The sequence below is a fragment of the Anabaena sp. PCC 7108 genome (genome assembly GCF_000332135.1).
GTDB lineage: Bacteria > Cyanobacteriota > Cyanobacteriia > Cyanobacteriales > Nostocaceae > Anabaena.
Window position 1 is genome coordinate 4598071 of the sequence record NZ_KB235896.1, and the last position, 230686, is coordinate 4828756.

The following is a 230686-nucleotide window of genomic DNA, read 5'->3' on the forward strand; positions in this document are numbered from 1 at the left end:
TTGACTTGAAACTGGGTTAAGAATTCAATGTAACAAGGACTCAAGTTGGCTTGATGAATATCAGCAATAGCTTTAGAACAGAAGTGTGGATTTGAGTTTAGCCAATTTGTCTGGCGGCACTCATCTTTAATCATCCATTCTAAAATTGACCATTGGGGAGTCTTGACTGATTCCACTGTTACTTTTCCACCGCAGTCAGGGTAAAAGCGATAAATAACTACACGCTCAACCTGTAGCAATTCTCGGATTTCTGTGACGGTTGTTTGGAGAATTTTTTCTAAACTTAAAGAAGCACGAATGCGAAAAGCGATATCAGCTAAAAGTTGTTTTTGTTGAGTCTGCTTTTGTAGTTTGACTTGATGCTGGCAAACTTGTGTTTTGAGATCAGAATTAAGGCGTTTGAGTAAATTAAGTTTTTCATTTTCTAGTTTCTGCACTTGTTCTTGTAATACGGCAATAACTTGGTGCAGTTCCTTGACATCTACAGATTCTAAAATGCCTGTTTGGGTTAAAATTCCTACCAAATAACCTTCGTCATTAGCAACAACAAACCGCCGGATTTTTTGCTCCTGCATTGCTTGATGAGTGTCCCAAAGGGAATCATTAGGATTCACTAATAATAGAGGGGAACTCATTACCTGTTCAGCTGGTAATTTGCTCAAGTTCAACTCTTGGATTTGGAATTTAACAATATCTCGTTCTGTGATGATACCTAAGGGTTGAATTTTTATGGGTGCAATTAAATTGCCAATGACAATACAACTGACATGATGAGATGACATCAGTTGTGCTAGTTCTAAAACTGTAGTTTGAGGATCTGCATGAATGACATTTTCTGTCATTACCTCTCTGACATACCGACACTTGAGTAAATTTGCAGGTTGCAACATAGCCCGAATGCTATTCTGTGTTACTAATCCCACTAGTTGTCCCTGTTCGTTGAGAACTGGTAAATGACGAATGTGATGTTTTTGGAGTAATTCTATCATTTTGATTGGCTCTTGTGCTTGCCATTCTTCACAGGTAATCAACTCCTTTGTCATGACTTCCGCAACTTTGGTTGTTCTCAAATTGCGCTCTTGTGCAGCTAGTTTCACTAAATCTCGCTCTGTTAGTAAACCAACTAATTGCTGGTTATCTAAGACAACAATGCAACTCCTACAAAGGGAATCTGAGTCAGAGAAAGTTTTCCCGATTTGACTAATTATTTGTACTGCTTCCAGTAGAGATGCATCTGGATTGACAACAACAAACTGACGTTGAATGCAATCATTAGTGAGATTATGGGGTGAAGGTGTTGCAGATTCCATAATCAACTGATGAGCTTATTAAGAGAACTGTTGAGCATAATACCGGGCATATCTTCCTTCTAAACCTAATAATTGTGCATGATTTCCTGATTCAACAATTTGCCCTTTTTCTAAAACTAAAATGCGATCGCACTTTCTGATTGTAGATAACCTGTGAGCTATAATTAATACTGTGCGATTTGCCATCAATCTTTCTAAAGCTTCTTGTACTAAAGCTTCTGATTCTGAATCTAAGGCAGATGTTGCTTCATCTAGTATCAATATTTGCGGGTTTAATAGTACTGCACGTGCGATCGCAATTCGCTGTCTTTGTCCACCAGATAAATTTACACCCCGCTCACCTACCCAAGTATTATAACCTTCTGGTAGTTGCATAATAAATTGATGAGCATTAGCAATTTTCGCTGCTTCTTCAACGGTGCTAAGTTCAAAAGCTTTTTGTCCGAAAGCGATATTTTGGGCAATTGTTCCCGAAAACAGGATAGTTTCTTGGGGAACTATGCCAATTTGTTTTCTTAAACTATTTAAGGTGACATCTTGAATATTGACATCATCTATGAAAATTCCCCCAACTTCAGGATCATAAAATCGGGGTAAAAGATTGACAAAGGTGGTTTTACCAGCACCAGAAGCACCGACTAGAGCGATCGCTTGACCTGGCATTACTAATAAATTAATATTATTTAATACAGGTTCATCAATTTTATAAGCAAAAGTTACATCCCGATATTCAACTTTACCATTTACAGCCGGAAGACTAATTGCATTTGGTTTTTCTAATACCGTTGGTTGAATTGCTAACAATTCAAGAACTCGATCAACAGATGCTTCACCTTGTTTGAATTCGTTATAGTTATTAGTAGTGTGTCCAATGGGATCAATTAATAAAGCTGCTGCTGCTAAATAACTAAAAAATTCTCCTACTGTTAAATTATTTTGAGAAATTTGCCAAGTTCCTACCATCAGTAAAGATAAAGCACTCAATGCTTCTAAAAATCCCACAATGGGAATTTGAATTGCTTTTAACCTTTCTGTTGAATATTTAGCCCTCAAACTGCGTTCTGCTTCATGACTAAATCTAGCAATTTCATAGTCTTCTGCCGCAAAAGCTTGAATTAAGCGAATACCGCTAAATACTTCTGTGAGAATAGCTGATAAATCAGAAACTCGATTTTGACTTCTTAAAGAATATTTCCGTAAACGTTCTCCAAACCAACCAATTAATATTCCCATAATTGGGGCAACAATCACTGTAGCTAGAGTCAGTTGCCAATTCAAGTAAATCATGTAAATGGGAATTGCTACCAATTGCAAAATGCAAGGAACAAAATCATGAAAAACCTTATTAATGACTTCCCCAACTCTGTCAACATCTTCGGTGAGACGATAAGATAAGTCACCAGCTTTTGCAGTTTCAAAATAGCTGAGATTTAGCTTTTGCAAATGTGTATAAACCTGTTGACGGAGATGAAAAGCAACTCTTAAAGCTGCGCGTGCCATGTATAAATCTTGCATGGACTGAAAAAAGCCACGCACCAGGAATACTAAAGCACAGACTCCGGCTAATTGAGCGATCGCTATAATGTTACCCTGTCCAAAGGGAACTGCCAATTTACCCGCTAAATTAATCAGCGTTAAGGTAGCCAGTACATATCCTAAAATACCCACAAATCCCTTAGCGACAGTTTCCCATTGGGTGCGGATATAGGGTAACAGTAACCAATAATTAGAACGTGTTTTCAAGTCGTAACTTCCAAAAAAATATTTTCCTTGTTTGAAGCTACCATATCAGGAATTAAGAGTCAGAAGTCAGGGTAATAAGAGTAATTACTAATTAATCAACTGTGTATTCTTGTTCTAATCCGCATCCCTCTATCACTTCCCACCGCAATAACCTTGGTAACTGTGTTACATCCAAGGCATAGTTTAAAGTCCACAGTACAATCTCAAAAACTAATAAGTTCCGTACCCACACTAAATCCGTTTCTGAAGCCAAAAGATTTAAACCCTCATACAACTGCCAAATCCGATAAGGCAAATATATGTAAGGAACCATTACCCAAACTACGGTTTGAAACCGTCTGAGTGTGAGGATTTCTGAGAATATTTGCAACCCTAGCATCACAAAATACCAAGCCAGCAGGGTTAAAACTAAAGTATATCCCCAGAGAACACCCCACAACAGCATGACTATGAGTGGTAAGACTATTCCCCCCAGTTGTATTGTCCCAAACCAGATTTTAAACCATCCTGGCAAAGGTTCCGGCAGGGTGTAAGGCTTTGCGTGTTTCCACGCAGCATCTACCATGACAAAAAAAGATGTAGCTACTAGGAAAAAAAAGAGATTTTCCAGGAACAAATCAAGATTAATGTTGGAAGTCATGATGAAATTATCAACTGCTGCTGTGATGAATTCATTGTTCTAAAGTATGATTTTTATCGACCTAACCAAGTTTTGATCACATCTAACAAACTAGAACCACCCCACATCAAAGCAAACAGAATTGAGGTAGTTAAAATTGCTCCCATCACACATAGAACTAAACCACCTAAACTAATCGCACCATCATCTTCTGATAAACCAAAGGCTGTGACGAAAACGCCCATAGCTGGTAGAGTATTGGTTCCGGGGATGGGAATCATCATCGAAATAGCCATGAGAGCGATCGCAATTCCAATAGTTACTCTTCCTGGTAATGTAGTACAGATATAGGATAATCGAGGACGTGCGATCGCTTCAATTCTTTGCAACCAAGGTAGTCCAGCTTTCAAAAATCCCTGAACCGTAGATAGTTGCAGAGGATGATTCAGCATCTTTTGAGGTAGCCAAGGAGTTTTTGCACCTGCAATTAACTGTATCGCTAACAGAAAAATTAGCACACCAAAAGGAGTTGAGTAACCAGGTGCAGGAACTGGTAAAGCCGAAGGTAGAGACAAAACCACTAGCAAAAATCCAAAAACTCTTTCTTCAGCTAATAGTAAAATATCTGCAAAAGTGACTTTTTCCTGTCTTTCTTCTGCAAAAAAATAGCGTTGTAATTCCTGAGATAGTTTAGCCATATTTCTTCTAAAATGCTTTTATTGATCAACTTCAAAACAAAAAAATACTTGAATTTAAAAATCAGAAATAGTCTATTTAATCATTTATTCGCTTGATTTTCTTTAATTACGTGGATTAGAGAAGGCAGTAAAGAAACAATAATAATTAAACCAATGATTGGTAATAAATACTTATCTAATTGTTCTGCTGGTAGAGTTTTTCCTAAAAAGAAACCTAAGAGAGTAATTCCAAAAGTCCAAGCAAAACCACCAAGTAAATTGTAAGACATAAAGGTGCGATAATGCATAGCACCAATACCTGCGACAATGGGGGCAAAGGTACGGACAATTGGCATAAATCTGGCTAAAACAATCGTTTTTTTGCCATGTTTTTCATAAAAATCTTGAGTTTTAGTAACGTGTTTTTTATGAAAAAGCCAAGAATCTTCTTTATCAAATAATTTTCTGCCAAATTTATGCCCAGTAAAGTAGCCGACATTATCACCCAACACTGCACAAACAAACGCACCGAAAATCAGCACCCAAATATTCAGCAATTGTTGAGAAGCAACAAATCCTGCGGTGAATAGTAAACTATCACCAGGGAGAAAAAACCCAATCAGTAAGCCAGATTCCGCAAAGATAATTCCCCATACCCCAAAATAACCCAGTGATTTAATTAATTCTGGTAAATCAAAATGCATGAAATCTAACCTGCTCAAGAAGTTGCATCCAACATCTTAACGTTCAAAATTTTCAGAAAATAAAAAATAATATTAAAATTATATAAAGTTATTTTAGATTTAGTAGATATTGGTTTATGGGAGTAAGATGCAAAGATATTTGAAAGTACTAAGTTTATTCTGGAGTACTGCTATTGCCGCAGAAATGGAATATCGCCTTAATTTCATCTTAGCCGCCCTTAGCAGCCTAGGCAATCTCGCGGGCAGTGTTTTTGGCTTATTCTTGTTTTACCGTAACGGCTATACTTTTACTGGTTGGTCATGGGAAGCAGCTTTGATAGTCTTGGGAATTTTTACATTACTCCAAGGTTTTTCTGCGACTTTCCTAGCTCCCAACTTAAATAACATTGTCCGTCATGTCCAGGAAGGTACATTAGACTTTGTCTTATTAAAACCTATCCGCAGTCAGTTTTGGCTTTCCACTCACACCCTATCACCGTGGGGACTACCAGATTTAATCTTTGGCTGTATCATTATTGGCTATGCAGGTAAACGCCTCGGTTTAGGAATCGACAAGTACCTGAGTAGTATATTGCCGTTATTTTGCAGTTTAGTGATTCTCTACAGCTTGTGGTTTATGCTGGGAGCAACTACGATCTGGTTTGTTAAACTATACAATGTGACTGAAGTTTTACGGGGTTTTTTGGAAGCTGGTAGGTATCCAATCGTAGCTTATCCCGCTGCTTATCGCGTTTTCTTTACCTTTGTTGTGCCAGTAGCATTTTTAACAACAGTTCCTGCACAAGCGATGTTAGGTCAAAGTGAATTTACCTGGTTGATAGGTGCAGTAGTTTTAGCTGTGGTGTTATTTTGGATTTCCGCTTGGTTTTGGCGGTTTGCGTTACGGTTTTATACTAGTGCTTCGAGTTAATTATGAATTACGTATCCCTGGAGCCGTAGGCTCTATTACGAATTACGAATACGGTTCTGTTAATTCTTCTTGTTCCCCAAGTAAAAATAATCATATGCAACATGAAATAATTGCAGGAAATGCTCAACCTACCTCCAAATTCTTCGCTCTATTAATAGGGATTGATGTTTATCTACCGAACAGATTACCTGATGGTTCTTACTACGGCAGTCTTCAGGGATGCTCGCGCGATATTAACCATGTAGAATCTTTTCTGAAAAATACCCTGCAAATACCAGAATCACAGATTTTTAAATTAACGGCTTCTCACTCGGATACTCCCAATCAGCTAAAAGAGCCTGCGGAAGAGTTACCAACCTATGAGAATATTATCGCCCAATTTCAGAGACTCACTGATTTGGCTCAATCTCAAGACCAAGTATACATTCACTATTCTGGTCACGGTGGACGTGCTGCAACAATTTATCCAGAACTTAAAGGAAAATACGGTTTTGATGAGAGCCTTGTACCCACGAATATTGGCAACTCAGAAGCTCGCTATATCCGTGACTTAGAATTAGCAAAAATCCTCCAAAATATGGTAGATGAAGGGCTAGTTGTCACAATAGTGTTAGATAGTTGTCATTCTGGAGGTGCAACAAGGGGAGGAGTAGATGCTGTTGGGATTCGCGGTTTGAGCAGTAATGTGATAGATACAACACCACGACCCCAAGATAGCCTAGTTGCATCTACTGAAGAATTAGTGCAGCATTGGCAAAACTTAACACAAGGACAAGCAAAGGCTCGTAATTTGACAGCTACCAGTGGTTGGTTACCCGAACCTCAAGGTTATGTTTTATTGGCTGCTTGTCGGGATAATGAGTATGCTTATGAGTATTCTTTCAATGGTACAGAACGCAACGGTGCATTGACCTATTGGCTATTGGACTCTCTGCAAAAACTAGGAAATGAAGTTACTTACAAGGTACTACATTCACGTATCTTGGCAAAAGTCAACAGTCAGTTTAAACAGCAAACACCTATGTTGCAAGGTGAGGGTGATCGCATTCTTTTCAGTGGTCAATCAACGGTTTCTCCGTCTGCTGTGATTGTTAAGAAAGTAGATGTAGCAAAGAATCGGGTGCTGTTGCAAGCAGGGGAAGCACAAGGTTTGCGTAGGGGTGTAGAGTTTGCTATCTACGAATTAGGCACAGCGGATTTAACCCAGACTCACAAGCGAGTTGCCCTGGCTAAAATTGTAGAATTGGATGCTGAAGAATCCTGGGCGGAAATTACTCAACTTCTAGTAAAACAAGAGGTGATTCGTACACCTATTCAGCCAGTACCTACTCTTAAAGAAGGAATGATTCAAGATGGCACTTATGCCTTACAACTCAGTCCTAGTGTAAAGCTTGTCCGCAAGGTATGCCTGTTAACCTCTACCGATAATCAACTGAGTTCAGGTATAAATATTACAGAAGCCTTAACAGCAGTCACAGCCGCAAAAGCAAGAGTAGAAGGCAATAGCTGGGTAGAATTTTTGTCTCTTGATGAACCTAATGAAGAACCTGTCAGCTACCAGGTATCTGTGAATGCACAAGGTGAGTATGAAATCCTTGATGCTGGGGGAGAATTAATTAATTTGCGATCCTCATTACCAGTAAGTATGCCAAATGCTGCCAGCAGTTTAGTCAATCGCTTGGTACATTTGGCTAAATATCAAGCTACTTTAGAGTTAGATAATAACGATCCTTTGTCTTCTTTAGCAGGCAAGTTACAAATTGAGTTATGCCAACCTGGAGAAAATCGGAATGAATTATTACCATTGAATACTTCTGGTAACTATCCAATCCTGAATGTGGGTGAATACGTTATCTTACGTATCCGTAATCAGTCTTTCCAGGTTTTCAATATTACCACCTTGGCAATTCAGCCAGATTGGAGTATTTCCCAGCTACACCCTAAAGGTGCTGCTAACTTTGAACCTTTAGATCCGGGAATGGAGACATTTGTTCGCATCCATACTAGCCTTCCAGACGGGTATCAAGAAGGTGTTGATGTTATCAAAGTGTTTGCAACTGTGGGTGCAACTAATTTCCGTTATCTAGAACTACCAGCTTTAGACCAACCCCGTAGAGGAACACAAAACTTGAGAGCAAACAACCCTCTGGAAGAATTATTGGCGGCTGTAGCTAGTGAACAAGCCCCAAATCGAAATTTGAGTGCGGCAGCTTATCCCAGTGATAATTGGACAATGGAGCAGGTGCATATTGTTGTAAGGTTGGTATAACATGATCAGATAATATTCATCTTCCATCACTCCAGACAGAGAAAAAATATAAATACTCAAATTGTGCATAAGAAACAGTCAAACCAATGAACTTATTCATATTAGTAATTGGTAACTTATTTATTCGATACTAGGATATTCTTTGCAGAGAAAATATATGTCTAATCTTCCTTCAGAGCTACTGATCCGATTAAAAAATATTCTAGTACAGTGCGAACAATTTGAAAGCGATTACAGACTAATGTATTTTTTTAAAACCGGGGAATCTCTGTCACCTTGGTATTTGAACATTCCCCAGGCAAATAGCCTTGAGAGCAGGGTAGACAATGTAATTGCCTTTTTACTTGATAAACATCTGAGAGGCACCCAAGAGAACGCCCTTGTCCTACTCTTACGTTCACTAAGTAATTCAATAAATCAGCAAGATGAACGCCATGAAAAACTGACAGATTTAGCAGTTGAATTGAAAACTACCCTTGGAAGTTCAATACATACTGCCTTAAAATCTATCTTATTGTTAGCTGCGAATCCCAAAAATACGCCAAGCTTACGTTTGCAAGAAGAAGAACGAGAAATTAGAAAATGTTTGCGTAATGGTCAAGTCCTCAATACAAGTCCGGCGACCCAAGCAAGAGATATTCAAAAGTTGATGCTGTCTTTTCAGCCACAGATTGTGCATTTTAGCGGTCATGGAGCAGGAGAAAAGGGATTGGTTTTTGAAGATGTTTCAGGAGAAAAAACAATAATTAGTTCTGAAGCACTAGCAAATATGCTTGAATCGCATTCAAGAACAGTGAAATGTGTTGTTCTCAATGGTTGCTACTCAAAATTTCAGGCCGAGGCGATTGCTCAACATATTGATTTTGTCATTGGTATGAGTCAAGATATTGGAGATCGTGCAGCCATTGCGTTTTCTGTCGGTTTTTATACTGCTTTAGGATTTGATAGAGATATTGAAGAATCTTATAAACAAGGTTGTAAACAAATTGAAATAGACTATCCTACAGAACACTCAATCCCAGTTATCTTTAAAAAAAAACAATAAAAGCAAATCACGAGGAATACTTTAGTCAAGCACAACTTTATATCTTCAATAGTTATCGTAGATGCTTAGAAATTGACGATGTTTGTCGTGACATTCTAAAAGAATTAAGGAAGGACTTAGAATTGTCTTCTAAAGTGAGCGATGAAATTGATCAGGAAATTATAGGATACTGTTTTTATTGGGAACAGCAACTAAGTAAATATAAAGAACAGTTATTAAGGATTATTGAGGAAGAGAAAGTATTTACTCAGAATGCACGAAAAAAGATGAAAGATTGGCAAGAACATCTAAAATTAGATGCTGATATATGCGAAATTTTTTATATTAATTTTGCTAACGAACTATATAAAAAGAACCAGATCAACCTGGCTCTTTTAATGTTTGATGAAGTTATTAATATGCAGAACAGCCTTGTCCCTATTGCTTATGAAACAAAGGGATATATTCTTTACCTTGAAGGAGAAAAGGATAAAGGTATTAATGAAATCAAGAATGCATTAAGATGTTATAATGAGTTAAATTCCAATACTAAAAAAGCTGAAGAACTAGATAAAATACTTCGAGAACTTAAACCGGTTAACCATTTTTTAGATAATTTGTTTAGATCGCTATTTATATGGAAATAAATCGATCTCTGCTGTGACTGTGACTTAAAGGAAAAGTGAGCTTTTCGCTCAAGATATGCTTCAAACATTGTGGTTCATTTTATGTTTCAGAAATGTAGTCAAAGCAGAAAACTAATCATTTCTATGTAATACAGGGTAAAGTTAATAACCTAATTGTGTATTATGTATATTATGTGTCTTATAAGGAAAGATTGTTGTACCGAATAATCGCTCAATGTGCCGTTAGTTGTAGTTGGGAACACAATTGGTAAAGTTCTTCTACTATGTCTTGGAGGAGTAGTATTGTTTTCTAGCTTCTTCAATAAATGTAATATCAATAACAGCGAATGCAGTCTTCGTTATCCGTTCATCTCCCACCAAAGATACCAGCCAGTTAGTTTTTTTAGCTTCTTCTATCGCTTGAGAACGAATATTTTTAAGTTCTAACTGCACTTGTAACGTCAATGCTTCAACTACTGCTTTTTTCGCTTGTTCACGTATAGTATCTTCTAGAGAATTTTTTAACTCCTTTTGAACCTTTCTCCCGACAAATTGCACAATATTATTTCCCTCAACCTTAATTTTGCGTCTGGCGTTAGGAGCCTCAGGGGAATTTGTAAATAACAGGGAAAATAACGCAATAGCACAAATATAAGTTTTACAGGATTTGGGTCCCACCCAACAGGCTATTTGTAGAAATAGGATGAATCCTAAACCTACAACCCCAGCTTCGACAGATTTATCCTTCTCGTTGTCTGACATACCCTTATTTCAGTTATTTCTGAGAATTATGACACTTTTCTAAATCCATCGATTTTGAACCAGTAGCGAAAGTTCCCCACAACGTTACCATCGACAGGGTTAAGAAAGCGTCATAGCAAACCTCTAATGCTTATAATTGCTTAGGTTCTGCTGTAATGATGTATTGAGGGAATAAACCACCCAAAAAACTCAAGAGACAATGTTTTTTAGAGATTGTTAGCTTTTCCCCTACTGTTAATCAACCCCACACCCTTTTTAAATTTCCTGTAAAATCAACATTTGAAGACAGTGCAACAGGAGAAAACAGGCGTGCCTACACTCGGTGTAAATATTGACCATATCGCAACTATTCGTCAAGCCAGACGGACTGTAGAACCTGATCCTGTAGCGGCTGCGGTATTAGCAGAATTAGCAGGTGCAGATGGAATTACCGTACATTTACGGGAAGATAGAAGACATATTCAAGACAGAGATGTGCGAATTTTAAGGCAAACAGTGCGATCGCACTTAAACTTAGAAATGGCGGCAACCGATGAAATGTTAGCGATCGCTCTCGACATCAAACCCGATTATGTCACCTTAGTACCCGAAAAACGCGAAGAAGTCACCACAGAAGGCGGTTTGGATATTGTCGGGCAAATTGCTAGAATAGGTGAGATAGTTGATAAACTGCAAAATGCTGGCATTCCCGTGAGTCTGTTTATTGATGCCGAATCAGCACAAATTGAAGCTTCTGTCAAGGTGCAAGCTAAGTTTATTGAACTGCACACTGGACAGTATGCAGAGGCTAAAGATGAAACAACACGCCAGCGGGAATTAGCTGTATTGGCTCAAGGCTGTGAAAAAGCGATTAAAGCTGGGTTGCGAGTAAATGCTGGACACGGACTCACATACTGGAATGTTTACCCTGTGGCGGCGCTTCCAGGCATGGAAGAACTAAACATTGGTCATACTATTATCAGTCGAGCAGCTTTAGTAGGTATAGAAAGAGCCGTCCGCGAAATGAAACAAGCAATCAGGGGAATAGGGAATAGGGAATAGGGAATATTTATCTTTCTTCTGCCCTCTGCCTCCTGCCCTCTGCCCTCTGCCTCCTGCCCCCTGCCTCCTGCCCCCTGCCCCCTGCCTCCTGCCCCCTGCCCCCTGCCTCTTTACACTAGAGGGGAAGTTGGCTGCGTAATCCTGAAAAATTAGAGTCACATTTGTAAATTCAGACTTCTATGACCTCCACACAGTCTAACAACCTGCCCCTTTGGGTACAGGATCGGGATACAGTGATTGCATACAGTAATCATGCAGAATGGCGTTATCAGACACTACCGGACTATAGCCGTTCCAAAGAAAATCTGGCTAAAGAAAGTACCTGTAATCACCTTGAAGGTACACTAGAAGCGATCGTCCAAAACTTGGTCAGAACCTTTGAGATGGAGGTATCTTTTAAAACTAACCCTCAACAATGGTTATCTGTAGTCAATGATCAGTTTCGTGTCAGTACCAATGGCGGAAAAGAATACACAGCCGCAGATTTATCTGCCCAAGGTACTTACAATCTCTTTATGGCTGATTCCGAACATTACAAAGCTTCTGAAGAAAGTTTTGAATCATCAGCTAAACTGTTTCACAGTACATTTCCCCAAGGTTTTCCGTGGGAAGTCCTGGAAGTTTATTCTGGTCCACCTAATGTTACATTCAAGTGGAGACACTGGGGACATTTTCAAGGTGCATACAAAGACTTTGCACCAACTGGGGAGACAGTAGAAATTATTGGTATGAGTGTAGCTCATGTAACCGATGATTTAAAGGTTCTTTCCTTAGAACACTATTTTGACAACAACCTGTTTTTAGAAAAGCTGACAGCAGGTGGTAAACAGGTAAATAGTGAAAACAAGGGTGGTGCTTGTCCCTTCAGTTCTTGGTTTAAGGGATTCAAGAAAAGTTAACTGATTAGGGTACAGTAAGACTCCTGTACCCTATAAATTATTAAATAGTAACCAAGGAATGAAGATGCAAACATACTATTACGTTTTGGCTAGTCAACACTTTCTGCTCGAAGAAGAACCAATACACGAAGTTTTGAAGGAACGCACCCGTCATTACCACGAACAAGAAAAGCAAATTGATTTTTGGTTAGTCAAACAACCAGCTTTTTTAGAAGCACCTGAACTGGCAAAAATAAAAGCAAGTTGTCCTAAGCCTTATGCAGCAATTATTTCCACCAACTCCCAATTTATTACTTGGTTGAAATTGCGGTTAGAATATGTGATTACTGGGGAATTTCAAGCCCCTTCAGCAACAATCCCTGATGCTTTAGCTTCGTTGACTACAGTTTCATAATATACTATTATGTTCTGGGCAATTACGTAAATAGAGGAGATCAATTAAAAATACTCATTTAATTGGTCTTCTACCGCTAATGCAAATCTAGAATATTCAACCCAGACAGAAAAGATGTTTGTGATTGGGAAGTTCGCTAAAAAACAGAGATTTTGATAAATTTTGATAAATAAGTACCTGAGCAAAATTAATTTAACATTTTTGGAACCAACAAAAATCTCTGTATTCCTTATCTGTTCACTGTTCCCTGTTCCCTATTCCCTCTCCCAAATATAAAATTTATTTTGCACGACTACTTATTTTGAGTTTGAGAACCTACAATTTTATGTGTATACAGATTGTGAAAAAATTTCCGACTTGCCCTAGAATTTTATTATTAGCGATCGCTACGCTCACCGCAGGCATCGCGCCCTTCATTGGTAGCATGAATCCAGTTGCTGCTCAACAAACTCTTCCTACTTGTCAACCTCCTAGTGCAGGAGAATATCTTTTATTAGTAGTTAGTCCCACAACTAATAGTCAAAAGCAGTTACGTAGCGCCTTACCATCTGATCTCAAGACAGTTACTTGCAAATATCTTAACGAAACAGTCACGCGGATTGGTGGGTTTAACAAAATTGATGATGCTAACCGCTGGGCTAAATATGTGAATAATATTGTGGGATTGTCTGCCATTATTACCACTAGACCAACAACACCAACAATATCAACAGCAACAATACCAACAGCAAAAATATCAACAGCAACAATACCATCTCAAACAGTCAACTATATCCCCAAAGTCTTAGGAGATGGTTTTGCTGTACTGGTAGATTATTTCAACCGCCCAGAAATGGCAAGTAGTGTGCAGAAAACAGTAGGAGGTAACGTAGGTCTTGTTTCCTATGGACAGCGTCCTTACTTGTTAGCGGTTTATACGACCAACCAACAAGAAGCATACAGGACATTACAAAAACTGAGCGAAAATGGTTTTTTTGCCCTCTTAGCAGATGGAAAAAAAGTGATGTTGCTGCGGTCAGTAGTAAGTGTCAAATAATCAGTTGACCAATGACCAATGAGCAATGACCAATGAGCAATGAGCAATGACCAATGACCAATGACCAATGACCAATGACCAATGACCAATAATTAATAAGCAGTCCTAGCCAACCAATAAATAGTTATACCCAAAGCAGAACCAGCTATGACTTGAACGGGAGTATGTCCAAGTAGTTCCTTGAGCCTGTCTTGGCTAAAATCTGGTTTTTCCTCAAATAACTCATCAATCATTTGATTGAGTATTCGAGCTTGCTTACCGGCAGCTTGACGAACTCCAGCTGCGTCATACATGACAATGATGGCAAAAACAGTAGCTAAGGCAAATTCAGGAGATGCCCAACCGATAGTGTGACCAACACCAGCTGCTAGGGCTGTCACCAAAGCTGAATGGGCGCTGGGCATTCCGCCGGTTGTCACTAAAACACGCACATTCAGTTTGCGATTTTTGACTAACTCAACAATGAGTTTTAATGCTTGAGCAACAAAACAAGCTACAAGAGCAACCAGCAGCACCCGGTTGTTGAAAATGTCGCCTATGTCCTGCATGGTATTTTGGTTAGGTGATTAAATGATGAGCAGCGGTTGTGTGTTGAGGAACGATGTTTGGAAAAACGAAAAATCCCAAATCTAAGTAGCAAAGCAGAAATCACGCTTACAGATAGATATGATGAAAATCCTTCAGCATAGTGGTCTTCTGCCTGTTGCTTGCTGACAAATCGCGCTAGTTATTACGACTAACTATATAATGAGCGATCGCTTGGAGAGGTACGGCTTTTTCTCCAAAGGATGCCAATTCTGTACAAGCCGACTCAACTAGTTGTTGTGCTTTAGAACGTGATTCCTCAATTCCCCACAGGCTGGGATAGGTGACTTTTTCGGCTGTTAAGTCTTTACCTGCGGTTTTACCTAGTTGCTCTTGGGTAGCAGTGATATCCAGAATATCATCAATAATTTGGAAAGCCAGGCCAATATTTTGAGAATAACGAGTTAATTTTTGGATATTTTCAGGTGATGCCCCGGCCAAAATTCCGCCACAAACGACACAAGCTTCTAACAGGGCAGCAGTTTTATGGTTATGAATAAAATTCAGAGTTTCCAGGGAAATATCTGACTTACCTTCTGAATCTAAATCTACCACTTGACCGCCAACCAAACCAGCCGCTCCCAGCGCCCTACCGAGACGAGCAATCACCTGCAAAACTTGGTCTCTAGGGACATTCTGGGGTGTTTGGGTGGCGACAAATTCAAAAGCTAAGGCTAATAAGCCATCCCCTGCCAAAATCGCAATATCTTCGCCGTAGACCTTGTGATTTGTCAATTTACCGCGACGATAGTCGTCATTATCCATTGCTGGCAAATCGTCATGAATCAGCGACATAGTGTGGATCATTTCCACAGCACAAGCTGTAGGCATGGCCATTTCGATTGTACCGCCGATCATTTCACAGGTAGCCAGACAAAGAATGGGACGGACGCGCTTACCACCTGCTAAGAGGGAGTAGCGCATTGCTTCGTAAATCTTTTCTGGGTAAACGACAGGAATTGCCAAATCTAGGGCAGTTTCACACAGCTTTTGTCGTTCTTTGAGATAAGCTACGAGGTTAAACCTGGCCGCTTCTGCTGTTTTTTGAAAGTTATCCGTTGCTACCATTCTTCAGATCCTAAAATTTTCGGTTGCTTGAGATATGTGTGATAATTTTACGGTGTGCTGGGGCAGAAACACTCATTGGTGATTCAATTTAGGATTTTAGATTTTGGATTTATTCCATAGTGGAAACTAGGGAAATTTACCAAAAAAATCTCAAATCGGCACAGTTAGTTAGGAATAATTATCACTCATTCATGGTTTGTCGCTCGTAAATAGCTAGATACTGTATTTTGCAATAACATAGCCACGGTCATCGGTCCAATGCCACCAGGGACTGGGGTGAGGTATTCTGCCACCTTAGCAGTTTCGGCAAAGTCTATATCACCGACTAAATGACTTTTGCCACTGCTATCAGTGACACGATTTATCCCCACATCTACCACAACAGCGCCCGGTTTCACCATATCAGCAGTGATTAGTCCGGGAAGGCCTGCTGCTGCAATGAGAATATCAGCATTTTGGGTGATAGTTTTTAAGTCTTGCGATCGCGAATGAGCGATAGTAACTGTAGCATTAGCCTCTAATAGCATCAAGGCCATGGGCTTACCTACCAAAATACTCCGTCCTACCACTACTGCCTGTTTTCCCTCCAGAGAAATTTGATATTCTTCCAGTAGTCGCATGACACCAGCGGGGGTACAACTGCGTAAACCTGCTTCTCCTCGCACCAGTCGTCCTAAGTTAACCGGGTGTAGTCCGTCTACGTCTTTGTCTGGTTCTATTTGATGTAAAAGAGCGATGCTATCTAAATGACCAGGTAAAGGTAACTGTACCAGAATTCCATCCACCTGTTCATCTTGGTTAAGTTGTGCTATTACCGCTTCTAGTTCTGTGAAGGTAATGTTGGAGGGAAAATCTTTACCAAAGGAGGTAATACCCAATTTCGCACAGGCTTTTTTTTTGTTGCGGACATAAGCTGCTGAGGCTGGATTATCACCAACCATTAGCACTGCTAAACCTGGGGGACGACCGATTTTGGGTTTTAATTCTGCAATAGTCGCAGCTAGTTCTTTGTAAATTTTTTCTGCTAATGCTTTACCATCGAGCAGTTTGGCAGTTTTTGTTTCCATGACAATTGCAGAGAGGATCGGCCTTTATTTTAAATCCTTAGCAGCCCTCAAGTGAAGGTAAAATATTTAAGCCATGTTGCTGTGTCTTTGCTTAACTACAGACTTATCGCCCCAAAAGTTCAATTTGTCAGCCCAACAGCCCGTTCTATGGCATAGGATAAATGGAACCTGGCGATAAGGTAAGCATAAATGGAAAAATTATTAAAATGGCTTGGTTTGAGGCAACAAGCAAAAATTGATTCTCTCAGGTTTTTTCATCTACTATTGGCTTTGATGTTAGTATCTGAACTTTATGGTTGTAGTAATTCCAGTAATTCTGGCAGTAACCTGATATTTAGCGCTAATGCCACTCCCATTGGAAAAATTAAACCCACATCAGACAATCAGGCTACTGTTTACATCCAAGGTAAGGTAGAGAAGGAAGCTCCCCTAATTAAGCAGAAAGCTTATCAAATTAATGACTCAACGGGCAAAATTTGGGTTGTCACTCATCAAAATAATCTAAAAATGGGACAACAGGTAATATTTAAAGGTAAGGTGCGATACCAAAGTATCCCTTTAGCTGACCAAGAATATGGGGAAGTTTACTTAGAAGAAGAATAATTATGAGTAATCAAGTAGCCCATGTAGCGATCGCTATTCTCTACCAAAACGGCAAATGTCTCATGCAATTGCGAGACAATATCCCCGGTATTAAATTTCCTGGCTCTTGGGGGCTGTTTGGCGGACATATCGAATCAGGTGAAACCCCAGAGATAGCCCTTGTGCGAGAAGTCATTGAAGAAATTGGTTATGAGTTACCTTGTTTTACAGAATTTGGTATCTATCGTGATGAAACAGTAATTCGCCATGTTTTTCAAGCCCCATTATTAGTGGGATTAGATCAATTAGTTCTACATGAAGGCTGGGATATGGGTTTATTGACACCAGAAGATATTCATCGGGGTAGTTGTTATTCATCCATAGCAGGTGAAGTGCGGCCATTTGGAGATATACACCAACGTATTATGCTGGATTTTATTAACAAAATTTCTCCCTCAAACAATTAATTAAATATCTGCGGCAATAGGGAGAGGCTAAGTTAATAAAACCATGGTATCACACAGGAAAGCAGTCATCTGATACCCCAATAAACTAATCAATGTCCTGGAGTAAAACTCATGGAAACAGTCAACAAACTACCGCGCTGGTTAAGTGTGGGATTAGCCTTTCCCGTTGCTATTCTTAACGGTTGGTTATTAATTCAAGTTGTCCAGTATTTTCAACCTTTAGTAAGTTTAGTTGCTAGTGCTATTTTACTAGCTTTTGTATTAGATTATCCGATTAAATTTTTCTATAAACGTGGCGTACCTCGCAACTTAGCAATTGTGGGAGTATTATTATTAGCTGTAGTTATTTTAGGGGCTGTAGGAGTTATCTTAGTGCCGCTAATTTTCGCACAGCTTAATGAATTAGTTAATATTTTTCCTGCTTGGATAGATTCTGGTAATCAACAATTAGCAGCTTTCCTTAATTGGGCAGCTACACAGCAATTACCTGTAAATGTAAGTGGTTTAGCTGCTCAATTATTAGAAAGAATTTCTAATCAATTTCAGTCTTTTACTGGCAAAATTCTAGGTTTTGCTTTTGATACTATTGGTGTTTTTGTTAATATTATTCTCTCCGTAGTATTAACTATTTATCTAATATTAAATGGTGAAAATTTGTGGAATGGAATTTATCAATGGTTTCCGTCCCATATTGCTACAAAAGTCAGGGAATTACTGCGTGAAGATTTCCAAAATTATTTTATCGGACAAGCTACATTAGGTGCTATTTTAGCGGTGACGGTGACATTAGCATTTGTGGCGCTGCGAGTTCCTTTAGCTTTGCTGTTTGGAATTGCTATTGGATTTTTCTCTCTTTTCCCTTTTGGGACAGGGATTGGTATTGGTATTGTTAGTTTGTTGGTAGCTTTAGAAAACTTTTGGGAAGGTGTAGAAGTTGCAGCTATAGCGGTGACAATTGACCAAATTAATTCTAATATTGTGGCACCAAGGATTTTAGGAAATTTGACAGGTTTAAATCCTGTTTGGGTAGTGATTTCTTTGTTGTTAGGTGCGAAGTTGGGCGGCGTTTTGGGTTTGTTGGTGGCTATTCCTATCGCTAGTTTTATTAAGGATATTGCTGATAGTTGGCGGGTGGGTGAGTTGAGGAAGGTTGAGGCATTAATTGAAACGCAGAGGGGCGCAGAGGTTAACGCGGAGGTTCGCTGAGGCTAATTTTTTCTATAGAGCATTTTTTCTGTTATTGCTGTTACCTAAGTAGGTGGGCGTTAAAAATTGTCGTTGGGGTAAGGCAGGGAGCAGGGGGCAGGGGGCAGGGTGCAGGGTGCAGGGGGAAAGAGGGTTTCAGCCCTATTTAGTTTTCTTCACATACCTTTAAATTTTTCTGTTTACCTACTTATAGCAGGTGACTCTTAACAGGTGAGAATCTGAAAAGTCTTTTGGTGTCCTCACCGCCCTGTCTATTGCTATAGTTAATTTATTTTGGTTATTTATGTTACTAAATCGAGAAAAAATCGAATTTTACTTAACAGACCTAGAAACAACTATTGGTAAAACAATTAATTTAACAATTGTAACTCTAGTCTTATTATCATCAGGAATTTTTGTGGCAGAAACCTATAATATTTCTGATGATGCTCACTTAGAGTTAAGAGCATTAGATACCTGCATATTAATAATTTTTGCTGTCGAATATTTACTACGTTTATGGAGTGCGGAAAAAAAAATAAAGTATATTTTTAGTTTTTATTCAATTATTGATCTAATAGCTATTTTACCCTCTTTTATAGGATTAGTAGATATTAGCTTTATTCGCCTGTTACGCTGGTTTAGGATTTTGCGATTAATTAGATTTATAGATACAAAATTTTTATTTGGGAGTATCAGTAGCGAAGATGGGGTAATTTTTGCGCGGATATTATTTACTTTATTTGCCATAGTTTTTGTTTATTCTGGCTTAATTTATCAAGTTGAACATTCAGTCAACCCACAAAATTTCGGCACTTTTTTAGATGCCTTTTATTTTTCAGTTGTGACGATGACAACTGTAGGCTTTGGTGATGTCATACCCGTTTCCGAATTAGGTCGTTTACTCACGGTTTTGATGATTCTCACAGGAGTAGCGCTGATTCCTTGGCAAGTGGGAGATTTAATTAAGCGGTTAGTAAAAACTGCCAATCAGGTAGAAACTATTTGTTCAGGTTGTAGTTTAGCTTTTCATGATGCAGATGCAGTTTTTTGTAGGAGGTGCGGAACTAAATTACCAAAAAATGACCAAAATAATGTTATGTAAAGACTCAGAATCCAGAAACAGTAAAGCTTGAAGTGATAAGTAGTCGTGCAAAATAAATTTTATAGTTAGGAGAGGTAACAGGTAACAGGTAAGGAATACAGACATTCTTGTTTTCAATCAATATGTACAATTAATTTTGCTTGAATACTTATCATGTCCGGTTGAATACTTATCATTTAGACTGACGCGGAGATTTTTAGTGTAAAAAAAAGGTGAGCTATTTAGCCCACCTCAGAAATTAAGAAAAACAAACTGTTGCTATTAACCCAACAATGCTTTTGCTTTAGCTAAAACATTATCAACAGTGAAGCCAAACTTCTCCATACAAATACCACCAGGAGCAGAAGCACCAAAGGTATCAATACTTACGGTGTCGCCTTCAAAACCGACATATTTGTGCCAACCGAAGCTACTAGCAGCTTCTACAGATAAACGCTTGGTAACAGATTTAGGAAGAACAGATTCTTTGTAAGCTGCATCTTGTGTATCAAATAAGGTAGAAGAAGGCATAGAAACAACACGAACTTTCTTACCTTCAGCAGTTAATTTTTCCGCTGCACTCACACAGAGGCTGACTTCTGAACCAGTACCAATCAAGATAATATCTGGTGTACCTTGGCAATCAACAATTGTATATCCACCCTTAGCGACACCTGCAATGGATGTACCTGCCAAGTTAGGAACATTTTGACGAGTGAACGCCAATAAAGTAGAAGCGTTTGCTTTAGACTTCTCAATTGCGACTTTGTAACCACCAGAGGTTTCATTTCCGTCAGCAGGACGAATTACAGTTAAATCAGGGATAGCCCGCAAAGAAGCCAGGGTTTCAATCGGTTGGTGAGTAGGACCATCTTCACCTTGGCCAATGGAGTCGTGAGTCATAACCCAAATTGAACCGGCTTCGGAAAGAGCAGCCAAACGAATCGCAGCCCGCATATAATCGGTAAAAATTAAGAAGGTTGCACCGTAAGGAATTAAACCTGAGTTATGCAACGCTATACCGTTACAGATTGCACCCATAGCGTGTTCACGCACACCAAAGTGAATGTTGCGGTTGCCGAAATGTCCTTTTTGGAAGTCCCCAGCACCTTTAAGTTCGGTAAGGTTGGAGTGGGTTAAGTCAGCAGAACCACCAATTAACTCAGGTAAAACCGCGCCTAGTTTGTTGAGGCAGTTTTCTGAATGTTTGCGAGTGGGTAATGCTTTGTCTTCGGCTGTGTAGGTAGGTAATACCTTATCCCAACCTTCTGGTAATTTGCCGCTAATGAAACGGTCAAATTCTGCCGCTTCTTGGGGGTATTTAGCTTTGTAACCCGCATAAACTTTGTTCCATTCGGATTCGTAACCAGCACCGCGTTCAACAGCCTTACGGGTATGGTTGAGAGCATCAGCGGGGATTTCAAATGGTGCGTAGTTCCAACCTAAGTTTGTCCGAGTCAATGCTGTTTCATCTGCACCCAAAGCTGCACCGTGAATACCTGCGGTATTAGCTTTGTTGGGAGAACCATAGCCGATGGTGGTTGTCACCTTAATCATGGTGGGTTTGTCGGTGACAGCTTTTGCGGCTTCGATTGCTTTGGCAATTCCTGCTAAATCGGTGTTACCATCTTTAACGTGCAGAACGTGCCAGCCATAAGCTTCAAACCGCTTGGAAACATCTTCGGTAAATGCCACATCTGTAGAACCATCAATGGAGATGTGGTTGTCGTCATAAAGAGCGATGAGTTTACCTAATCCCCAATGTCCTGCTATGGAAGCAGCTTCACCAGAGATCCCTTCCATGTTGCAACCATCACCAAGAATTACATAGGTATAGTGGTCAACAATTGTGGCATCAGGTTTGTTGAACTTAGCAGCCAGGTGTGCTTCTGCTACTGCTAAACCAACTGCATTGGCAATTCCTTGACCTAAAGGTCCGGTTGTGACTTCTACCCCGGCTGTGACAAAGTTTTCGGGGTGGCCTGGGGTCTTAGCACCCCATTGACGAAATTGCTTGATGTCGTCTATGGTAACGCTGTCGTAACCTGTTAGGTACAGCAAGGCGTACTGCAACATTGAACCATGACCAGCGGACAAGACAAAGCGATCGCGGTTGAACCACTGGGGATTTTTGGGGTTATAGCGCATGAAGCTATCCCAAAGGACAAAAGCCATTGGAGCCGCGCCCATTGGTAGTCCAGGATGTCCCGATTTGGATTTTTCTATGGCATCTACAGCCAAAAAACGAATTGAATTAATACAAAGTTCTTGGAGGGATTGGGTTGCAACAGCCATAATCTCTTGTTTTTAACTACGGGTTAACATTGTTTGTAGCTTTCTCTTGCTGGGGTCATTTTCAAGCGATCCCAGTATTCTCATCATCCCATTCTCCCTTGTCGATGGACAAGCGGGATCTTCTGAGTTTCGGGTGATCAATAAACCTAATAATTTGGTCAGGCCGAACTCTACGTTTAGCTAGAAATGATATTTGTGATATGTTCCCCAACTTCACTTTAGAAGAGCCGACCAAAAGCAAAATTACTTAAGTAACCGGCGTTGGAATAGATGCTATTTTTGGATATCTTATAGCAACAGACAGGCCGGTTAGGACACTAACTGATTATAAAACCTAGACACCAAAAGACTTTTCAGACTGTTAAGAGTCACTTCCTGTCACCTACTATATCAACAGACTATTAATCAAGACTGTTAATTTCCACCCAAAGTCTCAAAATCCAAACATGGTATTTAGAGGTATTTCTTAAAAGCTAGGGTGACATTATGACCACCAAATCCAAAAGAGTTGGACAGTGCTACTGCTACTGTTTGAGAGCGGCTAACATGAGGTACATAATCTAAGTCACATCCTTCGTCAGGATTTTCTAGATTGATGGTGGGCGGAATTTGGTCATTAGCGATCGCTAGGACTGTAGCCACTGCTTCAATTCCTCCTGAACCACCTAACAGATGTCCTGTCATTGACTTGGTGGAACTGATTGCTACCTGGTAGGCATAATCGCCCAAAGCCTTCTTTATTGCTGCTGTTTCTGTGACATCATTAGCGGTGGTGCTAGTCCCATGAGCATTGATGTAGCTTATCATTTCTGGTGTGAGTTTTGCGTCCTTGAGTGCCAGTTCTATCGCTCTGGCTGCACCTAAGCCTCCAGGGACTGGGGCTGTCATATGGTAAGCGTCACAGGTCATACCATAGCCGACCATTTCCGCATAAATACGAGCGCCCCGACTCAAGGCTTGTTCTAGTTCTTCGAGAATTAAAATTCCTGAACCTTCACCCATGACAAAGCCATCACGATCACAATCGAAGGGACGACTAGCATGAGCTGGATCATCATTGCGAGTCGAAAGCGCCTTGGCTGCGGCAAACCCCGCCACAGATAAGGGTGTAACTGCTGCTTCACATCCCCCGCAAATCATTGCTTGGGCATATCCGCCTTGAATCAGGCGAAAAGCATCCCCAATGGCGTTGGAACCTGCTGCACAGGCAGTTACAGAACAAGAATTTGGACCTTTAGCACCAGTATGAATTGCTGTTAACCCAGCTGCCATGTTGGCGATCATCATCGGGATCATGAACGGACTACAGCGATCTGGCCCGCGATTTAGGTAGATAGTTTGTTGATCTTCCAACACTTTAATCCCACCAACGCCTGAGCCAATCATGACACCTATATGCTCTGCGTTCAGGTCATTGATAACTAATTGCGCGTCTCCTACCGCCTGTTTAGCCGCTGCGATCGCAAATTGAGCAAACCGATCTGTCCGCTTGGCTTCTTTGCGTTCCATGTAGTCAAGTGGATTGAAGTTTTTTACTTCACCCGCAATGCGGCAATCATGCTTAGACGCATCAAAGGCAGTGATGTAGTCAATGCCATTACGTCCACTTAACAATCCTTCCCAATATTCAGATGGTGTGTTACCAATAGGTGTAATCGCGCCAACACCAGTTACAACAACGCGTTTACGTTTATAGTCTGTCATGATTCAGTTAAAGGTGGCGAAAAAGCAGCAGGCAGAACAATCAAGAGTGCTGAGTTCTAAGTTCTGAGTCAAGAGTTTACTATGAGTTTGATAATTTATACTCAATACTTTTTTTGGGAAAAGTCTAGAGGTTATATACTCAGCACTTAGCAACACTAGTTTAGATCAAGTCAGCAGCGCCGACGAAAGTTACCTTAAGTCAGGAAACTCTTGCACGGTGATATGAAAACTTAACGCACTAGCTCCTCAAGACTCAGTACTGTTTCAGGCAGAGGCAGCAACGTTACTGTTAATATAATCCACTACCTCTTGTACCGTTAAAATCTTCTCAGCAGCTTCGTCGGGAATTTCGATATCAAATTCTTCTTCTAAAGCCATCACTAATTCCACGATATCCAGGGAATCTGCGCCTAAGTCGTTGACAAAATTAGCGTTAGGTACGACTTTTTCACTATCAACGTCTAGTTGCTCGATGACGACTTTCTTTACCTTATCAAAAATATCTGCTTGGCTCATAGATATAAAGTCCTTAATCAGTTGCGATGATCTGCTCTTTACGAGAAATGTTTTTTGAGCATATATATCTTATCGGAAAGCGTGATCTTCCGTATACGCCTGAGGGTTTTTCATCAAAGAAAATCCTCGGTGCTGTTCCTCAACAGATTTGGGTACTTGGGCGTTGCATAATTGCGGGATGATTTGAGAATCTGCATCAATATATAATCACCGCGTCTGGAGTGTCAGCCTCAATTATCCCCTTATTCAGCAACGCCGGGTACTTGTAGTCCCCGTATTGGCTGAACAAAAACAACTATAGGACTAGTATTGGATTTTTGATAGCTTGCGTGGTGTAGCCAGACAAATTCCGTACACGAAAAGCTTTTATCGGTATGGCTTTAGCACTGCTAAACCCCTGGATAAATCAAATCGGACTGCTATAGTGCCACTGTACAGAACTAAAAATTAAAACTTAAAAAAGCAGATTAAACCAGCTTTTCAGGGATTTTTGATGGTTTGCTGACGGCTGCTGTTGTGTACTAGCGATGCTGACAATGCGATGAAAGTGACTGGGGGCTAAAGAAAGTTTATGATGAGGGGGCTTGCAGCCGTAGGGCTTTCAGTGATGATTTTTGTAATTATTTAGAGCGATCGCTTAAACTCAAACATAATTCTATGCTATCTCAAACGCTAAAATACGCTTACTATCCCGGTTGTGTTGCTCAAGGTGCTTGTCGGGAACTATATTTATCAACGCAAGCACTCACCCAAAAACTGGGTATTGAACTAATTGAATTAAAAAAAGCTTCCTGCTGCGGTTCGGGTACGTTTAAAGAAGATTCCCAATTGTTGGAAGATACAGTTAATGCCAGAAATATCGCTTTAGCAGAAGAATTAAATCTCCCTCTTTTGACTCATTGCAGCACTTGCCAAGGTGTGATTGGTCATGTTGATGAACGTTTGAAAGAATGTCAGTCTACTAACCGCACTTATTTAAATCAAGTTAATGGATTGTTACAAAAAGAAGGCTGTTCACCTTATCGCGGCAGTACCGAAGTTAAACATCTACTTTATGCCTTAGTTACAGATTACGGTTTAGAGGAAATTACCAACCGTGTCACCCGCAAATTATCTGGGTTAAAATGTGCAGCTTTTTATGGCTGTTATCTCCTCCGCGCTCAAAAATCTATGCCCTATGATGACCCATTTCAACCAGAAGCGATGGAAAATATGTTTCGGGCTGTAGGTGCAACACCTGTATATTATCGTGGACGTACTCAATGTTGCGGTTGGCCTTTATCTAGTTATGCTACGAATGAATCTTTTAAAATGGCAGGAATGCACATTCAAGAAGCTTTAGAAAATGGTGCTGATTGTATTGTTACCCCTTGTCCTTTGTGTCATCTGAATTTAGATTCTCGTCAACCAGAAGTAGAAAAGGTAATTGGGAAAAAATTAGGTTTACCGATTTTACATTTACCGCAATTAATTGCTTTAGCTTTAGGAGTTAGTCCGCAAGAATTGGGTTTGGAAAGACATATTGTTTCCACAAAACCAGTTTTAGAAAAATTGGGATTTTAATAACCCAAGTTGCTAGTTATTTAGTTGAGGCAGGGAAAAAGGTAATTGGTGATCAAATCCCTGACTTCATCCTATTCATCCTTAAATCCTGGAAATCCTGATTCAGACAGTTTTATTTACAGCACTGTAGGTTGGATTAAATAAAATGGAACCTAACAAATATAGCAATTACCATTCAAGTGAGGTACAAGCTGTAATAATTAAACGCAGATGGACGCAGATAAACGCAGATGATTTTGTACTTCACTAAACTAGGAAACGCTATAAATATCAATAACAGCAATAATGTTAATGTTTAGAAATATGATGTTGGGTTGCGTTCCTTAACCCAACCTACAATACAGTTCCATTTATCACTCTACCGTTCTAACCAATGTACCGCCAACCGCATAGACGGCATTAAACCCGATTCTTTCTGTCCAAAGTGCTGCGTCTGCTTGTTTGGTTCGTAGCCGCAGACTTGTTGTCAGTAAATCATCACCTATTTCATATTCGCCAGTCTCAACATTGATTGAGATAATTTTGCCAATATTTTCTGGCGTTTCTACCAGAGAACGAATGCTATTTTCATAGAGTTCTTTGCCACGTTGGGTAATTTCGTCGTCGCTAAGTTTGGGCTTGGACATACAGCGAATATCCTCTCTCTTCAAATTCCGTAAGCTTCCATCCCGATTGTAAAACAGAAGGTAGTTTATTCATCAGTTTCAGCATCATGAAAGCGTTACGGAAGCCGCCAATTCGTGAACGCACTTGTTGCAACAAAAATAAGGTGCTGTATCTTTCTCTAACGCACCCTACAAGACTCAGCAATCTTGCTATGAAACAAATTTAAAGGGTGATTAGTCCTATGAAGTCTCTTCTAAGTCAATTCTATACACATTTATTTTCAGATGATTATAATGCTGACTTTCCCGATGCACTTTTCAAAGCGTGAATATGTGAGTAGTACGTTGATATGAGGGAAATAAAAATGCCAGAAAAATCGCAAGAATCACAAGAATCAAATTTACGAAAATTTATCCACAATCTTGCAGAACGTGCAAAAGTGCTTAAAGGATTGGCTACTAAATCGCCGGGTTTACAGACTGGGTATAACCTGCTATGTGATACACTGGATAATCTGAATGAAGAATTGAAAGATGAATATGAAGGTTCAATTGCACCTAGTTGGAAAAAGTTTGAGAAATAATTAGCAAAATATTTGAATATCCTAGCATTTGTAAATTCCTTTAGTTCATAATCTGAAGAGATGTTTCCAAAGAACTTTCAGAAATCATCTAGAGGAATTTTTATTCACGTTGAATATCTCTAATAAGCGCGTCTATACAGTTATTTAACTCTCTAAATTCTTCTTTCGTTAAGTCTGGATGTTTATCAACCTCTTGCTTAATTTGAATTTGGAGAAATTCCATTACTTCTATGTATGGTAAAGGTTTGTTAATATGATAAGTTATTTTTCTCCTTCTGGGTGTAATATTTTTAGATGTTTCAAGACTTTCTATTAAAAGTCCGATATATTTTTTTATCTCAGCACGAAAATCATCCAAACTTATATTGTTAATATCAGAATTTAAATCAGAAAATTTTACTGCCTGAAGAAGAGATTCCTGCTTAGTTTTTAACCACTTTGCAGCTTTTTGGGAATTATGAAACCGTAGCTGAAATTCATGTATATCATTTTCCATTCCCTCCAGAATATTAGTAAGTTCAGAAGAAGAAACGTAACCATTACTATTATTACTTGATTCTACTAAATATTTAATTTTATTTCTAATCTTCTCTAACTCTGCTGTTGTGTTTTCAAGTTCTTTTTGAATTTTATTTTGAGGTGCAAAGAGTTTGTCTTTGAACATAGCTAAAACAGAAATAACCATTAGGACTATCCCAACCACTACCAAGATTAGCTTAAATTGAGAAGATATAATCCAGCTATTGTTTCTTAGTACTAGTTTTTCTGTAGCACCAAGAACAAGAAGAAAAGAGCCGAGACCTAGTGTGATAAATTGATAATTCTCGAATAGCTTTATTAAAAACTCAGGAGTAATATTCGGAATCATATTCATTGTCGATGGTAAATGCTTTTAAGTAGTCTAACTTATTTGCTTTTCAATATACCACAGAAGATTATATAACCAACCCAATCCTTACAAATGTTACAGATAACCGTAAGCTAAACATTGCTATGCAGTGGTGCTACTCATGACTACTAAAGTTGCTAGTTAGGAGGCTGGAGACATGATTCAAAAATCCCTAACCCCTAAACCCTTCAATCACCTATCTCCACAACTAGCAACTTTATTGAGGGCTTGCTGAAAAAGTTTATAACTGTTGAGTTTACTTTTTCCCTAATTGACGTTGCAATTGTTTCAAAGATTGATATAAATCTGGCAAGCGACTATAAACAGCAGATACTTTAAGATATAGTTTATGTGGCATTGCTGGAGAGCCAGAAACAATCTCTCCCGGTGCGATATTATTGTGAATGCCGGCTTGAGCAGATGCGATCGCACCATCTCCCATTCTGACTTTATTGGTAATCCCTACTTGTCCGGCTAAAATTACCCGATTTCCAATCTTCGCTCCTCCAGCCATACCTACTTGACCTGCGATCGCACAACCAGCACCAATTTCACATCCATGTCCTATCTGCACTAAGTTGTCAATTTTGGTATTACGTCCGACTCTGGTTTCTCCAACTGCGGGACGATCAATTGCAGAGTTACAACCGACTTCTACACCATCTTCTAAAACTGTATAGCCTGATTGTTCCATTTTTAACCAACCTGTGCGAGTGGGAACAAAGCCAAAACCCTCTGCACCGATGACAGCACCGCTATGAATGACGCAATCTGCACCGATGATGGTACGTTCATGAATGGTACAATTCGCGTGTAAGGTGGTGCGATCGCCTATTTTTGCATCTGGATAAACTACGACATTGGGATGGATGATTGCACCATTACCAATTTCTACCCCTGATTCAATCACAACATGAGCGCCAATATAGACATCATTACCGACTTTAGCTGTGGGGTGAATGACTGCACTAGGGTGAATATCTGGACTTGGGCGATATGGTTGATAAAAAAGAGCGATCGCTTGAGCAAATAACAAACGTGGTTCTGGGGTTGCTATCCATGCAATACCCCTTTCTGTTGCTTGCGTCTGCAATTGTTGATCTACAGGTAAAATTAAAGCACTAGCGTCCGTAGAATTGACTAAAGAGGCGAATTTCGCACCTTCTATATAGCTAAGATTACCGCTTATAGCTTCATCTATGGCTGCAACTGCTGTAATTTCAGGGTTAGCAGTAAGATTGTGAGCTTTAATAGTGTCGTTTAATTTACTAACAATGTCGCTGAATAGCATGGTTTAATCTTCAGAATTTATCAAAAATGCTGAGTCCAAAGTATCAGAATTTCGGCTTTCCTACCATGCACCTTCACTTTAAGATAAATTCTCCAACCTCTGATTGACGTCTGGGGGCGCTATCAAAAGCGCGGGCGATCGCATTCCAGGCTAATTTCCGGTTGTAGTCGGCATCTAAAGGCAGAGGTCTTAATGAAAATGGTAATGGGAGAAGTTTACCAGAGGAGTTGTCTTCTGCCAACCAAGTATAGCGATCGCTGAGTCCCCAAGTCAAAACACCAATTACCGCTGGTTCTTGCAATGCAGCCGTCAGATATTCCTCATAAGCAGCAGCTACAATGCGATCGCGTTTTTTGATATCTTCAGGTAAGTTTTTATCTAAAACATCCAATTCCGTAATTATTATTTTCAAACCTAGTGCAGCTACTTCGCGCAAGAAAGACCTGAATTTTTGGGGGTTAAAAAAGGTAGAATCTCCTTTTAAGTGAGCTTGTATACCTAAAGCGTGTATCGGCGTACCTTTCGACTTTAAACCTTCCAGTAGTCTCAAAACAGCAAGTCTCTTAGCGTCATCATCCCTGGAATCGTAATCTAAACCATACTCGTTATATACCAACAAAGCTTGAGGATCAGCCTTTGCTGCCATCTGAAAAGCAATATTGATGTAATCTGGACCCATAAGTTGCAGCCAGCGTGTATTACGCAAACCGTCAGTGCGGCCATCATTGATATGAATTGCCTCGTTGACGACATCCCACGAATGTATTTGTCCAGCATAACGCCCAACCACTGTTTGGATGTGTTGCTGCAAAATTTGTACAACATTACCACTATTTACATCTTGCCAAAACCATTTTGGTAAAGATTGCTCCCAAACTAAAGTATGTCCTCGTAACAACATACCGTGAGCTTGTGCAAACTTAGCTAAACTATCAGCATAAGTAAATTTAAAACTAGAGGCATTAGGGCGTAAACTAGTCCATTTTAGATCCCATTCCGGTACTAATATGGCACATTCTTCCACAAAATTAGCTATAAACTGTTTGTCAGATGACAGAGAATTAATTCTAACTGCTGCTCCATAAAATAATCCTTTAGCTGCTGCGCGTTCTTTTAATGAAGTTGTACCAATTACTGTGAATTTTCTATTTGGATTGTCGAGTGCTTCGATTTTTTTGCTCAAACATTTGGCTCGACCTAATGCTAAAGTTCCTATACCGAATAAACTCCCTAGTCCTAATTTTAAAATGTGTCGGCGCTTAAACATATATTTTCTATTCATTGTCCATATTATTTATTTAATTAGGACTTACGCAAGTGTCACACTAAAAATCTGTTGTAGGGTGCTTTACTACTGCATAAATCCTGCAAATAAACAGATTGTTGATATCTGACGCACCCTACCAATGTGCCAGTTGCGTAAATCCTGTTAATATTCAAGTTAATTATTTGATGTGATTATTAAATACCTCGGCTACACGATCCGCCATCGATTGCCAAGAATATTTACTTTGAATTAAGGAATAAGCATTCTCTACTAAAGGCTGATAATTTTGTAAATTAGTGACAGCTTCTTTGACAGTGTTAGCAAATTCTTCAACAGCGTAACCCGTAACTAAAAGATGTTCCTGGTGGCGAAATTCCTCTAAACCCCTAAGTCCTTCCCATGTAGAAATAACTAATTTTTTTACAGCTAAATAATCTAGTGCTTTATTCCGCGCCCCACCAGCAACAGCAGTTTCAGGAAATGGCAATAAGCAAATATCAGTATGGACTAAATGAGCAATAAAATCACTACGACTTGGCAAAAAGCCAATAAATGTAATATTTTTAGGTAAAGATGAAATTAAGTCCTCTGCATTTCTGCCAATGACAACAAAGTGAATATCTTCAACTTGATATTGTAAATATTTAGCAATTTGTATAGTCATATCAACTGACATATCATTAGTAGGAAATTGATATGTTTTAGGAGCAATCACTACAGCAATTTTAGCCGGACGTAAATGTTCATAAGGATCAGGTGTAGAAATAAAAGGAGCTTGCAATAAATCTTCAGAAACTCCATTACCCACACTATAAATATTATGATTTAATCGAGTGGGATACCATTGAGGAATCATTTTCACAGTGGCAGCACTGGCAGCAATGATAGAACAATTAGCAAATAATAATACTCCTTGGGCAAGATAAGTTTTAATAAATTGTTTAAATTCCTGCAATTTATTAGTAGTAGTTGCCAACCGAGTCCAATATTCAAAAGCAGAAAGAGTATGAAAATCAAACACCAGTTGGCATTTTTTATATCTACTGAGGGTGACAGCAATTAAAGCTGCTATTCCTGGTAAAGTTTCTTGGGCATAGATAATATCAGGACTAAATTCTGTAATGTATTCTTGAATTTTGTGGACATAAGCTGATAAACTTCTTGAACCAACAGATGTAGATTTAGCATAATCAACACTGGCACAATTTAAACCCAATTGACATAAATCAAACTGTTTAGCTAGATATTGTCCAAGATAAAAAGGTCGAGTAAATGCACCGAATGGTTGGTCAGAATCGAGAGTAGAAACTATTAGTAATCGCATATTCAAGTAGTTTAATGTGAAAGATTATTGTGATCAATTTCCCTGAAATTCTTATTTCTCTGTGAACTCTGCGTCTCTGTGGTTAGTTATTCTTAATTAATTTTTAACTGCTTAGTCAAAAATTCTTGTAAGAAGAGTTTGAGAATAAACCAAGGTTCAACTAGATAGCGTTTCCAAAGTCTTTTTGGTTCACTCAACAAACGGTATAGCCATTCAAAACCCAAACGCCCCATCCAGCGAGGAGGAGTAGGTATTGCACCGGCCACATAATCTATACAAGCACCACTGGGAAGGATGACGTTCGCACAAATCTGTTCTAGATTATCGAGAATCCAGTTTTCTTGTCGAGGCATACCCATACCTACCATTAATATGTGCGGTTGGTAAGCTGTAATTTGTGACAAAATTTCCTGGTTTTCTGGACTCTCAGAATTAGAGTCAATGTAACCATGATTGGTTTTAATCTCTAAACCTGGAAATTTATCACGTAGGATATTAGCACCAGTTTCTGCTACTCCTGGTTTTGAGCCTAAGTAAAAAATCCGCCACTTTTGTTGATGAGCTTCTGTCATTAGCGTCCATACCCAGTCTGCATAGGTAACTCTATGTTCTCGTTGCAAAGGTAGTCCTAAACGCTGTCCTAGTAATACCAAGGCCATACCATCTATATGTGTGTAATCTGCTTTGGCATAAAAAGTCTGCATTTTTTTTTGGTGATGATATAGATACAGACTGTGTAAATTGTGGTTAGCAATTATCCATTTTTGATTTTGTTTTACAGCTGCCCCAATAAGCAAATTAAGTTCATTAATAGTCAATGCTTGGGCGTGAATACCTAAAAAATTATAGAAAGTTTTATCCATTAATTTTTCTCCGCGTAAATGTTGAAATAATCATTTCTATTAATGTCATATTAGTCATCGCTAAAGGTAGCAGAAGCTTGTAAGTTTTTGTAGCCAATAATGGCTCTAATGTAGGGTAAAAACCAGTAAAAATACCAGAATACTCCTGAATGTCTGCGGGTGAATATAGTCCAGGGACCAACTGGAAAGGCTTTGATTTGAGTTACTTTTTGCAGACGTTTATGGATGGGAAGTTTGCTATCTGCCCAACTATCACGAACTGAATTTTTGGAACAAGTACCGATGTATCCTGGGGCTGTCCAGACTGTGCAGCCAGATTTTTTCGCTCTGAGTCCGTAGTCAAGATCACCGAAAGTATGAACGAAAGCAGGATCTAAATTGCCGATTTTTTCAGTGACTAAATGAGAAATAAGTACGCAATTCCCATACATGGTGTCACACTGCTGGGGTTCTTCGCTGGGTGGCACAAACTCAAATTTGTTGGAGTACCAACGTTGGGATCGGACTGCACCACCATAGGTTGCTTTACCTGTGATGGGGTCTTGTGTAGAACCGACAATGATTGTATCTTGATAACCTTGTTGTGCTAGGTTTTGATAAATTTGCAGTAATTTGTTAATGGCATCGGGAGCAAGAACTGTATCATCGTTTAACCAGATGTAAAATTGGTAGTTGTGTTTGAGTGCTTCTGCAAATGCCAAGCGCATTCCTCCTCCCCAAAAAAGGCTGCCATTTCCTAGTAGTATATTGACTTCGGGATATGCAGATTGAACACTATTTGATGTGCCATCAGAACTACCATCATCAACTAAATAAACGTCTAGGGGAATATTTTGCTGATAGAGTGCGTGCAGACAAACCAGGGTTATTTCTCGTCTGTTGTAGCAAGTCATGATTACGGCAATATTTGCATTGTTCATTTACTTGATATCCTCTTTTACATTTGCTTATTTATTTGCTTATTTATTTTAGATATCTACATAGCTGGCTGATTGTTGCATAGCCGTCTATACCAAACAGCAGATGATAATGCTATGTAGACATAAAGAATCCAAAATATATTGCTTGGTGAGAGAATGGTAATAAGCTCTACTGTATTCAGAATGATTTTAATTAATAGCACCTGTAGCATCCAAAAACTTTCTAATGTCTTAGTAATTATGATGATTTTAATTAGTCTATTAAATAGATTAATAAGATTAATGATAAACAGCCCTAATCCTACAAATCCTAATTGCGTGAATAGGTCTACAAAACCATTGTGAGAGTGAAAGCGACTTACTTCGTTACCAACTGACAGAGAAGCCCATGAATTTTTCACTATATAATAAGCCTCATCGGAATACCAAAATGCAGCATAACCATATCCAAACCATCGTCGTTCTAAGGCTTTTTCTATAACTAATGTCCATACGGGAATTCGCCCATTTAATTCCATATCTTTACCTAGCAAGTCTACCAGTATAAACTCAAGGTTCAAGGAAATTATAGTTACAATACTGCTAAAAATTGTAGCAAAAATAAGTAGAGAAATTAGCCGTATGCCAGCAGATTGTTTCAATATTGTGAAAATAGGTAATACTAATAGAGAAAAAATAAATAATATTAAAGCTGTTTTACTCTGACTTTGTAAAATAAGTATTAAGCTAGAAACAAGTCCTAGGAATGCCAGCCATGTATTATATTTTTTGTCTAAAATCTTCATCAGAAAAACCAGTGATCCTATAGCCATGAACCTAGCTAGATATTGCTTGAAGGCATAAATTCCTTTCCAAGTTAGCTTACCGTTAACAACTCCAGTACCAAAAGAAGGTATGGCTATGCTGGCAGCAAAACTCGTAATTATTGATATACTTATGGTGGACGACAACAAACTGATGAGTTCTCTAGGTGAGTAACGACTAGCTAAATAAGCAGCAAAAAATGTGGTACGCAATAAGGATCTACTTTGGATTGAGGTGACATCGATTGCTTCAGACCATAAATTTGATAAGACAGCAATCATAACTAGAAGCAGCAAGGATATATCTCTAGTCAAAACATAAACAATACGTTTAAATTGGCTAATCACCAAAATCGTGACAATTAAATAACTAACAGCATTTATACTTTTGTCTACAACACTCGGTATGTTTAAAGTCTCAGCAAACAAAAGCAATAAAACAACGCTAACTGTTTCAAAATATCTGAATAACTGCTGTAGAAACTTATTAGTCAACTGATTAAGACTCCTAATTTATTAACTACTCAAGGCTTAAATGCGACGCTGCTTGCTGGAGGACAAAATATTACAAAAAAGCGATGCGTAGCGACCAGCTTGAATTTCTAGAGCATATTCTCTTTCTACTTTTTCAAGACCTTGATAGGATAACTTGTGACGACGTTCTTCATCTTCTAATAGCCAGACAATCCCTTGAGCTAAGTCTTGTGTATCATAAGCCGGAACTAAATAACCATTTTGTTGATGTCCAATCATGTCAGGTATACCGCCGATGTTAAAAGCAACGCAAGGTGTGCCACAAGCCATCGATTCCATAATGGTATTAGGCAAGTTATCTTCAGTAGAAGGTAAAACAAAGACATCCGCTGCCGAATAGACCATAGCTAGAGAAATATCATCATGTAATGTACCTAAATAATGAGTTTTGAAGCAGAGATCGAGAGATTTTTCGGCTTGAGAAGCACCAATAATCACTAACTCTAAATTATCTGGCGATTTTCTTAAGCTTAAACTTTGTAGGGCTTCTTGCAATAAATGGAACCCTTTTCTTTTATCACTTGTGACATTGAGAGAACCAAAAAGAATTAGTTGTTTATTTAAGGGTAATTGTAAAACTTCTCTAGCCAAATTTTGATTAATTGGTTTGTAGATTTTAGTATCAATTCCGTTGGGAATAACTTCAATTGGTAGATTTCTAAATAGGGAACTAGAATTTGCACATTTGCTCATCCATGAACTGGGTGCGACTATAGTTAGATCAAGATTTTTCCAGGCTTTAGTTTTGCGCTGCCATATCCAGCTAGATAGGTCGGAATTTTTGCTACTGTCTAGTTGTGGACAAGTACCACAGGATTCTGTGTAGCGATCGCATTCTTGACTGTAATGACAGCCACCTGTAAATGCCCACATATCATGCAGAGTCCAGACTAAAGGTTGCTTTAGTTTGCCAATTGTTTCTATGCATATATATCCAGCATTAATCCAATGTAAATTAATAATATTAGGAGCAATTTCCGCAACTTTACGAGTTACTGTATCTGGTAGCCATTGAGGAGAGAATGTTGTTTGTTTACGGTGAGGATAGCTTTTTAAAGGCATCGCATCAAGGCTAATTCTTGTTCCAGCTAAACTACGAATAAAATTGGTGTTGGGTGCTGCTACTGCTGGATCGCTACTCAATTTTTTTTGCACTAACATTTGAGATTTTATGCCGATGGTCTGTAAGCCTTGATGTAATCGGAAGGTAGCGCGGGCTGCACCACCTTCAATATCAGAAAAGCTTAAAATTAAAGGTTGAATGTTCATACAGTGATAGTGATCTAGTTATTAAGATTTATGCTTTAAATATCTTTTTCAGTTTATTTTTAATCCGTTTTGGCAAACTATAAGGATTGTAAACATATTTTTGTGTGAAAGCATCTGCGAGAGTGTCACGAATTATAAATGGTGGATGTTGAATCGGAAAATTTATAGCTTGAGTAGGAACATTAGCTCTAGGATCTTCCCTATTTAATGTGTTAGTCCCACTTTCATTAAAACCAATATTAGAGACAATATTGACATTAGGTATAATATTCATCAGGCTTTGCATCCACAGTGAAAATGTAAATTGATAAGCCCAACTAGTGTTTAATTTATCATAAGTAGAGTTAAAAATGTTAGTCCAAACATTAACTGCATAATCATCCTGCAATATATCGTAAAGCCAATTATTGTCTCTAACTAGAGGCCATTTTTTCATATCTACATCGTAATTTAGCCACACTCTTTTCCAAGTTGCCCATCCCCAACAGCGATTATATAGAGAAAAATAATAACTATCCTGAGTACGTCTATAACCTACTGGAGTATTATCTCCACAGATAGAAGCAATTCTAGTATCGTGTCTATAGAACTCTAGCATTTCCTGACAAAAGCGAAAAAATGTTGGGTGTGGCAAACAATCATCTTCTAAAATAATTGCTTCTTCCACTTGTTCAAATGCCCAATTTAAACCAGTGGAAATTCGATTTCTACATCCTAAATTGTGATTAGAGTAATTTTTTAAAACTTCACATTTCCAGTCTACTTGATCGATAATTGCCCGCGTATCAGTGCATTTCTCAAATTCCCCTGGTCTGTCTGGACGGAACCCGTCAGAAATCACTAATAGTTTTGGTGGCTGGGCTTGACGAATTGCTGCAAATACTTTTTTTGTAGTATCTGGGCGATTAAAGATAATCAAAATTACGGGGGTTTGAAATTTAAAATCTGACATATTTTTTCTCTAGCTAATTAATATGATGACTATCAAATAGTATAATTAGATATCTCTATTTGAGAATAGAAATATATTTTTAATAATTATAAATTCAATTTTGTTTTCATGACTTTTAACAAAGGTAACAACAGTAGTGATTTAGTTTGATAGATGAAAATTTTTCTGGTTGGTGAAAATAAAAAATTACTGGCATAAGATGCGAAAAATTGAGCAATTACTGTAGCTATCGCTGCTCCTAAACCATGATAAGTTTTAATGAAAAAATAATTTAAAACAACATTAATTATCGCGCCGATTGTAGTTGAGGCTAAAGCAAATTTCATAAAGCCTTCTGTGGTTGTCCACAAGCTTCTGACTAAACCTGATGAAACAAATACACCAGTCCATATATGAGTTGTTAATATTAATCCTGCTTCTTCATAACCTTTACCGTATAACAAATTGACTATGTCTTTAGATACAAAACAGACTGGTATAGCCACTGTATAGGATAATAATGACATTAATCCCAGTAGTTTTTCTAGACGCTGATAATAAAGATTTTCACTATTATTTTTTGCTTCTAAAATAGCCGGAAATGCTGAGTTAGCAATAGAAATAGGGATGAAATACCATAGTTCTGATATTTTTACAGCTGCGGAATAAATTCCCACGGCTTGGTCACCAATCATCTGACCTAACATAATCTGATCTATTCGCATATAGATCATAATGACAATACTAGAAAAAATCAGCGTCCAACTATCTTTAAGTAATTTTTTGGCATAATTAAAGTTATATCGCCATTTTTTGATAATATGACCCTGTAAGCGATATGCAAACACTAGTCCAACGGCTCCAAACCCAAGTTCAATTGACCAAATTCCAGCAAACATAATCAGAGGTGCTTGGGTTTGAATTAGGAATATTTTACCAATACTACTTAAAGCAAATGCTATCCCTCTAGCAAAAACTGTATATTTTGATTGTTGCTGAGATTGAAAGAAAAAATCAATTGTATCAAATGCTTGAAAAAGCGTGCCGATAGCTATAACTCCTACTAATAAACGAATAGAAATATCTCCAGGACGGAGTAGACCAATTCCATAAATTGTCAGTGTTAAAGTAACGAGACCGCCAATAAATTTGAGAATAAATGCAGTACCAAGAACTTGATTTTTATCCTGGGGGTCGCGGATAATATTGCGAATTGCAATTTGATCTAGTCCCAAGGTTGAGAGTGGAGTCAACATGGAAACGAAAGCTATCGCATAGTTATAGATACCAAACTTTTCTGGGCCTAAATAACGAGCCACCCAAAGTCCTACAAATAATCCCACACCCATTCTCAACATTTTATCTGCTAATAACCAAGCGGTGTTACCAGCAAATTTATATAAATTAGGACTTAATTTTGAGCTAATTGTAGATATTGTTTTTAACATTGTAAATAAACTTAGGGCTTGTAAATTTTGAATTTGATGGTTTTATTTTTACCAAGGCTTTGTAGAAATAATTTTTGGTTCCTATTCATAAATAGTTATTTTCTAAAATAACTAAAAATCTCATTTATATAACTCAACTTTTGGGCATTCTTGCTATTTACTTGATTATTTATTATGTGTTCACTAATATCGTTGGACTTTAAATCGACTGAAAAAGGATTCAAATAGTAGGAATATTTATCTGATTTAGTTTCCCAATTAAGACCATTTATAACAAGACCTAAAATATTTGATTTTGATTGATCTAAATATTTTTCAACAGTAGTAGCACTATTAATATCTATTATTCCTGGTCTTGCTACTAACAAAAGCCCATCTGTCATTTTTCCTAAAGTCAAAGCTTCAACACCTATTACTAATGGAGGGGCATCTATAATTACAAAATCATAATTTTGATAAAAATCTTCAATCAAGGAAACCATCCGTTTGGAATCAACTAGAGATAAAGGATTAAAAGGAATATCCCCGCTAGTCAATACATCTAAATTATCTATTCCTCGTTGTACAGCTGCCTCAAATTCTATTTGATCGACAATCACATCACTCAATCCGACTGTATTAGTGATATTCCATATCTGATGTTGCAATGGATGACGCATATTAGCATCTACTAATAAAACTTTACGACCTAATTGTGCGATCGCTGCTGCTAAATTTGCCGAAACTGTAGATTTACCTTCTTTGGGAACCGTGCTGGTGACTACAATCGCTTTTAGGGGTGGTTCTGAACTCAGAAATTTGAGATTAGCCTGGAGGATGCGATATATCTCTGCTATTTGCTGACCCTGTTTATCTAAAACTGGTAAATGTGAAATCGGCCATTCCACATTTTTACCCAAAATAAGATTTTTCTTTTTTGTCCAAGCAGGAATACTTGCCAGCAATGTATATTTAAATATTTTTTGAATTTCCCTGGTAGTTTTAATAGATTGATCTTGGATTTCTAGAATTATTATCATAGCTATACCTAAGATAAATCCTAATATAATTCCTAATGCAATACTGATAATTTTTTTACTATTAGAAGGTTTTTCAGGAACTATTGCTGGTTCTATAATTCTAGCTTTACTGGTATTTTTATTTTCTGTGACTCGTGTTTCCTGTAAATTCTCTAAAAGAACTGCATATGTAGACTGAGCAGCTTTCAATTTTCGTTCTAGTTCTCGCTGATCTTGCTCTAATTTTGGCAAAGTATCTAATTGTTTTTTATAACTAGCTTTTGAGCTATATAAAGCTTCTAATTGTTTCATCATACCTAATTTTTGTGTTTCTATATTGAGAAAATCATAAGTAATTTTTTGTTTTAGTTCTCCTATCTGCAAATTATTGATATCAATATTATTGTTATTACCAATAACCTGGCTAATCCGCTCTTTTAATACAGTTTTTATTGCTAGTTTTTTGGCTTTTAAGCTAACAATTACTGGGGTTGAATCTAAATATCGGCTTTGCTCTACAGCTAACTGTTCTTCTAATTTTTGTAGTTCTTTCAGCACTTGCTGTACTCCAGGAGATTCGGTAAGTGCAATTAAATTCATGGCTTGCTGAGGCTCTAAGTCTAATTTGTTTCTAAGTTCAACTGATCTGGCATTTGCACTTGCTAAGTCAGATTGAATCATACTGATTCTTTGATCTAAACTTGCAATCACCTCTACTGCTTTTTTTCCTTCTTCTTCTAGTGAGATAATCTGGTTATTTTCTTTGAACTGGCGCAGAGCTACTTCTGCTTTCTGAACAGTACTTTCACTAGTAGGAAGTTGTTTAGCAATAAACTCTCTAGCTAAAGTTGCTTCTGACCTATTTGTGAGAATATTTTCCTTGATATAAATACTCATTAGGTTGTTAACTATTGCGGCTGCTTCCTTTGGATTGCTACTTTTGTAAGAGATTTGCAGTACATCTGTGCCAGGAATATTCTTCAGTTTTAGTTGTTTTTTCAGTACTCCAGGTTTGATAGTAACTCCAGTTTTATCTTTAATTTTTAGTGTATTAATAGTCTTCTGCAAAAGTGGGCTAGAAGTAATTACTTCTATTTCTGTGCTGATAGGGTCTTTTTTATCTACCTGGACTTCTTGTGTTTCTTTGCCAAATCCTATAAGTGAAGAGGTACGATCTACTTTGAAAAGTAGCTCACCTTGTACTTCATAACTTGGCTTTTGAAAGTTACCAATCAATGTGAAAAAGATCACGATTATGCTGAATAAGCTTGCGGCTGCGGGGAAGCGTCGTTTTAGAATCTGCCAATACTGCTCAAAGTCTATTTCTTCTGTGTAATTGTTAGAGTTCATAGTTTTAAATAAGCAGTTTTAATATGCTCCTTCTTTGTTCAATACTACACTCACTGTTTTTAACAAAATTTGAAAATCTAACCACAGTGACCAGTTTTCAATATAGGTAAGATCAAGGTTGAGGACTTGTTCAAAATCTAAAATATCGGAACGTCCTGACACTTGCCACAACCCGGTGACACCAGGTAATATTTCTTGGCGAATTAAGTGCCGTGCAGAAAATTTATTGACATCTCTAGTTGGTAAGGGACGAGGACCAACTAGACTCATTTCTCCAAGTACAACATTAAATAGTTGTGGTAATTCATCTAAGCTATAACGACGGAGGAATCTACCTATACGAGTAACTCTTGGATCATCTTTAATTTTGAAGAGTATTCCATCTTTGGTTTGATTTAAAGCTTCTAATTCTTTTTGCATTTTTTCGGCATCGTTTCTCATGGTGCGGAATTTCCAGACTTTAAATTCTTTTCCATGTAATCCTATACGAGTTTGTCGATAAAATGCTGAACCTGGAGAATCTAGTTTAATGGCTATGGCAATGGCTAGATAAATGGGAAAGGTAAAGATAAGAAATAAGCAAGCAAAACAAAAATCGAAAATTCTTTTTAACCAAAAGTCTTTACCTGTAATTGCGGGAGAAATGAAACTTAAACAAGCTATGCCACCGACATTATGAAATACTAAGTCTCTATAAATAGGTTTTAATTCCATTGGTAAGAGATGTACGGTGATACCAGCTGTTTGAAATAACCAACATAAATAAATTCTATTTTGAATGGCACTCAGAGAGATGAAAACTTCTGTTACTCCTAGTTTATTCAATTTTTCTAATGTTTCTAGGCGATGATCTTTATCTAATGAAATAGAATTTTCAGTGCCGGCTATGCTATAGCGTTGCTCTGTTTGAATACAACTCAAGGCTTGTTCTTTTTCTTCTTCAGAACAAATAATAAAAACTGAGTTACAGGCTAATATTCTCCGTTTACGAAGATATTCAAGGGTCTTGTTAACTGATAATCTGCCAAAACAAATAAAAGCTGTACTAGTCAACCAAAAAAATATTAAGTTTGAGGGCATAAAGCCTTCAATGGATTTATCTAAAAAACCTGCTACTAGTATTAAACTATGAGCAAAGGTTAAGGTTCTAATCAGATTCCAATAGTCATGACGCTTGTTACCTGGAGCATAATTTCCTTGGATGGCTAAAGCTCCGATTTGAATCGAAATAGATATCAATAATGACGGAAATAAGTAATTTCTGTCTGTATAAAAATTTGTACGTAGTTTAATTAATAACCATGCAAGTAATAATAATGATGTATCAACTGTTACTAAAGTTATTAATCTTCGCCACCAGTCTCCTTTACGGACTCTAGTAAAGGTCGATGCGCGTATATCGGTAGGAAACTGGCTTAATTGATTGATGACTCTTTGCTTTTTTAGCATATTTTTAGCTTGAATCAAAATTGAGATGGTTTGCTTAAAGATACACTGATTGCATGAATAACTGGAGTTTAGACTAAGTCTTCTTACTTAGAACTGTGAGCTTTGAACTTAGTTTTTGATCAGGTTTGCAAGGTTCTGATTTAAGAGTAATCACGTAAGTTGCTACTTAGGAAAAAGATGGCTCTTGACAAAAATTACGCCAATTACTCATCACTTTTTCTATGTCCAAACTCAATGGATCACAACTGGGGTGAATACAAATTGCGTAAAGTAACTTACAAAAGAAGGGAACAGGGAACAGGGAACAGGGAACAGGGAACAGGGAACAGGGAACAGATAAGAAACTAAAGTTTAAGAGTTTACAGCTCAGTCAAAAAAAGGATGTTTTTACAAGGAGAGTGACACGAAAAAAACAGTGTCATTATTTCAATCTCATGTTTTTAAACATGAGTTTTTCCTGTTAAGAGTTGCTTCCTGTTCCCTCTGAAAAATAAAGGTGTTGCATAATTGCGGGATGATTTGAGAATATGCATCAATATATAATCACCGCGTCTCCGTGTCCCCGTGTCCCCGCGTCAGCCTCAATCATCCCCTTATTCAGCAACGCCCAAATAAATAGGCAAGTCCTGACTAGTTAAAACCAGTATAGATTTTAGTAGCCAGTATATTATTTAATAAATATACTAGGTTTGCATCCGTAATTATACTATAATACCAGCATCTTAGATTTTTTTAGTCAATTTTAGTAAAAAGTTGTTATTTTTAACAAATTTATATAGTTCTAGGACAATATTTTGTCCTATTTTTAGGTCTAATCCTGATTTATTTATGATGTAAGTAAGTGAAAATGATACTAAATACTCACTTAACAACCCAAAAAATCGAACTCGTTATGTTATTGCTGTTCCCGCTAAATAAGCCGTTGTCCAAGCACTTTGGAAGTTAAAGCCACCTGTAATTCCATCAATATCCAAGATTTCACCGGCAAAATATAAACCAGGTACTAACTTACTTTCCATGGTTTTAAAATTAACGTCTTTCAGATTAATTCCCCCACAGGTAACAAATTCTTCTTTAAAAGCGCCTTTGCCATTAATTAAGTATTCTCCCTGAGAGATTTCTTGAATTAATTGATTTAAGGTTTTGTGAGATATACCTGCCCAGCGATCTTCAGTATTAATACTGGCACGGTTAATTAGATATTGCCAGAGGCGATGAGGTATGTCAACACCACGATGTAAAGCGATCGCTTTTCTTGGCCATTCTTGTTTTACAGCTAAAAGCTTTTCTCTGATTTCCTCTTGCTGTAAATTGGGTAAGCAATTGATGAATAATTTGGCTTGATAGCGATGTTCATGGAGGATTCTTGCACCCCAAGCCGAAAGTTTGAGTACTGCTGGTCCACTGACACCCCAATGGGTGATTAACAAGGGGCCTGTTTGTTGTAATCGGGTTTTACCTGTGACTGATAACCGTAAATCTACGGAACTTAGGCTAATTCCGGCTAATGCACGTAGTTTGGGATCTGCAATGTTAAATGTAAATAAGGATGGAACAGGTGTTTCGATGTGATGACCTAATTCCCTGGCGAGTTTATGACCGATAATGCTGCTACCTGTAGCCAGAAGCAAGCGATCGCAATATTTCTTTTCTCCTGACTTGAGAATAATTTCAAAACCCTCATTTTGTCGGTTGACAGCAATCACGGGTGTCCCAATACTAAGTTCTAATCCAGCCGTAAATGCAGCTTTAATCAAACATTCGGCAATGGTTTCCGAACGATCTGTAATTGGGAACATCCGCCCATCAGCCTCAGTTTTCAAATTTACACCATGTGCAGCAAACCAATCTACGGTGTCTAAAGGTTGAAAACGCGTGAAAGCACCCCGCAAGGCTTTTCCACCTCTGGGGTAATTTAGGACTAACTCTTCTGGGGAAAAACACGCGTGAGTGACATTACAGCGTCCCCCACCAGAAATTAACACTTTCGCCAAAGGTTGACGACTGGCTTCAATTAATGTCACTTTGGCTTCAGGATTAGCTTCGGCACAAGCGATCGCACCAAAAAATCCCGCAGCCCCACCACCAATAACTACAATTTGTAACGGTAACAACTTCAAAAATATCTCAATAGCACCTACTTAACTAGGTTAGCTGTTATTTTCACTATTCGACCGCTTCAAAGTCTTCTTTTGCAGCACCGCAAACTGGACACACCCAATCATCGGGAATGTCTTCAAATGCTGTTCCTGGTGCTATTTCCCCATCTGGATCACCTACTTCGGGATCATATTCATATCCGCAGACGCTGCATACATATTTTGTCATTTTTGTGCGTCCTTATCCAATTATTGGTTTTCAGCTACAATTCTTTTCAATAGATTGTGAGCAAATTCTTTGATTAATTTTATATTTAAGTCAACATCTATGCTTATATCTGCTGACAGATATTAAAAACGCCACCACATCCTTTGCAGGTAACTGAAAATCCCTACTGCGATCGCTCCCAACAATAATAGCCAAATTACGCCACCGGGAATAAATGTCAGGATACCAAAGCCCCTAAGTATCCAAATAGCTATTCCCATACCTAAAAGAATGCCAAATATTTGGGTTAATTTGCGATTGATGAAAGATTGATTCACCCTATTTTCCTCTCAAATCAAACTATAAATGTAGATACAGCAGATTTCAGTCCCCAGGAGGTACAAATTTTGAGAACAAAGCCTTACATAACAGGAGTCAGAATTCAGAATTTAGGAGTAAAACCCTTTTTTAGCCTGAGTTTGATCATGAATTGATGTCCTCATCACCCTGTCCATTGCTATAAAAATCAAGTTTCAACCCTGTTACCTGTTTCTTGCTGTATGATATTAAATCTGAATGATGGCTGACAAAAAAACTCACTGTGTCGCCACCTCAGTCCTAATGATTGCCACTTGCTAGTCATTCTAGCTGTTATTTACCCTATTTTTCATTTCCAAGAGTGTTTTTACCAAAATGATTACGTAGTATCAAGAAAACTTTTTTTATGTTAAATACGTTTTGTCCATAATTCTTGATCAGAATAAACTTAAATTTTAGATCATGTCCAGAAAATCTCTAAATTGAACTGTAATTAGAATTAAGAGCAGTGAACTTGATCAAAACACAGTTTGTTGATGAGTAACTAAAGTCAATATGTCTGCGTTTGATATCTCAAACTTAACCATTAAAGGTTCTAATATGCTTTGGAGTCAAAATAAACAAAACTCACTAATCCAGGGTGAAATTTTGCTACAAACGCGATCGCACACTACCTGTGGTGGTGCTGTTACTGCGACCATGTACTTACCCATAGTCAGATCCCATGTCTGGCAGCAACTCACTGATTATCCACGTTGGATACACTATTTTCCTGATATTACCAAAAGTGAAATTGTTTCCAAAGGAGATGTGAAATTTCTGTATCAAACAGCACAAAAAGCTTTTTTGTTTTTCACAGCGCAAGTGGAAATCTACCTGAACGTTGTCGAAGTGCTGGGGCAACAAATTCAATTTAAGATGGAAAAGGGAACTTTTCAGGACTTTCATGCCAATTTAGACCTGAAAGATTTGGGTAACGGCACTTTACTCGCTTATTCAGTCCAAGCCACACCGAATATTCCCATCCCTTCAATTTTTATTCAACAGGCAATGAGTTTGGAATTACCTACAAATATGCGTAAAATGCGACAAGTGCTTTGTAATAGTCAATAACAGCAATGTCAAAGGCAAAAACTATTTTGGAATTTTGGTTTGGTCATCCTGATGAACCAGATTACGGTAAACCTCAGAAATTTTGGTTTAGCAAACAACCAGATATTGATGAGGAAATCCGCACCCGGTTTATGGAAGATTACCAAAAAGCAGCGACAGGATACTTAGATGATTGGATTAATACACCTGAAACCTGTCTAGCTTTGATTTTACTCCTAGATCAATTCCCCCGAAATATTTTTCGTGATACTCCAGAAGCCTTTGCAACTGACTGGGACGCACTTTCAGCAGCACAACACGCTATTGCACAAGGTTATGACCGCGAATTATTGCCTGTACAACGCTGGTTTATTTATTTACCCTTTGAACATAGTGAAAACTTATCTCATCAGCGTCAATGTGTGAAGTTATTTCAGCAACTTAGTCGTGATTCCGAAAGTCTGAGTGCGATTGAGTATGCTTTTGAACATATGAAGGTAATTTCACGTTTTGGGCGCTTTCCTCATCGTAACCAAATTTTAGGACGTATTTCTACCCCAGAAGAACAAGAGTTTTTACAGCAAGAAGGTGGTTCATTTTAGGGTGCAATTGGGATACGAAATTTCTTTAATTAGAGTTTTCGGACATGATATCAAGAGTAGGACTTACGCAAGTGTCACTCTAAAAATCTGTTGTAGGGTGCGTCACAATACTACTCGGTTAAGCCTTTTTTGGGCATTACAAATAACGATATTTCAAGGGTTTCAGCCTTATTTATTTCGTTAACCGAGCAGTATTGGGGTGCGTCAGACTGCATAAATCCTGCAAATAAACAGATTGTTGATATCTGACGCACCCTACCAATGTGCCAGTTGCGTAAGTCCTGAAGAGTTAAATGGGAACGATTTTTCCTTTGAGTAGGAATTATAGCAGGTGACTCTTAACAGGTGACAGGTGACAGTGCTAAAAGTCTCTTGGTGTCTAAGTTGTAGCATTAGTAGATGTCCTAACCGCCTTGTCCGTTGCTATAAATGCAAGGTTTTTCAGTTACCACTTCATAAAAGCTGGCACTTTTTAACTTCTAACAGGCTAAAACTCTTTACCTGTAAAGTTTTCAGATTTATATGGCTAACGCCACGCTATCAGCAACTTCTACTTAGAGGTCATCACTGATTTTCAAAAATTCATCAAAAATTCATCAAAAATTTAATAAACTTTTGCAACAACTTTTTATTTGAGGGGGCAAAAGTCACTGAAGACCAGTCTTTCTACTGACTTATCGCCAGAAAAAAGATTTAAGTAAATATATTTAATTATATTTTTTCTATGAAGATTGCTGTCAATAGTTGACTATACTGTTAAGTATATGAGAAAGTTTTTAAGTAAAAATACTGGAAACAAAAAATTACCAGATTGTCAACGTAAGTTCAACTATTGATTTAAAGTGATCAAGTTAAATGACAAACTTAAGCGTGCTTAAAAAAATTTCGGTACTGGCGGCAACCTCTGTAATAGCAGTAATCGCTACCAATGCACAAGCCTCAGCTACCAACTTTTACCTAGGAAACACAATTCCCGAAGCTCAAATAAATTCAAGTTTTAGCTACACTGAAGATGGTATTTCACTAGTAGCAACAGGAACTCAAAGCAGTGGTGCATCTAGAAGTGTGTACCAAAGTCAATTCGGGTTAGGAGTAACCACATATAACAGCGTATTCGGTAGTTTAATAACTGGGGAGAATCAAATTGATGGGGGTATTGCCCTTGGGGAAACTCTCAACTTGACTTTTACCAAAACAGTTAAACTGATTTCTGCTACCTTTAGTCGTGTTGGCTATAACGACGACTTTAAACTGTTAGTTGATGGAAATCAATTTATTGCTGCTGATATTCCTGGTGGTAGTTTATTTGATGTGGACGTTAGTAAGTTCACTTTTACCCCTTCTCCAACAGGCAATATGTTTGGATTTACTGTTAACGACGGCAATGATGACTATTTAGTACAATCTGTTGAAGTTGAACTTGCATCTGTTCCTGAATCCACTTCTGTACTAGGTCTTTTAGCTTTTGGTGCTATGAGTGCAGGTTCAATGATCAAGCGCAAACAGCAACAAAAAGTAATCGTAAAAGCATAGTATAGCTTGAATGTAGCGATCGCAAAAATACCCAAATATAAAACCTAAGACACCTAATGAAAATACAGAAACAATTGTGGAAGATGTCTGATGGTATCAAAGCTTATTTTTTACATATTAATCAACCTTAGACATCTCCAGAAATTAAATATTCATTCTTGACAATCTGTGGTCTAAAGACACGCAGATTGTTAATATTTATTTGGATATATGGATAGGCTGACTTACAAATAATAATTCCTCTAATTCACTTTCAGTAAACCTGTAGCCCAGAGTTATAGCAAAATTGACAATTTTTTTGGTATCCCAATGACAACTACTAAAAAATCCTTGCCGACAGCAATTATTATAGTATTGCCTATAAATTTCTGGTTCTGAACTCAACATCTCAAAAAAGCTTTCAACTTGTTCTAAGGACATATTTTCAGATATTTACAATTTTATTAATAAGTAGAGTAACGTAAATAATTAAAGGTTTGTAGTCAGGTCTAAAGACCTGAAATTCGGGCTAAATCCCTAACTACGAGACAATTTCAGACTTTGTTACCTTACAAAAAAAGGGAACAGGGAACAGGGAACAGGGAACAGGGAACAGGGAACAGGGAACAGGGAACAGGGAACAGGGAACAGGGAACAAATAAAAAACTAAAGTTTAAGAGTTTAAATCTCAGTCAAAAAAAAGGATGTTTTTACAAGGAGAGTGACACGAAAAAAACAGTGTCATTATTTCAATCTCATGTTTTTAAACATGAGTTTTTTCTGTTAAGAGTTGCTTCCTGTTCCCTCTGAATTAGTCAAAAATTGGTTGGTAGTAATTTTTGGTAAATTTAATTCGTCAAAAATTCTAACAAACCCGATGGCTGAAAGCAACCGGGTTGATAAATTTGATTTTTTGATTTATTTAACTAGTAAAAACCTCAACTGGTAAGCGACTAAAACAAAGACGTTCATTTTGAACATCAACAAAAATTGTATCGCCGTCGTGGAATTCACCGCGTAAGATAGCTTTGGCAATTTGCGTTTCTAACTCTCGCTGAATTGCCCGTTTCAGAGGTCTAGCTCCGAAAACCGGATCATACCCTACTTCTGCTAAAAAGTCAAGTGCTGCACCTGAGAGTCGCAGGGACATTTTTCTGTCGATTAATCTTTCTCTGAGTCTTTCTACTTGCAATTGGACAATTTGCCGTAATTCCAATTTTTGCAAACTGTGGAAGATAATAAATTCATCAACTCGGTTTAAGAACTCAGGACGGAAGCTACTTCGCATTGCTTCCATGACTCGATGACGCATTTCATCATAACGGGAATCATCACCAGACACATCGAGAATATACTGAGAACCGATGTTACTCGTCATGATAATGATACAATTCTTAAAGTCTACTGTCCGCCCTTGGGCATCGGTGACGCGACCATCATCCAGAATTTGCAGAAAGACATTAAATACATCGGGGTGGGCTTTCTCGATTTCATCGAAAAGAATAACAGCGTAAGGACGACGGCGAATAGCTTCTGTTAATTGTCCCCCTTCTTCATAACCCACATATCCGGGAGGCGCACCAATCAGCCGGGAAACGGTGTGTTTCTCCATATATTCTGACATATCAATCCGCACCAAAGCCTCTTCCGTGTCGAACATATATGCAGCCAGGGCTTTGGCTAATTCAGTTTTACCGACACCGGTAGGACCAAGGAAAATAAAACTAGCAATGGGACGATTAGGATCAGAAAGTCCAGCGCGAGAACGTTGAATTGCATCTGCTACGGCTGTTACTGCTTCAGATTGGCCAATGACACGGTGGTGGAGTTCATCTTCTAATTGCAACAGTTTTTCTTTTTCCGATTCTACTAATTTGCTGATGGGAATTCCTGTCCACTTAGAAATAATTTCGGCAATATCAGATTCGGTAACTTCTTCTCGCAGCAAAGATTTACCAGTTCCTTGGGTGTTGGCTAGTTCGGTTTCTGCATCTTCTAATTTGCGATGCAAATCGGTTAAATCGCCATATTCCAACTTAGCAGCGCGGTTAAGGTCATACTCTCTTTTTGCTTGCTGAATTTCGAGATTAACTTTTTCAATCTCTTTTTTCACAGATTGAATTTTGTCAATAATGCTTTTTTCCGATTGCCATTGTGTACTCAAAGTTCTTTGTTCTTCTTTGAAGTCAGCAATTTCTTTTTCTAGTCTTTCTAGGCGTTCTCTGGAAGCGGCATCACTTTCTTTTTGCAAGGAAAGTTTTTCCATTTCCAGTTGTAAAATCTTGCGGTCGATTTCGTCAAGTTCTTCGGGTTTGGAGGTAATCTCCATTTTCAGCCTAGCTGCGGCTTCGTCTACTAAATCGATGGCTTTATCTGGTAAAAAGCGATCGCTAATATAACGACTCGATAATGTGGCAGCTGCAACCAACGCACTATCAGAAATCTTTACCCCGTGGTGGTTTTCATAGCGTTCTCTCAAACCCCGCAGAATCGAAACCGTATCTTCTACACTTGGTTGATCTACATAAACTTGTTGGAAGCGTCTTTCTAAAGCCGCATCTTTTTCAATATGTTTACGATATTCATCCAAAGTTGTCGCCCCAATACAACGCAATTCTCCCCGCGCTAACATTGGTTTTAACAAGTTCCCCGCATCCATAGCACCTTGGGTTGCACCTGCACCGACAACGGTATGAATTTCGTCGATAAATAAAACTATATTTCCACCAGAATCGGTAACTTCTTTTAATACTGCTTTCAGGCGTTCTTCAAATTCACCTCGGAATTTTGCCCCAGCAATTAAAGCCCCCATATCTAAACTAATTAATGTTCTATCTTTAAGAGATTGGGGAACATCACCAGCTACTATCCGCTGTGCTAAACCTTCGGCAATGGCTGTTTTACCAACTCCTGGTTCACCAATTAAAACTGGATTATTTTTAGTCCGACGGGAGAGAATTTGGATGGTACGGCGAATTTCATCATCACGGCCAATTACTGGATCTAATTGACCTTTGCGTGCAGCATCTGTTAAGTCACGCCCATATTTTTCTAGTGATTGATATTTCCCTTCTGGACTTTGATCTGTCACTTTTTGGCTCCCCCGAATTTGTTTAATGATATTCTTTAATTTGCTTTCATCTAAACCAAATTCTTGGAATAGACTTTTACCAAAGCGGTCATCTTTGGCGTAACTTAGCAATAAGTGTTCAACAGAAATATACTCGTCTTTAAATTCTTTACGATATGCATCAGCCCTGTCTAACAGTGTATCTAAGCTTTTCCCTAAGTAAACAGAAGCGCTGCTACCTGATACTTTAGGTTGACGCAGAATAAATTGGTCGGTGCGATCGCGCAGTTTTTGCAGATTGACACCGGCTTTAGTTAAAATCGGGGTAGTTAGTCCATCTTGTTCTAGCAGCGCTTTCATCAGGTGTTCACTTTCTAGCTGCTGTTGCTGGTATTGCTTAACAACATCAGGGGTTTGAGCGATCGCTTCCCAGGCTTTTTCTGTAAATTGGTTAGGATTAGTAGGTTGCATAGGCTTTTTTGATAAACTACTTCACCGCAGTCTCTAATATCGTCATTGTAAAAACACCAAAGCCCTTACCAGGATCGGTCTTCACATCCTGATAAAGTAGTGTTATCAACAAACTGAGGTTGATTGAGGAAAATTTTACCTCTTTGCTTCTGTCTCCCACTTATCACCTATGTTTGTTCAGAATAACCACACAGATGGCGCAGCCCCCTACTATAGAATGAAAGAAACAAAATTTTCTTAAGTACTTTACTCCCAACTCGGTACAGTTTTTTGAAAGACAGTGAATACTGAAGATGATTGACTCTTACGACTTTGAGGAAGATGACTTCGACATAGAAAACGAGGATTTATTTACAATCATGAATCCCGTTAGCAAAATGACTGAAGGCGAAAAGCTACAGCGGTTTAAGCGCTTTTTCGATAGCAGTACCCGTGCTATGTTACAAGACTGTCTTTTTCGCATTGTTGATGAAGATGGTACAGGTACTTTAGAAATACTTTGTCCCAATGAAACTGTCCGTCAACGTCTATCCAAGAAAAAGCGCAAAATCACCAATAATATCAGTGGTTGTTGGAGTCATATCCAATGGTTTTCTCTATGTATCCAGCAAGATGGAGTGTTAGATTGTCAAACCTTCAACCGTAATGGAGACCGGTTTTGAACTCTTGATGCTGTTGATTTCATGGATGAAAACCGATCCGATGTCCTTATTCCATCACTCAACAACGCCAAAATCATTTTTAAACCTCATCCAAGTTGAGAACTGGAGTTTTTCAAAAGGGAACAGGGAACAGGGAACAGGGAACAGGGAAGAGTATAAGATTTGGGAATAAAACCCAATTCTGAAAAAACTAAGGATTTCAAAGTAGACGTGGTTTATGTCTTTTTTATTAATAAATATTTTCAGGAACTGAAAAGTGCCTAAAAAACAGAAATTTCCCTATTTACTTGGTTCTAAGTGGACAGCACAGCAAAAAGTTGATGGTTGGCGACATTTTCAAGTTGTTAATCGGAAAAATCAGGGTAAATGGGTATATGCGGAAATGGTTGCTGCTTGTGACCCTCAAGTTCGCTTTTGGCTCAATGCTAAATTATTACAAGATAATTCTCAGTGGCACGCTGGCTGGCAAACATTGCTAGAAATCAGAGCTATTGATGAAAATAAATAAAAATTAATTTTTATACAAAAAATTTAGTATTGTCATGATTTAAGTTGATTAAAGGATAGATATTTTCAACTTTAATAATTATTTACAAGTAAAAGGATATAGACATAGCCAGCTATAGGCATTGCTCATCAATCTCAATCAGATTGTCTTGAGAACCTTATCCAGAATTATCAAAATATCGTCCAGCCAAAGTGAGATTGCTATGACCATCATGGGACTGACAAGACTTCTGTTGTGATTTACAAAGTGCATATTTGCTGGCTAATCAAGTAGGTAAACCATTCTTAAAACCCCACAATAGATTTTTTTATTTTGTAACTATTTTTATAAAAATAGGTTTAAAAGAATTATTTAAAAGTAAAAAATGATGTTTATAGCTTAAATATCTAAAAAATAATCTCAATAAATCTAAATAAATCTTTAATACTCTGATTTAAGCCAAATTAAAGATTATCAAACCCTTTCCTTTCTAGTTAATTTGCAGAATAATGACATTCACAGACCTCACACATTGCCGAACCAAGCTAGGTGAAGCGCCAATGTTTGAGCCACGAGTTTGAAAAGAAACTATCAGAGGCAAACAAAAGTGAAACTAGCAGTTTACGGAAAAGGTGGAATCGGCAAATCTACAACTAGCTGCAACATCTCAGTGGCTTTAGCTAAACGCGGTAAAAAAGTGCTGCAAATTGGCTGTGATCCAAAACATGACAGCACCTTCACATTAACCGGGTTTTTGATTCCCACCATTATCGACACCCTGCAAGAAAAGGACTATCACTACGAAGATGTCTGGCCTGAAGATGTAATTTACAAAGGCTATGGTGGGGTTGATTGCGTAGAGGCAGGTGGACCACCTGCTGGAGCAGGTTGTGGAGGATATGTAGTTGGCGAAACTGTCAAACTACTCAAAGAATTAAATGCTTTTGATGAGTATGATGTAATTTTATTTGACGTTCTCGGTGACGTTGTCTGTGGCGGTTTTGCAGCACCTCTGAACTATGCAGACTACTGCCTGATTGTGACTGATAATGGCTTTGATGCTTTATTTGCTGCCAACCGAATTGCCGCTTCAGTCCGCGAGAAAGCACGGACTCACCCACTACGTTTAGCTGGATTAATTGGTAATCGAACTGTCAAGCGCGACTTGATTGAAAAATATATCGAAGCAGTACCAATGCCAGTTTTGGAAGTATTACCTCTAATTGAAGATATCCGTGTTTCCCGCGTTAAAGGTAAAACCTTGTTTGAAATGGCAGAGTCAGATCCTTCACTGAACTACGTTTGCGACTATTACCTGAGCATAGCCGACCAAATCTTGGCACGACCTGAAGGCGTGGTTCCTAATGATGCTCCAGACAGAGAACTTTTCTCTTTGTTGTCAGATTTTTATTTAAATCCGAGTAAACCACAAGCCACTAATGCAGAAGAGGAATTAGACTTGATGATTGTATAAAACATTTTACCTCTCAGGATGGAGGAGTATATGGCTTTCTTTGATAATTTTACGGATACGCTCAAACAAAAGTGGTTACAATTCTTTCAAGTTAATCGAGACTGGATTACCCTGCAAATGACAGTGGAATCGGTTTACACCCCCGATGGAGGAAAGCGACCATCTTCTTATCTGATCCTGGGAGTAGTAAATGCTCTCGAACCCAAACTAGCCCAGTTAATGCTTCCTTTTGCTAGGCTAAATCCAGACGCTGACACTCTGATTGAAGTGCTGGATTTGAATTTTGACCCAGATATCCTGCTTGGTAATCGCTTCAGCCCCGCAATAGAACCACCGAGTTACTCAAATGGGTCAGCGGTAGTTGCTGAAGAGACAGATGAAGATGAACCATTGGTAAATAATGATCTCAATGGTTTTGAAGAGGTGGATGTTACTCACGGGTTCACTATCATAGATGATACTGAAACAGCTTGGGTAGAAGGTGAGTCACTAGAAAATGAAGATGGCTTAGAGGAAATTCCTTTATCTATCAATAAGTTCTCGGCTGAGTCCGAAGAAACATCCAGTTTAGAAGTAGGGGATGAGTTCGGTGATATTTCCTTCGATCCCATGATTTCCATCGAAGACAACGATGATCTAAATTCACCTGATGAGAGTGCTTTTAGAGACGTGTTATCCGATGTTTGGGGTGATGAAACGTCCCTAGGAAATAACGATCTGCTGGGAGAAGAACTACCATCTGAGGTTTTTGATGACTCAGAAATGGCTCGTCTCTTCCCAAATTCTTAAATCAGTAAACAGGTAACAGGCAACAGTTATCAGCACACAGGTCAGTAACTGATAACTGTTTACTGCCTTGTCAGCCTCAAAAATTCAGGGGAGAAAATTAATATGACTGTCGCACAACAGCCAGAAGCTTTAAATTTTGAATGTGAAACCGGAAATTATCACACTTTTTGCCCGATTAGCTGCGTTGCTTGGTTATATCAAAAAATTGAAGATAGCTTCTTTTTGGTAATTGGCACAAAAACCTGCGGTTACTTCTTGCAAAATGCTATGGGAGTGATGATTTTTGCTGAACCCCGCTATGCGATGGCAGAGTTGGAAGAAGGGGATATTTCCGCACAGTTGAATGATTATGAAGAATTAAAACGGTTGTGTGAGCAAATCAAGCGCGATCGCAATCCTAGTGTAATTGTCTGGATTGGTACTTGCACCACCGAAATTATTAAAACCGATTTGGAAGGTTTAGCACCTAAGTTAGAAGCTGATTTGGGTATTCCTATTGTTGTCGCTCGTGCCAACGGCCTCGACTACGCATTCACCCAAGGAGAAGACACTGTATTAGCCGCTATGGCTCATCGTTGTCCTGAAAAGTCTCCTGTATCAGAAACTGAAAAAGGCGAGCGTAACGCCATTCAGAAGCTGATGAATTTTGGGAAGAAAAAAGAAGACATCGCCCAAGATGAATCTGAGTATGTAGATCATCCACCTTTGGTGCTGTTTGGTTCTTTACCTGACCCTGTAGTGACACAGTTAACCTTGGAATTGAAAAAGCAAGGTATCAAGGTTTCTGGTTGGCTACCCGCAAAACGCTTTACAGAATTACCTGTGATTGAAGAAGGGTATTATGTCGCGGGTGTGAATCCTTTCCTCAGCCGCACTGCTACAACTTTAATGCGTCGCCGTAAGTGTAAACTCATAGGCGCACCATTCCCCATTGGTCCCGACGGTACTCGCGCTTGGATTGAAAAAATCTGTTCTGTGTTTGGAATTACACCCCAAGGTTTAGATGAACGGGAAGCACAAATTTGGGCTGGTGTGGAAGATTATGTGAAATTAATTCGCGGTAAATCGGTGTTTTTGATGGGTGATAACCTGTTGGAAATTTCTATGGCGCGGTTTTTGATTCGCTGTGGAATGACTGTTCAGGAAATCGGGATTCCTTACATGGATAAACGCTATCAAGCTGCTGAGTTGGCTTTGTTAGAAAAAACTTGTCAGGAAATGAATTCACCTTTACCAACGATTGTTGAAAAGCCTGATAATTACAATCAACTGCAACGGATTTATGAGTTGAAACCTGATTTGGTAATTACTGGTATGGCTCATGCTAATCCTTTGGAAGCACGAGGTATTAATACTAAGTGGTCTGTGGAGTTTACCTTTGCTCAAATTCACGGTTTTGGTAATGCGCGTGATGTTTTGGAGTTGGTAACTCGTCCTTTAAGAAGAAATAATAATTTGAAGGATTTGGGTTGGGATAAGTTGGTTAGGGAAGAAGCGAAGATTTAGATTTTCTTGGTAATTTTAAGGGCGGACTTTCGGGTTCGTCCTTTTTTTTTGCACGCAGAGGCTCAGAGAGAGGAGGAATGTTATAATTGGTAAATTATGCTTTTGATTGAGTGGACATAGCTATATGAACCATCAACTATATGAACAAGATTTTAATCTTTGGCGAGAAACTATCATTACACAAATCAAAGAAAAGCATTTTAATGATGTTGATTGGGAACATTTATTATTAGAATTAGAAGATATGGGGAAATCGGAAAAACGGTCTTTCTTGAGTAACTTAACAATTTTAATTGCTCACTTACTCAAGTTAACTGTTCAAGCTGATGCACCCGAAATGATGAAAGGAAGTTGGTACAGTTCTATTACTGAACATCGCTTTAGAATTAAAAAAGATTTACAAGAAAATCCTTCTTTTAAGAATTACCTTCATGAGGTAATTTTTATAGCTTATGCTGATGCTAGAAAACTGGCAATTAAAGAAAGTAAAAATGCTAAGTTGGGAGTGAGAAAACCAGATGAAGCAGAATATCCTCTTGATTTTCCTTTTACTTTAGAGCAGTTATTAGATGATGATTTTTATGGAGATATGTTATAATCTTAATGGTTACAATTTTTGATAAATAAGCCAGTTCAATATTCATGAAACGTCTTTACTACGGTGATAACTTACAAGTTCTTAGAAAGAATATTCCTGATGAATATATTGATTTAATTTATCTTGATCCGCCTTTTAACTCTAAAGCTAATTATAATATTCTCTTTAAAAATACTACTGGTGAAAATTCAGAGGCTCAAATTACAGCTTTTGAAGATACTTGGACTTGGGGAATTGAATCAGAAAGATTTTTAGATGAGATTAAAGATAAAAAAGGTGAATTATATCAATTATTAGATTTATTAGTGAGGACTTTAGGTAAGAATTCATTATCAGCTTATTTGGTAATGATGACAATTAGATTAATAGAATTATATCGAGTTCTCAAATATACAGGTAGTTTATATTTACATTGTGATTCTACCGCTAGTCATTATTTAAAGATGATTTTAGATTTGATATTTGATGTGAGAAATTATCGTAACCAAATTACTTGGAAACGAACTAGCAGTCATAGTGATGCTAAAAAGTATGCCAGAGTTACAGATATCATTTTCTACTATGTAAAATCTAATCAATTTACATGGAATCCTCTAAAATTACCTTATACAGATGAATATATCAAGCAATATTACTGTAATATTGATAGCGACGGTAGAAGATTTCAATTTGGTGATTTAACAAATACAAAAACTAGTAGAGGTTATTTTTATAAACTTTTAGATTGCGATCCTCCTGGTAACGGTTGGAGAATGCCTGAATCTCGCGCTCAAGAGTGGTTGAATGAAGAACGTATAGCTATACCACCAACAGGTAAAACACCACGCTATAAACGTTATTTAGATGAAGTTGAAGGTAAAGTAATTCCTGATATTTGGGATGACATACCACCAATAAACTCTCAAGCTAAAGAAGCTTTAGGATATCCTACACAAAAACCACAATCATTACTTGAGCGTATTATTAAAATTAGTAGTAACAAAGATGATATTATTCTTGATCCCTTTTGTGGATGTGGGACAGCAATACACGCTGCGGAAAATTTAGAGAGAAATTGGATTGGTATTGATATTACTCATTTAGCAATTGCTTTAATCGAAAAACGATTAAGAGATGCTTTTCCTAACAAATTTATTGAAGATGAAAATAAAAATCAAAAATTAGTTCCGGGGATTAAATTTGAGGTAGAAGGTACACCTAAAGATTTAGAAGCAGCCGAAGATTTATTTGCAAGAGATCCCTATCAATTTCAATGGTGGGCTTGTTCTCTTGTTAATGCACAGCCTTACAAAGATAAAAAGAAAGGTGCAGATGGTGGTATTGATGGATTAATATTTTTTGAAGATGTCATAGATATTAAAAAATCAAATAAAACAGCCGTTAAAAAAATTATTGTGAGTGTTAAAGGAGGTAAAAATATCAACGCATCTATGATTAGAGATTTGCGCGGAACAATGGAGACAAATAAATCTGATATTGGTTTATTTGTTACTCTCACTCCTGCCACTCAACCAATGCTTAAAGAAGCAGCATCTTCCGGTTTTTATAAAGCCGGAAATGGGAGAAATTACGCGAAAGTACAAATTTTAACTATTGAAGAATTATTAACAGGACAGAAGCGACCAGAATTTTTTGATATGAAACAGGGAGAATTGACATTTAAGAAAGCGCAAAGGGAAAATCAGGATATAGGCGAACAGGGGGAATTGTTTTAGTATACTAATACCTACAAATAACTTAAACTACAATCTAATTTTCTCTACTTACAACATAGTGAAATGTTTTTAACGTTTGTGTGGCGTGTTGGATAAATACCGCAAAGGACAAAAAAAGTAATAGCGAAGCTGACTGAATGTATTTTGATTAAAAGCATCATAGAGTTATAATAAAATCACCACATCTGACTTTATCAGAGTAATTAAAAATTATGCTCAGTGGAATTAAACAAAAGGCTATTGTCGGTAAAGATGGCAAAATTGAACTATCTACCACTGAACTACCAGCAGGAACAGTTGTAGAAGTTATTATCCTAGTTGAATCACCTAGTGAAGAAGATGAAACTACCTATCTTCTCAAATCAGAAGTTAACAAAAAACATCTACTCAAAGCTATAGAAAATGTAGACAAAGGTAACTTAATTTATGTTGATTTAGATGAATATGAAAAAAGTAGCATTTGAACCAGAAGCTTTTGAACAATTAGGTGAGTGGGGAAAGGAAGATAAAAAAGTATTTAAAAAAATCCTAGAACTAATTAATCTGGGTAAACTGTAGGTACATCAGATAATAAGGGAAAAATCCGCTCAATTAATCTTAACTGTCTATCTGCATCTTTGGGTGTTAAACCAAATCCGTTTTTTGTAGCTGGCCTTGTAGCCACATTCCAAAACTCAGCACAATTCTGGGGAGTAGTTAACATTATATTCCCATCATTCTTCAGCTTTCTAACTGCATTTCTAATCACCGTATTTAATGGATCATTACGCTGCACAAGGCGCAATAAAATATTCGTATCTACTAAATATTTCACTGTTAAGGATGATCCTCATAAATACTTTCACGACTAACAGCATAATCTGAGAAAACAGGTGCATTTTTCCCAACACAAGCTGCAAAATCATCAGCTAATTCATCTAAAGTAGTTTCAAATTCTTCCTGATTTATCAGCAACTTCTCGAAACTTCCTTTACTTTTGCGCTGTGCTTCTTGAATAATTAACTGTTGTAAATATTCACTTGCTGAATTATAACCACCCTCAACAATTTGTTGATCAATAAAATTTTTCAGTGATTCAGGGACAGAAATATTAATATTGGTCATGGTGTTTAACTTAGGTTTAACTAGGTTACTTGTACATTAACATTTTACAGTTACAATAATAGGTAAAAGTTTCATTTTGTCATTGTGCGATTTGTAATGATAAAAAGAGCGCTGTTATTAACGGGACTTAGATAAAAAAAAGACTAAAAAAGGTGATGAGAAAAAAGTCACTTAGTGAACAGACGGTGCTTTAACTCCAACTCTTCCCTTACCCAGAAAAATCAATAAAGGTAGTGAACCAAGAAAAACAATCCCCACAAAGCGGAAAACGTCTGCATAAGATAGAATCGCAGCTTGGGTATTAACCAATTGAGAAAGTGAAGATATTGCTTGTTGGTGGGCAGTTGTAGCATCAGAACCCCCATTCTGGAACAGTCCTGTCAAGTCATTCAGTCTTTGACTCGTTTGTAGGTCATAAGGTGTCAGTTTTGCTAACAAAATTGCACGGTGAAAAGACTGCCGTTGACTCAATAGTGTAGTCAAAATCGCAATCCCGATACTTCCGCCCAATTGACGACTCAGGTTATAAAAGCCAGATCCTGCCGATACCTCTTCTTTGGGAAGAGAACCCAGAGAGGCTAAACTCAGGGGTAAGAACATCAAAACTGTCGTAGCCCCACGCCAAATCAGAGGCCAAAATAAATCCTGTGTCCCAGTTTGGGGAGTGATCTTCGCCAGATCAAACATCACAGTAGCAGTTCCCACCGCGCCTAAACCAATTAAGATCCGAGCATCTACCTTACTGGAGATTTTACCCAGTAGAATCATCATGATGGCTGACGCTAAAGCACCCGGAGCAAGTAACCATCCCGTTTGTGTTGCTGAAAAGTGTAGCACTCCTTGAGCAAACAAGGGTACAGCGAATAAAGCTCCGTATAGTCCCATTCCCAGAATTCCAGAGTACAGGCTGCCGGCTGCTAAAGATTTATGGCGGAGTACCCGCAGGTCAACCGCTGGCGCTTTCGTACTCAATTCTCGCCAAATAAACAGAATTAGCCCAAAGAAACCCGATATTGCCAGAGTCGTGATCAAACCTGATTCAAACCAGCCTTCCTTTTCCCCTTCCTCTAAAAATGCCTGTAAACTACCTACCGCAATACACAACAGCGCAATCCCTGCCCAGTCAACTTTCTGCTGGCTTTGGGAGAGTTTCTTGGAGTCCGGTCTGAGGAACACAAGTGCCATAATCACAGCTACAATCCCAATGGGCAAATTAATAAAGAAAATCCACCGCCACCCTAATGTATCAGTTAAATAGCCGCCCAGGGTTGGACCGATGGCAGGCCCGGCAATCACCCCAACTCCAAACACCGATTGCGCTACACCCTGTTCCGATGGCGGAAAGGTTTCAAACAGAATCGCTTGGGCTTTTGCCAACAGTCCACCGCCACACAAGCCCTGAAGAATGCGGGCAGCCACCAGCATCGGCAAGTTGATGGATAGACCACACAATACCGAGGCCACCGTGAAACCAATCATGGAAAAAACAAAGTAGGTTTTCTTGCCGAAGAAGTCACCCAACCAAGCGGAGAGAGGAATCAATACCACGTTAGCGATCGCATAACCAGTCACGACCCAACCAATTTCTGTGATAGTTGCGCCTAGTGTTGTCTGTATATCTACCAAGGCAACGTTAACAATGCTAGTATCAATTACCTCTAAAATCGCCCCTAAAGATGCCGTCAGAGCGATCGCCCATTTGAGTGATCCCTGCACATACCCGGCGGCATCGTAGGGAGATTGTTTTAATCGTGATGAGGAATTACGGTTTGTAGACATTGTGGATTTACGTAGAGATAAATAAGCTGTTAAGCACCTAAATTTGATCATCCTAAAATTGTTAAATCTTGTGGGGTGGGCATCTTGCCCGCCAGACTTATACAAATTAAATGCACAACAGCTTAACCGGATTAGTATTATCTGGGCGTTGATGCCACTTGATCACTGGTGGTTATATTCACCGTGACCTTAACGCTTAATCCCGGTCTGAGCTTGTGTTGCGGGTCGGTGCTGGGATCAAATACCAGTCGAATAGGAACCCATTGCACAACCTTGTTGTAGTTGCCAGTGGCGTTATCAGGTGGAATCAAGGCAAAACTAGCTCCCGTTGCCGGACTGATACCTGCGATGGTGGCGTGGAAGGTTTCACCCGGATAAGCATCAACTTCCACCTCGGCTTTCTCACCAATTTGCAACTTGCCCAAGGCTGTCTCTTTAAAGTTGGCATCCACATAGACAGCATTAGTTTGCAGTGATACCACTGATAACAAAGGCTGTCCAGTTAGCACTTTTTGTCCTACCTGAGCAGTGAGTTGTCCCACATATCCGCTAATAGGTGCTTTCATCACCGTATAGTTCAACTGCTGCCGAGCCAGTTCTAGTGTGGCTTGAGCCTGTTTAAGTTGCGCCAGAGCTTGCTCCTGCTGATCCTTCTGTACGGTTACAGTCTGCCCAAATACAGACTTTTCAGCCACTTGCCCTTGAGCCGTTGCCACTTCTGCTCGTGCGCTTTGCTGTTGAGCTTGAGCATTTTTCACTTCTGCCTGAGATTGAGTAACCGTCTTTTTTGCTGCTGTCAATTCAGCTTGAGCATTCTCATAGGCTGCGCGAGCGGTATCTAATTGTTGCGCCGAAATTGCCCCTTCTCGATATAGTTGTTCATAGCGATGAAAATCAGCCTGTGTTCTGTTCACGGCTGTTTGTGCCTGAGTAACACCTGCCTGGTTGGTTTCAACCTTTGCTAAGGCTTGATTGATATTTGCTTGGGCTGCACTCACCGCCGAGGCTTTCGCGGCTAAATTTGACTGAGCCTGTTGCACCTGGGTAGGATTGGTTTGGCTGGTGATACTTACGGTATCTTTAGCCTCTTTTAATTGGGCTTGAGCCTCAGCCATTGCTGCTTCTGCTTGTTGCACTTTCAGGTTCAAATCTTGATCTTCCAGAATCAACAAGGATTGACCCGCTTTTACGTAATCGCCATCTTTGACCAATATCTGCTGTACTGTAGCTGGAATTTTGGCAGAAAGAGGAGACAGGTGTCCTTTAATCTGAGCATTTTCGGTGGAAACATGGGTATTTTGAAATTGCCACCACCGCACCCCGAAATTTGCTCCAACTGCAAGGGCAATTACACCAATCACCAGCAACAGTCCTCGACCGTATTTTTTACGGACTGTCTGCTGTTTTCCCCGTTCTTCCTTCACTTCATCCTTGACTATTTCATCAGTTGTTGCCTGACTATGGGATGAATCTTTATGGTGATGATTATCCTGTTCTAATTCGCCCAAAGTTAATTGGGATGTTTTCGCGGTGTTACCATTGGATGAATGGTGATTCCGTTGTCCGTTCTGACTTTCATTTGCATAACCTCTTTGTTGCTCATTCTGCTGGTTTTGAAACTCTGATTCTTCCAGTTTTATTTTGTGGAGAGCATGAATATCAATCGCATCAGGTTTGGTGATATGGTTTTGAATTGGGGGTCGCTTCATATATGTCTCAACTTAATTCAATTGCAATGGGATAAAGGAATTTCAATAGCGAAGGGGCAAACTAGCCATTTCTCTAGAACAGCACCTCTAGAGCAAGACTAGACTGCAAATAAATTTATTTACATTGAAGACAAAGTGCGGCTAGGAATAGACAATGTTGTCCCAATTCCTCGCACAAATAAGTCCACACAGCTTTCGATGTATTGCTCTCGGCTATAACCCCGTTCAACAAGGGAAACATAGCGGCGAATCATTCCCGATAGAAGTATGCCAGTGAACTGATCTACGGCTAGAGGCAGATCAACATCTGGACGGACGCTGCCTTTTTCAATACAGGTGTCTAGATAGGCAATTAGCTTTTCACGCAATGGTAGAAATGATTGCTGTAGAACCTCAACAGCTTCTGTGGGATGCCTCTGAGCTTCCCCAATAAACATCCGAAAGAGGGATTGATTCTCCTCCAGCATCTCATCGTAAAGCTGTGCATAATGCAGCAGATCCCTGTAGAGGTCATGAGTCCACTCCGCTTGGTGGGTAAGCACCTCAGTCAGTAATGCTGTAATGTGTTGAGCCACTGCTCTTAAAAGTTGCTCTTTGCTTTGAAAATGCCGGAATAAGGTAACTTCACTGACATCCGCCAGACGAGCAATCTCACGGGTTGTTGCCCCAACGTAGCCTTCCGTAGAAAATACTTCAATAGCGGCTTTCAATAGGCGATCTCGCGTTGCGGCTGTTCCTCGACTCGTTCGACTCATTATCCTTAATGTAAGTTAGTACTTACATAGTATAGCCTACCAAACTTATTTTGTTTTTAGACAAGTTGATAAAAGTCGCATGGTTTTGTATCCAAGTCAGGAAGTCACTCTTTTGGCTTAGGCATTCAAATATAAGGTGCGTGATATTTGAAATCTCAGGCTACGCAAACATAGCTATATCTCATATCAAAATTTATGATCAAACACGCTTAAACATGAATTGAAAGAATTTTGATTAATTATGTTTAATTCAATCAGCAAAATTGGCGTATTTTTGGACTAAGTTATGGAATATAGATAAATCCTCCACTTTTAGGAGAACTAGCTGCACCAATCTAAATCAATGCCCATAGCAGGTTAAACTAGGTCTGGTGACAGCCGCTCCACCGTTCCTTATGAGGCTTTTATGGGAGCTAATCTGAAACAGATAGCCAATTACTTAGACAACCTTGGCTGGGAATACCGTTTTGATGATGATGAAGACAGGATTATTACAGGTGTAGAAGCTGAAAACCTAGAAGATTTTCTGATAGTTGTCCAGTTGGATGAACAGGGAAAATTTTTCCGAGTTTTTGCACCTCAAGTTCTGGCTGGAGTTAAAGAGCATCCTCACAAAGCATCTATCCTCCAGACAATGCTGGCCATTTCTTGGGAAACCAAAATGCTGCAATGGGAGTATGATCCATCCGACGGAGAAATTCGCGCCATTATTGAGTTTCCCCTAGAAGACTCAATTCTCACAGAAAGACAATTTCACCGTTGTTTGAGTGGATTAATTCAGATTGTTGACAGCATAGCCTTACCCCGCCTACAACAGGTGATGGTAACAGGTAAAGACCCAGGTAATATAGAACTCGGTGAAAGACTGTTACTCAGTATTCAGGAAGAAGCCCCCGGATTACTGGATTTGCTAGAAAAGGCAATGGAAGCTCGGAAAAAACGGGGAAGTTTTCCGAATGAGTGAGGCGGATTATCACTGAAATAGCTATACTCCAAAGTGATACCCTCACTATATACTAAAATTTTTTAGGGCTGGATTTTATGACATCCTATGCAACCTCCTCAGCCAAAGCGGAAATGAGTGAACTCCGTCGGTTGAAAAGCTTACTACCACCAGAATTACAAAGTTGGGTCACGGTTGAAGGCACAACTGAGGTTAATCCACCCCTGGTCCGCTGCGAAGAAATTGGTAAAGACCAAGTAGAAATTCAAATCGACTTGGTGAAATGGGATGCTTTAGCAATGGATCAGCGTAATCTCCTGTTCTGGCACGAAGTGGCTCGCGTTCAAAATGATACAATTCCCAAAGATGGTTGGGAAATGGCAGCACTGGCGATTGGATTAGGTGGTGCTGTGGGTGAATTATGGGTACAAGATGGATTGCTGCTGGTGTTAGCTTTGGCGCTGTGTGGCGTTTCTGGTTGGCGACTCTATCAAAAAAATAACGGAGACAAGCAACTCAAAGAAATACTCGATGCAGACGAAAAAGCGATCGCACTAGCAACTCGTTTTGGTTACAGTCTCCCCAACGCCTACAAGAGTTTAGGTAGTGCTTTGAAAACCTTAGTTGAAAACACTCCTAGCAAGCGTCAGCGTTCTCGATATGAAGCCAGATTATCTGCCCTTAAACGCAGCGCCAACAAAGCCAAAACCAAATCTAGATCCACAGATGAGACTGGTATCTAGAACCTAGAAACTAAGTGGGTTTGGTGACACCCAACCCACAAAAAAGTAGATGAATATTTGAATTTGGTCTTTCATGGCATTGAAAATAGTTACCCGTCTTGAGTCGGCAACCTTGTCGCTGTCGAAGCTTCATCATGTATTCTTTCAAAAAAATTTTGTTTTTTTGCTTCTTAACAGCATTATCAATAAGCATAATTGTATGCGCTCCTATCAAAGGCTCAACACAACAAATAATAAGTAAAGCATTTCCACCCGAAAAACAATATCAAAAACAACATCTTGTGGTGGGAAGTGAACTTGACTATCCTCCCTACGCTCTAGTTAATTCTCAGGGTAAAGCTGACGGATTTAGTGTTGATCTGATCAAGGCAGTTGCTGAAGTGATGGATCTAGAACTGGAATTTAAAGTCAAACCTTGGAACGAAATTCGCACCAACTTAGAAAAGGGAGAAATTGATGTTTTACCATTAGTCTCTTATAACCCAGAACGCGCTCGTGTATTCGATTTTTCTGCACCTCATACTATCGCGTATGCAGCAGCTTTTGCTCGCAAAGGAAGCCCCAGAATTAATTCGATTGATGACTTACGAGATCAAAAAATTATTGTCATGAAATCCGATTGGACTCATGACTATTTACACAGAAAAAATATATCTCCAAACTTAATTCTGGTAAAAGATTTGGCTGATGCACTCCGTCTGCTGGCTTCAGGAAAATACGATTATGTCTTTGCTCCCATGCTTCCTGGCTTACTTTTAGTCAAACAACTGCACTTATCTAATATAGGAGTAGCTGGTAAACCTATTCAGGTAGAGAATAATGATTTTTCATTTGCAGTGAAAAAAGGTAATACTAAATTACTTTTTATTCTGAATCAGGGACTGCAAATTATCAAAACTAATGGTAAGTATGATCAAATCTACGATAAATGGTTTGGTGAAGTAGCTCCCAGAGGTATGGATCAAGAAGAAGTTATTAAATTAATTAGAAATATTGGAATTGCATCTGCTGTGCTTGCTTTTGGTATTCTGGCATGGTCCTTTTCACTAAAAAGAAAAGTTTATTTTCGTACCCTAGAATTAGAAAAACAAATAGCTCAACGCATAAAAGTAGAAATGGAACTCCGTCAAACCCTGCAAATCAAGGATGAATTAGCCAAAACTGCTACAGCGCAAGCAACTCAAATCGAACAAGCTATGAAAGAGCTAAGGCAGACCCAATCTCAACTGATTCACACAGAAAAAATGTTAAGTTTAGGGCAACTTGTTGGCGGACTTGCCCATGAAATTAATAATCCTATTAGTTTTATATATGGTAATTTATCACATCTACGAAATTATCATCAAAATTTAGTTAGATTGATTCAATCTTATCAGCAATATTACCCTGATCCACCAGAATGGTTGCAAAAAGATTTGGAAGAAATAGAGCTAGATTTTGTAATTGAAGATGGGAATAAGATACTTAAATCTATGGAATTGGGGAGTGAACGTATTCGAGATATTGTCCTTTCTCTGCGTAATTTCTCAAGACTTAATGAAGCTGAAGTTAAACAAGTTGATATCCATAAAGGCATTGACAGTACACTAGTAATTTTGCAAAATAGCCTCAGAATTAAACCTAATTATCCAGAGATTAAAGTCATTAAAAATTATGGTCAAATTCCCCCAGTGGAATGTTACCCTGGACAATTAAATCAGGTATATCTCAACCTTTTAACAAATGCAATATACGCCTTAGAAGAGAAATTTAAACAGGAAGAATTAACAATTAAAAATCAAAATAATTTAGATGGTAAATTGGATAATTATCATATTTGGATTAACACAGAGTTAGTTAATAACAATCTTGTAAAAATTAACATTGCTGATAATGGCTGTGGAATTTCTGAAGAAGTACATAAACATATCTTTGACCCATTTTTTACGACTAAACCTGTCGGGAAAGGAACAGGGCTGGGTTTATCTATCAGCTACCAAATAGTGACGGTAAAACATGGCGGCAAATTGTGGTGTAATTCCACACCTGGAAAAGGAACTCAATTTGTGATTGAAATTCCTATGCATTTATAGCAGGTCACAGGGAGAACAGGTTTGTCTGTACTTCCCAGTCACCAGTCCCCATTAATTTACAACTGCTTGAGCATTTTATGGGTCTGGGGAATCACCCGCACTTGTTTAACAAACTTCTTCATCAAAGTTTGCCATGCTAAAATTTGGTCTGGAGAAGGAGCTACAACAGGTACTTGACTGAATTGTTCCGATTCCGCCAAAGGTGTCACAGGTTGCAGAAATATAGGGATATCCTGAGATATACCAGCTACTAATAAAGCAGAACGTTCCAATTCATCAGGATCTGTCCTTTGAGAGACAATTATTTTCACAAAAACCTCTAAATTTGCGTCAAAGCATAGTTGGAGGGATTTTTGGTGTTCTGTCCAATGACTTTCACCACTCACACTAGGCAGTTTTAAATCCATGCCTACAGAGTCAATGTATGGAAGAATTATAGCCAATTGCTCTGGGCGATGTCCGCCTGTTTCCAAATATATAGGTAGATGGGTAAGCGATCGCACAGAGGGTAAAAATTGCGCCAAAAATGGGGCATGAAGAAGTGGTTCTCCCCCCGTTAAGCTGATGCTATCGTGTAGAGAAGGTAAATTTTGCCTTTCCACCCATTCGATTAAAATAGCTAGTGAGACCGGATTAGAATGAAGTTCAAAATCTCGTAATCCAGGTGAACGCTCTATCTTACACACAGAAGGTGCATTCCATGTATGGGCGCTATCGCAAAAGTGACAACGCAAGTCACAAAGACCAAAGCGAATAAAAATCTGACGTGTCCCGACATTCAGTCCTTCCCCTTGAATAGCAGAAAAAACTTCAACCAGGCGTGCGGTAGGTTTAACTCTAGTGTTAGCAATCATGGGATGATATATGGCAGCGCGATCGCACCGATTTGGCACAACAGCAAGTATGTTTTAGCTTCTTGTTCCATTGTGAACCCTCGCTGACGATCTCTCATCTCTGAGCTAAAAACTAGCCACTTGTCCTTAATCCTACTGTTTAAAAATTAGGTTAAGTAATTTTCTCGGACAAAACAATGTTTGGCAGATTAGATTTAGATGGCAACTAAAGTGCATAGCTTCATGAGTAGCCAACCCACAGAGGCAGATTTCCCTGTTACTTACCTGAACGACACAGCGACAGTGCAAGTGTCTACACGTCTGAGCGTGCTTGAGGCTGTCGGCTTTAAGCAAACCTGCCAAAACTTAATCCAAGCTGATTCAAAACCTCAGGAAATTGTCATTGACTTCCAAAATACTACCTTTATGGATAGTAGTGGATTAGGGGCTTTGGTAAGTAATTTAAAATATGCCCAGGAAAAAGGAACCGCATTCGCACTTCGTAATGTTACTCCCCAAGTCATGGCAGTGCTAAACCTGACAGGATTAGATCAGGTATTTTCTATTGAGTCTCTAAACAGCGTCGAACCAATAGAATCTATTCAGCCTGGAGATAGCCGGAAAAACGTGGTGAGGAAAGTAGATCCGCTACCCCAAACTCATCCTTCTGTGGCCTCGTGGATGAAAAGGTTGATTGATATAGTCGGCTCATTGGTAGGTTTAGTGATTACAGGGTTTTTATTCATTCCGATTGCGATCGCTATTCAAGTCAACGATCCCGGACCAATTTTCTTCCGTCAAATTCGTTGCGGTTGGATGGGTAAACATTTTGCTATTTGGAAATTTCGCTCTATGTGCGTGGATGCGGAAGCGAAAAAATCTCAGGTCAAAAATCAGGTCGCAGGTGCTTTCTTTAAAAATGAGAACGATCCCAGAATTACAAAGGTAGGTCGTTTTCTACGACGCACAAGTCTGGATGAATTACCTCAATTTTGGAACGTCCTCAAAGGCGAAATGAGCTTGGTTGGCACTCGTCCACCTACCCCTGATGAAGTAGAACGTTATGAAGTACCTGAGTGGCAACGTTTGGATGTTAAACCTGGCATGACAGGCGAATGGCAAGTAAACGGACGCTCTACAGTCCGCAGTTTTGAGGATGTAATTCGCTTAGATTTGCAGTATCAAAAAAATTGGACTTTAGTTTACGATTTAAGGCTGATTCTCAAAACCATAACCATATTGTTTAACAAAAACAGTGGGGCTGTTTAACAGTTATCAGTTTGATTACACTTAACTAAAGCTCTTCAAAAATAAGGTTTCCGGCATTGGTGGCGGCTCTAAATCCCCCCACCTTTATGTCCTCATCACTGTTCGCTGTTGAAGCTAAAACTACCAAATTTAACTTCTAAAATTTACCCAAGTCTTTGTTATGGCTTTGGGTAAATTTTGCTTTTATGGCAGTTGACAATCAGTTTAATTGTTATTCTTTAAAAAGCTGATATCAAAATTTACATAATCTTCAACGAAAAGTTACTGACAAGAAAGAAGTATAAAGAGACAATGATATATTATGCTCTAAAGTGACTTTGAAGACAAATACTGACTCTCATTTAACAAAAAACCAGGGAACTCCGACTGAGTTGTTATGCGGATTTTAATCTATTCCTACAATTACCACCCAGAGCCTATTGGTATTGCCCCACTAATGACTGAATTAGCAGAGGGACTAGTGAAGCGTGGACACCAAGTACGCGTAGTCACAGCTATGCCTAACTACCCTGAACGTCAAATTTATCAAGAATATCGCGGTAAATTTTATGTGACCGAACATAAAAATGGTGTTCAAATTCAACGCAGTTATGTATGGATTCGTCCACAGCCCAACCTGTTAGATCGGGTGATGCTAGATGGTAGTTTTGTGATCACCAGCTTTTTTCCAGCAATTATCGGCTGGCGGCCAGATGTCATTCTTTCTACATCTCCATCTCTGCCAGTGTGCGTACCTGCTGCACTTTTAGGATGGTTACGCGCCTGTCCAGTGATCTTAAATCTACAAGACATATTACCAGAAGCCGCTATCCACGTCGGCTTGCTAAAAAATAAATTACTGATCAAAATATTTACAGAATTAGAAAAATTTGCTTACGCCTCGGCCACAAAAATTAGCGTTATTACTGAGGGATTTGTAGAAAACTTGATCTCAAAGAGTGTACCAGCTGACAAAATTATCCAAATTCCCAACTGGGTTGACGTGAATTTTATCAGCCCATTACCAAAAGAGGATAACCCTTTCCGTGCTGTACATAACCTAAATGGGAAATTTGTGGTCTTATATTCAGGGAATATCGCCCTCACACAAGGCTTAGAAACAGTTATTAAAGCTGCGGTCAAACTACGTGATATTACAGAAATTGCGTTGGTAATTGTTGGTGAAGCCAAAGGGTTACAGCGTTTACAACAACAATGTTTAGACTGGGGTGCTGATAACGTTTTATTATTACCCTTTCAAGCCCGTAAAGATTTACCACAAATGTTGGCAGCAGCAGATGTAGGTTTGGTAGTGCAGAAGAAAAATGTCATATCTTTTAATATGCCCTCCAAAATTCAAGTATTACTTGCCAGCGGCAGCGCATTAGTAGGATCTGTACCTGAAAATGGTACAGCAGCTAGAGCAATTAAACAAAGCGGTGGTGGACTTATTGTTCCTCCAGAAGACCCCCAAGCCTTAGCTACAGCAATTTTAGACCTCTATCACAACCCAGAAAAGGTAAAAACTCTGGGTGAGAAGAGTCGTCAATATGCTGTGGAGAATTATTCTTTTGAGCAAGCTTTAAATCAGTATGAGTCGTTGTGTTACTCTTTAACCGCAGACGGTAAAGCAATTCAGCCTAAAGTAGTCAGAAAACAGGAAGTTTAACCAACTATTACCAGAAAGCCCAAAGCAAGCGGTTGCATTTTCCATTCCCTACTGGCATAGCCAATTGCAGAGAAGCATAACTAGTGCATTGGTCAAAAATTTTCTAAACGTCAGAAAAAGTAGCAACCTAAGCAGCTAATTGTCAGACTTGTCCCATAAACACCTATTTTTTTGTTAGTATTCAAAAAAACGTCATCATAAATTAGCAGTTAGTTTGCTTATCAAAAATAAGCAACTGGAACAAGTTCTTATAAAAGGAAAAAAGCACCTGAGGTTGAATGACTGATTATTTCCAAGGAAATTTCCCATTACAATCTGTCCCTCTGACAAAGAATACAGTAAGCAGTTCAATAGCTGAAACAGAAGAGGTGAGTGAAAAACTGGCTAGAACCATTGCCGAAGCAGGATCGGAACGCAAAGCAGGTGAGATTTTATTGCTCAAAGTAGCAGATGTCTCTTACCTGTCAGATTATTTTGTGATGATGACTGGCTATTCTAGAGTACAAGTAAGAGCGATCGCTCAATCAATTGAGGCCAAAGTCGAAAGCGACCTGCAACGCCGCCCCTTAAGGACAGAAGGAAAAGCTGAAGGAAGTTGGGTGCTACAAGATTATGGCGACGTGATTGTTCACATTATGATGCCCAAAGAACGAGAGTTTTATAATTTAGAAGCGTTCTGGATTCATGCAGAACGGATTTCGCTACCAAACTCCGATGACGGTGAGGATAAGCCAAAATGATGAGATCCTCGGTTTCTAATTGCCCCGTTCCTACAGAGCAACAACCGCTTAATGAATACGAAGAGCTAAAAAACTCCTGGCTATTTCGAGATAGCATCTTAAGCAGGCGCGGGTATCTGACAAAAATATTTTGGATTTGGGGTTGGTCATGGCTGGTAGCAGGCCCAGTAGCTGCGGCCAGCTTTCCTCCACATAAGTATATTGTTCATTTTCTCCTCTGTGGAGCCGCAACGGCCAGTTTAGGGGTAGTGTTGGTATTGGTGCGGTTGTATTTAGGCTGGTACTATGTACGCGATCGCCTTTACAGTCAGACAGTCTTTTATGAAGAATCAGGCTGGTATGACGGACAAACCTGGACAAAACCCCAAGAAGTCATCTCCCGCGATCGCTTGATTGTCTCCTACGAAATTAAACCCATCCTCCAACGCCTACAATTTACCTTTGCTGGCCTAGCTCTTATGTATCTTATTGGTACTATAATTTGGCATTTCTCGTAAATAGTTAGTCATCAGTAGTAAAACAATTGATCACTAACACTGACCATTTGGTTTCACCAGTCGCACTCTTTCCAGAAAGCAAGCTACATGGGAGAAACCTGATGTTCCCTGCGCTATCTCAACACTGACAATTCACAAATTATAAATATAAACCCATGACAATGGGAAAACGAACTCAAGCCACAGCACTGGAAGTCCGGTTGCTGCGGGAAGGTATTATCGAATCTCGGCATATAGTCCAGGCTGTTGTCAGCGATGAACGGGGACGGACTCTTTCTGTCGCTGGCAATGCTGAAACAGCCGCCTTTGTCCGTTCTGCCCTCAAACCATTTCAAGCCCTGGCTGTCACCACCACAGGTACACTGGAACGCTATGAACTCAGCGATCGCGACTTAGCAATTATCACCAGTTCCCACAAAGGCAGCATAGAACAGGTACGGCAGGTATTTAACATTATGTGGCGGGCTGATCTTGACCCCACTATGCTCCAATGTCCCATTCCTCAAGGTAAAAACAGTCCTTTAGAATATAACTGCTCTGGTAAACACGCGGGAATGTTAGCCGTTTGTCAGCAACGTCATTGGCCTTTAACTAGCTACTTGGATCGTAAACACCCAGTCCAGCAGTTAATTATCACCAAAGTGGCAGAATTGCTAAGAATGCCAGCAGAAGAATTTCTCACCGCCCATGATGACTGTGGCGCACCCACATATTTGATGCAACTCAGTCAAATGGCATCTTTATATGCTGTGCTGGCCTCCAGCAATAACTTGGACATGGAACGCATTGTCCGCGCCATGAACCATCATCCCAACATGGTAGCTGGAGAAGGGGAATTTGACACCGAATTGATGCGCCTAGCTCCCAGCGAACTTGTCAGCAAAGCTGGAGCAGAAGGTGTGCAGTGCATCGGCCGACTTGGTGAAGGCATGGGATTGGCAATTAAAGTCATGGATGGTGCTAAACGGGCAAAATATGCCGTCGCCATTCACCTGTTGCAACAACTGGGCTGGATTACTCCCAGCGTTGCCCAGAGCCTATCTGAGAAGTTTATGAACCTTGGAAAATACAAGCGTTTAGAAGTAATTGGAGAATTATCGTTTTTATAGTTGACAAACTTTTGACTTCGAGTTATATTGAATAAGTCGAGAGACAAAAGCAACGCGGGATAGAGCAGCCTGGTAGCTCGTCGGGCTCAAGACTTAAGATTAACTAAACGCTTATCAGTTAGTCTTGTATTGGGCGGCACACGAAGTAACTTGTGTGTGTTTATCTGTCAAACTCGGGGAAGCCAATAGCGCGGTAATCCCGAACCAAGCTCCAGAAATGGAGAAGGTGTAGAGACTGGGAGGCAGACACCCTAACGTTAATGACGAGGGTGAAGGGACAGTCCAGACCACAAACTAGTTTAACTAGGCAACGAAAGTTGTAGTTGGTAAGCATAACCCGAAGGTCAGTGGTTCAAATCCACTTCCCGCCACCAAATTAAAAAACGAAACCCTGTAATCTTAATTGATTATGGGGTTTTATTTTAGTTATCAGATGTTTTATTTAATTAGTTGTTATATCTCTGGTGATAAGTTCCAAATAGGATATACGATGCTTAAAATAAATTGACAAAACTCAAGTTATTATAATCAAAGAAGTTATTAACAATTAGTTAATTATGAAAGTAACATTTAGCTTTGTACCACCTGGTGGAGGAGAAGCAAATTATGAGTTGGAATTTGACCTTCCAGCAATTCCTCAACCAGGGGATTATATTAAAATAATGCGCGATAGTGAAGAGGGAGAAGAAAGTTTTATTGTTCGCAGAACTTGGTGGAATCTTAATAGCAGCAAGAGTGGAAATAATCTGAAAAATATCGTTGTAGAAGCGGAATTTGCTGAAGGAGCATTTATGGATTCTGCTTCACATAAATTGAGTTTAGAGACTTATGCTAGTCGTGGTTTCAAAGTAAAGACTTTCGATAAATCCACATACTAAAGTCTAAAACAGTAACAATAAAAATTAGTTAGGGTAGCGATTTTTTTGTATTATTGCTACTCTTTTATTACTGAATTTAATGTGTAAGATATGTAATTTATAATTTTTTAATTATATATAATAGCAATCCTAAATCATTATTATTTTGCAAATGGACACAAAGCTGAGAGGAGACATAAGTAATTGGACAAAAATATTTACAGTCATTGCGAGTGAAGCGAAGCAATCCCAGCCCTTGCGATTGCGTCATTCCACTGCGTTCCATTCGCAATGACATTGTGTAATTAATTCTGTCCTAGTACTTAGCAGAACAAGCAGCTATTCTTCATGCTTTAAAACGTGGTTGGGGAGTTTTAAAACCTGTTGGGGATAGACTACCTTACGATTTAGTATTTGACGTTGGGGGAAATTTAATTAAAATACAAGTCAAATATGCTTGGTTTGATGAACCTTCTGGTAATTATGTGGTAGATAATCGCCGCACGAAAACAAATAGACGGATAATGGTTAGAGATGTTTATCATTTGTCAGACTTTGATTTTGCGTTAGCATATGTAGAAAATCTTGACTTGTTTTATATTTTTCCTGTGGATATTTTCATTAGCTATGGAAGTGAAATACATCTTGTAGAGGCTGAAAAAAGACAGTGCAAACCTCGTTCGGCAGAATATCGCAATGCTTGGGAATTAATTATAAATAATTCAACTTTAGGTGAATGCTAATTATTGTATTCTATTCAAAAATTCTAGCCATTGTTCCAATCTTCACCACCTGGTAATTGAGTAAGATAACTATCTATAACATCTGGTAATTCTCTATTTGGATAATTATATGTCATTGCTAATAACTCAGTTGCATTTAATATTAGTTGGGGTTTATTTAATATTTGCGAAAGTTGCTGTCTTTTTAAAGTCCCATTCAAAACCTCTAAACTTGCATCTGCTATTGCTAGTGTAATTTCATCTTCTAGGTAAATTTGCCATTCATCTTGATTGATGTAATGAGATTTTTTGTTATCTTTTAGGTTGAGTTTTTTGATTTCTATCACTGAATTACGAATAGACGCAATCCAAGAATTTGTTAATCTTTGCTCAACTTGATTTTTAATTAAATGAATCAGCAATATCTTTAGAAAAGCTTGAATATTACGTATAATTGCTTGTTTACTCATTCCCTCTAATTCATCCACAATTGCTAAAGCATCTGTGTAACGTCCTTCTGTAATGCTATTTCTGAGGTCGATTAATTCTTGTGTCATCTGTATTAACCTCAAGTTATAAATCAGTGAATATTTATTCAACCAGTGCATAATTGTATTTTATAGTTAAATCTGTTTACCTGCCGCACTCGAAAAAGCAGGTTTTGATCTATTCTGAAGATAAAGCTATCCAAGCGCGGAGAATCAGAATTGTGAAGTTACATAAACCAATATTGGTGGGAGGACTAGGATTGTCCTTCTCCCTATGGATGTTAGACACTTGGCATGATTCAATAGTTCAAGTGGGAGAATTCGGACTCCTGAGTGCTTTAGCTGTCGGTGGGGGTTTGTGGTTATTGCAGAAAAATCGCCCCGGTGAGCAGCTAGATGATATGGTTGTAGATAGGGCATCTGTAGAAAGTGCAATTTCTCAAACAGAAGCTGTCATCAACCAACTTGCACAAGAAGCCGCAAACCATCCAGCTTTAGAAAGCCTACGCGAACAACTGGTTAAGTTACCCTTAGAGTTAGACAGACGAGAAATTCAAGTTGCTGTCACTGGTGGAAAGTCGGTAGGTAAAAGTACAGTTATTCAAATTCTCAAGACGTTAGATACAACGTCTCTACATTTTTCAGAAACAGCACCTTTGTTTACAGAACTGGGTGAAAATTCAAATGTAGCTATTTTGTCAGAAGTGCAAAAATCTGACTTCGTTTTATTCCTGACAAACGGTGATTTGACAGACTCAGAATTTCAAGTTTTGCAACAACTAAAAGCTGCAAAACAGCCGACATTGCTGGTTTTTAATAAACAAGACCAGTATATGCCAGATGAACGCGCTACGGTTCTACAGTCTTTAAAACAGCGAATGTCAGGTAATGTGGTAGCGACTGCGGCTTCTCCCGTTTCTGTGAAAGTTAGAAAACATGAAGCTGATGGTTCTGTGCAAGAATGGATGGAACAACCAGCACCAGAAATTCAACAGTTAACGCAGCAGTTAGGGGAAGTTTTAGCACAGCAAGGAAAGCAGCTAGTTTGTACGACGACTCTGCGGAAAGTGCTGTTATTGAAAGCTGAGGCGAAAGATTGTTTAAATGGGGTACGGCGCGATCGCTCTACACCCATCATAGAACAAAATCAGTGGATAGCTGCTGCTGCTGCTTTTGCTAACCCAATTCCCGCTTTAGATATATTAGCAACTGCGGCTATTAACGCTCAAATGGTGATGGATTTGGGTAATATTTATCAACAAAAAATTTCCTTAGAACAAGCGCAACAAGTAGCCGGAACTATGGGAAGCTTAATGTTGAAATTAGGTTTAGTGGAACTTTCTACAAGGGCTGTTACTGGTATTCTCAAAACTAACGCTGTTACTTTCGTTGCTGGGGGAATGGTGGAAGGAGTGAGTGCTGCTTATTTAACTAGAGTTGCTGGGTTAAGTTTAGTTGAGTATTTTGAACAGCAAGAAATAGCTTTAGAAACCGGAAATGGTTTGAACCTGGAAAAATTACGCCAAGTTCTACAAACAGTATTCCAGCAGAATCAAAAAATGGCTGTTTTGGAAGCTTTTGTTAAGCAAGGTGTGAAACGTTTGTTACCGGAAGCGAAGCCAGTTGAAGTTGTCGGATAATTTCGCGTCAAATCAGAAATTTGAAACCCGCTTTCACTGGAGTTATTCCTAAATACAAAGCGGGTTTTATTTTTCAAATTGGACAAATTTAAGGCAATTTTGAACAGATTGATGGTGGTGTAGCAGTTATTCTCATAACATCTCTGATTTTCTCAGATGTTTACACTATTTGCGAACCTATGACACCTCAAGAATTTTTGGAAAATTTGGCTACAGCCGCAACAGATCCAGAAAAAATCATCGTTTTTGCACGATACTTAGATACAACTGCATTAGACCATGCTACAACTCCAAGATGGAGAAGTATTCCTCACAGTACAGAAATTCAGTTCGCACTCAATAATATTGCTTTTCATTTAGAAGCACTTGCTGAAAAAGGCAATTAATGAAGACAATACTCGATAGGTTGTCTTCAGAGATACCTATCAAGTAATAATATATTATTGGATGAATTCACACAAATACTTATTATTTTGATTTCCATTTCAGTGAGTTACAGGAATAAATAATTAACCGCAGATAGAAGAGGATAAACGCAGATAATTTTGTACCTCTGTAGACTCAGAAAAGCTATTATTAAGTTATAAAATAATTAGTTTAATTGACGATGAACTGCAAATAAACAATCATTGTATTGTTTGTCAACTTCAAGATTTGTAAACGCCCAGGCGGCTTTGTATGGTTTTTGATATTCTCCTAATATATTGATTCGGTGACAAACATTAGAAATTTTGGTTAAATATCTATAATTTAAGGGTACATCACAAGCAAAGATACCTTTAACGCTGTGTGTCGTACCTGTTAGACCTGAGCTATAATTAATCATGATTGCCACATAGTATCTATCCTCTGATGTATGGAGGACTTGAACTAAGTCATCATGAGTAATACCTAGCAAATGATCAGGTAATTTCAAGGCTTCGCTGGTATCTAAGGGAAGGTTTTGAGTTTTCACCCATTCGAGAATTTCCTGATATTTTGTTAATGCTGCACGTTTGCGGAAACAATATTTAATCTCGACAAATAAATTACTTATCCAATATATTATATATAGCGATTTTAAGACAAATCCGGTGAATATTCGTTGTAAGTTAAACATTTATTTTTTAAAAAATTTATAGTTATGATTCAGATGATTAAATTTCGTTTTATTCAATATTTCAGTCCAGCAGGTAAAGGAGACTATACCAAAGAACGTCATCAATGGCTAAATGAAAAAACTTTGGCAGATGTGTTTGGGAATATCAAACAATTACCGGAAGATAATTTAAATCAATATGATGAAATTATTGAATAGTTCAATTCTATAAAGCCAGTTTCATCAAAAGCTATCTAAATCAATCTTAGAATGTCCAGCACATAGAGACGCAGCTTGCTTATCAATAAACTCTAGCAATGCTTTATTACAATGTTCCACAATTTCTGGATATTTATTGGCATACCATCCCAGTGGTGTGATAATATAAGGGTCACTAATATCAAAACCTAACTTTATGAGTTCTTCAGTTTCTTTAATTGCAAGATTGAAGATACCGTCAAAATCTATAAAATCTTTATACATAGTTCTATTTTAGTAACGTACCAATTTTAGTTTAGATAGTGGGATAATATCACGCAAAGGCGCAAAGATGTAAAGAGTTAAATCTTGCACTACGCAACTAAACCGCCTACGATTGAAATCGCAGGCTAATAGTCAAAGTCCACTAAAGTGGACTGAAAAGCAATCTTTAGTCTACTTTAGTAGACTTGAGCTATTAGACAGGGAATTTATTCCCTGGCGGATTGTGGGAGAATGAGAAGATGTGAATAAAAGGCGCTTTACGCCTCAATAACGCACCATTAAATAAAATTGTAGCTTGGGTTGAGAAAACCCAACACTAACATACGTTGTATTTGTTGGGTTTCGCTATCGTTTAACCCAACCTACTACTACTTTTCCTCTGAGTCGGTTTTTAAAAGTCTCGAAACGCCAGAGATAAATACTACTACACCATTGGCGTAATCTAATGGCCTTTCTGCTCCATGCTGAATGTAGCCAAAATAAAGACCAGCAGCAGTAGCCAAAATTAGGGCTAATGCTTTATAATTTTGATCAGACATATATTGCCCTCATATAGGGTTAGTAGGTAAACATCTCCTTGTGCAAGCCGCCAAGCAAATACACAAAGGAAATTTTTTAAACAAAGCTTCAGTAGATATAAAAAACTATTGAAGCTTTTGCTCATTGGAATTTATTTTAGCTTTTAAAACCTCTATTTGTCAATGTAAAAATAAAAAAATTAGCCCTGACATAAACTTTTAATTTCTACAATTTCCAAAGCAGTAAATCATTAATTGAGTAAATCACGATTTATATAATCCCTAATAAAACTCTAGCTTTAAAATGCAGTATTTATATTATTCCTAATAAAACTCTAGCTTTGAAATGCAGTATTTATATAATCCCTAATAGAACTCTCCAGATCGTTTTAAACCGTCCGTAAAAGTGACTGGAGTTTATACTAGATTCTAGTTTTAAGGCTATAACCCTTATGTAGCAATCATTCTAGACCTTAGATTGGGAAACAAGCCCAAAAATTATCAAAGCCTATCTGGATAAGGATTTGATGGTTTAATAGCTGAAAGTAGTCTAAACTCATAACTAAAGTTTTGACATTTAGGTTACAACAAGCATTCATGTCTACCCCTCTTATCTTCTCCTTCTTCTCCGGTTCAGGATTCCTCGACTTAGGCTTTGAAACCACAGGCTATAAAATCGCATACGTCAACGAAATCTTCCCCCCATTCATGTCCGCATATCGCTATTCACGGGAAATTCTCAAACTCCCATCTCCTGAATATGGATATCATCAAGGTGAAGGCGCAGACGTAAGCAAATTAATAGTAGGAACACCAGCACAAAAATTAAATGAATTAGTCAAAGATTCCCGTAAATCAAATCATATAATTGGCTTTATCGGTGGTCCACCATGTCCTGATTTTTCTATTGGTGGAAAAAATAAAGGACATTTAGGTGATAATGGTAAACTATCAGAATCTTATATTGAGTTGATTTGTCAAAACTTACCCGATTTCTTTTTATTTGAAAATGTCAAAGGTTTATGGAGGACAACCAAACACCGGTTATTTTATGAATCATTAAAAAACAAATTACAACAAGCAGGTTATATTTTAACAGAACGGTTAATTAATTCTATTGAATATGGTGTACCTCAAGATAGAGACAGAATTATTTTAATTGGCTTTAGAAATAATTTCCTCAAAAATATAGGAATTGAAGATGATTTTACATTTCCTTGGGAAAAATATATTAAATATCCTCAAAATAAAGTATTTGCATATCCTTGGAATAAAAGCCAAGCATTTCAAGAAGATTCTATAATTATTTGTCCTGATAATATTCCTCAAGAATTAACCGTTGAATATTGGTTTAGAAAAAATAACGTTCTCAATCATCCCAACGCCAAACATTATTTTCAACCAAGAGCAGGTAAAATTAAATTTGCTACTATTGAAGAAGGAGATGATTCTAAAAAGTCATTTAAACGTTTGCATAGATGGCGTTATTCACCAACAGCCTGTTATGGTAATAATGAAGTACATTTACATCCTTATAAAGTGCGACGTATTTCTGTTGCGGAAGCTTTAGCCATACAATCTTTACCCGCTAATTTTTCACTTCCAGAAAATATGTCACTTACAAATATGTTTAAAACAGTTGGTAATGGTGTGCCATACTTAGCAGCACAAGCATTAGCTCAAAATATCCTTGATTTTTTAGCACCTGGTAATAAACCCGCCTAATGTCAATTCAAATACTTTTAGAGATTAACAAATACTTAAAAATCCCAGATTCCAAACTAAGTTAATTGCCTGTTTTGAGGATAAACTCTTAATATATGTGGTTTAATATATAAGAAATGTTTTAATTTTTCATAAAGTTTAATAATCTATTACGGACAAAACAAACGATGGCAGCAGACTATCCAAACATTGATATTGCGCCATTTATCGATCACTCCCTCCTGTTACCAACTGCCACTCCAGAACAGGTGGCTCAGTGGTGTGATGAAGCATACAGGTTTAACTTTGCGACGGTTTGCATACAACCCTGCTATGTCAAGCAAGCAGTGGAACTCCTCCACAACAAAAATCCCAAAGTTTGTACGGTGATTGGCTTTCCTACAGGTTCGACAACTTCAGCCGTCAAGTTTTACGAAGCTCAGGAAGCCTTGGAAAATGGCGCTGAGGAGTTAGATTTGATGATTAACTTAGGCTGGTTAAAAGCTGGAAAAACTGAAGAAGTTCACCAGGAAATTGCTACAATTTGTGAAGTGGCTGGGCAATGTGTCAAGGTAATTTTAGAAACTAGCCTACTCACAGACCCAGAAAAAAGAATAGCTGCGGAAATAGCTATGGAAGCAGGTGCAGCTTTCTTAAAAACTAGTACAGGTTGGAATGGCGGTGCAACGGTAGCGGATGTGCAGATGTTGAAAGAAATAGCACGGGAACGTGTGGGAATTAAAGCATCAGGGGGTATTCGCACCCACAACGAAGCCCTAGATTTAATCATGGCAGGTGCGACAAGATTAGGCACATCTCGTGGTATTAATTTGCTCCGTCAGCGCAATCACGTAGAAAAAGAAAAGGGTGAGTAGTCATTTATTTGCCACTGATTAATGACTAAATAGATAATGAGTAGAACTTACAAAGCAACTGGCATTAATCTCAAAACTCAGGCGCTAGGCGAGTCAGATAAAATAGTCACAATTTTGACCCAAGAATTTGGTTTGATTCGCGCGGTTGCACCTGGGGCGCGTAAACATAACTCCAGCTTGGGTGGTAGAAGTGGGATGTTTATTGTCAATGAATTACTGATTTCCCAAGGGCGAAATTTAGATACAATTACCCAAGCGCAAACTATAAAAACCTATCCGGGTCTAACTAAAGACCTAGGAAAATTAGCTGCTAGTCAATATTTAGCTGAAATAGTCTTGTGTCAGGCTTTAAGCGAACAACCCCAAGAAGAACTTTATGAATTATTTAATGAACATCTTCAGCGGTTGGAAAGTTTACCTAAAACAGAAGGATTAGATGTAATTGCACATCTATCTCAAGGAGTATTTCATCTTTTATCTTTAGCAGGATTAACGCCGCAAGTCCAATTTTGTTGCTTAACCCAGCTTCCCCTTATCCCAGACTTAACAAACCCCAACTGGAAAGTAGGATTTAGTATTCCTGCGGGGGGAACAGTTTGTTTACAGGCTTGGGAAAGTTTACGAACAGAAAGGGAAAAAGAAAGAAGAAATTTACCCAATCCCCAATCACCAGTACCAAAGCCCCAAAACCCTAGCTATGAAACGGTTGTGCATCACCAAGACATACCAGTAATTTCTGGTCGTCTGAATGCGAAAGAACTGTTTATGCTCCAACATTTGTCGCAACCAGAGATAATGCAAATAGATGCAGCCACAGATTCTGGCTGGTTATCTGTTGAGCAGATTTTGCGCCAGTATGCCCAATATCACTTTGGTCGCCCTATTCGCTCTGCCACTTTGATTGATTCTTATTTTGCCGCCAACCATGATGCAATCGTCTGATTTGGATAGAAAAATCTTGCCTCTGTCACCCAGCCAAGCTCAAAACAAGAATAGTGTATTAGACAGTACAACACCCACCAATGACCTCAGTTCTGTTTCCCAACTTCAGGTTAGTCAAACTAATAGCCAAACTAATAGCCAAGAAATTTCCCGCAAAGATGTTTCTCAGCATAAAAATTGCAGATCAGAACTTCCCTTAAGTGATATTCCTAAACAATCAGAAACAAGGTCGGACATATCAGTAACAATTACTGAAACTAATGGCAAAGGTAATGTTACTCAAGAGCATTTACAAGTAGCCAGTGAACCGGAAACATCACAATTAAACGGGTCCGGTTCAGGTGGAGAATCACCATCAGAAAATGTAGAAAAAAAAGGGTTTTTACCTGTATTAAAAAACCCCAATTTCTTAGCTCTCTGGGGTGGTCAGGTTTTCTGTCAGCTGGCTGATAAAGTATATCTAGTGCTAATGATTGCTTTGATTAACAGCCAGTTTCAACAGAGTGATCAGAGCATTAGTGGTTGGGTGTCGGCTTTAATGATGGTTTTTACCATTCCAGCGGTGCTGTTCGGTTCTGTGGCTGGGGTGTTTGTAGACCGCTGGTCAAAAAAAGTTGTGTTGGTAGCAACCAATATTTGGCGAGGTATCCTGGTTTTATCAATTCCGTTCCTACTATGGTTAACTCAAGATTGGCAACCTGTAGGAGTTTTGCCGGTCGGTTTTCTGATCATTTTGGTGGTGACTTTTTTAGTTTCTACCCTCACCCAGTTTTTTGCACCAGCAGAACAAGCTGCAATTCCCTTGGTGGTGGAAGAGCAGAATTTACTTTCAGCTAATTCCCTGTACACAACTACAATGATGGCATCGGTAATCGTTGGTTTTGCTGTGGGGGAACCGCTGTTAGCAATAGCTGATGGATTGTGGTTACAAGTTGGGGGTAGTGGTGGACTGGGTAAAGAAATTGTCGTTGGTGGCAGTTATGCGATCGCTGGAATTATCTTATTCCTACTCAAGACCAATGAACAACCCCACCCCCCAGAAACCGAATTCCCTCATGTTTTCGCTGACTTGCGCGACGGTTTACTCTATCTCAAAGAAAATCATCGAGTTCGGAATGCTTTACTACAACTGATCATCTTATTTTCTGTCTTTGCAGCCCTCACTGTCCTAGCCGTTCGCATGGCAGAAATTATTCCCAACATCAAAGCCGCCCAATTCGGCTTTTTACTGGCATCTGCTGGGGTGGGAATCGCGGCAGGAGCGACGATTCTCGGTCAATTTGGTCAACGCTTCTCCTATAGACAACTCAGTCTTTGGGGTTGTCTGGGGGTAGCAGCATCTTTGGTAGGTCTTTCAGTCTTCACAAGCCAGCTATGGGCTGCAGTACTGTTAATTGCCCTTGTTGGTGTCTTTGGCTCATTGGTAGGTATTCCCATGCAAACCGCTATCCAAACAGAAACACCCCCAGAAATGCGGGGTAAAGTCTTTGGTTTGCAGAATAATGTGATTAATATTGCCCTCACCCTACCCTTGGCATTAGCAGGTGTGGCCGAAACCTTTATTGGCTTAAAAGCGGTCTTTTTGGTATTAGCTACAATCGTCTTCTTTGGAGGCATATTAACCTGGTATAATTCTCGTGATTAGCTATCAAGTTTGAGATCATCAATAACTTAATAAAACAATTGGTTTTCGTGCTAAACTTAAGCCAGCTAAAATTCGTGAAATACTTGCTGTGAACTAGACATGATGCTGATAAAGTTAGTTAATTAGCAACTGAGAATCAGTAGAAAAAGCCATAACTACACTTGTTTAATTGCCTGAAATATAGGTTCTATTTAAATAAGATTCAGATATTACTGAATCATGGCTAAAACATCAGCAAGTACAACAAGATAAAAACAGCTAATTATAAAAAACCAATAATTTAAACTCAAACTCAAACCCAAACCCGCTTGACTTTACACCTAACCAAAGAATGCACATAGCCTGGATTGGAAAAAAATCGCCCTTTTGCGGCAATGTCACCTACAGTCGAGAAATTACAAATGCATTAGTTTCACTAGACCGGGGACACAAAGTAAGTTTTCTTCACTTCGCTCAAGAAGAATCTGAACTAGATAAATGGCCGAATTTAAAAGAAGTGTCTTTACCATTTATTTATAAATCCCAGGTTTATACAATTCCCGCTTTCAATGCAACTAAAGTATTGAAAGATTCTCTGCGAGAAATTAAACCAGATATAGTTCATGCTTCTTTGACTCTATCAACTCTGGACTTCGTTTTACCAGAAATTTGTCAAGAATTAAATTTGCCCCTAGTTGCTACTTTTCACACTCCATTTGCTGGGAAGGGTGCAAAGCTAATATCGGGAACACAATTTTTGGCTTATCAACTCTACGCACCGTTTTTAGATAATTATGATCGGGTAATTGTTTTTTCCCAAATTCAGCGTGAATTGTTATCAAGTATGGGTGTGGGAGAACATAAAATAGCGGTAATTCCCAATGGTGTGGATACCACTAAGTATTGTCCTGGTGTTTCTCAAGTTAAAGCGGAATTTGGCGCAGAACGCTTATTTGTTTATCAAGGACGCATTGCCCCAGAAAAAAATGTAGAATCTCTCTTACGAGCTTGGCGACAATCCAAGATGGGAGTTGATAGCAAGTTGCTAATGGTGGGTGATGGACCATTGAGAGCATCTTTAGAACCCTTTTATGGTGAGGAATACGGGATCATCTGGCTAGGATTTATCGCTAATGAAGAACGCCGCATAGAAATATTACGGGGAGCAGATGTATTTATTTTACCTTCTTTGGTAGAGGGTTTATCTTTATCTTTGTTAGAAGCAATGGCTTGTGGTTTAGCTTGTATAGCTACGGATGTAGGTGCAGATGGGGAAGTACTGGAAAAAGGTGCTGGTGTAGTTATTAGCACGAAAACAGTGCGATCGCAACTCAGAACCATTTTACCATTGTTCCAAGACCACCCAGAGCTAACAACACTGTTGGGGCAAAAAGCTACAAACCGAGTGTTAGAACGCTATACCCTCAGTAAAAATATCACTCACCTAGAAGAACTTTATGCAAAAATGTTAGCACAGCGACCTGTACCGCTAAGTTGGGGTGCTTAGGAAAAAGCTTTAACAATTTAAAATAGAGTCAAGTCTGTACCTAAAAGATACAGTCAGGTATTTAAATCCTGACTGTGGTAGTATCTCATCGGCTCATTGAAGCTATAGCAACAGACAGGGCAGTTAGGACACCAACGAATGATAAAACACACCAAAAGATTTTTCAGACTGTCATCTGTCACTTCCTGTCACCTGCTATCCATCTAGACCCTTTAATTCCCTATCAGCAAACGGGAATGTGGGATTGAAGATTTACTGTACTATTTTCAGCTAATCTTCAAATCATATTTGAGTATTTATGTCAATTCGTAATATCAATAGCTTTACAAAAATTAAGAAGCTAGTTACAGTTCTTTACATAGAAGATAAACATCTCAAAAAAAAACTGCATCAATACGGTTTTGTTATTGATCACCAAAGGTAAACTAATACCTTTGCTATTCAACTAAAGATTTACCTGTAAAACTGTCCCCATAGTAGTTGTGGTTTCTATGTCAACCGACTTAGTTGCTACCAGAACATTGCATTGACCTTACCTGATTTGTAGTAATAGAAGTTTGAGAATAAGGAGAGTTGATGCGGTTTTTTAACAAAAAAATATCAGCTTCAAAATTCTTATTAGCAAATTTCAACGTAGCTAATTAACAAATAATATTTGGAGATTTCTCTCATGGCTTTAACTATCCAGTCCGCTCAAAGTATTTTCTCCGACACTCAAGTTCCTAGTCAGATTCCAGCAACTATCGCATTATTCGATCAACTCAACGTTGATGACCAACTAGCATATCTATGGTATGCTTACACGGAAATGGGTAAAACAATTACTCCCGCAGCACCTGGAGCAGCACGCTTGCAACTAGCAGAAAGTCTGCTAACTCAAATTAAGCTGATGTCTCCTGAAGATCAAACAAAAGTGATGCGGGATCTTGCTAGTCGTGCTGATACTCCCATCAGCCGTTCCTATGGGTTCTTCAGTGTCAATACCAAGCTGGCTTTCTGGTATGAGTTAGGAGAATTGATGAAAAGTGGTCTTGTCACTCCTATTCCAGCAGGTTATCAAATGTCTCCTGGTGTGAAAGTAGTGCTAGAAGCTACTCAGAAACTTGATCAGGGTCAGCAAATCACTGTACTGCGGAATACCGTAGTTAACATGGGATTCGATACATCTGAACTAGGCCCTAGCAGTTACCCCAAAGCCTCAGCAGAACCAGCATTCCAACGTACAACTCCAGTTATTTCCTCTGTCAAGATTGATGGGATTACAGAACCGGCTGTATTAGGCTACATAGAAGCCATGAATGCAGATAACTTTGATGCGGCTGTGGCGCTATTCACTACCGACGGTGCGCTACAACCTCCATTCCAAAAGCCGATTGTTGGTCTAGAAGCGATCGCTAAATATATGCGTGAAGAAGCTCAAGGACTGAATATGATGCCCCAACAGGGTATTTGTGAAGTCCAACCAGATGGTTCCAAGCAACTGAAAATCACAGGTGTAGTCCAAACTCCTTGGTTCGGTGTGACTGTAGGCATGAATATTGCTTGGCGGTTTTTAATCAATCCCCAAGGTAAGATTTTCTTTGTAGCTATCGATATGTTGGCTTCTCCTCAAGAACTATTAAATCTGCGTCGGGTTTAATCAAATACACATAGGAGGGATGCAGTCTTGCCATCCCCTACCTATGGAACTTCTCTGCAAGGTTTCTGGATGATATAGCAGGTGACAGTCTGAAAACTCTTTTGGTGTCTAGGTTTTATCATCTGTTGGTGTCCTAACCGCCTTGTCTGTTGTTATAGATATTAATTAAATTTTTGGAGATGTTTGGCAAAAAAGCTAACATCTCCACAAGTTTTTCACAATTCACATTTAAATTTAGGAGTATCAACCAAACCAATCAAAAAAAATGTTCTTCATTAACTCATTTTTTACCGGAAAATCAAGACAAGATTCTATAGAGAAAAACTCTTCTAGTGAAGAATCCCAGGAAGTTATGACTTTAGAAGATTTGGTAGAAATTTTAGATAAACTAGATAAATACATACAAACTACATAATTCGGAATTACCAGACTAAGCAGAATATCCGCAAGGTAGTAACACAGCGCGGAATTAAAATTTTACAATAGCAAAAGTCGAAATTCATCCGCCCAACTATTTTGAATTGTTTACTCACCACCCCAAACTCGTAGACTGTTCATAAACACGTTTTAAAGTATTCACATCTCGCACAGAAATAGAAGGTGGTTTGCGAACTTGTGAAAAATACAAAGCATCAGTTTGTAGGGGACTATGACCCCAAATTCCCAAAGCATGACCGATTTCATGGCGTGCAGCAGCTTTCGCAAATTCACCAGTTTGACTAGGACTCAACAAGATAGTAAAACGGTGTAATAAAATATTATTATTAGTGTATGTCTCATAAGTAGTTAAAGCAGAACGCGCACGGGGAATTTTACTATTAGATTCAAGTTGTAAAGGTGGCGCTTTTCTGAAAATTTTAATATCAGCAATTTCCGCTTTCTCAACTACCTCCAAAGGTAAATACACACTCCACTCTTGAACAGCTTGCAAAACATTATTAACCCATAGCTGGGACTGTTCAGCACTTATTTTTGTGGGCGTTTCTATCTTCACCCTTACCGGAAAACTTGACCAAATTAAATAACCAACTTCAGTAGGTGTGATTTTGTCAAAATAATCCCCACTGTTCGTCTTGTTTTCCCAACTTGCGAGGGTTGACGGTAAAGGATGTACTTTTTGGATTAACTTTTCCCCTAAACTATAAGCTGTAGAAATGTTATGGAAAACGCCTCTAGATTTAGAGTTGACAACAGCGCTAGTTTGAAAGTTAGTAAAAATCACTAGCAGTCCCGTCATTATCGCTAAAGTCAGGACTGCTAATAACCGCTGCAAAACTAAGTTTGTTCGGATTTTAAATATGAGGTTTTGGGTAATTTTCCCCATTTTTACTTACTTAGGCAACCAATTGGCGCTCAAAACCACTGTTAAACCCAGAAAAATTACTACTAATGCCCAAGTAATACGATTTAATGTATTTTCTGCACTCTTAGTACTGCTGAACAATTGAGCTTGTCCACCAATTGCACCAATACCATCACCTTTAGGGCTATGCAGCAGCACAAGAATTATTAATCCTAAAGCGGAAAATGCCCAAATACCTTGCACGATGTTAGTAATTGCCATATTAGAAATGTCGTTTATAACAAGTTTGAAAATGGATGAGTTCTTGATTTATCAATCCTGTAGGAGTAAAGCGCATTGCTCAACCTTAAAGACTGTTCTCGTTCCCATATTCTTTTAGAAATGCATTCTAGAAGGCTCTGCCTCAGTGTGACAGTAGAGTCAGAGCCTCTATGATAGCATTCCCAGTCAGACACTGGGAATGAGAGAATGGTCTAAATCCCTACTTCTGAATTCCTGGCTGTTTTACAACCCTATTTGTGCAGGAGTGCGAGTAGGTTTCAAGTCGTATTCTGCTGCTTTAAGGAGCGATCGCCCGGTCATTTCTGTTGGTTGGGGAAGCTGTAAAATATCGAGAATAGTGGGGGCAATGTCGGCTAACTTGCCATCATTTCTCAATTCCACATTTGTTCCATATCCAGGTATTTTGACTTTTTCGCCTTCTACCAAGATCAAAGGAACTGGGTTAGTGGTGTGAGCCGTCCAAGGATTACCCTCATCATCTAGCATATACTCAGCGTTACCATGGTCAGCAGTAATAATTGCTGTGCCGCCAAATTTACCAATGGTGTCCAGGAGACGACCTAAACAGCGATCAACTGTTTCAATAGCTGTAACTGTAGCTGGTATTTGTCCAGTATGCCCTACCATGTCTGGATTGGCATAGTTCATTACTACTAGGGAGTAGATGCCCTTTTTCATCGCTGCGATCGCTACATCTGTCACTGCTTGTGCTGACATTGCCGGTTCTGAGTCATAAGTTGCCACCATCGGACTACTGACTAATTCCCGGTCTTCTCCATCACAAGGTTCCTCTAATCCCCCATTAAAGAAATAGGTGACGTGAGCATATTTTTCAGTTTCCGCAGTCCGAAACTGTTTTAAACCATGATTAGCAATGACTTCCCCTAAAATATTACTCAGATTCTGGGGAGCAAAAGCCACAGATACTGGTAATTCAGGATCGTACTGGGTAAAAGTCACAAAAGACAGCGGCTTAATTTGCTGTCTTTCAAACCCATTAAATTTGGAACTCACAAAGGCTTGTGTCAGTTGTCTAGCGCGATCAGGGCGGAAGTTGAAAAATATGACCCCATCTCCCGGTTCTACTGCGCCAGGGGCAATCCTAACTGGAAGCACAAACTCGTCAGTTATGCCTTCTGCGTAAGATGCTTGTAAGACTTCTACAGCCGTGAGTCCATTACCCGCGCTATCTTGTGTCATCACCTGGTAGGCGCGTTCAACTCGATCCCAACGGTGGTCACGATCCATTGCATAATAGCGACCACTAACGGTTACTATTTGCCCAATTCCAGCCTGATCTATGTAGTCTTGCAGCTGTGTAATTGCTTTGATACCCTCCTTGGGAGGGGTGTCACGTCCATCGGTAATGGCGTGGATACAAACTTGTGAAAGTTGCTGTTCTTTGGCTAAGTCAACTAGTCCAAATAGATGGGTTAGATGAGAATGTACCCCTCCATCAGAACAAAGCCCTACTAAATGCAACTTGCCATTAGATGAGCGAACTTCCTGGCAAATCTTGACAATTGCTGGGTTTAATGCTATTGAACCATCTTCTACTGCATCAGAGATGCGTACTAGTTCTTGAGGCACGACTCGCCCAGCGCCAATATTCAAATGACCAACTTCCGAGTTGCCCATTTGACCTTCTGGCAACCCTACAGCTTTTCCTGATGTGCGGATGGTTGTGTGGGGATAAACTGCCCATAAACTGTCCATGATTGGAGTTTTAGCAGCAGCTATTGCGTTTCCTCGCTTTTCCTCACAGTAGCCCCATCCGTCTAAAATGACTAGCACCACAGGAGCAACAGGTGCTTTGGTCATAGTAAAATTGCCCTTTACTTTTTGTAATATCCGAATGATACCATTGCTAACCACCTCTGGAGGTTAAATTCTGCTGATTAATTTCTCAGGAAAGTTCATCTTCAAAAAATGGAAAAAATTTATTTTTTTCATAGATCCAATTTACGTAAGTCAACGTATTTATATTCTAGAGAATGCAGCTTCTTGAAAAAGTAAGGGCATTAATCCATAAATTTTATCTGTCGCTCCAATCGCACTGGGAGTTAGGGATTGTTAAATAGTAACTATTCCCTAAGTTTTGTATGTGCATCAAGCGATACATTTTATTAGCACAGCGATCGCAGATTAAATATTCTCAAGGAGACACTAAACTCATGGATTTTACAACCCCTCTAACGGTCAAGTCCTCCCGTCGTGGAGTTATAGTGACTGGAGCAATGGCTGGTGTTGCAGGTGCTTTAGGTTTACCACTAATTGCTCAAAAAGCTGAAGCTCAGTCTCTATTTGCTAAAAATGATTTAAAAGTCCTCAACAATGCACTTTACTACGAACATCAGGCCATTTGGGCTTATTCTTTTGCTGCGGGTAACTTAAGCAATACCGAAGTTGGCAAGGCCGTTTTAGCTCTGGCTCTCCGTAACCAAGCTGATCATAAACAGCATCGGGATGTTCTTACTGCTGCTGTCAAAAGTCTGGGAGGAAATCCAGCCAAGGCAGAGGCTAGTTATGATTTGTCATCTTACATCAATAACAACGAAGGTAATGTAGATAGTGATGTGAATATTGCTAAGTTAGCACTGGCTTTAGAGGTAGATGCTGCGATCGCTTATACTCTAGAAGCCGCCAAGCTGAAAACCCCAAAATTAATTACAGTTGGCGCTAGTATCGGTACTACTGAATCTGCCCATGCTGCCGCTATCCGTGCAACTTTTAAAAGTTTGGGTGTAAATATTGAAATCGTCCCCTCAGCTTTTGTCAGTCCAGATAACCGTGAGGCTTGGGTGCTGAAGGTATAATAGCCCTACGAAAAATTAAAAAAGCTGATGACAGAACCCAACCAAATCTCGAAAATGTTGGGTTTCTCTTCCGGAAGATCCTATGCAAACACCTCAATTTTATTCAACTTACACAAACCTATTTTGAATAATTGATGGCTAAATAGTCAGAATGCGATCCCCGGATTTCTCCATCTTCAATTTTCAGGATATTCATCATCCAGAGAAGCACGGAAAAAAAACATACAACCCCCACGAGTTTCAGGTGCGTGCATTGAACCTGGAGTAGAACGAATATAGTCACCTTGACCATATACTTCTTCACCGATGACTAAATCACCCTCCAGCATGAACATTTCCTCAACTCCAGCATGGCAATGAAGAGGATAACGAACACCCGCTGCGGCTCGGAATAAACCACTAACTTCTCGCTTAACTAAATCAGTATGCAATGTAGCTACCATCACACCAGGGAGTCGATATAGTTGCCAATCTAAATCTTGCGATCTTACAAATGAATAAGGTAAACTAATTTCCTCTATTGGCTCAGAAATAGGTAATTCTGAAGAATCACTAATACCAATTTTGTTGAATAGTCGATTTTTTAAATCAGTTGTCATTGGGACTGTGGGAACAGTATAGGAGATAGCAGCTACTGCTTCCTGCAATTCTGCTAATTCCTCTGCTAATTCAGGATATTCAATAATTTTCTCCTCCACTAAATGACGCTCTGGATCATCGATAATATCAAGTGCATATAGTGGAGCTAATTCACAAAAACAGTCATCTTTAGGGTTCATTACTTGTATTGGCAATAATTCTCAATTATATGGCAATCTTTTACTCTGCTAAGTTATACGCCATCAATAGTCAGGATGCTAATTATGACTTAGTTTATTCATTTTTGATTTTTATTTGTTTAGTTTTATTTCCAGACAGCAATAGCAATTCGCAATTTATTTAAACCTAAGCGAATTCGAGTTTTGACTGTACCTACAGATAGCCCACTTTGAGCAGCAATCTGGCTATGGGTTAACCCGTGGTAATATGCCAATTCTATAACTTGCCGTTGTTCTTCTGGGATTTGCTTGAGAGCAGCTATTACCAGGGTTCGACGTTCTGAAATCAATACCTCTTCTATTGGATCTACGCTAACTTTTGCCGATTGGATCTCTACATTGACTGAAGCTATTTTAGTTTTTGCTGTACGTTGTAAATAGCGTAAACGGTCTAAAACTCTACTTCGAGTCATCATCAACAGCCAGGTATCAACTCGTGCTTTATTGGCATCATATTTTTCAGCAATTCGCCATACCTGAGAAAAAACATCCAAAACCACTTCTTCGCTTTCTTCAACTGATCCTAAACTCTTGAAAGCAATAGCATAAATGATTTGTGCATAGCGATCATATAACTGTGATAGTGCAGAATGATCCTGTTGAACAATTCGCTTCAACAGAGTTGATTCATCAAGACTGATTTTCTCGTCTTCTGAAGGGAGTGACATCCTTATTTAAGCGCTAATTATGTTCCAGCAGTAAAAACTAACCACAGTGTATTGTAATATCCATGTTCAACTTTTAGTCTTGAGAGGAATACTTAGGTACAAAATTTTTTTAATTCTCGAATAGATGGGGAACGATCCACAAAAAATCATGTATCGTCCCGCAGTTAGTCGTTAAGAAATTAATTGCAGTAGCTAATTTACTTCTGCTTTGCTCCAGCTTTAGCAGCTTTAGCGGCTTTTTTCGCGGCTTTTTCGGCTTCTATCGCTGCTAACTTAGCTAGTTCTTTCTCCTCAGCAATTTTGTTGAGATAGTAATGGTAATCTCCCAAATAAACCCGGAATTCACCATCACGAATTTCCACAATTTTGTTAGCTACCTGAGAGATAAAATAACGGTCATGGGAAACTACAATCGCTGTACCATCATAGTTTTGCAAAGATTCTTCCAACATTTCCTTAGCTGGAATATCTAAGTGGTTTGTCGGCTCATCTAAAATGAGTAAATTTGCTGGACGTAAAAGCATTTTTGCCAATGCTAAACGAGCTTTTTCTCCCCCACTTAAAGCGGCAACTTTCTTAAATACAGTATCACCAGCAAATAAAAATCTTCCCAACAATGTGCGGACTTCTTCGTTTGTCCAGTCAGGAACTTCATCATGGATAGTTTCCATGACGGTTTTATTCAAGTCTAAAGCTTCGGCTTGGTTCTGCTCAAAGTAGCCAGGAATAACGTTATGATCGCCTAATTTTACTATTCCTTCTGTGGGTGGTTCTGCACCCATAATAATTTTCAACAGGGTGGATTTACCAGCACCATTGGGACCGAGAAAGGCGATTCTATCTCCTCTTTCAATTAAGAGATTTGCCGCCAAAAATAAAATTTTATCCCCATAAATATGGGTTAAATCTTTAATTTCCACCACTTCTCGACCGCTGCGAGGTGCGGGGGGAAAACGGAAATGTAGAGTTCTCACACCGGCTATCGGTGCTTCGATGCGTTCAATTTTGTCTAGCTGTTTTTCCCGGCTTTTTGCTTGGGTACTGCGGGTTGCACTAGCGCGAAATCGGTCTACAAAGGTTTGCTGTTTTTCTATTTCTTTTTGTTGACGTTCAAAGGCACTTAATTGTGCTGATTGATTTTCAGCTTTTTGTTCCAGGTATGAGGAGTAATTACCGAGGTATGTACTAGAAACACCACGTTCAGTTTCGACAATTTGATTGCAGAGGCGGTCAAGAAACTCCCGGTCATGGGACACTATCACCATCGGGGTAATGAGTCCTCTGAGGTAATTTTCTAACCACTCAATGGTTTCTAAGTCCAGATGGTTTGTCGGTTCGTCCAGTAGCAATAAGTCTGGCTTTTGTAAAAGGATTTTACCCAAACTCATCCGCATTTGCCAACCACCGGAAAAAGCACTTACTAAGCGATCGCTATCCTCTACCTGAAATCCCATTTCTGGTAAAATCTTGCCAATGCGAGCATCTAAGTTGTAGCCATCTAACGCTTCAAATTGCCGCTGTAAGCGATCTAATTTGTGGATTAGTTCGTCCAATTCCTCTGGATTCGCTGTTTCCATTTCTTGCGGGATGTGTGTTAAAGCCATTTGTACTTCGTTGGCTTCTTTAAACACAGTCCAAAATTCTTCTCTGACCGTGCGGGTAGGGTCTACCTCAAACTCTTGATTGAGATAAGCTATGTGTAAGCTATTAGGACGAATAATTTCACCAGCGGTGGGTTCTATTTCCCCAGAGATGATTTTCAATTGTGTGGACTTTCCCGCACCGTTAACACCGACTAAGCCAATGCGATCGCCTGGTTTGACTTCCCAGTTGACATCTTTAAGAACTTCGCCTGTAGGATAAATTTTACTTATATGTTCTAATCTTAGCATGAAGTGTCTCTCAGGTAGGGGATAGGTGATTGGGAGGAAGAGCTAACGCCGTTTTCAATCTTAACAAAATTTAACTACAAATTTACAGCAGAGATTTGAGAAAATCAGGGAGAAACTTTGGCTGTAATTTAAACATCCAGAAGAATTTAGGAGTAAGTAGGGGTTTAACACTGCTAAACCTACAGGAATAAAACTACCTTTGTAGCTGATTTTGGTTTAACTAATTCTGGGGGTTTAAGTAAAGAGCAACTAAAAGCAGCAAGTATGCTAAACGGTCTCTAAATCTTCGTTACAAAACTTAATTATATATCCCCAGTCAGACCGGAGACACTATTACAAATTACAAATTAATTACACCTACTTGGTGGGTAATTACGATATTAATGATTATTATTGCTATTGTTGCTAAAGGGATTGCTTGTACATCAGCAGTGAAATTAGCTGGAGAAAATTGGTGTCAATCGACAACAATTAGGGTGCTGATCAATGCTCACGGTTGAATAGAGTTAATTATCCTCAATATTGGAATTGAATAAGGTATAATTACCATCTTATTCACTATCATGGTAATTGTGAGTATACTGATGGTATTTCCACTCGTAAACATTTTATTACACAATACAAATTACCAACAACTATTTGCTGTATTAGAATAGAGATACATATATAATTAGATATTATCAATTTATTGCTTGATGAGATTAGTTGAAATTAATTATTTCTATTTTTAACGGAAATTTATAGTTATAACCTTGTTTTAATTAACATTTAACTTTTTTGAGGGCAGTTCAAGCGTTATTAATACAAAAATTGAGATAGAAGACTCCTAAAATATAGATATTACAGAGTTTATCTTGGCCTAGCTAAGGTATGAGTCATTTTTTGATTAGCGAGGTAAATAATCACCATAATTTTTTACCCGGTTTCTAGAATAAGTAACAATAATTAACACAATAAATGTGTAGAATACACCCTGAGGATGTTGAACAAGGTTGACATTTTGTCGCGGTTTCAAGAATCATCTTAGGGAACCCGGATAGTCTGTTGAGAGGAAACTATGCACACAGTTATTCTAGTCCTGGTTGAGGTGCTAATTGTTATTGGAATGTCACGGCTAGTAGGCTTGGTATTTCGTTCAATTAAGCAACCATTGGTAATTGGTGAGATTGTTGCCGGCATTATGCTCGGTCCATCTTTATTCGGTTTGATTGCTCCTGATCTAGCAGCTAGTGTGTTTCCACCAGAAACAATTCCTTTCCTGAATGTTTTATCTCAGGTAGGACTGATATTTTTCATGTTTTTGATTGGTTTGGAGCTAAATCCCAAATATCTCAGCGGTAACTTACAAGCAGCCGTGCTGATTTCAAATATCAGCATTATTGTTCCTTTTTCTCTAGCAACGATTTTATCTTTGCTGCTTTATCCCCTGGTTTCTAATGGGACTGTCTCCTTCACCGCCTTCGCATTATTTTTAGGGGCGGCGATGTCAATTACAGCTTTTCCTGTGTTGGCGCGAATTATTACCGAGAATAATTTACAGGGAACACGTTTGGGAACATTAGCATTAACTTGTGCCGCCGTTGACGATGTGACAGCATGGTGTATTTTAGCCGTAGCGATCGCAGTTGCTCGCAATGGTAGTATCGATCAAAAAGCAGTCCTGACTATTATTGAAAGCTTACTCTACATAGGTTTTATGTTTACAGTCGGGCGTTGGTTTCTCCAACGTCTAGTTACTCATTACCGACGTGCTGGACGTTTGAGCCAATTTGTTCTGGCTTTAATTTATATGGGAGTTGTGGCTTCTGCTCTCATTACCGAATTTATTGGCATTCACCTAATTTTTGGTGCATTTTTATTAGGAGCAGTCATGCCTAAAAATGCCGAATTAGTCAGAGAATTAGCCATAAAAACGGAAGACTTCGTCTTAATTTTTTTGCTACCAATATTTTTCGCCTACAGTGGTTTACGGACGCAAATTGGTTTACTCAACCGTCCTGAATTATGGCTGCTGTGTGCATTAGTTTTAGGAGTAGCGATCGCAGGCAAGTATATTGGTGCTTATGTAGCTGCTCGCATCAGCGGTATTAACAAACGAGAAGCTTCCGCCCTCGGTTGGATGATGAATACTCGTGGTTTAACTGAACTAATAGTATTAAATATTGGTTTAGAATTGGGCGTAATTACACCATTGCTGTTTACCATGCTGGTAGTTATGGCTTTAGTAACCACATTTATGACCTCACCATTGCTGGAATGGACATATCCAAAACGCCTCATCAAATTGGATGTGGTAGAGCCAGAAACAGAAGAGGAAACAGATATAAGTGCTATAGTTAGTAGCGAATCTTACGTTAAAGCCTACCGCATCTTAGTACCAGTAGCGAATCCTAGTACACAAAAAGGGTTACTACAGTTAGCAGTAGCATTAGCGCAGCCTAACTCTGGCATCGCTCTTAACCATCGACAGCCATCTATTATCAATCCTCTCAGTCTCATTGAACTAGAAGAAGACTACGGTTTTCAAAGTACCCCAACCGAAGCTAACCGACTAATTGCCGAGCGTCACCAGCAGCTAGAAGAATTAATTAACACCTTAGAACCACTGACAACACACTCGAATATACATCCCATTGTTCGCATATCCAGCAATGTCGCTAGAGAAACAGCCCAGATTGCTCAAATCGAACAACCAGATTTAATTCTGGTGGGATGGCATCGTCCAGCTTTTAGTAATAATCGTTTAGGTGGACGAGTTGGACAAATTCTGACTACCGCACCAGTAGATGTGGCCGTATTTGTAGACAGAGGAAGTGAACGCTTAGAAAGTTTACTAGTTCCCTACTCTGCAAATATCCATGATGATTTAGCACTTATACTCGCTCTGCGGCTGTTGATTCATCGTGATACTTGTATGTTGCAGATTTTACAAGTTTTATCAGGAAATCACTCCCAAGATGATTTAAGTTATGAACTACAAGCAATGATTAGGCAATTACCATCTCATGTCAGCGATCGCATTGAAATCAACACTGTCACCGCACCAGAACCTATGCAAGCCGTAGTTTCTGCCTCTGAAAATGTTGATTTAACCATTGCTGGTACTAGTCGCGCTTGGGGTATTGAAAGACAAACTCTAGGACGATACACAGATGAACTAGCAATAAAATGCCGTTCTTCACTACTCATTACCCGTCGTTATAGTCAAGTTACCTCTCATCTCAGTACCCTACTCTCGGAAGTTAACAGCCAAGAAATAATTCATAACTCGTAATTTGTAATTGGATGCAAAGAATCCTAGGTTGGGTTTTAGCAATATCTTATAGGGTATAAAATAAAACCCAACAAATATAGAAAAATGTTGGGTTTTGTTCCATTCCTCCGAGGTAGCAAACTACCATAACCGCCAAGGTACTTAATGTCATTTCCCCCTAATCCTTGACTTCATCTGTTGTGTATTAGGTAATTCATTCTCATCACCCATCATCAATAATGAACAACTTCAACTTCAAATCTTTAGCGATATCTGGAATAGCGATCGCTTTAGCCCTCATCTTATTCAAAACTGTCACTGCTTATGGCACAAATAATTTACACGCTACGAGTCTTATTCACAGTCTTTATCGTCTCACCCTAGTCAAAAACTTACCAAACTGTGAACAGACAAACCCTCTGATATTAAATATTCAACAGTCTGGTATTTATCTCAATGCCTCTCTGCTACCAGCTAATACAAACGCAGATACTGAGAAAAAGTTTACTCTTACAGGTAAATTACAAAATCAAGAATTACATTTATCTGGAAAAATGGACTACTCAAATCTTTGTTCTCTTCCTGCTTCCCAGAATAGTTTAATACAAACTATCACCATTCAAATGCCAGCAGTTGATAAACCTAATATTTCCGGTCAAATAAATATCAATGGCAATCCCACAATTTTAGAATTTACTGCTTTACCAGAAACTGAAAAAACTCCCAAATCGAATAGCCACTAATACTATTTCCTATCATGTTTGGGTCAAAACTCATAATTACAGAACCGCCGGGAGAGTTTTTTGGATAACTAAACTAAGCGAACATAATATCAATCCTAAATTGATACAAATGGATAGATGTAGAAACACGGAGATGTATTTATAGTTTTAGTCAAGTGAGTTAACATAAAACATGAAAATTCAACTCATAAACAGGAAAATTTTTCCTTCATATCAGCAGATACTAGGAGCGAGCCTATTCGCAATAATGACCATGGAAATGGGCATAAGTGCTGCTGCTTCAGCCACAAAACTTCAAAATTGGCTTTTTAATCCTAAAACACAGCAACTACAAATTATCCTCTCTGCAGGTACAACACCACAGTATTTCTACCTCCCCCAACCACCGCGTTTAGTTGTAGATTTGCCTAATACCCAGTTAGGCAATGTTGCCACCCAAAAAAACTACTCTGGCACAATCCAAAGAATTCGCGTTTCCCAATTCAGTGCTGACATTACCCGCATAGTCATCGATTTAGAACCAGGAACTTTTGTCCATGCAGACCAAGTACAGCTTCAGCCCATTTCCCCAAATAACCCCACGCGCTGGGTATTACGCCCCGTATTCTCCCATAGTAGCACCTTCACACAACCAATTTCTTTCCCTTCACCTGTTAATCAGCCATCCCCAACCCCTTTAATCACCCTACCACCACCATCCACTAACCTACCCCTAACAACCACCAACTCCCAGCAACCTTTTGTGATTGCACCACCTCTCAATTCTCAAGACCCTTCTCAACTATCTAATTTAATTATTATTCCCGCTAATTCTGTTAATTCTTTACAAAATTCTCGTAGCATAACGGTTCCTAATTCTTCACCTAGTGTTCCTGATTCAGTCAACTATTCAGATCCAATTCTCGATTTTCCCATAATTGAATTTGGTCAACCGTTACCGTCTAATCAATAGTCTTGATGAACTCTGGACACCAAGACTTATCTCCTATTTTTTAAAATCTTTCCGTATCCTGAGATGGTGCAACGGCTCCAGGTTGAGATAAGAAGAAGTTTTGAGCAGTTTCATTTTGATATATACATCTAATATCAGGCTTATCACTGTTTAAATCACCTGTAAAGCCAAAGGTATTCAGGCGATTTTTACATTCCCTGACCTGATCAGATGTGACAAGTTTTTTATTTTCTAAAATTGCCCAGTTATTTTGTCGAAGAACGCATCCAGGACGCATATTTGGTTGAGCAACGTAGACATTAAAAGGGTTGAGAGTTACAAACAGTCTGGCATCCATTACCATCGCACTGGCTCCATACTGTACACAAAGATCAGGATTTGGAGCTTTAGTATCAATAAATTCACGGGATGCCACATTTGATGGACTCAACGTGCTTGTAGAACTAAACGCAATCCCAATCCCAATTCCCAAGAGCAGCACACCTCCCAAAATGGCCATGGTGGCAAAGTTAAATGTAGGGGATTGGAAAATAGAGGGTTTAGAAGTAGTAGCTGATCTACCAGTAGATTTACGTCTCATTTTTGCTTGATCACCTTCACGCCAATTTGGGGGGAGTGGTTGGTTGTCTCCCTACTTCAGTATGACGAGTCTTCGCAGAAATTGTCTCCTATCTTCAATCTAATTCCCATAACTCTTTTAGGCTGGGCATCTTGTCCGCCTAAATAATGTAATACTAAGTAAATATCATGGGTGCTGCTAAAAGAGATTTGAAATGGAGCCATTAACCGCTGGTGTGATTACTAGGAAAGGGTTCACTATCGCCTTGACAAGTTGGTAAAATTATTAAACAGTCTTTGCAGCACGAAGAAAATAATCATGCTGGGCGGGTTTTCCCCGCCCTAGTGACTAACTAGCTAACAGAGTTTTTTCCAAAGGTGTCCAACGGAAAGAGCGATCGCCACCTCGTTCAATCACAACTTTAACTCTTGGTTCTAACTTGGGCAAATTAGCCAAATACTCCACTTCCTGATCAGAAAGAATATGTCCCTCAATAATCCATAGTAATAGACCTTTAGATTTAGGTGGAAGCTGTTCTAACTGATAGCTAATTATCGGTGGTAGATAATATACCTCACCCACTGCTGCACCGCTACCAGTGCTTTTTTTACCCAAATGAGGAGGTCTGACTCCATGAACTTTCGTTAGATAGGCCGCAACATCCCCTAGTCCCCTCGCAGTTATGTGAAGGTTGATATAGCCAGCAGCCCTCAATCGACGGCGATACCGACCTTCATATCCCCCTTCCAAAGGAACATATACACCCAAAGCGCCAAATTTTTCCAAATCGCGGATTAAACCGTTGCCAGTGGTAAGTAGTGCCATAGATTTTCGTTTTATCCCACTCAGATATCTCTATTATTTACTCTCTAGTGGTAGATTAAGTTAGATTAAGTTGCATAATTTAAGCAAAATTGGGCATAGAGCAGCGGGAATTTTTTAATTTTCCCCCCCTTCCCATAATTCAACCCCAAGCACCTAAAAATTACTAGACAAAAACAAATTAATGATTTATATTATTAGATTGTGACCAAACAGTAAAATAGATAGTATGTTCTTGGGTCTTCCCAACCAAATATAATCATCAAAATTTTGATGAATTAATTTCCTAAAGGATAATCTGGTTGAAATGCGTAAGAGACTGCTAAACTAGAAAAGCTTTTAGGTCAAACTAAAGAAGCTGATGGCTCTAAACCCAAAGCCAAATCAAAGCTCCACCAAAAGTTCACTCCCGTAGCCCCTTAAAAAACAGGCAAAACCTCAAACAATAGTTTAAGGTAGATAAAGCAGTAGAACCTGAGCCATAATGTTTGTTTTATGGCATTATAGAAAGTCTCAGGCAATGGATACTGAGTGGAAACAAACCGCTTAAGTCCTACTACAACGGTCGAGTGCCAGAGCAATTGCTTGGACGAAAGCATTGCTGCACATAGCGCAAAGCAATAACGTCTTGCATTGATTCCAGAAGTAATACCTTCCTAATCAGAAGGTAATTATGGCTGTTCTGGTGACCAAGTCAGTGAAAACATAAGGATTCACCAAGCAGTAGAGACAATATTTTGTACGTCACAAAGAATTTTCACTGTCTAATACCAGTGTTAATCTTGGAGGCTAGTCCACCAAAGACGTTAATGAACTGTGTCTAAAGCAAGTCCGATTCCAAGGTCAGCAACTAGAAAGGAGAACCAGTTACTGTGTCAGTAGGCATTCTCGGCACCAAGCTGGGCATGACCCAAATATTTGACGATGCAGGAAGAGCTATCCCTGTAACCGTTATCCAAGCTGGGCCATGCACTGTTACACAAGTTAAAACAAAACAGACCGACGGTTACTTCGCTGTTCAAGTTGGTTATGGCGAAGTCAAACCAAAGGCATTGAACAGACCACTCTTAGGTCATTTGGCCAAATCATCTGCTCCAGCATTGCGCCACTTGAACGAGTATCGCATTGATAACTCTGGTGATTATGCTTTAGGTCAAGAAATCAAAGCAGATATTTTTAGTGCTGGTCAAATTGTAGATGTAGTCGGTACAAGTATTGGTCGCGGTTTTGCGGGCAACCAGAAGCGGAACAACTTCGGTCGCGGTCCCATGTCACATGGTTCCAAAAACCACAGAGCGCCTGGTTCCATCGGTGCTGGTACAACTCCTGGTCGTGTTTATCCCGGTAAACGGATGGCAGGGCGTTTAGGAGGTACTCGTGTCACAATTCGCAAACTGACCGTAGTGCGAGTAGATGCAGAACGCAACTTAATTCTCATTAAGGGAGCGATTCCTGGTAAGCCAGGTGCCTTAGTGAATGTTTTACCCGCAAAAATAGTTGGTAGTAAATAGTCGTTAGTCATAAGTCATTAGCTAAATACAACTGACAATTGACAACTGACAAAGGACATAAAGATGGTTGAGAGTGTAGTTAAAAATTGGCAAGGAGAGGAAGTTGGACAAACAACTTTCGACTTGCGAGTTGCCAAAGAAGAAACAGCGGCTCACATAGTACACCGCGCATTAGTCAGACAAATGACTAATTCTCGCCAAGGAAATGCCAGTACTAAAACTCGTTCCGAAGTTAGAGGTGGTGGTCGCAAACCCTGGCGGCAGAAAGGCACAGGTCGCGCTCGTGCAGGTTCCATTCGTTCACCACTGTGGCGTGGTGGTGGTGTAATCTTTGGTCCCAAGCCCAGAGATTTTAACCTGAAATTGAACCGCAAAGAGCGGCGTTTAGCACTGCGAACAGCTTTTGTCAGCCGTGCCGAAGATTTAATAGTTGTAGAAGAATTTAGCAACGAGCTACAACGCCCCAAAACCAAAGAATTGGTGACAGCACTGGCTCGTTGGGGAGCAGCACCCGAACAAAAATCATTATTGATTTTGTCGGAAATATCAGAAAACGTGCTTTTGTCAGCCCGCAATATAGAAAATTTAAAGCTAATTGCCGCTGATCAATTAAATGTTTACGATTTACTGCACGCTGACAAAGTTGTAGTTACATCATCAGCTTTAGAAAAAATTCAGGAGGTCTACAGTGCCTAACTTTGACCCCCGCAACCTTGCTGACTTAGTGCGTCGCCCTATTCTCACCGAAAAAGCGACCATTCTGATGGAGCAAAATAAATACACTTTTGAAGTAACTCCAAAATCAAGTAAGCCAGAAATTAAAGCTGCAATTGAAGACTTATTTCAAGTCAAAGTTGTAAAAGTCAATACCTCATTACCACCACGCAAACAGCGTCGTGTCGGTAAATTTATCGGTTACAAGCCTCAATACAAGAAAGCTATTGTTACCGTTGCACCTGGGGATGAAGAGAAAATTAGACAAGTTCTATTCCCAGAAGTATAAGAATTTTAGATTTTAGATTTTAGATTTTAGATTGGGCTAGTTAATAAATAATTGCCACGAAACAATTAAAAATCGGAAATCGAAATTCAAAAAATTCTGAATCCAAAATCGAAAATCCGAAATCCAAAACTATTTATGGGTACTCGTTCTTATCGCCCTTATACCCCCAGTACTCGCCAAGTTATAGTCTCCGACTTCGCGGAAATTACCAAAACTGAGCCAGAAAAATCACTAACTGAGTCAGTACACCGTCCCAAAGGACGGAACAATCAAGGGCGGATAACCAGCCGTCGTCGGGGTGGCGGCCACAAACAACTTTACCGGATTATCGACTTTAAGAGAGATAAACGGGATATTGCTGCTACAGTCACAGCAATTGAATACGATCCTAACCGCAATGCGCGCATCGCTCTGGTGTTGTACGCAGATGGCGAAAAACGGTATATTTTACATCCTAATGGATTGAAAGTTGGCGCAACAATTATTGCTGGCGCTGAAGCTCCGTTTGAAGATGGTAATGCCTTACCTCTGTCTAGAATTCCTTTAGGTACTACAGTTCACAACGTCGAAATGACTCCAGGTAAAGGTGGTCAAATCGTGCGTGCTGCTGGTGCAAAAGCCGAAGTTGCGGCAAAAGAGGGTAATTATGTCACTCTCAAGCTACCTTCTGGTGAAGTGCGCCTGATTCGCCGTGAATGCTACGCCACCATTGGACAAGTAGGGAATACCGACGCGAGAAACCTCAGTGCTGGTAAAGCCGGACGAAATCGCTGGAAAGGTCGTCGTCCCAAGGTCAGAGGTAGCGTCATGAACCCGGTAGACCACCCACATGGTGGTGGTGAAGGTAGAGCGCCCATCGGTAGATCGGGTCCTGTGACACCTTGGGGTAAACCTACTTTGGGTGCAAAGACACGTAATCGCAAGAAAGCGAGTACAAAATTAATTGTACGTCGTCGTCGTAAATCTTCTAAACGTGGACGTGGCGGTCGTCAGTCCTAGAATTTTAGGTTTTAAATTTTGGATTTTAGATGGGGTCTGTTTTTAAGCATTCAAAGTTTTTGAAGCCTGATCAGACACCTTAATTATCCAAAATCCAAAATTAGAAATTCAAAATCCAAAATCCAAAATCCAAAATCTAATTATGGGTCGTTCTCTAAAAAAAGGTCCTTTCGTTGCCGATCATTTGCTCAGTAAGCTGGAAAAGCTGAACGCAAAAAATGAAAAGCAAGTGATCAAAACTTGGTCAAGAGCCTCGACAATTTTACCTATGATGGTAGGCCATACAATAGCTGTTCACAACGGAAGACAACACGTTCCAGTGTTTGTAAATGAACAGATGGTAGGTCATAAGTTGGGAGAATTTGCCCCAACACGTACCTACAGAGGTCATGGTAAAAGTGACAAAAAATCAGGCAGATAATCAATTAAAAATTCAGAATTAAAAATTAAAAAATTGAAGTTGTTCATTTTTAATTTTTAAATTTAAATTTTTAATTGATAAAGATGGAGAAAATTATGGCAACTGATACTACAGAAGTTAAAGCGATCGCTCGTTATATCCGCATTTCTGCCTACAAAGTCCGTCGTGTACTCGACCAAATCCGAGGTCGCTCATACCGAGAAGCCTTAATTATCCTAGAATTCATGCCCTATCGAGCTTGTGATCCAGTATTGAAAGTACTCAGAAGTGCTGCCGCTAATGCTGAACACAACGAAGGGCTTGATAGAGCCGAACTAGTGATTACTCAGGCATATGCCGACCAAGGTCCTGTGCTGAAACGGTTCCAACCCAGAGCGCAGGGTCGAGCTTACCAAATTCGCAAACCAACCTGTCATATTACTGTAGCTGTGGGCGCAGGCACGGCTGCTAAATAAGCAATAGAGACAAGCAATTGCGTACAGTAAGAAATTTTAGAGGAAGCATTTGTGGGACAGAAAATTCATCCAGTCGGTTTTCGTCTGGGTATTACTCAAGAACATCAATCCCGTTGGTTTGCCGTTCCTGACCGTTATCCAGAACTATTACAAGAAGACCACAAACTCCGTAAGTACATAGAACAAAAACTGGGTAGATACGCTCAAAACAACGCCGGAATTTCCGAAGTACGGATTGAGCGCAAAGCTGACCAAATCGACCTAGAAGTTCGGACGGCTAGACCAGGTGTGGTTGTAGGTCGCGGTGGACAAGGTATAGAATCATTGCGAACCGGACTCCAAGAAATGTTGGGGAGCAACCGCCAAATTCGCATTAACGTAGTTGAAGTTCAACGAGTTGATGCTGATGCCTATCTGATTGCTGAATACATTGCTCAACAATTAGAACGCCGCGTTTCCTTCCGTCGGGTAGTGCGTCAATCTATTCAGCGCGCTCAAAGGGCTGGTGTACAAGGAATTAAAATTCAAGTCAGTGGTCGGCTTAACGGTGCAGAAATTGCCCGGACAGAGTGGACACGGGAGGGTAGAGTACCTTTACATACCTTACGGGCTGATATTGACTACTCTTACTGCACAGCGCAAACTGTTTACGGCATTTTGGGCATCAAAGTTTGGGTATTTAAGGGAGAAATTATTCCTGGACAGGAAGAAACTCCACCTCCACCAGCAACACGTGATCGAGACCGCGATCGTGATCCTCGTCGCCGTCAACAACAGCGTCGTCGCCAGCAGTTTGAAGACCGCTCAAATGAAGGATAGTCAATAGTCAGTAGTCAGTGGTAAAACAAGCTGACAACTGACAACTGACAACTGACAACTGACAACTGACAACCGACAAATCATGTTAAGTCCTAGAAGAACTAAATTCCGCAAACAACAACGCGGAAGAATGGAGGGTCTAGCAAGCCGTGGCAGCACCCTCAACTTTGGAGATTTTGCCCTCCAAGCACAAGAACCAGCATGGATTACCTCCCGGCAAATCGAAGCTTCCCGTCGGGCGATGACTCGTTATATTCGCCGGGGTGGTAAAATCTGGATTCGGATTTTCCCTGATAAACCCGTAACCATGCGTCCCGCTGAAACCCGGATGGGTTCCGGTAAAGGGAACCCAGAATTTTGGGTGGCTGTAGTTAAACCAGGCCGAATTTTATTTGAAATCGCTGGTGTTTCCGAAGAGATAGCCCGTGAAGCCATGCGCTTGGCTGATTACAAGCTACCGATTAAAACTAAGTTTATTGTACGCTCTCAACCACAGGAGCAGGAGTAGGTTATGCCTCTTCCCAAAGTTTCAGAAGCTAGAGAATTGAGTGACGAAAAGCTGGCTGAGGAAATTATTGCTGTAAAAAGGCAACTTTTTCAGCTGCGCTTGCAGAAAGCCACTAGACAACTAGAGAAACCTCACCAGTTCAGACACGCTCGCCATCGCTTGTCCCAATTACTCACAGTAGAGGGAGAACGCCAACGGGCAGCAAGTCAGCCGACTAAAGAAGAAAAGTAGGAGATTATGGCAGTCAAAGAACGAGTTGGCTTGGTAGTGAGCGACAAAATGCAAAAAACGGTGGTAGTGGCTGTAGAAAACCGCGCTCCTCATCCCAAGTACGGCAAAATTGTAGTTAAAACTCAGCGATATAAAGTCCACGATGAGGAAAATAACTGCAAAGTGGGCGATCGCGTCCGCATTCAGGAAACTAGACCTCTGAGTAAAACCAAACGCTGGCAAATCACAGAAATCCTCAACACTAAATCTACAACTTAATAGTTGTTCAAAAGCCACAAACTTCCTAAGGGAGACCGATTGTGATTCAACCCCAAACCTACCTGAATGTCGCAGATAATAGCGGTGCCAAAAAGCTAATGTGCATCCGCGTATTAGGTGCAGGTAACCGCCGTTACGGTGGCGTGGGCGATAAAATTATCGCCGTTGTCAAAGAATCCACACCCAACATGGCTGTAAAAAAGTCTGATGTTGTAGAAGCTGTCATTGTTCGTACTAGAAAAAGTATAAATAGAGATAGCGGTATGAGCATTCGTTTTGATGACAACGCCGCAGTGATCATTAACAAAGATGGTAATCCCAGAGGTACACGGGTCTTTGGACCAGTGGCACGGGAATTACGCGATAAAAATTTCACTAAAATTGTTTCTCTGGCTCCAGAGGTGCTGTAATGGCAAAGCCCCAACCCAAAGTTTTCCACAAAATGCACGTTAAAACCGGCGACACTGTACAAGTGATTGCTGGTAAAGATAAGGGTAAAGTTGGTGAAGTGATCAAAGCACTACCCCAACTGAGTAAAGTTCTTATCAAAGGTGTGAATATTAAAACCAAACACGTTAAACCTCAGCAAGAAGGGGAATCCGGGCAGATTATCACCCAAGAATTCCCAATTCATAGCTCTAACGTGATGCTCTATTCCACCAAGCAAAATGTCGCCAGTCGCGTCTGCTACACTTTCACCTCCGAAGGTAAGAAAGTCAGAATGCTCAAAAAAACAGGCGAGATCCTCAACAATTAAAAATCAATAGTTTCAACTTGTTAATTTGGAATTTTTAATTTTTAATTGGAGCGCAGCGACCCTGACAAAGCCCAGGGATAATAAGGACAAACAACTATGGCGACAACCAGACTCAAAAACTTATACCAAGAGACAATTGTTCCCAAACTGATTAATCAGTTTCAATACACCAACGTGCATCAAGTGCCGAAGGTAGTAAAAATAACTATTAATAGAGGTTTGGGAGAAGCTGCTCAGAATGCTAAAGCATTAGAAGCGTCTTTAAACGAAATTGCACTAATAACTGGGCAAAAGCCAGTAGTGACAAGGGCAAAAAAGGCGATCGCTGGCTTCAAAATTCGTCAAGGTATGCCTGTTGGTATCATGGTGACTCTGAGAGGCGAACGGATGTATGCCTTTCTTGACCGACTTGTTAGCCTTTCCTTGCCCAGAATACGCGACTTTCGCGGCGTTAGTCCTAAAAGTTTTGACGGACGAGGCAACTACACTCTGGGTGTAAGAGAACAGCTAATTTTTCCAGAAGTCGAGTACGACAGCATCGATCAAATCCGTGGTCTCGATATTTCTATCATCACCACAGCAAAAAATGACGAAGAGGGTCGTGCTTTACTTAAAGAAATGGGAATGCCCTTTCGCGATCAATAAGTTCATCTAAAGAGGGAACGATGGCGGCTAACGACACAATTGCAGATATGCTGACGCGCATCCGCAATGCTAATCTGGCAAGGCATCAAACTACACAAGTGCCAGCAACAAAAATGACTCGTAATATTGCTAAAGTTCTACAGAACGAAGGCTTTATTGCTGAATTCGAAGAATCAGGAGAAGGGGTAAAACTCAATCTGGTGATTTCCCTAAAATACAAAGGCAAAAATCGCCAACCCCTAATCACCGCCTTAAAGCGGGTGAGCAAACCTGGTTTGCGAGTTTACTCTAATCGAAAAGAATTACCCAGAGTATTAGGTGGTATTGGTATCGCTATTATTTCCACATCCAGTGGTATTATGACTGACCGCGAAGCACGCCGTCAGAATTTAGGTGGTGAAGTGCTTTGCTACGTTTGGTAGTCGTCAAGTGCCTCCGGCACGCATTTACGAACGTCAATAGTTCAGTTCAACCTAAAACTGACGACTGACCATCACTGATGATACCTAAATCGCACCCAAGACGGAATGACTCCACCTACATGGGGGAAACCCCCTGTTCTGGGCGCTGTCTCAGAACTGACAACTGAACAACTGACAAAAAATCATGTCTCGAATTGGTAAACGTCCAATTACTGTTCCCGCCAAAGTACAAGTGGCGATTGATGGCACTAGTGTAGTCATCAAAGGTCCAAAAGGAGAACTTTCACGGATTCTACCTGCTAATGTTACAGTCTCCCAAGAAGGAGAAACATTACTAGTAACACGTCGGGATGAAACCCGTACCTCTAGGCAACTACACGGTTTAAGCCGGACTTTAGTTGCCAACATGGTTGAAGGAGTTTCTCAAGGTTTTCAACGCCGCTTGGAAATTCAAGGGGTAGGTTACCGCGCCCAAGTTCAAGGTCGTAACCTAGTTTTAAATATGGGTTACAGCCATCAAGTGCAAATAGAACCACCAGATGGAATTCAGTTTGCAGTCGAAGGTACTACTAATGTCATAGTTAGTGGCTATGACAAAGAAATTGTAGGCAACACAGCAGCTAAAATTCGTGCCGTTCGTCCACCAGAACCTTATAAAGGTAAAGGTATTCGCTATGCCGGAGAAGTGGTCAGACGGAAAGCTGGTAAGACTGGTAAGAGTGGTAAGAAGTAAACATGAAACTTACTCGTAGAGAATCAAAACAGCGTCGCCATCGACGCGTTCGCGGCAAAGTTAGTGGTTCATCAGAACGTCCCAGGCTAGCTGTATTCCGTTCTAATGAACATATTTATGTTCAGATCATTGATGATACACAGCATCAAACCCTTGTAGCAGCATCAACTTTAGAACCAGAGTTGAAATCTAGTTTAGCTTCTGGGTCGAACTGCAATGCATCAGCGCAAGTTGGTAAGTTGATAGCAGTGCGATCACTGGAAAAGGGTATTACTAAAGTGGTTTTTGATCGTGGTGGCAACCTTTATCACGGACGCATCAAAGCACTAGCTGAAGCAGCACGGGAGGCTGGTTTAGATTTCTAAAATCATGAGTCATGAGTCATTGGTCAGGAGTCATTAGCTATTAAGACAAATGACAAATGACAATTGACAATTGACAATTGACAATTGACAACTGAACCTTCGCGTATCTCTGATAGAGACACTACGCGTTTGCACAGCGTGTCCTAGGCATACGTCAGATGCTTATGGGGTAAATCCCCAAAATCGCACTGACTCACAACTGACGTTCACCAGAGCATTAATTATGGCAACAGAGCGTAAAAGTAGAACAAAACGTGCCAAAAAAGAAGAAACCACTTGGCAAGAGCGAGTTATTCAGATCCGACGAGTGAGTAAAGTCGTTAAAGGTGGTAAAAAACTTAGCTTCCGGGCGATTGTGGTCGTTGGTAACGAACGCGGTCAAGTTGGCGTGGGAGTAGGTAAAGCCTCAGATGTAATTGGTGCCGTGAAAAAAGGCGTTGCCGACGGTAAAAAACATCTGATTGATATCCCTATTACCAAATCCAATTCTATTCCCCATCCCATTGATGGCGTTGGTGGCGGTGCTAAGGTGATGATGCGACCAGCAGCTCCAGGTACAGGGGTAATTGCTGGGGGAGCAGTACGGACTGTATTAGAGTTAGCAGGAGTTCGCAACGTTCTCGCCAAGCAACTCGGCTCCAACAATCCTCTCAACAATGCTAGAGCTGCAGTTAATGCCCTATCTACACTGCGAACCTTTGCTGAAGTCGCTGAGGATCGGGGTATTGCTATTGAGAATCTCTACATCTAGTAGATGACCTTCTTACTAAGTATTAGTTTAAAAAACTACTAATTACATCATGAGACTCAACGATGTTAAGCCTCAAAAAGGCTCGAAAAAACGCCGTAAGCGTGTAGGTAGAGGTATTTCTGCCGGACAAGGCGCTAGTGCAGGTTTAGGTATGCGGGGTCAAAAATCTCGCTCCGGTAGCGGAACTAGACCTGGTTTTGAAGGTGGTCAACAACCATTGTACCGCCGCTTACCCAAGCTCAAAGGCTTTCCAATTGTTAATCGTAAAATTTACACTACGATTAATGTAGAGAAGTTAGCCTCCTTACCTGCAAACACTGAAGTAACTTTAGCTTCCTTAAGAGAAGCAGGTATACTTACGGCTGCTAAGGGTCCATTGAAGATTCTGGGTAATGGGGAATTGAGCATTCCGCTCAAGGTGCAAGCAGCAGCTTTCACAGGACAAGCCCGGATCAAAATTGAGGCCGCTGGTGGGAGTTGTGAAGTCTTAACCTGAGCCAAGAAAGCGCAATTTAAAGCTAGCGAACTCGCATCAGCGCGCCTGGTTCACTATAAAGGTAGCACTCTATGATCAGTCGAGATAAAGCCCCAACGGCTCAAGAAACTTTTATGCAGATGGCCCAAGCCGCCGGACTCAGAGGTAGGCTGCTTGTTACCGTCGGTATTTTAATTTTGGTTCGCCTGGGAATCTTTTTGCCCATACCAGGAATTAATAGAGTTAGGTTTGCTGAGGCAATTTCGGGCAATAATTCCGTATTTGGTTTATTGGATATATTTTCTGGGCGGGGATTATCTACCCTAGGTGTCTTTGCTTTAGGGATTTTACCTTTCATCAATGCGTCCATTATCATCCAATTGCTAACCACAGCACTTCCTTCTTTAGAAAATTTACAGAAAAATGAAGGTGAGGCAGGTCGGCGCAAAATATCCCAAATCACCCGCTATGTAACTGTCGTTTGGGCAATTATACAAAGTGTCGCTTTTTCGGCATTATTTCTACAGCAATTTGCCTTAAACCCAGGACCACTATTTGTAGCGGAAACGGCAATTGCTCTAACGGCCGGTTCTATGTTTGTCATGTGGGCATCAGAACTAATTACAGAACGTGGTATTGGTAACGGTGCATCATTGTTGATTTTTGTTAACATTGTTGCTTCTCTACCCAAATCTTTGGGCGACACCATTGACTTAGTACAAGTTGGTGGACGGGAAATCGTCGGTCGCGTCATCGTTCTAGTATTAGTATTCTTGCTAACAATCGTAGGGATTGTCTTTGTGCAAGAAGGTATGCGTCGTATACCTATTATTTCTGCTCGTCGCCAAGTTGGTAGACGGGTTTTGGCAGAACAGCGTAGTTATTTACCCCTACGCCTCAATTCTGGCGGTGTCATGCCGATTATTTTTGCGGCAGCAATCCTAAGTTTGCCACTCTTAATTGCAAATTTCACAAAAAACCCAGAATTAGCAACCATTGTTAACACCTATTTGAGTCCTGGTGGCTCTGCACCTTGGGTATACGCTCTAGTTTATTTAACTTCCATTGTTTTCTTTAGTTACTTCTATTCTTCGTTGATTCTCAACCCTGTAGATGTAGCTCAGAATTTGAAAAAAATGGGTTCTAGTATTCCTGGGATTCGTCCAGGTAAAGCTACAAGTGAGTACATTGAGCGTGTAACTAATAGACTCACTTTTTTGGGTGCGATCTTTTTAGGCTTGGTGGCAATTATTCCCACAGCCGTAGAAAGTGCTTTGAAAGTGCCAACTTTTAAGGGACTGGGTGCTACATCTCTGTTAATTCTCGTGGGTGTAGCCATTGAGACGGCCAAACAAGTCCAAACTTATGTAATTTCTCAGCGCTATGAAGGAATGGTGAAATAATAGTGACTCGCTTAATCTTCTTGGGACCACCAGGTGCTGGTAAAGGGACTCAGGCAATAACCTTGGCTGAATTCTTGAAGATTCCCCATATTTCTACTGGTGATATATTACGGCAAGCCATCAAAGACCAAACACCTTTGGGCATAAAAGCACAAAGCTACATGGATAAGGGTGAGTTAGTACCTGATCAACTTGTTCAGGATCTAGTAGAAGAGCGTCTTAATCGACCAGATACAAAAACAGGTTGGATTCTTGACGGCTTTCCTCGTAAAGTAACCCAAGCCACTTTTTTGGCAGAATTACTGCAAAAGATAGGCCAGGATGGTGAAAGGGTAGTTAATTTGGATGCACCAGACGACGTTGTTATTACCCGCTTGCTCGGAAGAGGAAGAAAAGACGATAACGAAGAAGTTATTCGTCGTCGTTTAGAGGTTTATCGGCAGGAAACTGCACCCCTGATCGATTATTACAGCGATCGCCAAAAACTTCTAACGGTTGATGGCAATCAGTCCCAAGCAGAAGTCACTGACTCATTGAAAAATCTCATAGCTGCTTAAGAATGACCGGGAGGTAGGGGAAGCAGGGGGAGCAATTTTCCCAGTCCCCAGATCCCAGTCTCTGTTACCTTTTAGCTAAGATATATTAATAAACTGTTGATATATTTCTCAAATTGTGTTCTTGTGCAGATGAAAGTACTGCTTGGTCACAGGAGATTGTTGAGTTGAGGAAAAAACAAATTGTCTAAGCAAGATTTGATTGAAATGGAAGGTACTGTCACCGAGTCATTGCCCAATGCAATGTTTCGTGTTGACCTAGACAATGGATTTAACGTATTAGCTCACATTTCTGGCAAAATTCGCCGTAATTACATCAAAATTTTACCCGGTGATCGCGTTAAGGTGGAGTTAACGCCCTATGACTTAACAAAAGGCAGAATTACCTATAGATTGCGGAAAAAGTAAATATATGTAGAAAATTTTACCATAAATCAGCTTTTTTTGGGGTTTACCCAGTTACTTAACTGAATTATTTTCTCTAGAAATGCTATAATTTACTATTTGGAGTCAATTAGAAAAGGCATGAAAGTCAGAGCTTCAGTCAAGAAAATTTGTGAAAAATGTAACGTGATCAAACGCCGTGGTCGCGTCATGGTGATTTGTGTTAACCCCAAGCACAAACAACGTCAAGGATAGCGCTCTGACTACAAGAGCTTGGTATCATATCAAATCACCATCAAAACTAAAAGACGCGATTAATCACGTTTTGCCAACTGCGATTACCAAAAGAATAGGGAGAGATTAATTGTGGCACGGATCTCCGGAGTAGACCTTCCACGCGACAAACGCGTCGAAATTGGTCTGACTTACATTTACGGAATTGGATTATCAAGGTCGCAAGAGATATTAGCAGCGACTGGTGTGAACCCAGACACCCGCGTTAAAGACTTGAGTGATGCTGATGTTGCCGCCCTGCGGGGAGAAATAGAAAGCAACTATCAGGTGGAAGGTGACTTGCGACGCTTAGAAGCGATGAACATTAAGCGTCTAGTTGATATAGGCTCTTACAGAGGTCGTCGCCATCGGATGGGATTACCCGTCAGAGGGCAAAGAACCCGCACCAATGCTAGAACCAGACGTGGTAGAAGGCAGACAGTAGCTGGTAAGAAAAAAGCGCCTGGCAAATAATTTTTCAGCACTTGCTAATGGAAGCAAGCTTTACCTTAAATTAACCAAACAAATATGGCCAGACAACCAACTAAAAAATCCGGGAGCAAAAAGCAGAAACGGAACGTACCCAACGGGATTGCCTACATCCAATCTACTTTTAACAATAGCATTGTCTCTATTACAGATCAAAATGGAGATGTCATCTCCTGGGCAAGCGCTGGTTCTAGTGGATTTAAAGGGGCAAAAAAGGGAACACCTTTTGCAGCACAAACAGCCGCTGAAAGTGCAGCCCGTAGAGCCATCGATCAAGGAATGCGCCAAATTGAAGTTATGGTCAGCGGACCTGGAGCAGGTAGAGAAACTGCCATCCGCGCACTTCAAGGAGCAGGATTGGAAATTACGCTGATTCGGGATATTACCCCGATTCCTCACAATGGTTGTCGTCCGCCTAAGCGCCGTCGAGTTTAAACAAAACTTGGTAATCAAGCTCAGACAAAAAGCGACATAAGAATGACAATCGCTTGTAATCTCATCTGGAGTGGATAAAGTGTGAACTGCCAAAGCACAGTCAATGCTTGTCAACTTCAGAACCATGAGGTGACGGAAGCAGCAAGTCAGGTATTCTCACAGGCAGGACTGATCGCATTTTGGTTCAGCCAAAATATTATCAGCGCCTGTGGGTTAAATTGGAGCATCAAACTTGACAACTTCTAGATGTTCTTAGTTTGATCAGCCTCAATCAAATCTCAGGTCAGAAAGTAAATTCGAGAGGCAATTAATTTGCCTTCTAGCAGCACCTTAAAAAGGGAGGCTACTCCGTGGCGCAGTTTCAAATTGAATGTGTAGAATCTAATACTGAGGAAAGTCGAAGCCATTACAGTAAATTTGTTCTGGAACCTCTAGAGCGCGGTCAAGGAACAACAGTTGGCAACGCGTTGCGGCGGGTTTTACTGTCCAATCTAGAGGGTACGGCGGTTACAGCCGTGCGGATTGCTGGGGTTAGCCACGAGTTTGCCACAGTTCCAGGTGTGCGGGAAGACGTGCTGGAAATCCTCATGCGAATGAAGGAAGTCATTCTCAAAAGTTATTCCTCTCAACCTCAGATTGGTCGGTTACTCGTTAACGGTCCAGTAATAGTCACTGCGGCACATTTTGATTTACCCAGTGAAGTAGAAGTTATTGATCCCACCCAGTATGTAGCTACATTAGCAGATGGCGGCAAACTGGAAATGGAATTTCGGATTGAACGAGGCAAAGGATATCGCACTGTCGAGAGAGGAAGGGAAGAAGCCACATCTTTAGACTTTCTACAAATCGACTCGGTATTTATGCCAGTGCGAAAAGTCAACTATAGCGTTGAAGAAGCTCGTGGAGATGGATCGCTTAAAGACAGACTACTATTAGAAGTTTGGACAAATGGTAGTCTTTCTCCTCAAGAAGCACTATCTTCGGCAGCTGGAATTTTGGTAGATTTATTTAACCCATTGAAAGATATCTCCCTGGAACCAACTGATACAGGTTCAGATATCCCAGATGACCCAACTGCTCAGATTCCGATTGAAGAGTTGCAACTTTCTGTACGGGCATATAACTGTCTCAAACGAGCTCAAGTTAACTCTGTGGCAGACTTGTTGGATTACACCCAAGAAGACCTACTAGAAATTAAAAACTTCGGTCAGAAGTCCGCAGAAGAAGTAGTAGAAGCTTTACAGCGACGTTTAGGAATAACTTTACCCCAAGAAAGAGGCTCTAAGCACGCTTAACTTTTCACATTTAATAATTCACAGTGCATTATTATGCGTCACCGTTGTCGAGTCAAAAAACTCAGTAAACCAGCAGACCAGCGCCGCGCCCTGTTGCGATCGCTAACCACCGAAGTCATTCGTCATGGTCGAATCACCACCACTTTAATCCGCGCTAAAGTCTTGCGAAGTGAAGTGGATAAAATGATTACCCTCGCCAAAAATGGCTCCTTAGCAGCACGTCGAGAAGCTCTAGGCTACATTTTTGACAAAACATTGGTTCATGCTCTATTTGAGCAAGCTCCTACTCGCTATGCCAACCGTCAAGGGGGTTATACTCGTATCCTGCATACAGTACCCCGTCGCGGTGACAATGCGGAAATGGCAATCATTGAACTGGTGTAACCATATTTTGGATTTTGGATTTTGGATTTTGGATTAAATCTAAAATCACAAATCTAAAATTGATTGATATGTTAGATAGCCGCGAGCCTACAGCAACTCATCGAGTAGCCTTGGTCATTCAGTACTTAGGTACTCAGTTTCATGGCTGGCAACGGCAATCACGCCAGCGAACCGTCCAGGAAGAAATAGAAACAGCTATAGCTACTATTCTGGGGTATCATGTGACACTTCACGGCGCAGGGAGAACCGATGCCGGAGTTCACGCCGCTGCACAAGTAGCCCATTTTGATGCTACAGGTTTAATCCCGGCTCACAAATGGGCAACAGTTCTGAACAGCTATCTGCCCCCGGATATATTAATTAGGGCTTCGGCGGGTGTAAGCGACCGTTGGCACGCTCGCTTTAGTGCAGACTCTCGACGGTATCGCTACACAATCTACACTGAGGCTCTACCGAACTTGTTCGTGAACCGTTTCAGTTGGCATTATTATTATGCACCCCTGGATGAATCCTTAATCCAAGCTGCCCTCGAACCGCTGCTGGGAAAACATCATTTAGCCGCCTTTCATCGAGCTGGGTCAGCGCGATCGCATTCTTGGGTAGAGGTACAAGCAGCAGAGTGTCGTCGCAATGGGTCTTTTATCCATATTGAAATTCAGGCTAATGGATTCTTATATGGCATGGTACGCCTGTTGTTAGGAATGCTCGTACAAGTAGGTTCTGGACAAAGGACGCTGGCTAACTTTACTGAAATCTGGAAAGAAGAACGCCGGGAAGAAGTAAAATACGCCGCGCCTCCCCAAGGTTTATGCTTGTTACGAGTAGGCTATCCCGATTTTCCCTTTCCCCCGGAAATTTGGTACGACACCCAACCATATTTAGTGTTTGGTTATTAGTCATTAGTCATTAGCACAACTGACAACTGACCAAGAACAAAAACAAAGGACAAATAACAATGAGTAGTAAAACATACCTTCCTCCTCAAGCATCCCTTGAGCGTGAGTGGTACGTAGTAGATGCCACCGATAAACGCCTTGGTCGCCTGGCCAGCGAAATCGCTATGGTCTTGAGAGGGAAAAGAAAAGCTGAATACACCCCTCACATGGACACAGGTGATTTCGTTGTTGTCATCAACGCCGAAAAAGTAGCAGTTACAGGCAAAAAACGTACCCAAAAACTCTACCGTCGCCATTCTGGTCGTCCCGGCGGGATGAAGACAGAAACCTTCGCCAAGCTGCAACAGCGCCTACCAGAACGGATTTTAGAACACGCTGTTAAAGGTATGTTGCCTAAAAATAGCTTGGGTAAGCAGTTGTTTACCAAACTGAAAGTATACGCTGGGCCTACTCATCCCCATGAGGCTCAACAACCCAAAGAATTAAACATTAGTACAATTCCTGGAGAAAATTAATGGTCGCAGTAGAAGCCAATAGTGGTCGCGCCGTATACTGGGGTACTGGCCGTCGTAAGTCCGCAGTCGCCAGTGTACGCCTAGTTCCAGGTGAAGGCAAGTTGATTGTGAATGGCAAAGATGGAGTGTTGTACTTCCAATTCAACGCCAATTACCTGGGAGTCATCAAAGCGCCCTTGGAAACTTTGGGACTTGAAAACGAATATGACATTTTGGTCAAGGCCGTAGGCGGCGGTTTGACAGGACAAGCAGATTCTATTCGCTTGGGTGTGGCTCGTGCTTTGTGCCAATTAGACCCAGATAACCGTCCACCTTTGAAAACCGAAGGCTACTTAACTCGTGACCCACGAGCTAAAGAACGGAAAAAATACGGTTTACACAAAGCTCGGAAAGCTCCTCAGTATTCCAAGCGGTAAGACAGAAGGCAGGAGGCAGGAGGCAGGAGGCAGAAGGCAGAAGGCAGAAGGTTATTCAAATTTTTCCATATCCCCAATCCCCAGTCCCCAGTCCCCAGTCCCAGTTATAATTTATTTAGATTCACCACAAAAGGAACAATGGCTAAATCTGATATTCATCCCCAGTGGTATCCAGAGGCTAAGGTCTACTGTAACGGTCAAGTTGTGATGACCGTCGGTTCTACCAAGCCTGAACTACACGTAGACGTTTGGTCTGGAAACCACCCTTTTTACACTGGTACTCAGAAGATGATTGATGCTGAGGGTCGAGTTGAACGCTTCCTCCGCAAATACGGTATGAGCAGTACTCAAACCTCTGGCGACGACCAAGATAAAAAGTAGCTGGTTGGCTGTAGCTATTAACGACGACCCTACATAGATGCAGGGTCGATTGTCATTTAATGCAGAAAGCCACACTAGTTATTTTTTAAGGAGCGTTGCCCTGATCATGGCTGAATCATACCTGCTGGAGAAACTGAAATCTGTTGAACAAACCTTTCATGAATTAACACGTCGCCTGGGCGACCCTGATACCACTAAAAACCCCGATGAGTATCAAAAAATTGCCAAGTCTCGTTCTTCTTTGGAAGAGGTAGTCAATACCTATGAAATTTGGAAAACCGCTCAGGATGAATTGGTAGGGGCGCGTCAGGTACTGAAAGAGGCAAATAGCGATCCTGAGTTGCAAGAAATGGCAGCTTTGGAAGTTAATGAGCTAGTAGAAAAGCTTGAATACCTGGAAATCCGCTTGAAGGTGTTGCTGCTACCCCGTGACCCCAATGATGATAAAAACATCATGTTGGAAATTCGCGCTGGTACTGGTGGCGATGAAGCAAGTATTTGGGCTGGGGATTTACTGCGAATGTATTCCCGCTATGCTGATACTCAGGGTTGGAAAGTGAAGCTAGTCAGTGAATCTCTGGGTGAAATGGGTGGCTTCAAAGAGGTGATTCTGGAAATTCAAGGCGACAGCGTTTACAGCAAGCTGAAGTTTGAAGCTGGAGTGCATCGGGTGCAGCGCGTACCAGCCACGGAAGCTGGGGGAAGGGTTCACACTTCTACAGCTACTATCGCCATTATGCCAGAAGTGGATGATGTGGAAATTCATATTGACCCGAAAGATATTGAAATGAGTACCGCCCGTTCTGGTGGTGCTGGTGGACAAAACGTCAACAAGGTGGAAACAGCCGCTGACTTGTTCCACAAACCCACGGGAATTAGAATTTTTTGTACAGAAGAACGCAGCCAGTTGCAAAATAAAGAACGGGCGATGCAAATTTTGCGGGCGAAATTGTATGAAATGAAGTTACGGGAACAACAAGAGGCTGTCACTTCTATGAGGCGATCGCAAGTTGGTACAGGTTCCCGTTCTGAAAAAATTCGCACTTATAACTATAAAGATAGTCGAGTTACCGATCATCGCTTAGGGCAAAATTACACACTAAACCCTGTTCTGGAAGGCGATTTAGAAACTGTGATTCAATCTTGTATATCTCAAGACCAGCAAGAGCGTTTAGCAGAATTAGCCACCTCTGGTAGCTAATATTACCTCTTAAATAACCTGAAAAACCGCTTGTTCAGATGTTTCTTGTAATACATCCAGGCGGTTTTCTAATGCCTGCTGTAGAGTGTCTTCTATCTCACTTAGGTAATAGTAACAAGCGAATTCATAGCCCATGATGTGGTTTAATCTTGTCCATACCTTGAGGTTTTGGCAGTTGTTAATTAACTTTTCTACTTCTTTGTGCCAACGGGTAAAAATGCGATAGCTGAAAAAACTGCTGCAAACGTTGCCTTGATTATCCCAGTAGGAAATAGACACCTGATACTTAAGGCAGTAGATTTTTTTGATTTGCTTGACATTGTAGCCTTTGGCTTGTAGAGCTTTTTTCGCCTCGGCTTCCGAAATGTGCCAATTTTCTGGTTTAATTTGATTAGCGCTAATTAGGTTTTTACCTTTGCGGCGATATTTGGTAGTTGAACGTGACTGAAGAAACATGATGCACCGTTTAAATGATTGGTAGTAATGCCGAAAAATCTATTAGTGTTATCTCACAATTCAAATAAAACTTTTAGATTAATAACTATCAATCCATAATATCAGTTACAAGTAAACCTGTCAATAAAAAAGTTAAATTGTAGAGTTTGCTCACTAAACTTATAAATCCAGTTGAGTAGCTACATAAGCAGTGAAAATCGAAAGCAGAGAAAAACTGATTGAAATAATCAAACTTGCTCGTGGCTCCATGAGTCAGAGGGGATTTGGCAAGCTCTTGGGCGTTTCTGCTACTGCTGTTCAGTTGTGGGAAAAAGGTGTAAATGTGCCAGATACAGAATATTTGGCGAAAATTGCAGTGAGAGCTGGTTATACACTAGAGGAGTTACTCAGCTGTTTAAATGGTAAGCCAATACAAGAAACTTCAGATTTAAGTTTGATTTTGAGGCAAATTCAGCATATGCCTCTGAGTCAAGTGGCGCAAATTGTGCAAGCAGCAGCGGATAGGTTGGCTGCTGTGGCTGAGGCTTCTGAAAATGAAGCAGATAAGAAAACTTAGATATATATAAATAAATAGGCTTTCAACCCTGTTCCTTATCACCTGCTTATCTTATCTAAACCAAAAATCTCCGCGTTTTTGTACCGGAGAATCTCAACGCCACTCACCCTGTAAAGTAAAAGCAGCCCAATAATACGGTTTCCATAAATTTTTATTTTTCTCTGTCAACATCTGCAACTGTGCGGCTCGTAACGCCCCTATGGGCTTTAAACCCTGTTGCAGCATCTTTTGGTAGAATTTCTGCATGAGTACAGATGTACCTTGATCATCTACATTCCATAAACTTACCACTACCCTAGGACTACCAGCATACATAAAACCATTTGTCAAGCCGATTAATCCTTCTCCCTTGATTTCCTTACCCAAACCAGTTTTACAGGCACTGAGAACTACTAACTCTGCTGACAGGTTGAGGTTAAAAATATCATGTAAACGCAAAAAGCCATTTTGGGGTTGACCTTGATTATCAAACAGCGACAGCACCACACCAGATAACTCTGGTTGTTGACTATTGAGGATACCATGAGTAGCAAAATGTAAAATTCGATATTCACTAAGTTGTAAATTTGTGGCAAAATCACGAGTAGCGGCAAAATCAAATGCTTGTAACCGCTGATTTTCAGGAACTAACGCCAGAATCATCTTAGCTTCAGTGCGGGTAAAAGGCAGACGATCAAAATCAATACCAGCGTCTCTAGCGGCTCTACTTAAAGTATTGTTATTTAAATTTTGGGGTTCTGACTTTGCATATATTGGTAATTTATGAGTAATCCGTTGATCATTACTAGTAAAAACTGGATCTGCGATGACTGCTAACGTCTTAGAAGCTGTTTTCCTGATTTTTTGTTCATTTCTCAGAATAGCGACTGTAGAAGCTGATGGTAAACTGATAATTTCGTGATTGACTAATAATGGCTGATACTCCTTTCCCTGTGAATTTGGTGCTGTTAGGGCAGCAAAAGGGATATATAACAAAGCACCATCACCAACAATAACTAAGCGTTTATTACCCAATTTTTGAGCCACTGGTGCTAACAGCATTTGGGTTACAGGTGCGGCTGCTGTCTTGACTTTTTGAGGACTCGAAGTTGATGATGTTAAAACACGACGGAAATTCTTAACTGCGGCTTCTATTTCGGTAGTTTTCGGTAATTCATAACTAGTCATATCTGTTTTGCTGACTGCCCACAGATAACTACCTTCTTCACCCAGAGAATATTCTAAAAGTAGAGTATCCTCATCTAATACTTCCTGCTGAATTTGTTTAAGTGATAACGGTTGGGGTTGAGTAAGGGCAGCATAGCGCGGACTGGTAGCGCGAATTTGTGTTTGTATTTCTGTGTACTGTTCTAAAAGTGCAGTTCTTTCGGTTTCTAAAGCTTGAATTTGTTGACGAGTGGGTTCAGCACTTAGTAATTGAATACGGCGTTTTTCACTACTATCCAATTGTTCTTGTAATTGACGTTCTGCTGCTAATAACTTGGCATCAACACCAGTTCTAATATCCGCATTAGCTTCTGTGAGCAATTCCAAAAGGACACGGGCGCGGGCGCTTTCCCCAGCTTGTAGTGCTTGGGCATCATAACCTTTTGATGGTTGCTGTTTATGCAACTTCATTAATAAGTCAATGTAGAACTTGTAATACTTTTGAAAAGTGGCAAAGTAAGCAGCCCGTAAATCTTGATTAGTAATTTTGGTGCGTAAATTTTCAATAATCTTGATAGCAGTCTGCATTTGAATCAAGGCTTCATTAAGATTGCCCTGTTTGCGTTGTAGGTAAGCGAGATTATAAAGAGTAAAAGCCTCCCCACGTCTATCTCCTATCATCCTTCTCAAGGGTAAAGCCTGATGATAGTATTCGAGTGCTTTTTGCTTTTCTCCCAAGGAGTCGTAGACACTGCCAAGATTAGTTAGAGTATAAGCTTCACCATCTTTATCGCCCACTGCTCGTGCTAAGGGTAGAGACTGATTATAGTAATTTAGTGCTTGCTGATTATTATTCAATGAGTAATAGACAGCGCCAATATTGTGTAGAGTGGAGGCTTCGCCATATCTATCTCCCACGGCTCGTAACAGAGGTAAAGCTTGGTTATAGTAAACTAGTGCCTTCTCTTTTTCTGCCTGTGAGTCGTAGACAGTGCCAATATTATTGAGAGTAGTAGCTTCTTTACTTCTATCCCCCACTGCTCGTAACAGGAGTAAAGCTTGGTTATAGTAATCTAATGCCTGCTGTTTCTCTCCCAAAGAAGAGTAAACGCTGCCAAGATTATTGAGAGTATAGGCTTCCCCACCTTTATCACCCACTGCACGTCTTAGGGTGAGTGCTTGGTGATAGTAATCAAGTGCCTGTTGCTTCTCTCCTAATGAATCGTAAACACTGCCAATATTACTAAGGCTATAGGCTTCCCCACGTTTATTACCTACTCCCCGTAACAGTTGCAAAGACTGATTATAGTAGTCTAATGCTTGTTGCTTTTTTCCCAACGAGGAATAGACTAAGCCTAAGTTATGGAGAGTAGTGGCTTCTCCACTTTTGTCACTCACAACCTGATATATGGATAAAGCCTGATGATAGTATTCCAGTGCTTTCTGTTTTTCTCCCAATGAGTCATAGACTAAACCAATGTTATTAAGGGTAATGGCTTCTCCAGCTTTGTCTCCTACTACCCGTAACAGAGATACAGCCTGGTTGTAATATTGTAGTGATTCTTGTCTTTGTCCCCATGAGTCGTAGATACTACCAATGTTATGGAGAGTCGCGGCTTCTCCTTCTTTATTACCCACAGTCCGATATATGGGCAAAGCCTGTTTGTAGTATTCCAGTGCTTTCTGTTTCTCTCCCAATGATGAGTAAATATAGCCTATGCGAAGGAGAACTACTGCTTCTCGAAAGGGTTTTTCACCAGCTTCTCGAAATAGTGTCAGTGCTGTTTCTAATTTAGCAATTGCCTGTTTTAAAGATGGCGCTGTTCCTTGTTCATAAAGTTTTATCCCTTCTTGAAATGCTTGTTCCGCAGCGGCACGTTTTGTCTGTAGTTTTTGGGCGATTTTTACAGGTTTATATTCTGCACTGGCTGTATTTAAGGGGGAAAATAGGAATATGCCTAAGAGGATAAATGGCGGATAATTTATACGTTTTAGCATTGTAATTACAGTAGTTTGATTTTATGTAAATCACACTGTAAAGATAACATAGAAATTATTACAGATACTTAGGATAAGTCTTCAATAAAAATGGTAGCAGCAACACCGGAAAGTTTAGCAAAGTTTGTTAGTTTTTGTGAGCAGCATATTACGGGACAGGAACGAAAGGAAGCGCAAACATTTTTAGACCGATTTTTCCGGGCGTTTGGACACGAGGGGGCGCTGGAAGCTGGTGCAACTTACGAAGAAGCTATTAAAAAAAGTAGCAAACAGGGGAAAACTGGTTTTGCTGATTTGGTGTGGAAACCTCGCGTTTTAATTGAGATGAAAAAGCGCGGAGAAGATTTAAGTAAACATTATTCTCAGGCTTTTGATTATTGGACGCGCTTGGTTCCCAATCGTCCTAAATATGTAATTTTGTGCAATTTTGATGAGTTTTGGATATTTGATTTTGATATTCAGTTAGATACACCTGTAGATAAAATTACGCTGGAGCAATTGCCAGAACGGTCAGGAGCTTTAGTATTTATGGAATTAGGGCAAAAAACTCCTCTATTCCAAAATAATCAGGTTGAAGTGACAGAACGCGCTGCACGGCGTATGGGTGAATTATTATTAGAGTTGGAAAAACGAGGAATTGAAAAGTTAACAGCCCAGCGTTTTATTTTGCAATGTGTGTTAGCGATGTTTGCAGAAAAACGCAAACTTTTACCTCGTGATATGTTTGTTTCTTGTGTGCAAGATTGCAAAAATGGAGCGAGTTCTTATGATATTTTGGGTGGTTTATTTCGGGAAATGAATCTTCCGGGAAAAACTCCTGTGGGACGTTATCAAGGAGTAGATTATTTTAACGGTGGGTTATTTTCACAAATTCAGGGAATTGAGTTAACAAGAGAAGAATTAAATTTTTTGGATGTCTCAGCGCGGGAGAATTGGAGTAAGGTACGTCCGGCTATTTTTGGGAATTTGTTTGAAGGGACGGTGGATAAAAAGGAGCGTCACGCTAGAGGCATTCACTATACTTCAGAAGCGGATATTATGAAAATTGTTCGTCCAACTATTAGCCGCTATTGGGAAGAAAGAATTGAAGCTGCTAATACAATTGGGGAACTTTCTACGCTGCAAATAGAATTGCAAAGTTATCGCGTTTTAGATCCTGCTTGTGGTTCGGGTAATTTTCTCTATATTGCATATCAGGAACTGAAAAGAATTGAGATTTTGCTGTTAGAAAAAATTCAACAGCGGCGGAAATCGGAAGAGAAGAAAATGCAAAAACAAATGGGTTTGGTGACACCATTACAATTTTATGGAATGGATACAAATCCTTTTGCTGTGGAATTAGCGCGGGTGACTTTAATGATTGCGCGAAAGATTGCAATTGATAATTTGAATTTAACTGAGCCGGCTTTACCGTTGGATAGTTTGGATAATAATATTGTTTGTCAAGATGCTTTGTTTAGTGAATGGGTAAAGGCTGATGCTATTATAGGAAATCCACCATTTTTAGGTGGAAAACATATAAGAATAAATTTAAATGATGACTATGTAGATAGAATTTTTAAACATTTTCCTAAAGTCAAAGATGTAGATTTTTGTGCTTATTGGTTTCGGTTAGCCCATGATAAAATTGATGAAAAAGGTAGAGTAGGTTTAGTGGCGACTAATTCGATTAGTCAAGGTAAAAGCCGAATTGCTGCTTTAGATTATATTACTCAAAATGGTGGTTATATTCATGAAGCAATTTCTACACAACCTTGGTCAGGTGCTGCTAAAGTTCATGTAAGTATTGTCAATTGGTGTAAGAATAAACCGGGGAAGTATTATTTAGATAATCAACTAGTTTCGCAAATCAATTCTTCTTTAAAATCGAGTATTGATGTTTCTCAAGCTGTGCGGTTACAAGCAAATCTAAATAAATGCTTTCAGGGTGTAATTCCGGTAGGTGAAGGATTTATTGTTACTGAACAACAGGTAACAGCTTGGATAAAAGCAGATGTAAAAAATCAAGAAGTTTTAAAACTATTTTCAATGGGTGCAAATTTAGCTAAAAATCCTCATGGTAAACCAGAAAGATGGATTGTTGATTTTAATGATATGAGTATTGAAGATGCTAATAATTATCAATTACCTTTTGAATATATTAAAATAAAGGTTAAGCCAAAAAGAGAGAATAATAGGAGAGAAGTAACAAAAATAAATTGGTGGAAGTATGGCGAAAAAAGACCAGCAATGAGAAATGCTATTTCATCACTATCATTATACTTTGTTGTTCCCAGAGTTTCTAAATGGGCGATATTTATTCCAGCACCTTTAAATTGGCTACCAGGTGATAAATCTGTTGTTGTAGCTGCTGATGATTTTTATATATTCGGTATTCTTTCATCTATTGTACATCGGGAATGGATAAACGCTCAAAAATCAACATTAGGAGCAAGTATTGCTTACACTCACAATACCTGTTTTGAAACATTTCCATTTCCCCAAATCCCCAACATAAAATTAGTGCAAAAAATACGCACAAAAGCCGAAGAACTTCATCAATACCGCACAGAAGAAATGGAGTCAAAACAGTGGGGAATTACCACACTTTATAATAAATTGTTTCACGAACCAACCAGTCAACTTTATCAACTACATCAACAACTAGATAAACTAGTCATACAAGCTTATGATTTTCAAACTAACGACGATATTCTAGAAAAACTGGTCAACTTAAACAAAGAACTTGCAGAAAAAGAAGAACAAGGAATAAAAATCATCGAACCCAAGTCACCAAATTAAAAAACCCTCTGCGTACCTTTGCGTTTACCTCCTCATACCTCTGCGTTTTAAAACCACTCTCCACCACGAAAACGCCAGCGAGGAAAAATAACCCTGATTAAACTTTGTGAAATAAAAAAAACAGACAACCAAACAACACTGTAATGGAGAAAAAATATTCCTATTGGTAGTTCATTCTTAGGCAAAGGTATAGGTAAAAAACCAAAAATCTTAATTCCACAAAAGACAAATACCATTTCCCAAATACCCGCCAAAAGTTGATAAGCTGCTGGCCAGTCCCTATCCCAGCGTAATTTTTGCAGATAGTTATAAAGCACATCCCAACCTAAACCAAAAATGGCAACATAGGCAATAATCCAAAAATAAATTATATGAGGACGGTTGCCAATTAAACCAACAGCAAAAGGGATAGATACTAATACACCGACAGTTGCTAATAATAATAATCGAGTTTGCCAACGACCAAATAAAGTGGGAGTCATAAATAAATATCGTTAAAGAATTGAAATCATTATTTATAGCGTTTATAAGAACCCCACCCCCAACCCGCAAGCGAGGAGGGGGCTATGATATTAAAAATCATGAATTTTTTAATTCTAGTTGATAATCTACTTGGCAATGATATTTTGCTATTTCTGACCAGTTGAGAACGGCTTCTAAAAGGTCTTGATAACCTAAAGTGTTGGGGTGGAGTCCGTCAGCAGTAATACGTTTTTCTCGCCAATCTGCACTGCGTTCCATCCATTGGTCGAAAATATCTAAATAAGGTATTTCTCGTTGGTTACAAGCTGTGCGAGTGGCTTCTTTGTAGCAATATTGGTCAGCGTGATTGTAGTATAAACAATCGAGAAAAGGCATTTTGGTTTCATCAACGGGAACCATACCCACAAAAAGAACCGGACAAAGTTGTTGGGCTTGGTCTAATAATGTAGCGATTTGGGTTTCAAATTGAGGGAAATTTGTGTAATTTTTACCGTGGGGACGACCCAAGCGAGGTGTGTCGTTAACTCCAACAGATAAAATAATCAAGTCAGGGACACGGTTACGGACTTCTCCGCGATTACGAAATTCTATTTCTAGCCTTTGGGAGACTTGCTGAGTGCGATCGCCCCTAACCCCCAAATTATATAACACATGGCCAACACTATCAGGCAACATCCACCACCGTCGTAGTTGTTCCACCCAACCGCCTTTTTCTGGGTCGCCGTATCCATATACTAAACTATCTCCCAAGGCAACAATTTTTAAGGGCTGACATAGTTTCGGCGCTACAGACAGCATTGAGGAAGAAGGCTTCAAGGTTTGCATCTTAGAACAGCAGTGTAATTTATATCTTTACAAGATTCTATACATTTTTACACTATTCTATGGTATATTTTTTATCTTTTTTGCTATGGTTCTTAACTTTTTGAGACTTTACAGCAGATTACAACTAAAATCAGGTAGGAACGGAAAATCAAAATATGGTATGTGTCACGGCTATCCAACATCCAGCCGAGTTTACTTCTGACTTCTGACTTCTCCTGCATATTACTTGTTTAAAGTCAACAATAAAGATATTATTAAACTTGGTCAAAAATCTCAATATATCTAAAAATTCCAGTAATTTAACTGTGACTATTGGAAATTCACTAAAATAAGTTGGAGTTTTACAAAATTTATGCGTCTCAACGCTAAACATAAAAAAACAAAATAATTTTGTTCTAAAAACTTTCCCGAAGTGAATTTAACCAAAAAAAAATCATCAAATCAGGCACTACTTTTAAATAAATACGTCAACAATTTTAAATCAACCCAATTAGCTTGAATTGTTTCAAGCTATGTTTAATTCTCTTAGATAACATGATTCATAGACTAGATCAGAATATTAGGCATCTGCATAAATGGTTATTTAGCATATCCATCAAAAAGCTGAAATCAATTTCCTTGTTTTTCAGTTTTCAGCCTTTAAAAACAGGAACTTTTTCTCAGAAATTAATTAAAAACCTGCTACCGCTCTTATTTTTAATTTCCTTTGTTGCAGTTTTATTAGGAAATACCTTCACCCCCGTTACCGCCCAAATACCCCGTCAAGAAATTCGCGGTGTGTGGATAACAAACAACGATCTTAACATTTTAAGAGATCGTAAAAAAGTCCAGGATGCTGTCACTAAACTGCGTCAACTTAACTTTAATACTATATATCCTGTAGTTTGGAATTCTGGCTATGTCATGTATCCTAGCGTCATAGCCAAAAATTTAGATATTCAACCATTTGTGTTTCGGGGAACAGATGGACATGATATTCTTGCAGATGTAATTAATCAAGCTCACCGTCAAAATTTACTTGCTGTTCCTTGGTTTGAGTTTGGTTTTATGGCTCCCCCAACCTCAGAACTTGCACTAAATAAACCAGAATGGTTTACACAAAAACGGAATAGCGTGCAAACTTCTGTTAGCGCAGCTGGTGAAGTTATGTGGTTAAATCCCTTTCATCCAGAAGTACAACAGTTTATTACTAATCTACTTGTAGAACTAGCTAATAACTATGATATTGATGGCATCCAATTTGATGATCACATGAGTTTACCTCATGAATTTGGCTATGATAAATATACAGTTGCTTTGTACCGCCAAGAAACCAAAAAAAATCCCCCAGCAGATTCTCAAGATCCAGAATGGGTAAGCTGGCGGGCGAATAAAATCACAGATTTCATGGTCAGACTTAATGAACGAGTCAAGCAAGTAAAACCAAAAGCAATTTTTTCTGTTTCACCTAATTACTACGATTTTGCTTACAAGCTGCAACTGCAAGACTGGCTAAATTGGGTGCGATTAAACATAGTAGATGAGCTAATTGTGCAAGTTTATCGTGAGAATCTGGATCATTTTAATGCCAAAATTTCTCGCCCAGAAATGCAAGAAGTGCAGCAAATAATTCCTACTGGAGTCGGAATTATGGCAGGTTTAAGAACTAAACCCGTCTCAATGCAACAAATTAAATCTCAAGTGCGAGCCGCACAACAGCGTGGACTAGGTGTGGTTTTCTTCTATTATGAAAGTCTTTGGAATAATTCTTCAGAGTCATTAAGTGAGCGTTTAAAAGGATTTCAAAGCCTTTTCCCTTATCCTGCATTGCGATTAGCAGCAGATTAAATTGGTAATTGGTCATTGGTCATTGGTCATTGGTCATTGGTCATTGGAGTAAAATTACGAAATTACGAAATTACGAAATTACGAATTACGAATTACGAATTACGAATTACGAATTATGGTGATTGATTTGAAATCCATTTTATCCATTGCCCAAATGAACTAATACCATTTAATCTTTTCACTCCTGGTGCGCGGGCTGTGTATAATCCATCAACAGCAACTAAAGCCGCGTACTGTAAACCCAAGAAACTATCAACGGCTGCATAGGGACCACCTAAAGTGATTGCCCCTACTGCATACATTTGACCTTTGGTGTTTCGCATTTCTACTAATTCAAAATTATTTGCTACTACTAACCTTCCTAAATAATTAAGAGGTAAATTGTAATGTTTAACCAAATCTTCTAACAACGGATTAGCATCAACTTTGGCATCTAATCCCGTAGCATCAATAATAAAGTCAGCAGTTAGCTTCATTTCCCCAAAACCTTTTTCTTGAATCTGGGTAATAGTGTGGTTTTGGACATCTTTTTCTACAGCAACAACTTGACCAAAGGTAATTTGATACCAACCTTCTTTAATACCTTGTTCGGTAATATTTTGCCAGTCTAAACGGTCTGCGGTGGTTGTTCCACCCCAATCTGCTAATAGCCGCTGGCGTTCTTCGGGGGTGGCTTTCTCTAACATGACTCGTAATTCACCACCCCAACAGGCTTTTGGCCAGTTAAAAGGTTGAAACTCGTAGTGATTTTTGACAGTACGCTGGGACTTTTGAAATTTGTTACCTTGAGGTTTGGGCGATCGCATTAAATGCAAAACTGTAATATTGCGATTTTGCTTTCTCGCCTCATAAATCCGCTGGATAATCCGCGAAGCCACAATCCCCCGTCCCCGAATCAAAACAGTCCCACCTTGGCGTTCTAGCTGTTCATATACATGATTATGGTCTTCATAGGCATTGACCACAGACTTAAAATCTTGATATTTTTCCCTATAAGCTTGCAAATCTGGGAGAAACTGAATAGCAGGATATCCCGTCGCCAAATGTAAATAACGACAAACTAAAAAAGCATAATTTCCTGGACTACGAGAATAAGCAACACAATACCTACCATCTTCAGTTTTACGAATTGACCTAACTCGTCCATAACGATAAATTTGATTCCAGTTAATACGCTTTACTTCCCTATCTATAGAATCAAAAACATTCCCAGCACGGGGAGTATAAGTTTCCGCAAAAGTTGGTTCACCAAAAACCTGCCATAAATATTTAAACGCCGATTTTAACTGACCTTTAGTTAAATCATGCCAAGATTCTCTTAACGCATAACTAGGCCAACCCCAAATATTATCAGGACAAGAATCAGAATTAGAACGTAACCTTTCATTTAGAGGAATTTGCGAATTCAAACACAGCCGTTTATAACGAGCATAAGGTTCCGCTTCTAGTCCTAAAGCAATAATTTTTTCAGCTTTAATCCCACTAATTCTTAATAAATCAACCCAAACAAAACTACCCAAACCCCCACCAACCGCTAGATAATCACATTCATCAACAGGTAAACCCGTAGCATGAAGCGCCTGTAAATCAACCTTTATCTCCTGAAAAGCTGGTGGCGGAAAATTACTCCCTACAGGCGTAACAACAGGAACTGGAGATAAACTAGAATCTGGAAGATTAGTATGAGGATTAAATAGAATTGTAGAAGGTTTATTAGGAGTAGGAATGGTAGTATTTAGACCAAACTGCACCGTTATGATGTAGGGACCAATTTGCAAAGTATCCCCATTAGCTAACTGACAGCGTGTTTGACGTTGACCATTGACTAAAACACCATTAACACTATTTTGGTCAATCACCAAAAAATGATTTTGTTCCCAATCTTGTTCCCAATCAATCAGGACATGATAGCGAGAAACTTCATTGCTATTTAGCAGCATCCGCGAGACACGTTGACCCCTAATTTCTGTTGGTAAACGGGCAAATTCTCGACCAAAAGCGATAGGTAAACTTAACTTAGGTTCTCGTCTTTCACCCGTCGCTGGATCTTCCCAACTTAATTGAATTTGTAAATTAGTCACTCGCTGCGCTCCAATTAAAAATTAAAAATTAAAAATTAAAAAATTGGATTTTGAATTAATTAACTTTCTAATTATTCGGTGCTACTAACACACTTACAGCCGCTGCTAAAGATGTACCACACCAAGGACAACCTATTTGCAGATTTTCTGGTGGGGAAACTTTATAACATCTAGGACACTGCAACCCATAAATAGATTTTGGTTGTGTTGGGAGTGACTTTTTCTGGTGATTAAATCCTGGTTGAACTGGTGGTTGTTGCGGTGGAAATAAAATTGTTGCAGGAATGCTGTTAATTGAAACCTCAGTAACTTGAAGTTGTTGCTGTCCTAAATAAATTATGCTTCTTTCATTTAACAGCATTTCACCTTGAATTAGTGACTTACCATCTATTTGTGGAGGGTTTGATTCCCGCAAATTTCTAATATAAAAACGTTTTTGTTGAGAATTAAAAAATATTTCTACGTGTAAACCAGAGACAGTCGGGTGAGTTAAAATAATATCGCACCGAAAAGGGTCACGACCAATACGGAAAGTACCAGTATTTTTGCTGGACTGTTGCTCATAAATTTGTTGAGTTTTACTCTGTCCTGCATCGTCCCATTGTAAAGTTAGTGAATTCATTATTTTTAGATAACTTTTATTTAGCTACTTCAACTCCTTACAGTGAGATTCCTAACATAATTGGGTGCTAGTAAGCAAGTCTTGAAAATCAACTTTAATAAGACTTATATGATTATCACATTCAATGCCTCCTGTAGGGTGCGTCAGATGTTGAAAATCTGTTCATTATTACCAAATTATCGACTCTGACGCACCTTATACCAATTCTGTATAAAGATGCGCCAAATTCAAAGAGGAACGAACCACAGAGACGCAGAGGACACAGAGAAGAAAAAGACAAGGTTATAAAATTAAGCGCAGCCTCATAAAGAAATGGTATTACTAATATCTAATATGCCAGTTAATGATCTGTAAAATCTACACTTTATCTATCAGATGCTAATTTATCAGCAATGCGGGTAGTTTCTGGCAACCGATATTTTGGTGTGCAGCGTAATACATAGTCAATTGCTGTTGGTAAACTAATTCGATGTCCACTAGATATATAGAGAGGTTTTACTCCAGTGCGTGTACGTAAAACTGCGCCAATAGTTTCTTTTTTATATATTAATGGTTGCCAACTTCCTTTCGCTTCTGGTAATTCTTCATATTTACCAATAAGCAAAGATTTCGCTACACCAATTGTTGGTATATCCACGATTACCCCTAAATGGCAAGCTATGCCTAATCTTCGGGGGTGAGCAATTCCTTGACCATCACACAATATTATATCAGGTATAGTTTGAATCTTTTCTAAGGCATCAAGCAGGGCGGGTATTTCCCGAAAGGAGAGGAACCCAGGTATGTAAGGAAAGGTGGTGGGACGATATGCTAAACTCGTTTCGACTACTTGCAAATCAGGAAAACTCAGTACTGCAACTGCTGCACGGCTAATTGTACCATCTTCGAGAAAACCCATATCTACACCTGCAACGTACTTGATAGGTTCTTTGAATAAATCTGTAGTAATTACTTGATTTCGCAGGGTTTCTTGAATTGTTATAGCTTCTTCAACTGTGGAAGGCCAAGAATGGATTTGTTGAATTTTCATATTTAAATTGCGAATAAAAATGTTGAGCTTCCGAAATTGTGAATTCTCTTAGTGTATCCATATATATTAATGATTGCAGAGGTTGTGAACACCTTGTAGGCTCGTTTAGATGCAGTAATTAACTGATAACGCTCACAGATAAATCATCAAACTACGTCATAACCTAATATCCACGAGGAAATTTGTTTTCACGATTTCAGGATCTCTATAATCAGTCAAAAACCAAATATACCATTTACCTTACCCAAAAATTATGCGTAACGTCATCAGAAATACTAACAATAATTTCCCATTTATTTTTTATGTTGGCGGGGGAATATTTTTATTACTTTTTGTGTCCATGTTTTTACGCCCTTTTGCCATTGTGAATGCTGGAGAACGGGGTGTGATTATGAGGTTTGGCAAAGTCCAAGATACAATTTTAGATGAAGGAATTCACCCGATTATGCCAGTGGTGACATCAGTTAAAAGGCTTAATGTCAGGGTTCAACAAAATAGTTTTAAAGCTGGTGCTGCTTCTAAAGATTTGCAAACAATCACTACAGAACTCGCTGTTAATTGGCATATTGATCCACTCAAGGTAAACAAAGTTTTTCAACAAGTTGGAGATGAGACTTTAATTATTGATGGCATTATGACACCCGCAGTATCAGAGGTTTTGAAAGCAGCTACAGCTAAAAAAACAGCAGAAGAAATCATCACTAAAAGAACGGAACTTAAAGAAGAAATTGATAGTAATCTCAAAAAAAGGATAGAGCAATATGGTATACTTATAGATGATGTTTCTCTAGTGAATTTTTCCTTCTCTCCAGAATTTAGTAGAGCAATTGAATCTAAACAAATAGCTGAACAAGAAGCAAAACAAGCAAGTTTTATTGCTCAAAAAGCGACTCAAGAAGCACAAGCAGATATTAACCGTGCTAAAGGTCAAGCAGAAGCGCAAAGATTACAAAGGCTAACTTTAACACCGGAGTTATTGCAAAAGCAAGCGATAGAAAAATGGGATGGACGTTTCCCAATGGTTATGGGTGGTAATGGTGCGGTTCCTTTGATTAATATTAATCCTAATGATTTAGCAAGTGGACAAAAGAAAAATTAGTTTTGCTAAAGTTGCAGAAGTAGGGTTAATCTAGATTACTAGATGATCATATTCTCTAGTAAATAGAATATTCTTAATTAAGACCTCCGTTAAATTGGGGGTTTTTTGCTATTTTAGAGATTTTTTTATGCAAAAAATGTTAATTTAACTTATGTGAGGGAATACTGTAAATATTAGGGTTATTAGTTATTGGTTATGGCAAAACCTAATTCTCCAGAAGAGACTAAACACAATGAGCAAAAATCATATTGGCCTATATGGTTCCCATATCCTAGTTCATGGTTCAAATCCTTCATTCTAGCTTTATTATTCAGAGTGATTACATTTGTAGTTCAAAATACTGGAAAAATAGGCTTTCAAATTGCTTATTATGATCAAATGCGATATTTTCCCAGCGAATAACTGCTATGTCTGGAATAATTGATCTACCTGCAAATGTACAGAGTAACTCTGGAAAAGCATAAGCAATTTTCCCCGTTTCTGTGGCTTGATTAATGCCATTAATTAATTTACCCTGAAGTCTGGAATGACGAGTTTTTGGCATTGATTTCTGAATAATTTCACCGTTGATATATTCACTAGGTGGTTTAGTTTCTGGTAATTTGAGAAATTCCTCTAATGTTAATGATGCAGGTTTGGTGAAAGTCATAATTATGTGTAATTCCTATAATTTTGCAAATCATTTTCAGAAATTTGATCTGCTGATACAAGTTTATAATGTTTCTCCTGTACAAGTTTTACTTCACCTTCATATATTGTCAGTTCAAACATAGCAATGAGAGCATTATTTATAAACTGTGCTGATATAGAACGACAAATTAAGTTAGGAAATTTTTCAAAACAATAACTAATATCTTGTTTTGTTTGTACCACAGAAATCTGATCACTTCCAGCTTTAGCTTGAACAGGTATGATAAATTGCATACCATTACTATTCACACCTACATAAACTTCATCTATTTCTATCTGTCCGATACCCTTAACATTAGTTCTTAGTTCAAGAAGGCAGGAGGCAGAGGGCAGAGGGCAGAAGGAACCAATTGGAAAGGGATTGTGACCCCTCCCAATCGGAAGCTCCCAAATTTTCGATTTGGGAGGGGCTTCATACCCTTACTCCTTTCAGTCGTGGGCAGAGGAGACATTCCTTCTGCCTCCTGCCTCCTGCCCTCTGCCTTTACCGGTGATTCTGTAAAGAGTATGCTGTTACGCTCAGAAATATATCTATTAAACGATTGTAACGAATTTTAGTTAACAGAGCTTGTTCATCACCTGACATATATTGATTAATAATTTCAGGGGTTGCATCAGGTATTTTAATTGGTATAAAATTTAAATTAGGAATAATTCGATTAATTTTTACAAGTCTAAAACAATAATTACCAGTACCATTTAATTCAATAATCCACTCTAACCCTTCGGGAGAGGTATCTGTGATAACTTTAGGTAGTGGTTTTCTGAATCTAAAAGCATAGAGAATATCTCCTAGATTTTTAGCTGATTGAATACCTAACTCTCTAGCAATGTCAGGAAGTTCATTACGGTTAAATTCAAAATAGTCCAATCCTGTTTGATAATAACGTTGAAAAATTCCGATAATAACAGAGTTATATAAACCTTCTTTCATTATCGTTATTCCTTGGTAATAAAGTGTTCATTCTTACGGATACAATTTGTAATTTTAGTTAATTAAATATTAATTTTTTTCTAGTTCTAGGTTCTATAACATGAGGGTTAACTCCAAAATATTTAGCTGCTTCTGACATATCAAACCTTAGTAAACTGATTTCACCTAAATCTTTAACTCCTTTAGGTTGATAAGATTGTATAGCTAAAACCTTAATAATTTCTGATGCTACTTCTTGTGCTAATAAAGGTGGAACAGAATTACCAATTTGTCTAAAACCATGCCACTTTGTCGGATGAAATCTAAACCAATCAGGATAAGAATGTAAACGCGCAGCTTCCCGTACAGTAATACATCTGGGGATAAAGGGATGTATGGGACGAGGAGAAGTAAATGCACCTTTATTACTAGCTGTTCCGGCTCTTAATGTATTACACAAACCGTCAGGATCAAGTTTATAAAAACGGCTGATTGGTTCATTTTTACCGTGAGGAGTTGATGCAAATCTGGTGATAGATTCAGGACTATGTTTTGTTCTTAAACTGGATGTTAGGATGTTATTATTAAATTTACGTGGATAGGAATAATTATTTTTGGATAAGCAAAGGTTACGTATTTTCATCCCATAATCACTAGGTTTATCAAAATCAGCTAATACCCAATCTTGTTTATATAATTCTGGATAATTTTCTATTTGAGGAAGGTCTTTAATAGCATCCAAAACTGTTGGTGTTGCTGGTAATTCTAATAATTTATGTGATTTATGGTTTGATTTAGCTGGATTGGTAATTTTATCTGGATAATTTGGTAATTTTAAATCTTGACGACAACCGAGTAAAAATAATCTTTCTCGATTTTGAGGAACTCCATAATTAGCAGCATTTAAAACTTGATAATTATGATTGACTGTGTAACCATTATTCTCAAATTTATCAATGATTTCGGCGATAAATTCTTTGTGTTTACCTACAGTCATTCCTTTGACATTTTCTAAGACAAAAAATTTAGGCTTTAATTCTAAAACTAATCTAATAAAATGAAATACTAAAGAGTTTCTAGGATCATCAAAAGATCGTTTTCCGATTAACGAAAAACCTTGACATGGTGGACTACCAAAAACTACATCAATTTCGTGATTACCGATTTCAGAATTATTTCTAATTTCTTCCCCTGTCATGTCTTCGACGCTTTTACATAATACCGTCCAAAAGGGAAAATTAAATTTATGAACTGCACAATGAATTGGGTCTAATTCTACAGCAGCAAGGACATCAAAACCAGCTTGTTCAAAGCCTAGAGTCATACCTCCTGCACCTGCAAATAAATCAACTGCAATTGGTCGTTTTTTAAGCATTTCACTTCTTACCTGTCACCTATTTTTTCATGGACAAAATCTCTTTTGCAGCGCGATCGCATACTCCCACTTCTCCCAAACATCGCCGCATTTCCTGATAATCTGCCAAAGTTTGCTGTCTGCGCTCAGGATTTAATAACAATTCCATCGCTGCTTGCGTAATATTCTCGGCTGTGGCTTGCTCTTGTAATAATTCTGGCACAATTTCCCGCATCACAACTAAATTCACTGGGGAAGCAAAGGGAATGGAACCTTTAAGAACATTACGCGCAATCCAAGCAGTAATGGTATTGAGACGATAAACAACTACTTGCGGTACATTTAACAAAGCTAACTCTAAATTGACAGTTCCAGATTTAGTAATTGCAAAATCAGCCGCTGCAAAAACTTCCTGTTGTTGACCTGATACAACTGTAGCGTTTAACCCATAATCTTGAATGGCTTTCTCAATAGGTTGTCTAAATATTTCCAAAGATAGAGGAATCCAAAAATGGGTTTCTGGTAATTTAGATTGTATATTTTGAGCAGCTTGGAAAATTATTGGTAATAGATATTTTAATTCTTGTTGACGAGAAGCTGGCAAAAGAGCAACAGAAATTTGTTCCGGTTTAATCCCCAAACTTATCCGCGCTGCTTCCCGACTAGGAGTATTTTCCAGCCGATCAATTAATGGATGACCTACCCAATTAACGTTAGCCCCTTTCTCCTGATAATAACGAGCTTCTTCGGGAAAAATTGCCAATAGCTTATCAGTAAAGCTGACAATTCGTTTCGTTCTTTCAAAACTCGTTGACCACACCCATTCTTGCGGTGCAATATAATACACGATAGGCACATCAGAAAAATGCTGCTCCATATAACTACCAATCCCGATATTAGGAGTCATGTAGTCAATCAGCACCACCAAATCAGGTGGATTTTGTTTCAGATAAGCGATCGCTTGGCGTTGCACCTGAACAGTAGGAATAAAGAAAGGTAGAGCCTCAATAATACCCATCGAGCCAATACCGCTAGTATTGCCCAAAATCGTCGCTCCTGCGGCAGCCATCTTCTCCCCACCCAAAGCCACAATTTCCAACTTCAAACCCGCATCTGCAACTTGACGCTGAAGTGCTGCAATTAAAAGCGACCCCTGCAAATCGCCAGAGACCTCACCCGTACTAATAAATATCCGCATTTCAATTTTAGATGTTGTGTTTTTGCTCTCTCTCTTCTTCTTCCTTCGCGCTCTATCCCTACGGGACACTTCGTGAACGCGTCTTTGCGGTTCAATTACTCCATATTCTTCTTCCAGTGATTAGGGAATATATCGAATATTCCCTAAGAGGACGAATGATCAAGACTCATCACTAGTGCTTTTTCTGCCTTTTCCAGGAATCAAACCGCGTCTTCCTGGCATCTTAGAAAGAAGCAAAAACCGACGTAAATGTTCTAATTGTGGCGTATCTCCGATTTGTTCCAACTCTGCCAAAGCATCTTTAAAAAGCAGATTAGAACGGTAGAGAATGCGGAAAGCCTTTTTGAGAATTTGGAAGTCTTGGACGGGCATTCCTGAGCGTTTTAGACCCACCAGATTGAGCGATCGCACCCTCGAAGGATTACCCTCAACCAACATATAAGGAGGTACATCTCGGTCAATGCGTGCCATACCACCAATCATCGACATACCACCGATATGCACAAATTGATGGACACCCAAAACCCCACTTAATCTAGCTCTTGATTCAATGTGGACATGACCAGCTAAAGCCACAGAGTTAGCAATTACCACCGAGTCCTCAATCAAGCAATTATGACCCACATGAACATAAGCCATCAGGAGATTACCATTACCAATTATCGTCGCTTCCCCCCGACCGGTAGCGCGGTTAATAGTCACGTACTCCCGAATAGAATTATTGTCCCCAATTTTTACCCAAGTTGGTTCTCCCACATACTTGAGATCCTGGGGTTCCATACCGATAGCAGCACCAGGAAAAATATGATTTCGCGCCCCAATGTCACAAGGACCCTCTAGCACTGCATGAGCGCCAATCACAGTTTCCGCACCGACTTTGACATTTGCTCCAATCACAGCATAAGCGCCGACTTGCACTGTTGAATGGAGTTCCGAGTTAGGATGTATTACAGCAGTTGGATGAATAAGCGTTTTCAAAGGTGACTCTCCAGAACTGAGTGCTGTGTATTAAATATTCACTAAAAAAAGTGTCGGGCAAATAACGTGTGAGGGGCAAAAATCCAGAAATCAGTAAATACTCTTGTGATTGTTTGTTTTTACTGTTGCGCTTCTTTAGGATTGACTGAGGGCAGTTCACGGCTATGCCCAGACCAGCAAAATCAACCGACAAAATAAAATTTTAGCTAACTAAAGAAAACATCAATTCCCCTTCAGCAGCTAGTTGTCCATCAACTTCGGCTCGGCCTTGCATTTTACCGAAACGACGCTGTTTTACCCATAACAGTTCCACAGTCATCACTAGCTGATCTCCGGGTACTACTTGACGACGAAAACGGACTTTATCAATGCCAGCAAACACAAAAAGTCCTCCTGGACTATCAGCCATTTGCGTCATGACAATTCCGCCTACTTGTGCCATTGCTTCCACAATTAGTACACCAGGCATCAGTGAGCGTCCGGGAAAATGACCTTGAAATTGAGGTTCATTAAAAGTGACATTTTTCACACCCACTGCTAGTTTCCCAGGAACATACTCAGTAATTTTGTCTACCAGTAAAAATGGATAACGGTGAGGTAATAGTTGTTGAATCTCTTCAATTGTGAAATTTGTTTTAATTTCCGATGTGTTGCTATTTTGATTATCTCCTTGATTTGTAGACAAGTCAGTAGAGTTAGCTTGAGTGAGAGTTGACATGGGTAATTTGTAATTCGTAAATTTGTAATTACTAATTTTTAGTTAAATTAGTAACTGTGAATAATCTTGAGTAGATTGGAATTCTAGATTAATTCTAAAATTTTTTGCGCCAGTTGCACGTGTAAATTATGACTAGCTTTGTAAGCCAATAAGTGAGCAACAGGGAATTTTCCCAGCAAGCTCATATCTCCTACTAAATCTAAGATTTTATGACGTACTGGCTCATTTGCAAATCTTAAAGGTGGATTTAGCCAACCTTCAGCCCCACAAACTAGAGCATTATCTAAGTTACCACCTTTTATTAATCCTGACTTTTGAAGATATTCAATTTGATGCAATAACCCAAAGGTACGGGCTGGAGCAATTTCTGTAACAAATGTATTTTCAGGCTTTTGTAAATTATTGGTAGTTAGTGAAAAACTATACCATTGATTACCAATAGCAGATAACTCAAAATCAATCCCATAGCTAAACCGAGTTTCTGGTGCGGGGAGGGCGCAGGTAAAAGCATCACCTTGATAAACCCAAATTGGTTCTTTAATCGTTATGGGTGTTTGTGCATCACTGACTGGCTGTGATACCAAGCCCACAGCGGCAATGCTTTGAGTCCACACTTGAGCCGAACCATCTAAAAGTGGTACTTCTGGACCATCAATTTCAATGCGGGCATTATCTACACCCATAGCCGCCAAAGCTGCCAATAAATGCTCTACAGTGCGGACATAGACCTCACCTTCACCTAACTGAGTTGAAAGCTGAGTCTGACTAACTGCTGCAACTTGGGCGGGAATAATCGGCGAATTTGGCAAATCCACCCGGACAAAATAGCGATCGCTTCCCACCTCAGCTGGTAATATCCGCACATGGGTACTCACACCACTATGCAGCCCCACACCCCTTTGGGTAATTTCTCCTGCTAAAGTGTGCTGGTGCATAGGCGAAAAGCCGATATATTTTCGTTAATGTTGCTCATTTGCTGTTTTTAGTAGAAACCCTGATGACCTTTACGGAAATAGTATTAAGGCAAAGGTGAAAATTGGCAAGTTCTTTTAGTCAAGACGACTGGGGACGCGGGGATTGGGGACGCGGAGATGGGTGGAGACGCGGGGACGCGGAGAGCGGGAGACGCGGGGATTGGGTATTGGTTTTTCTCCAATGACCAATGACCAATGACCAATGACCAATGACCAATGACCAATGACCAATGACCAATGACCAATGACCAATGACCAATGACCAATGACCAATGACCAATGACCAATGACCAATGACCAATGACCAATGACCAATGACCAATGACCAATGACCAATGACCAATGACCAATGACCAATGACCAATTTAAAACCTTTCCCCAATCCCAAAATTGATGCGGCTATCGCCATCATCGCTCATACCATAGTCTATGCGAATTGGTCCCAATGGTGACTGTACACGCACACCTAGACCATAACCGTAGCCAGTACCATTTTTATTTAACACTTCAGCTGCTCTGGTACTAGTTCCCAGGTCACTACCATAATCAAAGAATAGTGCGCCACTAACTACAGAGAAAACAGGGAAACGATACTCAACAGAGGCTTGCACATAACTGCGTCCAGATGCCAATCTGCCTTCATCGTAACCCCGGACAGAATTGCTACCACCTAGAGTAAAGGCTTCGTAGGGAGGTAAGTCACCCAAGACTGTGCCTCCTTGGAGGTTAAATGCCAGGGTTTGTGCGCCTTTACCAAAGCTGAGGAATTTCACAGGTACGTATTGACTGTAATTACCCCGTAGTCTAGTCAGAAAAATGTTGCCTTGTCCTACAGGTACAGACTGGTCAACTCCGAAGCGGAGGTAAGAGCCATTGCTGGGTTGTAAAGGATTATTACGGCGATCGCGTTGTGCGCCCAGTTGCAATAATAGCAAATCGTCTTCCCCTGTTGCCGATTGAGTCAAGGGAATTAATGGGCTGATAATATTACCATTATCATCAAATATAGCCCCTTGTTTTCTGAGATTGCCATCAGCATCACGACCAGAAACCCGCTGATACTGCAAGCCAGCTGAAGCAACCCACTCTGACTTTTCGTAGGGATTAGGAGAAAGGGGACGGGTAAAAGATATACCACCACCTAAACGGGTAATCCGGGGGCGATCTTGCTTATCTTGATTAGTGATATTGTTTGGGTCAAAGGTTTCAATATTGTCATCCTTGCCATCAAAAATCAACGAAATTGAGCGACGACGGAAAACATTCGCTGTGTAAGAAGTCCGGTAAGGATCACCCGCAATCCAAGGATCTGTAAAGCGGAGGTCAAATAGCAGTTCTCTTTCTCCTAACTGGATCTCAGAGCTTAATTTTTGGTTTCTACCTGCCAAATTTTGCTGCTGATAGCTAATAGTCCCAAATAATCCACTCGCAGAACTAATCCCTGCACCAGCCGCAATTGAGCCGCTACTGCGTTCAGCCACATTTAATACTACATCTACCTTACTAGGGTCAGTACCAGGGTCTAGGGAGACGTTGACATCCTCAAACAGTCCCAATCCAAAGACTCGTTGTATGTCTTTTTGAACTATGTTGCGGTTGAATATTTGTCCTGGCTTTAATTGCAATTCCCTTGTAATAATATATTCTTTTGTTCTTCCCCGAATTGGTTGTCCTTTATCGTCTGTTTCCTGACCATCTTTACTGCGGAATCGGACTTTAATGTTCTCTACTACCCCTTCTGCGACTTGTAGGGTAACAACTCCATCTTCTGAGACTTTGGGCGCTCCAATCACGTTAGCCAGTACATAACCTTTATCTTGATACTGCTTGGTTAACTTTTTCACGCCTTCTTGTAAGTCCCGCAAATTCAAGATTTTGCCATACTGATCACGAAAGATTTCATCTACAGTGTTAGCAGGAAGTACGGAAGCCACACCAGTTCCGGGATTAGCTTCTACTTGTACTTTAGTCAAGACTGGGTTAGGAACAACCACAAAACTCACCCGCACTCCCAAAGGTGTATCTTCTGGAATTGCTTGCACGTTGGCGAAAAAGCCAGTGGCAAAGATGGCATTAATATCTTCTTGCAGTTGGGAGCGAGTTGTTGTTTGTCCTGGTTGGGTACGAATGACTTTATAAACTTCGGTTTCTAGTTCTGGTGAGACTGTTCCTGTTTGAGATGTGATTGCTACTTCTGAGACTAATACTCGTGGTTCTGCTGTTTCTGTGGCTTCTGGTGTGGCGGGAAAAACAGGTGCTGCTGTGGGTGGATTAACATTGTCCTGACTGGGATTTGCTTCGGGTTCGGGAACTTGAGCAGTTTTCAGCTTTGTTGTGATGGATACAATTAATTCTGGTTTGTCTGTCGGTGCTAATTTGCGATTTAAAGTCGGTTCGGAAACTTGAGCAGTATTCAGCTTTGTGGGATTAGGGATAATTACTTCTGCTTTCTCTATTGCTTTCTCTATTGGTGCTGAATTGCGATTTAAGGCTGATTCCAGGACTTCGGTAGTATTCAGCTTTGTGGGATTAGGGATAATTACTTCTGCTTTCTCTATTGCTTTGTCTATCGGTGCTGAATTGCGATTTAAGGCTGATTCCAGGACTTCGGCAGTATTCAGCTTTGTGGGATTGGGTATAATTACTTCTGGAATCGCTATCGATGGCGAGTTAGCTGTTAAGGCTGTAACAGTGTTGGGAGACTGATGAGATTGTGTCTCTATCACTACTGCTGTTGGTTTGGGTTGAGATACCTGGTTTGCATCACTCTGAGCAGATTCCTGTTCTATCTGCTGAGTTGTTTCTAACGTAGCAACTTCTGTTGTCTGAACAATATTAGCATTAGCCGTTTGTGCATTTGCTTTCAGGGAACTACCCAAAGGAGCAATAATGGCTATAGCTACGCTTGCCAAGGGCATCGCTGCCAGTAATACAGGAGATAAACGCATTTTACTCATATTCCTCTTCACTACCACACATACCGCTTTGCGGAATTCAAAATTAAAAATTCAAAGATTTTTTGGGGTTGCATAATTGCGGAATGATTTGAGAATCGGCATAAATATATAATCATCGCGTCAGCCTGTCTCCGCGTCCCCGCGTCAGCCTCAATCATCCCCTTATTCACCAACCCCGATTTTTGCTGTCTACGACTTTTAAAACCCTTTGTAAAACCTCCTGGTAGGCATTCTCTACATTCCCCATGTCCTTGCGAAAGCGGTCTTTGTCCATTACCCTGCGGTTAGGATCAGCTTCGGTAATGTCCCACAAACGGCAGGTGTCAGGGCTAATTTCATCTGCCAAGAGTATTTGCTGTTGTGAGTTCAAACCAAATTCAAGTTTAAAGTCTACTAAGGTGATACCGCAGCTTTGCCAAAAACCCTGAAGAAACTGGTTGATTTGCAATGCAAGATGGGTAATGCAGTCAACTTGTTCCGCAGTGGCTAATGCCAATAAGAATAAGCGATCGCGTGTTAATAGAGGATCTCCCAATTTATCGTCTTTGTAATAAAACTCTACCAAAGGCTGTGGCAGAACTGTACCTAGTTGTAATCCTGTTTGCTGACACAGACTACCAGCAGCAATATTTCTAACAACTACTTCCAATGGCACAATTTTTACTGCGTGTATCCGCATTTGATTAGGTGCGGGACTGTCAATGTAGTGAGTTTTGATTCCTTGCAGTTCTAATTGTTGGAACAACTTACTAGAAATAGTGCAATTTATACTTCCTTTCCCCTCAATACTGCCACGTTTTTGGGCGTTAAATGCAGTAGCATCATCTTTGAAATCAGCCAACAAGATTTCAGGTTCGTCTGTGCTGTAGATGATTTTCGCTTTGCCTTCGTATAGCTTGGAATTAAGAGACATTGTGGTAGATCCAGTTCTGGGAATGGTTTTAAGCTTAACCATTTTATCTTTAGTTATTAGCCATTGGCCATGAGTGATAATTTGGCTGTTAATGATTTAGTGTGACTTAGACAAAAAATGCGTAAATCATCTTAAATAAAACATATTTGTCCATAATCGATGTTTTCTAAGTTAATTTTTTGTAATTTTTCGACAGGAAATTTTACAATCACGTAAAAAAAGTATATATTATTGCTTGATTATTTAGTATTTTGGGTGTTAATTTAAGCCTTTAAGCAAATTAAAGCTGTAGTAGACTAACCTCATGTGGGAAATAGCCATCTTTTGTCAGAAAAGATGTATATGTAATAAGCAATTGCTAGTTAATAGCTTGGGCTAGTGAGGCATAAACGTTGGAAAACTTGCTGCTTAGTAACTGATAACTTGATGATTTTGTCAAAGCTGGAATTAACCAATTACTCTATAAACTTAACAAAAGCATCGTTTAATCAATACCTTCTCCAAATTTAAAAAAGCCTTGATTCGTAGGTTGGGTTTTGCTCCGCTCAACCAACCTAAAAAAATGGTGAAGGTATTATTAATGGATTAGCTTTCTTTTGGTCTGACAAAATAGAGATAATATTTGCTAGTTATTCTGCTCTAAACCAAAAATCAGGGGCAGAGTTGAACACATGGAGAAAAAAATGGTGAGTAAAGATGATTTTCTCTATCCTCGTGGTCGCTACTACGGTCACGTCAAGCCAGAAAACTTAGTTTTTAATGCCAATCTACAGGAATTTGCCCAGCGAGTTAGTTACATCTGTAACTTAGAAACAGCCGGAAAAGTCGCGCCAGATGAAGCTTATAAGCAAATCAAAGCCATGTGGAAGGAATTAAAACGCTCGAAAAAACAGCTAAAAATAGGTGAAGAACCTGAACAAAATAACGACTCAGAGCCGGAACAATAAAGTAGGGACAGGGACTCTTAACTGGGGACTGGGGAGAAAAATTTTAGATTTTAGATTTTAGATTGGAGTTCATGAAATACAATCCAAAATCCAAAATCCAAAATCCAAAATTGTATCACCAATCACCAATCACCAATCACCAATCACCAATCACCAATCACCAATCACCAATCACTATTTAGTTATCATTGTCCAGACACCATCCCAAGAATCTGGTGGTTCTATTTGCTGATAATTATAGGCTCGTTCTAGGTGGGTATTCAGGGCTTGGTCTAGGGGTCGGATGCGTTTAGCAGCTTCAAAGTTAGCGATCGCTTGAGAAAAGTCCCGGGAGGAATAAGCAGTGCGTCCAGCATGATAATGGAACAAAAACTCTTCGGTGTTTGCATCTAAGGGATTACAGCGATCACCAATTAATTCATAAATATATACCGCCTGATGTTTACCTTTAACGCGAATTTTATCTAGTTGTCGCACCCAAATGCGATCGCTGCACAAATTATAAGTAAATTCGCTCAAAATAATGTCACAACCATATTCCTTGGTTACACCTTCCAAGCGGGAACTCAAATTCACCCCATCGCCAATCACCGTATAGTCCATCCGTTTGCGAGAACCGATATTCCCGGAAACTACTTCCCCAGAACTAATCCCTATGCCAATATGGATTTGAGGTTGCGCCTGCATAATCCGCCTATGGTTAAATTCTTCCAGTCGGCGACGCATATCTAATGCTGACTGTACTGCTCGCCATGCGTGATTTTCTGTCAGCGGTAAGGGCGCACCATATACAGCCATTAAAGCATCACCAATAAATTTATCTAAAGTTCCTTCATATTGAAAAACTGACTCCACCATTGTTTCAAAATATTGATTCAGCAGCGATACCACCTCAGCTGCTCCCAAGTTTTCCGTCAGAGTTGTGTAACCTCGGATATCGGAGAACAAGATAGTTACTTCTTTGCGCTCACCTACCATTAAGGTATCCTCTCCCAGCGCCATAACTTGCTCGGCTACGTGGGGGGTCAGATAGCGGTACATGGTGCTTTTGAGGCGTTTTTCCCGACTGATGTCTTCCAATACCACCAAACCACCTCTGACTCCACCTTCTGGATTAGTCAGAGGATTGACGGTGAGATTGATGCTGCGTTCTAATTCTTTGACTACATCAGCAGGGAGTAACTCAAATTGGGGAGTCAGGAGTTGATTCCAAGGAATAAAAATATTGGGGTTACTGCGATCGCGTACCGCTAAAATTAACTTATGAGTTTTGAGTTTTGAATTTTGAGTTTCACCATTTTCTAATTGATACAATCCCACTTGCAAACTTTGCTCTGGGACATAATGCCTAGATCCATGTTTTAAACTATCTTCTAGCCGCATTTGCAGATTTTCAATTGGCATAACCTCCCAAACTTTACGACCAAGTAAATTTTGCTTCCACAGCAGTTTATTAGTAATTCTATTAGCTTCCTTTAACGGACAACCAATTAACTCCAGTGCGGCATCATTAATGGTAACAATTTGACCTTGCATATCTGTAGAAATTACAGCATCTGACAAACTCTGGAGAATGTCTTTTTGATATTGTCTTTCTAACAATACATTTTCAAATAAGCGAGCATTTTCTAAAGCAATTCCTGCCTGAATATTAAAAGCCCGCATGAATTCTTCATCAGAAGTAGAAAAACTACCTTGTTGCTTATTAATTAACTGTGTTACTCCAATCAATTCATTAGCTGAATTAAATACCGGTAAACACAAGATATTGCGAGTTAAATACCCAGTCTTATTATCTGTAGTCGGGTCAAAGCGAGGATCTTGGTAAGCATCCGGGATATTCAGCGCTTGACCAGTAGAAGCCACATAGCCAGCAATACCGCGATTAGAAGGGATACGGACTTCAATCAAGTTTTTACCATCAGCGGCAGCCACCTTCGTCCAGAGTTCCCCCATTTCCTTACGATACAAAAACAGCGCACTGCGGTCTGCTTGCATAAGAATCCGGGCTTGTTCCATGACTATTTGCAAAGTCACCTCTAAATCCAAACTTTGCCCTAATGTCTGAGTTGCACGCAACAAAGCTGTTGCACCCCGCTGATTGCGAGCCGCTACATAAAAAGACTGACAACTTTCTAAGATAATGCCAATAGAAGAGGCAAAGTCTCGAAAAGATTCTTCATCATCATGATTAAAAGGATTATCCCCAGCTTTATTTGCTAGTTGTACTACAGCTACAGTTTGCTTTTTACTACTCACCACTGGCATACATAAAAGATTGCGGATTTTATAGCCCATTTGTCTTTCTAATTCTGGGCTAAAAAGAGGGTGAGTAGAGGTTTCAGATATATTCAGATATTGACCTGTAGTCGCCACATGACCAGGAATACCCACATTTAAGGGAGTGCGTATTTCTAGGAATTTTTGGCCATTATCCTGGGGAACTTTTGACCACAGTTGAGCCTTATCATAATCAACTAAAAAAATGGCTGTATGTTCAGCTTGAAGAATTTGGCCAATTTTGAGGGTAATGGCTTCTAGAACTTTTTCCAACATACTTTCTAGAGCTTCATTATTGATGAGATCAATAGCTCTGAGAAATTGCTGAAATTCAGCTGTAATGAAATCAAGTAAGCAAACAAATTCGTTAACAGAGAGGTCTTTGACGCGACTGAGTAGAGTGTGGGTACGATTAACTTGAGTAAGTTCAGTTAATGTTGCCAAAACGCTACCGGCGTTAGGGAGTGTCATGGGTATTCTGGATTTTAGATTTTGGATGTTTTATAAATGATTTCGTGTTGAATTTTTAATGTTGAATTTTTAATTTTTTGAGACTACTTTTTGGTAATAATCTTGTAATTGACGTGTAGCAGCTGCCCATCCCCAGTTTTCTGCTTCTTTGCGGGCATTTTTACGAAGCAGGGTGACTTCTTGTTGATCTTGTAATAAACGCACTGTAGCATTAATAGCCTCTTGAATATCTGCTGTCGGTTCAAAAAGATACCCATTTACCCCATTTGTAACAATATCAGGAATTCCACCTGAACGGGCTGCGACGACTGGACACCCAGCTGCCATTGCTTCTAGTAGAACTAATCCCAGTGTTTCTGTCCGGGAAGGAAAAATAAAGGCATCAGCACTAGCAAAGGCAGAACCTAATTCTTTTCCCATCAGATAACCAACAAAATAAGTATTTGTGCCGGCAAAGCGTTTTTCTAGGGCTTGACGGTGGGGACCATCTCCTACCAAGGCTAACCGCGCACCAGGAATGGCTTCTAAAATTGGTTTAATCCGCTCAATTTCTTTTTCAGCGGAAAGACGACCTACATATAAAAGTAAAGGATGTTCGGGATGATTTTGGGATAGGCGCGATCGCATTTCTAGACTTGCTAAATCAGGATGAAATAATTCTGTATCAACTCCTCTCTGCCACAAATCTACTCTTTCAATTCCATGTCCAGATAGTTCTTCTACCATCACGGTAGAGGTACACAAATTTAACTCTGCTTGATTATGTGCGCTTTTGAGTAATTCCCAAAGTAATCCTTCTAACATTCCTAATCCGTAATGTTGCAGATATTGCGGCAAGTGGGTATGGTAAGAAGCCACTAAAGGAATTTTCAAGACTTTACTGTAAAAAATCCCCGATAATCCCAAAACTGCAGGATTGACAACATGAATAATATCCGGCTGAAACTGTTCTAGTGCATAACCAATAGCTGGTCGAGGTAGTGCTATTTGTAGCTCTGGATACAGAGGTAAGGGAAAGCCAGTAACGCCGTAAACTTTCGCGCCTTTATGTTCAGTGATCCCACCTTCTGGGGCAATTACTAGTACTTGATTTCCATGACGTTGTAAATGGTCAACTGTGTGACGCAGACGCGTCACAATTCCATCAACTTTGGGTAAGAAAGTTTCGGTGAATAGGGCAATTCTCATAAAAAAACTGGAAAGCAGGAGTTTAGGAGCTACTAGAAGTCAGGAGGGGCGAACGGCCGTTCGCCCGTACAGGAGTCAGGAGGGGCGAACGGCCGTTCGCCCGTACAGGAGTAATCAATTCAAAATTCAAAAGTTCTTGCCTTTTGCCTTCTTTGTGTCACCTGTCACCTGTCACCTACTTTCTATGCCAAGAGACTTTTGGCAAAATTTGGTTATTATCAACTCGTTCTTGATACTTGACAGCAAAATTTAACAATGAGTCAAGTAGAGAATCAGAGAGAAAATGCGGTTCTAAGCCCAAATCTAGCAATTTGGTGTTTTTAGCGTTGAAGTAGTGTTCTTCTTTTTCGATTCTGGGGTTATCAATGTTATTGATTTCTACATTTAGCCCCATAGCGTTGCCAGCTTTTTTTACCATCACGGCCAAGTCACCAACGCTGAATAATTCGGTAAATTGGTTAAATACACGGAATTCTCCAGGTTGGGCTGGGTTAGCGATCGCTAATTCAATACATCGGACTGTATCCCGAATATCCAAAAGTCCGCGAGTTTGTCCACCTTTACCGTAGACAGTCAGAGGGTGTCCAATCGCAGCTTGAATACAGAAACGGTTAAGTGCAGTCCCAAATACACCATCGTAATCAAGACGGTTAATTAACAATTCGTCCAACCCAGTTTCTTCGGTAAGAACGCCATAAACTATGCCTTGATTTAAGTCTGTTGCCCGCAATCCCCAAATCCGACAAGCAAAGTGAATATTATGACTATCATGGACTTTGCTTAAGTGATACATGGAACCAGGCTGCTTAGGATAAGGCAGAGTATCTTTGCGGCCGTTGTGTTCAATCGTGATGTAACCTTCTTCGATGTCAATATTGGGTGTCCCATATTCACCCATTGTCCCCAACTTCACCAAATGACAATCTGGGAAATCTTCCCGCATGGCATACAGCAAGTTCAATGTCCCAACTACATTATTTACCTGAGTTAGAACTGCGTGTTCGCGGTCAATCATGGAAAATGGTGCTGAACGCTGTTCACCAAAATGCACTATGGCGTTTGGCTGAAATTGGTGTAAGGATTTGTGCAGAAACTCGTAGTTAGTAATATCGCCAATGAACAGGTCGATAGATTTTCTAGTTAAATCCTGCCAGCGTTGGAGGCGTTGCTGAATGGGTGCAATTGGGGTAAGAGTGTTAACACCCAGTTCGTTATCCCAATGCCGCCTCACCAAACTGTCTAAAATTCCAACTTCATAACCTTGATTAGAAAGGTAAAGTGCAGTTGCCCAACCACAATACCCATCGCCACCAATAACCAGGACTTTCATTTTTACCAGTTTTTACTCGCTGATAGCTAAATCTACCAGGTTTGTGTCCCCTGTAGCTGATTAATTCTGGGAACTCTTCACAGGGAACAGAACAAGATTCTAGGGAGTTATATTTTTTTGGCCAAATGTATAATTCATTTGGCTGAGGCACTTACCTAATCTTATACTGCTGGGCAATGTGGTAAAACAAACGATAGTAATAGCGAAATTCTTGGCTGTTGCTTTTTCCTTGCCAATAATATTTTAATTGACCTTGAGTTATGGTCAATTTCATGGAACTTACTTCTTTACCCACTTCTACAACCAGCAGTCCAGAGACTCCTTGGGCAGTTTGAAAGTTTTCATCTATGGTTTTTACAGTCTTTATGTCTTGGGTAATTGACTCTGGCAATTGATTTCCTGCCCAAGCGCTAATTTCTACATTTTGGTTTTGTGGTGCAACAAATGTAACTCCATCGTTATTGTCTGGGGCTGTTAAAGCAGTCCAATTGCTGGGATAGGGAAACTCAAAACCATAACGAAAATTGTGGTAAGTCTCCCATGTCAGTTTGGAGTTTTGGAAGTTAGTGGCACTACAACCTGAGAACATTATTGCTGTGCCAACACCAGAGACTAGTCCCACAATTACTCGCCTCAAATTATAGGTTTTGACCGCAGCACTAGACATAATTATACCCTTTAGCCAATTTCCGCACAGTGCCATCAAAGAAGAGGCGGAGAGGAAAATTCATCTCCCCTGCACCTTTGCTCTTTTTTGCCCTGGTTTCTCCACTGGAATTATTGTGACATAAATCACTCAGTTTCATGATATTGTGACTAATTGCTAACTACTTTTATTAAGAGATGTAACAAAATAGCCGTCAAAACGTTTTACCATCTTGACAAGGAATCAAGAAGTCGATAAGGTTGGTTACATACCCGGGTAAGACCGTTAATAAGTTATATGCAAACTAAGCAAAAGGTTACTTTATATCTATCCCCAGAACTGCACAGAAGATTGAAGATTCGATCAGCAGTTGATTCTGAGCCAATGTCGGAACTTGCAGAACGCGCTCTTAGTTTCTACCTGACAAATTCAGAATTAGTCGAAGAAATAGAAGCATCTTCCTATGGGCGAACACATAGGGTTTACTCTTGTCCTACTTGTGAAAGTACACTAGTTTTACGTAATGGGGAATTAGTAGCTTTAGGTAATCAATCAGGAATAATTGGTCAAGAGCATCTGTCCATTGATGAAATGGAGCAAGATGAAACCCATCCTAAGGGTGAGGAAGAATTGGTTCCTTGCTAGGTAGGAATGATGAAGAATAAGTTTTTAGGTTGTCTTTATCAACAGCGATGACTGTACTGTCTCTATAAGGTCTCAAGTAGGTCGATTGTATGAAAGAAGAGCTCAATATTTTAATTCAAGCTCAATACCCTCTAATCTACCTTGTGACCTCCGAGGAAGAGCGGGCAGAGCAAGCAATTTCCACGATCGCTCAATTGTTAAAGCCCCAACGCCGGGTATATGTTTGGACTGTAACTCATGGCATCATTGAGTATGGTCAACCTCGGAATACAACGCAACATAATACAGTGTCTCCCGAAGCGGCGATTGATTGGATTATTCGTCAAAAAGAACCAAGTATATTTATTCTTAAAGATTTACATCCGTTTATTGATGCGCCAGCAACAACGAGATCGCTACGGGATGCGATCGCTAGTTTCAAGGGAATGCAAAAGAACATCATTTTGATGTCTCCCATGCAGCAAGTACCCATCGAACTAGAAAAAGAGGTTGTTGTCCTAGACTTCCAACTGCCAGATATGGCTGAGTTGAACAAAGTTTTAACTAACCACCAAGAACAGCATCGTGGCCGAAGACTAACCACCGAGGCGCGAGAAAAACTTCTCAGAGCAGCTTTAGGTCTAACTAAAGACGAATCTGAAAAAGTGTACCGTAAGGCTCAGGTAACTACCGGACGACTAACGGAAGATGAAGTAGATATAGTTCTATCTGAGAAGAAACAACTGATTCGGCGTAATGGCATTCTTGAGTACATCGAAGAAGATGAAACCATTGATGCTATTGGTGGCTTGGATGAATTGAAAAAGTGGCTTAAACAACGCTCTAACGCCTTTACAGAAAGAGCGAGAGAGTATGGTTTGCCTCAACCTAAGGGGATGTTGATTCTCGGTGTTCCCGGTTGTGGTAAGTCACTAATTGCCAAAACTACCTCCCGTTTATGGGGTTTACCAATCTTGCGGTTAGATATGGGGCGGGTATACGACGGCTCAATGGTGGGTCGAAGTGAAGCAAATCTGCGAAACGCCCTGAAAACAGCAGAATCAATTTCCCCTACGATTCTGTTTATCGACGAGTTGGATAAATCTTTTGCGGGTAGTGGTGGTTCTGGCGATTCCGATGGGGGAACATCAAATAGAATTTTCGGTTCTTTCCTCACCTGGATGCAAGAAAAGAAATCTCCAGTTTTCGTAATGGCGACTGCTAACCGCGTGGAACGCCTACCTGGAGAGTTTTTGAGGAAAGGTCGCTTTGATGAAATTTTCTTTGTGGATCTGCCCACACCTGAAGAACGTCAGGATATCTTCAACATTCACCTGACCAAACGCCGCGAAGAAATTGCTAGATTTGATTTGGAACAACTAGCAAAAATGTCTGACGGCTTCTCTGGGGCAGAAATTGAACAAGCGATTGTGGCGGCGATGTATGAAGCTTTCGCCCAAGATCGGGAGTTCACCCAATTAGATATTATTGCTGCATTGAAGTCTACTTTGCCGCTGTCACGAACGATGCAAGAACAGGTCACAGCTTTAAGAGACTGGGCTAGACAGCGTGCTAGACCCGCAGCATCCTCCGTCGCTGAATATCAGCGCATGGAGTTTTAAAAGCTTTCTCCTGCAATGTCAGGGGGGAAAGGTTAGCTACAAAGCTAACAGTTAGGAAAAAAGCCGCTCCCAATTAATGCGGCTTGGCTGAAAAGAAACCGTTGTCGTTTTTCTCATCAATCTTCTCATTGGAGGAAACCCAAATGTCTCACTTTAGCACTCTGCGTACCAAGATCACCGATGCCGAAATTCTTAAGTCTTCTTTGCGCGACTTAGGTATCAGCGTCAAGACAGAAGCTGATGTTCGTGGTTATAACGGTCAGCGTGTACGTTCCGACATCGTTGCTGTATTGGAAGGCGAGTACGATTTAGGTTGGTCTCGCAACAGTGATGGTTCTTTTGACCTTATCGCTGACTTGTGGGGTGTTGCTAAGAAGCACAACCAAACCGAGTTGATCAACTCTATTAACCAAAAATACGCCGTTAACAAGACTTTGACTGAAGTAAAACAGCGCGGTCTGCAAAACGCCAATGTCAAATTGGTATTGCAATAATATTTTCTCTGCGCGTTCCCAAAGCTGAACGGGTTAACCATGTAATAGCGGTTAGCCCGCTTTTTTTGTCTGAATCAGGATTTACAGGATTAAAGGATGTACAGGATTTGATAATAAAATGATGTCTTAATTTATCAACAAAAATGATAAAGTATCATCAATCTCTTTTAACTTAAATTATTTAATCATGGTTCTTAATTATTTCCACAACATTGTAGAAATTTTACCAGCAATTATTGGATTTTCAATTACTGGAATATTTATATTAACATCTGTCTTTTCTGTTAAATTCCCTGAATATAATGAAAATCCTCCGGGAATTTTAATCTCAAGTTTTATTTTTATAGTATCTGGCTTTCTCTTTGAGATTATTTATGATTCTTGGCCTTCAATTCAATGTTGGGCTGAAAATCACCAGAGCATTGCCTTTGTATTTACTATCTCAGGAACTTTGTTTACTGGTTTCTGTACTAATGGATTTTCAAGAAAATTAGCAGATGATAAAGAAAAGCGAGAAATATCTGTTTTATTTAGAAACTCTATTGATTCACAAGTAAAATCATTGAAGATTATTAATCTTTATTTATCATTTGCTTTAACTGAAGAAAATATCAATTGTATGAAAATCTACAAAAATAATCTTCTCACTTCTAAAGCTTATGATACAGCATTGAATAAAATAGGTATTTATGATGAAAAAGATACTGATATAATCTCGAAATATTCAAATGAATTACAACAATGTTTCAACTATATTGAACGTTTCTTAATTGAATTAGATGAACATATTCAATTTAATGAAACTCATAAGAAAACTCATATTAATGAACCTGAGTATCAACCTCAACATGAGAGAACTTTAATAATTGTTAAAATTGCCATTTTGACAACTTCTATTTCTGGTATATTCACAAGCTACTATTTATCAAAACGTTATTTGAATAATAATTTAGGGAAGTTACAGGATGAATTTTTTAATTATTATGAAGAGATACTAGATAAGTTTAAAGAGGAATTACGTTTGAGTGAATTCAATATAATGAATAGAGTTATTTCTAGTGATTTATTTGATAAACTAAAATATATAAGAAATAATTTTATTGAAAGTAGCAATAATTATAATGTATCCTCCCGAAAACCTATATATCTCTGTAGACTTATTATAAAAGAACCAGTTGGCAATTTTGGCGTTGCTGATTTCGGGTATGATTTTGATTTATTAGCGATCGCTCAACTACTACATTATCAATACTTCAGATTATTAGATTTTTATTTTCATACCTTGATTCAGCAACGCCCAAAATTGCCAAAATTGTATATCAACCATACAGATGATATTGTAACATTTGGTGAATCACCAGAAGATGTAAAAAATAACTGTAATAGTATAATTGAAGATTTAAAAAATAAGCATAATTTGGAAACAGAAATTCAATATTCTGATATAATTCCTGAAATCATTTCTCCTTGGAAGTAAGTAATTTATTTAAACCCTAAATCATGGAGAATTTTAGCAAAATATGTTAGCTTTGCTAAAGGCTGATGTACTTGTAAAATATTCCAATAATAGTTACTAAGGTGCGTAATAGGATAAAAAATCATGTGGGAAGCTTTTGGAGTATCTGTATTTGGGAAAGTAATTAATTATATTACTGATGATGTACTTTATGAAGCTGAAAAAGCTGTTACTATTTCAAAATTTGCACAGAAAGCTATAGAAATTTTAGATGCTGTACCTAGCATATCTCATTGTCATGACAGAGATTTTAAATGGTCTAGACCTATATTTGTACTGAAAGATGGTACTGTAGTTAAAATTTGCAAAAACGTTATTGGACTTAACCATATTTTTCTAGCTGATAATCATGGGTATCTAATTTTTGGTGGGTTTGTAAATTGGAGTAATTCAGGTAATCTGAAAAATGCAATAAATCGAATTAAAAATGAATTAACATAAGTGAAATCAACAAAACTTTGGGAAAGTTGATACTAAAGTGATTGCTCACAGCTTTATTTAATCAATAATGAAATGATACTTTATTTATCAACAGAAAATTTATGAAAGTGGAAAATATTAATTGTAATTAGGAGTCCAAAATCATGAACTCTCTTGAATTAAGACAAAAAATTGAACAAAATTTATTAACGATTTCACCAGAAAATTTAAAATTGATTGATGAATTTGTGGAATTCATTAAATATAAACAAGAAACAAGTTCATTAGAAACAACTAACTATAGGCCAGCTACAGGACTTTCAATTTTACGTCATGCTGGTACATGGGTAGGGGACGACTTAGAAGAATGTCTGGAGTTAGTCTCTGAAACCAGAGGTAAAGTGAAAATTAATAATCGTATTAATCCTTTTGAGTGATGTATCTTTTAGACACTATATGGGTATCAATCAGATAATTTATTCCCATTGTTGCGATTCTTCTTCAGGTAGAGGATCAAAAAAGGTGTCACTGAGTTTTCCTGTTAGTATTCCTGGTGTTCTAGGTTGAGGTTTTGTTTGATTTAATCCTACGCGGAAATAGTGGATTAAGTTATAAATTTCTGCTAGTTTTTCTTCTGGAATTTGTTCTAATTCTTTGATAATTTTATGGATGATCATAATTTAATTATTAGGGTGATTTCTGCTTTTTAGTATAGCAGGATTTTTATTGTTAAGTTTGTTGTGATTCAGACAATGATTATGAATGCAAGTCTTCACGCCATGTAAAAATAATTTTCTCCTCAGCTTGCCTAAATTCAATATTGAATTTATCAAATACAACTTCTCTTCCCAATAGCAATTGTTCTCCGCCTGTATTGGTTTGTAACCATGCTACAGGAGCAATAACATTATGTCCATCAATCGTCATTTCTACATTACGTAAAACGTACTCAACTCTGCCACCTATAGTTTCTGCTAATAAAGTTGATTCTGCATCAACTAAAGCATAGCCTAAATCTTGACCTACTTTCAAGGAAATTAAACTCAATTCATCACCAGAATCTACTAACATTGTTGTAGAAAATTCTATATCTCTGTGCTTTAAATTAACACTATAATTTGGTTGCTAATCATGACGAGCAACAGTGCGAAAGCGAATTGGTAAAATTTCTACAGAAGCAGTGCGACGGGGAACTAAATAAATTAAAAACGTCTGTTTTGCTGCATTCGCTAATTCTAAAACTTCGCGTAAGTTTTCGCTATGTGCAATTATGCCATTAGCATTATAAGCAACATATTGATTTTTATATAAATCTAATAACATTTGGCGGTTGTGATTCAACCACTTGAGTATTTCATCGGTTTCGCTTTTAGAGGCTGTTGTGTTCATATTCTTTGCTTTTTTCTATAAAGACAGTTTATATCACTATACTTATTTTGTTATAAAATAAATGCAAGTAAATCTGGCTTAGGTTTTTTATGAGTTCCCGTCGCATTCTGAAAGCTGGTGAATCTTATCCTTTCAGCCGATATTTTGAATTATCTTTTACTATTGATGATATTTTAGCGGAATTAAACTGCACTATTGAAAGGAAAAATTTAACATTACCTGAATCTTCAGAAACTTTAAATTTACAGTTTTTACAGCACCAGATTCAGCGTAATTTATCTCACATAGATTTAGTGAATGAAACTACTAGACGTGAGGCTTTAATTGGTCCCATTCTGTTTGAGGTATGTGATTTAACTAATCAGCGACTGAATATAGAATATTCCATTGCAGTAAATGATTATTTGAAAGGAACTGTAGATTATTATATTGCAGCACCTCAAAATTTATTAGTTATTGAAGCAAAACAATCAGATTTAGTGAGGGGATTTACTCAACTTGCTATTGAATTAATCGCACTTGATCAATGGACAAAATCTACTTCTGAGCTTATTTATGGAGCAGTTACGACTGGTGAAGATTGGCGTTTTGGAGTTTATAACCGCACAAGTCGTCAAGTAACTCAAGACCAAAAACGTTATCGAGTTCCAGAAGATTTATCAACACTTGTGAATATTCTTATGAGTATTATTTCTGCATCATAAATTATGGCAACATTTACTAACTGATAATTGATTTATCGCAAACAACGAATTGCTTCTAATAATCCTCTAGCTTTATTCAGCGTTTCTTCGTATTCCTTTTCTGGTTCGGAATCAGCGACTAAACCGACACCCGCTTGGACTGTGACAGTCTTGAGCTACTAACATCGCATTGATGTGAGTGAAAATTCTGTCTAACTCTCCAATAGCTTCCAATTCTATAACTTCCTCTGAAGTCAGCAAATCAGCTTTTTTTCTATCCAAAAGTTCTTCCATTCGCTTTTGGAGTTCATCATTAAATTTAAATAAATTGAATTTATCTACCTTTTCAACTTTAATCCGACCAAGTAACGTTGAAGGTCTACTAATAGCTGGTATCATTGTGTAGCTCCAGTATTGATTTTAATTTCCCTTCTTCTTAGAAAGTGGAGTTTATCGCAAACAACGAATCGCTTCTAACAATCCTCTAGCTTTATTTAGTGTTTCTTCGTATTCTTTTTCTGGTTCGGAATCAGCTACTAAACCGGCACCTGCTTGGACTGTGACGGTATGATTATGCAATACCATCGTCCGAATAGCGATCGCACTATTTAATTGTCCTTCAAAATCATAATACCCATACACACCAGAATATACACCCCGGCGACTTGGTTCTAATTCGTTAATGATTTCCATCGCTCTGATTTTCGGCGCACCGCTGACTGTACCGGCGGGGAAGCTGGCTTTAAGTAAATCCCAGGCTGTTTTGTCATTTGCTAATTTACCCACCACATTACTGACAATGTGCATGACATGGGAATAGCGTTCAACTACCATCAATTCATCAACTTTCACGCTACCGCTTTCGCACACACGCCCCAAATCATTGCGTCCTAAATCAACTAACATGACGTGTTCAGCAACTTCTTTGGGGTCTTGGAGTAAATCTTCAGCGAAAGCCGCATCTTCTTGGGTTGTCTTCCCTCTGGGTCTTGTCCCAGCAATGGGGCGGACTGTGGCGATTATACCCCCATCAGGGTGGCATTCTGCCTTCACCATGACTTCAGGACTAGAACCGATAATTTGCCAATCCTTGAAGTTAAAATACGCCATGTAAGGTGAAGGATTGATTTGGCGCAAAGAACGATAAAGGGCGAAGGGATTCCCTGTATATTCTGTAGATAAGCGTTGAGAAATGACGACTTGGAAGATATCACCAGCTTTGATATATTCTTTTGCTTTTTCGACACTGGCGCAGAAATCGGGACGGGTGAAGTTGCTGGTGTATTCCTCTATTCCTGCTTTCGGTTTGTTTCCGGGGGCTGTCCAAGCTAATTTGGTATCTTGTGGCGATAGAGGTAAAGATAGCTTGCTGACCATTTCCTGAATGCGATCGCTCGCCTTTTGATAAGCTACCTCTAAATTAACTTCTAGGTCACGTAAATCAGCATATGCGATCGCCCAAATTTTCCGTTTTACCTGGTCGAAAACCAATAACTGGTCTACCTGCATCCACAATCCATCAGGTATATTCCGCTCATCTTGGGGATGAATTGGTACACGCGGCTCAATCCAATTAATTAACTCATAACCCCAAAACCCGAATAAACCGCCAATTCCTGAAGGTAGTTGTGGTAATTTTACTGGGTGATAAGGTGCTAAACATTTAGATAAAACTGTAAAAGGATCACCTGTAAAAACTTGCTCAGAACCATCTCGATGTGTTTGAGTAGTTTTATCACCTCTAGCTTCCAAAATCCAGAGAGGATCACAACCTAGCAAACTATAACGTCCTAGTTTTTCTCCACCTTCCACCGATTCCAGCAAAAAGCTATAAGGTTGCTCTGCACATACTTTATACCAAGCAGAAACGGGGGTATCTAAGTCAGCTACCCATTCTTGATATACAGGGACAAAGTTACCTTGTAAAGCGAGTTTTTGAAACTGGGTGAAATCGGGGAAAATCATAAATAATTAACAATTAATACTTAAAAATTAACAATTACGAACGAGTTATTGGCTATGGGTAATTGGTAAAAGTTTTTCTTTTTCCCCATTACCCATTAACCACTACTTAACGATTAATTCACAACGGCGTAAATCAAACAACAATTAAAAATTCGTGAACAGCTTGTTGAGTCTGCTTTTTTAATTTTTAATTGTTAATTTTTAATTCCGCCCTGCGGTACTATGCATCGTAAGTAGCTTTACCACTGAACTTCAGTTGTGCAGGACTGGGGTTTTGACCAATTCTGCGAGGTACAAAGCGGACTTGTTCACGACCAGGGTTGACTTTTTCAGGGAAGACACCATCAGCTGGGTGAATAGCAGTGGTTTCGCCGTTGGGAAGAATCCGGTAAACTTTGTAATCCGTGATTTTGAATTTACGGAGTTGAGCGCCCAAAGCGATGCCATATTCTTTCCGAGCGATATAAAGCAGGTTTTCGCCTTTAACCATCGTGGCTGCGCCACCTGTAGGCATTTCAAAAACTTGCTCTTTAGGGCTAGTCCAAGTGATAGCGTACTTTTCTTCTTCTTGTGCTTTTTTTAGCAATCCGCCAGTGCTGCCACCGAAAAGTGGAGTTTTACCAGTAAGAGTGTCTGCCATAAGAGGTTGTCTCTCAACGTTTTTAGGGCATACTAACATCGTAATTGAGCTTATATTGCGATCGCGTCATAGACTGTAACAGTTTTTAGTGATTGAGTCTGGCTAAAGGGTTCAGAATGTTACATCAAGGAACAATAGAACAATTTTTGAGAATCAATCTATAATTAACATTACATTACATAACTTTGCAAGTCTTTACAAAAGCTACATTTTAGTAAGTGCAAAGGGTAAACCATACCAACAAAAATCAAATAAGCTTTTAAAACATTCTGTAATTGTAGACCGTTAAGTTAGAAATTTAGCGAGGGATTGTACTTATTAATTACGAATTACGAATTATCTCTATAAAAACCATAATCTTTCTTCTTATCTTCAAATCTATACTCACGGTTATAATGATCATCAGGATCATAACCAATATCACCGACAAAACAAAATGATCTAGCTAAATTAAAAGTTCTTTTCTCAAATACAAATTTATTTTGTGGTGGCATTTTTTCAAAATCATTTTTAAATTTTTTCCATTCTCTTTGGTTATGTCTATCCATAAATACATCTAAATTTTGTAACTGGTTTAACCATTTATTTTTCTCAAGTTCTACTGTATCTTTTTCCTCTGTTTCAAATTCCAAATAAATCTCTTCTAATATTTTCCGTATTTCTTTAGGATATCTACCAGCTAAAGCTAAAAATGCAATTAATGTTTGCTTACATTCTGGTGTAGGTTCTATTCTCCATGTTGTATCATGTTTTTCATCGTTTTCTGTTGGAGTCCAGATAATTTTGATAATTTTGCAAATATTAATAAGCCGTTTTGCGGTTCTCGGAGTTAAATCAACGTGCTGACAACATTCTTTTATCCATTTAAATTCTTCAGCAGTAAATCGTTCAAAGGTAACTAATGGGTCTGTATTTGCAGAATGTTGTATTTTTGTATTATTCTCTTTTGAATTATCTTCTCTAGTTCTAGATTCAGAAATACCTTTAACACCTAAATTTTTAGTAGAAGTAGATACTGGGAAATTATAATCTTGATCTGTTTGTTCTTCAGTATCAACAGGTATTTCTTCAATTTCATCTTGATATGATTTTTCTGGTAATTGTTCTAATTCTTTTAAAAATCTACTTTCATCATTTACTTGTTGTAAAGGGATACAATCTTCTCCTGTTGTTTGTTGCAAAAACAGATTTTTATCAGTTATTTGCTGGGAATTAGAGATATTTTGACTGTCTTTTTTAGACTCCTCTTCAATATCTACCAAAGATTTTAAATACTTTTCTGCTACTTCTCTGCTAATAGGCCGCATTCTGTAGGGAATTTGGATAATTTTCTCTATATAATCAACACCAGAGGGAGTACCACCACGTTTTAAAACTCCTCTATAATTGTGTTCTAAAGCCCGACCAATATAACGGTCATCTATTGCTAAAACAATGACAAATATTTCTGTATTTAACAATAATTGTACAGCTTCTAAAACTTGGACAACTCTATCAGGAGGACAACGATCTAAATCATCTATATATAAAACTATTCTCGCAGAACCTCTGGGGAAATATTTTTTAAGAGCTTTGAGTTTTTCAGGATTTGTATTTCCTGGTTTATAGGTTAAATGGTCAGATAAATCTGCTAAATCATCTTGGATTTGGTGCATTAAACCGAGAAGTTTTTGATAGGGATTATCCTCTAAACGGTTATTGACAAAATCCAATAAAGATTTATATTGAGCAGTTAAACCAACAAGTTGTTTTTGTCTTTCTACCTGTAATTGTAGTTTTTCAATTTCCTGCTCTTTTTCAGTTATTTCTTGTTTAGCTGCTTCCTTATTCCCGGAGATTTCCTTAACTTGATTTTGCTCATATTCTGATTTACGTTGATTAATTTGTTCTTTAATCTTTTCATCCTTGGTTTTAATTAGCTTTTGTTTCTCATCTTTAATATTTTCCCTAGCTACTTGTAAAAATTTCACCGTTTTTACTTGCAAAATTTGGATTTTTTTAAATATTTCGATACTGACAGATATAGCTGGAATAGCAGATATACTAGTTAACCAAAGTTTTAAAGCTGTGGATATTTCTAGAAGTGCTGGTAAAAACTTCGGGATAACAGAAACAATTAAGAAATAAGCGATAAATGGTAAAGCAGTTGCACCCAAAAATATAAATAATGTCTTTTTGTCTTTCTTAGTAAATTCAATCAGCCCAACTATATTACTAGGTTGTTCTTCCAAAAAATTAGTTATTTTTTGGACATTATTAACGATAAGCTTAATTTTAGCATTTTTCTTTTCAATTAATTCTTGTGCTACATCTAAAAGGTTAGAGTCAGCTAATTTATCTAACTTCAACAACGGGAATTGAGCTTCTAAATCTTTTCTGTTTTTAAAGCCGCAAGAATTGAGAAAGTCTTTGAGAATAGAATCACCAAAATCATCTTTAAGAGTTTCTTTAAGTTGAGACAGAAAAATAATCAATGTCGCTACATCTGTCATTTCTTCTTCAACATTTCCCTCAATCTTCTTCACCTCTTGGTTAAATTCTTGCTCAAGCTGCTCAACTTCTAAATTAAATTTATTCTCAATTTCTTGATTCTTGCTTTTTACTTCGGCTTCTAAATTTTGTAATTCCTGTTCCGTTTGTTCTAATTTCTTCTGTTCTTCTTCTCTAACTTCACTGAGAATATCCCAAAGGGCATTACCATCAGCATTTTTTTCTTTAAATTTAGCAAATACTTCCTTGCTCAATTCCGATTCTAAAATTGCCTTTCTGTCACTATCATTCATCTGATTAATAACACGCCAAACATCACCACCAGCCAGCAAATTAGAAACTTCTCCTAATTGCTTTTCTAAAGTTAATTGACGGTCAAGTTGATCAAAAATAGTCTGCATTAAACTTGCCCAGAGATCAGATTTAGCATAACTCCAGGCATTAAATTTGATTTGGTAAACATGACCAACATAAGGAGAAAGATTTGGTTCATCTCCCTTTTCTCCCCATGTCTGTTTTGCAGTTAGTTGTTGACAGCGAATTTTGGTAATTTGTTTTTCTATTAAGTGCATTCCAAAAGATTTCCCGCTACCCCAACCGCCTAAAATTGCCACAGCTAAAGGAGGTTCAAGACTCCGCAACATTAATACATCAGCTAAAGATTGCAGTTCCTTAGACACATCTAAAGAGTCTTCACCAGTTGCTTGGTCATTGCGGAAAGCTTGAGGAACACGAGTAATATTAAATCTTTGCCAACGCCAAACCTTGATACCATCTTCACCAGCACTGATGATGTAGTCTCCCAGTGGGTCAAAAGCAACGGAATAAACTGCATTTTCATGTTTACCGATAATTATTTGCCGTTTACGCTGGGGGTCGGAAATATCCCATAACCGCACTGTGTTGTCATCACTGCCACTAACAACAGTTTTGCCGTCGGGACTGAAGGCTACTGAGGTGACATATTCTGTATGAACAGAGAAAGGTTTACCTATAGCTTCTCCCGTATTTACATCCCACAACCGCAATGTGTTGTCTGCACTACCACTGATAATGCTACTCCCATCAGGACTAAAAGCAACTGAGATGACAGCACTTGTATGACCAGAGAATGGTTTACTGATTGCTTTACCCGTGTTAACGTCCCACAACTGCACTGTTTTGTCCTTGCTGCCACTAACAACCATACTGCCATCAGGACTAAAGGCCACTGAGATGACAGCACTTGTATGACCAGAGAATGGTTGAGCTATAGCTTCTCCCGTATTTACATCCCACAACCGCAATGTGTTGTCTGCACTACCACTGATAATGCTACTCCCATCAGGACTAAAAGCAACTGAGGTGACATATTCTGTATGAACAGAGAAAGGTTTACCTATAGCTTCTCCCGTATTTACATCCCACAACCGCACAGTGTTGTCATCACTACCACTGACAACTATATTGCCACCAGGACTAAAAGCTACTGAGTAAACAGGACTTGTATGACCAGAGAATGGTTTACCGATTGCTTTACCCGTGTTGACATCCCACAACCGCACTGTATTTTTGTCACCACTGTCACTAACAACCATACTGCCGTCGGGACTAAAGGCTAGTGAGGTAACAGGACTTGTATGACCAAAGAATGGTTTCCCTATTGCTTTACCCGTGTTGACATTCCACAACCGCACTGTTTTATCCCTGCTGCCACTAACAACTATACTGCCATCAGGACTAAAGGCTACTGAACTGACAGAACTTGCGTGACCAAAGAATGGTTTCCCTATTGCTTCTCGAGTATTTGCGTCCCACAACTGCACTATCTTAACACTGGCACTGACAACCTTACTACCGTCGGGACTAAAGGCTACTGAGTTAACATATTTTGTATGACCAGAGAATGGTTGACCTATAGCTTCTCCCGTATTTACATCCCACAACCGTATTGTGTTGTCCCAACTGCTGCTGACAACCTTACTACCATCGGGACTAAAGGCTACTGACCAGACCAAATTTGTATGCCCAGAGAAAATTTGCGCGACTTCTCCAGTATTCACATCCCACAACCGTATTGTGTTGTCTCTACTGCCACTGATAACCATACTGCCGTCGGGACTAAAGGCTACTGACCAGACAGAATTGGTATGCCCAGAGAATGGTTGACTTATTGCTTCTCCTGTATTTACATCCCACAACCGTATTGTGTTGTCCCTACTGCCACTAACAACCATACTGCCGTCGGGACTAAAAGCTACTGAGTTGACATAACTTGTATGACCAGAGAATGGTTGACTTATAGCCGTTCCCGTATTCACATCCCATAATCGCACTGTGTTGTCATCACTACCACTTGCAACCATACTCGCGTCGGGACTAAAGGCTACTGACCGGACAGAATTTGTATGACCTTTACAACTTGACCACTTTCCCCCGGTTAGCAAATCCCAAATCTCGACTGTGCCATCTGCTAAACCCACAGCTATGCGTTGTCGTCCCTGGGGTGATATGGCTACTGCATATACTTCACTCTCAAACTCGGCAAAAGGTTTTTCAGGTTCTGGGGTTCCTGCTTCTATGCCAATTTCGATTTCTGGGATTATTAATTGTTGACTGCTGATTTCTTGTTGACCTTGGGGTGCTTCCATGCCAGTAGTGATACCAGTTTAGTTGTGTGTGGGTGTTACTGGTTTTACTATGTATGCTATTTGGTTGTAAATACTTTTATACGTTTGTTTACAAGCAATTATCAGCAAATAGGCTGAAAACCCCGGAATAAAACTCTAAAAATTGTCTGATAGTGTAGCGTGGCGCAAGCCATATCAGGATTTACAGGATTTTAGGATTTACAAGATGTTGGTAGCCCTGACGACTGGAAGTCGCGGCTATACAAACAAAGTCCGCCTAAGCGGACTAATGAAAAATTAAGGGTTTGGTCTGTTTAGATGCGGTTTCTAACCGCCGATTTGATCTTCAGTACAATGCGTAAGTCCTGAATTATTTGGTCTTCACAAACGACTGCTGTTCCTCTGCACTACCCTGAACAATGGGAATAGTGAAGTGGAACTGACTACCTTGGTCTTTACCAGTGGACTCTGCCCAGATTTTGCCACCCCAGCCATTGACAATTTGCCGAGAAATTGCCAAACCCAGACCGGTACCACCAGCAGTCCGTCGCAAAGCTCCCTCTTCTTGATAAAAGCGGTCAAAGACTATTTCTAGGCGATTGGGTTCTATGCCCCGTCCCGTGTCGGATACAGTCACCTCAACCATTTGATTGCGTTTGCTAGTAGTCGCTTTGATGTGAATCTCTCCTTGGGAAGGCGTAAATTTACAAGCATTGTCTATCAGTTTGGCGATTACCTCCACTAGCCAATCACCGTCAGCCCTAATCAAAGGTAAAGTTTTAGGAATTTGCGTTTTAATTTGGGCTATCTTTTCCGTTGATGACCGTGTACGTAAGCGGCTGAGTGCTAAATCTATACATTCTTGTAAACTGAGGGATTCGGGATGCCATTGCACCCGACCACTTTCTAAATTAGAAAGAGTGAGGAAATCTTGCACTAATTTCCGCATTCTCTCGGAGTCAGAAAGGGCTGTACTGAGCATCACCTGCTGCAACTCTAAAGGCATATCCGGCTCACTAGCGAGGCTTTCCAGACAAACTTGAATAGTAGATAGGGGGGTACGCAGTTCATGACCAGTGATGGCTATCAAGTTGCTACGGGTGCGGTCAAGGGCTTCTAGCTGCTTGTTCAGTTCTTCTAAATTAGCAAAAGCTTCGGCTTGAATTAATGCTGCGCCGACTTGAGTTGCGATCGCTTTGACCAAATCCAATTCTCCTGGTTGCCACTCATGGGGCGGTAAATCGCAATAATGTAACTCGACAATTCCCAACAGTCGTCCTTGAGAGAACACTGGTTCCATCAACCAAGAACGAATGCCCAACTTTTTCACAATCAAGGAAAGTCTGGGAGAACTGGTCACACGATAGTCAATCAGCGTATCAGAAACACATACCCCCTCACCCTGTTGTGTAAGTTCTTGAAACAGAGGATTGCTCTCTAACTCCCAAGTTTGTCCCCGCACCGAAACCACACCAGGACTTAAAAATTCATGCTCAATTATGGCTTGGGCTTCGGTAGTTTGAGCGCGGTAAATGAGACAACGACCAGCTTCGAGATGTTGACCTAATTCTTGTGCAGCCACTTCGAGAACAGAGTGGGGATCAAGCGATCGCCTAATCGCCGTACTAATCGAGTTGATCAAGCGTTCTTTTCGTGCTTGTAGCGCTATAGAACGGTAGGCTTTGTGCAGTTTGTACTGACTAGCTTGCAGGTAAGTCACCAAGCGCTGTACAAACGGGTCAGTATCGATATCACAAGCATATTCGTTCAATGGCTCTGCGCCTGATATCTTGATTGACTCTCCAATCCCGAACCTCTGTCGTGCTTCCTCAATTTTGTCTACCAAATCAGGTCTGTAAACCAGAATTCTGTCCAATAACAATTCTGCGGCTTTGAGGCTCACTCCCCGCTCTGATGTCCAAATCCCCTCAAATCTTCTCGCTGTATCGATATCTAATCCAGGGGTAATTTCTGGTAACTGCTGATTTTTGGTAATAGAACCTAGACTTTCTCGGCACACTAAGCAGGTAGCATAGTTGTCCGCAATGACCACCAAATGCCACTCTTGACTTAAACCGTCATCTGGCTCAAAAGCTACTTTTTCATAGTGTTCCGAATTATGGGCGAACTCCGTTTCTGGTGCAGATAATACGTATATTTGATTACTTCGTTGAGACAGTCGTTGATAGCGATGAGCTTCTTGGCGGTAAAATCGCTCTCGTTGGAAACTAGCAATAATCAGGGGCTGGCTCAAGGTAGCAGCCAAAACCTGATCTTCCATTGCATGGGAGAGCGCCGTTAGTGAAGCCTTGAAATATAACTGGGTCCGCAGGTAGGGTAGTGACTGTAGCAAATCACTCAGCACGGAAGTCGAAATGCTCATGAATATCGTTAAACGCCCAATCTAGACAAGATCCACGTCACAAATGCATTGTACAATTTAAAACTGGTCAATTGTTAGTTGTCAGTTGTCATTAAACACATCTTAACCATTATCCGTAAAAAGAAAATTTATCTCTTTTTTTAACTTCAATACAGCTTTGGTCGCAACTAAAGCCAAAATACCATAGCAGGGGCTAATGTATGAGGTTTCCTAAAATTTGCTCACAAGTTTTGCATTTTTACAATTGAGATCCTCATTTTAGATTAGCTTAAAAAGCTTGTTCTTATTGATTAGTTTGTAAATATAGTAATCTAGTTTTTTACAAGTCTGCTAAAAATATTAAATTTTATTTAAAATTCAAAAAATCGTCTTTATATAAGCTATGTAACTATACATAACTATATGTTAATCAGAATTAAGATATAGTTATGAGATACATTTTCTCCCTTGCCAGGTTTTTAAACCCATCATCTTTAATGATATAATTTCCCTATCAGTACTCAAGCCTTTTAATATTATTTTCAATATTTAAAGGCTTGAATGTTGATGATCATTTTACAAACATATAAAATCGATTAAAAGGAAACTATTAATCATGAGACCAAATCCAATTCCCCCACAACCAGGTCAAGAATCAGTTTGGGACTATCCCCGTCCTGCGATTTTAGAAGATACCGACAAACACCTGAAAGTGATTTGTAATGATATTGTTTTAGCAGAAACTACCAGAGGAAAAAGAGTCTTAGAAACCAGTCATCCTCCTACTTATTACTTCCCTCCAGAAGACATCAAACTAGAATATTTAATTGAAACACCAAAGAAAAATTTGTGTGAGTGGAAAGGTGCATATCAATATTATGATATCAAGATTGGTGATAAACTGCTAAAATATGCTGCTTGGCGATATTTTGCACCAACTCCAAATTTTCTTCCCATGCAAGAATATTATGGTTTTATTGCGGCTTTAATGGATGCTTGTTATGTCAATGATGAGCTAGTAAAACCCCAATCTGGTGATTTTTATGGCGGTTGGATCACGGCGGATATTGTCGGACCCTTTAAAGGTGAACCAGGTACTTGGGGATGGTAAATAATGAAGATTGTAGTTATCAAAATTGATAGTTTGATAATTCAGGAACATCATTTAGAAATTATTTATAGTGCAGATAAATTCAAATTTTCAACCAAGATTTTCTATCATGGTGTTTCTTTTTCTGGGTTGATGAAAAAATATTCTCAAGCCTTTATCCAGGGTATAGTTGCTCATATTGCCTTATTTGAAGGTATGAAACTATGTTCTCTATTTCCTGAATACTATGATATTTCTGTCATTGCTGAATATTTAGAACATCCGGTTTTAGATTTATTTGTGACAATATATCAAGGAGTATTTGGACAACATTGGTATGAAAATAATATTACCAATTATCAACAACCAGAAATTATTTATTCCCAGAAATTAGGAATAAGTCAAACTACAAATATTTTAGGAGATAATCAAACGATTCTCGCTGGTTGTGGTGGTGGCAAAGATAGTATTGTCGCTATGAAAATGTTAGAAGAAGCAGGTATACCCTTTGCTTCTATGCAGTATTCCCATAGTGTTTACGGAAAAGCCGATTTTCAGCATGAGTTAATTTCCCAAGTGTTAGAAAGTGTACAACCACTTCAGAAACATCAAATATCCATTTTTGATGATTTTACAGAGTTTCCATTTCTGAAATTATATTTTCCTGAAAATTCCGGTATTACTGCACCAGAAACACCAGTTTCTATTTTTGAATCTTTAATTTTAATGTTAGATAAAGGATATAATTATCTTTGTTTAGCACATGAAAAAAGTGCCAATACTGGTAATTTATTCTGGGATGATATAGATAAAGAAGTTAATCATCAATGGGGTAAAGGTTTAGCAGCAGAACAGATTTTAGACCAATTTATTCAGGAAAATCTGTTAACTAATTTTAAATATTTCAGCCTTTTACAACCTATTTACGATTTTCGCATTTTCCAAAACTTTAGTAAATACCCGGAATTTATTCCTAAAATTCATTCTTGCAATGTGCAAAAACCTTGGTGTAAGAAATGTCCTAAATGTGCTTATGTTTGGTTAGGTATGATGGCATTTTCTCAGCAAAGTATTGTTGATAAAGTTTTTAAAAACAACCTATTTGATGATGTAGACTTACTTCCTACATTCCGAGAAATGGTAGGTTTGGGTGAACATACACCATTTGAATGTATCGGAGAAATTGAAGAAAGTTGGTTATTTATGAAAAGATGTTTAGAAAAAGGTTCAACAGGTACAGCGTTAGATATGTTTGCTGAAGAAATTTTAGCAGATACGAGGATTGATTGGCAGAAAATAGAAGAGAAATATAATTATGTTTATACAACAGAACACGCTATACCTGATTGGATATTTGAACAGATTAAAGAACAGTTGTAAAAACTAACTACCCGAATTAAGGACGCAAGAAGATTATAGTATTAATGATACCGTTCAGTTGAGTGAGGAAGATGTGAGAATTTTGATTGAACAAAGCAAAAAATTTATTGAAATTGCAGAGAAATTTTTACTAATCTAAAAAATCTGAAAAAATCATAATTGTTGAGATTTTAACCATTCACTGACAACTTTTTCCACTGGTTGAGATTGATTATCTACTTGATAATTTATCTTTTGTATGTCAGTTGTAGAAATTTTCCCTCCTAATTGATTAATAGTATCTATGATTTCTGGATATTTTTGCAGTATTTCTTGATTAAAAATAGGTACAGCTTGATAGGGAGGAAAGTATTTTTTATCATCTTTTAAAATCACTAATTTTAAAAATGGAATTAAACCATCTGTAGAATTAGCTGCGATGATATCTACTTTCTTTTCTACCAAAGATTTATACATTAATCCTAATTCCATCTGTTGAGGAGGTTTGGTAAAATTGAAGTTGTATGTTTTTGCTAACCCTGGATAACCATCTTCTCTAACAATAAATTCATAACCAAATCCGGCTTGCATTTGTGAAGTATATTTAGCAATATCAGAAAGGGTTTTAACCTGCCATTTTTTCGCATCTTCACCACGAATAGTTAAAGCATAAGTATTTTCAAACCCTAAAGGTTTCATCACTGCTAATTTTAATTCTTGATCATAGTATTCCTTCACTTTTTCATAAACAATTTCAGGATTATTAATCGGTTTTTCTTTTAAAATTGCTGTAAATGCAGTTCCTGTATATTCTACATAACCGGCAATTTTTCCTGCTTTTACCGCTTCATGAGCAATAAATGTACCTCCTAAATTAAACCGACGATCTACTTTTAATTTAGTATGATTTTCTATTTGTTGTGCTAATAATTCACCTAAAATTACTTGTTCAGTAAAATTTTTTGAGCCAATAGAAATTGTTGCTGGGGTTTGTTGATAGTTAAATGTAATTAATCCGACTATAATTAAACCGATTATTCCTAAAATAATACCTATATTTCGATTAAACTTACCTTTATTTGCTGTTTGTTTAGTCAGGGTTTTTTCTAAAAATCCTAAACCAAAATCTGCACTCAAAGCAATAAAAGCTGCTGGTACTGCACCTGCTAAAATCAATTCATTATTAACTGTAGAAATCCCACGAAAAATAAATATTCCTAAACCTCCACCACCAATAGCAGCAGCAATTGTGGCGATTCCTACTGATATAACTGTTGCTACTCTCACGCCTGCCAAAATAACTGGTAAAGCCAGAGGAATTTCGACTTGTAATAATAATTGTTGGTCTGTCATTCCCATTCCTACTCCGGCTTCTTTAATAGCAGGATTAATACTATTAATGCCAATGCAAGTATTACGAATTATGGGTAATAAAGCGTAAAGAGTCAGGGCAAATATAGCGGGAGTTTTGCCAATTCCTCCCAGGAAAGGGACAGAAATTAAAAACCCAAATATGGCTAAACTGGGGATAGTTTGAACAGCGTTTGCTAAACCAAGAATAGGAGAAGCTAATTTGGGTTGACGAGTGATAAAAATGCCCACAGGAAGCCCGATAGAAATGGCTATTGTCATAGCTATAGCTACTAATATTAAATGTTCTCCACTGCGGAGAATAATTTCAGGTGCGTATTGAAATAAAAACATATTTTTTTTGATTTTAATTTAAATTGATTTTAATTATTGTGTTCCCAATTATTTGCAGTATTTAAACAAGCAAGAAAAGCTTGTGCTTCTGGATGTTGAGATTGGATAAATTCTTTTCTAGTTCCTAATACGACTAAATTTCCTTCATACATTAAACCAATTCTAGATGCTAAAAAGAAAGCCTCTTGAATATCATGGGTGACAAATATCACTGTTTTTCCTAGTTGTTGTTGTAAATATCGAAATTGTTGTTGTAATTCTAAACGAGTGATAGGATCAAGTGCGCCAAAAGGTTCATCCATTAATAATATAGGTGGATCTGCGGCTAAAGCCCTAGCAACTCCCACTCGTTGACGCTGGCCTCCTGATAATTGATGAGGATAACGTTGAGCAAATTTTTCTGGTTCTAACCCAACTAAATTTAACATTTCGTAGACTCTATTCTGAATTTTCTGTGGTGGCCATTTTTCTAAAGATGGTACAATACCAATATTTTCAGCAATGGTAAAATGAGGAAATAAACCTGTTTCTTGGATGACGTAACCTATCCGCCTTCTCAGTTTAATAGCATCCCATTTAGTTGTAGGGTGATCGCTGACTAAAACTTCTCCTTTTGTGGGTAAAAGTAAATGATTGATTAATTTTAAAGTTGTAGTTTTACCGCTACCACTACGCCCTAATAAAATTAATGCTTCCCCTTGATAAATGTTTAGATTTAAGTTATGTAATAGGGGACGATGATTGATTTCAAAACTGACGTTACGAAATTCTACTGTAATTTTCGATGTTGTAGACATAATTATCTAGTTAAATAAAATTAAGCTCGAACATGAATCAATACTAGTCGGTTAAGCTCAAAAAATAAAATTACGTAGGTTGGTTTCTGGAACGTATCCCTACAGGACACTGCGTGAACGCGTAGCGTAGGCATAACCCAATTAGGCATAACCCAATATTGATAAACATTTGTTGGGTTTGGCTGCCACTTAACCCAAACTACAAAAACTACAAAAACTAAATTTTGAATTTTTTACCTGCAATCTGCTGCATTCAGCATATAACGCTTTTTGGGGTGGCTATTTTTTATGCACCTCTTTCTACTTTTCTCAGATTTTATGTCTGAGTAAGTATTCTCTACCTCTAGCACCTCTCAATGTTTAGCAAGGAATAAACTCTTGAAAAACAGGCAATTTTCACCCTTGACTTCTAATTAATAAGGTATACATTTATAGAAATTCATGCTTGTAGATTTAATTACTTTTCCTTTTTTAACCGTATCAATTTGAGTAAATTTACACCTATATAGGTAATTTTGGCTAATGACACCGGATACATTGATAACTCCAGAAACAATTGTCATAGATGGTAGAACTTTTACTCCCGCAGACCAAAAAGAGATTTCAGAATGGCCTTGTGTTGTCAGTCAAAGACCACAACCAACCATCACAGTTAAAGATGATGATTTATTCCTAGTGACAGACACCATAGGGAATATCTCCGGTTGTTACCTTTATGGTAGTACTCCCAGCATGGGAATGTTTTGCCGTGATACCCGATTTTTGAGTCGTTTGGAGTTACAAATTGAAGGGCGATCGCCTATATTACTGAGTAGCAACGCTGACAAAGGATTTGCCCTCTCGGTTTTATGTACTAATCCTGATTTAGAGAATCGTTTTAAAGCTGATACTGTGGGTCTTCGTCGGGAAATTGTTCTCAATGGCGCATTATTTGAAGAAATAGAAGTTGCTAATTACAACACTACCAGCGTTAGTTTTGAACTCAGTCTTAGTTTTGATGCTGATTTTGTGGATTTATTTGAAGTCAGAGGTCATCACAGACAAAAACAGGGAAGACTTTTACACCTAAATGAACCAATATCTGATGGTATTGTAGCTTCATTAACTCAAACCCAAGCCCATAAAGAAGAATCTCTCACACTTGCATATCAGGGTTTAGACGGTTCGATTATGGAGTCTCTGATTCAATTTCAGCATCTGCAACCAAATCATTTCCACGGTTATACAGCAGTTTGGCGGCTAGAATTGGCGGCTCATGAAACTCAAAAGCTAGGTTATCGGTTGAATATGTTCACCGACAAGCAACCTAGTTCTACTATCAGTCCTGCGGCTACTTTAGCACAAGCAAAAGCCGCCGAATTAATGGAAGAGCAAAATTGGTTACACCAAATTACCCGGATTAGCTCAGATAAAAGTATTTTTAATCGCGTGATTTCACGGGCTGAACAAGATATATATTTGTTACTTCAGTCTTTTGGCAAGCATAAAACTGTTTCGGCTGGAGTCCCTTGGTTTTCGACTTTGTTCGGACGGGATTCCATTATTACCGCTTCCCAAACCTTGATGTTAAACTCCCAAATTGCCAAAGAAACGCTGATACTATTGGCAAAATATCAAGGGAAAATCGAAGATGATTGGCGAGAAGAAGAACCAGGCAAAATTTTACATGAACTACGGTTAGGGGAAATGGCACGATGTCAAGAAATTCCCCATACACCCTACTACGGTACAGTTGATGCCACTCCTCTATGGTTAATGTTGTATGCTGAATACTACAGTTGGACTCATGACCAAGAAACCCTGGAAGCACTGTGGCCTAATGCCTTAGCAGCTATGGATTGGATTGATAAACAACTGCAAGAAACCGGCTATCTCAGTTATAATCGCAAATCTAAAGGTGGTTTGGTTAACCAAGGTTGGAAAGATTCTGGTGATTGTATTGTCAATCGGAAAGGGGAATTAGCTACTGGTTCAATTGCTTTGTGTGAAGTGCAAGCCTATGTCTATGCAGCAAAAAACCGCCTCGCAGAAATTGCTAAAATCCAACAACGCCCAGATTTAGCGGAACTTTGGCAAATAGAAGCGAGAAAACTGCGGGCTAAGTTTAATCAAGATTTTTGGTTAGAAGATGAAGATTTTTGTGCTTTAGCATTAGATGGAGAGGGTAAACCAGTTGATAGTATTACCTCTAATCCTGGCCATTGTTTGAATTTGGGGATATTTACCGCTGCCAAAGCCTATAGTGTGGCGGAAAGGTTGCGAGCGGGTGATATGTTTAATGGTTGGGGGATTAGAACTTTAAGTAGTTTGTCACCAGCTTATAATCCTATGGGTTATCATACTGGTTCTGTTTGGCCTCATGATAATTCTATGATTGCAATGGGATTGCGATCGCTCGGTTTGATTGATCAAGCTTTGGAATTATTTCAAGGTTTGTTTAATATGACCAGTTACCAGTCTTATCAACGCCCTCCAGAACTGTTTTGCGGGTATGAAATGAATGGTGATAATGCACCTGTGCAGTATCCTGTGGCTTGTACTCCCCAAGCTTGGGCTACAGGGAGTATTTTTCAACTACTACAAATGATGGTGAATTTAGTTCCAGACGCGCAAAATAATTGTTTGCGAATTATTGACCCTGCTTTACCAGAATCAATTAATCGCTTATCATTTCACAATTTGCGTGTTGGTGGCACAATTTTAGATTTAGAATTTGAACGAGTTGGTACTACTACTGCTTGTCGAGTTGCTAAAAAACGCGGTAATTTGCGCGTTGTGATTGAAGCATAAATCTCGTCTGAATCAGGATTTAAGTAGGTTGGCGTTAAAAATTGTCGTTGGGATAAGGCAGGGTGCAGGGTGCAGGGGGAAAAGGGTTTTAGCCTTATTTACTTTTCTTTACACAGTTTGGTTTTATTCTGCCCACCTACTTACAAGATTTGAGGATTTGCAGGATGGTTAGAAAATACATAATCAATAATTATGTTAATTTTTCATCCTCTTAATCCTTTCATCTTATTAATCCTGTTTCTCACATTTAATGATTTACTTACAGGATGAGTAAAAAAATATTGTCAATCTTAATCCTGTTAATCCTTTAATCCTGGACATCCTGATATGGCTACGCCACGCTACGCCACGCCACGCCACGCTACGCCACGCTACGCCACGCTACGCCACGCTACGCCACGCTACGCTATCAGACAAAATAAATCATCAATCATCTTTTTAATAATTATATAAACCCAAAAATAAGGGGTAAAGCACATTGCTAAACCCCTACACTCTTAAACAATCACGAATTATAATAATTACAAATTAGGCTCCTTCTGGACGATCAATTTTCTGACCAGGAGAAGATTCATAAAGAGCATCCAATTGTTCCCGTGCATCTTCAACATTAATAGAACGCATGACTAACAGAGGTTCTTTAATCATATTACCTGCACTGTCTAACAATTCAGGATGGGGTGCATACTGCTTTCTAGCTGCATAATAACCAAAGCCACCTGGTGATGATTGGTTAGTTGGATAAGTTCGTTCCCTATCAAAACTGAACATGATCAGATTACGAATTAAATTACCAACAGCTATAAATGCTAGAACTGTGAAAGCTAAAATGTAGAGTAGGTGTAGCATCGAATTATCCTCCAGGGCAACAAGTTTTAAAGCTTTATATCGTAGTGATTAACTTTCGCTCAATCATTTATGATGATGAGGAATGTTAAATTATCTATTTGTGATGTGATATTTTGTAATCCTATTAAGATTACGGTAACATGGGCTACATTATTTTTTTATGAAAATAATGTTAAGGTTTCTTTCTTATCATTGCAACTTATACACAGTTTCGTTACACAGAAAGTCACAGTTATTTTGACTGACGATAGCGCATCCCCACATTCCAACATTCGCTTACCAATTGATGCCAAGGCATTACAGTTGCCATATCAATCCCGACTTGTTCATCAGTTGCAGCAAATAACATCTTTGCTGTGCTAAGTTCTGCTTGCGCTTGTTTAACTCGCTGTAACAAGTCAAATTGCTCTTCATCACTCATAAATTGGATTTTCTCATTTTCCAGTAGTTCAAGCGATTGCTCAAACCAATATTGAAAATCCTCTAACAATGGCTCCAAGACTGATTTGAGCAATTCAGTACTCGGTGGATTCGAGTCTCCCATATATGAAAAGCATATTTCCTAATTTCTTTTTAATATTAACGTTATTTACGAATCTTAACAATTAATTCATAATTTTCCATCAATATGGCCAAGAAGAGAAGAAATCTGTAACTTGAGATACTATACACAATTATATAAATTTGGCAATAGGCTTGCAAAGCTCTCTGGGAGTAAGCGGACATATGTCTAAAGGAATAAATCAACCACACAGAAAAATCATCTATCTAAAATTTTTCTGCGTTAATCAGCGCACAGAATTCTGCTCCCAGACTTTTGTAAACAGCCTGTGGTTGGGCTAAATTAGGAGAAACCATAGCCAGTGGACTATCATCTTGTAAAGATATTTTTTGTCAACTTTATTTTTAATCACTTCGCCAAAAGTTTAACAGCCGATGTCGCCAAATCAAGAAACCCAACCAGCCGAAAAAATCTATTTACCCCGCACCAGTGAATCAGAAACATTAAAAAAGATTCGCCACACAGCTTCCCATATCATGGCAATGGCAGTACAAAAGCTGTTTCCCAAGGCGCAAGTCACAATTGGCCCCTGGATTGAAAATGGGTTTTATTATGACTTTGATAGTCCAGAACCCTTCAGCGACAAAGATTTGAAAGCCATTCAAAAAGAAATGGTGAAAATAATTAATCGCAAATTGCCATTAATTCGGGAAGAAGTCAGCCGCGAAGAAGCCCAAAGCCGCATTGAAGCGATTAAAGAACCTTATAAACTGGAAATTCTTGGAGATATCAAACAAGAACCGATCACAATTTACCATTTAGGAGATCAATGGTGGGATTTGTGCGCCGGTCCTCATTTGGAAAATACCAGTGAAATCAACCCCAAAGCTCTAGAATTAGAAAGCGTCGCTGGTGCTTATTGGCGTGGAGATGAAACCAAAGCCCAATTACAGCGCATTTACGCCACAGCTTGGGAAACTCCCGAACAACTAGCAGAGTACAAACGCCGCAAACAAGAAGCTTTACGCCGCGACCATCGTAAACTGGGTAAAGAACTAGGATTATTTATCTTTTCCGATTTAGTCGGTCCTGGTTTACCTTTGTGGACTCCGAAAGGAACTTTGTTAAGGACGATTTTAGAAGACTTCCTCAAAAAAGAACAATTAAAACGAGGTTATTTACCTGTAGTTACTCCTCATATTGCCAGAGTTGATTTATTTAAAACATCTGGACACTGGCAAAAATACAAAGAAGATATGTTTCCTTTAATGGCTGAAGATGAGGAAGCAAAAGCGCTAGAACAGGGTTTTGCCCTTAAACCAATGAACTGCCCTTTCCATATCCAAATATACAAGAGTGAATTACGCTCTTATCGGGAATTACCGATGCGTTTGGCGGAATTTGGTACAGTTTACCGTTATGAACAATCGGGAGAATTGGGTGGTTTAACCAGAGTGCGCGGTTTTACTGTTGATGATTCTCATTTATTCGTTACTCCCGAACAGCTAGACAGTGAATTTCTGAATGTTGTAGATTTGATTTTGTCGGTGTTTGGAAGTCTGCAACTGAAGAATTTTAAAGCCAGACTCAGTTTCCGAGATCCTGCTAGTGATAAGTATATTGGTTCTGATGAAGCTTGGGATAAAGCCGAAGGTGCGATTCGTCGCGCTGTGGAACAATTGGGAATGGATTATTTTGAAGGGATTGGGGAAGCGGCTTTCTATGGACCGAAGCTTGATTTTATCTTCAGTGATGCTTTGGAACGGGAATGGCAATTGGGAACTGTGCAGGTAGATTATAATTTACCCGAACGGTTTGATTTAGAATACGTGGCTGAAGATGGTTCCCGCAAACGTCCAGTCATGATTCACCGCGCACCGTTTGGTTCTTTGGAACGGTTAATTGGGATTTTGATTGAAGAGTACGCAGGTGATTTTCCCTTGTGGTTAGCACCTGTGCAAATCAGGTTATTACCTGTAAGTGATCTTCAGTTAGATTTTACCAAAGAGGTAGTAGGGAAGATGGTTGCGTTGGGTATTCGTGCGGAAGTGGATACGAGTGGCGATCGCTTGGGTAAGTTGATTCGCAACGCCGAAAAGGATAAAATACCTGTAATGGCGGTGGTTGGTGCCAAGGAAGTGGAAACCAACAGCTTGAGTATCCGCACCCGTGCTTCTGGGGAATTGGGTGCGATAACGGTAGATGAGGTTGTGGATAAAATGCAGGAAGCGATTACTAACTTTAGCAACTTCTAAAAAAAGTAGGCTGGGGTAATTCCCAGCCCCAAAATAAACTCACTCAAAATCAAATTATGAGTACCACAAAAGATAAAATATAATCTCTTTTACAGCCACTGCCAGATGATTGTTCAATTGCAAAACACCCAATAAATACGCCATAATAAAAGTATCTATAGACTCAAATAGTAATTAATTATGAAAAAAATAGAACTGGAACTAGATCAAGAAACTTATGACAAAATACAACAACTAACCCAAACTCATCATTGTCAACTCTCAGACCTAATTAAAGCAATGATTGAGCAACTGACTCAACCAGAAATTCTCAACGATTCATTTATTGGCAAATGGTCGAATGATGCAGAGTTAGTAGATCAACTAATTGAAGATATGTTACAACATAGAATCTAAGAAATGCTACTTCGACAGTGAAAAATAAAACTTTAATTGATACAGATATTTTTTCGGAAATTCGTAAAGGTAAAAATCCCCAAGTCATAGCTAAAGCTATTGCCTATAAAACCGTCTTTAAACATTATACTATCTCTGTAATTACAGTTACTGAAATCATAAAAGGATGGAGAAAATTAAACCGGAATGACCGAATTCAGGAGTTTTTAATAGATTTACCGCAAATGGAAATCTTACCTTTAGAACAAAAAAGTGCTGAATTATCTGGACTGATTCATGCTGATTTAGAAAAAACTGGACAACCGATAGGATTAGCAGATGTATTAATTGCCTCAATTGCCATAGAAAATAATTTAATTTTAGTTACAGGAAATTCTAAACATTATCAAAAAATTCAATCATTAGGTTATCCTTTACAATTAGACAATTGGAGAGATTAATACGAATTTATACTCAGCAAAATTCCAAACAAAATTTTTCACTCAAAAGCACATCAACATTCAGGCTAAACTTCCACAAATCAGGAAACTCAATTTGAGGATAATCTTCCCTAACTTCCATCAGTGCCTCTTCCCAAGCTTGATCTAAAACTTCTGAAAAATATCGCTTCAGACTAGGAGATTGTTTGAGAATAATTCTTAACTAGCGACGTTGTTCTCGAATCGTCACTTCCCAGCCACGATGATCATACTCACTATTTGTCATGGATTTAATGGTGCGTCTGATAGTCCATTTTAGAGCATCAGGCAGATAAAGGCGTTTGTTAATCTACTCAATCCTAAGCATAAGATTTATTTAGGTATATATTCTTTTATGCCAACCTGGGGTAAAAACTTATGAAGAAATTGTTACAAAGTTTAGTACAATGACATCATTCACCAATAAGTATTTTTTCCTATTGACATGATAGCGGCTCAATTTCCTTGGCTTACCGCGATTGTCCTATTTCCACTTTTGGCATCCTTTCTCATCCCTGTATTGCCTGATAAAGACGGCAAACTTGTCCGATGGTATGCACTGGGCGTAGGTATCGCCGATTTTGGTTTAATGTGTTACGCCTTTTGGAAGCATTACGATGCCAGTAGTGCCAGTTTTCAACTTGTAGAAAGTTATGTCTGGATGCCTCAGTTAGGTTTGAACTGGGCAGTTTCTGTTGATGGTCTTTCCGTCCCGCTGGTACTTTTAGCTGGATTTGTTACCACCCTGGCGATTTTTTCGGCTTGGCAAGTTGACCGCAGACCAAAGCTTTTCTATTTTCTCATGCTTGTGTTGTATTCTGCACAGGTTGGGGTGTTTGTCGCCCAAGACTTGCTGTTATTTTTCATCATGTGGGAAGTCGAACTGATTCCCGTATATTTACTAGTCTGCATTTGGGGTGGACAACGGCGACGCTACGCAGCTACAAAATTTTTAATTTATACTGCCGCCGCTTCTATATTTATTTTAGTCGCAGCCTTAGCAATGGGGCTATATGGTGGGGGAAATGTCACCTTTGATATTGCAGAACTTGCACAGAAAGAATATCCCCTGACTCTCCAACTGCTACTGTATGCTGGGCTATTAATTGCCTTTGGTGTCAAACTTGCTATTTTTCCCTTCCATACTTGGCTACCGGATGCCCACGGTGAAGCATCTTCTCCCGTATCGATGATTTTGGCAGGTGTTTTATTAAAAATGGGTGGATACGGACTGATTCGCCTCAATCTTGAACTTCTTGCTGATGCACATATTTACTTTGCACCAGTTCTTGCCATTCTCGGTGTTGTGAATATTATCTATGGTGCATTAAACTCTTTTGCCCAAACGAATATGAAACGGCGTTTGGCTAATTCGTCAATTTCCCACATGGGGTTTGTACTTCTCGGAATTGCGTCTTTTACAGATTTGGGTATTAACGGCGCAATGTTGCAAATGATATCTCATGGTTTGATTGCTTCGGTGTTATTCTTCTTGGCAGGTGTAACTTACGATCGCTCTCGGACGATGGTAATGGCAGATATGGGTGGTATTGGTCAAGCGATGCCGAAGGTATTTGCCCTCTTTACAATGGGTGCAATGGCATCTTTGGCTTTACCGGGAATGAGTGGCTTTGTCGGTGAACTTTCGGTTTTTGTGGGGATGACAACTAGCGATGTTTACACTTCCACCTTCTGTACCGTTACCGTTTTCCTAGCCGCAGTGGGAGTTATCCTCACACCAATCTATCTGCTTTCCATGCTGAGACAGGTATTTTATGGTTCTGGTGCAGACCTAATCTGTGATATTAACAATGCAAGTTTTGAGAATCAGGAAGATGAAGGAACGGCTTGTTTTGGTACAGATTGTCTCCTACCTACGGAAACTGTATATACTGATGCCAGACCTCGTGAAGTGTTTATTGCCGCCTCTTTTCTAGTGCTGATTATTGGGATTGGTTTCTATCCGAAAGTGGCTATGCAAATGTACGATGCGAAGACTGTAGCCATTAATGCTCATGTTCGCCAGTCTTATAGTATTGTTGCCCAAAGCAATCCCCGCATCTATGCCAATAGTTTGTTGGTTCCAAAATTATCAGAGGCTGAGGAAATTTAAATAAAGGGTTAAGGCGATCGCTTTCTCACATTTACCACGAACAAGCGATCGCTCCCTCAAATGTGAGTTTTAGCAACAACTGAACCCTTAACATGAGATGCTAGTGGATCGATTAGTGAGTATTGACAGATGTCTTTGGTTTCTACTGTTACGGTTAAAGTCCCTGCGACAACGGCAAATTTGGGGCCAGGTTTTGACTGCATCGGTGCAGCCTTAAAACTGTATAACGAATTTAAGTTTACTTGTCTGGATAGCGGTGGTTTAATTATTCAAGTCTCTGGTGCAGAAGCGGAAAAGGTGCAAACTGATGAGAGTAATCTTCTGTATCAGGCTTTTGTAAAGTTATATAGTTATATAGATCAAACGCCGCCAGCGGTGAAAATAGAAATTAAATTAGGTGTACCACTGGCGCGGGGTTTAGGTAGTTCTGCGACTGCAATTGTCGGGGGGTTGGTGGCTGCAAATCAGTTAGCTGGTTCACATTTATCTGAGTTGCAGGTGATGGAATTAGCGATCGCTATGGAGGGACATCCTGATAATGTAGTCCCAGCTTTATTAGGGGGATGTCGTCTGGCTGCTACTAGCAAAACAGGTTGGGAAATTTGTGATATTACCTGGCATCGGCATATAGTAACAGTACTAGCAATTCCTGATTTTGAGTTGTCAACCTCAGAAGCACGGCGAGTTTTACCAACAGAGGTAAGTCGTGGAGATGCGATTTTCAATACTGCCCATTTTGGTTTATTGTTGCGGGGTTTGGCAACTAATCGGGAAGAATGGTTAAAAGCAGCTTTACAAGATAAGTTACATCAGCCTTATCGTCAAGCTTTAATTCCTGGTTACGATGATGTGGCTGTTGCAGCTATGGCTGCTGGTGCTTATGGCATGGTAATTAGTGGCGCGGGTCCCACACTTTTAGCCTTAACCGATGCCACACATACATATGAAGTATTGACAGCGATGTCCAATGCTTGGAAACAAGCCGGAATTAAATGTACTGTGCGATCGCTCGCCCTCGATACTCAAGGGGCAACTATATTGTAACTGGAGGCAGGGAGATGGTGAGATGGTGAGATGGGGAGACGCGGAGATGGGGAGACACGGTGACGCGGTGACGCGGAGATGGGGAGACGCGGAGATGGGGAGACACGGTGACGCGGAGAAAATGAAGAATAACTTAATTACCAATTACCAATCACCAATCACCAATCACCAATCACCAATCACCAATCACCAATCACCAATTACCAATTACCAATTACCAATTACCAATTACCAATTACCAATTACCAACATATATATATGGAACAAATGCAGGTACATATAAAGGAACTTAACTCGCAAATTCAGGCACTCCAGCAAGAACGCGATGCACTGACTAATAATAGTTTAGAGTCTGGCGAAAATGATTCACCCCAGGCAATAGTTGAGGCTTACCGTCGCCAAGCTAGAGAAAATGTACAATTGTCGGCTGAAATCAAAGGTATTGATGATGCGATCGCAGCACTCACCAAAAGTATCACATTTTTAGAAAGAGAGATCCAGCAGAAACAAGGCTATATAAACAAGCGTTCAGCCCTATCTATCCGCATTTCTCAACAACAAGAACAGCTAGAAGAAGCCAAAAAAGTTGCTCAAGTTCACGCCCAGCGTGTGAATGAACTCGCACAGGAACTAGCCACAGAAATCAAATTCCTCAAAGCTTGTGCTGATGAACTTAGTCCCATGTATTGGCAAGTTTACTACAAACCCTTTATTACCGGATTCAAAACCATCTCCGTTCCCTACGTCCGTTCTGATGGGGAAGTATGGACAATTGTCAACCGTATTGTGTAAAGATTAGATATCAATTTTGTAGAAATGTAAACTCGATATTAAAAATCAGGATTATAACTGAAGACGGCAACCAATGTTGCCGTTTTTTTGTTGACGTTACAAAACTTTGCTTTTAGAATAGACACGAAGGCATTTTAGTAAGTATTTATTACTAATGATGCTCAAAATACTAAATATTAAGGCCAAAGTCGTTTACAAAAGTAACGATTCCTTAATATAATGTAATCAAAAGCGAAACCAAAAATATATTGTCAGAAGTGATGAATGCGATAGAACTTCCTTGGTTGTCAGCCATAATTTTTCTGCCTTTAGTAGCCACCCTAGCCATTCCCTTCATTCCCGATAAAGACGGCAAAACCGTTCGCTGGTATGGCTTAGGAGTAGCATTTGCAGACTTTGCATTAATGATTTTTGCCTTCTGGCAGAGCTACGACTTCCAAAGTTCAGCCCTGCAACTCACAGAAAACTATGCTTGGATACCCCAGATTGGTTTTAACTGGGCTGTCGGGGTTGATGGTTTATCAATGCCCCTGATACTTTTAACAGGCTTAATCAACACTCTGGCAATATTCGCGGCTTGGAAAGTAGACAACAAGCCGCGTTTATTTTATGCCTTAATGTTGGTGATGTACAGCGCCCAATTAGGCGTGTTCCTCGCCCAAGACTTGCTCATGTTCTTCCTAATGTGGGAAATCGAGTTAGTACCCGTTTACTTACTAATTTCCATCTGGGGAGGAAAAAACCGCCGCTACGCAGCTACCAAATTCATTATTTATACAGCCGCAGCATCTATATTTATTCTCGTAGCTGGTTTTGCAATGGCATTCTCTGGTGATAACGTCACCTTCAACATGACAGCATTGGGAATGAAAGAATATCCCCAAGCCTTAGAACTAGCACTATATGCAGGTTTTTTAATTGCTTACGGTGTAAAACTACCAATTTTCCCTTTTCACACATGGTTGCCTGATGCTCACGGTGAAGCATCTGCTCCTGGTTCGATGATTTTAGCAGGTGTGTTGTTGAAGATGGGTGGTTATGCACTTATCCGCTTCAACGTGGAAATGTTAACAGATGCCCACGTTGTTTTTGCTCCAGTTTTAGCAGTCTTAGGTGTAGTTAACATAGTTTACGGTGCTTGTTGCGCCTTTGCTCAAACCAACCTCAAACGCCGCTTGGCTTACTCTTCAATTGCCCACATGGGGTTTGTGTTAATTGGGATTGCTTCTTACACAGAAATCGGTATCAGCGGTGCTGTGTTACAGATGGTTTCTCACGGTTTAATTGCAGCTAGTTTATTCTTCTTATCCGGTGTAACTTACGAACGTACCCACACCTTAATAATGGATAAAATGGGCGGCATGGCTAAAGTAATGCCCAAAACCTTTGCATTATTTACTATCGGTTCAATGGCTTCTTTAGCTTTACCCGGTATGAGTGGTTTCGTCGGTGAGTTAATGGTATTCCTGGGTATTGGCACCAGTGATGTTTACAGTTCTAGCTTCAAAATTGTAGTCATCTTTCTGTCAGCAGTTGGCGTAATTCTAACTCCCATTTATCTACTTTCAATGTTGCGTCAAGTGTTCTACGGTGAGCAAAGCGAAGAGTTACATTTAGATGCTGTTATCTCTGATGTTAAACCCCGCGAATTGTTCATCACTGCTTGTTTATTGCTGCCTATCATCGGCATTGGTTTCTATCCTAAGATGGTGACACAAACCTATGATGTGAAAACAGTAGAAGTTGCGGCTCATGCTCGTCAAGTGTTGCCAGTGATTGCTCGTCAACAACCTACTAATTTGTACTCGCAAATCTTCACAACACCAACATTAGCAAGTTCTGAAATTGTTAATATAGCTGAGTAATTATAAAGCCCAAAAAGGGTTCTGAGTAAATCTTAAATATGAGGGGAATTAGGGGTGGTTGTATAACTACCCCTTTAATTTTTTCAGGTTCAATTATAGCGATAGATGAGGAGGAAACACTATCAGAAAATTTGTTAGATTTAGAACTTACGCATTAACAAAGTTAATCAAATATGAATTGTGGATTTTATCTCTTCTATGGTGCGTCAGACCCGATAATTTGCCCACAATTAACAAAATTTTGCCATCTGACGCACCCTACTAATATGCTGGAAATAACTAATTTGTATAGTGCGTAAGTTCTAAGATCATCTTATTTATGATTAAGACTCGCTCATATAAGTCTTGATACCATGAAGTAATAAACCTAATCCCCAGCCTAATATGGGATAAATCGCCCAAAAATATGAAGGGCTTGTGAACAGATTTAATAGAATCAAAAACCCATTTATCACAATAAAAGACATTAGGTGTGATTTGAATTCTCTACGTTTTTGAGAATTAGATATTTGTTGTTTTTTCATTTCTACTTGCTGTATTAACCATTCTTTTTCAGCAGCTTGCAGTGATTCGGAGGAAACTCCTAGTTCTAATGCAATCTCGATAATTTGCTCCTGTGTAAATTCTCCCTCCTGCTTACGAACAAAAGCTTTTTGGAGAATCTGTTGCATTTCTTCTGAACTGTAAGTCATATAAATACCTAGAAGGGTAACAATAGTCAGGTAGATGTCCCTTGCTAAGAATTTTAATTAGTCTCTTGAATTTAAAGAAGTTAGTTTTGCAGCTTTAGCTACATAACCAGTTAAAAAATATTTATCTGTTGTTACGAACTGCTTAGAAATATATTTTATATCGGAAAAAATAATTCATGAAGTAATTGACATCACAAATATAGATTTATTCGGTTTGAATTAATGCTTTGCTTAATATTTTGAAGCTTGTTTAAGCAACAAGCATAGTTCTTCCTTATCAAGATTAATTTTATCAGATTTTTGGATGCCAGTCAATAGCTTTAACTCATAAAATGCGAAAATATTTTCTTTGCTAACTGAGGTTATTGAGAAAGAATCAAATTTAGTACATTTAACTCATGAGAATTTAAAAGATACTTTTCTGTAAAAACTTTATTTCTAATTTCTTCTAAGCTATAACTCCTAAACACTACAAATGGAAATTCTTTGTAATTAGATCCTATTGGTAAAACGTTACCGACAGGGTATAATGAACGAATATATATAGATAAAATATCTTTAAAACGTTGATCTTGTGGTTCTTCTGGTTGATTTTCAAAATATTCTTTCATCACTTCACCACTAATAAATGCAAATAATGGTAAAGCATAATATTGATCTGTATTGTGACTTTTCTGGACAAAGTTCTGTGTTTTTAGAGGTGCATTTCTGAGTCTTTCAACTAATTCTATTGCATCTTTAACTGCATAAGTCAGACTTTCTGGGTAAGTTTTACTTCTACTAATTTTTTTTAGATTTTCCCATAAAACTACATTTGCATATTTTTCAATATCCAATAATCTCATTTGATAAGATTCTTCGATATTTTGACTGGGTACGATTAATAAACCACCGCTAATATAACCTAACTCTAGGGGTTTAAAATCAAGTAATTTATCAAAGGTTTTTGCAGCTTCTAAAAATTTGCTATTGAAATCTTCTCTGAGAGATAAGTAACTTTCTTCTGTAGTTTTTTGTACCACAAAATCACCATCTCTCAAGAGTGCTTCTAGACTAGAATAGGCTTCTTTTAATAATTTATGACTTTTGTTTATATTATATTCTTTTTTCAGTTGATTAATCAGATTTGCAATTTGACTAGAAAATGTTTCCCCAGCAGCTAAAACTGATTTTCCCCCAATGGGAATCAGAATATATTTTTTTCTACCAATTACACCATAACCCTGGATTCTTGTCATGATTGATGCTTTGAGAATTAAAAGGAGATTTAATAAACTCAAAACGCTTTCCTGTAGAGACAGTTGAGGATTATCTTGATAATAAAGGGAACGTTCTGCTAAATAAAAAGTGAGATATTTATCTTGATTATCGATAATATCATTTCCCCTACCTCTGTAAATTACCTGAATAATTTCCATCAAGTTTTTTTCAATTTCAAACTTAGGTATTTCTACTAAGATATGTTTGGCTTTGGGGAAAGATAAACCGCGACTTCCTGAAGCTGTCATGAAAACAACTTTGACATTTTCTTGATATTGTTGAATTTCTTGTTTTTCATGTTCAGATATATTCGCGTGTATTTCTAAATAATTGATATTTTTGGTAAAGTTGTCTTTTCCTAACTCTTCTTGAATTTTCTCAATTATTTCTGTTAATAGGCGTTTATTTTGGATGTAGACTATAAATTGTTCAACGTCTGATTTGTGTAAAAGATTTTGAATATCTTTGAAAATTTCTGATTGCAATTTTTTCTCTAAATTAGAGTTATCTCGTAATTTAGCTTTATTGGTAAATCTACAAGATTCAATAATAATTTGATAGCTGATAGTTAAACTTTTAGCTGGGTATGTGTTAGTATTAATAATGATGCTGGGTAAATTGTTAAATATAAAAGATTCCACCGATAGAGGTTGAATATTTGACTCGGCTTTGCGAAAGAAGACTTTATTAGGTTCAGGGGTAGGGTCTTCTAAATGTTGAAGAATGACATTTTTATCAACTATAGAAGCATCAGCGACAATAATTTTAGTGTTGAAACTATTTTCCGGGGATGCTAATTTATATTCTTTAACTATTTTGTGAATTCCATCTAAAAATTCTACTCCTCCTTCATCTCCAGTAATTTCATCTATCATGATAAATAGATGTTTGATGCGACGAGAAATATTTTGCATTTTTTCTGGGAAAACTTTACCTTCACTTTCCTTATATGCGTCACGGAAGATTTTGGTGAGATGTTTCAAAGTATCCCCATAATCTGTTTTTTTCAATGACTGAGTAGAAGCGGTAGCAATAATCTGGTTATATTGTTCACAACTGATGAGATTATATATAGCTTCACAAATACTATTTAAAACTCCTTTGGTTTTTTGTCCAATATCTTGAAAGGTATCATCAGTAATATGTTCAAGTCTGTCTTTACGTCTAGCTTTTCTTTCCACATTTTCACTGTTGAGAAAATGAACATTTCCCAACCAAAAATCATTCTGATGTTGATTAGACGTATATGCGACTGAATATTGACCACCGTTATCTTGAATTAAGTTACTGTGAGTATTGATAGCAAAAATTCTGTCGTCAATCAATTTTTTATTTTGCTTATCTTTAAATTTTTCGATGATATCGAGGTTGACTTGTTTGCGCGGACTGACATAGAATAAAAGAAAACCTTCATCCTTATATTCTCTGAGAAAATCGACGATAGCGGTAGTTTTCCCGATTCCAGGATTTCCGGTTAAGAAAATGTAGGTATTTTCAGAAAGTAGAGATTTTTGAATTAGTTGATTATGTGCTTGTCGGAAGTTGGGATTTCCGGTTAGATTTAAAGAAGAAATTAACTCTAGAGGAACTGTTGCGACGGAGTTATAAAATTCCGTGATTTTTTCTGTGTAAGGTTGTAAAGTATTGATGGTATCTGGAGTAATTTCTAAAAGTGAATTGACAAATTCGGGAATTTGTTCAAAAGTTATGGAAGCATTACGTTTGATTTGATTTAAAACTCGATGACGTGCGTCGGTAATTTCTTCTTTGTAATCATGAAGTTTATAAATTTGATAGCAAGTTTTGAAAATGTCGAGATTTTCTGCTTGAATAGAGATAGTATTGAAAGAGCGATCACTATATCCCACCGCATTACATACCAACTGTGAGATATCTGGAATCATCGCAGTTTTCTCCAGGAACTGACAGAAGCTATAAATATAACCACCAGCTTGAATTAATTTCGCACTTTCCTTATCTTTAGATTTGAAAGCTGTAAAATATTCCTTTAAACCTGGGGAAAAATCTAAACCTAAAGATTCGGTATCAATTCGCAAACTAGAAAACACACTTTTAGAACGAATATAGTTAACATCTCGTATTAACAAGCGTCGAATAATTTCCACATAATCAATATTTTCGATGTCTTTATCAGTGTGGATCGAAAATACTGACAAATCAAGACATAAAACTCGATAGTTGCGTCGATATTTTAGCAAAATCAAAGTATCTGCGTTAAGGAAATCACCTTTAGCTTGATATGTATCAATATCCTGAGAAGTTGGTTTTAAATTTTTAATCTGGGAAAGAACATTCTTAAACCATTGTTTATCATTAACTTCATAAGTACTAATACTATTATCTCCATTAAACCGACATTGATAATATAAAATCTCTAGATGTCGAAATTTTGGTTTTTCATCACATCCAATAGACTTGAGATATTCCTGGAAGAAGTTTAAACCACATAAAAAACCTTTTTGGACAAAAAATTGACACCAAGTACTAGCTATTTCTCTTTCTAACTTGCTGACCACTTTCCTCTCTATCGTCTTTCTAATTTCCGAAAATTTGAGATTTTTAAGTTCATCATAGTATAAGTTTCCAAACCGATTTTTGATTTGGTTTTTGTGAATATAAGATAAGATTCCAATATTAAATCCGACTTCAAATAATCTTCCTAAATCATCTGCTATTTTTGCTGTCATATTTATTTCCTGTTTGTAATCAGCTTGAGGACTAAAGTCCTGACTACGAACTATTCAAATACGGTTAAGTTAGAGCTACAATTATCCTTAAGTTAACAGTATTGTGAACTATTCTGGTTTTGCGAGTATTTCTTTGATGTAGGTTAAAAATGCTAAAGAGTTAAAATCAGCTTTGACTCGACTATGTTTAAATAGTGCGAGTTGACTAACTGATTCATCTCCAATTAAATTTTGATATGGATCTAATTTTAGTTGAATGTCTTTGGATTTTTCATAACGTGAAAAATGAAATAAAGTTAAACATTGGAGAATTTCATTTTTTAAGTCGCTTTCCTGAGAAAGTAATCCTTCTCTGATATCTTGATCATCTAAAATACCATCATAAATATTTAATAATGTTGCGTAAGACATGACTCCGTTATAATTATTCTCTTTAGAAAGTGCGATTCCATTAAATAAGTTAAAAAAGACTACTGATTGTTTATTAGGATCTTCTGCTAATTCAGTAAGTTCAATGGTATCTTGAATATATAATGATGTTGATTTGATGTTATCCGGTATTTTGACTGCGTAGTATTTATCAAAGAACATAGGATAAATTTTGATGTCATGTCTTTCTTTTTTTAACGCGGTAATTACGTTTTTTGACATAAAAAATAATTCTTCATCTTTTGCGATTTGGGTAATATGTAAGGTGCTGCTGTAGGGAACTTTAGCTATATAAATAAAGTGTCTATATCCTTGTTTATATAATTTGTCTACATTATCAACTACTACTGTGGGATATTCAAACATATTCTCATGATCATCATAGTTTTCTGAGAATGTTTTGAAAAGCTGAAATCTCACACTTTGCGGTTCTATCTGTAAAGTAACAATTTCTCCCATTAGGTTAGATTTTTTTACTTTTTTTCCCCATTTACTATCACTTTCTCGACTAGAAATTACTATAATTGCTAGTTTGTCAAGTTCTTTAAATTCAAAATTATCAGTTTTTAGTAATTTAAATTTTTTGGGTACAACTGAGTATAGAGAACTGAGAACATTAGGAATTTTAAATTTAGCTTTTTCCGCAAAATTAGTAATCACTATTCCCTGTTCATTACTGCGATATCCGTCATTAAATAAGTGAGATAATACAGCAGTCAAAGAAACTATAAATTTTTCTATTGGTGCGTGATCAGTTTTTTCTTTGAGATGTAGTCTCAAAATGGGAATAAATAATTTTGTCTGTTTTGCAAATAAGACGTACAAACAAATATAAGCTAGTAAGCTATATACGATTTTGTAAGTAAATTCTTGATGTGTTTCTAGTTTTTGAGTCTCTAACCGATAGGGAAAAATTATCAGATTACGATGTTGTAAGTTTTTGCTATAAAATTCACTGCATTTTTTATCTTCCATGGGTAAAAACACTACAGGTAAGACCCTAATACCCTTAGGAATATCATATTCCATGTCGAAGGTTTCTTTATCTTCAGTTTCTAAAAAATGAATTTCGCTGATTTTCAAGTTTGCTTTCAGACTGACAAGGTAGTTTGTCTCTGCGTTTGCGGTTCCTAGGTTAATATATTTCAAACAGTCTTTAAAGTTGTCTCGCAAAACTGGTTTAAATACTGTGTCTCTATCGTTAATAGTATTAATGTCATTTTCTAAAATACTATTTTTAACAGAAATATGTAGAGGGTATTCTCTAGTAAAAAATGGAGTTTCTCTTTTAATAAGATTCGTTAAAACTTTTTTGAGTGTATCGATTTTATCCTGAACATTATATAATTTAAAACCCTTTAATAGGTTTCTAAATAATTGTTTTTTGGCTTGATCATCATTACTTTTTAATGTTAACAATACAGTTGCAAGTTTGGTAAGAGGATCATAATCTAACTCATGCTTAGGATTATAATTTTCCGATTTTGGATCTTGACGAGATGCAAATAGGAAATAATACAAAAATGCCAGTTTGAGAACTTTATTCACAAATGTGAATTTTCTTGATTCATCTGCAATTTCTGTTTGATGTTCTTTGCTATCTGGGTTTAACAGATTGAGATTATAATCAAATACACTTTTACCTCCATCATTTTGCACTTTTCCATCAAATTTTAACTTTAAACCAAATATAAATTCTATTTTTTCTCGATTTTGATCTTCTGTTTCTCCTAAATAACCTTCAATGATGGGAATAATAGGTAACATATCATAAGCTTCACTTCGAGAAAACATGGTTTGATAATTAACTGATATTCCTGCATAATTAACTAGATATTCACCATCTGGCTGATTAGTATCATTAATATAATCATCTAGTACTTTTAATCTTCTGATTAAATCTTCTAAATATATTTTACCTTTAAAGTTATCAGCACTCGCATTTTCATTAATGTTGTCTAAGAGAAATTCTAAATATTTAATCTTTACTAGTTTTTTAAGTTTACCTAATGTTTCTTGATTAACTAGATTTTGTAATCGGTAAATATCCGAGTTAGGATTTTCTTTTAAACCATCTAAAACATATTCTAAATCTTCTCTATCGCTGGAATCAGTAAATCTTGCATCAATAAAGTTATTAATACCTATTAATAATGAAGAAGAAAAATCACGAGGCTTTTCCACAGAAATTTTGACTTTATGCGCTTTCAGTAGTTGTCTTTGTTTGCTTTCACTTTTTTTTACTGTTAAGCGCTGTTTTTGCAGGTTTTGATATTTAGGAAAATTATAACTAAAATCTAGTTTAGATGGTTGCTTGGAAATTGATAATGACTCTAAATCTATAGTTAGCTGTTTAATAAATTGAAATCTATCTATTGATATATTTGAGGGATTTTGAGAAATAGCTGCTGTTAAACATTGCTGAGTACAATCAGCAATCTCTGTAATTTGTTCCCGAAATTTATGATAAGAACCAGAACTAAAATTCAGGGTAGCAGTACGTACTGATCTTTCATTTCCTAAAGGATTATATGGTTGGAGGTTAATAACTTCATTAACTACTTGATCAATATTAATTAGTACGCGTTGATTGTCTTTGGAGATATTAAATATTTGTTTTTGCTTTAAGACTTGTAATATTTTCGTTAGTAAATCAGTATAATCCACATTGGCTAAGTCTGGATTTATTGCTATTGTGTTCATCTGCATCCTTAATTGTTGTTTTTAAAATTACAATTACTAGATAATAATGCTTTGCATCTTGACAAGTCAAGACTTAATATTTGTTAAATAATTAGACTGTAACAGTCTAATCTGGCGCAGATATGCTGGCTGATTCTGATTTAAACAAAAAATATAAATAAACTCTGAATAAATCCCTCTTTTAGACGTTTCGCAGTAGACGCAGATTTTTGTATCGTGTCGTTGTTGCTCATAACTTGATACTCAGCAACAATGTTCATTTTGATAAAATTCAGCAAAAACACTTGATATAAATCCCAATATATGAGCTTATGGGTAAGTAGATGGGTCAACACTAGTGGAACTTACGTAAGTTGACAATTGTGGTTTGCAGTCAAACCCCGTAAGCATTTCCAATGTTTTGACCGCACATTTAACCTTAATATCGAAAAACCATGAACACAACTTGGCAAGGAATAACCCAGTTGACAGGAGTTGGTTTGTCGAACAGGGTGCAATATTTTTTAGCACAATCGTCAAGCTTGCAAACTGAAACATCCGAAGTAGGCAAAGGTGTGGCTGAAGTACAAGGAGTAGTTGAGCAACTCATTCAGTTTACCCCCCGGTTATTAGGATCTGCGGCGATTTTATTAATAGGTTGGCTAATTGCCGCGATTATAGCTAAAGCCACCAAAAAAATTCTCGATCACACAAAAATAGATAACCGCATTGCCTCTGGTATCACTGGTGGTCAGGATGTTCCCGAAATAGAGAAATTAATCTCCAGCTTAGTATTTTGGAGCATCATTCTCTTAACAGTTGTAGCTGTTTTACAGAATCTGGGTTTGGAAGTGGCCTCTCGACCACTGAATAGTTTTCTAGACCAAGTCATTGGCTTTTTGCCTAAGGTGGTTGGTGCTGGCATAATTTTAGCTGCGGCTTGGTTTTTAGCCACTATCGTCAAACTCTTTACAGTAAGAGCATTACAGACTTTTAGGCTAGATCAGATTTTACAGCAAGAAACCCAAGATACTACAGATGTCACGAATCAATTATCTCTGACTGAGACTATTGGTAGTGCTTTGTATTGGTTCATTTTCTTACTGTTTCTTGTGCCAGTCCTGGACACTTTAGGGCTACAGCAAGCATTACAACCAGTACAAGCTTTAACTACAGAGATTCTTTCCATTCTGCCCAATATTTTGGCAGCAATGCTCATTGGTGCTGTGGGTTGGTTTTTTGCGAATGTAGTCCGTCGGATTGTTACTAATCTGCTACATACAACAGGTTTTGACAATTTGGGAAGTCGGGTAGGACTGTCTTCAGCTACAGGAGTGCAATCTTTATCAACAATTATTGGGACGATTGTTTACATTCTGATTTTAATTCCTGTTGCGATCGCTAGTTTGAATGCTCTCAAAATTGAGGCCATTTCTGCACCAGCCATCCTCATGCTGCAACAAGTTCTCAATACTTTACCCAGCATTTTCACAGCAGCAGGAATTTTAATTGTTGCCTATTTCTTAGGTAGATTTGCCTCGGATTTAGTCACAAGCATCCTTACCAGTTTAGGTTTTAACAACATTTTCACTGTCCTGGGTTTACCATCACTCAATCGGTCAGCAGCAACTTTAGAAGAACCCATTACACCAACTCGCACCCCCTCGGAATTAGCCGGGATTATTGCTTTGGTGGGAATCATGCTGTTTGCAACTGTTGCCGCCGTGAATATTTTGAATATTCCTGCCCTGACTGTGTTGGTGACAGGTATTGTCATTATTTTGGGAAGGATTTTAGCGGGATTGATAGTATTTGCTGTAGGTCTGTTTTTGGCAAATCTAGCCTTTACTATTATCAGCAGTTCTGGTAATTCCCAAAGCCTGTTTTTAGCACAAGTCGCCCGTATATCTATCATTGCCTTAGTCTCAGCAATGGCACTGCAACAGATTGGTATTGCTCCTGATATCGTCAATTTAGCATTTGGTCTATTATTTGGAGCGATCGCTGTCGCCATTGCTTTAGCCTTTGGTTTGGGTGGCCGTGACGTTGCCCAAGAACAAATGAGAGAATGGTTAACTTCTTTTAAAAATAAAGAATGAGAACATTAGGATTAAGTAGCTAAAGTCATACGTCTGGACGATAAAATCAAGATAAAAATTCCCGACTCCGTTCAGAAGTCGGGGATCTTTTACACCAAAGCTGCAACTTTCCCCAGCAAACCCTGAAACAAGCGCAAACCATCGCTATTACCTAACTCTGCATCTGCGGCTCGTTCTGGGTGGGGCATCATACCTAAAACATTACCTTGACGATTACAAATCCCGGCAATGTTGTTTAATGAACCATTGGGATTTTCTTGGTGATAACGAAACAGAACTTGTCCGTTATCTTCAATTTCTGCTAAAGTCTTTTCATCAGCATAAAATCGCCCTTCTCCGTGAGCAATCGGTAAAGTAATAATTTCATTCTCTGCATAACCTTGACTCCAAGGTAAATTATTACGCTCAACTTTCAAAGGAGAGCGATCGCAGATAAAATGTAAATCTTGATTTCTAGCCAATACTCCAGGTAATAAACCAGCTTCAGTTAATACCTGAAAACCATTACAAATACCCAAGACAAATTTACCCTTTTGTGAGTGTTCAATCACTTGTTGCATCACAGGAGAAAAACGAGCGATCGCACCACAACGTAAATAATCACCGTAACTAAAGCCACCGGGGACAATCACCACATCTATATCACTAATATCAGTCTCTTGATGCCATACCATGCGCGTTGCTTGTCCTAGCAAGTCTCTAGTAACATATGCAACATCACGATCACAGTTAGACCCTGGAAAAACTAAAACACCGAATTTCATTGTTTATAAGGGAATAGGGAATAGGGAACGGGGAACAGGAAATTAGGAAATAGATAATAGGTAAAAATCACCCATTACCTATTACCAATCACCCATTACCCATTACCAACTTTAGAAAACGCCAGTTTGAGATTCGACTTCAATCAAATCAAAGCGATAGTTTTCTATCACCGGATTTGCTAACATTTGCTCACACATCTGATTTAAGTCTTGACGTGCTTTCGGCTCATCAGGTGCGATAGTGGTTAACTCAATGTACTTACCAATTCTCACCTGTTCCACACTGTCGTATCCTAGTTGCTTGAGGCCAGATTGTACAGCCACACCAGCAGGATCTAAGACTGAAGGCCGAAGCGTCACGAAAATTTTAGCTAAATATTTTCTTTGCACAGGTCTTTTTGCTGAATGCTGCGATCGCTATACTATAACTTTACTGCTTCAACTGGGTGAAAATATAATAATTACACACCAGTTATAGTAGGTGACTCTTAACAAGTGACTCTTAACAATCTGAAAAGTCTTTTGGTGTCTAGGTTTTATCATCAGTTGGTGTCCTCACCGCCCTGTCTGTTGCTATAAAGTTAATTTATCAGTTAGCCGCTCAAAAACTGACATCACAGATGCTAATTTAAAGTAGTCATCCCTGATACAAAATTTTTATAATTCCCCATCCAAAATCTAAAATCTAAAATTGCTATGAGAGCCATACGCACCCGCAGTCAAGAGCGAATTTTAACCCTTCTCAAAAACATTAAACAAGGCATTTCTGCCCAAGACCTTTACGTAGAACTACGTAGCCGTAGTCAGAGTATGGGTTTAGCAACAGTTTATCGCTCATTGGAAGCCCTCAAGCTAGAAGGACAGGTACAGGTGCGAACATTGGCTAATGGAGAAGCCCTCTACAGCCTCACTCAGCAAGACAAACATCATCTAACTTGCCTACAATGCGGCCTTTCCATACCCATTCATCAATGTCCTGTCCATGAACTAGAAACAGAATTAAAATCCAGCCATAAATTCAAAGTTTTTTATCACACCTTAGAATTTTTTGGCTTGTGTAACCAATGTCAAGTCAATCAAGAAATTAGTGATTAGTGATTGGTGATGGGTGATTGGTGATTGGTGATGGGTGATTGGTGATTGGTGATTAAGTTATTCTTAATTTTCTCAGCATCCCCGCGTCTCCGTGTCCCCGTGTCTCCGTGTCTCTTCATCCCCGCGTCTCCGCGTCCCCGTGTCCCCACAATCCACAATATTACTGAGGGTTGGAGCCAGTAGAAACATCTGAAACAACAGAACGTATCCCCTCTAAAGCAGCGGGAATAGTGCGAGGATCTATAAAAATCACCTTACTACTATCGCTTTTACCAATAGTTGCCCCCATATCCAGATAACCCAAAGCAAACAGAACTTCCACAGCCTTCTTAGCATCAGGATTAGTTTTAATTTTTTGGGCAATAATTTCTGCTGATTCAGCAATAGCCTGCGCCCTCAAGACCTGCTGTTGGCGTTCTGCTTGGGCTTTTAAAACAATCGCTTTTTGTTCAGCTTCAGCTTGCAAAATAACTGATTTTTGTCGAGCTTCAGCATCCAAAATTTGGGCATCAGCCTTACCCCTAGCACTATTAACAGCAGATTCTCTATCTCCTTCCGAAGTTAAAATAGATGCTCGCTTGCGTCGTTCAGCCGACATTTGTAACTCCATCGACTCCCGCACTGCTTGAGAAGGGATAATATCTCTTAACTCAACCCTAGTTACCTTCACACCCCAAGGGTCAGTAGAAACGTCCAACTCCTGTAATAATAGTTCATTAATTTGAGAACGGGCGGTAAAAGTTTGATCTAACTCCAATTGTCCCATTTCCGAGCGAATTTGAGTTAACACCAAATTCACCATCGCCGACTGGAGATTTTCCACCTTATAGCGGGCTTTTTCCATATCTACGATTCGCCAGTAAACCACAGCATCCACCTCAATCCCCACATTGTCGCGGGTAATGCACTTTTGGGGAGGAATATCTAAGACTTTTTCGCGGATAGTTTCTTCGTAGACCACTTTATCGAGAAAAGGCAGCACAAAATTTAGCCCTGGTTGCATTTTTTTGTTATAACTACCTAATCTTTCCACCAAAGCTTCATTTCCCTGATTGACGACACGCACAGATCCAGCAACAGCAGAACCACCAAGCGCCAAAAAAATCAGCAAAAAAAACTGTTCCATAATAATTCTCCTAATTTCCGAGTCTAGATTTTACAAAAACAATCACCAAAGACTAAGAATGCAACACATTTTCTGGCATCACAATTAAAGTAGTGCCTTCTCTTCTCACCACATAAACACTTTGATGAGGTGGTACGCTAAGTTTGTCATCATCACACCTAGCCCGCCAAGAATTACCTTCGTATAGTACCCTTCCTATTTGTCCCACAGGAATTTCTGTTAAAGTTTCTGCTATAACTGCATCCTGAATTTTTGACTTGCGCCGTCGTGATTGCAAAAATCGTCGGGAAAGAAACACTAGCATTGTGGAAAGCAGCAGCCAAACCGTAACTTGCAGCCATACACTTCCCAAACCTAGTTGAGACAGTAATGCTACCGCAAAAGCGCTAATTCCCATCATGAAAGCCACAAAAGCCGATGGTAAAAAAAGCTCCATCAAACACAGAACCGATCCTGCCAACAGCCAAATTAAAGTAAAAATGGGCATAGCGCCACCCTAGACATTACATTCAGCTAAATATATTTCTGTGATTACATACAGTCGCACCCTGACCAATTACGGAAAACAAAATTTGGTATTTTTAACAGGCAATTTTTGATTAAATTGATTAATAAGGTGTAGCCAGGGGTACACAAACCGAGTTTATTCTAATCTTCCATTCATTGACAGCTAAACTTAATCGAAATTCACAAGTAAATTTATTTTTTTAATTTAAAGTTTCATGATTTCTACTCAACAGATCATTCATTGCCCCAATCCAGACTGTAATCAACCGATTAATTCTATCGGAGATACGTTTTGTATTAGTTGCCAAACTCCCTTAGTTTACCGCTATCTTTGGGCGACTGGCACAGTAGCAGCAGAAATCTTACCACAGACATTGGTAGCAAATAGATATGAAGTGATTACACAGCAGATTTGGCTAGATACTCAACCAGCCCTACCACCAGAAATACCGTCAGAATTGCCAAAAACAGTTATTCCTTACCTTAAATTATATCAACAGCAGTTACACATCCCCCAACCATACGGATTTGTTAGTTCCTTAGATGCTGGTGACATCCTGTTGCTAGAAAATGCACCCATAGACAAGCAAGGAAATCTTTACCCAACTATGACCGCAGCTTGGGAAGAAGCAAAAGCAGTTAGACAAGTTTACTGGCTATGGCAAATTCTTCAACTTTGGACACCATTATCAGAATTGGGAGTAGCCCAAAGTTTGTTAATACCAGATAACTTGCGTGTCGAAGGTTGGTGTGTAAAGTTGTTAGAACTTCACCCCACAACAGAAACTCTGAGTTTACAGGATTTGGGTCAGTCTTGGCAGCCTTGGGTAGAAGTAGCAAAAACAGAAATTGCTCAAAGTTTAGGAAATATAGTCCAGCAAATGTGCCGACAAGAGGCAGAATTCACAGCCATAGCCACCCAAATCAATCAATTATTACTAATTTCCGCATCTGAGATGCCCTTAATGCTCACAGTCGCAGGGGTGACAGATTCAGGGCTAGTTATGAGTCACAACGAGGATGCTTGTTACCCCAGTAACGCTGAAGACTTAAATAACTATTTATACCCACATTTGTCAATTGTTTGTGATGGCATTGGTGGACATGAAGGCGGCGAAGTTGCCAGTAAATTAGCAGTGCAGTCCCTCAAGTTGCAAATTCGCGCCTTGCTAAAAGATGTCTCCGAACAAACAGAATTTGTCCCCCCAGACTTGTTGCAGCAGCAACTGGCCGCCAGCTTGCGGGTAGTGAATAACATGATTTGGTCACGCAATGACGAGCAAAACCGCCAAGGTAGAGAACGCATGGCAACGACTTTAGTTATGTCCATACAACTACCACAAAAATTAGTCACTACCGCTGGCTGGGAGTCAGAAAACGCCCATGAACTTTACTTAGCTACGATAGGTGATAGTCGTGCTTACTGGATAACTCCCAACTATTGCCAATTACTGACAACAGATGATGATATGGCGACAAGGGAAGTATGTTTCGGGCAGAGTTTGTATCGTCAAGCAATTCAAGCACCTAATGCCAATGCCCTCACCCAAGCATTAGGTACAAAAGAAGCCGAATTTCTCAACTTTTCCATCCAGCGCTTGATCTTGGAAGAAGACGGGATTTTATTGCTGTGTTCAGATGGTTTAAGTGATCATGACTGGGTAGAAAAATCTTGGCAAGATTACGCAATTCCACTGTTAACAGGTAAACTATCAGTAGCAGATGCTGCCCAGAAATGGGTGAAGCTGGCAAATGAAAAAAATGGTCAAGATAATACATCTGTTGTTGTCACTCTTTGCCGAATCTCTCAAGCCTTTTTAGTGCCGATTAAACCTGCACCCTTGGTAATAGAACCTATTGAACCTATTGAACCAGCAATAACAGCACCAGAAGTGGAATCTTCAGAACTAGAAGCCCCCACAGTAGAACCATTAGCAGACAGTTCTCAAACCTTGCTGGATTTAGATTTGACAGAGGAACCTGTCGAAACTCCCGTTAAACGACCAAATCAGGGTAAGCTGGTGGTAATGCTGGTTGGGTTTTTAGCTTTGTTGCTAGGAAGTGCAAGTCTAGGTTTATTTGCTTGGTGGCAACTAAATCCCCAATCCTTTGGGCAAGCTTGTCGTCAACTTCCCCAAAAAGTACAGCAATTATGTCCAGAACCCAAATAAGGACGTATTTGACCAACGTCCACATATGGTAAAATTGTCAAAGCGTGAAAAATCAGTAATAGAGTCCGCTCGATGCTGAAAATGACCATCTAACTCTTGATAGGACTATCTTGAGGAACAGTTCATTAAAGCAATTTCAGTAACGGATGGTTGTGGAACAGCAAAAGTTAAATGTAAATTAATGTTATGAAAGTTGGCGATCGCATTCGTGTTAAAGAGTCGGTAGTAGTTTATCATCATCCTGAGCATCGCGGCCAGGCTTTTGACCTCAAAGGTACAGAAGGCGAAATTAACGCTATCGTTACTCAATGGAAAGATAGACCTGTGAGCGCTAACTTTCCCCTGTTAGTCCAGTTTAGTAAAAAATTTAAAGCTCATTTACGCGAAAATGAAATAGAAATCATCTAAATCATTCATTAGCGGCGACGAAACCACTGCATAATATTTAGTTCGCCGCGCATTTTTTCTAAGTCTCTGCGATTTTGGGCTGCGGTTGTATAATACCAATCACAATAACGTTTAAGTTCAGAACGGGTCTGAACTTCGTGATAAAACTCTACAGATGTTTGATGAACTGCAAACATTTCCTGAGTTTCCGTGTGAGGTGATGGGACAATATGTGGTAGTTCTTTACTCATAGGTAATTGGTAATAACTATTCAGTTATTTAAGTTTGACACCAATCTTTCATAACCAACCTCGTAAGCTATAAACAAAATATCCAATATATTCTTTTAAAGCACTGGTAAACTGGTTCAAGCTATCAGTATCAGGTAATAAATTCAGTATAGCGGCTTTGGGAGTGCTGACTAATTCTTGCAATTCACCTCGACTAACTAAAAAGTCAGTTGGTGCAGGGATAACATCAATACCTTGACGCTGAAATATTTTGAGCGATCGCGGCATATGCATGGCAGAAGTTATTAATAATACCTGTTTAATACCACGATATTCGAGAATTTTCTTGACATTTACAGCATTTTGATAAGTGTTTAAAGAATCTGGTTCTTGAATAATTACTTGTGAAGGAATACCAATAGATGTGAGAATAGTAGCCATATCTGCTGATTCTGGAGAACCACTACCACGCCAATCGATGCGGCCGCCACTTAAAATTATCATAGGTGCTTTTTTTTGCAGATAGAGTTGAGCAGCATAAATAACGCGATCGCCCGATTCACTTAAATCCACAGTTGGACGAGGCCAAATACCTGATTTTGTCGCACCACCTAAAACCACAATCGCCTCAGATGCTGGTACTTCCGCAGCAGGGATATTTTGCCATTCTAGCGATCGCACCAGATTTTTAGCCACCCAAGCATTACTACAAACCAATAATAAAATTAAAGATAGACTAATAGCCATTGCCGCAACTCGTGGACGTTTCCACAACGTTACCAAAGCCACTATTAAACTAAGACTAGCTAATCCCAGAGGATAAAAAAACAGAGGCAGTAATTTAGAAAGATATAGAAACATAAACCTAGTCCAAGTTGAGAACTGTAGTTTTTTAAAAGGGAACAGGGAACAGGGAAGAGTATAGAATTTGAGAATAAAACCCGATTAAAAAAACTATGGGTTTCAAAATAGACGCGGTTTAATTAGGTAAGCAACAGGGAAAAAATCAAGTCAGAAGTCCAAATTAAATACAACTAAAAATCACAGATGCTGACTCCTGACTCCTGCATTCGATCACCGCTACCATAGTCTAAAATTGGAACTTCCAGAAGCGCGACGATAACGGCGGACAGGTTTTCTCTTTTGTTGTTTAGTACTCCTCTCATTGGGTATGTCTTCTTGTTCGTCGTCGTCGTCTTCTACCGGCTCAATTCTAGCTTCTTCTTTACTTCTCCACCAAGCAATAATCCAGCCTCCACCGACAGCAGAAAATCCCCCAAATAAGATACTTATCGGTGCAGAATAACCCAAAAATACAAAGAAGAACATGAAAAATAACCAATATTTCAGTGCAGCATCAATGCCATCATTAGAGGCTACATTCGGTATAGGGGGGTTATTTTCGTTGACTGTAGTGAACCATCCTAAAGTACAACCACCCATAATCCCTATAAAGAGACTCAGAATCAGAGAAGCTCCTGTGAAACTGGCAATTATGGTTAAAATGAACCCAAAGACTAATTGAGAAAAGAAGTTTGGCGAAGAAGAAAAAAGATCGCCTAAAAGATTATTTTTAGGAGCCATATACCAATTGTGGATTTTGGATTTTAGATTTTGAATTGGGAAAATCCTTAAATAAAGTAACTTATCCCAATTTAGTTGCAAAAACTATTCAGAAATTAATGCTTGTAATTGTGTCTCTAATGGTTGAGTAGTATCCAAAATTTGGAGATATGCTTGCTCTGTGTCTGTAAAAGGTTCAGCTTGGTTAAGTTGAGAAACCAACAAATCAGCAGTAGCATCAGCAATATCACCAGCACGATTAACAAGACGCTCTTGTAACACTTCTAAAGGTGCTGTACATTGGATAATTTTGAGAGGTAATTGATGTTGTTGTGCTTGAGATATGGCATCTTGGCGTAAATGCTGACGGTCATATTTAGCATCTAAAATCACCCTCCAACCTTGATTAGCTAGGATAATTCCTAGTGTCAACAACTTACCATAAGTCTTCTGTGTCATCTCAGGTGTATATATCTGATCACCACCACGTTCTAATAGAGGAATTCCCGCTAAATGCTTACGCACAGCATCTGAGCGCAAATGAACTGCCCCCAATTTCCGTGCCAAATATCTAGCTGTGGTACTTTTACCAGAACCTGACAAACCAGACATCAAAATCAGTTGTCCTTGTTTAGGTTTAGTATATTCCCAAGCTTGGTGATAATATGCAGATGCTGTTTTTGCAGCTTCATCCTTCACAGTCGCAGGTACAGTTGGATCATCTAACAAAAACGAAGTCACCTTAGCCCTGACATAAGCTTGACGACTCAAATACAAAGGTAACACCTGCAAACCTTCCCAATCTCCAGTTTGCTCTACATAAGCATTTAAGAAAGCATTTCCTAAATCTTGACGGCCTCGCGCTTCAATATCCATCACCGTAAACGCCACATCATACATAACATCAACAAAGCGGAACGGCTCATTAAACTCAATGCAGTCAAATAATAGTATTTTGTCATTCCACAGAGCAATATTTCTGAGGTGTAAATCTCCGTGACATTCACGAATGTAGTTATTGGCAATTCTGCTGGTAAATAATTCTGGATATTGAGCAAAAAACTTATCTGTATATTCTTTTGTTTGCTCAAACTGTTCTTGTGTTTGAGGTTTACCAATATATTTTTCAGTTTGCCCGTAATTTTCATCAATCGCTAACCGCACTTTTGGCACTTCTCCAAAGCTGCGAATATAATCATTACTCTCAGCTTGGGCATGGTATGCAGCTACCACTCGTCCCAAATTTTCTAAGTTACTCTCATTTAACTTACCCTCAGCAAAAAGTTCACTAAATAGAGACTCTTGAGGAAACTGACGCATTTTTAGTGTATAGTCTACAGTTTCTCCTATTCCATCTAAATGATATTGTTCTCCTACTAAAGTTACAGGTAAAACTTCTAAGTACAATTCACCTGCTCCCCGCTGATTTAAACGGAACTCTTCCTGACAAAAATGTTGGCGTTTTTCTAAAGTAGAGAAGTCTAAAAAGCCAAAATTTACAGGTTTTTTGAGTTTATAAACATAATCTCCAGTTAGCAATACGTAAGAAACATGAGTTTGAATGAGTTGAATTGGTTCTGTTACTGCATGAGGATAAAATCCGGGCTGTAACATTTGTTCAATGAGGGGAGAAAGATTTGTTTCTGTCATGGGTAATTGATAATTAGTAATGGGGCAAATTCCGAAATATTACCTGCTATGGGTAATTTAGCAACAAAAAAACCAGGGTTAACCCTGGTTCTATCAGTAATTATTACCTGAATTTTAGTCCTTATTACCAGCAAAAAAACTGAGGTGGTAGGTTGTACCCTTTGCTGGGTGAATTTGAACTTCACGAAGCACGGTTTTACCACTCCACTCAAGTTCAGGAATATCAAGTTGAATTTCTGTTTTGTTAGGAATAGCTTGCTTGAGAAGGCGTTCAACGACTTTAGCATTAACTACTAGAGAAATTGATTCAGTACCTTTGTGACCGTATAAATTTGCAGGTATTAAACCTGAACGGCGCAAAGCGTTTGGTTTGCTACCTTCTGGACGTTTTTGAGATTCGACTGTAATTGCCATAGTAGTTTTGAGTTGTGAGTTAGCAGTTGACTAATGACCGAGAACTGGTGCTATGCACTCAGTATAGATACGGCTGTACCGTCTGGATTTAACAGACCGCGTTTTGGTCCGTGAATAGGGTCTTCTACAATTATGGTTTGATCACGACTTGCTCCCAAGGAGACAATCGCAATCGGGACTTCCATCAATTCTGCTAAGAATTTAAGATAGTCTAGAGCTTGCTTTGGTAACTCTTCCAGGGTGCGACAGTGACTAGTTGACACCTGCCATCCTGGTAGGGTTTTGTAGATGGGACGACAACGCGCGAACTGACGAGCGCTGGTGGGGAAGTGTTCGCAGTGTTCACCATCAATTTCATAAGCTACACAAACATTGATTTCCTCTAATTCATCGAGAACATCAAGTTTAGTAATTGCTATACAATCCATACCGTTAATGCGGACTGCATAGCGACCAATAACCGCATCAAACCAACCACAGCGGCGTTTTCTGCCCGTTGTTGTGCCAAATTCTGCCCCGCGATCGCACAACAATTCTCCCACTTTTCCGTCCAATTCGGTGGGGAAAGGACCTTCACCTACTCTGGTTGTGTAAGCTTTGGAAACCCCAATTACCCGATCAATCATTGTTGGTCCCAACCCGCTACCAACACAAGCTCCTCCAGCTACAGGGTTTGAGGAGGTAACATAGGGATAAGTTCCATGATCCAAATCGAGAAGTGTACCTTGTGCGCCTTCAAATAAGATATTGCGCCGCCGTAAAACTGCATCATAAATTTTCAGCGAGGTATCTATCACATAAGGACGCAACCTTTCTGCATATCCTAAATACTCTGCAATTACTGCTTGAGGATCTAGAGGCGGCAGATTATACAGCTTTTCTAAAATGGTATTTTTATAGTTGATCGTCCACTCTAACTGCTCACGGAGTCCATCAGAGTCCATCAAGTCTAGCATTCTGATGCCTATACGTTCCGATTTATCAGCGTAGGTAGGACCAATACCTCTACCTGTAGTACCGATTTTATGATTTCCTCGTACTTCCTCTGATGCCTTGTCAATCATGCGATGGTAGGGCATGGTGACATGAGCCGTCTGAGATATGAGCAAATTAGCCGTGGAAATATTTAATTGTTCTAGTTGTTCGAGTTCTTTAATCAAAACCTGTGGATCTATGACTGTTCCACAGCCGATAATGCACTCGGTTTTTGGATATAAAATACCAGAGGGGATTAAGTGCAGCTTAAACGTCTGACCTTGGACTACGATTGTATGCCCAGCGTTCACTCCCCCTTGGTAACGTACCACCACATCTGCGGAGCGGCTGAGTAAGTCAGTTATTTTACCTTTTCCTTCATCGCCCCACTGGGCACCTATGACAATGACGTTAGCCAAGAGATTATATTAAAGGGTAAAGTTTCCACAAATTACAATTAATAACAGATTTATTGCTTCTTGTCAAGAAATTTGTAACTGAATAATCGATAATAATTACAAATTATCAAAAATTATCAAAATGACGCGCAAAAAATGCCTCTAAATTTATCCCGAACTCTTAACCGTCTTGGTGTTGACTACCAAAATCCTCGCTGGTGGTCTGATGTATTAATTATTGGCATTAGTTACCACATAGTTTCTTGGTTAGTGCTAAAAAAAATGCCTATTTCTCAATACGGTACTCCCGTTTGGCCGGGTACAGGATTTGCGATTGGATTTTTGCTATTGTGGGGGCGATCGCGTTGGTTCGGTATATTTTTAGGAGCAACATCTGGCAATTATATTGTTATGGAACCTCTGGTTCTGGCTGTCGTGGGCGGTCTTGGGACTACTTTTGGCTCGCTGATCTCAGTAACGCTTATTCTCAGATTAACAGGTACAAATTATTTTTTAAACCAAGTTAATCATGTTGTCATTTTCTCTTTTTGTAGTTTGTTTACGGGAACTGTTTTACAATGCCTAGTAGGTGTAATGACAGTTTGTTTAGGTGGTTATGAACTCTGGAGTAAGTATTTAGAAGTTTTCTGGGGTCGGTGGATTGGTGATTCGATAGGAATTTTAGTATTTGCTCCACTAATCTTAACTTGGTCTAGAAAAATTAAGGATTTTCAAGTTAAATATTGGCTAGATAGAGAACTATTAATTACGATTTTCAGTTTAATTATTCTCAGCTACTTTACTTTTATTAAATCCCAACCTATCGAATATTTACTTTTACCACCTTTGCTTTGGTCGGCTTTTCGCTTGGGTGGGAAAATAACTACATTGTTAACCACAATTGTGGCTATGGTAGCTGCCATTGCCACTAGTTATAAAATGGGTATTTTTTATGAAGTATCCTTAAAAAGTAATTCTATTTTATTATTACAGTTATTTATCGGTGTAATTGCTGTAACTGTGATGACTATGTTAGCTATTGTTGAGGAAAATCACCAGGCTAAACTCAATTTAGAAATAGCTAATACAGAATTAGAACAACGGGTTTTTGACCGCACCAGAGATTTACAAGAAAGTGAAGTTAAGGCTAAGGAATTAGCAAGTAAAGCTGAAGCTGCCAACCAAGCTAAGAGTGCATTTATTGCCAATATGAGTCATGAATTACGCTCTCCGTTAAATGCAGTTATTGGATTTTCGCAACTGATGTTACGGGCTAATAATCTCCCCCCAGACCAGTATGAAAATGCTGGCATTATTTATCGTAGTGGTGATTATTTACTAACTCTAATTAATCATATTCTTGATTTATCGAAAATAGAAGCTGGTAAAACAACTCTCAATCTCAACGACTTTGACCTCTATCGCTTGCTGGATGATTTAGAAGATATGTTACATTTGCGGGCTAATGATGCCGGCTTAGAACTGATATTCAAGCGTAGTTCAACTGTCCCCCGTTTTATCTGCACCGATGAAGTAAAACTACGTCAGGTTTTAATTAATTTACTGAGTAATGCCCTCAAATTTACCCCTACTGGAGGATCAATTGTTCTGAATGTGGAAAAAGGCAATGAAGAAACAGAGGATGTTTTTCACCTCAACTTCTGTCTTCGTGATACTGGTGTGGGTATTGCACCTGCGGAACTGCCAAAATTATTTGATGCTTTTATTCAAGCCCAAGCTGGAAGAGAAATGCAGGAAGGAACTGGTTTAGGTTTAGCAATTAGTCGGAAATTTGTGCTGTTGATGGAAGGGGATATTAACGTTGAAAGTGAATTAGGAAAAGGAACAACTTTCCAATTCTATATTCAGACAAAATTGGGTCAAGAAACAAACAGCAATAGTACAGAAGGGCGGCAGCGTGTGTTATCACTTGCTCCTGGTCAGCCTACTTACAAAATTCTCACAGTGGATGATAAACCTATTAATAGACAGCTTTTATTTAAACTTCTCAGTCCTTTGGGATTTGAGATCAAAGAAGCTTGTAATGGACAAGAAGCAATAACTATTTGGGATGAATGGGAACCCCATTTGATTTGGATGGATATGCGGATGCCTGTCATGGATGGTTATGAAGCGACAAAATATATCAAATCCACAACCAAAGGCAATGCTACAGCGGTGATAGCTTTAACTGCTAGTGTTTTAGAAGAAGAAAAAGCCATAGTTCTTTCTGCTGGTTGTGATGACTTTCTACGGAAACCTTTTGCCGAACACACAATTTTTGATGCACTCGCTAAACATCTTGGTGTCAAGTATATATTTGCTGAAAATCATTCTGAAAAGTCAGAACCTATAGAAGAAAAATCTTTAACATCTGATAGTCTAAGTTTTATGGATCAAGAATGGATTAATCAATTTTATGAAGCAGCTTTAGAAGCCAATACAAATTTGGTTATGGAATTAGTGAAAGAAATTCCCAAAACAGAAAGTTTTTTAATTCTATCTTTAACAAAACTTGCCCGACAATTTGAATTTGAGAAATTAGTTTATTTAGCTGAACCTTTGATAAATAATGAATAGCAAAAACGCCAAAAAATCAAGACAAATCCCCCTGAGATTAGTGTTAATTATCCCCTTTGTCTTGCAAATTGTCGGTGCGGTAGGGCTAGTGGGCTATTTGTCTTACCAAACCGGACAGCAGGCGATTGCAAAACTGGCCGAGGAATTGATGACGGAGACGAGTAATCGCATTGAGCAATATCTTGATAGTTATATGGGAAAAGCTCAGGAAATCAACCGCATGAATGTGGAGGCTTTTGAGTCGGGAATCTTGGACTTGAATGATTTTAAGGCTTTGGGTAAATATTTCTATCGTCAGGTGCGAGCGTTTAATTTTGCTTATGATAACTTTGGTAGTAAAGAGGGAGGATTTATTGGTAGTGGTTATGAAGAAGATTACAGTTGGGGAATTGTAGAAATTCTTCCACATAGCAATAAAAGATATGGCTATTCAGTAGATGATCAAGGTAATCGGGTCAATTTACGCTACACAATAGAAGATCCAGAGGTAATTAATTCTGCTTGGTACTTAGATGCAGTAAAAGCAGGTAAACCCATTTGGAGTTCTATTTACAATCAGGGAGATGCAGCTACTTTCTTCAGCATTTCAGCCAGCACTCCAGTTTATGACAAACAGAAAAATTTTCTGGGTGTATTTGGTATTGATCTTGAACTTAATAAAATTAGCCAATTTCTGAAAACACTGAATAAAAAAAACTCAGGTGACATCTTCATTATAGAGCGATCAGGATTACTTGTTGCTAGTACATCGAATGAATCTCCCGCACCTATTGTCAATCGCAAAGCCACAAGACTGAAAGCCTTGAATAGTCGTGAAATAGTCATTCGTGATTTGACTGGGGAGTTAATAAAACTATTTGGTAGTTTAAAAGCAATTAATAAACCACAATCACTCCGCCCTAATCTTGATCAAAATCCTTTTGTTCGCGTCATCCCCTATCGAGATAAATATGGTTTGGATTGGGTAGTAGTGATGGTCATTCCAGAAACTCAATTCCTGGGAGAAATTCAAGCTAATACCAAGACAACTATTTTACTGTGTCTCTTAACTTTAATTCTCGCTACAGGATTAGGAATTATTACCTCAAATTTGATTGCTAAACCGATTAAGCTATTAAGTCAAGCTAGTAGAGCGATCGCTATTGGTGAACTTAGTCAGATCGTAGACATCAAAGGAGTTTCTGAACTAGAAAATTTGGCTGATTCATTTAATAGTATGGCTCTTCAGTTACAAACATCTTTTGAAACTTTAGAACATCGTGTAAAAGAACGCACAGCAGAATTAGTAATTGCTAAAGAAAAAGCAGAAGTAGCAAATCAGGCTAAAAGTATATTTATTGCCAATATGAGCCATGAATTACGCTCACCTCTTAATGCTATTCTCGGCTTTTCCCAATTAATATTACGTTCTCACAATTTACCTTCTGAGCAATATGAAAATATAGGTATCATTTATCGTAGTGGTGAGTATTTACTAACATTAATTAATAATGTTTTGGATTTATCTAAAATAGAAGCAGGTAAAACTACCCTGAATCCGACGGATTTTGACCTTTATCGATTGCTAGATGATTTAGAAGATATGTTCCATTTACGAGCCAGTAATCAAGGCTTAAATTTAATATTTCAACGAAGTGAAAATGTCCCTCGTTATATTTGCACTGATGAAGTAAAACTCCGACAAGTGTTAATTAATCTAATTGGTAATTCTATCAAATTTACTCAGTCAGGAGGAATTATTTTAACTGTAAATAATAACAGTGAAGAAATCATAGATATTTTGACTCTTGATTTTCAAGTTCGTGATACAGGAATGGGTATTGCCGCAGCAGAAATATCTAAATTATTTGAGGCTTTTTCCCAAGCGCAAGCTGGAAAAGAAATGCAGGAAGGAACGGGTTTAGGTTTAGCAATTAGTAAAAAGTTTGTACAGTTGATGGGGGGAGATATTGCTGTTGAAAGTGAATTAGGAAAAGGAACAACATTTAAATTTTTTATTCAAGCTAAATTAGGTCAACAAAGTAATAGCAGTGCTTTAGAAGAACATCCACAAGTGTTAGGACTTGTACCAGGACAACTTACCTATAAAATCTTAACAGTAGATGATAAACCTATTAATCGTCAGTTGTTGTTTCGGCTTTTAGAACCATTAGGTTTTGAGATGAAAGAAGCTAGTAACGGACAAGAGGCCATAACTATTTGGGATGAATGGGAACCCCATTTGATTTGGATGGATATGAGAATGCCTGTTATGGATGGTTACGAAGCCACTAAGCATATTAAATCCACCACCAAAGGCAATGCTACCGCTGTAATTGCCGTCACAGCCAGCGTTTTAGAAGAAGAGAAAGCGATAGTGCTTTCTGCCGGTTGTGATGATTTTCTACGGAAACCTTTTGCCGAACACACAATTTTTGATGTACTCGCTAAACATCTTGGTGTCAAGTATATATTTGCTGAAAATCATTCTGAAAAGTCAGAACCTATAGAAGAAAAATCTTTAACATCTGATAGTCTAACTTGTATGGATCAAGAATGGATTAATCAATTTTATGAAGCAGCTTTAGAAGCCAATACAAATTTGGTTATGGAATTAGTGAAAGAAATTCCCCAAACAGAAAGTTTTTTAATTCTATCTTTAACAAAACTTGCCCGACAATTTGAATTTGAGAAATTAGTTGATTTAGTTGAACCTTTAACAAATAATAATTAGGAAATATTAAAAATTCCATGATTAAAATAATTAGATATATAAGTATTTTTTTCCTTAGTTGCTGCTTGCTAGTTGCTTGTCATACTTCAACACCAACCCAATTAAAACGCCCTCCCTTGAAAGTGCAATTTACATCTTTTATTGGAGAGTATCCAGGCATCATTGCTCAAGAAAAAGGATTCTTCAAAGCCCAAGGGGTAGATGTGGAACTAATTAATAAACGATACACCCAATTGGAAAGAGCAAATTTCAGTGCGGGTAAGTATGATGGGATTACAGTCTCCTTGGGAAGTTTTATCATCTTGAGTGCCACAAATCCTGATATCCAAAGCGTGATGGTTATAGATGAATCAACAGGAGCAGATGTAGTAGTTGCCCAACCACAAATTAAAACTGTCGCTGACTTGAAAGGGAAAAAGCTAGGTACAAATCTAGGTGGTTTTAGCGAACTTTTCGTGACTGAGATGTTGAAAAGTTTCAACTTCACCAGCGATGATGTGAAATTGGTTAAATTAGATGCTTTAGAAATTCCTCAAGGCCTGAAAAATAATGTTATTCAAGCCGGACACACTTGGCAACCCCATCTTTCTGAAGCTATTAAATTAGGGGGACACATCATATTTACCAGCAAACAAACCCCCGGCTTGATTTTAGATCTGATTGTCTTTCGCAATGATATAATCCGCGATCGCCCTGAAGACGTTCGGGCATTTGTACGAGGATGGCTGCAAGGTGCGGCCTACTGGAAAGCCAATGTTCAGGAAGGAAACGAGATCATCAGCAAAGCCTTAAAAATTCCTCGCAATACGCTCTCTCTGGAGGGAGTAAACCTAACTGATTTAGGTGAAAATCAAAAATTATTTCAATCTAGCAACCCTAATTCTATTTACAAAACTGCCCAGATATATGCAGACTTTTTTATTCGCTCTGGAAATGTGACGCGCATTCCTGAGCTAAAAAGTTTGTTCAATTCTTCGTTTTTGAACTCTCACTCCTAATTTAAGACTATGGGCATCCGTACAAAGTTGATCGCGTCGTTTTTCGTTGTTGCTTTGATTCCATTGCTGCTACTGACATTTATCAACAAACAGACAACTGAAAAAGCACTAACTGACAACGCTAAACAAGCCCTATCTGCGGCGGCTAAAGAAACAGCTAACAGAATAGATGCCTTTATTGATGGAAATCTCAATGCCGTGCGCGTAGAGGCGATTTTACCAGGTTTGGCACGCTACCTTAGCCTCACTCCAAAACAGCGAGATGATAGCCCCGAAATGCAATTGGCGATAGAAACATTAATTCGTCTCAGTCGCAAAGATATGCTCAATGTTCTCTCCTATGCTTTGCTTGACTTAAAGGGTAAAAATGTATTGGATACGAAAACATCGAATATTAGTAAAGATGAATCAGTAGAAAATTATTTTAAAGAACCTCTGAAAACTGGGTTCTCCTTTGTTTCTAGCATGAAGCTATCGCCGACAATTCCTGACCTGATTACCGTATTTTTTAGCAGTCCAGTTCGCAATGCCAAGGGAGATATATTGGGTGTACTGCGTGTTTCATACAATGCTACTGTTGTGCAGCAATTAGTAACTCGACGAACTGAACAGGCTGGGGCAAAATCTTTTGCTATTCTTTTAGATGAAAATAATATTTATCTGGCACATAGCACTGCACCAAAACTAATTTTTAAATCAATTGTGCCTCTGCCTACCGATGTTGTAACTCAACTGCAATGGGAAGGACGTTTGCCCAATTTTCCTGTTAAAGAATTGGCAACTAATGAATCAAAACTTAAGCAAGCATTGGATCATAAGCAGCCCTATGTAATTTCATCTTTAGAAGCAGCAGGTAATCAAGTTGATCTGATTGCGATCGCTTATTTGCAATATAAACCTTGGTCTGTTTTGTTCGCCCAGCCCCTGGCTGTTGCCTTAGCACCCGTAGAAAAGCAAATTCGTGACGCAATGTTTCTATTTTCATTGATCGCCTCAGTAGTGACAATCATCGCTTTTGTCATTGGGCAACTGGTAACAAAGCAAATAATTTACCTTAATAATATAGTTTCCCATTTTACCGCAGGTAACTTAGATATCCGCGTCAAAATCAACTCAAAAGACGAAATAGGTCAACTGGCAAAATCGTTTAATAATATGGCATTGCAGTTACAGACCTCTTTTGAAACTTTGGAACATCGAGTCCAAGAACGCACCGAAGAGCTAGTTATTGCCAATCGTAAATTGGAGTTGTTGGCAAATATGGATGGGTTAACTCAGATTGCTAATCGCCGCTGTTTTGATCACTATCTAGCTTTAGAACATACACGGCATCAACGGGAACAAAATCCCCTGGCACTGATCATGATTGATATTGATTACTTTAAGGTTTATAACGATAGTTATGGACATCAAGGTGGCGATGAATGTTTGATTAAAGTAGCACAGGAAATTGCCAAAGTTACTCAACGCCCGACTGATTTAGTTGCCCGCTACGGTGGTGAAGAGTTTGCTGTAATTTTGAGTAATACTGATATCAAAGGGGCGCTTAAGGTTGCCAAGACGATTCAAACTGCGATCGCTTCTTTGCAGATTCCCCATCAGAATTCTCAAGTGAGTAATTACATCACCCTGAGTATGGGGGTTGCCAGTCTGGTTCCTACCTTAGAACAAAATTTAGAAACTCTGATTTCCTATGCTGATCAAGCCTTGTATGCAGCTAAAGAGCAGGGACGCAATCGAGCGATCGCTCATCGCTACTAAGTACATTAAATCCACCACCAAAGGCAATGCTACCGCTGTAATTGCCGTTACAGCCAGCATTTTAGAAAAAGAGAAAGCGATCGTTCTTTCTACTGGTTGTGATCACTTCCGATACAAACCCTTTGCTGAACACACAATTTTTGATGCACTAGCTAAACATCTTGGTGTAAGCTATATCTTTGCTGAAACGCGATCGCTTATATTAGATAATTCAGCAGAAAACGCTTTTACATCCCAAAATTTGACTTGTATGTCTAGCGAATGGATTACTCAGTTATATGAAGCTGCTATTGAGGCTAATACCAACCTCGTCTTGCAACTAGATAGGAGAAATTCCCGAAACAGAACATCGCCTAGCACAAGCTTTGGCGAAAATTGCGCGTCAATTTGAATTTGAGCAGCTTGTTGACTTAGCCGAACCCATAATAAGCAATGAATCTTGATTATCAACCGGAAAACAAAGGTAACATTCTCCTAGTAGATGACATTCCAGAGAACTTACAATTACTCAGCGATTTACTGGTTAAACTCGGCTACACTGTTCGCAGCGTCACCAGTGGGCGAATGGCTCTAAAAACAGTGAAGGTGAAGCGACCAGATGTCATCCTCTTAGATATCAAAATGCCAGAAATGGATGGATATCAAGTCTGTCAAGCTCTCAAAGCTGATGAGAATTTACATAATATTCCCGTTATTTTTATTAGTGCTTTAGATGATGTATTCGATAAAGTAACAGCCTTTAAGTCAGGTGGTATAGACTACATTACAAAACCTTTTCAAATCGAAGAAGTAGTAGCGCGTCTAGAAAATCAATTAACCATTCAACGTCAACAACGCCTTTTAGAACAAGAAGTTGCTAACCGCAGAGAAACAGAAGAGGTACTTTATCAGTCCAGAGCTTTCCTATCAAGCGTTTTGAACAGTTCCCTTGATGGTATTGCCGCTATGCAAGCTATCCGTGACCCTGCAACGGGCGATATTGAGGATTTTCGTTGCTTAGTCGTCAACCCGGTTATCGCTAGAGCATTTGGTCGTAGTCGTGAGGAAATGATCGGTAAGTTGGTGCTAAAAAAATTTGTGAACCGTCTTGACCCAGAACTCTTTGAGCGTTTTGTTGATGTTGTCGAGATGGGTGAACCTCTAGAACAAGATTTTTACTACCCATCAGGAAATTCTTATTGGTTCCACTTTGTGGCGGTAAAGTTAGCTGATGGTTTTGCTATTACTATCCGTGATATCACTGCCCGGAAACAAACTGAACTGGCTTTGCAAGATGCTAATCATCAACTTGAATTACTGGCAAATTTAGATGCTTTAACTCAAGTGGCTAATCGTCGTTGTTTTAATAATCGTCTCAAACAGGAATGGCAGCAACTAGCCCAAGAACAGCAGCCACTTTCCTTAATTCTACTCGATATTGATGTCTTCAAACGCTATAACGATTGCTACGGTCATTTAGCTGGTGATGATTGTCTCTTCAAAATCTCCCAAGTCTTGTATCAATTTATTCGTCATCAAGATATCAATCGTCCTCCTGATTTGGTGGCGCGTTACGGTGGAGAAGAATTTACCGTACTGCTCCCACATACGGATTTAGAAGGAGCGATTAAGGTAGCAGCCAGAATTCAACAAGCAATTCATGATCTGGCGATTCCTCATGAACAATCTAATGTCAAAGATATCGTCACAGTTAGTCTGGGAATTGCCTCTGTTGTACCAAAGTTGGAAGTTAAACCAGATACAATCATTGCTTATGCTGATCAAGCTTTATACGAGGCTAAACAACAAGGGCGCGATCGCTATTGTACATACGCTTATCCCTCTGTGCAGCGATAATGACCAATACTAATAATCCTTCTTCAGAGATAGATTTTTTTTATTAGCGTTTTTGTTAAGATTAATAAAATTTTTCCAAAAAAAGACCACTATGGCTTTATACGCAGAATTGCATCGGCATCTAGGTGGTTCAGTTGTACCTCGTGTATTATGGCGATATTTCCAGCGCCATTCCACTGAGTTAATTTCTCGCTTTACTGAATATTCAGAATTTGAAGATTTTTATACCCGTCCCCGTAACACTTTAGATGAATATCTGGAATTACACACCTTAGTTGAAAGTGTGCAAACGGTAGCAACTTTACCTTACTTTATCTACCGCTTGCTGCGGGGTGCTTATATATTTGAAAATTTGGCTTATCTGGAATTGCGTTACACTCCCTATTTGCGGACTCCTGAACATCTAAATCAAGCCGAAAGAATTGATAAGATGGCGGAAATTGTGAATATTGTCGGGAAATCTAGCCATTTGCCCGAATATCCCATTGTCACCAGCCAAATTCTCTGTATGCACTCACGATTACCTTATGAAGTCAATAAGGCAATTGTTGATTTAGCAGCGCAAAATCCAAATTATGTCTGTGCGGTAGATATTGCGGGGGGCGATAGTTACTATGCTGAACGTATGGAAGAATGGATTAGTTTATATAATTATGCCCAAACTGTAGGCGTAAAAACCACAGGACATCTTTATGAAACTACCGCAGGTTGCTATCCAGAACTTTTACCCTATTTAATGAGAATTGGTCACGGTATCCAAATTCCCCTACTTTACCCAGAATTACTTAAAGATGTAGCTAAACGGGGACAGTGTTTGGAAGTTTGTCCCACAACTTACTTAAAAACAGGAACTTTACAGGATATCCGTCAACTCAAATTAGTTTTTGACCGTTGTTTTGAAGCTGGTGTAGATATTGCCATATGTACAGATAACGCTGGTTTGCACAATGTCCGCTTACCCTTTGAGTATGAAAATCTCTTGACTTACGACATTATCAATTTTGCCCAGTTAAAAGCTTGTCAAGATGCAGCTTTCCGTCATGCGTTTGCTTGGCCTTATACTCAACGTCCTGCATCTTTATTAAATGGTTTGTTGAAGCCGGAACCAGATCAGGTTTTGGCAATGCAGGACTATAGCAGGTGACAGGTGACAGGTGACAGAGCTAAAAGTCTTTTGGTGTGTAAGTTTTATCATTAGTTGATGTCCTAACCGCCTTGTCCGTTGCTATGAAGAAAGAATATTACAGATGTTGACTATCCCCTACTTGAATGCGGGGGATTTTTTTTGAGCATATTAACGGTTTTTGCCTGTTTTACCCGTTACAAGTGACATTGTAGTCAATGTTATTATTTATATATGCCAATCCTGATTAATTCGTAAAAATAAAATTGTCTATTTCTGGCCTCAAAAGCAGGAAGTTAGCATTAAGAAAGACATAATTGATGAGTTAAACGAATATATCAAGATAACGACTAGATTAAAATAAGTTTTTTGGACATTACAGCTATCTTTTTGTCTAAAAAAACCTATATTTTCGGCAATTTTCAAGTCATTAGTGAGATCATTTATAATAAAGATAGGTAATATATTGGTGTGAAAGGTTTCCGTTAAAAAGATCACTTTAGAGAATACATCTTTTGACATTAGGGCTAAATGCGAATTTTCTCTCTTTATGCCTGGGGTTGCCTTTTCTAAAGACAGCTAAATATAAGGAGAATTATCATGTTATTAGATAATAATTCCCTAAGGTCAAAGAATAAACTGCTTGCTGCTTTGCCTAAATCTGATTTTGAGCATCTTGCTCCACATTTAGAACTTGTATCGCTCTCATCTGGGCAAAATATTTTCGAGGCAGAAGAACCAATCAAATACATCTATTTTCCTGAAACAGCAGTCATTTCCCTACTTTGTATTATGGACAACGGCTCATCAGTAGAAGTTGGTTTAGTGAGTAAAGAAGGTATGGCTGGTATACCCGTTATTTTGGGAGATGACATCACAAATATAACTGCAAATGCCCAAGTTCCGGGCAATGCGTTGCGAATTGATGCAGATCAAGTTAAAACCGAATTTGATCGGGGAGGAGCGATTCAAAACTTGCTACTGCGCTATGTAAAAACTGTCTACATTGAAATTGCACAAAGCGCTGCTTGTAACCGACTACATACGTTAGAAGAGCGACTTTCTCGGTGGTTATTGACAGTGGCTGACCGTCTACATTCAGATGAATTTCCTCTAACTCAAGAATTTATCTCTCATATGTTGGGTGTACGTCGGTCTGGTGTTACAGTTGCAGCGAATACCCTCAGTAAAGCAGGCATGATTAATTACCATCGCGGTAATATTAAGATTATCAATCGAGAAGCTTTAGAGGAGAGTTCCTGTGAGTGTTATAAAGTCATCAAGAATGAATATGCACGGTTAATAGGCAATTTACCTCAACATAATTGCGATTGAATCTTTTGGGCTTCTATGTACGAAACCGGACAGACAGCCAACATTTGCTTTGCATAATATAAAGGAGCATATAGTTTTTGATTCCTTTATTTTTACAAATCAAACTGTTAAAAATAAAAGCAGGTAAGATTCATGTATAGCCAATCTATCCATCTTGATAACTTACGATTACTGATTGTCGATGATGATAGTGATACCAGACAAATACTGACTTTATTATTTGAATTGGAAGGTACAGAGATTATGTCTGCTGCTTCTGCACATGAGGCTATAGAAGTAATATCTAATTTTAAACCTGACATCTTAATCACCGACATCTCTCTACCGGATGAAGATGGGTATTCGTTGCTACCAAAAGTTAGAAATTTGCAAGCATTGAAAGGAAGATGGATTCCGGCTATTGCTATGACGGGATGGGCTTCAGCGGCAGATCAAGAATATTCATTAAAAGCAGGTTTTCAGAAACACCTCTGCAAGCCTATTAATTTAGATGAGTTACTTTCTGCTGTTGCGAGTGTGGTTAACTTTAACCAGTGTGTTCTGGCAAAGTGCTGAGTCTTGTAAAAAGGGACACGGAGAAAGAGGGACACGGGGATAATCTCACCGCGTCACCGCGTCTCCCCCTCTCCGCGTCTTTTTCTTCCGCGTCACCGCGTCACCCACTCTCCGCGTCCTCTTCGGTCACCGCGTCTGTCCATTTGTATCCACCTTAAAGTGAAAAGGTATTACACCCCTTCTGTAGCGCCACCAACTGTTTTCCAAGCAGTTAGCCCACCTTGAATTTCAGAAACATCAGTGAAGCCAGCACGGCGCAAGATTTGGGCTGCATGGGTTGCATGGGCATCATGTTCCCCATAAATATAGATAGGGCGTTTTTTGTGCAGAGCAGATTTAGCACGGGATTCCAAGTCATCGAAGGGAATTGAAATCGCCCCAGTGATATGGCCGTGATTGTAAGTGTAGCGATCGCGCACATCAATAATTGTAAAAGCAGGTTGACCCCATTCGAGCCGGGATTTCAGATCCTGAACATCAGCGACTAAACTACCGTTCATAAGTTTTTTCCGCTTATCACCTCATCTGCAATTTATCAAAGATCCTCTTATAATCAGGTTTTCTTTACAATTAATCAAAAATTCTATTGAGATATTAAATAGATATTAAATAAAACTACATATCTGTCAGAAGCCAGTAGTCGGAATATTGTAGGCTAATGTTCTGCACGTTCGCTCAATTTTTAATTTTTAATTTTTCATTCCGGCTATGGCATCTACTATTCAAGCTTTACCAACAGAAGTTGTATATTTAATTACGGCTGGAGAGGTAATTGACTCTTTATCTGCTGTCGTGCGGGAATTAGTAGAAAATTCCCTAGATGCTGGTGCAACGCGCATTGTCGTTTCTCTATGGCCGCAACATTGGCGAGTCCGCGTAGCTGATAATGGTTGTGGAATGAATCTTGATGACTTGCAACAAGCCGCAGCAGCCCATAGCACCAGTAAAATTCGTTCTAGTGCGGATTTATGGAAAATTACCAGTTTAGGGTTTCGTGGTGAGGCGTTACACAGCTTAACAACCTTGGCAGATTTAGAAATTTTCAGTCGTCCCGTGGGTGGAAATGAGGGATACCGGGTTGTTTATGACGAAAGTGGAGAAGTAGTCAAACTAGAAATAGCCCCAATAGCCCCTGGAACAGTCGTCACGGTCTCTAATTTGTTCGCTAACTACCCCGCCCGTCGTCAAGGTTTACCCACCCCTGCACAGCAAATGAAGGCAGTACAAGGGATAATTCAACAAATTGCCCTTTGTCATCCTCAAGTCACTTACCAAGTTTGGCAAAATGACCGAGAATTATTCACTATCTGTCCGGCTGCGACTGTAGAACAATTAATCCCGCAAATTTTGCCCCAAGTGCGAGCGAGTGATTTGCATTTTTGTCATTTAGAATTACCAAACCTAGAAAAATCAGCCATAAATTTAGTCATAGGTTTACCAGATAGGTGTCATCGTCATCGTCCTGATTGGGTAAAAGTAGCAATCAATGGCAGGATGATTAAATCACCGGAATTAGAGCAAACGATTTTATCAGCATTTCACAAAACATTACCGCGCGATCGCTATCCCATTTGTTTTTTACATCTTGCCATTTCTCCTGACCAAATCAATTGGAATCGCAACCCTGCCAAAACTGAAATTTATCTCAACGAAATAACTTTTTGGCAAGAACAAATTACCCAAGCTATTAACAAGGCACTGCGGATTTCTGAAGTTAATATTAAAGAATCTGTTCAAACAACCAGAGTCAGTAAATTACTCAAAGTTGCAGAAACCAAAGGTGGTTATAATTTTCAACCTCAAAATCCAAATCAAAATCAAGCTCAGAACTATTTAAAAGCTGTTGCCCAAGTAAGTAATACTTATATTGTTGCCGAACATTCAGGAGGAATGTGGTTAGTAGAACAGCACATTGCCCATGAGCGAGTTTTGTATGAACAACTTTGTGATCATTGGCAACTTGTAGCTGTAGAAACACCAATTATTCTTTATCAATTATCACCAGCGCAAGTTTCCCAACTCCAACATATCAATTTAGATATTGAACCATTTGGTGAAAAACTTTGGGCAGTTCGCAACATTCCCGCAATGTTACAACAACGTGAAGACTGTGCCGAAGCACTTTTAGAACTGAGTTGGGGAGGAGATTTACAAACAGCCCAAGTTGCTGTAGCTTGTCGCAGTGCAGTTCGTAATGGTACACCAATGAATTTACCAGAAATGCAGAAATTATTAGATGATTGGCAACGCACACGCAACCCCCGCACTTGTCCTCATGGTAGACCGATTTATTTATCTTTGGAAGAATCTTCTTTAGCTCGGTTTTTCCGTCGTAATTGGGTAATTGGCAAAAGTCATGGAATTTGATATTAACTTCAGAGGTAACAGGGAACGGGCAACAGAGAACAGGGGAAAGAGAGAATATTTTGCTATAATATTCAAAAATATGGCTCATTTATCATACATGGTAAGCTTTATGAGATTTTTTTGTTCAGATTTTGCAGATCATGTACTTAAAGATCCCTTTTTTTTAAGTATTCAAATGAACAAATAAATAATACTTATTGAGATTACGAAATATGTCTTTTTAAGAGATTTTTGTGAATAAAATAACTTTCGCAATACCAATATTACCTAGACAGGCAAAAAAGCTTTAATAAGTATAAACGCTAAAACCATTACTACACAACATTTCCAAGATTTTCAATCAGATTTTTCCACTTATTTGTAATTAACTAGCTTATTGACAAATATGCTCAAACAAGTTTTATCTAAACTCGACATTTGCGTTAGCTATGTCAGGAAATTATGATTTCATTGTCAATAACTCGGAACAGATTGATCATCTCTCAATTACTACCCAATTCAATTTTGATAATTCGGAGGTAATTAAAAAAAATGGACTCTACTATACAAACAAGGAAGCAATTAGTTGAACAATCACAAATTTGTTTTCAACTAACTTAATGCTCCAGGTGTATCTAGGAGAAAAAGTGATGTTATACTCTGAAAAAATCAAGAATGAAGAATTATTGACTGAACTTAGTGTTGAAGCATCTGCTAACATTAAAGGTGGTCAAGGCGGTGAAGGCGGTCAAGAAAGCCAAGGCGGTGAAGGTGGTCAAAGTAAGTTTAATGAAAGCAAATATCTCCAAGCTTTGGGTGTTGCTTATCTCAGCCCCCCAGGAACTAATGAAATAACCGATGAGGAAGCTTTGTTAGCTCAATATCAAGGCTGGAAACAGTAGCTTGAGTGATGCTTTGTTAATCATCAGAAAGTTTGGCTGATTGCATGAATATTCAACTCCTAATAATGAATTTAGATTTTCATCTAATTCATTTCACATAAGTACCATCATATAGGAATAATATTTGATTTATGAAAAGATACGTAGGGTGCGTCAGACTCCATAAATTCTATTAATAAACAGATTTGTAATATCTGACGCACCCTACAATACCTAATTTTTTTCAAAAATCAAATATGACTTCCATAGTAAAGCTGATTTCTGATTGCAGGAATCAGCTTTATTCTCCTAAAATAGTGCAACTGGGGATGATAGCTTTTGATACTAAAAAGTACAAGCTATTGCTAATTCCGCATTTTTCACCAAAGTTTCTTTATCAAGTTGATAAACTGGATATTGAGGAGTTACGTCCAATAAATTCGCAATTCTTTCTCTTGCAGCTTCTACAACTGCTATATCTAAACTACCATTATTCAAACTTGCAGAAAAATCTTCAGCTATTTTATATGTCCGTTCCAAAGATGAAGAATTGATATTTCGAGAAACTATAAATAAATCACAACCAGCATGAAAAGCTCGCGCCAGAGTTCCCGATTGCATAAACATCTCAGAAACTGCTTTCATATCTAAATCATCAGAAACTATCACACCTTGAAAACCTAATTCTGCTCTCAAAATATCATTTAAGATAATTTTAGATAAAGTGGCTGGAACCTGAGGATCGATTTGAGGAAACAAAATATGCGCTGTCATAATTAATGGAACCTGTTCCTTAATCAAGGTTTGAAAAGGTATCAATTCCCGATTTCGCAAATCTTCTAAACTTAAATTTAATATTGGTAACTCAACATGAGAATCTGTGCTAGTGTCTCCATGTCCGGGAAAATGTTTAGCAGAACCTAAAATACCTTCTTCTCGCAATCCTTGGTAATATTCCCGCGCACCTTGACTAGCAGTTTCGGGGGTAGTCCCAAAAGCACGAGTTCCAATAATCGGGTTTTGGGGATTAGAGAAAATATCAGCTACAGGAGACCAAGAAAGATTAATACTGAGTGATTTTAATTCTAATGCTGTGGCTTTGGCGACTTCATACGCGTGTCTTTGTAGTAAATAAGCGTGAGGAAAACGAGTAATAGGTAAAGGTGTCCGCACAACACGACCACCTTCATGGTCTAATGTAGTGAACATGAAATCACGTTCAGCATATTGGTGAATTTGGTCAATTAGCTGCTTGAAGCTTTCTAACCAAACCGGATAAGGTACACCGTCAAGAAAATTTTTGGCGAAAAATATGACCCCAACTGGTTTTAACTCGTTTAGCGCCCGTTTATCATCATCGCTGAGGGTTGTACCATAAATACCGAGAATCAGGTGATTACCAAAGCTTTGGAGATGCTGAGATGTGTGCATAATTGGCCGACCAAAAGAAAATTCAATTCTTTTTACTTTATCTTTTGGCCTCTAATTCCTCAGCCTTTTCAGGAAGTGATACCAAATGTAACGGATTGCAACATATAATGAGAATCGAGAAAACAGTTAAGAAATATTGAAAAGCAGTAGGTTTAAATGCGAGTAGCGATTGCTGGTGCTGGTTTAGCAGGACTTTCCTGCGCGAAATACCTCATAGATGCAGGACATACTCCCATTGTCTTAGAACGTCGGGATGTATTGGGTGGTCTTGTTGCGGCCTGGAAAGACTCTGACGGTGACTGGTATGAAACCGGGTTACACGCCTTCTTTGGGGCATACCCCAACATGCTGCAACTGCTCAAAGAGTTAGGCATTGAAGACAGACTTCAATGGAAAGAGCATACACTGATTTTTAATCAACCAGATAAACCAGGAACACTCTCAAGGTTTGATGTTCCCGATATTCCTTCTCCCTTTAACATCATTGCCTCGATTCTTCGCAACAACGATATGTTGACTTGGGAGCAGAAGATTCGTTTCGCCATTGGGTTGCTTCCAGCCATCGTGCGCGGTCAAAAGTATGTTGAGGAGATGGATAAATACAACTTCTCAGATTGGTTAAAAAGGCAAGGTGTTGGTGAGCGGGTAGCGAGTGACGTATTTATCGCTGCTTCCAAGGCGCTAACCTTTATCAACCCTGATGAAGTTTCTTCCACAATTTTATTAACCGCCCTCAATCGGTTTTTACAAGAACGATACGGCTCCAAAATCGCCTTTTTAGATGGTTCTCCTACAGAACGACTCTGCCAACCCATCGTTGATTACATCACCGCAGGAGGTGGACAAGTCAGGCTGAATGCGCCCCTAAAAGAGATTTTGCTCAACCCGGATGGTACAGTAAAAGGGTTCTTGCTGCGCGGGTTAGATGGGGAGCAAGATGAAGAAGTGACAGCAGACTTTTACGTATCAGCCATGTCGGTTGACCCATTAAAAGTCATGTTGCCAGAACCTTGGCAGCAGATGGCATTTTTCCAAAAGCTGGAAGGTTTAGAAGGTGTACCAGTAATTAACCTCCATCTCTGGTTTGATCGGAAGTTAACAGACATTGATCACCTACTTTTTTCGCGATCGCCCCTCCTCAGCGTTTATGCTGATATGAGTAACACCTGTCGTGAATATGCTAATCCTGATCGCTCAATGCTGGAATTAGTTCTAGCTCCCGCCCAAGATTGGATTAGTAAATCCGACGAAGAAATTGTCTGGGCTACCATGGCCGAGTTGGAAAAACTCCTTCCTGACCACTTTAAAGGAGACAACCAGGCAAAACTGCTGAAATCTCACGTCGTCAAAACGCCGCGTTCAGTTTACAAAGCGACCCCTGGTCGTCAACAGTACCGTCCAACCCAAACAACTCCCATAGCCAACTTCTTTTTGAGCGGGAGTTACACCATGCAACGCTATCTAGGCAGTATGGAGGGAGCAGTACTTTCTGGTAAGCTAACAGCACAGGCGATCTCCGATAGCATCGCGCCATCGGGAGCAAACTCTTCCAACCTGCAAACGCTAACTCGACTGCCCGCAACGAATGCTGCAACTGCCTGATTCCCCCCCGCGCATGAAAACGCTGGTCTCTGTAGACGATTCCTACAAACTTTGTCAGGAACTCACAGCCAAGTATGCCAAAACTTTTTACCTGGGTACATTGCTGATGAGTCCGGCAAAGCGTCAATCTGTTTGGGCAATATACGCTTGGTGTCGCCGAACAGATGAATTAGTAGATGGACCCGCATCTGCTATAACCACGCCAGAAACCCTAGACCTATGGGAAAAGCAGCTGGACTCGATTTTTGCGGGCTGCCCATTGGACAATTACGACGTAGCTTTAGTGGATACTCTCCAACGCTTTGCCATAGACATTCAACCCTTCCGGGATATGATTGCCGGTCAGCGGATGGATTTATATCGCAGTCGTTATGAAACATTTGAGGATTTATACCTTTATTGCTACCGGGTTGCTGGTACTGTGGGCTTAATGTCAACGGCGATTATGGGTATAGATACCAGCATCTATACAGCGCCCTGGCATCGAAACCAACAACCGTATATTCCCACAGAAGAAGCGATCGCTCTGGGAATTGCCAATCAACTCACCAACATTCTCCGAGATGTGGGTGAGGACGCAAAACGGGGGCGGATCTACATTCCTCTAGAAGACTTGGCCAAATTCAACTACACCGAACAAGACTTTTTTAAAGGTGTAGTAGATGAACGTTGGCGTTCTCTAATGCGGTTTGAGATTGACCGCGCCCGCCAATTCTATATTCAGGCAGACAAAGGAGTTAGCTACCTAGCACCCGATGCCCGTTGGCCAGTTTGGACTGCATCAATGCTGTATGGGCAGATTTTAGATGTGATTGAGCGCAATAATTATGAAGTGTTCAGTCAACGTGCTTACGTCCCCCAATGGCAAAAATTCCGCACTTTGCCAGCGGCCTGGATGCGATCGCAAGTTTTATAAGGTCATTTGTCAGTGGTCATTAGTGATTAGTAACTGACCACTGCACAAATGACAAAATAACTATTGACTAGCTTAAAAATATCTGATAACATAATTACCTATGACAGGGAGAGGTGGCTGAGTGGTCGAAAGCGGCAGATTGCTAATCTGTTGATGGAATCGTAAGGTCCATCCGAGGGTTCGAATCCCTCCTTCTCCGTTTTTAGCTAAGTAAAAATTAATAATTCTCTAGCACTAATACTTCAGAAGAGGGATGCTATTATTTAGACTTTGGAGTCTGGATAGAATTGATCTGGATTTTTAACCTAGTTTTATCCTACTTTCAGGCTCCTGAACATCCCAGGATTGAGAGTTATCCATGTCCAGAATTAGTGTTTCCCTAGTTTTAACTATAGCTACCGTAGCCAGTGGATTATTGATGGCTGCTTGTGATAATACCACCACAACTAACCCAACACCTCCAGGAACTACTGCTACCCCAGCAGCTAACTCAACTAGTACAACCGATAATGCTAAAGGGTTAAAAATTGGTAGTTTGTTACCAACA

218 protein-coding genes, 1 tRNA gene and 3 pseudogenes (2 of these 222 running past the window's edge) are annotated in these 230686 nt (G+C 39.0%); 123 read left to right on the forward strand and 99 right to left on the reverse strand.

Annotated features, from left to right (window positions below; translation table 11 throughout):
• From ANA7108_RS28300 to ANA7108_RS0121500, 5 genes are all read right to left on the reverse strand, one after another.
• Window positions 1–1310 carry the start of a CBS domain-containing protein gene (locus ANA7108_RS28300; protein WP_016952889.1) on the reverse strand. 2587 nt of this gene lie to the left of the window's left edge, so only the first 1310 of its 3897 coding nucleotides appear in the window; its start codon is at window positions 1308–1310; its stop codon lies beyond the left edge, outside the window.
• A gap of 18 nt (window positions 1311–1328) precedes the next feature.
• The gene (locus ANA7108_RS0121485; RefSeq protein WP_016952890.1) at window positions 1329–3053 is read right to left on the reverse strand and encodes an ABC transporter ATP-binding protein; all 1725 of its coding nucleotides are present in this window, start codon (window positions 3051–3053) and stop codon (window positions 1329–1331) included.
• A 91-nt stretch (window positions 3054–3144) separates the two neighbouring features.
• A complete protein-coding gene (locus tag ANA7108_RS0121490) occupies window positions 3145–3693 on the reverse strand; it encodes a hypothetical protein (protein ID WP_016952891.1) in 549 nt (182 codons plus the stop codon).
• A 53-nt stretch (window positions 3694–3746) separates the two neighbouring features.
• Window positions 3747–4370 carry an exopolysaccharide biosynthesis protein gene (locus ANA7108_RS0121495; protein WP_016952892.1) on the reverse strand — a complete coding sequence of 208 codons (624 nt, stop codon included), beginning with the start codon at window positions 4368–4370 and terminating at the stop codon, window positions 3747–3749.
• Window positions 4371–4450: 80 nt separating this feature from the next.
• Window positions 4451–5053 (reverse strand): DedA family protein, encoded by a 603-nt coding sequence (locus ANA7108_RS0121500; RefSeq protein WP_016952893.1) that lies wholly within the window; start codon window positions 5051–5053, stop codon window positions 4451–4453.
• Between the two features lie 127 nt (window positions 5054–5180).
• On the opposite strand from ANA7108_RS0121500, the gene ANA7108_RS0121505 reads away from it, so the two are divergent.
• From ANA7108_RS0121505 to ANA7108_RS0121520, 4 genes are all read left to right on the forward strand, one after another.
• Window positions 5181–5963, forward strand: a complete 783-nt coding sequence (locus ANA7108_RS0121505) for an ABC transporter permease (RefSeq protein WP_016952894.1) — start codon at window positions 5181–5183, stop codon at window positions 5961–5963.
• Window positions 5950–8232: a caspase family protein gene (locus ANA7108_RS0121510; protein ID WP_237741536.1), complete on the forward strand. Its 2283-nt coding sequence runs from the start codon at window positions 5950–5952 to the stop codon at window positions 8230–8232. Before ANA7108_RS0121505 ends, ANA7108_RS0121510 begins: the two co-directional genes overlap by 14 nt.
• Window positions 8233–8389: 157 nt before the next feature.
• Entirely contained in the window at window positions 8390–9277 is an 888-nt protein-coding gene (locus tag ANA7108_RS28305; RefSeq protein WP_016952896.1) for a CHAT domain-containing protein, read from the forward strand.
• Window positions 9278–9399: 122 nt separating this feature from the next.
• Window positions 9400–9903: a hypothetical protein gene (locus tag ANA7108_RS0121520; RefSeq protein WP_144052411.1), complete on the forward strand. Its 504-nt coding sequence runs from the start codon at window positions 9400–9402 to the stop codon at window positions 9901–9903.
• Window positions 9904–10164: 261 nt separating this feature from the next.
• Here the strand turns inward: ANA7108_RS0121520 and ANA7108_RS0121525 are convergent, their stop codons facing one another.
• Entirely contained in the window at window positions 10165–10644 is a 480-nt protein-coding gene (locus ANA7108_RS0121525) for a hypothetical protein (RefSeq protein ID WP_016952898.1), read from the reverse strand.
• A 309-nt stretch (window positions 10645–10953) separates the two neighbouring features.
• On the opposite strand from ANA7108_RS0121525, the gene ANA7108_RS0121530 reads away from it, so the two are divergent.
• The 4 genes from ANA7108_RS0121530 to ANA7108_RS0121545 all read left to right on the forward strand — a co-directional run bounded on the left by ANA7108_RS0121530 (window position 10954) and on the right by ANA7108_RS0121545 (window position 14014).
• Complete coding sequence (locus ANA7108_RS0121530; RefSeq protein ID WP_016952899.1) at window positions 10954–11685, forward strand: pyridoxine 5'-phosphate synthase; 732 nt, start codon at window positions 10954–10956, stop codon at window positions 11683–11685.
• Window positions 11686–11864: 179 nt separating this feature from the next.
• Complete coding sequence (locus tag ANA7108_RS0121535; protein ID WP_016952900.1) at window positions 11865–12584, forward strand: hypothetical protein; 720 nt, start codon at window positions 11865–11867, stop codon at window positions 12582–12584.
• A gap of 64 nt (window positions 12585–12648) precedes the next feature.
• Window positions 12649–12978: an MgPME-cyclase complex family protein gene (locus tag ANA7108_RS0121540; protein ID WP_016952901.1), complete on the forward strand. Its 330-nt coding sequence runs from the start codon at window positions 12649–12651 to the stop codon at window positions 12976–12978.
• A 325-nt stretch (window positions 12979–13303) separates the two neighbouring features.
• On the forward strand, window positions 13304–14014 hold the full coding sequence (locus ANA7108_RS0121545) for a hypothetical protein (RefSeq protein ID WP_026104369.1): 711 nt from the start codon (window positions 13304–13306) through the stop codon (window positions 14012–14014).
• Between the two features lie 92 nt (window positions 14015–14106).
• On the opposite strand, the gene ANA7108_RS0121550 is transcribed toward ANA7108_RS0121545, so the two are convergent.
• The 3 genes from ANA7108_RS0121550 to folD all read right to left on the reverse strand — a co-directional run bounded on the left by ANA7108_RS0121550 (window position 14107) and on the right by folD (window position 16734).
• A complete protein-coding gene (locus ANA7108_RS0121550) occupies window positions 14107–14562 on the reverse strand; it encodes a divergent PAP2 family protein (protein ID WP_026104370.1) in 456 nt (151 codons plus the stop codon).
• Window positions 14563–14737: 175 nt separating this feature from the next.
• Complete coding sequence (gene crtE, locus ANA7108_RS0121555; protein WP_016952905.1) at window positions 14738–15667, reverse strand: geranylgeranyl diphosphate synthase CrtE; 930 nt, start codon at window positions 15665–15667, stop codon at window positions 14738–14740.
• Window positions 15668–15852: 185 nt separating this feature from the next.
• Window positions 15853–16734: a bifunctional methylenetetrahydrofolate dehydrogenase/methenyltetrahydrofolate cyclohydrolase FolD gene (gene folD, locus ANA7108_RS0121560; RefSeq protein ID WP_016952906.1), complete on the reverse strand. Its 882-nt coding sequence runs from the start codon at window positions 16732–16734 to the stop codon at window positions 15853–15855.
• 189 nt (window positions 16735–16923) lie between these two features.
• Between folD and ANA7108_RS0121565 the strand changes: the two genes are divergently transcribed.
• The 4 genes from ANA7108_RS0121565 to ANA7108_RS0121580 all read left to right on the forward strand — a co-directional run bounded on the left by ANA7108_RS0121565 (window position 16924) and on the right by ANA7108_RS0121580 (window position 20073).
• Window positions 16924–17337, forward strand: a complete 414-nt coding sequence (locus ANA7108_RS0121565; RefSeq protein ID WP_016952907.1) for a hypothetical protein — start codon at window positions 16924–16926, stop codon at window positions 17335–17337.
• A 2-nt stretch (window positions 17338–17339) separates the two neighbouring features.
• The gene (locus tag ANA7108_RS0121570; protein ID WP_016952908.1) at window positions 17340–17783 is read left to right on the forward strand and encodes an NUDIX hydrolase; all 444 of its coding nucleotides are present in this window, start codon (window positions 17340–17342) and stop codon (window positions 17781–17783) included.
• Between the two features lie 111 nt (window positions 17784–17894).
• On the forward strand, window positions 17895–18989 hold the full coding sequence (locus tag ANA7108_RS0121575) for an AI-2E family transporter (protein ID WP_016952909.1): 1095 nt from the start codon (window positions 17895–17897) through the stop codon (window positions 18987–18989).
• 283 nt (window positions 18990–19272) lie between these two features.
• A complete protein-coding gene (locus tag ANA7108_RS0121580; protein ID WP_016952910.1) occupies window positions 19273–20073 on the forward strand; it encodes an ion transporter in 801 nt (266 codons plus the stop codon).
• Window positions 20074–20334: 261 nt separating this feature from the next.
• Here the strand turns inward: ANA7108_RS0121580 and tkt are convergent, their stop codons facing one another.
• The 3 genes from tkt to acpP form a co-directional block, all read right to left on the reverse strand.
• Window positions 20335–22347, reverse strand: coding sequence for a transketolase (tkt, locus tag ANA7108_RS0121585; RefSeq protein ID WP_016952911.1), 2013 nt, complete (start codon window positions 22345–22347; stop codon window positions 20335–20337).
• Window positions 22348–22800: 453 nt separating this feature from the next.
• On the reverse strand, window positions 22801–24051 hold the full coding sequence (gene fabF, locus ANA7108_RS0121590) for a beta-ketoacyl-ACP synthase II (RefSeq protein WP_016952912.1): 1251 nt from the start codon (window positions 24049–24051) through the stop codon (window positions 22801–22803).
• Window positions 24052–24315: 264 nt separating this feature from the next.
• Window positions 24316–24567: an acyl carrier protein gene (acpP, locus tag ANA7108_RS0121595; RefSeq protein WP_016952913.1), complete on the reverse strand. Its 252-nt coding sequence runs from the start codon at window positions 24565–24567 to the stop codon at window positions 24316–24318.
• 657 nt (window positions 24568–25224) lie between these two features.
• On the opposite strand from acpP, the gene ANA7108_RS0121600 reads away from it, so the two are divergent.
• Complete coding sequence (locus ANA7108_RS0121600) at window positions 25225–26130, forward strand: CoB--CoM heterodisulfide reductase iron-sulfur subunit B family protein (protein WP_016952914.1); 906 nt, start codon at window positions 25225–25227, stop codon at window positions 26128–26130.
• Window positions 26131–26483: 353 nt separating this feature from the next.
• Here the strand turns inward: ANA7108_RS0121600 and ANA7108_RS0121605 are convergent, their stop codons facing one another.
• The gene (locus tag ANA7108_RS0121605; RefSeq protein WP_016952915.1) at window positions 26484–26756 is read right to left on the reverse strand and encodes a hypothetical protein; all 273 of its coding nucleotides are present in this window, start codon (window positions 26754–26756) and stop codon (window positions 26484–26486) included.
• A gap of 344 nt (window positions 26757–27100) precedes the next feature.
• Here ANA7108_RS0121605 and ANA7108_RS0121610 point away from each other — a divergent pair, with 344 nt between their 5' ends.
• Window positions 27101–27319, forward strand: coding sequence for a hypothetical protein (locus ANA7108_RS0121610; protein ID WP_016952916.1), 219 nt, complete (start codon window positions 27101–27103; stop codon window positions 27317–27319).
• Window positions 27320–27419: 100 nt separating this feature from the next.
• On the opposite strand, the gene ANA7108_RS0121615 is transcribed toward ANA7108_RS0121610, so the two are convergent.
• From ANA7108_RS0121615 to ANA7108_RS0121685, 15 genes are all read right to left on the reverse strand, one after another.
• Window positions 27420–28187: a hypothetical protein gene (locus ANA7108_RS0121615; RefSeq protein ID WP_144052412.1), complete on the reverse strand. Its 768-nt coding sequence runs from the start codon at window positions 28185–28187 to the stop codon at window positions 27420–27422.
• A 277-nt stretch (window positions 28188–28464) separates the two neighbouring features.
• Window positions 28465–29499 (reverse strand): UDP-3-O-(3-hydroxymyristoyl)glucosamine N-acyltransferase, encoded by a 1035-nt coding sequence (lpxD, locus tag ANA7108_RS0121620; protein WP_016952918.1) that lies wholly within the window; start codon window positions 29497–29499, stop codon window positions 28465–28467.
• Between the two features lie 73 nt (window positions 29500–29572).
• Window positions 29573–30766, reverse strand: a complete 1194-nt coding sequence (locus tag ANA7108_RS0121625; protein ID WP_016952919.1) for an endo-1,4-beta-xylanase — start codon at window positions 30764–30766, stop codon at window positions 29573–29575.
• Window positions 30767–30944: 178 nt separating this feature from the next.
• Window positions 30945–32090 (reverse strand): glycosyltransferase, encoded by a 1146-nt coding sequence (locus ANA7108_RS0121630; RefSeq protein ID WP_016952920.1) that lies wholly within the window; start codon window positions 32088–32090, stop codon window positions 30945–30947.
• Between the two features lie 92 nt (window positions 32091–32182).
• Window positions 32183–32953 (reverse strand): WecB/TagA/CpsF family glycosyltransferase, encoded by a 771-nt coding sequence (locus ANA7108_RS0121635; RefSeq protein WP_016952921.1) that lies wholly within the window; start codon window positions 32951–32953, stop codon window positions 32183–32185.
• Window positions 32954–33003: 50 nt separating this feature from the next.
• Window positions 33004–33873, reverse strand: a complete 870-nt coding sequence (locus ANA7108_RS0121640; protein ID WP_016952922.1) for a glycosyltransferase family 2 protein — start codon at window positions 33871–33873, stop codon at window positions 33004–33006.
• A 56-nt stretch (window positions 33874–33929) separates the two neighbouring features.
• Entirely contained in the window at window positions 33930–35171 is a 1242-nt protein-coding gene (locus ANA7108_RS0121645) for an O-antigen ligase (RefSeq protein WP_016952923.1), read from the reverse strand.
• Window positions 35172–35207: 36 nt separating this feature from the next.
• On the reverse strand, window positions 35208–36479 hold the full coding sequence (locus ANA7108_RS0121650; protein WP_016952924.1) for a glycosyltransferase family 4 protein: 1272 nt from the start codon (window positions 36477–36479) through the stop codon (window positions 35208–35210).
• Window positions 36480–36507: 28 nt separating this feature from the next.
• Window positions 36508–37431, reverse strand: coding sequence for a glycosyltransferase family 2 protein (locus ANA7108_RS0121655; RefSeq protein WP_016952925.1), 924 nt, complete (start codon window positions 37429–37431; stop codon window positions 36508–36510).
• Between the two features lie 86 nt (window positions 37432–37517).
• Window positions 37518–38858 (reverse strand): flippase, encoded by a 1341-nt coding sequence (locus tag ANA7108_RS0121660; protein WP_016952926.1) that lies wholly within the window; start codon window positions 38856–38858, stop codon window positions 37518–37520.
• Between the two features lie 95 nt (window positions 38859–38953).
• The gene (locus tag ANA7108_RS0121665) at window positions 38954–41206 is read right to left on the reverse strand and encodes a polysaccharide biosynthesis tyrosine autokinase (RefSeq protein WP_016952927.1); all 2253 of its coding nucleotides are present in this window, start codon (window positions 41204–41206) and stop codon (window positions 38954–38956) included.
• Window positions 41207–41224: 18 nt separating this feature from the next.
• On the reverse strand, window positions 41225–42655 hold the full coding sequence (locus ANA7108_RS0121670) for a sugar transferase (protein WP_016952928.1): 1431 nt from the start codon (window positions 42653–42655) through the stop codon (window positions 41225–41227).
• Between the two features lie 890 nt (window positions 42656–43545).
• Window positions 43546–44769: an NAD(P)/FAD-dependent oxidoreductase gene (locus ANA7108_RS0121675; protein ID WP_016952929.1), complete on the reverse strand. Its 1224-nt coding sequence runs from the start codon at window positions 44767–44769 to the stop codon at window positions 43546–43548.
• 52 nt (window positions 44770–44821) lie between these two features.
• Window positions 44822–44983: a rubredoxin gene (gene rd, locus ANA7108_RS0121680; RefSeq protein ID WP_016952930.1), complete on the reverse strand. Its 162-nt coding sequence runs from the start codon at window positions 44981–44983 to the stop codon at window positions 44822–44824.
• A 122-nt stretch (window positions 44984–45105) separates the two neighbouring features.
• A complete protein-coding gene (locus ANA7108_RS0121685) occupies window positions 45106–45300 on the reverse strand; it encodes a hypothetical protein (RefSeq protein ID WP_016952931.1) in 195 nt (64 codons plus the stop codon).
• 535 nt (window positions 45301–45835) lie between these two features.
• Between ANA7108_RS0121685 and ANA7108_RS0121690 the strand changes: the two genes are divergently transcribed.
• The 3 genes from ANA7108_RS0121690 to ANA7108_RS0121700 all read left to right on the forward strand — a co-directional run bounded on the left by ANA7108_RS0121690 (window position 45836) and on the right by ANA7108_RS0121700 (window position 48507).
• On the forward strand, window positions 45836–46393 hold the full coding sequence (locus ANA7108_RS0121690; protein WP_016952932.1) for an SRPBCC family protein: 558 nt from the start codon (window positions 45836–45838) through the stop codon (window positions 46391–46393).
• A 5-nt stretch (window positions 46394–46398) separates the two neighbouring features.
• Window positions 46399–46974, forward strand: a complete 576-nt coding sequence (locus tag ANA7108_RS0121695) for a DUF924 family protein (protein WP_016952933.1) — start codon at window positions 46399–46401, stop codon at window positions 46972–46974.
• A gap of 855 nt (window positions 46975–47829) precedes the next feature.
• Window positions 47830–48507, forward strand: coding sequence for a hypothetical protein (locus tag ANA7108_RS0121700; protein ID WP_016952934.1), 678 nt, complete (start codon window positions 47830–47832; stop codon window positions 48505–48507).
• A gap of 198 nt (window positions 48508–48705) precedes the next feature.
• Here the strand turns inward: ANA7108_RS0121700 and ANA7108_RS0121705 are convergent, their stop codons facing one another.
• Entirely contained in the window at window positions 48706–48927 is a 222-nt protein-coding gene (locus ANA7108_RS0121705) for a Nif11-like leader peptide family natural product precursor (RefSeq protein WP_016952935.1), read from the reverse strand.
• A 481-nt stretch (window positions 48928–49408) separates the two neighbouring features.
• Window positions 49409–52027 carry an ATP-dependent chaperone ClpB gene (gene clpB, locus ANA7108_RS0121715; RefSeq protein ID WP_016952937.1) on the reverse strand — a complete coding sequence of 873 codons (2619 nt, stop codon included), beginning with the start codon at window positions 52025–52027 and terminating at the stop codon, window positions 49409–49411.
• Between the two features lie 293 nt (window positions 52028–52320).
• Between clpB and ANA7108_RS0121720 the strand changes: the two genes are divergently transcribed.
• The 8 genes from ANA7108_RS0121720 (at window position 52321) to ANA7108_RS0121760 (ending at window position 59722) form a co-directional block, all read left to right on the forward strand.
• Window positions 52321–52689 carry a hypothetical protein gene (locus tag ANA7108_RS0121720; protein WP_016952938.1) on the forward strand — a complete coding sequence of 123 codons (369 nt, stop codon included), beginning with the start codon at window positions 52321–52323 and terminating at the stop codon, window positions 52687–52689.
• A gap of 256 nt (window positions 52690–52945) precedes the next feature.
• Window positions 52946–53197 (forward strand): TIGR02450 family Trp-rich protein, encoded by a 252-nt coding sequence (locus tag ANA7108_RS0121730; RefSeq protein WP_016952939.1) that lies wholly within the window; start codon window positions 52946–52948, stop codon window positions 53195–53197.
• 586 nt (window positions 53198–53783) lie between these two features.
• Window positions 53784–54650, forward strand: coding sequence for a ferredoxin:protochlorophyllide reductase (ATP-dependent) iron-sulfur ATP-binding protein (gene bchL / locus ANA7108_RS0121735; protein WP_016952940.1), 867 nt, complete (start codon window positions 53784–53786; stop codon window positions 54648–54650).
• A 30-nt stretch (window positions 54651–54680) separates the two neighbouring features.
• Complete coding sequence (locus tag ANA7108_RS0121740) at window positions 54681–55439, forward strand: DUF5331 domain-containing protein (RefSeq protein ID WP_016952941.1); 759 nt, start codon at window positions 54681–54683, stop codon at window positions 55437–55439.
• Window positions 55440–55541: 102 nt separating this feature from the next.
• Window positions 55542–56945: a ferredoxin:protochlorophyllide reductase (ATP-dependent) subunit N gene (locus tag ANA7108_RS0121745; RefSeq protein WP_016952942.1), complete on the forward strand. Its 1404-nt coding sequence runs from the start codon at window positions 55542–55544 to the stop codon at window positions 56943–56945.
• A 124-nt stretch (window positions 56946–57069) separates the two neighbouring features.
• Window positions 57070–57543 carry a DUF29 domain-containing protein gene (locus ANA7108_RS0121750; protein ID WP_016952943.1) on the forward strand — a complete coding sequence of 158 codons (474 nt, stop codon included), beginning with the start codon at window positions 57070–57072 and terminating at the stop codon, window positions 57541–57543.
• A gap of 44 nt (window positions 57544–57587) precedes the next feature.
• Window positions 57588–59258, forward strand: coding sequence for a DNA methyltransferase (locus ANA7108_RS0121755; RefSeq protein ID WP_016952944.1), 1671 nt, complete (start codon window positions 57588–57590; stop codon window positions 59256–59258).
• A gap of 212 nt (window positions 59259–59470) precedes the next feature.
• Entirely contained in the window at window positions 59471–59722 is a 252-nt protein-coding gene (locus tag ANA7108_RS0121760) for a hypothetical protein (protein WP_016952945.1), read from the forward strand.
• 74 nt (window positions 59723–59796) lie between these two features.
• Here ANA7108_RS0121760 and ANA7108_RS27790 read toward each other — a convergent pair whose 3' ends face one another.
• From ANA7108_RS27790 to ANA7108_RS0121790, 5 genes are all read right to left on the reverse strand, one after another.
• On the reverse strand, window positions 59797–60072 hold the full coding sequence (locus tag ANA7108_RS27790) for a hypothetical protein (RefSeq protein WP_016952947.1): 276 nt from the start codon (window positions 60070–60072) through the stop codon (window positions 59797–59799).
• Window positions 60073–60074: 2 nt separating this feature from the next.
• The gene (locus ANA7108_RS0121775) at window positions 60075–60362 is read right to left on the reverse strand and encodes a hypothetical protein (protein ID WP_016952948.1); all 288 of its coding nucleotides are present in this window, start codon (window positions 60360–60362) and stop codon (window positions 60075–60077) included.
• A 171-nt stretch (window positions 60363–60533) separates the two neighbouring features.
• Window positions 60534–62141 (reverse strand): DHA2 family efflux MFS transporter permease subunit, encoded by a 1608-nt coding sequence (locus tag ANA7108_RS0121780; RefSeq protein WP_026104375.1) that lies wholly within the window; start codon window positions 62139–62141, stop codon window positions 60534–60536.
• Window positions 62142–62278: 137 nt separating this feature from the next.
• Window positions 62279–63850 carry an HlyD family secretion protein gene (locus tag ANA7108_RS0121785; RefSeq protein WP_016952950.1) on the reverse strand — a complete coding sequence of 524 codons (1572 nt, stop codon included), beginning with the start codon at window positions 63848–63850 and terminating at the stop codon, window positions 62279–62281.
• Window positions 63851–63969: 119 nt separating this feature from the next.
• Window positions 63970–64605 (reverse strand): TetR/AcrR family transcriptional regulator, encoded by a 636-nt coding sequence (locus tag ANA7108_RS0121790; RefSeq protein WP_016952951.1) that lies wholly within the window; start codon window positions 64603–64605, stop codon window positions 63970–63972.
• 406 nt (window positions 64606–65011) lie between these two features.
• On the opposite strand from ANA7108_RS0121790, the gene ANA7108_RS0121795 reads away from it, so the two are divergent.
• The 3 genes from ANA7108_RS0121795 (at window position 65012) to ANA7108_RS28310 (ending at window position 68363) form a co-directional block, all read left to right on the forward strand.
• The gene (locus ANA7108_RS0121795) at window positions 65012–65569 is read left to right on the forward strand and encodes a hypothetical protein (RefSeq protein ID WP_016952952.1); all 558 of its coding nucleotides are present in this window, start codon (window positions 65012–65014) and stop codon (window positions 65567–65569) included.
• 77 nt (window positions 65570–65646) lie between these two features.
• Window positions 65647–66291: a DUF3318 domain-containing protein gene (locus ANA7108_RS0121800; protein WP_016952953.1), complete on the forward strand. Its 645-nt coding sequence runs from the start codon at window positions 65647–65649 to the stop codon at window positions 66289–66291.
• Window positions 66292–66425: 134 nt separating this feature from the next.
• Window positions 66426–68363 (forward strand): transporter substrate-binding domain-containing protein, encoded by a 1938-nt coding sequence (locus tag ANA7108_RS28310; RefSeq protein WP_016952954.1) that lies wholly within the window; start codon window positions 66426–66428, stop codon window positions 68361–68363.
• Between the two features lie 56 nt (window positions 68364–68419).
• Here the strand turns inward: ANA7108_RS28310 and ANA7108_RS0121810 are convergent, their stop codons facing one another.
• The gene (locus ANA7108_RS0121810; protein WP_016952955.1) at window positions 68420–69217 is read right to left on the reverse strand and encodes a 7-carboxy-7-deazaguanine synthase QueE; all 798 of its coding nucleotides are present in this window, start codon (window positions 69215–69217) and stop codon (window positions 68420–68422) included.
• Window positions 69218–69415: 198 nt separating this feature from the next.
• Between ANA7108_RS0121810 and ANA7108_RS0121815 the strand changes: the two genes are divergently transcribed.
• From ANA7108_RS0121815 to ANA7108_RS27800, 7 genes and pseudogenes are all read left to right on the forward strand, one after another.
• The gene (locus ANA7108_RS0121815; protein WP_016952956.1) at window positions 69416–70465 is read left to right on the forward strand and encodes an anti-sigma factor antagonist; all 1050 of its coding nucleotides are present in this window, start codon (window positions 69416–69418) and stop codon (window positions 70463–70465) included.
• A gap of 376 nt (window positions 70466–70841) precedes the next feature.
• Entirely contained in the window at window positions 70842–72113 is a 1272-nt protein-coding gene (locus ANA7108_RS0121820) for a glycosyltransferase family 4 protein (protein ID WP_016952957.1), read from the forward strand.
• Between the two features lie 278 nt (window positions 72114–72391).
• On the forward strand, window positions 72392–72853 hold the full coding sequence (gene rsfS, locus ANA7108_RS0121825) for a ribosome silencing factor (protein ID WP_016952958.1): 462 nt from the start codon (window positions 72392–72394) through the stop codon (window positions 72851–72853).
• The gene (locus ANA7108_RS0121830; RefSeq protein WP_016952959.1) at window positions 72850–73350 is read left to right on the forward strand and encodes a CGLD27 family protein; all 501 of its coding nucleotides are present in this window, start codon (window positions 72850–72852) and stop codon (window positions 73348–73350) included. The genes rsfS and ANA7108_RS0121830 overlap by 4 nt, the downstream gene beginning before the upstream one ends.
• A gap of 155 nt (window positions 73351–73505) precedes the next feature.
• On the forward strand, window positions 73506–74459 hold the full coding sequence (locus ANA7108_RS0121835) for an asparaginase (protein ID WP_016952960.1): 954 nt from the start codon (window positions 73506–73508) through the stop codon (window positions 74457–74459).
• Window positions 74460–75016: 557 nt separating this feature from the next.
• Complete coding sequence (locus ANA7108_RS0121840; protein WP_016952961.1) at window positions 75017–75337, forward strand: hypothetical protein; 321 nt, start codon at window positions 75017–75019, stop codon at window positions 75335–75337.
• A gap of 317 nt (window positions 75338–75654) precedes the next feature.
• Window positions 75655–76059: pseudogene (locus tag ANA7108_RS27800) on the forward strand (group I intron-associated PD-(D/E)XK endonuclease); the annotation flags it as partial.
• A 23-nt stretch (window positions 76060–76082) separates the two neighbouring features.
• Here the strand turns inward: ANA7108_RS27800 and ANA7108_RS0121850 are convergent.
• Window positions 76083–76595 carry a DUF29 family protein gene (locus ANA7108_RS0121850; RefSeq protein ID WP_016952963.1) on the reverse strand — a complete coding sequence of 171 codons (513 nt, stop codon included), beginning with the start codon at window positions 76593–76595 and terminating at the stop codon, window positions 76083–76085.
• Between the two features lie 209 nt (window positions 76596–76804).
• On the opposite strand from ANA7108_RS0121850, the gene ANA7108_RS0121855 reads away from it, so the two are divergent.
• Window positions 76805–78166, forward strand: a complete 1362-nt coding sequence (locus tag ANA7108_RS0121855) for a DUF697 domain-containing protein (protein ID WP_016952964.1) — start codon at window positions 76805–76807, stop codon at window positions 78164–78166.
• A 179-nt stretch (window positions 78167–78345) separates the two neighbouring features.
• Complete coding sequence (locus ANA7108_RS0121860; RefSeq protein WP_016952965.1) at window positions 78346–78552, forward strand: hypothetical protein; 207 nt, start codon at window positions 78346–78348, stop codon at window positions 78550–78552.
• Between the two features lie 206 nt (window positions 78553–78758).
• Here ANA7108_RS0121860 and ANA7108_RS0121865 read toward each other — a convergent pair whose 3' ends face one another.
• On the reverse strand, window positions 78759–79265 hold the full coding sequence (locus ANA7108_RS0121865) for a hypothetical protein (protein WP_016952966.1): 507 nt from the start codon (window positions 79263–79265) through the stop codon (window positions 78759–78761).
• 33 nt (window positions 79266–79298) lie between these two features.
• Between ANA7108_RS0121865 and ANA7108_RS30355 the strand changes: the two genes are divergently transcribed.
• Window positions 79299–79463: a hypothetical protein gene (locus ANA7108_RS30355; RefSeq protein ID WP_237741538.1), complete on the forward strand. Its 165-nt coding sequence runs from the start codon at window positions 79299–79301 to the stop codon at window positions 79461–79463.
• A gap of 24 nt (window positions 79464–79487) precedes the next feature.
• Here ANA7108_RS30355 and ANA7108_RS30600 read toward each other — a convergent pair whose 3' ends face one another.
• Both ANA7108_RS30600 and ANA7108_RS30360 read right to left on the reverse strand, forming a co-directional pair.
• Window positions 79488–79727 (reverse strand): hypothetical protein, encoded by a 240-nt coding sequence (locus tag ANA7108_RS30600; RefSeq protein ID WP_016952968.1) that lies wholly within the window; start codon window positions 79725–79727, stop codon window positions 79488–79490.
• A gap of 368 nt (window positions 79728–80095) precedes the next feature.
• On the reverse strand, window positions 80096–80266 hold the full coding sequence (locus tag ANA7108_RS30360; protein ID WP_016952969.1) for a hypothetical protein: 171 nt from the start codon (window positions 80264–80266) through the stop codon (window positions 80096–80098).
• Window positions 80267–80842: 576 nt separating this feature from the next.
• On the opposite strand from ANA7108_RS30360, the gene ANA7108_RS0121885 reads away from it, so the two are divergent.
• The 7 genes from ANA7108_RS0121885 to ANA7108_RS30605 all read left to right on the forward strand — a co-directional run bounded on the left by ANA7108_RS0121885 (window position 80843) and on the right by ANA7108_RS30605 (window position 88951).
• Window positions 80843–81970 carry a DNA cytosine methyltransferase gene (locus tag ANA7108_RS0121885; protein ID WP_026104378.1) on the forward strand — a complete coding sequence of 376 codons (1128 nt, stop codon included), beginning with the start codon at window positions 80843–80845 and terminating at the stop codon, window positions 81968–81970.
• 167 nt (window positions 81971–82137) lie between these two features.
• Window positions 82138–82824 carry a deoxyribose-phosphate aldolase gene (deoC, locus tag ANA7108_RS0121890; protein ID WP_016952971.1) on the forward strand — a complete coding sequence of 229 codons (687 nt, stop codon included), beginning with the start codon at window positions 82138–82140 and terminating at the stop codon, window positions 82822–82824.
• A 36-nt stretch (window positions 82825–82860) separates the two neighbouring features.
• Window positions 82861–83766 (forward strand): DNA repair protein RecO, encoded by a 906-nt coding sequence (gene recO / locus ANA7108_RS0121895; RefSeq protein ID WP_016952972.1) that lies wholly within the window; start codon window positions 82861–82863, stop codon window positions 83764–83766.
• Window positions 83753–85411, forward strand: a complete 1659-nt coding sequence (locus ANA7108_RS0121900) for an MFS transporter (protein WP_016952973.1) — start codon at window positions 83753–83755, stop codon at window positions 85409–85411. Before recO ends, ANA7108_RS0121900 begins: the two co-directional genes overlap by 14 nt.
• 331 nt (window positions 85412–85742) lie before the next feature.
• The gene (locus tag ANA7108_RS0121905) at window positions 85743–86897 is read left to right on the forward strand and encodes a glycosyltransferase family 4 protein (protein ID WP_016952974.1); all 1155 of its coding nucleotides are present in this window, start codon (window positions 85743–85745) and stop codon (window positions 86895–86897) included.
• Between the two features lie 670 nt (window positions 86898–87567).
• The gene (locus ANA7108_RS0121910) at window positions 87568–88536 is read left to right on the forward strand and encodes an orange carotenoid protein N-terminal domain-containing protein (protein ID WP_016952975.1); all 969 of its coding nucleotides are present in this window, start codon (window positions 87568–87570) and stop codon (window positions 88534–88536) included.
• Between the two features lie 265 nt (window positions 88537–88801).
• The gene (locus ANA7108_RS30605) at window positions 88802–88951 is read left to right on the forward strand and encodes a hypothetical protein (protein WP_016952976.1); all 150 of its coding nucleotides are present in this window, start codon (window positions 88802–88804) and stop codon (window positions 88949–88951) included.
• Window positions 88952–89065: 114 nt separating this feature from the next.
• Here ANA7108_RS30605 and ANA7108_RS0121920 read toward each other — a convergent pair whose 3' ends face one another.
• The 3 genes from ANA7108_RS0121920 to gpmI all read right to left on the reverse strand — a co-directional run bounded on the left by ANA7108_RS0121920 (window position 89066) and on the right by gpmI (window position 91942).
• On the reverse strand, window positions 89066–89860 hold the full coding sequence (locus tag ANA7108_RS0121920) for a hypothetical protein (RefSeq protein WP_016952977.1): 795 nt from the start codon (window positions 89858–89860) through the stop codon (window positions 89066–89068).
• 6 nt (window positions 89861–89866) lie between these two features.
• Window positions 89867–90100 (reverse strand): preprotein translocase subunit SecG, encoded by a 234-nt coding sequence (gene secG / locus ANA7108_RS0121925; protein WP_016952978.1) that lies wholly within the window; start codon window positions 90098–90100, stop codon window positions 89867–89869.
• 243 nt (window positions 90101–90343) lie between these two features.
• Complete coding sequence (gpmI, locus tag ANA7108_RS0121930; RefSeq protein WP_042491262.1) at window positions 90344–91942, reverse strand: 2,3-bisphosphoglycerate-independent phosphoglycerate mutase; 1599 nt, start codon at window positions 91940–91942, stop codon at window positions 90344–90346.
• Window positions 91943–92223: 281 nt separating this feature from the next.
• Here gpmI and ANA7108_RS0121935 point away from each other — a divergent pair, with 281 nt between their 5' ends.
• Complete coding sequence (locus tag ANA7108_RS0121935; RefSeq protein WP_237741539.1) at window positions 92224–92937, forward strand: ferritin-like domain-containing protein; 714 nt, start codon at window positions 92224–92226, stop codon at window positions 92935–92937.
• 176 nt (window positions 92938–93113) lie between these two features.
• Here the strand turns inward: ANA7108_RS0121935 and ANA7108_RS0121940 are convergent, their stop codons facing one another.
• The 3 genes from ANA7108_RS0121940 to ANA7108_RS0121950 all read right to left on the reverse strand — a co-directional run bounded on the left by ANA7108_RS0121940 (window position 93114) and on the right by ANA7108_RS0121950 (window position 96315).
• On the reverse strand, window positions 93114–93716 hold the full coding sequence (locus ANA7108_RS0121940) for a cupin domain-containing protein (protein ID WP_016952981.1): 603 nt from the start codon (window positions 93714–93716) through the stop codon (window positions 93114–93116).
• Between the two features lie 125 nt (window positions 93717–93841).
• Window positions 93842–94423 (reverse strand): sigma-70 family RNA polymerase sigma factor, encoded by a 582-nt coding sequence (locus ANA7108_RS0121945; RefSeq protein WP_016952982.1) that lies wholly within the window; start codon window positions 94421–94423, stop codon window positions 93842–93844.
• 197 nt (window positions 94424–94620) lie between these two features.
• A complete protein-coding gene (locus ANA7108_RS0121950) occupies window positions 94621–96315 on the reverse strand; it encodes an ABC-F family ATP-binding cassette domain-containing protein (RefSeq protein WP_016952983.1) in 1695 nt (564 codons plus the stop codon).
• A gap of 1057 nt (window positions 96316–97372) precedes the next feature.
• Here ANA7108_RS0121950 and ANA7108_RS0121960 point away from each other — a divergent pair.
• The 3 genes from ANA7108_RS0121960 (at window position 97373) to ANA7108_RS0121970 (ending at window position 101263) form a co-directional block, all read left to right on the forward strand.
• Window positions 97373–99589, forward strand: coding sequence for a cation:proton antiporter (locus tag ANA7108_RS0121960; RefSeq protein ID WP_016952985.1), 2217 nt, complete (start codon window positions 97373–97375; stop codon window positions 99587–99589).
• Between the two features lie 218 nt (window positions 99590–99807).
• On the forward strand, window positions 99808–100311 hold the full coding sequence (locus ANA7108_RS0121965) for a hypothetical protein (protein WP_016952986.1): 504 nt from the start codon (window positions 99808–99810) through the stop codon (window positions 100309–100311).
• A 253-nt stretch (window positions 100312–100564) separates the two neighbouring features.
• Window positions 100565–101263, forward strand: a complete 699-nt coding sequence (locus ANA7108_RS0121970; protein ID WP_016952987.1) for an AMIN domain-containing protein — start codon at window positions 100565–100567, stop codon at window positions 101261–101263.
• Between the two features lie 40 nt (window positions 101264–101303).
• Here the strand turns inward: ANA7108_RS0121970 and ANA7108_RS0121975 are convergent, their stop codons facing one another.
• Both ANA7108_RS0121975 and ANA7108_RS0121980 read right to left on the reverse strand, forming a co-directional pair.
• Complete coding sequence (locus tag ANA7108_RS0121975; RefSeq protein ID WP_026104382.1) at window positions 101304–101843, reverse strand: DUF3172 domain-containing protein; 540 nt, start codon at window positions 101841–101843, stop codon at window positions 101304–101306.
• Window positions 101844–102170: 327 nt separating this feature from the next.
• Window positions 102171–102647 (reverse strand): NAD(P)H-quinone oxidoreductase subunit N, encoded by a 477-nt coding sequence (locus tag ANA7108_RS0121980; RefSeq protein WP_016952990.1) that lies wholly within the window; start codon window positions 102645–102647, stop codon window positions 102171–102173.
• An 869-nt stretch (window positions 102648–103516) separates the two neighbouring features.
• Between ANA7108_RS0121980 and rplC the strand changes: the two genes are divergently transcribed.
• The 32 genes from rplC (at window position 103517) to prfA (ending at window position 121623) form a co-directional block, all read left to right on the forward strand.
• On the forward strand, window positions 103517–104155 hold the full coding sequence (gene rplC / locus ANA7108_RS0121985) for a 50S ribosomal protein L3 (RefSeq protein ID WP_016952991.1): 639 nt from the start codon (window positions 103517–103519) through the stop codon (window positions 104153–104155).
• A gap of 63 nt (window positions 104156–104218) precedes the next feature.
• Window positions 104219–104851, forward strand: coding sequence for a 50S ribosomal protein L4 (rplD, locus tag ANA7108_RS0121990; protein WP_016952992.1), 633 nt, complete (start codon window positions 104219–104221; stop codon window positions 104849–104851).
• Window positions 104844–105158, forward strand: coding sequence for a 50S ribosomal protein L23 (locus ANA7108_RS0121995; RefSeq protein ID WP_016952993.1), 315 nt, complete (start codon window positions 104844–104846; stop codon window positions 105156–105158). The genes rplD and ANA7108_RS0121995 overlap by 8 nt, the downstream gene beginning before the upstream one ends.
• A gap of 135 nt (window positions 105159–105293) precedes the next feature.
• Window positions 105294–106157 carry a 50S ribosomal protein L2 gene (gene rplB / locus ANA7108_RS0122000; protein WP_016952994.1) on the forward strand — a complete coding sequence of 288 codons (864 nt, stop codon included), beginning with the start codon at window positions 105294–105296 and terminating at the stop codon, window positions 106155–106157.
• Between the two features lie 142 nt (window positions 106158–106299).
• Complete coding sequence (rpsS, locus tag ANA7108_RS0122005) at window positions 106300–106578, forward strand: 30S ribosomal protein S19 (protein ID WP_016952995.1); 279 nt, start codon at window positions 106300–106302, stop codon at window positions 106576–106578.
• Window positions 106579–106673: 95 nt separating this feature from the next.
• Complete coding sequence (gene rplV / locus ANA7108_RS0122010; RefSeq protein WP_016952996.1) at window positions 106674–107033, forward strand: 50S ribosomal protein L22; 360 nt, start codon at window positions 106674–106676, stop codon at window positions 107031–107033.
• A 51-nt stretch (window positions 107034–107084) separates the two neighbouring features.
• On the forward strand, window positions 107085–107852 hold the full coding sequence (rpsC, locus tag ANA7108_RS0122015) for a 30S ribosomal protein S3 (RefSeq protein ID WP_016952997.1): 768 nt from the start codon (window positions 107085–107087) through the stop codon (window positions 107850–107852).
• Between the two features lie 82 nt (window positions 107853–107934).
• Window positions 107935–108360 carry a 50S ribosomal protein L16 gene (rplP, locus tag ANA7108_RS0122020; RefSeq protein WP_016952998.1) on the forward strand — a complete coding sequence of 142 codons (426 nt, stop codon included), beginning with the start codon at window positions 107935–107937 and terminating at the stop codon, window positions 108358–108360.
• Between the two features lie 3 nt (window positions 108361–108363).
• A complete protein-coding gene (gene rpmC, locus ANA7108_RS0122025) occupies window positions 108364–108591 on the forward strand; it encodes a 50S ribosomal protein L29 (protein WP_016952999.1) in 228 nt (75 codons plus the stop codon).
• Between the two features lie 6 nt (window positions 108592–108597).
• Window positions 108598–108849, forward strand: coding sequence for a 30S ribosomal protein S17 (rpsQ, locus tag ANA7108_RS0122030; protein WP_016953000.1), 252 nt, complete (start codon window positions 108598–108600; stop codon window positions 108847–108849).
• A 41-nt stretch (window positions 108850–108890) separates the two neighbouring features.
• Window positions 108891–109259, forward strand: coding sequence for a 50S ribosomal protein L14 (rplN, locus tag ANA7108_RS0122035; protein WP_016953001.1), 369 nt, complete (start codon window positions 108891–108893; stop codon window positions 109257–109259).
• Window positions 109259–109606, forward strand: a complete 348-nt coding sequence (rplX, locus tag ANA7108_RS0122040) for a 50S ribosomal protein L24 (protein ID WP_016953002.1) — start codon at window positions 109259–109261, stop codon at window positions 109604–109606. Before rplN ends, rplX begins: the two co-directional genes overlap by 1 nt.
• 96 nt (window positions 109607–109702) lie before the next feature.
• On the forward strand, window positions 109703–110251 hold the full coding sequence (rplE, locus tag ANA7108_RS0122045) for a 50S ribosomal protein L5 (RefSeq protein WP_016953003.1): 549 nt from the start codon (window positions 109703–109705) through the stop codon (window positions 110249–110251).
• Between the two features lie 20 nt (window positions 110252–110271).
• On the forward strand, window positions 110272–110673 hold the full coding sequence (gene rpsH / locus ANA7108_RS0122050) for a 30S ribosomal protein S8 (RefSeq protein WP_016953004.1): 402 nt from the start codon (window positions 110272–110274) through the stop codon (window positions 110671–110673).
• 184 nt (window positions 110674–110857) lie between these two features.
• On the forward strand, window positions 110858–111406 hold the full coding sequence (gene rplF / locus ANA7108_RS0122055; RefSeq protein WP_016953005.1) for a 50S ribosomal protein L6: 549 nt from the start codon (window positions 110858–110860) through the stop codon (window positions 111404–111406).
• 2 nt (window positions 111407–111408) lie between these two features.
• Window positions 111409–111771, forward strand: coding sequence for a 50S ribosomal protein L18 (rplR, locus tag ANA7108_RS0122060; protein ID WP_016953006.1), 363 nt, complete (start codon window positions 111409–111411; stop codon window positions 111769–111771).
• A 223-nt stretch (window positions 111772–111994) separates the two neighbouring features.
• Window positions 111995–112522, forward strand: a complete 528-nt coding sequence (gene rpsE, locus ANA7108_RS0122065; RefSeq protein WP_016953007.1) for a 30S ribosomal protein S5 — start codon at window positions 111995–111997, stop codon at window positions 112520–112522.
• A 49-nt stretch (window positions 112523–112571) separates the two neighbouring features.
• The gene (gene rplO / locus ANA7108_RS0122070; RefSeq protein WP_016953008.1) at window positions 112572–113018 is read left to right on the forward strand and encodes a 50S ribosomal protein L15; all 447 of its coding nucleotides are present in this window, start codon (window positions 112572–112574) and stop codon (window positions 113016–113018) included.
• 71 nt (window positions 113019–113089) lie between these two features.
• Window positions 113090–114400, forward strand: a complete 1311-nt coding sequence (gene secY / locus ANA7108_RS0122075; RefSeq protein WP_016953009.1) for a preprotein translocase subunit SecY — start codon at window positions 113090–113092, stop codon at window positions 114398–114400.
• A gap of 2 nt (window positions 114401–114402) precedes the next feature.
• Window positions 114403–114957 carry an adenylate kinase gene (locus tag ANA7108_RS0122080; RefSeq protein ID WP_016953010.1) on the forward strand — a complete coding sequence of 185 codons (555 nt, stop codon included), beginning with the start codon at window positions 114403–114405 and terminating at the stop codon, window positions 114955–114957.
• Window positions 114958–115137: 180 nt separating this feature from the next.
• The gene (infA, locus tag ANA7108_RS0122085; protein ID WP_006276978.1) at window positions 115138–115362 is read left to right on the forward strand and encodes a translation initiation factor IF-1; all 225 of its coding nucleotides are present in this window, start codon (window positions 115138–115140) and stop codon (window positions 115360–115362) included.
• A gap of 117 nt (window positions 115363–115479) precedes the next feature.
• On the forward strand, window positions 115480–115593 hold the full coding sequence (rpmJ, locus tag ANA7108_RS29130; RefSeq protein ID WP_015129703.1) for a 50S ribosomal protein L36: 114 nt from the start codon (window positions 115480–115482) through the stop codon (window positions 115591–115593).
• 111 nt (window positions 115594–115704) lie between these two features.
• Complete coding sequence (gene rpsM / locus ANA7108_RS0122090; protein ID WP_015215931.1) at window positions 115705–116085, forward strand: 30S ribosomal protein S13; 381 nt, start codon at window positions 115705–115707, stop codon at window positions 116083–116085.
• Window positions 116086–116139: 54 nt separating this feature from the next.
• Window positions 116140–116535 carry a 30S ribosomal protein S11 gene (gene rpsK / locus ANA7108_RS0122095; protein ID WP_016953011.1) on the forward strand — a complete coding sequence of 132 codons (396 nt, stop codon included), beginning with the start codon at window positions 116140–116142 and terminating at the stop codon, window positions 116533–116535.
• Window positions 116536–116616: 81 nt separating this feature from the next.
• Window positions 116617–116781 (forward strand): hypothetical protein, encoded by a 165-nt coding sequence (locus tag ANA7108_RS30365; RefSeq protein WP_158318381.1) that lies wholly within the window; start codon window positions 116617–116619, stop codon window positions 116779–116781.
• Between the two features lie 104 nt (window positions 116782–116885).
• Complete coding sequence (locus tag ANA7108_RS0122100) at window positions 116886–117830, forward strand: DNA-directed RNA polymerase subunit alpha (protein ID WP_016953012.1); 945 nt, start codon at window positions 116886–116888, stop codon at window positions 117828–117830.
• 33 nt (window positions 117831–117863) lie between these two features.
• On the forward strand, window positions 117864–118214 hold the full coding sequence (gene rplQ / locus ANA7108_RS0122105) for a 50S ribosomal protein L17 (RefSeq protein WP_016953013.1): 351 nt from the start codon (window positions 117864–117866) through the stop codon (window positions 118212–118214).
• Between the two features lie 68 nt (window positions 118215–118282).
• The gene (gene truA, locus ANA7108_RS0122110) at window positions 118283–119110 is read left to right on the forward strand and encodes a tRNA pseudouridine(38-40) synthase TruA (RefSeq protein WP_026104383.1); all 828 of its coding nucleotides are present in this window, start codon (window positions 118283–118285) and stop codon (window positions 119108–119110) included.
• Between the two features lie 59 nt (window positions 119111–119169).
• Entirely contained in the window at window positions 119170–119625 is a 456-nt protein-coding gene (rplM, locus tag ANA7108_RS0122115; protein ID WP_016953015.1) for a 50S ribosomal protein L13, read from the forward strand.
• The gene (gene rpsI, locus ANA7108_RS0122120; RefSeq protein ID WP_016953016.1) at window positions 119625–120041 is read left to right on the forward strand and encodes a 30S ribosomal protein S9; all 417 of its coding nucleotides are present in this window, start codon (window positions 119625–119627) and stop codon (window positions 120039–120041) included. Before rplM ends, rpsI begins: the two co-directional genes overlap by 1 nt.
• A 138-nt stretch (window positions 120042–120179) precedes the next feature.
• Window positions 120180–120422 carry a 50S ribosomal protein L31 gene (gene rpmE, locus ANA7108_RS0122125; protein WP_016953017.1) on the forward strand — a complete coding sequence of 81 codons (243 nt, stop codon included), beginning with the start codon at window positions 120180–120182 and terminating at the stop codon, window positions 120420–120422.
• A gap of 106 nt (window positions 120423–120528) precedes the next feature.
• Window positions 120529–121623: a peptide chain release factor 1 gene (gene prfA, locus ANA7108_RS0122130; protein WP_026104384.1), complete on the forward strand. Its 1095-nt coding sequence runs from the start codon at window positions 120529–120531 to the stop codon at window positions 121621–121623.
• Between the two features lie 9 nt (window positions 121624–121632).
• Here the strand turns inward: prfA and ANA7108_RS0122135 are convergent, their stop codons facing one another.
• On the reverse strand, window positions 121633–122079 hold the full coding sequence (locus ANA7108_RS0122135) for a hypothetical protein (RefSeq protein ID WP_016953019.1): 447 nt from the start codon (window positions 122077–122079) through the stop codon (window positions 121633–121635).
• A 190-nt stretch (window positions 122080–122269) separates the two neighbouring features.
• On the opposite strand from ANA7108_RS0122135, the gene ANA7108_RS0122140 reads away from it, so the two are divergent.
• On the forward strand, window positions 122270–122635 hold the full coding sequence (locus ANA7108_RS0122140; protein WP_016953020.1) for a helix-turn-helix domain-containing protein: 366 nt from the start codon (window positions 122270–122272) through the stop codon (window positions 122633–122635).
• A gap of 93 nt (window positions 122636–122728) precedes the next feature.
• On the opposite strand, the gene ANA7108_RS0122145 is transcribed toward ANA7108_RS0122140, so the two are convergent.
• Complete coding sequence (locus ANA7108_RS0122145; protein ID WP_016953021.1) at window positions 122729–125779, reverse strand: DUF2225 domain-containing protein; 3051 nt, start codon at window positions 125777–125779, stop codon at window positions 122729–122731.
• A gap of 90 nt (window positions 125780–125869) precedes the next feature.
• On the opposite strand from ANA7108_RS0122145, the gene ANA7108_RS0122150 reads away from it, so the two are divergent.
• A complete protein-coding gene (locus ANA7108_RS0122150; RefSeq protein WP_016953022.1) occupies window positions 125870–128560 on the forward strand; it encodes a DNA methyltransferase in 2691 nt (896 codons plus the stop codon).
• Window positions 128561–128607: 47 nt separating this feature from the next.
• Here the strand turns inward: ANA7108_RS0122150 and ANA7108_RS0122155 are convergent, their stop codons facing one another.
• Together ANA7108_RS0122155 and ANA7108_RS0122160 are read right to left on the reverse strand one after the other, a co-directional pair.
• Window positions 128608–129042, reverse strand: coding sequence for a hypothetical protein (locus ANA7108_RS0122155; RefSeq protein WP_016953023.1), 435 nt, complete (start codon window positions 129040–129042; stop codon window positions 128608–128610).
• Window positions 129043–129139: 97 nt separating this feature from the next.
• Window positions 129140–129868, reverse strand: coding sequence for a GDSL-type esterase/lipase family protein (locus ANA7108_RS0122160; RefSeq protein ID WP_016953024.1), 729 nt, complete (start codon window positions 129866–129868; stop codon window positions 129140–129142).
• A 618-nt stretch (window positions 129869–130486) separates the two neighbouring features.
• On the opposite strand from ANA7108_RS0122160, the gene ANA7108_RS0122165 reads away from it, so the two are divergent.
• Window positions 130487–131695 carry a family 10 glycosylhydrolase gene (locus ANA7108_RS0122165; protein ID WP_016953025.1) on the forward strand — a complete coding sequence of 403 codons (1209 nt, stop codon included), beginning with the start codon at window positions 130487–130489 and terminating at the stop codon, window positions 131693–131695.
• A gap of 113 nt (window positions 131696–131808) precedes the next feature.
• Here the strand turns inward: ANA7108_RS0122165 and ANA7108_RS0122170 are convergent, their stop codons facing one another.
• The 3 genes from ANA7108_RS0122170 to nfi form a co-directional block, all read right to left on the reverse strand.
• Complete coding sequence (locus tag ANA7108_RS0122170; RefSeq protein WP_016953026.1) at window positions 131809–133776, reverse strand: FHA domain-containing protein; 1968 nt, start codon at window positions 133774–133776, stop codon at window positions 131809–131811.
• A gap of 67 nt (window positions 133777–133843) precedes the next feature.
• Window positions 133844–134398, reverse strand: coding sequence for an FHA domain-containing protein (locus tag ANA7108_RS0122175; RefSeq protein WP_016953027.1), 555 nt, complete (start codon window positions 134396–134398; stop codon window positions 133844–133846).
• A gap of 364 nt (window positions 134399–134762) precedes the next feature.
• Complete coding sequence (gene nfi, locus ANA7108_RS0122180; protein WP_016953028.1) at window positions 134763–135428, reverse strand: deoxyribonuclease V; 666 nt, start codon at window positions 135426–135428, stop codon at window positions 134763–134765.
• Window positions 135429–135681: 253 nt separating this feature from the next.
• Between nfi and ANA7108_RS0122185 the strand changes: the two genes are divergently transcribed.
• Window positions 135682–136527 carry a prohibitin family protein gene (locus ANA7108_RS0122185; protein WP_016953029.1) on the forward strand — a complete coding sequence of 282 codons (846 nt, stop codon included), beginning with the start codon at window positions 135682–135684 and terminating at the stop codon, window positions 136525–136527.
• A 367-nt stretch (window positions 136528–136894) separates the two neighbouring features.
• Here ANA7108_RS0122185 and ANA7108_RS0122190 read toward each other — a convergent pair.
• The 11 genes and pseudogenes from ANA7108_RS0122190 to purC all read right to left on the reverse strand — a co-directional run.
• Window positions 136895–137176: pseudogene (locus ANA7108_RS0122190) on the reverse strand (Uma2 family endonuclease); the annotation flags it as partial.
• A 2-nt stretch (window positions 137177–137178) separates the two neighbouring features.
• The gene (locus ANA7108_RS27805) at window positions 137179–137466 is read right to left on the reverse strand and encodes a hypothetical protein (RefSeq protein WP_144052413.1); all 288 of its coding nucleotides are present in this window, start codon (window positions 137464–137466) and stop codon (window positions 137179–137181) included.
• A 235-nt stretch (window positions 137467–137701) separates the two neighbouring features.
• The gene (locus ANA7108_RS27810) at window positions 137702–138151 is read right to left on the reverse strand and encodes a hypothetical protein (protein WP_052311100.1); all 450 of its coding nucleotides are present in this window, start codon (window positions 138149–138151) and stop codon (window positions 137702–137704) included.
• A 58-nt stretch (window positions 138152–138209) separates the two neighbouring features.
• Window positions 138210–139505 (reverse strand): DNA cytosine methyltransferase, encoded by a 1296-nt coding sequence (locus tag ANA7108_RS0122200; RefSeq protein ID WP_016953031.1) that lies wholly within the window; start codon window positions 139503–139505, stop codon window positions 138210–138212.
• A gap of 19 nt (window positions 139506–139524) precedes the next feature.
• A complete protein-coding gene (gene lpxB / locus ANA7108_RS0122205) occupies window positions 139525–140682 on the reverse strand; it encodes a lipid-A-disaccharide synthase (protein WP_016953032.1) in 1158 nt (385 codons plus the stop codon).
• A 159-nt stretch (window positions 140683–140841) separates the two neighbouring features.
• Window positions 140842–141660, reverse strand: coding sequence for an acyl-ACP--UDP-N-acetylglucosamine O-acyltransferase (gene lpxA / locus ANA7108_RS0122210; RefSeq protein WP_084776959.1), 819 nt, complete (start codon window positions 141658–141660; stop codon window positions 140842–140844).
• A 202-nt stretch (window positions 141661–141862) separates the two neighbouring features.
• Entirely contained in the window at window positions 141863–142378 is a 516-nt protein-coding gene (fabZ, locus tag ANA7108_RS0122215) for a 3-hydroxyacyl-ACP dehydratase FabZ (RefSeq protein ID WP_016953034.1), read from the reverse strand.
• Window positions 142379–142461: 83 nt separating this feature from the next.
• Window positions 142462–143313, reverse strand: a complete 852-nt coding sequence (gene lpxC, locus ANA7108_RS0122220) for a UDP-3-O-acyl-N-acetylglucosamine deacetylase (RefSeq protein ID WP_016953035.1) — start codon at window positions 143311–143313, stop codon at window positions 142462–142464.
• A gap of 114 nt (window positions 143314–143427) precedes the next feature.
• Window positions 143428–143709: a hypothetical protein gene (locus ANA7108_RS27815; RefSeq protein ID WP_016953036.1), complete on the reverse strand. Its 282-nt coding sequence runs from the start codon at window positions 143707–143709 to the stop codon at window positions 143428–143430.
• Between the two features lie 8 nt (window positions 143710–143717).
• A complete protein-coding gene (locus ANA7108_RS0122230; protein WP_016953037.1) occupies window positions 143718–146309 on the reverse strand; it encodes a BamA/TamA family outer membrane protein in 2592 nt (863 codons plus the stop codon).
• 166 nt (window positions 146310–146475) lie between these two features.
• Window positions 146476–147222 carry a phosphoribosylaminoimidazolesuccinocarboxamide synthase gene (gene purC, locus ANA7108_RS0122235; RefSeq protein ID WP_026104387.1) on the reverse strand — a complete coding sequence of 249 codons (747 nt, stop codon included), beginning with the start codon at window positions 147220–147222 and terminating at the stop codon, window positions 146476–146478.
• A 671-nt stretch (window positions 147223–147893) separates the two neighbouring features.
• Here purC and ANA7108_RS0122240 point away from each other — a divergent pair.
• Entirely contained in the window at window positions 147894–148169 is a 276-nt protein-coding gene (locus ANA7108_RS0122240; RefSeq protein WP_016953039.1) for a hypothetical protein, read from the forward strand.
• A gap of 174 nt (window positions 148170–148343) precedes the next feature.
• Here ANA7108_RS0122240 and ANA7108_RS0122250 read toward each other — a convergent pair whose 3' ends face one another.
• The 4 genes from ANA7108_RS0122250 to ANA7108_RS0122265 form a co-directional block, all read right to left on the reverse strand.
• Window positions 148344–150920, reverse strand: a complete 2577-nt coding sequence (locus tag ANA7108_RS0122250; RefSeq protein ID WP_016953041.1) for a GAF domain-containing protein — start codon at window positions 150918–150920, stop codon at window positions 148344–148346.
• A gap of 69 nt (window positions 150921–150989) precedes the next feature.
• Window positions 150990–152108, reverse strand: coding sequence for a glycosyltransferase family 1 protein (locus tag ANA7108_RS0122255; RefSeq protein ID WP_016953042.1), 1119 nt, complete (start codon window positions 152106–152108; stop codon window positions 150990–150992).
• A 175-nt stretch (window positions 152109–152283) separates the two neighbouring features.
• Window positions 152284–153438, reverse strand: a complete 1155-nt coding sequence (locus tag ANA7108_RS0122260) for an NAD-dependent epimerase/dehydratase family protein (protein WP_016953043.1) — start codon at window positions 153436–153438, stop codon at window positions 152284–152286.
• 151 nt (window positions 153439–153589) lie between these two features.
• Complete coding sequence (locus ANA7108_RS0122265; RefSeq protein ID WP_016953044.1) at window positions 153590–154105, reverse strand: hypothetical protein; 516 nt, start codon at window positions 154103–154105, stop codon at window positions 153590–153592.
• 276 nt (window positions 154106–154381) lie between these two features.
• Between ANA7108_RS0122265 and ANA7108_RS0122275 the strand changes: the two genes are divergently transcribed.
• From ANA7108_RS0122275 to ANA7108_RS0122305, 6 genes are all read left to right on the forward strand, one after another.
• The gene (locus tag ANA7108_RS0122275; protein ID WP_016953046.1) at window positions 154382–154729 is read left to right on the forward strand and encodes a hypothetical protein; all 348 of its coding nucleotides are present in this window, start codon (window positions 154382–154384) and stop codon (window positions 154727–154729) included.
• Window positions 154730–154818: 89 nt separating this feature from the next.
• Window positions 154819–156330 (forward strand): AAA family ATPase, encoded by a 1512-nt coding sequence (locus tag ANA7108_RS0122280; protein ID WP_016953047.1) that lies wholly within the window; start codon window positions 154819–154821, stop codon window positions 156328–156330.
• 143 nt (window positions 156331–156473) lie between these two features.
• Window positions 156474–156824 carry a DUF1257 domain-containing protein gene (locus ANA7108_RS0122285; protein WP_015215967.1) on the forward strand — a complete coding sequence of 117 codons (351 nt, stop codon included), beginning with the start codon at window positions 156474–156476 and terminating at the stop codon, window positions 156822–156824.
• Window positions 156825–157011: 187 nt separating this feature from the next.
• Complete coding sequence (locus ANA7108_RS0122290) at window positions 157012–158301, forward strand: hypothetical protein (RefSeq protein ID WP_016953048.1); 1290 nt, start codon at window positions 157012–157014, stop codon at window positions 158299–158301.
• 123 nt (window positions 158302–158424) lie between these two features.
• Complete coding sequence (locus ANA7108_RS0122300; protein WP_016953049.1) at window positions 158425–158781, forward strand: hypothetical protein; 357 nt, start codon at window positions 158425–158427, stop codon at window positions 158779–158781.
• 143 nt (window positions 158782–158924) lie between these two features.
• Window positions 158925–159197, forward strand: a complete 273-nt coding sequence (locus tag ANA7108_RS0122305) for a hypothetical protein (RefSeq protein WP_016953050.1) — start codon at window positions 158925–158927, stop codon at window positions 159195–159197.
• Between the two features lie 39 nt (window positions 159198–159236).
• Here the strand turns inward: ANA7108_RS0122305 and ANA7108_RS0122310 are convergent, their stop codons facing one another.
• From ANA7108_RS0122310 to ANA7108_RS31085, 3 genes are all read right to left on the reverse strand, one after another.
• Entirely contained in the window at window positions 159237–159437 is a 201-nt protein-coding gene (locus ANA7108_RS0122310) for a hypothetical protein (RefSeq protein ID WP_016953051.1), read from the reverse strand.
• 79 nt (window positions 159438–159516) lie between these two features.
• On the reverse strand, window positions 159517–159831 hold the full coding sequence (locus tag ANA7108_RS31080; RefSeq protein ID WP_016953052.1) for a retropepsin-like aspartic protease: 315 nt from the start codon (window positions 159829–159831) through the stop codon (window positions 159517–159519).
• A 54-nt stretch (window positions 159832–159885) separates the two neighbouring features.
• Window positions 159886–160149 (reverse strand): DUF5678 domain-containing protein, encoded by a 264-nt coding sequence (locus tag ANA7108_RS31085; protein ID WP_016953053.1) that lies wholly within the window; start codon window positions 160147–160149, stop codon window positions 159886–159888.
• 89 nt (window positions 160150–160238) lie between these two features.
• On the opposite strand from ANA7108_RS31085, the gene ANA7108_RS0122325 reads away from it, so the two are divergent.
• Window positions 160239–160853 carry a hypothetical protein gene (locus tag ANA7108_RS0122325; protein ID WP_016953054.1) on the forward strand — a complete coding sequence of 205 codons (615 nt, stop codon included), beginning with the start codon at window positions 160239–160241 and terminating at the stop codon, window positions 160851–160853.
• Window positions 160854–160885: 32 nt separating this feature from the next.
• Here the strand turns inward: ANA7108_RS0122325 and ANA7108_RS31435 are convergent.
• The 6 genes and pseudogenes from ANA7108_RS31435 to ANA7108_RS0122350 form a co-directional block, all read right to left on the reverse strand.
• Window positions 160886–161002: pseudogene (locus ANA7108_RS31435) on the reverse strand (hypothetical protein); the annotation flags it as partial.
• Complete coding sequence (locus ANA7108_RS0122330) at window positions 160965–161231, reverse strand: hypothetical protein (RefSeq protein ID WP_016953055.1); 267 nt, start codon at window positions 161229–161231, stop codon at window positions 160965–160967. The pseudogene ANA7108_RS31435 and the gene ANA7108_RS0122330, both read right to left, overlap by 38 nt.
• A 51-nt stretch (window positions 161232–161282) precedes the next feature.
• Window positions 161283–162797, reverse strand: a complete 1515-nt coding sequence (gene trpE / locus ANA7108_RS0122335) for an anthranilate synthase component I (RefSeq protein ID WP_016953056.1) — start codon at window positions 162795–162797, stop codon at window positions 161283–161285.
• 220 nt (window positions 162798–163017) lie between these two features.
• Entirely contained in the window at window positions 163018–163437 is a 420-nt protein-coding gene (locus ANA7108_RS0122340; RefSeq protein WP_016953057.1) for a photosystem I reaction center subunit II PsaD, read from the reverse strand.
• 329 nt (window positions 163438–163766) lie between these two features.
• The gene (locus ANA7108_RS0122345; RefSeq protein ID WP_016953058.1) at window positions 163767–168557 is read right to left on the reverse strand and encodes a P-loop NTPase fold protein; all 4791 of its coding nucleotides are present in this window, start codon (window positions 168555–168557) and stop codon (window positions 163767–163769) included.
• A 349-nt stretch (window positions 168558–168906) separates the two neighbouring features.
• Entirely contained in the window at window positions 168907–170919 is a 2013-nt protein-coding gene (locus tag ANA7108_RS0122350; protein WP_026104388.1) for a DICT sensory domain-containing protein, read from the reverse strand.
• 595 nt (window positions 170920–171514) lie between these two features.
• On the opposite strand from ANA7108_RS0122350, the gene ANA7108_RS0122355 reads away from it, so the two are divergent.
• Both ANA7108_RS0122355 and ANA7108_RS0122360 read left to right on the forward strand, forming a co-directional pair.
• Window positions 171515–172009, forward strand: coding sequence for a DUF427 domain-containing protein (locus ANA7108_RS0122355; protein ID WP_016953060.1), 495 nt, complete (start codon window positions 171515–171517; stop codon window positions 172007–172009).
• Between the two features lie 3 nt (window positions 172010–172012).
• Complete coding sequence (locus tag ANA7108_RS0122360) at window positions 172013–173368, forward strand: hypothetical protein (RefSeq protein ID WP_016953061.1); 1356 nt, start codon at window positions 172013–172015, stop codon at window positions 173366–173368.
• A gap of 153 nt (window positions 173369–173521) precedes the next feature.
• On the opposite strand, the gene ANA7108_RS0122365 is transcribed toward ANA7108_RS0122360, so the two are convergent.
• Both ANA7108_RS0122365 and ANA7108_RS0122370 read right to left on the reverse strand, forming a co-directional pair.
• Entirely contained in the window at window positions 173522–175051 is a 1530-nt protein-coding gene (locus ANA7108_RS0122365; RefSeq protein ID WP_016953062.1) for a glycine betaine ABC transporter substrate-binding protein, read from the reverse strand.
• Window positions 175052–175080: 29 nt separating this feature from the next.
• Complete coding sequence (locus tag ANA7108_RS0122370) at window positions 175081–175848, reverse strand: ATP-binding cassette domain-containing protein (RefSeq protein WP_016953063.1); 768 nt, start codon at window positions 175846–175848, stop codon at window positions 175081–175083.
• Between the two features lie 522 nt (window positions 175849–176370).
• Between ANA7108_RS0122370 and ANA7108_RS0122375 the strand changes: the two genes are divergently transcribed.
• Complete coding sequence (locus tag ANA7108_RS0122375) at window positions 176371–178638, forward strand: amylo-alpha-1,6-glucosidase (RefSeq protein ID WP_016953064.1); 2268 nt, start codon at window positions 176371–176373, stop codon at window positions 178636–178638.
• Between the two features lie 528 nt (window positions 178639–179166).
• On the opposite strand, the gene ANA7108_RS0122380 is transcribed toward ANA7108_RS0122375, so the two are convergent.
• Together ANA7108_RS0122380 and ANA7108_RS0122385 are read right to left on the reverse strand one after the other, a co-directional pair.
• Window positions 179167–179487, reverse strand: a complete 321-nt coding sequence (locus ANA7108_RS0122380; RefSeq protein WP_016953065.1) for a DUF2973 domain-containing protein — start codon at window positions 179485–179487, stop codon at window positions 179167–179169.
• A gap of 232 nt (window positions 179488–179719) precedes the next feature.
• Window positions 179720–180031 (reverse strand): DUF2605 domain-containing protein, encoded by a 312-nt coding sequence (locus ANA7108_RS0122385; protein WP_016953066.1) that lies wholly within the window; start codon window positions 180029–180031, stop codon window positions 179720–179722.
• 392 nt (window positions 180032–180423) lie between these two features.
• Here ANA7108_RS0122385 and thrS point away from each other — a divergent pair, with 392 nt between their 5' ends.
• The 3 genes from thrS to ANA7108_RS0122405 all read left to right on the forward strand — a co-directional run bounded on the left by thrS (window position 180424) and on the right by ANA7108_RS0122405 (window position 183080).
• Entirely contained in the window at window positions 180424–182244 is a 1821-nt protein-coding gene (gene thrS, locus ANA7108_RS0122395; protein WP_016953068.1) for a threonine--tRNA ligase, read from the forward strand.
• A 180-nt stretch (window positions 182245–182424) separates the two neighbouring features.
• The gene (locus tag ANA7108_RS0122400) at window positions 182425–182640 is read left to right on the forward strand and encodes a hypothetical protein (RefSeq protein WP_016953069.1); all 216 of its coding nucleotides are present in this window, start codon (window positions 182425–182427) and stop codon (window positions 182638–182640) included.
• Window positions 182641–182657: 17 nt separating this feature from the next.
• Window positions 182658–183080: a PIN domain-containing protein gene (locus tag ANA7108_RS0122405; RefSeq protein WP_016953070.1), complete on the forward strand. Its 423-nt coding sequence runs from the start codon at window positions 182658–182660 to the stop codon at window positions 183078–183080.
• A 13-nt stretch (window positions 183081–183093) separates the two neighbouring features.
• On the opposite strand, the gene ANA7108_RS31440 is transcribed toward ANA7108_RS0122405, so the two are convergent.
• Window positions 183094–183276 carry a DUF29 family protein gene (locus tag ANA7108_RS31440; RefSeq protein WP_084776961.1) on the reverse strand — a complete coding sequence of 61 codons (183 nt, stop codon included), beginning with the start codon at window positions 183274–183276 and terminating at the stop codon, window positions 183094–183096.
• Between the two features lie 267 nt (window positions 183277–183543).
• On the opposite strand from ANA7108_RS31440, the gene ANA7108_RS0122415 reads away from it, so the two are divergent.
• The 5 genes from ANA7108_RS0122415 (at window position 183544) to ANA7108_RS0122435 (ending at window position 188912) form a co-directional block, all read left to right on the forward strand.
• Window positions 183544–185211 carry an NAD(P)H-quinone oxidoreductase subunit 4 gene (locus ANA7108_RS0122415; RefSeq protein WP_016953072.1) on the forward strand — a complete coding sequence of 556 codons (1668 nt, stop codon included), beginning with the start codon at window positions 183544–183546 and terminating at the stop codon, window positions 185209–185211.
• A gap of 129 nt (window positions 185212–185340) precedes the next feature.
• A complete protein-coding gene (gene thrB / locus ANA7108_RS0122420) occupies window positions 185341–186255 on the forward strand; it encodes a homoserine kinase (RefSeq protein WP_016953073.1) in 915 nt (304 codons plus the stop codon).
• A 22-nt stretch (window positions 186256–186277) separates the two neighbouring features.
• On the forward strand, window positions 186278–186538 hold the full coding sequence (locus ANA7108_RS0122425; RefSeq protein ID WP_016953074.1) for a hypothetical protein: 261 nt from the start codon (window positions 186278–186280) through the stop codon (window positions 186536–186538).
• Window positions 186514–187047, forward strand: a complete 534-nt coding sequence (locus ANA7108_RS0122430) for a hypothetical protein (RefSeq protein ID WP_016953075.1) — start codon at window positions 186514–186516, stop codon at window positions 187045–187047. Before ANA7108_RS0122425 ends, ANA7108_RS0122430 begins: the two co-directional genes overlap by 25 nt.
• 260 nt (window positions 187048–187307) lie before the next feature.
• The gene (locus ANA7108_RS0122435) at window positions 187308–188912 is read left to right on the forward strand and encodes an NAD(P)H-quinone oxidoreductase subunit 4 (protein ID WP_016953076.1); all 1605 of its coding nucleotides are present in this window, start codon (window positions 187308–187310) and stop codon (window positions 188910–188912) included.
• Window positions 188913–189235: 323 nt separating this feature from the next.
• On the opposite strand, the gene ANA7108_RS0122440 is transcribed toward ANA7108_RS0122435, so the two are convergent.
• The 3 genes from ANA7108_RS0122440 to ANA7108_RS0122450 all read right to left on the reverse strand — a co-directional run bounded on the left by ANA7108_RS0122440 (window position 189236) and on the right by ANA7108_RS0122450 (window position 196704).
• Window positions 189236–189604, reverse strand: a complete 369-nt coding sequence (locus ANA7108_RS0122440) for a 2TM domain-containing protein (RefSeq protein ID WP_016953077.1) — start codon at window positions 189602–189604, stop codon at window positions 189236–189238.
• A 362-nt stretch (window positions 189605–189966) separates the two neighbouring features.
• Window positions 189967–193572 (reverse strand): helicase-related protein, encoded by a 3606-nt coding sequence (locus ANA7108_RS0122445; protein WP_016953078.1) that lies wholly within the window; start codon window positions 193570–193572, stop codon window positions 189967–189969.
• 108 nt (window positions 193573–193680) lie between these two features.
• The gene (locus ANA7108_RS0122450; protein WP_026104390.1) at window positions 193681–196704 is read right to left on the reverse strand and encodes a hypothetical protein; all 3024 of its coding nucleotides are present in this window, start codon (window positions 196702–196704) and stop codon (window positions 193681–193683) included.
• 434 nt (window positions 196705–197138) lie between these two features.
• On the opposite strand from ANA7108_RS0122450, the gene ANA7108_RS0122455 reads away from it, so the two are divergent.
• The gene (locus ANA7108_RS0122455; protein ID WP_016953080.1) at window positions 197139–198782 is read left to right on the forward strand and encodes a mechanosensitive ion channel; all 1644 of its coding nucleotides are present in this window, start codon (window positions 197139–197141) and stop codon (window positions 198780–198782) included.
• An 89-nt stretch (window positions 198783–198871) separates the two neighbouring features.
• Here the strand turns inward: ANA7108_RS0122455 and purQ are convergent, their stop codons facing one another.
• Together purQ and purS are read right to left on the reverse strand one after the other, a co-directional pair.
• Window positions 198872–199546 (reverse strand): phosphoribosylformylglycinamidine synthase subunit PurQ, encoded by a 675-nt coding sequence (gene purQ, locus ANA7108_RS0122460; RefSeq protein WP_016953081.1) that lies wholly within the window; start codon window positions 199544–199546, stop codon window positions 198872–198874.
• A 111-nt stretch (window positions 199547–199657) separates the two neighbouring features.
• Window positions 199658–199936: a phosphoribosylformylglycinamidine synthase subunit PurS gene (gene purS / locus ANA7108_RS0122465; RefSeq protein ID WP_016953082.1), complete on the reverse strand. Its 279-nt coding sequence runs from the start codon at window positions 199934–199936 to the stop codon at window positions 199658–199660.
• Window positions 199937–200242: 306 nt separating this feature from the next.
• On the opposite strand from purS, the gene ANA7108_RS0122470 reads away from it, so the two are divergent.
• Complete coding sequence (locus ANA7108_RS0122470; RefSeq protein ID WP_016953083.1) at window positions 200243–200641, forward strand: Fur family transcriptional regulator; 399 nt, start codon at window positions 200243–200245, stop codon at window positions 200639–200641.
• A gap of 160 nt (window positions 200642–200801) precedes the next feature.
• Here the strand turns inward: ANA7108_RS0122470 and ANA7108_RS0122475 are convergent, their stop codons facing one another.
• Window positions 200802–201767: an SPFH domain-containing protein gene (locus tag ANA7108_RS0122475; protein ID WP_016953084.1), complete on the reverse strand. Its 966-nt coding sequence runs from the start codon at window positions 201765–201767 to the stop codon at window positions 200802–200804.
• A 52-nt stretch (window positions 201768–201819) separates the two neighbouring features.
• A complete protein-coding gene (locus ANA7108_RS0122480) occupies window positions 201820–202254 on the reverse strand; it encodes an NfeD family protein (protein WP_016953085.1) in 435 nt (144 codons plus the stop codon).
• A 235-nt stretch (window positions 202255–202489) separates the two neighbouring features.
• On the opposite strand from ANA7108_RS0122480, the gene ANA7108_RS0122485 reads away from it, so the two are divergent.
• Entirely contained in the window at window positions 202490–204445 is a 1956-nt protein-coding gene (locus ANA7108_RS0122485; RefSeq protein WP_016953086.1) for a PP2C family serine/threonine-protein phosphatase, read from the forward strand.
• A gap of 186 nt (window positions 204446–204631) precedes the next feature.
• On the forward strand, window positions 204632–204853 hold the full coding sequence (locus tag ANA7108_RS0122490; protein WP_016953087.1) for a ferredoxin-thioredoxin reductase variable chain: 222 nt from the start codon (window positions 204632–204634) through the stop codon (window positions 204851–204853).
• 8 nt (window positions 204854–204861) lie between these two features.
• Here the strand turns inward: ANA7108_RS0122490 and ANA7108_RS0122495 are convergent, their stop codons facing one another.
• From ANA7108_RS0122495 to ANA7108_RS0122520, 6 genes are all read right to left on the reverse strand, one after another.
• The gene (locus ANA7108_RS0122495; RefSeq protein WP_016953088.1) at window positions 204862–205083 is read right to left on the reverse strand and encodes a hypothetical protein; all 222 of its coding nucleotides are present in this window, start codon (window positions 205081–205083) and stop codon (window positions 204862–204864) included.
• A 48-nt stretch (window positions 205084–205131) separates the two neighbouring features.
• Window positions 205132–205923, reverse strand: a complete 792-nt coding sequence (locus ANA7108_RS0122500; RefSeq protein ID WP_016953089.1) for a YdcF family protein — start codon at window positions 205921–205923, stop codon at window positions 205132–205134.
• 219 nt (window positions 205924–206142) lie between these two features.
• On the reverse strand, window positions 206143–206646 hold the full coding sequence (locus ANA7108_RS0122505) for a hypothetical protein (RefSeq protein WP_016953090.1): 504 nt from the start codon (window positions 206644–206646) through the stop codon (window positions 206143–206145).
• Window positions 206647–206730: 84 nt separating this feature from the next.
• On the reverse strand, window positions 206731–208275 hold the full coding sequence (locus tag ANA7108_RS0122510; RefSeq protein ID WP_016953091.1) for an AAA family ATPase: 1545 nt from the start codon (window positions 208273–208275) through the stop codon (window positions 206731–206733).
• Window positions 208276–208389: 114 nt separating this feature from the next.
• Complete coding sequence (gene rplY / locus ANA7108_RS0122515; RefSeq protein ID WP_016953092.1) at window positions 208390–208689, reverse strand: 50S ribosomal protein L25; 300 nt, start codon at window positions 208687–208689, stop codon at window positions 208390–208392.
• Window positions 208690–208739: 50 nt separating this feature from the next.
• A complete protein-coding gene (locus ANA7108_RS0122520) occupies window positions 208740–210083 on the reverse strand; it encodes an adenylosuccinate synthase (protein WP_016953093.1) in 1344 nt (447 codons plus the stop codon).
• Between the two features lie 135 nt (window positions 210084–210218).
• Between ANA7108_RS0122520 and ANA7108_RS0122525 the strand changes: the two genes are divergently transcribed.
• From ANA7108_RS0122525 to ANA7108_RS0122565, 9 genes are all read left to right on the forward strand, one after another.
• The gene (locus tag ANA7108_RS0122525; RefSeq protein WP_016953094.1) at window positions 210219–212642 is read left to right on the forward strand and encodes an MASE1 domain-containing protein; all 2424 of its coding nucleotides are present in this window, start codon (window positions 210219–210221) and stop codon (window positions 212640–212642) included.
• Window positions 212635–215355: an ATP-binding protein gene (locus ANA7108_RS0122530; protein WP_016953095.1), complete on the forward strand. Its 2721-nt coding sequence runs from the start codon at window positions 212635–212637 to the stop codon at window positions 215353–215355. Before ANA7108_RS0122525 ends, ANA7108_RS0122530 begins: the two co-directional genes overlap by 8 nt.
• 17 nt (window positions 215356–215372) lie before the next feature.
• A complete protein-coding gene (locus tag ANA7108_RS0122535; RefSeq protein WP_016953096.1) occupies window positions 215373–216353 on the forward strand; it encodes an ABC transporter substrate-binding protein in 981 nt (326 codons plus the stop codon).
• A 9-nt stretch (window positions 216354–216362) separates the two neighbouring features.
• Window positions 216363–218114 carry a diguanylate cyclase gene (locus ANA7108_RS0122540; RefSeq protein WP_016953097.1) on the forward strand — a complete coding sequence of 584 codons (1752 nt, stop codon included), beginning with the start codon at window positions 216363–216365 and terminating at the stop codon, window positions 218112–218114.
• Window positions 218065–218505 (forward strand): hypothetical protein, encoded by a 441-nt coding sequence (locus tag ANA7108_RS0122545; protein WP_026104392.1) that lies wholly within the window; start codon window positions 218065–218067, stop codon window positions 218503–218505. Before ANA7108_RS0122540 ends, ANA7108_RS0122545 begins: the two co-directional genes overlap by 50 nt.
• A 41-nt stretch (window positions 218506–218546) precedes the next feature.
• A complete protein-coding gene (locus ANA7108_RS0122550) occupies window positions 218547–219950 on the forward strand; it encodes a diguanylate cyclase domain-containing protein (RefSeq protein WP_016953098.1) in 1404 nt (467 codons plus the stop codon).
• 91 nt (window positions 219951–220041) lie between these two features.
• On the forward strand, window positions 220042–221094 hold the full coding sequence (locus tag ANA7108_RS0122555; RefSeq protein ID WP_016953099.1) for an adenosine deaminase: 1053 nt from the start codon (window positions 220042–220044) through the stop codon (window positions 221092–221094).
• A 579-nt stretch (window positions 221095–221673) separates the two neighbouring features.
• Window positions 221674–222408: a Crp/Fnr family transcriptional regulator gene (locus ANA7108_RS0122560; protein ID WP_016953100.1), complete on the forward strand. Its 735-nt coding sequence runs from the start codon at window positions 221674–221676 to the stop codon at window positions 222406–222408.
• 132 nt (window positions 222409–222540) lie between these two features.
• Entirely contained in the window at window positions 222541–222963 is a 423-nt protein-coding gene (locus tag ANA7108_RS0122565; RefSeq protein ID WP_016953101.1) for a response regulator, read from the forward strand.
• A gap of 170 nt (window positions 222964–223133) precedes the next feature.
• Here the strand turns inward: ANA7108_RS0122565 and ANA7108_RS0122570 are convergent, their stop codons facing one another.
• Entirely contained in the window at window positions 223134–223463 is a 330-nt protein-coding gene (locus ANA7108_RS0122570) for a rhodanese-like domain-containing protein (RefSeq protein ID WP_016953102.1), read from the reverse strand.
• Between the two features lie 208 nt (window positions 223464–223671).
• Between ANA7108_RS0122570 and mutL the strand changes: the two genes are divergently transcribed.
• Entirely contained in the window at window positions 223672–225330 is a 1659-nt protein-coding gene (gene mutL, locus ANA7108_RS0122575) for a DNA mismatch repair endonuclease MutL (protein ID WP_016953103.1), read from the forward strand.
• A gap of 629 nt (window positions 225331–225959) precedes the next feature.
• A complete protein-coding gene (locus ANA7108_RS0122585) occupies window positions 225960–226211 on the forward strand; it encodes a hypothetical protein (RefSeq protein ID WP_016953105.1) in 252 nt (83 codons plus the stop codon).
• A gap of 324 nt (window positions 226212–226535) precedes the next feature.
• Here ANA7108_RS0122585 and nagZ read toward each other — a convergent pair whose 3' ends face one another.
• Window positions 226536–227621 carry a beta-N-acetylhexosaminidase gene (gene nagZ, locus ANA7108_RS0122590; protein ID WP_016953106.1) on the reverse strand — a complete coding sequence of 362 codons (1086 nt, stop codon included), beginning with the start codon at window positions 227619–227621 and terminating at the stop codon, window positions 226536–226538.
• A 156-nt stretch (window positions 227622–227777) separates the two neighbouring features.
• Here nagZ and pds point away from each other — a divergent pair, with 156 nt between their 5' ends.
• From pds to ANA7108_RS0122610, 4 genes are all read left to right on the forward strand, one after another.
• Window positions 227778–229223 carry a 15-cis-phytoene desaturase gene (gene pds, locus ANA7108_RS0122595; RefSeq protein ID WP_016953107.1) on the forward strand — a complete coding sequence of 482 codons (1446 nt, stop codon included), beginning with the start codon at window positions 227778–227780 and terminating at the stop codon, window positions 229221–229223.
• A complete protein-coding gene (gene crtB, locus ANA7108_RS0122600; RefSeq protein WP_016953108.1) occupies window positions 229207–230139 on the forward strand; it encodes a 15-cis-phytoene synthase CrtB in 933 nt (310 codons plus the stop codon). The genes pds and crtB overlap by 17 nt, the downstream gene beginning before the upstream one ends.
• A gap of 107 nt (window positions 230140–230246) precedes the next feature.
• Window positions 230247–230338 (forward strand) — tRNA-Ser (locus ANA7108_RS0122605).
• Window positions 230339–230497: 159 nt separating this feature from the next.
• Window positions 230498–230686 carry the 5' portion of an ABC transporter substrate-binding protein gene (locus tag ANA7108_RS0122610; protein ID WP_016953109.1) on the forward strand. Its footprint extends 1134 nt past the window's final position, so only the first 189 of its 1323 coding nucleotides appear in the window; its start codon is at window positions 230498–230500; its stop codon lies beyond the right edge, outside the window.

Bases quoted from the DNA above. Each gene is read 5' to 3' on its own strand.
- ANA7108_RS0122400 (WP_016953069.1), top strand. From the start codon at position 182,425: ATGAAAAAAATAGAACTGGAACTAGATCAAGAAACTTATGACAAAATA.
- ANA7108_RS0122485 (WP_016953086.1), top strand. From the start codon at position 202,490: ATGATTTCTACTCAACAGATCATTCATTGCCCCAATCCAGACTGTAAT.
- ANA7108_RS0121910 (WP_016952975.1), top strand. From the start codon at position 87,568: ATGGCTTTAACTATCCAGTCCGCTCAAAGTATTTTCTCCGACACTCAA.
- ANA7108_RS0121795 (WP_016952952.1), top strand. From the start codon at position 65,012: ATGGGAGCTAATCTGAAACAGATAGCCAATTACTTAGACAACCTTGGC.
- ANA7108_RS0122255 (WP_016953042.1), bottom strand. From the start codon at position 152,108: ATGAGAATTGCCCTATTCACCGAAACTTTCTTACCCAAAGTTGATGGA.
- ANA7108_RS0122525 (WP_016953094.1), top strand. From the start codon at position 210,219: ATGCCTCTAAATTTATCCCGAACTCTTAACCGTCTTGGTGTTGACTAC.
- ANA7108_RS0121975 (WP_026104382.1), bottom strand. From the start codon at position 101,843: ATGAGACGTAAATCTACTGGTAGATCAGCTACTACTTCTAAACCCTCT.
- ANA7108_RS0122510 (WP_016953091.1), bottom strand. From the start codon at position 208,275: ATGACAGAAACAAATCTTTCTCCCCTCATTGAACAAATGTTACAGCCC.
- ANA7108_RS28305 (WP_016952896.1), top strand. From the start codon at position 8,390: ATGTCTAATCTTCCTTCAGAGCTACTGATCCGATTAAAAAATATTCTA.
- rplF (WP_016953005.1), top strand. From the start codon at position 110,858: ATGTCTCGAATTGGTAAACGTCCAATTACTGTTCCCGCCAAAGTACAA.
- truA (WP_026104383.1), top strand. From the start codon at position 118,283: ATGTTAGATAGCCGCGAGCCTACAGCAACTCATCGAGTAGCCTTGGTC.
- ANA7108_RS0121945 (WP_016952982.1), bottom strand. From the start codon at position 94,423: ATGTCACTCCCTTCAGAAGACGAGAAAATCAGTCTTGATGAATCAACT.
- ANA7108_RS0121490 (WP_016952891.1), bottom strand. From the start codon at position 3,693: ATGACTTCCAACATTAATCTTGATTTGTTCCTGGAAAATCTCTTTTTT.
- ANA7108_RS0121605 (WP_016952915.1), bottom strand. From the start codon at position 26,756: ATGTCCAAGCCCAAACTTAGCGACGACGAAATTACCCAACGTGGCAAA.
- ANA7108_RS0122185 (WP_016953029.1), top strand. From the start codon at position 135,682: ATGCGTAACGTCATCAGAAATACTAACAATAATTTCCCATTTATTTTT.
- ANA7108_RS0122290 (WP_016953048.1), top strand. From the start codon at position 157,012: ATGGTTCTTAATTATTTCCACAACATTGTAGAAATTTTACCAGCAATT.
- trpE (WP_016953056.1), bottom strand. From the start codon at position 162,797: ATGATTTTCCCCGATTTCACCCAGTTTCAAAAACTCGCTTTACAAGGT.
- ANA7108_RS0122345 (WP_016953058.1), bottom strand. From the start codon at position 168,557: ATGGAAGCACCCCAAGGTCAACAAGAAATCAGCAGTCAACAATTAATA.
- deoC (WP_016952971.1), top strand. From the start codon at position 82,138: ATGGCAGCAGACTATCCAAACATTGATATTGCGCCATTTATCGATCAC.
- ANA7108_RS0121860 (WP_016952965.1), top strand. From the start codon at position 78,346: ATGACACCTCAAGAATTTTTGGAAAATTTGGCTACAGCCGCAACAGAT.
- ANA7108_RS0121655 (WP_016952925.1), bottom strand. From the start codon at position 37,431: ATGTCAGATTTTAAATTTCAAACCCCCGTAATTTTGATTATCTTTAAT.
- ANA7108_RS0122330 (WP_016953055.1), bottom strand. From the start codon at position 161,231: ATGATACCAGCTATTAGTAGACCTTCAACGTTACTTGGTCGGATTAAA.
- ANA7108_RS30605 (WP_016952976.1), top strand. From the start codon at position 88,802: ATGTTCTTCATTAACTCATTTTTTACCGGAAAATCAAGACAAGATTCT.
- secG (WP_016952978.1), bottom strand. From the start codon at position 90,100: ATGGCAATTACTAACATCGTGCAAGGTATTTGGGCATTTTCCGCTTTA.
- rpmE (WP_016953017.1), top strand. From the start codon at position 120,180: ATGGCTAAATCTGATATTCATCCCCAGTGGTATCCAGAGGCTAAGGTC.
- rplV (WP_016952996.1), top strand. From the start codon at position 106,674: ATGGCAACTGATACTACAGAAGTTAAAGCGATCGCTCGTTATATCCGC.
- ANA7108_RS0121935 (WP_237741539.1), top strand. From the start codon at position 92,224: ATGTGCATCAAGCGATACATTTTATTAGCACAGCGATCGCAGATTAAA.
- tkt (WP_016952911.1), bottom strand. From the start codon at position 22,347: ATGGCTGTTGCAACCCAATCCCTCCAAGAACTTTGTATTAATTCAATT.
- ANA7108_RS0122445 (WP_016953078.1), bottom strand. From the start codon at position 193,572: ATGACAGCAAAAATAGCAGATGATTTAGGAAGATTATTTGAAGTCGGA.
- ANA7108_RS0122385 (WP_016953066.1), bottom strand. From the start codon at position 180,031: ATGGGAGACTCGAATCCACCGAGTACTGAATTGCTCAAATCAGTCTTG.
- ANA7108_RS30600 (WP_016952968.1), bottom strand. From the start codon at position 79,727: ATGTATAAAGATTTTATAGATTTTGACGGTATCTTCAATCTTGCAATT.
- ANA7108_RS0121815 (WP_016952956.1), top strand. From the start codon at position 69,416: ATGGCAACTAAAGTGCATAGCTTCATGAGTAGCCAACCCACAGAGGCA.
- ANA7108_RS0122495 (WP_016953088.1), bottom strand. From the start codon at position 205,083: ATGAGTAAAGAACTACCACATATTGTCCCATCACCTCACACGGAAACT.
- ANA7108_RS0121780 (WP_026104375.1), bottom strand. From the start codon at position 62,141: ATGTCTACAAACCGTAATTCCTCATCACGATTAAAACAATCTCCCTAC.
- ANA7108_RS0122265 (WP_016953044.1), bottom strand. From the start codon at position 154,105: ATGTCTAGTGCTGCGGTCAAAACCTATAATTTGAGGCGAGTAATTGTG.
- rpsH (WP_016953004.1), top strand. From the start codon at position 110,272: ATGGCGGCTAACGACACAATTGCAGATATGCTGACGCGCATCCGCAAT.
- ANA7108_RS0122555 (WP_016953099.1), top strand. From the start codon at position 220,042: ATGGCTTTATACGCAGAATTGCATCGGCATCTAGGTGGTTCAGTTGTA.
- ANA7108_RS0122260 (WP_016953043.1), bottom strand. From the start codon at position 153,438: ATGAAAGTCCTGGTTATTGGTGGCGATGGGTATTGTGGTTGGGCAACT.
- lpxC (WP_016953035.1), bottom strand. From the start codon at position 143,313: ATGCACCAGCACACTTTAGCAGGAGAAATTACCCAAAGGGGTGTGGGG.
- ANA7108_RS0121865 (WP_016952966.1), bottom strand. From the start codon at position 79,265: ATGTTTAACTTACAACGAATATTCACCGGATTTGTCTTAAAATCGCTA.
- ANA7108_RS0122325 (WP_016953054.1), top strand. From the start codon at position 160,239: ATGAGTTCCCGTCGCATTCTGAAAGCTGGTGAATCTTATCCTTTCAGC.
- ANA7108_RS0122565 (WP_016953101.1), top strand. From the start codon at position 222,541: ATGTATAGCCAATCTATCCATCTTGATAACTTACGATTACTGATTGTC.
- ANA7108_RS31085 (WP_016953053.1), bottom strand. From the start codon at position 160,149: ATGAACACAACAGCCTCTAAAAGCGAAACCGATGAAATACTCAAGTGG.
- ANA7108_RS0121970 (WP_016952987.1), top strand. From the start codon at position 100,565: ATGGAAATGGGCATAAGTGCTGCTGCTTCAGCCACAAAACTTCAAAAT.
- ANA7108_RS0121540 (WP_016952901.1), top strand. From the start codon at position 12,649: ATGCAAACATACTATTACGTTTTGGCTAGTCAACACTTTCTGCTCGAA.
- purC (WP_026104387.1), bottom strand. From the start codon at position 147,222: ATGTCTCTTAATTCCAAGCTATACGAAGGCAAAGCGAAAATCATCTAC.
- gpmI (WP_042491262.1), bottom strand. From the start codon at position 91,942: ATGACCAAAGCACCTGTTGCTCCTGTGGTGCTAGTCATTTTAGACGGA.
- ANA7108_RS0121660 (WP_016952926.1), bottom strand. From the start codon at position 38,858: ATGTTAAAAACAATATCTACAATTAGCTCAAAATTAAGTCCTAATTTA.
- ANA7108_RS0121760 (WP_016952945.1), top strand. From the start codon at position 59,471: ATGCTCAGTGGAATTAAACAAAAGGCTATTGTCGGTAAAGATGGCAAA.
- ANA7108_RS0121690 (WP_016952932.1), top strand. From the start codon at position 45,836: ATGTCTGCGTTTGATATCTCAAACTTAACCATTAAAGGTTCTAATATG.
- ANA7108_RS0122585 (WP_016953105.1), top strand. From the start codon at position 225,960: ATGTTATACTCTGAAAAAATCAAGAATGAAGAATTATTGACTGAACTT.
- ANA7108_RS0122355 (WP_016953060.1), top strand. From the start codon at position 171,515: ATGAGACCAAATCCAATTCCCCCACAACCAGGTCAAGAATCAGTTTGG.
- fabZ (WP_016953034.1), bottom strand. From the start codon at position 142,378: ATGTCAACTCTCACTCAAGCTAACTCTACTGACTTGTCTACAAATCAA.
- rpmC (WP_016952999.1), top strand. From the start codon at position 108,364: ATGCCTCTTCCCAAAGTTTCAGAAGCTAGAGAATTGAGTGACGAAAAG.
- thrB (WP_016953073.1), top strand. From the start codon at position 185,341: ATGTCTTTGGTTTCTACTGTTACGGTTAAAGTCCCTGCGACAACGGCA.
- rpsQ (WP_016953000.1), top strand. From the start codon at position 108,598: ATGGCAGTCAAAGAACGAGTTGGCTTGGTAGTGAGCGACAAAATGCAA.
- ANA7108_RS0121650 (WP_016952924.1), bottom strand. From the start codon at position 36,479: ATGAACATTCAACCTTTAATTTTAAGCTTTTCTGATATTGAAGGTGGT.
- ANA7108_RS0121570 (WP_016952908.1), top strand. From the start codon at position 17,340: ATGAGTAATCAAGTAGCCCATGTAGCGATCGCTATTCTCTACCAAAAC.
- ANA7108_RS0122150 (WP_016953022.1), top strand. From the start codon at position 125,870: ATGGTAGCAGCAACACCGGAAAGTTTAGCAAAGTTTGTTAGTTTTTGT.
- ANA7108_RS0122535 (WP_016953096.1), top strand. From the start codon at position 215,373: ATGATTAAAATAATTAGATATATAAGTATTTTTTTCCTTAGTTGCTGC.
- crtB (WP_016953108.1), top strand. From the start codon at position 229,207: ATGCTGCAACTGCCTGATTCCCCCCCGCGCATGAAAACGCTGGTCTCT.
- ANA7108_RS0122375 (WP_016953064.1), top strand. From the start codon at position 176,371: ATGACACCGGATACATTGATAACTCCAGAAACAATTGTCATAGATGGT.
- lpxB (WP_016953032.1), bottom strand. From the start codon at position 140,682: ATGCGGATATTTATTAGTACGGGTGAGGTCTCTGGCGATTTGCAGGGG.
- folD (WP_016952906.1), bottom strand. From the start codon at position 16,734: ATGGAAACAAAAACTGCCAAACTGCTCGATGGTAAAGCATTAGCAGAA.
- ANA7108_RS0122560 (WP_016953100.1), top strand. From the start codon at position 221,674: ATGTTATTAGATAATAATTCCCTAAGGTCAAAGAATAAACTGCTTGCT.
- ANA7108_RS0122570 (WP_016953102.1), bottom strand. From the start codon at position 223,463: ATGAACGGTAGTTTAGTCGCTGATGTTCAGGATCTGAAATCCCGGCTC.
- rplB (WP_016952994.1), top strand. From the start codon at position 105,294: ATGGGTACTCGTTCTTATCGCCCTTATACCCCCAGTACTCGCCAAGTT.
- ANA7108_RS0121750 (WP_016952943.1), top strand. From the start codon at position 57,070: ATGAACCATCAACTATATGAACAAGATTTTAATCTTTGGCGAGAAACT.
- crtE (WP_016952905.1), bottom strand. From the start codon at position 15,667: ATGGTAGCAACGGATAACTTTCAAAAAACAGCAGAAGCGGCCAGGTTT.
- ANA7108_RS0122285 (WP_015215967.1), top strand. From the start codon at position 156,474: ATGTCTCACTTTAGCACTCTGCGTACCAAGATCACCGATGCCGAAATT.
- ANA7108_RS0122250 (WP_016953041.1), bottom strand. From the start codon at position 150,920: ATGACACTCCCTAACGCCGGTAGCGTTTTGGCAACATTAACTGAACTT.
- rplE (WP_016953003.1), top strand. From the start codon at position 109,703: ATGGCGACAACCAGACTCAAAAACTTATACCAAGAGACAATTGTTCCC.
- ANA7108_RS0122230 (WP_016953037.1), bottom strand. From the start codon at position 146,309: ATGAGTAAAATGCGTTTATCTCCTGTATTACTGGCAGCGATGCCCTTG.
- ANA7108_RS0122470 (WP_016953083.1), top strand. From the start codon at position 200,243: ATGAGAGCCATACGCACCCGCAGTCAAGAGCGAATTTTAACCCTTCTC.
- ANA7108_RS0121535 (WP_016952900.1), top strand. From the start codon at position 11,865: ATGACCTCCACACAGTCTAACAACCTGCCCCTTTGGGTACAGGATCGG.
- ANA7108_RS0121900 (WP_016952973.1), top strand. From the start codon at position 83,753: ATGCAATCGTCTGATTTGGATAGAAAAATCTTGCCTCTGTCACCCAGC.
- ANA7108_RS0121800 (WP_016952953.1), top strand. From the start codon at position 65,647: ATGACATCCTATGCAACCTCCTCAGCCAAAGCGGAAATGAGTGAACTC.
- ANA7108_RS0121600 (WP_016952914.1), top strand. From the start codon at position 25,225: ATGCTATCTCAAACGCTAAAATACGCTTACTATCCCGGTTGTGTTGCT.
- rplP (WP_016952998.1), top strand. From the start codon at position 107,935: ATGTTAAGTCCTAGAAGAACTAAATTCCGCAAACAACAACGCGGAAGA.
- ANA7108_RS0121580 (WP_016952910.1), top strand. From the start codon at position 19,273: ATGTTACTAAATCGAGAAAAAATCGAATTTTACTTAACAGACCTAGAA.
- ANA7108_RS0122425 (WP_016953074.1), top strand. From the start codon at position 186,278: ATGGTGAGATGGGGAGACGCGGAGATGGGGAGACACGGTGACGCGGTG.
- ANA7108_RS0122450 (WP_026104390.1), bottom strand. From the start codon at position 196,704: ATGAACACAATAGCAATAAATCCAGACTTAGCCAATGTGGATTATACT.
- ANA7108_RS0121810 (WP_016952955.1), bottom strand. From the start codon at position 69,217: ATGATTGCTAACACTAGAGTTAAACCTACCGCACGCCTGGTTGAAGTT.
- ANA7108_RS0121565 (WP_016952907.1), top strand. From the start codon at position 16,924: ATGGAAAAATTATTAAAATGGCTTGGTTTGAGGCAACAAGCAAAAATT.
- ANA7108_RS0122160 (WP_016953024.1), bottom strand. From the start codon at position 129,868: ATGCAAACCTTGAAGCCTTCTTCCTCAATGCTGTCTGTAGCGCCGAAA.
- secY (WP_016953009.1), top strand. From the start codon at position 113,090: ATGATCAGTCGAGATAAAGCCCCAACGGCTCAAGAAACTTTTATGCAG.
- rsfS (WP_016952958.1), top strand. From the start codon at position 72,392: ATGACTGATTATTTCCAAGGAAATTTCCCATTACAATCTGTCCCTCTG.
- mutL (WP_016953103.1), top strand. From the start codon at position 223,672: ATGGCATCTACTATTCAAGCTTTACCAACAGAAGTTGTATATTTAATT.
- ANA7108_RS0121550 (WP_026104370.1), bottom strand. From the start codon at position 14,562: ATGCAGGACATAGGCGACATTTTCAACAACCGGGTGCTGCTGGTTGCT.
- ANA7108_RS0122305 (WP_016953050.1), top strand. From the start codon at position 158,925: ATGAACTCTCTTGAATTAAGACAAAAAATTGAACAAAATTTATTAACG.
- ANA7108_RS0121940 (WP_016952981.1), bottom strand. From the start codon at position 93,716: ATGAACCCTAAAGATGACTGTTTTTGTGAATTAGCTCCACTATATGCA.
- clpB (WP_016952937.1), bottom strand. From the start codon at position 52,027: ATGCAACCTACTAATCCTAACCAATTTACAGAAAAAGCCTGGGAAGCG.
- ANA7108_RS0121695 (WP_016952933.1), top strand. From the start codon at position 46,399: ATGTCAAAGGCAAAAACTATTTTGGAATTTTGGTTTGGTCATCCTGAT.
- ANA7108_RS0121950 (WP_016952983.1), bottom strand. From the start codon at position 96,315: ATGCTAAGATTAGAACATATAAGTAAAATTTATCCTACAGGCGAAGTT.
- ANA7108_RS0122380 (WP_016953065.1), bottom strand. From the start codon at position 179,487: ATGCTACACCTACTCTACATTTTAGCTTTCACAGTTCTAGCATTTATA.
- ANA7108_RS0121525 (WP_016952898.1), bottom strand. From the start codon at position 10,644: ATGTCAGACAACGAGAAGGATAAATCTGTCGAAGCTGGGGTTGTAGGT.
- ANA7108_RS0122135 (WP_016953019.1), bottom strand. From the start codon at position 122,079: ATGTTTCTTCAGTCACGTTCAACTACCAAATATCGCCGCAAAGGTAAA.
- ANA7108_RS0121745 (WP_016952942.1), top strand. From the start codon at position 55,542: ATGACTGTCGCACAACAGCCAGAAGCTTTAAATTTTGAATGTGAAACC.
- rplQ (WP_016953013.1), top strand. From the start codon at position 117,864: ATGCGTCACCGTTGTCGAGTCAAAAAACTCAGTAAACCAGCAGACCAG.
- ANA7108_RS0121700 (WP_016952934.1), top strand. From the start codon at position 47,830: ATGACAAACTTAAGCGTGCTTAAAAAAATTTCGGTACTGGCGGCAACC.
- ANA7108_RS0122365 (WP_016953062.1), bottom strand. From the start codon at position 175,051: ATGTTTTTATTTCAATACGCACCTGAAATTATTCTCCGCAGTGGAGAA.
- thrS (WP_016953068.1), top strand. From the start codon at position 180,424: ATGTCGCCAAATCAAGAAACCCAACCAGCCGAAAAAATCTATTTACCC.
- ANA7108_RS0122540 (WP_016953097.1), top strand. From the start codon at position 216,363: ATGGGCATCCGTACAAAGTTGATCGCGTCGTTTTTCGTTGTTGCTTTG.
- nfi (WP_016953028.1), bottom strand. From the start codon at position 135,428: ATGAAAATTCAACAAATCCATTCTTGGCCTTCCACAGTTGAAGAAGCT.
- ANA7108_RS0121625 (WP_016952919.1), bottom strand. From the start codon at position 30,766: ATGTTTAAGCGCCGACACATTTTAAAATTAGGACTAGGGAGTTTATTC.
- ANA7108_RS0121635 (WP_016952921.1), bottom strand. From the start codon at position 32,953: ATGGATAAAACTTTCTATAATTTTTTAGGTATTCACGCCCAAGCATTG.
- rpsE (WP_016953007.1), top strand. From the start codon at position 111,995: ATGGCAACAGAGCGTAAAAGTAGAACAAAACGTGCCAAAAAAGAAGAA.
- purQ (WP_016953081.1), bottom strand. From the start codon at position 199,546: ATGAAATTCGGTGTTTTAGTTTTTCCAGGGTCTAACTGTGATCGTGAT.
- ANA7108_RS30355 (WP_237741538.1), top strand. From the start codon at position 79,299: ATGATTAAATTTCGTTTTATTCAATATTTCAGTCCAGCAGGTAAAGGA.
- ANA7108_RS0121905 (WP_016952974.1), top strand. From the start codon at position 85,743: ATGCACATAGCCTGGATTGGAAAAAAATCGCCCTTTTGCGGCAATGTC.
- ANA7108_RS0122310 (WP_016953051.1), bottom strand. From the start codon at position 159,437: ATGATCATCCATAAAATTATCAAAGAATTAGAACAAATTCCAGAAGAA.
- rpsI (WP_016953016.1), top strand. From the start codon at position 119,625: ATGGTCGCAGTAGAAGCCAATAGTGGTCGCGCCGTATACTGGGGTACT.
- ANA7108_RS0121920 (WP_016952977.1), bottom strand. From the start codon at position 89,860: ATGGGGAAAATTACCCAAAACCTCATATTTAAAATCCGAACAAACTTA.
- ANA7108_RS0122530 (WP_016953095.1), top strand. From the start codon at position 212,635: ATGAATAGCAAAAACGCCAAAAAATCAAGACAAATCCCCCTGAGATTA.
- rpsK (WP_016953011.1), top strand. From the start codon at position 116,140: ATGGCCAGACAACCAACTAAAAAATCCGGGAGCAAAAAGCAGAAACGG.
- ANA7108_RS0121835 (WP_016952960.1), top strand. From the start codon at position 73,506: ATGACAATGGGAAAACGAACTCAAGCCACAGCACTGGAAGTCCGGTTG.
- ANA7108_RS0121855 (WP_016952964.1), top strand. From the start codon at position 76,805: ATGTTAGACACTTGGCATGATTCAATAGTTCAAGTGGGAGAATTCGGA.
- ANA7108_RS0121820 (WP_016952957.1), top strand. From the start codon at position 70,842: ATGCGGATTTTAATCTATTCCTACAATTACCACCCAGAGCCTATTGGT.
- rpmJ (WP_015129703.1), top strand. From the start codon at position 115,480: ATGAAAGTCAGAGCTTCAGTCAAGAAAATTTGTGAAAAATGTAACGTG.
- ANA7108_RS0121630 (WP_016952920.1), bottom strand. From the start codon at position 32,090: ATGCGATTACTAATAGTTTCTACTCTCGATTCTGACCAACCATTCGGT.
- ANA7108_RS0122430 (WP_016953075.1), top strand. From the start codon at position 186,514: ATGGAACAAATGCAGGTACATATAAAGGAACTTAACTCGCAAATTCAG.
- ANA7108_RS0122480 (WP_016953085.1), bottom strand. From the start codon at position 202,254: ATGCCCATTTTTACTTTAATTTGGCTGTTGGCAGGATCGGTTCTGTGT.
- ANA7108_RS0121785 (WP_016952950.1), bottom strand. From the start codon at position 63,850: ATGAAGCGACCCCCAATTCAAAACCATATCACCAAACCTGATGCGATT.
- ANA7108_RS0121505 (WP_016952894.1), top strand. From the start codon at position 5,181: ATGCAAAGATATTTGAAAGTACTAAGTTTATTCTGGAGTACTGCTATT.
- ANA7108_RS0122240 (WP_016953039.1), top strand. From the start codon at position 147,894: ATGGAGAAAAAAATGGTGAGTAAAGATGATTTTCTCTATCCTCGTGGT.
- nagZ (WP_016953106.1), bottom strand. From the start codon at position 227,621: ATGCACACATCTCAGCATCTCCAAAGCTTTGGTAATCACCTGATTCTC.
- ANA7108_RS27810 (WP_052311100.1), bottom strand. From the start codon at position 138,151: ATGAAAGAAGGTTTATATAACTCTGTTATTATCGGAATTTTTCAACGT.
- rplD (WP_016952992.1), top strand. From the start codon at position 104,219: ATGGTTGAGAGTGTAGTTAAAAATTGGCAAGGAGAGGAAGTTGGACAA.
- ANA7108_RS0121545 (WP_026104369.1), top strand. From the start codon at position 13,304: ATGTGTATACAGATTGTGAAAAAATTTCCGACTTGCCCTAGAATTTTA.
- ANA7108_RS0121640 (WP_016952922.1), bottom strand. From the start codon at position 33,873: ATGAACAATGCAAATATTGCCGTAATCATGACTTGCTACAACAGACGA.
- ANA7108_RS0122545 (WP_026104392.1), top strand. From the start codon at position 218,065: ATGCAGCTAAAGAGCAGGGACGCAATCGAGCGATCGCTCATCGCTACT.
- ANA7108_RS0121575 (WP_016952909.1), top strand. From the start codon at position 17,895: ATGGAAACAGTCAACAAACTACCGCGCTGGTTAAGTGTGGGATTAGCC.
- prfA (WP_026104384.1), top strand. From the start codon at position 120,529: ATGGCTGAATCATACCTGCTGGAGAAACTGAAATCTGTTGAACAAACC.
- ANA7108_RS0121705 (WP_016952935.1), bottom strand. From the start codon at position 48,927: ATGTCCTTAGAACAAGTTGAAAGCTTTTTTGAGATGTTGAGTTCAGAA.
- ANA7108_RS0121755 (WP_016952944.1), top strand. From the start codon at position 57,588: ATGAAACGTCTTTACTACGGTGATAACTTACAAGTTCTTAGAAAGAAT.
- ANA7108_RS0121980 (WP_016952990.1), bottom strand. From the start codon at position 102,647: ATGGCACTACTTACCACTGGCAACGGTTTAATCCGCGATTTGGAAAAA.
- ANA7108_RS30360 (WP_016952969.1), bottom strand. From the start codon at position 80,266: ATGTCTGATCAAAATTATAAAGCATTAGCCCTAATTTTGGCTACTGCT.
- ANA7108_RS0121720 (WP_016952938.1), top strand. From the start codon at position 52,321: ATGATTGACTCTTACGACTTTGAGGAAGATGACTTCGACATAGAAAAC.
- ANA7108_RS0121500 (WP_016952893.1), bottom strand. From the start codon at position 5,053: ATGCATTTTGATTTACCAGAATTAATTAAATCACTGGGTTATTTTGGG.
- ANA7108_RS0121965 (WP_016952986.1), top strand. From the start codon at position 99,808: ATGAACAACTTCAACTTCAAATCTTTAGCGATATCTGGAATAGCGATC.
- ANA7108_RS0121495 (WP_016952892.1), bottom strand. From the start codon at position 4,370: ATGGCTAAACTATCTCAGGAATTACAACGCTATTTTTTTGCAGAAGAA.
- ANA7108_RS0121670 (WP_016952928.1), bottom strand. From the start codon at position 42,655: ATGCTAAAAAAGCAAAGAGTCATCAATCAATTAAGCCAGTTTCCTACC.
- ANA7108_RS0121840 (WP_016952961.1), top strand. From the start codon at position 75,017: ATGAAAGTAACATTTAGCTTTGTACCACCTGGTGGAGGAGAAGCAAAT.
- recO (WP_016952972.1), top strand. From the start codon at position 82,861: ATGAGTAGAACTTACAAAGCAACTGGCATTAATCTCAAAACTCAGGCG.
- rplM (WP_016953015.1), top strand. From the start codon at position 119,170: ATGAGTAGTAAAACATACCTTCCTCCTCAAGCATCCCTTGAGCGTGAG.
- rplY (WP_016953092.1), bottom strand. From the start codon at position 208,689: ATGGCAATTACAGTCGAATCTCAAAAACGTCCAGAAGGTAGCAAACCA.
- ANA7108_RS0121615 (WP_144052412.1), bottom strand. From the start codon at position 28,187: ATGATTCCGAATATTACTCCTGAGTTTTTAATAAAGCTATTCGAGAAT.
- ANA7108_RS0122280 (WP_016953047.1), top strand. From the start codon at position 154,819: ATGAAAGAAGAGCTCAATATTTTAATTCAAGCTCAATACCCTCTAATC.
- ANA7108_RS0122440 (WP_016953077.1), bottom strand. From the start codon at position 189,604: ATGACTTACAGTTCAGAAGAAATGCAACAGATTCTCCAAAAAGCTTTT.
- rplR (WP_016953006.1), top strand. From the start codon at position 111,409: ATGAAACTTACTCGTAGAGAATCAAAACAGCGTCGCCATCGACGCGTT.
- ANA7108_RS0122360 (WP_016953061.1), top strand. From the start codon at position 172,013: ATGAAGATTGTAGTTATCAAAATTGATAGTTTGATAATTCAGGAACAT.
- ANA7108_RS0121885 (WP_026104378.1), top strand. From the start codon at position 80,843: ATGTCTACCCCTCTTATCTTCTCCTTCTTCTCCGGTTCAGGATTCCTC.
- ANA7108_RS0122340 (WP_016953057.1), bottom strand. From the start codon at position 163,437: ATGGCAGACACTCTTACTGGTAAAACTCCACTTTTCGGTGGCAGCACT.
- ANA7108_RS0122300 (WP_016953049.1), top strand. From the start codon at position 158,425: ATGTGGGAAGCTTTTGGAGTATCTGTATTTGGGAAAGTAATTAATTAT.
- ANA7108_RS0122505 (WP_016953090.1), bottom strand. From the start codon at position 206,646: ATGGCTCCTAAAAATAATCTTTTAGGCGATCTTTTTTCTTCTTCGCCA.
- ANA7108_RS0122435 (WP_016953076.1), top strand. From the start codon at position 187,308: ATGAATGCGATAGAACTTCCTTGGTTGTCAGCCATAATTTTTCTGCCT.
- rplX (WP_016953002.1), top strand. From the start codon at position 109,259: ATGGCAAAGCCCCAACCCAAAGTTTTCCACAAAATGCACGTTAAAACC.
- ANA7108_RS0122475 (WP_016953084.1), bottom strand. From the start codon at position 201,767: ATGGAACAGTTTTTTTTGCTGATTTTTTTGGCGCTTGGTGGTTCTGCT.
- pds (WP_016953107.1), top strand. From the start codon at position 227,778: ATGCGAGTAGCGATTGCTGGTGCTGGTTTAGCAGGACTTTCCTGCGCG.
- ANA7108_RS0122200 (WP_016953031.1), bottom strand. From the start codon at position 139,505: ATGCTTAAAAAACGACCAATTGCAGTTGATTTATTTGCAGGTGCAGGA.
- ANA7108_RS0121740 (WP_016952941.1), top strand. From the start codon at position 54,681: ATGGCTTTCTTTGATAATTTTACGGATACGCTCAAACAAAAGTGGTTA.
- ANA7108_RS0122145 (WP_016953021.1), bottom strand. From the start codon at position 125,779: ATGCTAAAACGTATAAATTATCCGCCATTTATCCTCTTAGGCATATTC.
- ANA7108_RS28310 (WP_016952954.1), top strand. From the start codon at position 66,426: ATGTATTCTTTCAAAAAAATTTTGTTTTTTTGCTTCTTAACAGCATTA.
- ANA7108_RS0121830 (WP_016952959.1), top strand. From the start codon at position 72,850: ATGATGAGATCCTCGGTTTCTAATTGCCCCGTTCCTACAGAGCAACAA.
- acpP (WP_016952913.1), bottom strand. From the start codon at position 24,567: ATGAGCCAAGCAGATATTTTTGATAAGGTAAAGAAAGTCGTCATCGAG.
- ANA7108_RS0121775 (WP_016952948.1), bottom strand. From the start codon at position 60,362: ATGACCAATATTAATATTTCTGTCCCTGAATCACTGAAAAATTTTATT.
- lpxD (WP_016952918.1), bottom strand. From the start codon at position 29,499: ATGCTATTCAGCGACATTGTTAGTAAATTAAACGACACTATTAAAGCT.
- ANA7108_RS0121610 (WP_016952916.1), top strand. From the start codon at position 27,101: ATGCCAGAAAAATCGCAAGAATCACAAGAATCAAATTTACGAAAATTT.
- rd (WP_016952930.1), bottom strand. From the start codon at position 44,983: ATGACAAAATATGTATGCAGCGTCTGCGGATATGAATATGATCCCGAA.
- ANA7108_RS0121790 (WP_016952951.1), bottom strand. From the start codon at position 64,605: ATGAGTCGAACGAGTCGAGGAACAGCCGCAACGCGAGATCGCCTATTG.
- ANA7108_RS0122370 (WP_016953063.1), bottom strand. From the start codon at position 175,848: ATGTCTACAACATCGAAAATTACAGTAGAATTTCGTAACGTCAGTTTT.
- ANA7108_RS0122275 (WP_016953046.1), top strand. From the start codon at position 154,382: ATGCAAACTAAGCAAAAGGTTACTTTATATCTATCCCCAGAACTGCAC.
- rpsS (WP_016952995.1), top strand. From the start codon at position 106,300: ATGGGTCGTTCTCTAAAAAAAGGTCCTTTCGTTGCCGATCATTTGCTC.
- ANA7108_RS0122175 (WP_016953027.1), bottom strand. From the start codon at position 134,398: ATGAATTCACTAACTTTACAATGGGACGATGCAGGACAGAGTAAAACT.
- ANA7108_RS31080 (WP_016953052.1), bottom strand. From the start codon at position 159,831: ATGTTAGTAGATTCTGGTGATGAATTGAGTTTAATTTCCTTGAAAGTA.
- ANA7108_RS0122455 (WP_016953080.1), top strand. From the start codon at position 197,139: ATGAACACAACTTGGCAAGGAATAACCCAGTTGACAGGAGTTGGTTTG.
- ANA7108_RS0122155 (WP_016953023.1), bottom strand. From the start codon at position 129,042: ATGACTCCCACTTTATTTGGTCGTTGGCAAACTCGATTATTATTATTA.
- ANA7108_RS0121850 (WP_016952963.1), bottom strand. From the start codon at position 76,595: ATGACACAAGAATTAATCGACCTCAGAAATAGCATTACAGAAGGACGT.
- ANA7108_RS0122500 (WP_016953089.1), bottom strand. From the start codon at position 205,923: ATGTTTCTATATCTTTCTAAATTACTGCCTCTGTTTTTTTATCCTCTG.
- fabF (WP_016952912.1), bottom strand. From the start codon at position 24,051: ATGACAGACTATAAACGTAAACGCGTTGTTGTAACTGGTGTTGGCGCG.
- rplO (WP_016953008.1), top strand. From the start codon at position 112,572: ATGAGACTCAACGATGTTAAGCCTCAAAAAGGCTCGAAAAAACGCCGT.
- ANA7108_RS0122415 (WP_016953072.1), top strand. From the start codon at position 183,544: ATGATAGCGGCTCAATTTCCTTGGCTTACCGCGATTGTCCTATTTCCA.
- ANA7108_RS0122350 (WP_026104388.1), bottom strand. From the start codon at position 170,919: ATGAGCATTTCGACTTCCGTGCTGAGTGATTTGCTACAGTCACTACCC.
- ANA7108_RS0122490 (WP_016953087.1), top strand. From the start codon at position 204,632: ATGAAAGTTGGCGATCGCATTCGTGTTAAAGAGTCGGTAGTAGTTTAT.
- ANA7108_RS0121960 (WP_016952985.1), top strand. From the start codon at position 97,373: ATGCACACAGTTATTCTAGTCCTGGTTGAGGTGCTAATTGTTATTGGA.
- ANA7108_RS0121665 (WP_016952927.1), bottom strand. From the start codon at position 41,206: ATGAACTCTAACAATTACACAGAAGAAATAGACTTTGAGCAGTATTGG.
- ANA7108_RS0122550 (WP_016953098.1), top strand. From the start codon at position 218,547: ATGAATCTTGATTATCAACCGGAAAACAAAGGTAACATTCTCCTAGTA.